This window comes from Mesorhizobium sp. WSM1386 (genome assembly GCF_055901595.1).
The window spans coordinates 3,722,085-3,947,123 of record NZ_CM148373.1 but is presented as its reverse complement, the minus strand read 5'-3'; the positions used below and the strand labels follow the sequence as shown (position 1 = coordinate 3,947,123).

Sequence of the window (225,039 nt, the reverse complement as noted above, 5' to 3'; positions counted from 1 at the left end):
CTTCATTCAGCGGCCGCGACGTGCCGCCGGCTTATGCCACGCATGAATTCATCGAGTACGGAAACCTGCTCGCGGCCAAGATGCAGGCCGCGTTTGGTCCGCCGCCACAGCACGTCTTCCGCCGTAATAGCCCATTCGTTTTCAACGAGATAGCGCACTTCGGCCTCGTAGAGGTCGCCGCCGAAGTTGCGGCCGAGATCGGCATTCGATTTGGCAAGGCCAAGCAGGATCTGTGCACGGGTCCCGTAAAGCCTGGTCAGCCGGCGGGCAAGGCGCGCGTCGAGGAACGCGTAGGCCACCTTCAGCTTCGCCACCTGCGCGTCGAAACCGGTGGCGGGGAAGTCGCCTCCCGGCAGCGGCGCGTTGGCGGTCCATGGCTTTCCGCGCTTGCCGAGAAAACCCTCGATCTTTTCCAGCATCGATTCCGACAGCCGGCGATAGGTGGTGATCTTGCCGCCGAAAGCATTGACGATCGGGGCCGCGCCGTCGCCGCCATCGGCCTTCAGCACATAGTCGCGTGTTGCTTCCTGCGCCTTGGAGGCGCCGTCGTCATAGAGCGGGCGAACCGCCGAATAGGTCCAGACGATGTCCGAGCGCTTTACCGGTTGCGCGAAATACTCGCTGGCCGCGGCGCAGAGATAGTCGATCTCGGTGTCGCTGATCTTCACGTCGTGCGGATCGCCGGGATAATCCCGGTCGGTGGTGCCGATCAGAGTGAACTCTTCCTCGTAGGGAATGGCGAAGATGATGCGGCCATCCCTGTTCTGGAAGAAATAGGCGCGCGGATCGTCGAATTTCTTGGCGATGACGATGTGGCTGCCCTGCACGAGGCGGACATTGTGGACATCGTTCTGGCCGACGACGCCGGACAGGACATGGTCGACCCATGGACCGGCGGCATTGACCAGCAGCCTTGCCTTGATCTCCTCGGTCTCGCCCGTCTGCAGGTTCTCGATCTTGATCGCCCAGGTGCCGCCTTCGCGGCGCGCGCCGATCACCTTGGTGCGGGTTCGGATCGTCGCTCCCCGGTCGGCGGCATCGCGCGCGTTGAGCGCCACCAGGCGTGCATCATTGACCCAGCCATCCGAATATTCGAAGGCCTTCTTGAACAAGGGCTTCAAAGGCTTGCCTGCCGGATCGCTCGCCATGTCGAGCGTCCTGGTCGCCGGCAGCAATTTGCGCCCGCCAATATGGTCGTAGAGGAAAAGGCCGAGCCGGATCAGCCAGGCCGGGCGCAGGCCCTTGGCATAGGGCAGCACGAAGCGCATCGGCCAGATGATGTGCGGGGCGTTCTTCCACAGAACCTCGCGTTCCATGAGCGCCTCGCGCACCAGGCGAAATTCGTAGAATTCGAGGTAGCGCAGCCCGCCATGGATCAGCTTGGTCGAACCGGAGGATGTTCCGCTGGCGAGATCGTTCATCTCGGCGAGAAAAACCGAAAAGCCACGACCGACGGCATCGCGGGCGATGCCGCAGCCGTTGATTCCGCCACCTATGACGAAAATGTCACGGATTGAAGATGCGTCCACTTAGTTCCTCCACGATTTCGCATTGCACCATTTTGGGTCTTTTGCGAAACCGTGGTGGAATTATTTCGAACTGATAACGAATGTCAAACGAAATATCACGAGCCTGTGAGACGGCTGTGAAACCTCTTAGCCGAGCGACGTCTCGATCAGCTGAACCTCTGCCTCCTGGCAGATCTTGCGCACCGAAGGGATGTCGCAGCGATCGGTGATGAAGGTGTTGACCTGCGACAGATGGCCAATGCGCACAGGCGCGGTGCGTTCGAATTTGGTCTGATCGGAAACCAGGATGACATGCCTTGCGTTGGCGATAATCGCCTGCGCCACCTTCACCTCGCGAAAATCGAAATCGAGCAAGGCGCCGTCATGGTCGATCGCCGAGGCGCCAATCACCGCATAGTCGACCTTGAACTGCTTGATGAAATCGACCGCCGCTTCACCCACGACACCGCCATCGGAGCCGCGCACCACCCCGCCGGCAATCACCACCTCAATCGAAGGATATATGCGCATCCTATTGGCAACATTTATGTTATTGGTGATCACCATGAGACCGTTGTGGTCGAGCAAAGCCTTGCTGACCGACTCGGTCGTGGTGCCGATGTTGATGAACAGCGAAGCGTTGTCGGGGATCAGCTTGGCCGCCGCGCGTCCGATCGCTTCCTTCTCTTCGGCGGCAATCTTGCGCCGCGCCTCGTACTCCATGTTCTCTATGCCCGAGGGAAACAACGCGCCGCCATGGATGCGCGAAAGCAGCCGCTGGTCGCAGAGGTCGTTGAGATCCTTGCGGATGGTCTGCGGCGTCACGTTGAAATGGGTTGCCAGGTCGTCGACCAGCACGCGCCCATTATCCTTGGCCATCTGGACGATTTCGGCATGGCGCGGCGACAAATACATTTAGGCAAGCTCCCGTTTTCGTTTTTCTTGAGCATAGTTGAAAACGAAACCGATGAAAAGGCACAAGCCGGCTAACGAAAATCATATGATCGCAAAGGCAAACTCCTGCGCAATCAAGAACAGCCTTGATTAGGACATGGCGCGCGCGACTTCGGTGATGACCGCGAAAGCCGCATCGACGTCGCCAGCCGTCGCCTCGAACTGACCCACCTGGAAGCGGATCGCCACCCGCCCGTCGACCCTCGTCTGCGTCAGGTAGATGCGGCCGTCGTCGTTGATCGCATTGACCAGCCGCAGATTGTGTTCGTCGGAATCGACGCCCGGGGCCGCCTTGTGCCGGAACGAGAACAGCGAGAGCATCGGCTGGCTGACGATCTCGAAATCCGCCTCTGTCGCCAGCCGCGCTGCGAGGCCTTCGCTCCAGGCGACATGGTTGCGGATCATCGTGCGCAGGTTTTCCAGCCCGTGGGCTCGCAGCAGGAACCACAATTTCAGCGCGCGGAAGCGCCGGCCGAGCGGCACCGACCATTCGGAGTAATTGATGATGCCGTCGTGACCATGGGTCTTCAGATAGTCCGGCTTGATGGCCAGCGTCCTGACATGGCTTTCGGGATCGCGCAGGAACTGGATGGAACAGTCGAATTGCGCGCCCAGCCATTTGTGCGGATTGAAGACGATCGAATCGGCGCCTTCGACGCCGGTCCAGAAATGCCGGTACTCGGGACAGATCATTGCCGACCCCGCCCATGCCGCATCGACATGGAGATAAAGCCCGTGCCGCCGCGCCACCTCGGCGACCGCGGCAATATCATCGGTACCGCCGGTGCTGGTGCCGCCAACGCAAGCGATGATCCCCGCCGGCAGCATGCCGGCTTGCCGGTCCGCGATAATCGCCGCTTCGAGAGCCGAAGTATCCATGGCGCGAAAACGGCCGGCGACCGGAATGCGCACCAGATTGTCCTCGCCGATACCCGACACCCAGATCGCCCGGTCGATGGAGGTGTGTACCTGGTCGGAGGAATAGATGCGCAACCGCGCCTGCCCGGCCAGCCCCTTTTTGTTGCCTTGCCAGTCCAGCGCCCGTTCGCGCATGGTCAGCACCGCGTTCAGTGTCGCCGACGAGGCCGAATCCTGGATCACGCCGGAAAAACCCTGCGGCAGGCCGAGCGCCTGGCGCATCCAGTCGACGGTGCGCGTTTCGAGTTCGGTCGCCGCCGGCGAGGTCTGCCAGAGCATGCATTGCGCGGCCATCGCCGACACCAGGTACTCCGCCACCACCGAGACCGGCGCGGCGTTGGCCGGGAAATAGGCGAAGAAACGCGGATGCTGCCAATGCGTCATCCCCGGCACGATCTTCTCCTCGAAATCGGCGAAGATCCTGTCCATCGGTTCCGCGTCTTCGGGCGGCGAGGCTTCTATGCTCCTGAAGATGTCGCCCGGCTCGACCAGCGGCCGCACCGGCCGCTCGCGCAAATTGTCGCGATAGTCGGCGCCCCACTCGGCGGCGCGTTGCGACCATCGCCGGAAATCATTGTTGTTCATCCTGTCCTCCCGACACGATCGCAATGCCGGCACCCTTCGTCCGGCTTTCAAAACCCATTACTAATTAACATGTGAAGCATATGCAACGGCTGATGCCCGCCGCACGCGCCCTAGCCAGGAAAATCCGGCAGGCTGGCAAAGGCCGTCTTCAACGCATTCGACCAGCCATCGGAGATCGTGCGATAATACTGGTCGTCCTGGCCGATCCGCTTCCTCAAACCGACCTTGAAGGCATCATTCTCCAGGAAAAGCAGGTCGAGCGGCAGGCCGACCGACAGGTTCGACTTCAGCGTCGAATCGAAGGAAACCAGCAGCAGCTTCACCGTCTCGGCGAGGCTCATCGTCCGCTCATAGGCGCGGATGATGATCGGCTTGCCGTATTTGGTCTCCCCGATCTGAAAGAACGGCGTGTCGTCGGTGGACTCGATGAAATTGCCCTCGGGATAGATCATGAACAGCCTGGGCGGGCTGCCCTTGATCTGGCCGCCCAGGATGAAGGAGGCGTTGAAATAGGAATCAGCCTTCTCGCCCGCTGGCGAAGAGTGCGCGATCACTTCCTTGACGGTGTCGCCGACCAGCCGCACCGTCTGGTACATGGACGGCGTTTCGAGCAGCGTCGCATGGCGGTCCGCCACGGCCTTCGTGCGCTCGTCCAGCAGGCTGACCACGGCCTGCGTCGTCGCCAGATTGCCGGCCGACATCAAAACGATGACGCGCTCGCCGGGCTCTTCCCAGACATGCATCTTCTTGAAGGTCGAGATCGAATCCATGCCTGCATTGGTGCGCGTGTCCGACATGAACACGAGCCCGCGATCGATCTTGAGGCCGACGCAATAGGTCATGGAATCTCTTCTGGCACCAATCCTTGCGGGATTACTGCTCTACCGTGACGGTGACCGCAAGCAGTTCTTCCGCCTGTCCCAGGCGAATTCCCGACACCGGCGAGGCGTCGCGATAGTCGCGACCGGTGGCCACCTTCACATAGCGCTCGTCGGGAGAGATACCGTTGGCTGGGTCGAAGGCAACCCAGCCGAGGCCCGGGACATGGGCTTCGGCCCAGGCGTGGCTTGCCGCCTGCTCGACAGCGGCGTCCATCATCAGATAGCCGCTGACATAGCGGGCCGGAAATCCCATCGCACGCGCGGCGGCGGCGAAGATATGGCCATGGTCCTGGCAGACCCCGGTCTTAAGCGCCAGGGCTTCTTCCGCCGACGTCGTCGCGTTGGTGGTCCCCGGCGTATAGGCGACGCGTTCGCAGATGATGGCCATCAGCCGATGCAGCCTTTCGATGTCGGTCCCCTTGCCGACGGTCTCGGCAAGATCGCGAATGCCGTTGCCGATCGTGGTCAAGGACGTCTCCTGCGCGAACAGCCAGAGCGGCGCGAAGCCCTGGTGTGGTCCGCATACGCCTGATGTATCGCGCGTCACCACCTCGCCGGACGCCTCGACAGTGATGAAGTCGCGGTCACCCTCGACGCTCAGCAGCCTGGTATCGTTGCCGTAGTGATCGGTAAATCGCACTTCCTCGCGCGCGCCTTCGATCTTCAGCGCCCAGGACAGCACCGTCTGCGTCGGCCCGCTCACCGGAAGCAGCCGCAGCCTCTGGAGCAGATATTGCACCGGCGCATCGTAGCGGTATTCCGTCCGGTGAGTGATCTTGAGCCGCATGGGGTCATTTTCCGTTTGTAAGCATGATCTTGTCCGCAAACCGGTTTCCACTTTGCGGGATCATGCTCAATAAAACCGGTAATCCTGCGCGATCTCGTCGCCGAGCCTGGTGTTGTCGCGAATGAACCCCGCCAGGAACTCGTGCAGGCCGGTGTCGAATATATCCTTGATCGATCCGGCCCTCAGCATCGCCTGTGTTTTGTCCGCCGTGGCATGGCAGGCATGCCGCTCGCCATAGTCGTCGCCAAGAAATTTCAGATGCTCCGACAGGAAGCGATAGCAGAAGGTCAGCGAACGCGGCATGCGCACATTGAGGATCAGGTAATCGGCGATGTTGGTCGGCTTGTAGTCGGCGTCGTAAACCCAGCGGTAGGAGCGATGCGCCGACACCGAGCGCAGGATCGATTCCCACTGGTAGTTGTCGAGTGTCGAGCCGACCCAGGAAATCGACGGCAACAGCACGTAATATTTCACGTCGAGGATGCGCGCCGTGTTGTCGGCGCGCTCGACATAGGTGCCGAGCTGCGAAAAATCGAAAATCTCGTTGCGCAGCATGGTGCCGTAGAACGAGCCTCGGATCAGCGCCGTCTCGCGCTTGATCGCGTCGAGGACGCTCGGCAGGTCGCGCTCGTCGATCGGCCTTGCCAGCATCCGCTTCAGCGCCATCCAGGCTTCGTTGATGCTTTCCCATGTCTCGCGCGTCAGCGCGGTGCGCACCATGCGCGCATTGTTGCGGGCCGTCTCGATCGACGACATCGTGCTCGAAGGGTTCGACGTGTCGCGAAGCAGGAAATCGGAGACATTGGCGGCCGTATAGTCCTGGTATTTCTGCGTGAAGGTGACATCCGAGCCGGCGCTGAGCAGCACCGAATTCCACTCTTCCGAAGCGCTCTGGGTGCGGGTCAGCGCCATGCGCAACCCGGCATCGACCAGCCGCGCCATGTTTTCAGCCCGCTCGATATAGCGGTTCATCCAGTAGAGCCCGTTGGCGGTGCGGCCGAGAAGCATGGGAGGCCCTTCGGGCTAGTGAGTAGGGAATAGTGAGTAGAGAATAGTAAGTGCTTGCATCTCAATGGAATATGGCATTTCCCGGTCCCCTCTTCTACTCACTACTGACTATTCCCTACTGCCTACTGCCTACTGCCTACTGCCTACTGCCTATTCGCTCTCTCAATCATCCAGCACCCAGGTGTCCTTCGTGCCGCCACCTTGCGAGGAATTGACCACCAGCGAGCCTTCCTTCAACGCGACGCGCGTCAGCCCGCCGGGTACGATCTGGATGCGGTCGGACACCAGCACGTAAGGTCGGAGATCGACGTGGCGCGGCGCCAGGCCCTTGTCGGTCAGGATCGGACAGGTCGACAGCGCCAGAGTGGGCTGCGCGATGTAGTTGGAAGGTTTTGCCGCCAGCTTCTTGGCGAAATCCTGGCATTCCTTTTTCGTCGCCGCCGGCCCGACCAGCATGCCGTAGCCGCCCGAGCCGTGCACTTCCTTGATCACCAATTCGTGGATATGCTCGAGCACGTATTTCAGGCTGTCCGCTTCCGAACAGCGCCAGGTCGGGATGTTGCCGAGGATCGCCTTGCGGCCGGTGTAGAATTCGACGATCTCGGGCATGTAGGAATAGATCGCCTTGTCGTCGGCGATGCCGGTGCCCGGCGCATTGGCGATGGTGATGTTGCCGGCACGATAGACATCCATGATGCCTGGCACGCCAAGCGCCGAATCCGGCCGGAAGGTCAGCGGGTCGAGAAAGGAATCATCGACACGGCGGTAGAGCACGTCGATCTGCTTGTAGCCCTCGGTCGTGCGCATCGCGACATGGCCGTCGACCACGCGCAGATCCTGCCCCTCGACCAGCTGCACGCCCATCTGGTCGGCGAGAAAAGCGTGTTCAAAATAGGCGGAATTGAAACTGCCGGGCGTCAGCACCGCGATGGTCGGCGCACCCTTGGTGCCTTGCGGGCGAACCGCCGCCAGCGACTGGCGCAGAAGCTGCGGATAGTTCTCCACCGGCCGCACCTTGATCTTCTGGAACAGCTCGGGAAACAGCTGCATCATCGTTTCGCGGTTCTCCAGCATGTAGGAGACGCCGGAGGGTGTGCGCGCATTGTCCTCCAACACGTAGAATTCGTCCTCGCTGATGCGGACGATGTCGACACCGATGATATGGGTGTAGACGCCGGCCGGCGGCCGAACGCCGATCATTTCCGGCAAAAACGCCTCGTTCTTGGCGATCAATTCCCTGGGAACGCGGCCGGCTCGGAGGATTTCCTGCCGATGGTAGATATCGTCGAGAAAGGCGTTCAGCGCCTGCACGCGTTGTTCGATGCCTTGCGTGAGGCGGCGCCACTCATTGCCTGAAATAATGCGTGGGACGATATCGAAAGGGATCAGCCGTTCGGAAGCTTCCTGCTCGCCATAGACGGCGAAGGTTATGCCGGTCTTGCGGAAGACGCGTTCGGCGTCCTGCATCTTCTCGGTAAGTCTGGCTGGATCCTGCTCCTTCAGCCAGCGATCGTAAGCCGAATACGGTCTTCTCAATCCGGAGACTTCCGGAAGCATTTCATCGAACGCTGGCAATCGCGTACTCCCCTGTGACACCATTTCACTGGCGTCGCTGGAGAAAATCAAGCGCAATCGGTGATTTGGGGGAAGCGGGCGATCAGTATCTTGCGGCTGCCTAAAATTCAGGCAGCCTAAATATGACCTTGATCAGCCTTTGCCTCCTGCCCGGGCAACAGCGTTTGGCGGCTAGAATGCGCGGAAGGTGACGACGGTGAAGGTATCCTTGATGCCGGGGAGAATCTGCACCTTCTCGTTGACGAAATGGCCGACGTCTTCCTCATCGTCGACATAGAACTTGGCGAGCAGATCGTAGTTGCCGGCGGTGGAGTAGATCTCCGAGGCGATCTCGGCATCGGCAAGCGCGCTGGCAACCTCATAGGATTTGCCCAGCTCGCATTTGATCTGCACGAAAAACGCCTTCATGGCTTCGTCCCGCTAAACGTCCAAGTCCAAGCGGCCCTTCTGGCAGACTGGAGGCGGGCTTTCAAGCGTTGGAATCCAACCTTAGCCGGCCCGAGCCTTGGCCGCAGCTTCCGGTAGCTCGGTTATCGTCTTTGCGAATATTCGCAATCGCTGAAACCGCGATATGCCGCGGAGCGTATATTATGATGCGTCTTCGGACAGCGATTTTGAGGGAAGCCCTTTTCGAGGGACAACGGAGACAGGCCATGCGCCGCGCCTTTTTCGCATTCGCAGTCATTCCATTCATCTTCGTGTCGTCCATCTTCATGTCGCCCATCTTCATATCAGGGGCCTTTGCCGGCGATGCCGAGATCAAGGCCGGCCAGGCTGTCATCGACGGTCAGTTGAAAGCCCTCATAGCCAATGACGGCGCCAGGGCCTACAGCTTCGCCGCGCCAAACGTGAAGCAGGTCTTCCCGACCGTCGACGCCTTCATGAACATGGTGACCAACGGCTACCCGCCGGTGCGCAGGCCACAATCCTATGCCTTCGGCAAGGTCGAGCAGACTGGCCCGGGTTCGATTATCCAGCAGGTGCTGATCGTCGGGCCCGACGGCAAGAACTACGAGGCGGTCTACACGCTGCAGCAGCAGCCGGACGGCACGTTCCAGATCACCGGCTGCAGCTTGCGGGCGTCGAATTCGCTGAGCACCTGAGCAGAGAGCACTTAATAACGCGCCCTGCCTCCCGACATATCGAACACCGCTCCAGTGTTGAACGCGCTGGCATCGGAGCATAGCCAAAGCACCAATGCCGCGACCTCATCCGCGGAGCCGAGACGCCTGAGCGGACTGGCGTTGATCATCTCGTCGACGACATCGTTGCCAAGGCGCCTGATGAGTTCGGTGTCGATCGGCCCCGGCGCGACACAATTGACGCGGATTTCGGTGTCACTGACCTCACGCGACAATGCCTTCGTGAAGGCAATGACACCCGCACTTGCCGCGGAATAGGCTGCTAGGTTCGGCAGTCCCTCCTTGCCCGCCAGCGAACCCATGTTGACGATACGACCACTCCCGGCTTTGCGCATGATCGGGAGAACCTGGTGAGTGACTTCGAAAACGCCCATCAGGTTGACGCCGATGATGCGTTGCCACTCTATCGGATCGAAGGCCTCGACCCGCGATAACTGCCAAGGTAGCCTGCATTGTTAATGACGATATCGATCCGCCTGTCATTGGCTATGATCCCGGCCAAGGCGTCCTTTATCTGGTGTGCCTTGGTCACATCGACAGTCTGGCAATGGGCGCCATCGAGAGGCAAGGGATCTGCATCCCATATCCAGACATCGGCACCGGACTGTATCAACTGTGTGGCAACGGCTTTGCCGATGCCTCTTGAGCCGCCGGTCACGATCGCGGTCTTGCCACCAAAGTCATAAGTCACGGTCATGGTTTAACCCCGACCGGACTCTGCGTCCGGACAATCGACCAGTCAATCGTTGTCAGGTAGATGCACGCTCGTTCAAAGGACGGGAATATCGCCTCTCGCCCAACCCTCGGTAATTTCTGCACCGCGCGCCTCGAAGGTCTGCGCCTCGATCGCGGCTCGGATATCCTGCATAAGCTTTTGATAATACGAGAGATTATTCCAGGTCAGCAGCATCGCACCAAGTGCTTCCTGCGAGCGCACCAGATGGTGCAGATAGGCGCGCGAATAATCCCGCGCCGCCGGGCAGTCGCTTTCCTCGTCGAGCGGGCGCGGATCGTCCGCGTGGCGGGCATTGCGCAGATTGACCTTGCCGCGCCTGGTGTAGGCAAGGCCGTGGCGGCCGGCCCGCGTCGGCATCACGCAATCGAACATGTCGATGCCGCGCGCCACCGACTTCAGGATATCGTCGGGCGTGCCGACGCCCATGAGATAGCGCGGCTTGTCGTCAGGCAGTTCCGGACAGGTGATGTCGAGCATTTCCAGCATCACCGCTTGCGGTTCGCCGACCGCGAGCCCGCCGACCGCATAACCCTTCAGTTCCATGGCGCTCAGCGCCTGCGCCGAGCGCACCCTCAGTGCCGCGTTGTCGCCGCCTTGTACGATGCCGAACATCGCTTTGCCCGGCTGGTCGCCGAACGTCGTCTTGCAGCGCTCGGCCCAGCGCAGCGACAGCTCCATGGCGCGCTCGATCTCCTTGATCTCGGCCGGCAGCGCCGTGCATTCGTCGAGCTGCATCTGGATGTCGGAATCGAGCAGACCCTGGATCTCGATCGAGCGCTCCGGCGACATTTCATAAGCGGCGCCGTCGATATGGGAACGGAAAGTGACGCCCTTTTCGGTCAGCTTCCGCAGCTTCGACAGCGACATGACCTGAAAACCGCCGCTGTCGGTCAGGATCGGCTGCGGCCAGCGGGCAAACTCGTGCAAGCCGCCAAGCCGCGCCACGCGCTCGGCTCCGGGCCGCAGCATCAGATGATAGGTGTTGCCAAGGATGATGTCGGCGCCGACGCCGCGCACCTGGTCCATGTACATGGCCTTGACCGTGCCGCCGGTGCCGACCGGCATGAAGGCCGGCGTGCGGATTTCGCCGCGCGGCATGTCGATCACCCCGCGCCGTGCCTTGCCGTCGGTCGCCAGAACCTTGAAAGAGAACGGCTTAGCCATTGAATTCCTTGTCATGAACCGGCGCGTCCGGCGCTTGGCTGTCGAGCGACTGGCGATATTGGATGCAGCCGCGCATGAATTTGGGCCAAGGCGGCACCGCAATCGATGGCTCGGTCTTCTCCGGCAGCAGATCCCAGAGGTCGGGATGATGCCAGCACAGATCGTGCCCGGAAGCATCGCGGTGTGCGCGAATGCCGGCGCGCAGCTTCTTCACCTCCGCGATCAGGCTTTCGCGACCGAGGGCTTGCAGATCATCGTCCATTGCTCGTCTCCGCTCGATAAAGCAGGCTTGCGTCTCCATACGAATAGAACCTGTAGCGCTCGGCGATGGCATGCGCATAGGCGGCACGCATCGTCTCCAGGCCACTGAAGGCCGACACCAGCATGAACAGGGTCGAGCGCGGCAGATGGAAATTGGTCATCAGCATGTCGGCGGTGCGAAAGCGATAGCCGGGCGTGATGAAGATGTCGGTCGGTCCAGACCAGGCAGCCAATGTGCCGTCGTCACGCGCAGCACTTTCCAGCAAGCGCAGCGACGTCGTGCCAACGGCAATGATGCGCCCGCCCCTCGCCTTCGCCGCGTTGAGCGCTTCGGCGGTCGCCACGCTGACCGAACCGATCTCGGCATGCATCTTATGGTCGGCGGTATCGTCCGCCTTCACCGGCAGGAACGTGCCGGCGCCGACATGAAGAGTGACGAACCGGCGTTCGACACCTTTGACGTCGAGCGCGGCAAACAGCTCCGCGGTAAAATGCAGGCCTGCGGTGGGCGCCGCAACGGCTCCTTCCTCCCGGGCATAGATGGTCTGGTAGTCGGCCCGGTCGCGCTCGTCGTCATCACGCTTCGAGGCGATATAGGGCGGCAGCGGTATGTGGCCGACGGCATGCAGCGCCTCGTCCAGGAACGGACCCGAAAGGTCGAAGCCGAGCAGCGCCTCGCCGCCCTCGCCCTTCTCGATCACCGTCGCGTCGAGCTGGCCGAGGAAACAGGAATTGCCGTCATGGCCGAAATGGATGCGGTCGCCGGCGGCAACACGCTTGCCTGGCCGCATGAAGGCGAGCCAGCGGTCCGGCGCCATGCGCATGTGCAGCGTGGCCTCGACCTGCGCCTGCGCCTCGCCGCGCCGCCTTATGCCTTTGAGCTGCGCCGGGATGACCTTGGTGTCGTTGAACACCAGCACGTCGCCGGCCCTGAGCAAGGACGGCAGGTCGCCAACCCTGCGGTCGTCGAGCGCCTCGCCCGGTCTGACCACCAGCATCCCGGCGCTGTCGCGCGGCTCCGCCGGTCGAAGCGCGATGCGCTCCTCAGGCAGGTCGAAATCAAAGAGATCGACACGCATCAGTAGAGCCGGACGAGCAGCGCTCCGGCCAAGAGCAGCACCGCGCCGGCAACGCGGCCGAGCGAGATTTCACGCACCGCGACACCGAGGAAGCCTATGCGGTCGATGAGCATGCCGGCCAGCAGTTGCCCTGCAACCAGGAACGCCATCAGTGCGGCGGCACCGATGCGGGGCGTGAGGATCGTCGACAACGTGACGTAGAAGCCGCCGAGCATGCCGCCGGCGACGAACAGCCAGGGCGCCGGCGCCTTCCAGTCGAGTGAGATGCCTTGCAGCTTGACCACGATGACGGCGATGATGCCGAGCACCACCGCGCCCGACAGGAACGAGAACGCAGCCGCCGCGACCGGGAGCCCCAGGCCGCGCGCCAGCTGCGAATTGATCGGCGCCTGAATGGCAATGAAGGCGCCGGACAGGATGCCGAGAAGCGACCAGACGACGCCCATCATTGTCGTATTACCTTACTTGACGTCGGCCGCGACCTTCAGCGACACGATCTTGTCGGGATCCTGCACCGGCTCGCCGCGCTTGATCTTGTCGACATTGTCCATGCCTTCGATGACCTGGCCCCACACTGTGTACTGGCGGTTGAGGAAGGCCGCATCGTCGAAGCAGATGAAGAACTGCGAGTTGGCCGAGTTCGGGTTCTGCGAACGGGCCATCGAACAGGTGCCGCGGCCGTGGTTGGCATTGGAGAATTCGGCCTTGAGGTCCGGCTTGTCGGAGCCGCCCATGCCGGCGCGGGAAGGAGCAAAGGTCGGCTTGTTCGAATTGCCGAACTTGACGTCGCCGGTCTGCGCCATGAAGCCTTCGATGACGCGGTGGAAGACCACGCCGTCATAGGCGCCTTCCCGAGCCAGTTCCTTGATGCGGGCGACATGGCCAGGTGCCAAATCGGGGAGAAGTTCGATTACGACCTTGCCCTTGGTCGTTTCCATGATGAGCGCGTTCTCGCGGTCCTTGATCTCGGCCATGTCAGTTATCCTTTTGATAAAACAGATTTATTTAACAATTTTACTTGTCTGCGGCGATGCGCACTTTGATCATCCGATCGGGATCGGAGACCGTACCGTTGTCCGCCTCGTCGCCCTTCTTGATCTTGTCCACCAGGTCCATGCCGCTGACCACATTACCGACGATGGTGTACTGCCCGTCGAGCGGCGGCGCCGGCGCGAACATGATGAAAAATTGCGAGTTTGCGGAGTTCGGGTCCTGCGAGCGGGCCATGCCCACCACGCCGCGCTTGTAGTGCTCGGTCTGCGAGAACTCGGCCGGCAGGTCGGGCAGGTCGGAACCGCCGGTGCCGACGGCCTGGGGGTTGAAACCCTTCTCCATATTGCCGAACTTCACGTCGCCGGTCTGCGCCATGAAGCCGTCGATGACACGGTGGAAGGCGACGTTGTCGTAAGCATGATCACGCACAAGCTTCTTGATCTGCGCGACGTGCTTGGGCGCTAGGTCGGGCCGCAGCGCGATGGTCACGTCGCCGCCCTTCAGGGTGATGATCATGGTGTTTTCGGGATCGGCGGCATGGGCCGAGATCGATGCGGTCACGAGACCGGCAAGCACGACGAGGAACGAGGCGAGCTTTTTCAGCTGCATGGTCTTCTCCGAGAAACTTATTTTGCGAATTTGGCGGTGAGCGCACCGGCGACGGCCGCCGGCACGAAGGGGCGGATGTCGCCTCCCATCGAGGCTATCTGGCGCACAAGTGTGGCGGTAATGGTGCGTACCGACGGGCTGGCGGGCAGAAAAACCGTCTGCAGTTCCGGCGCCATGGTTTCGTTCATGCCGGCCATCTGCATTTCGTAGTCGAGATCGGTCCCATCGCGCAGGCCCCGGATCATGATCGAGGCGCCTTCTCTCCTGGCGGCGTCGATGACCAGCCCGTCAAAGGCGACCACCTTGATGCGGCCGCCCTCCCTGCCGAATTCGGCCTTGGTGGCGGCTTCGATGAGCTGCACCCGCTCCTCGAAGGAGAACAGCGGCTTCTTGCCCGGATGAATGCCGATTGCCGCATAGACGACGTCGGCCACGGCCAGCGATGCTTTCAGCACATCGAGATGGCCGTTGGTCAGCGGGTCGAAAGAGCCGGCATAGAGGGCAATTCGTTCAGTCATGGCTGGTGCTTCTAGCGAGCCTCCGCCGCAAAGGCAAATCCGATCGGCGCCGAAGCCGTGAACCTTTTCCGCCGCATGAACGACAGATGAACACGCTGATCACGAAGCCTTCACGCAGCGTTCACTAGGTTGCACCTTAATAAGATGAAACCAAAATCCCATCTATCCGTTGTAAGGCGCAGGAGAACACGCAAATGCTGATCTACATGCTCGCCACCGCAATGACCGTCGCCATGCTGATCGCCACAGTATTCGGGCTGCATCAGGAGGCGCAACGGGTCCGCGTCAGGGCCACCACCAAGCGCTTCGAAGGCTTCGGCCCCCGCAAGCCCTATCGTCACTACTAAGTTAGTCCAGACTTGCTGCCGCGCCGGCCAATGGGCCGGCGTTGCTATGTCCAGAACCTGCCGCGGCAGTTATTCCGCGCTATCGGTGCCAGCGTCTGGTGTAGGGCTGGCCTCAGAACCGCCCTCGACGGCTTCTTCGATTTCCTCGTCCGCTTGCGGTTCGGATATCCGCTCGACCGAAACCACCTTTTCACCCGCAGCCGTGTTGAAGATGGTCACGCCCTTGGTGGCGCGGCTGGCGAAACGGATGCCGTTGACTGGTACCCGGATGACGGTGCCGCCGTCCGACACCAGCATGATCTGGTCGTCATTGCCGACCGGGAAGGTCGCCACCAGCTGGCCGATCTCGGCGGTTTTCGACACGTCGGTAGCGCGGATGCCCTTGCCGCCGCGGCCGGTCAGGCGGAAATCATAGGACGAGGAGCGCTTGCCGTAGCCATATTCGGTCACAGTCAGAACGTACTGTTCATGCGCCTTGAGCTCTTCGTAACGGCTGTCGGAAAGCTCCGTCTCCTCGCCGATCTCCTCATTGGTCAGCGCGATCTCTTCTTCCTCTCCCGCCGTCTCGGCGGCAAGCCGCCGCTCCGACGCCGCCCGCTTGAGGTAAGCGGCACGCTCCGCCGGAGAAGCATCGACATGCTCGATCACCGACATGGAGATGATGCGGTCGGTCGCAGCCATGGTGATGCCGCGCACGCCGACGGAATTGCGGCTCTGGAAGACGCGCACGTCGCCGACGGAGAAGCGGATGCACTGACCCGAATTCGCCGTCAGAAGCACATCGTCATTGTCGGTGCAGGTCTCGACGCCGAGGATTTCGTCGCCCTCTTCCTCCAGCTTCATCGCAATCTTGCCGTTGCGGTTGACCTGGACGAAGTCGGACAGCTTGTTGCGGCGCACGGTGCCGCGCGTCGTGGCGAACATCACGTCGAGCTCGCCCCAGCTCGTCTCGTCCTCCGGCAGCGGCATGATGGTGGTGATGCGCTCGCCCTGCTCCAGCGGCAGCATGTTGATCAGCGCCTTGCCGCGTGATTGCGGATTGCCGATCGGCAGCCGCCAGACCTTTTCCTTGTAGACGATGCCGCGCGAGGAGAAGAACAGCACCGGCGTGTGCGTGTTGGCCACGAACAGCCGGGTCACGAAATCCTCTTCCTTGGTCGACATGCCGGAGCGGCCCTTGCCGCCACGGCGCTGCGCCCGGTAGAGCGACAGCGGCACGCGTTTGATGTAGCCGGAATGGCTCACCGTCACGACCATGTCCTCGCGCTGGATCAGGTCCTCGTCTTCCATATCGGCGCCGCCGTCGGTGAGTTCGGTGCGGCGTGGCGTGCCGAACTCGTCGCGCACGGCGGCAAGCTCGTCCTTGACGATCTGCTGGACCCGCGCGCGGGACGACAAAATGTCCAGATAATCAATGATTTCGGCGCCGATCGTGTTCAACTCGTCGGCGATTTCGTCGCGGCCAAGTGCCGTCAGGCGCTGCAGGCGCAGTTCGAGGATGGCGCGCGCCTGTTCCTCGGACAGATTGTAGGTGCCGTCCTCGTTGATGCGATGGCGCGGATCGTCGATCAGAAGGATCAGCGACTCGACGTCGCCAGACGGCCAGCGCCGCTCCATCAACTGCTCACGCGCCGTCTGCGGATCCGGCGCGGTGCGGATCAGCTTGATCACTTCGTCGATGTTGGCGACGGCGATGGCCAGACCCACCAGCACATGGGCGCGGTCGCGCGCCTTGCGCAGCAGGAATTTGGTGCGCCTCGTGATCACCTCTTCGCGGAAGGAGACGAACGCCCTCAGCATATCGGTCAGGTTCATCACTTCCGGCTTGCCGCCGTTCAGCGCCACCATATTGGCGCCGAACGAGGTCTGCAGCGGCGTGAAGCGGTAAAGCTGGTTGAGGATGACGTCGGCAACGGCGTCGCGCTTCAGTTCGATGACGACGCGGTAGCCCTGGCGGTCGCTTTCGTCACGGATGTCGGAAATGCCCTCGATGCGCTTGTCGCGCACCAGTTCGGCCATCTTCTCGATCATCGAGGCCTTGTTCACCTGGTAGGGAACCTCGGTGATGATGATCGATTCACGGTCATTGCCGCGCTGTTCGATGTTGACCTTGCCGCGCATGACGATGGAGCCGCGGCCGGTCGCATAGGCGCTGTAGATGCCCGAACGGCCAAGCACGATGCCGCCGGTGGGGAAATCCGGCCCCGGAATGATCTCCATCAGCGCCGGCAAGTCGATCGCCGGATTGTCGATGATGGCGATCGCGCCGTTGCAGACTTCGCTCAGATTGTGCGGCGGAATGTTGGTGGCCATGCCGACCGCAATGCCGCCGGAACCGTTGACCAGAAGGTTGGGGAAGCGCGCCGGCAGCACCTTCGGCTCGGTGTCGGACGCGTCATACGTGTCCTGGAAATCGACGGTGTCCTTGTCGATGTCCTCCAGTAATTCATGCGCGACCTTGGTCAGGCGCGATTCGGTGTAGCGCATCGCCGCCGGCGGATCGCCGTCGATCGAGCCGAAATTGCCCTGCCCGTCGATCAGCGGCACGCGCAGCGACCAATCCTGCGCCATGCGCACCAACGCGTCATAGATCGAGGCGTCGCCATGCGGATGGTATTTACCCATCACGTCGGCGACAGGGCGTGCCGACTTCACATATTTGCGGTTCCAGTGGTAGCCGCTCTCATGTGCGGCGTAGAGAATGCGGCGGTGCACCGGCTTGAGGCCATCGCGCACATCGGGCAGCGCACGGCTGACGATCACGCTCATGGCGTAAGACAGGTAGGAGCTCTGCATCTCCTCGATGATGGAGATCGGCTCGATGCCGGTAGGGCCGCCGTCGGCGCCGCGCGGTGTTTTTTGGTCGGTCAAATCGGATCACAATCTAATCAGGAATCACTTGACGCTTATATAGGAAGCACGGCCGAAACTCCAATATTCGCGGCACTTTTCCAGTGTCATTTTTGGTGGTAATTTCAAAAGGATACCGCTGATTGCGACGATATGGCCACAACGCTTTTGGCCGCCAAGGCAAAAGCCGGCAAGGGACCAACTTCGCCGAACGAAAGCCGCGGGTGCCCTGAATTTGGAGCCCGTGGCTGCCTTGCGAGCGCTGAGCGGGTGGCTGCGCCGCGATCTCGACGGCGACTGATCGCAAGGTTGGCGGTACGTGCCGACGTCGGACTGCGCCCGCTTCAGCCGAGACGCCCGCTTGCCAGGGCGCTTGATCGGCGAGCGCGATAGTTGCCCGGCGTCTCGCCCATGATGCGCCGGAAACGGCGGTTGAAAGTCGACAAATCGTTGAAGCCGGCCTCGAAGGCGATCGCCGAGATCGCATCCTTGGACATGCGCAGCCGCACCGCCGCGCGGTGCAGCCGGGTCTTGAGCAGGAACTGATAGGGCGTCATGCCGGCGACCTGCCGGAAGGTGCGCAGGAAATGATAGGGACTGGTCGCCGTTTCATCGGCCAACACTGAAAGCGAAACCGGCCCGTCGGCATCCAGTTCGATGCGCCGCACCGCCTCGGCCACCCGCTTCTGGTCGCGGCGGCTCGGGGCGCGCCTGGCAGGCGTGGCGCTGGAAACCGTGGCGACTGCGGCAGCGGCAATGCGCACGGACAATTCCTCGAAGGCGTCCTTGTCGGCCATTTCGCGCGCGGCTTCCGCCTCGGCCAACAATGGTGCCAAGGCCGGCAAAGGCGGCAGGCGTGGCGCGTCGAAGGCAGGTTTCCTGGCGCCTGGCACATCGGCCACGATCCGTTCCATGTAGTCCGGCCTGAAATGGAACGAGAGGCAACGGTCGCCGCCGCCATGTTCGTGACCGCATTCGTAGCAGGTGCCGGGATTGCCGAGCAGGAGGGCGCCGGGTGCCAGCATCGCGGTGCCTTGCTGCGCGCGGTAGCGGAACGTGCCGCTGGTCACCGCCGCGACACAAAAATCCCGATGCGCCTCCTCGAACGGCCGGTCGCCGGCGCCGGCCGTGCAGATCACATCCGCCACATGCCAGCCAGGTCCAAATGCGAGCGTATGCGTTGTGCCCGTCATGGGCCGAAATATAGCAATTTTTCCCAAGCCCAGAACCCCGTCACCGGCTAATCCTCACGGTCTCCTGACAAAAAGAGACCACGGCCATGTTCGACCCCTTTGCCGAAGCACTGCACAGCCCCGGACCGATCGGCGGGCTTGCCGAAAAACTCAATCTTTACGGCCGCTTCGTCGGTGCCTGGACATTCGACGCCTCGCGCCACCTTGAGGACGGCACGGTGCTGACCGGGCGTGGCGAGGTGCATTTCGGCTGGGTGCTGGAAGGCCGCGCCATCCAGGACGTCTGGATCCTGCCCGCGCGGAGTACTGGCTCCCAGCCTTCGCTCGGCAAATGGACGTTCTATGGCACGACGCTGCGGGTCTATGATCCCGCCGCGGACGCCTGGCACATCTTCTGGAGTGATCCGCGCAACCAGTACTTCAGCCGCCAGCTCGGCCGCGCCGAGGGCGACACGATCGTGCAGGTCGGCGCCGACGGCACCGGCTCCTCGGTGCGCTGGAGTTTTTCGCGCATCACCGAACACAGCTTCCGCTGGCTTGGCGAGCGTTCGCACGACGATGGCACGACATGGCGGCTTGAGGTCGAATTCCTGGCCCGCCGCGCGAATGAAGCTCGAAATGATGGATAGCGATCCTCCACGCCCCTCTGTCCTGCCAGCATTTCACGCCACAGCCTGTTTTCAGTACCCCTGCTTTGCTCTACCAATTGCAGGCACGGGCTCGGCCCGGCGGGAGGGGTCAGAGATGCCGAGCTTCGACAGCTTGTTCAACGCCTTCGTCACCATTCTGGTGACCATCGACCCGCCCGGCCTGGCGCCGCTGTTCCTCGCCGTGACGCGCGGCATGAACCGCGAGGAGCGCCAGCAGGTCTCGATCCGCGCCTCGATCATCGGCTTCCTGGTGATGGCGCTGTTCGCCGTCGCCGGCGCCTCCATCCTGTCGGTGTTCGGCATCACGCTGCCAGCCTTCCGTGTCGCCGGCGGTTTTCTGCTGTTCTTCATCGCCTTTGAAATGGTGTTCGAGCGCCGGCAGGACCGCAAGGAGAAGATCGGCGACGTCGCCATCACCAAGGACATGATCCACAACATCGCCGCTTTCCCGCTGGCGATCCCGCTGATCGCCGGCCCCGGCGCCATTTCGGCGACGGTGCTGCTCTCCGGCTCGTTTCAGGGTTTTGCGGCGCAAGCCGCGCTGGTCGGCATCATCTTCGTCTGCCTCGCCATCACCTATCTGGTGTTCGTACTGTCGGAGCGCATCGACCGCATCCTCGGCCAGACCGGGCGTTCGATCCTGACCCGCCTGCTCGGCGTCATCCTGGCGGCATTGGCCGTACAGTTCGTCGCCGACGGCATCAAGGCGCTGATGGCGAGTTGAACAGTACTGCCTACTGCCTACTGCCTACTGCCTACTGCCTACTGCCTACCTCGCCGTCGTATCGATCACTTCGAAATCATGCGTGATCGTCGCCGTCTTGGCCAGCATTGCCGAGGCCGAGCAGTATTTCTCGATCGACAGGTCGATCGCTCGTTTGACCTTTTCCGGCGAGAGCGCCCTGCCCTTGACGACGAAATGCATGTGGATGCGCGTGAACACCTTTGGGTCGGTCTCGGCCCGGTCGGAATCGAGCTCGACGACGCAGTCCTCGACCGCCTCGCGGCCCTTTTCAAGGATATGGACGACATCATAGGCCGAACAGCCGCCGGTGCCGATCAGCACCAGTTCCATCGGGCTCGGCCCCGGCGTCTTGCCTTCCGGGCCGGACGCGGTTCCCAGCACGACCTTATGACCGCTGCCGGACTCACCGATGAATGTGCGTTCCTCCACCCATTTCACGCGTGCTTTCATCGAACTCGTCCTTCACCGTATTTCCTTGACCGCTCGGCCAGCGCTCAATTCGACAATGCAAAACCCCGAAAGTCCATTGGGACTCCCGGGGCACAATGCTTGAGCCAAAACTGGGCTTGGCCAAAAACTGGCGGCCGCCGTTTCGATCAGAGCCCGCCTTGATCAGAACGGGATTTCGTCGTCCAGCTCGCGCGACGAACCGCCGCCACCGCCGCCCCTGGGAGCGCTGCCGCCGCCGCGGTTGAAGCTCTCGTTCGGGCTGGACTGGCCGAAATCGGAACCACGGCTGTTGCCGCCGGAGTAGCCGCCGGCCTGGCCGCCCTCGCCCTGGCCGCGCGCGTCGAGCATCTGCAGCTCGCCACGGAATTTCTGCAGCACGACTTCCGTCGTGTATTTGTCGGCGCCGGTCTGGTCCTGCCATTTGCGCGTCTGCAGCTGGCCCTCGACATAGACCTTCATGCCCTTCTTCAGGTACTGCTCGGCGACCTTGGCTATGCCCTCATTGAAGATGACGACGTTGTGCCACTCGGTCTTTTCCTTGCGCTCGCCCGAATTCTTGTCGCGCCAGCTTTCCGACGTGGCGATGCGAATGTTGACGACCGGCTCGCCCGAGTTCAGGCGGCGGATTTCAGGGTCCGCACCGAGATTGCCGACCAGAATGACCTTGTTGACGCTACCCGCCATGATATTTCTCCGCGCTCATCCGAAACAAATTTTTGTCGCAGCACCTTACAGGCTGCGAATGCCAGCCGCCTGCTAAGGCTGGCTTTTCCCACAAGGTTTTTGTTCCCTTTTCGTTCCTATATGCACCGCCGCTGATTGTCAAGGAATGGCAGCAATGCCCGAGCCCCGCATATGGGTTTCAAAACACCACTTGCCAAATCAATAAGTATAGACTTATGCTTTCGCTATGATCGAAGCAGAGATTTTCCGCGCCCTGGCCGACCCGACGCGCCGCGCCGTCTTCGAGCGTCTCGCCACGGCAGAGATGAGCGTGTCGGAATTGCGCAGCGGCCTGACGGTGTCGCAGCCGGCGGTGTCGCAGCATCTGGCGGTGCTGCGTAGCGCCGGCCTCGTGGTCGAGCGGCGGGCCGGCCGCAACGCCTATTACCGCGCCGATCCGCAGGGGCTTGCGCCCCTGCTCTCCTGGATCGACCGCTACCGGACCTTCTGGCCGGAGCGTATCGAAAGGCTGAAGACGGTTTTGAAGGACATGGATCAGTAGAGGTTTGGACCCGTGAAGGATTGGGATCAATGAACGCCAAAAACCAAAACGAAGTCGCCCAGGGTGCGCTGGAGTTCGAATACGATCTTGCCGAGCCGCCCGAAAAGGTGTGGCGAGCGCTGACCGTGCCGGAATTGCTCGCCGCCTGGATGATGCCGAACGACATCAGGCCGCAGGCCGGCAGCCGTTTTGCCTTCGCGGGACCGGAGGCTCCGATCGAATGCGAAATCCTCGACGCCGAGCCCGAACGCCTGTTGCGCTATTCCTGGCGGGAGCAGCCGGGCGATGCGACACGGCAGGACCCGCTCGACAGCACCGTCACCTTCACGCTCGCCCGCACCGTTTCCGGCGGCACGCATCTGCGCATCGTCCATGACGGCTTTGCCCGCAAAGCCATGCCAGCCGTCGCCATGGCTGGTGCCTGCTGCCGGCTTTCGCTGGGGTTGCACGAGGCCAGGAAGCCCATCGCCGCGAACACGCCGCGCCTTCTGCTGCGCGCGGCGTGAACATAGAAATCGGAGACGAAAAATGAGCGGTCTCGCCAATCTGGTGCCGATGGTGATCGAGCAATCGAGCCGCGGCGAACGCGCCTTCGACATTTTCTCGCGGCTGCTGCGCGAGCGGATCATCTTCATCAATGGCGAGATCAACGACGACATCTCGGCGCTGGTCTGCGCACAGCTTTTGTCGCTGGAGTCGGACAACCCCGACAAGGAGATCTCGCTCTACATCAACTCGCCGGGCGGCGTGGTGACCAGCGGCTTCGCCATCTACGACACCATGCAGTACATCAGTTGCCCGGTGTCGACCGTGTGCATGGGATTTGCCGCGTCGATGGGGTCGTTCCTGCTGATGGCAGGCACGCCGGGCCGTCGTATCTCGTTGCCGAACGCCACCATCCTGCTGCATCAGCCGCTGGGCGGCTTCCAGGGCCAGGCGTCCGATATCCAGCGCCATGCCGAGCGCATCGTCCAGACCAAACGGCACATGGCCGAACTCTACGCGCAGCATTGCGGCCGCAGCTATGAGGAGGTCGAACGCACGCTGGACCGCGACCATTTCATGACCGCCCGCGAAGCACAGGCATGGGGCATTGTCGACCACGTCTTCGACACCCGCAAAAAGGCGGCGTGAGGCGAAGCCAGATCGCGTTTTCTTCCGCCGGATCGGATTTTCTTCCGCTTGCCGAAGATTTGACAAGACCGGTCTGGTTCCGGTGGCGGCACCTCCCTATAATCGGGAGATGACCGACACGCATCCGTCCAGACCATCGCATCGTGTGATCGCCGCCGCCGTGCTCGCCATTGCCGGCCTCGTCTCCGGCACGGCCCTCGCAGAGGATGGCTCGCCGCCGCAGAAGGCCCTGCCCGGCGTGACCGGCGACTATCGCATTGCCAAGCCGGCCCCACAGCCCGAGCCCGACGACGCGTTCCCCAGCAGCGGCAACGGCCAGTTCAAGATCGGCAACACCGATGTCAGGATTTCCGGCAGCATCACCGTCGATGTCGCCACGGGCGGAATGAAACCTCCAAGGTAGTAACCGCGGCCGGCCCGAGCCCGCACAAAAGAACAGCCCCACCGTGCCCTAGGGCAAACGGACGGGGCTTTTCTGGATCTCAAATCCAATCTTGCCGGGAGTGTACTGCCGGCGTTTGATTTCGGATGCTTCGCGGCATTCAACCGACGATCCGACTAGTAGTCTCTGATTTTTGTGGGATACGGCCGGTCACGGTTTGTCGGGCAGCGTTGAAGCTGATCCTCACACTTGTGCCTGCCGCGGCTCCAGCTAGATGTGGAGCCCTTGGGGACTATCAGGTGGCGTCATGCTCCGCTCCTTTGTCCGTTGCGACATTCGTCTCGAAGCGCAAATCGCAATGCCTGCGGCGTCTCGCAGGCCGCCTTGGGGCGGCGAGGCCATCGAAAGACGGCCGGCTTCGTTGACATCGGGAGACTGCTCCCGTGAGCCGGCTGCGTCAACCGCCAATAGCCGGTTACGGAAAAATGTGATCTCCGGGAGGTTACGTTCAGGTCAGTTTTTGCACAGCTTTGTCAGGAGCGTGTTCGGCCTTTGTTCTTTCCACTTGCCCGTTCGCGCGAAAGACGGTTAAACGACTTCTGTCGGGAGTTGTGGCGTCTCTCGACGTGGCGGCAAAAACACCTACATAAGGGATGGCCGGGAAAAGCCCGCCAATCCCATGAATTCCAGATCTGAGGCGGCGACCGGCGATGGCCGACCATAAATTCCTTTCCATTCGCGGGGCGCGCGAACACAATCTGAAGAACGTCGATCTCGACCTGCCGCGTGACAGCCTGATCGTCATGACCGGCCTGTCGGGCTCCGGCAAGTCGTCGCTTGCCTTCGACACCATCTATGCCGAAGGCCAGCGCCGCTATGTCGAAAGCCTGTCGGCCTATGCGCGGCAATTCCTCGAAATGATGCAGAAGCCTGACGTCGACCAGATCGACGGCCTGTCGCCGGCCATCTCCATCGAGCAGAAGACCACATCGAAGAACCCGCGTTCGACGGTCGGCACCGTCACCGAGATCTACGACTACATGCGCCTGCTGTTCGCGCGTGTCGGCGTTCCCTATTCGCCGGCCACCGGCCTACCGATCGAGAGCCAGACGGTCAGCCAGATGGTCGACCGCGTGCTGGCGCTCGAGGAAGGCACCCGACTGTTCCTGCTGGCGCCCATCGTGCGCGGCCGCAAGGGCGAATACCGCAAGGAGCTGCTCGAACTGCAGAAGAAGGGCTTCCAGCGCGTCAAGGTCGATGGCGTCTTCTATGAAATCGCCGACGTCCCGGCGCTGGACAAGAAATACAAGCATGACATCGACGTCGTCGTCGATCGCATCATGGTGCGCGGCGATCTTGCCACGCGGCTTGCCGACTCCATCGAGACGGCGCTGAAGCTCGCCGAGGGACTGGCGGTGGCCGAGTTTGCCGACAAGCCGCTCGACGCCAGCCAAACCGGCGAGGATTCGGTCAACAAGTCGAAGAACGAGACGCATGAGCGCGTCCTGTTCTCGGAAAAATTCGCGTGTCCGGTGTCCGGTTTCACCATTCCCGAGATCGAGCCGCGCCTGTTCTCGTTCAACAACCCGTTCGGCGCCTGCCCGACTTGCGACGGTCTCGGCAGCCAGCGTGCCATCGACCCCAACCTCGTCGTGCCCGACGAGAACATATCGCTGCGCGACGGCGCCGTCAGCCCGTGGGCGAAATCGACCTCGCCCTACTACTCGCAGACGCTCGAAGCGCTGGGCAAGGCTTACAATTTCAAGCTCGGCGACAAGTTCAAGGATCTGACCACCGAGGCCCAGGAGGCGATCCTGCGCGGCACCGGCGAGCGCGAGATAACCTTCCAATACGATGACGGGTTGCGCTCCTACAAGACAACCAAGACCTTCGAAGGCGTCATCCCCAATCTCGAACGGCGCTGGAAGGAGACCGAATCCGCCTGGATGCGCGAGGAGATCGAGCGCTTCATGTCGGCGACGCCTTGCCCGGTCTGCAAGGGCTACCGGCTGAAGCCGGAAGCGCTGGCGGTGAAGATCGGCGGCAAACACATCGGCGAGGTCACCGAGCAGTCGATCCGCAATGCCGACAAATGGTTCACCGACCTGCCCGCCCAGCTCAACGACAAGCAGAATGAAATCGCGGTGCGGGTGCTGAAGGAAATCCGCGAGCGGCTGCGCTTCCTCAACGATGTCGGTCTCGACTACCTGACATTGTCGCGCAATTCCGGCACGCTGTCGGGCGGCGAGAGCCAGCGCATCCGGCTGGCCTCGCAGATCGGCTCGGGCCTGACCGGCGTGCTCTACGTGCTCGACGAGCCGTCGATCGGCCTGCATCAGCGCGACAACACGCGGCTGCTCGACACGCTGAAGCACCTGCGCGACATCGGCAACACGGTGATCGTCGTCGAGCATGACGAGGACGCCATCCTGCATGCCGACTATGTCGTCGACATGGGACCGGCCGCCGGCATCCACGGCGGCGAGATCATCGCCCAGGGCACACCCCAGCAGGTGATGGCCAACCCCAATTCGATCACCGGCCAATATCTGTCGGGCGCGCTGGAAGTCGCCACCCCCGGTGTTCGGCGTGAGGCGAAAAAGAATCGCCGCCTGAAAATCGTCGGCGCGCGCGGCAACAATCTGAAGAACGTCACCGCCGAAATCCCGCTCGGCACCTTCACCGCCGTCACCGGCGTGTCGGGCGGCGGCAAGTCGACCTTCCTCATCGAGACGCTGTTCAAGGCGGCCTCGCGCCGCATCATGGGCTCGCGTGAGCACCCGGCCGAGCATGATCGCATCGAGGGCCTCGAATTCCTCGACAAGGTCATCGACATCGACCAGTCGCCGATCGGCCGTACGCCGCGTTCGAACCCCGCCACCTATACCGGCGCCTTCACGCCGATCCGCGACTGGTTCGCCGGCCTGCCGGAAGCCAAGGCGCGCGGCTACCAGCCCGGCCGCTTCTCCTTCAACGTCAAGGGCGGCCGCTGCGAGGCCTGCCAGGGCGACGGTGTCATCAAGATCGAAATGCACTTCCTGCCCGACGTCTACGTCACCTGCGATGTCTGCCACGGCAAGCGCTACAACCGCGAGACGCTCGACGTGCTGTTCAAGGGCAAGTCGATCGCCGACGTGCTCGACATGACGGTGGAGGAAGGCGTTGATTTCTTCGCCGCCGTGCCCGGCGTGCGCGACAAGCTCGACACGCTGAAGCAGGTCGGCCTCGGCTACATCCATATCGGCCAGCAGGCGACGACACTGTCCGGCGGCGAGGCGCAGCGGATAAAACTCGCCAAGGAACTGTCGCGCAAGGCGACCGGCAAGACGCTCTATATCCTCGACGAGCCGACCACCGGCCTGCATTTCCACGACGTCGCCAAACTGTTGGAAGTGCTGCACGAACTGGTCGACCAGGGCAACACGGTGGTGGTCATCGAGCACAATCTCGAAGTGATCAAGACCGCCGACTGGGTGCTCGACCTCGGCCCCGAAGGCGGCGACGGCGGCGGCGAGCTTGTCGCGTCCGGCACGCCGGAAGCGATCGTGCGCGAAAAGCGCAGCTACACCGGCCAGTTCCTCAAGGAGCTTCTGGAGCGGCGCCCCGGAGGCAAGCGCGAAGCGGCGGAGTGAGTATGAACCTCAGAGCGGCCCGCCCAGAGGATCTCGCCGCAATCGTGTCGCTGACGCAAGCGGCGTACTCGCCCTATACCGCGCTGCTCGGCGGACCGCCGATCCCGGTCATGGAGGACTATGCGCCGCGCATCGGGCGCGGCGAGGTCTGGCTGCTGGACAGTGGCGGCGAACTGGCCGGAGTGCTCACACTGGAGCGGCATGAGGACCACGCGATGATCTTCTCCGTCGCGGTGTCGCCCGCCTTCCAGGGTAAGGGCTTTGGCATAAAGCTGCTCAATCATGCGGATCAACAGACGCGTTTGTTGGGCCTGCCGGAGACACGGCTCTACACCAATGCGAAAATGGAACGGAATATCGCGCTCTATCTCGCTTACGGCTATCGCGAAACGGGTCGCCGGCCCAATCCGTACCGGCCAGGATGGGTGCTCGTCGACATGGCAAAGCCGGTAGCCGAGGCCACGACGGGCTGATTTTTCTGAACTTGGGAGGATGATAATGACCAAATCCGGAACAATCCGCGCGGGCATGGGCGGCTGGACCTTCGAGCCATGGGATAAGTCCTTCTATCCGGACAAGCTGTCGAAGGCCAAGCAGCTGCAATATGCCAGCCGGCAGGTGCCGAGCATCGAGGTCAACGGCACCTATTATTCCAGCTTCAAGGAGCCGACCTTCGTCAAATGGGCTGGCGAGGCGCCGGACGGTTTTGTGTATTCGCTGAAGGGCAACCGCTTCGTCACCAACCGGCGCGTGCTCGGCGAAGCCGGCGAATCGATGATGCGTTTTCTCGGCTCCGGCGTTGCCGCGCTCGGCGAGAAGCTCGGGCCGATCCTGTGGCAGTTCGCACCGACCAAGAAATTCGATCCGGACGATTTCGAGGCCTTTCTGAAACTCTTGCCGGAAAAGCAGGATGGCGTTGCGCTGCGCCACGCGCTCGAAGTGCGCAACGACAGTTTCGTGGTGCCGGAGTTCGCGGCCCTGGCGCGCAAATACAAGGCGGCGATCGTCTATGCCGATCATGCCAAATACCCTGATATCGCCGACGTCACCGGGGATTTCGTCTATGCGCGGCTGCAGACCGGCTCGGATGACAATCCCGATTGCTACACGCCAAAGGGCCTCGACGAGTGGGCGGCGCGGGCAAGGACCTGGGCGCAAGGCAAGCAGCCGGAAGACCTGCGGCGTGCCGATCCCAAGACCGATGCGCCGGTCCAGCCGCGCGACGTGTTCGTCTACTTCATCACCGAGGGCAAGGTGCGCGCGCCGTTCGGGGCGATGGCGCTGATGAAGCGAGTGGCTGGCTGACGAGCTTCAGTCGTATCCGGCCACATGCTTAAAGCGCGTCATCTATGCTTTGTACGCGTAGCAAAGCGCCTATTCGCGGCATCTTCGCCATGATCGTAACCTTATCGACACTTCCTTGCCGCATGAATGCGACGACGCCAAGCCGCAGAGCTGGAACCGCCGTCGGCAGGGAAAGAGGGGCATGTCGCTCGACTACACTTCACTTCTGCTGGCTGTCGGTTTTTCCGCTGCTTGCCTGGGCCTGACATTGTTCGGCATGTGGCTGACCGCCCGGTCGGAGCGATTCCTGCTGACATGGGCGACCAGCCTGGTGTTCGTTGTCGGCGACATCTTTGTCTATGACGCCTATATCGACATGCCCGGCCGCCTGCTGGGCATCGCCGCGCTGGCCTTCCTGCTGATTGGTTTTTCGACCATGCTGGGTGCCGCCTACCAGTTCAGGACCGGCGGCTCGCCGATGCCGCGAGCTTTGTTGGGCTGCATATCGCTGGCGGTGGCGCTGCCGCCCATGGCTCTGGGCTATGACGGCCTTGGCTTCATGTTCGAGAACCTGTTCGCGGCCTTGCTTCTGTTCGCGACGGCGTTCGAATATTGGAGAGGTCGCGACGAAGCCCCCGCCCTGACGATCGGCATCACCGCGCTCTATTCGGCCACGGCCACGTCTTTTGTACTGTGCGCCATGGTTCTCGCCTGGGATGGAAGACTGGTCCTGGGGCATGCGCCGAGCAACTGGGCCGAGGAACTGAGCCTGATCGTGGTCATCGCCAGCATGACCGGCATCGGCGCATTGTCGCTTGCCCTCAACCAGGGGCGTCTGGCCAGGCATCACCGCCGCGATGCATTGACCGATCCCTTGACCGGCCTGCTCAACCGGCGCGCGCTGTTCGACATGCATGGCAATGCGCCGGTCGGAGCTTTTACCGCGGTCGTCGTCTTCGACCTCGACAACTTCAAAACCATCAACGATGAATTCGGCCACGCGGCGGGCGACGAGGTGCTGAGGGTGTTCGCCAGCGAACTCGCCGGCAATCTTCGCCAGACCGATGTCGCCGCGCGCATGGGCGGCGAGGAATTCGCGCTGGTGCTGAAACGCACCCTGCCGGAGACCGTGGAGGCAGCGGCAGAGCGCATCCGGACCGCTTTCGCGGCGCGCCGGATAGAAACCGAGATGGGCTCGCTGACATGCACGGTCAGCGCCGGGTTTGCCTTCGGCGCCAAGGACGGCCCCAGCTTCGACAAGGTGCTCAGCGCCGCCGACAAGGCGCTCTACGACGCCAAACGCGGCGGCCGCAACCGCGTCGTCGTCGCTTCTCCGTTCCGGCGCGCGAGCTGATCACGCCTATCAATACCAGCCTCTGATCGCGGGTGGACGAACGCGGCTCTATGCCGCCATGACGATCTCATTGAAGGTATCGAGATCGACATAGAAGACCTTGGTGATCTCCTCGATCAGATCGTCGTAGTCGCAGCCCTGTGATCTCAGGATGTTGATGGCAGCGATGATGTCGACGCGTTCGGTAAGCCGCCGCTTCTGGTAATCCTCGACGTAACGTTCCATGGCTGTCCCTTAGCCTGTGTGCCCAAACGCGTTTGAACGACAGAGATCGCAGGAGGGAAGCTAAGCAGCCTTGCTTGCGTGAAACTTGCCCGGCATTGGCCGTGCTCCTCGATCCGCGATAACCAGACTGATACGGAAGCGGCCGACTCACAAAGCCAAGGGAAAGACTAGCACGCGATGTTGAGCGTGCCAGTGACGTACAGTAATCTTTGAAGAAAGATTGAGCGCCGCAGCGCACCTCGCGACTTCGTCATCCTTGGGCGTAGCGAACGCGAAGCGGAGCGAAGACCCAAGGATCCATGCCGTGACTTTAAAAGCGCCGCCACGGTGCAGTATCTGGGATCGATCGGTGCGCCGAAGAGGGTTTCTATTCTACGCCGATGCACTCTTCAGCGGAACTCACGGCATGGATCCCGGGGTCTGCACCGCGTCGTTTCGCTCCTTGCTACGCCCCAGGATGACGACGAGACGATTCTAGACGGTAAGGAACTTCCGCACATCAGCCCGGTCTAAATCTTCGGCCGGTCCGGTATGGACGATCTGGCCGCGGTCCATGATGTTGACCTCGTCGGCGAGCTCGCGGCAAAAGTCGAGATACTGCTCGACCAGCAGCACCGCGATGCCGGCCTGGTCGCGCAGATAGCGAATGGCGCGGCCGATATCCTTGATGATCGAAGGCTGGATGCCTTCCGTCGGCTCGTCGAGCACCAGGAGTTTCGGCCGCATCACCAGCGCCCGACCGATGGCGAGCTGCTGCTGCTGGCCGCCGGACAGGTCACCGCCGCGGCGGCCGAGCATCTGCTTGAGCACCGGAAACAACTCGAAGACATGGGCCGGCACGTCGCGGTCGGCCCGCTTCAACGGCGCGAAGCCGGATTCGAGATTTTCCCGCACCGTGAGCAGGGGAAAGATCTCCCTGCCCTGCGGCACGAATGCGATGCCCGACCGGGCGCGGTCATACGCCGCGCTCCGGTCGAGCGCCTTCCCCTCGAAGGCAACGCTTCCGCTCGTCAGCCGGTGGTGGCCGACGATCGATCTCATCAAACTGGTCTTGCCGACGCCATTGCGGCCGAGCACGCAGGTGATCTTGCCGGCACCCGCTTTCAGTGACACGCCGCGCAGCGCCTGGGCGGCGCCATAGTGGAGCGTGGCATTGGAAACTTCGAGCATGTCAGCGCCTTTTCCAGAAGCGGAGGAACGGCAGATCGAAGCGATGGAATTGCACCCGCCACACCATGTTCATCTCCCCAGATAGACTTCGACGACGCGCTCGTCGGCCGAGACGAAGTCGAGCGAGCCTTCGGAGAGCACCGAGCCCTCATGCAGGCAGGTGACCTTGACGCCAAGCTCGCGCACGAAATGCATGTCGTGCTCGACGACGATGACCGAATGGTCGCGTGCGATATCCCTGAGCAGCCGCGCGGTTTCCTCGGTCTCGGCATCGGTCATGCCGGCGACCGGCTCGTCGACCAGCAACAGCTTCGGATCCTGCGCCAGGAGCATGCCGATCTCCAGCCACTGCTTCTGGCCGTGGCTGAGATTGGCTGCGATTTCGCCACGTTTGTCACCCAGCCGGATGATGCCGAGAATGTCGTCGATCTGCCGCGCCTCGGCCGCGGATCGGCGATGGAACAGCGCCGGGAAGATCGAGCGCGGTCCCTTCAGCGCCAGCATCAGATTGTCCTCGATCGTGTGGCTTTCGAAGACCGTCGGTTTCTGGAATTTGCGGCCGATTCCCATCATGGCGATCTCGGCCTCGTCATGCCGGGTAAGATCGACCTGGCCGTCGAAGAACACTTCGCCCTCGTCGGGCCGCGTCTTGCCGGTGACGATGTCCATCATCGTCGTCTTGCCGGCGCCGTTGGGGCCGATGATGGCCCGCATCTCGCCCTTGTCGAGCACCAGCGACAAATTGTTGATGGCGCGAAACCCGTCGAAGGAGACCGAGACGCCGTCGAGGTAGAGGATGGTGTTCGACTTGCTCATGGTCGCCTACTCCGCCGCCTGCGGCTCAGGGTCGGACAAGGACCATTCGCCTGGATTCCTTGCCGGCGAGCGCACGGGCTTCGATGTCGCGGGCGCCATTCCAACCCTGGCGCCGGTTTTTTCAGCAGCGGCGGCCGCGCGCAACGCCCTGGCATTGCCGCGCCAGCTATCCCACATGCCGACGATGCCCTTCGGCAGCAGCAGCGTGACGGCGACGAACAGACCGCCGAGCGCGAACAGCCACAGTTCTGGCAGCACGCCGGTGAACCAGGATTTCCCGGCATTGACGAGCAACGCACCGAGGATCGGCCCGACGATGGTGCCGCGGCCGCCAACGGCTGCCCAGATCACCACCTCGATCGAGTTGGACGGCTCGAACTCGCCGGGATTGATGATGCCGACCTGCGGCACGTAGAGCGCGCCGGCAATGCCGGCCATCACGGCAGAGACCGTGAAGGCGAACAGTTTTACGTTCTCCGCCCGCCAGCCGAGGAAGCGCGTGCGGCTCTCGGCGTCGCGCACGGCCATCAGGAGCTTGCCGTATTTCGAGCCGACGATCGCCCAAGTCAGGAACACGGCAAGCGCCAGCATCACGGCGCTGGCCGCGAACAGTGCCGAGCGGGTCGCGTCGGCCTGCACGTTGAAGCCCAGAATATCCTTGAAATCGGTCAGCCCGTTATTGCCGCCGAAACCCATGTCGTTGCGGAAGAAGGCAAGCAGCAGCGCATAGGTCATCGCCTGGGTGATGATGGACAGATAGACGCCGGTGACGCGGCTGCGGAAGGCGAACCAGCCGAAGACGAAGGCAAGCAGGCCGGGCACCGCGAGCACCATGATCGCCGCGAACCAGAAATGGTCGAAACCGGTCCAGAACCAGGGCAATTCCTTGTAGTTCAGGAACACCATGAAATCCGGCAGGATCGGGTTGCCATAGACGCCGCGCGAGCCGATCTGGCGCATCAGATACATGCCCATCGCATAGCCGCCGAGCGCGAAAAAGGCGCCGTGGCCGAGCGAGAGGATGCCGCAATAGCCCCAGACCAGGTCGAGCGAAAGCGCCAGCAGCGCGTAGCAGAGATACTTGCCGGTCAGCGCCACGATGTAGGACGGAATGTAGAACGCGCTCGCCGGGGACACTGCGAGATTGAGCAGCGGCACGATGATGGCGACAGCCAACAGGATGAAGATGGTGATGGCGATGCGGCGGTCCGCGCCGGCGGCGAAGAAGCGCCCGGTGATCATGCTTCCACCGCCCTGCCCTTGAGCGCGAACAGGCCGCGCGGGCGCTTCTGGATGAACAGGATGATCAGCACCAGCACGACGATCTTGCCGAGCACGGCGCCCGCGTAAGGCTCGAGGAACTTGTTGACGATACCGAGCGAAAAGGCGCCGACCAGCGTGCCCCACAGATTGCCGACGCCGCCGAAAACGACGACCATGAAACTGTCGATGATGTAGCCGCGGCCGAGATTGGGCGAGACATTGTCGATCTGGCTGAGCGCGACGCCGGCAATGCCGGCAATGCCGGAGCCGAGTGCGAAGGTCAGCGCATCGACCCATGGCGTCCTGATGCCCATCGAGGCGGCCATGCGCCGGTTGGCCGTGACGGTGCGCATCTGCAGCCCCCAGGGCGTACGCTTCATCACGTAGAGCAGCACGCCGAAGACGGTGAGCGCGAAGACCAGGATCCAAAGCCGGTTCCAGGTGATCGCAAGCTGTCCGACACTGAACGAACCCGACATCCAGGAGGGGTTGCCGACCTCCTGGTTGGTCGGTCCGAAGATCGAGCGTACGGCCTGCTGCAGGATCAGCGACACGCCCCATGTCGCCAGCAGTGTTTCCAGCGGCCGTCCGTAGAGGAAGCGGATGACGCCGCGCTCGATGGCGAGACCGACGATCGCGGCAACCAGGAAGGCAAGCGGCAGCGCGATCACCAGCGACCAGTCGAACAGGCCGGGAAAGGATGTGCGGATCACCTGCTGGACGACGAAGGTGGTGTAGGCGCCGAGCATGACCATCTCGCCATGCGCCATGTTGATGACGCCCATGACGCCGAAGGTGATGCCAAGGCCGATGGCGGCAAGCAACAGCACCGAGCCCAGGGAAATGCCGTACCAGATGTTCTGGCCGGCATCCCAGAAGGCCAGCGTCGAATTGATGTTGGCGATCGCTGCGGTCGCGGCTTCCTTCACGGCTCCCGAAGCGTTCGCCTCGACCGACGTCAGCAGTGAAACCGCGTCGCGATCGCCCCGCGCCCCGATCAGCGCCACGGCTGCAAGCTTGTCGGCCTCCGGCCGATCCGAGACCAGGACCGATGCGGCGCGGGCCTGTTCGAGCAGAGCCTTGACGCTGGCGACGGTCTCATTGGCGATCGCCGCGTCGAGCGGCTCGATGTTGGCCGCGTCGGGTGTCTTGAACATGGTGTCGGCGGCACTGATGCGCACTGCCGGATCCTTGGCGCCAAGCGTCAGCGTGCCCAGCGCGTCGCGGATGGTGCGGCGCAGCGTGTTGTTGACAGCGATCTTGGTTATGTCGTCCTCGGAGGCCTCGCCAGCTGCCTCACCGCTTAGCGGGTCAAAAAGCTGGACGCTTTCATCGCCTTCCTTGCCGATAAACACCATCGAGTCGGCGGTGCGAATGTAAAGATTGCCGTCAGCCAATGCAGCAAGCGCCGGTTCGGCGGCGGGATCGCCTGTGGCGGTCAATTCGTGAACGACGGCTCCCGTCTCGGAAAAGTCCGTTACCGTCGCGAACTTGGCAATAATTGCACGCAGATCGGCTTCCGCGGCGCCCGAAGACGACAGCGTCGTCAGCAGGAACAAAAGCGTCAGGCCCATCGCATGGAAAATCTTCATCGGGTCTTGGTGATCCTTGAAGGTTGAATGGGCGTCCGGACAGTGGAGGAAACCGTCCGGACGCGCGCGGTCTTGGGCATGGACCGCAAGGTCCAGCCCGGGAGGATCAGTTCGTGCCCTTGCCGCCGCACTTGCCCGTAGCGACGTTGAAGTTGCCGCAGGACAGAGGCTTGCGCCAATCGGAGATCAAATCCTTGGAGTCCGGCAAATAGTCGGACCATTCGTCGCCCATCACGAGACCAGGTGTCTTCGAAACCGTTTCGAATTGGCCATTGGCCTGGATCTCACCAATCAACACCGGCTTGGTGATGTGGTGGTTCGGCATCATCGTCGAATAGCCGCCGGTCAAGTTCGGCACCGAAACGCCGATCATGGCATCGATGACCTTGTCCGGATCGGTGGTGCCGGCCTTCTGTACCGCCTTCACCCACATGTTGAAGCCGATATAGTGGGCTTCCATCGGATCGTTGGTGGTGCGCTTGTTGTTCTTGATGAACTTGTGCCAGTCGGCGATGAACTTCTTGTTCTCGGGCGTGTTGACGCTCTCGAAATAGTTCCAGGCGGCGAGATGGCCGACCAGCGGCTTGGTGTCGAGACCGGCAAGTTCTTCCTCGCCGACCGAGAAGGCCATGACCGGGATGTCCTCGGCCTTGATGCCCTGGTTGCCGAGTTCCTTGTAGAACGGCACATTGGCGTCGCCGTTGACGGTCGAGACGACAGCGGTCTTCTTTCCGGCCGAACCGAACTTCTTGATCGCCGAAACTTCCGTCTGCCAGTCGGAGAAACCGAACGGCGTATAGTTGGTCATGATGTCCTCGGCCGCGACGCCCTTCGCCTTCAGATAGGCTTCGAGAATCTTGTTGGTGGTGCGCGGATAGACGTAGTCGGTGCCTTCAAGCACCCAGCGCTTCACCGAGCCGCCATCTTCGCTCATCAGGTAATCGACAGCCGGGATCGCCTGCTGGTTTGGCGCGGCGCCCGTGTAGAACACGTTGCGCTCGCTTTCCTCGCCTTCATACTGGACGGGATAGAACAGGATGTTGTCGAGCTCGGAGAATACCGGCAGCACAGATTTGCGTGATACCGAGGTCCAGCAGCCGAACACCGCGGCGACCTTGTCCTTGGAGATCAGCTCGCGCGCTTTTTCGGCGAACAGCGGCCAGTTTGAAGCCGGATCGACGACAACGGCCTCGAGCTTCTTGCCGAGCAGGCCGCCCTTGGCGTTCTGCTCGGCGATGAGCATCAACATAGCATCCTTCAGCGTCGTCTCCGAAATCGCCATGGTCCCCGACAGCGAATGCAGGATGCCGACCTTGATCGTATCGTCGGCCGCCCTGGCGGGCGCCGACATCAGCAGGCCGGCGGCGACCGCACCTGCCGAGAATATTTTTGTTATTGTCGAGAAATTACCCCTCATAGCGAAGACTCCCAAGCTGGTTGATTGCACCGCAACAATGCAATGCAACCCCCATGCCAACCGCCTCCTGGGCATAGAAAATCGGCAAATAGACGAACATTATCAGGCAGTTATTATATTAGATTGAGCAAATCAAAGAGAGCCGGTTAAAAATTGGTTGAGGGAATTTTGCGCAGCGCATACGGCATCTGCCTAAATTTTGCTCATTTTCGGCAAATGCCTAGATTTTGGCCTAAACGCACAGGTCGCGAATTACAAATGTTGCGGCACAGCGCAAAAATAGGGCAAGCTCGCTGCTCAACCGAGCGACGTCATGGCATCCCTGATTTCACGCATTTTCATCGGCATGGTGTTTCTGGCGACAGCAACCGGGGCCGCGCGGGCCGACTTCAGCGACGGCAAGATGCCCGACGGCACTTATCACTGCGAAGTCTATCTGCTCGGCATGTTCCTCAGCCTCGGCGACATCACCATCAAGGGAAATGTCTATACGGGCCCTGTCACCTTCGGCACCGCCCAACAGGGTTACAATTATCAGATGGATGCCAACGGCGTCATCACCTGGCTGGGGCCATTGGGCGGCTACACCACCGGCGGCAACGCGCTGTCGATGACCCAGGCGACGCTGGACGGCCAGGACCCGCCCTCCTTCGACATCATCATGAAGCAGCCCGACGGCGCCTTCACCGCCTCGACCTGCACCAAGAACTAAAACGAAAAAAAGGCGCGGAACCCTGTCGGGCCCCGCGCCAGCAGGCAGTCGGGAGGTTAGATCGTCTTGGCCGACATCTGGGCGGCGATGTAGTCGGCCTGGCGGATCGCCAGCGACACGATGGTGAGTGTCGGGTTTTCCGCGGCACCCGTGGTGAACTGGCTGCCGTCCGACACGAACAGGTTCTTGATGTCGTGCGTCTGGCCATGCTTGTTGACGACGCCGTCTTGCGCCTTCTCGCTCATCCGGTTGGTGCCGAGATTGTGGGTCGAGGGATAGGGCGGCGTCGGAAAAGTGCGTGTGGCGCCGACCGCTGCGTAGAGCGCCGAAGCCTGCTTGTAGGCATGGTTGCGCATCGCGGTGTCGTTGGGATGGTCGTCGAAATGCACATCGGCGATAGGCATGCCGTGCTCGTCCTTCTCGTCGGCATGCAGCGTGATGCGGTTTTCCGCGCGCGGCATGTCCTCGCCGACGATCCACAGGCCCGCCATACGGTCGTAATGGTCGAGCGCCGTGGTGAAGGAGCGGCCCCAACTGCCCGGATCGAGGAACGCCGCCATGAACGGCAGGCCGAGCGACAGCGTCTCGAACTCGTAGCCGCCGACGAAGCCGCGCGATGGATCGTGGCGCGCCTCGTCGCGGATGATGCCGGCCATGGTAGTGCCGCGATACATATGCACGGGCTTGTCAAAGATGGCATAGACCGAGCCCGTGGTGTGGCGCATGTAGTTCTTGCCCACCTGCCCCGACGAATTGGCGAGGCCATGCGGGAACTTGGCTGATTGCGAGTTGAGCAGCAGCCGCGGGCTTTCGATGGAGTTGCCAGCAACGGCGACGATGCGGGCCTTCTGCTCCTGCAGTTTGCCGTCCTTGTCAGCATAGACCACGCCGGTCACCTTGCCCGAGGCGTCATGATTGATCTTGACCGCCATGGCGTTCGGCCGGACTTCGAGATGGCCGGTCGCCTCCCCCTTAGGGATTTCGGTGTAGAGCGTCGACCATTTGGCGCCCCACTTGCAGCCCTGGAAGCAGAAGCCGGTCTGCTGGCATGAATTGCGGTCGTCGCGCTCGACCGAATTGATCGCCATGTTGCCGGTGTGGCATTCCTTGTAGCCGAGCTTGTCGGCGCCGGCCTTCAGCACCTTGAAGTTGTTGTTGCCGGGCAGCCGCGGCCAGTCATTGGTGCCGGTCACCCCCATCTTGGCTTCCGCCTTGGCGTAATAGGGCTCCATCTCGGCCAATGTGACCGGCCAGTCCAGAAGGTTGGCGCCTTCCAGCCTGCCGTAGGTCGACAGCGTCTTGAACTCATGTTCCTGGAAGCGCAGCGACGCTCCGGCCCAGTGCGTGGTCGAACCGCCGACCGACTTGACGATCCACGCCGGCAGGTTCGGAAAATCCTTGGCCACACGCCAGTCGCCTGAGGTCGTGCGCTTGTCCTTCCAGGCGAGTTGGGCAAAGGAATCCCACTCGTCGTTGATGAAATCCTCATATTCGTGTCGCGCGCCGGCCTCGAGGATAACGACGTCGATGCCTTTCTGCGCAAGTTCGTTGCCGAGCGTACCGCCACCGGCGCCCGAGCCGATGATGACGACCACGTCATCGTTCTTCAGATCAAATGCTGCTGCCATGGTTTCCTCCCATGAAATCAATTGGATGCGGTTGAGCCAGGCAGCTCAGAGCCACTCGATGTCGTTGAAGCCGCGCGCGATGTAGCCGCCCTTCGAATAGGCCTCGCCCTCGTAGCCGAAGATCGGCCAGACCTCCTTCTGGTTGTAGAGGCTGACGACGAGGCCGCCGCGAACCGCCTGGAAGAAGGGCGAGTTCTCGATGTCCTTGAGCAGTGCGACCCGCTGCTCTTCCCAGCCAAGCCCGCGGTAGCCGTCCTTGCCGGCCTTCTTGTCGAGGTCGGCGATCCCGTTTTCGATCAGCGCCTTGTGGGCCGTATCCTTGCCGGCCATCTCGTCATGGCCCTTGACGGCGACAGCGTAATATTTGTCCGGAACCTGATCGTGCGGATAGATGTCGCGCGCCACCTGGATCAGCGTCGCCATCGTCTCGGGTTTCAGCGCCGATGTCTCAAGCCCCCAGGCATGTTCGGGGCTGATCACGGCGCTGCCGGAGATGACGAGCATCGCGCCGATGCCGCCGCGTTTGAGAAGCTCGCGCCGTGACAGGCCAGGCTTCCTTTCGTAGCCAGGCTTACTCTCATAGATCGTGACCATAGTTTCCTCCCTGCTTGCTGTTCGCACCCTGAGGTGCCGTTGCTGGCGCCGCGCCGGTTCGCGCGGCGGGTTATCTCCTATTGGAAGCGTCCCCCACGCTGCAGGACCTCGATCTTGTAGCCGTCGGGGTCCTCGATGAAGAAAAAGCGGGCGATGAGTGAACCGTCGCGATTGAATTCGACGATCTTCTTCGGATTGAGACCGAGGGCGCCAAGCCGGTCGTGTTCGCTGTCGAGATCGGCGACCGAAACCGCGAGATGACCATAGCCATCGCCGAGCGCATAAGGCTCCTGCCGACCCTTGTTGACGGTCAACTCGACTTCGAAAGGTGTATCGGCATTGCTGAGGTAAACGAGCGTGAAGGTCTCGAAATCCAGCCGTTGGGCGACATCGAAGCCGAAGGCCTTGTTGTAGAAATCGATGGACCGGATCTCGTCGAGAACCCGGATCATGGTGTGGATCGCTTTCGCCAAATCAGTCTCCGCAGCTTTCATGCTTCGAAGATGATTATGCGCGCCGGCCAGGAAAGGTGGTGGCAGCCGATTACCACGCCTGGGACAGGAAAACGGCTAGTGTCATCCCGCTTCAAGGACGAAAGTCTGATTGCCGTTGCCGGGCGTCCGACGGAAGATGGAATCGCAGGCAGTGTTCAAAAGGCGCCGGCGGCTCCGTCGGCACCCAAGACCAACAAAAACGGGAGGTAACAATGTGCCGAGTCTTTGCCGCGCAGGATCCGGAAGGCTATCGCCAGATCAACCGGTCGATCCGCATCGACGGACATTCGACCAGCATCCAGCTAGAGGCGACGTTCTGGGCCTTGCTCGATGAAATCGCCGAAAGCCAGAACCTGACGACGCCCAAATTCATCTCGAAGCTGTACGACGAGGCCATCGAGATCAACGGCGAAATCCCGAACTTCGCCTCCATGCTGCGGACGACCTGCGCGCTCTATCTGCGCGGCCATCGGCCCGACATGGATGAGCGAATGGCGTTGAAGCGGGAAGCGGCCTAGAGAAATTTCAGGAAAAGAGTGAAACGGTTTTCTAGGGAAAAGCGCGTAGCGTTTTCCCTTGGGAATTGCGTCAAAACAAAGAGTTAGAGCGGCTTTCGGTGAAATCGTGGACCGTTCTAGCGCCCTTCCGCAGCGATTTCGAACGCCAGCCGGCCCATATCAGCAAAGAGTTCCTGGCGTTCGGAATAGTCGGTCAATTCGCCGGTAGCCAGATTGTCGACGACGGTCAGCAGCGATAACGCCCTCGCTCCGAAATGCGCCGCGATGCGGTAGAGCGCGCTGGTTTCCATGTCCACGGCCAGCGCTCCAAGCGCTCTTGCTTCGGCGTAGCGGGCATGCGCTTCAGGATGGTAGAATATGTCGGTACAGGCCGTCAGACCGGCGTGGTGGTCGATGCCGAGTTCGGCTGCCTTGGCCAATGCGCAAGCGAGAAGGCCCGCATCCGGGCCGGCGTCGGCGTCGTAAAGGCCAAAGACCTGACCGTTCTCGGTATTTTCCGGCCGTGCCCATCGCGAGATCACCAGACTGCGCAGTTTGACCTCCGCGCTCAGCCCGCCGCAGGTGCCGGTGCGGATCAATGTTCGGACGCCATAATAGCCAAGCAATTCATTGGCATAGATCAGGAACGATGAAACACCGATACCCGTCGCCTGAATGCTGACCGGCTGGCCCCGAAACAGGCCGGTAAACCCGAGCGAACCCCGCCGGCGGTTGACGCAGCGCGGGGCTTCCAGGAATGTCCGCGCCATCCATTCGGCGCGCTGCGGGTCACCCGGCAGCAATACCGTATCGGCGTAGTCGCCCCTGTTTGCTTCGATGTGCGGCGTCAACAGCTGCTCCCGAACCCGCCTGCCCTTCACCCGCAATCATGGCGTTGTCAGCGCGTTACGCAAGGGCAGAGCAGCAGGAGCACCTAATTTACGATTCGAGCACGTCCTTGACGATCGTTGCCAGTTGCTTGAGCGAGAACGGCTTCGGCAGGAACCCGAATTGCGCGTCCGCCGGCAGGTTCCTGGCGAATGCGTCCTCGGCATAGCCGGACACGAAGACGAACTTGATGTCCGGCTGACGCTTGCGCAATTCGCCAAGCAGGGTCGGCCCGTCCATTTCCGGCATCACCACGTCCGAAACGACGATGTCGACCTTGCCGCCAAGCGCTTCGAACACTTCCAGCGCCTCGACCCCCGAGGAGGCCTCGTGCACCGTATATCCGCGCGAGGTCAGCGCCCGCATGCCGCCCATGCGCACGGCATCCTCGTCCTCGACCAGCAGCACCGTGGCGGATCCGGACAGGTCCTTGGTGCTGTCGGCCGGCTTGGCCGGCGCCGCGCTCGGCGCTTCACCGGGCTCGGCCGCCGTCTTTGCTTCCGCGATGTGACGCGGCAGGAAGATGCGGAAGATCGATCCCTTGCCGACTTCGGAATCACAGAAAATGAAGCCGCCGGTCTGCTTGATGATGCCGTAGACCATCGACAGGCCAAGGCCCGTGCCCTTGCCGACTTCCTTGGTGGTGAAGAACGGCTCGAAGATCTTCTTCAGCACGTCCGGCGCGATGCCGCTGCCGGTGTCCTCGACTTCGACCACGACATAGTCGGCTGCGGTAAGCTCTCGGTAGGGAAAGGTCTTGCATTCCTCGGTAGTGACGTTGCGGGTCCGCACCGTGAGATCGCCGCCGGCCGGCATCGCATCGCGCGCGTTGACCGCCAGGTTGACCACCACCTGCTCGAACTGGCCGATATCGACCTTGACCGGCCACAGGTCGCGGCCGTGGTCGACCTTCAGCTTGATATCGTTGCCGACCAGGCGGGCAAGCAGCATCCTGAGATCGGCGAGCACATCGGTCAGGTTCAGCACCTCCGGCCGCAGCGTCTGCTTGCGCGAGAAGGCCAGCAACTGCCTGACCAGCGAAGCCGCCCGGTTGGCATTCTGCTTGATGTTCATGATGTCGGGGAAGGACGGATCCGACGGCCGGTGATTGGTCAAAAGCAGATCCGACGCCATGATGATGGCGGTCAGCACGTTGTTGAAATCGTGCGCGATGCCGCCGGCAAGCTGCCCGACCGCCTGCATCTTCTGGCTTTGCGCCATCTGGCCTTCGAGCGCCTTCTGCTCGGTCGTGTCGACGGCGTAGACGATGGCCGATTCCTCGGCGCCCTCGCCGCCGGTGCCGTCGGCGACGGCATTGACGTAGAAACGGATATGCCGGTCTTCGTTGCCGGGCAGCACGGTGTCGATCGGATCGATGTCGGCCTGCCGTTGCCGGGCCTTCTCGAAGGCGGCGGCAAAGGCCGGCCGGTCGCGCCCGTGGATCACCGTATCGAGCCGCACCCGGCGATCCACGGCATCCCGGTCGACGACCGAGGAAAACAGCGACAGGAACGGCGCATTGGTGCGCAGGATGCGCCCGCTGGCATCGACGCCGGCGATCGCCATCGGCGTCGAATTGAAGAACCGGGTGAAGCGCACTTCCGAAGCGCGCAGATCGGCGGAAGCATCCTCGCCCTGCGTGCGGTTGAGCACGATCGTGCGCGTCGGGCCGCCGATACCTTCCCGGCTGGCCGAAACGCGATGCATGAAGCGCACCGGCAGGGCTTCGCCGGTCATCGTCGTCAGGTCGAGATCGATGACGGCGTTGCGTGTCGTGCCGGGATCGGCCTTGACCGAGCGCACCAGCGCCATGCCGTCACCGGCGACGATATCGGGCAAGCTCACCGCGCCAGGCGTGAAGCTGGCGAGATCGATCCCCAGCCATTCGGCGAGCGTGGCGTTGATGTAGGTGACGCGGCCGTCCTGATCGGCGGAGAAGAAGCCGGCCGGGGCGTGGTCGAGATGGTCGATGGCCTTCTGCAGGTCGAGGAAGAAACGCTCCTGCTCGGCCCGCTCCTGCGAAATATCGGCGAGTTGCCAGGCCAGCATGGGCAGCCGCTGGCCCGGAACGCTGAAGGCGCGCGCACGGGCGCGGTACCAGCGGGCGCCCGGTTCGGCGCCGGGCCGGATCGATTGCGCCAGCCGGAATTCCCCGTCGCCGGGCTGGCCGTCGCGCAGGCCGGAGGCCAGCCGGTAGATGGTCACCGAGGCCTCGGGAACATCCGAAAGCAGCCCTTCGACCGTCTTCAGGTCGGCGGCCGACGAGGCTCCGGTCATGTCGGCATAAGCCCGGTTGGCGTAGACGACGCGGCCCTTGGTGTCCGTGACCAGGAGCCCCTGCGACATCGAATCCACGAAGGCCTTGGAGAGTTCGTCGCCGGTCGAGCGAGGCGTGATCTGGACGAAGCCGATCGCGGTCGCGAACAGGAAGCCGACGCCGATCATCGCCAGCACGCCGAGCATGCCGAGCAGGAAGGGATCGCCAAGGCGCTCGCGGAACAGGCCGAAGACGATCGCGGCCCCCGTCAGAACGACGATGAAGATGATGAGCCGGGTGACCGCGCCGGGTCGCGTGTTCTGGTCGACGATCGGTACCGGATAGAAATCGGCTCGCGCTTCCTTGGCCATATGCCCCCTGCTCGTGAAGTCCGATGTTCCGACACCCGCCCCCTAATGCATGTCGCCCAAAAATGACTTCGGTTTTGGGAAAAACGACCTGCATGAAAACAAGGACCTAAGGCGCGTCGCATGAATCGGCTTCAGCGCGACGCGCTTTAGCCGGTTGAATCACATTCTCCTAGTCCGGAAAAGGCCCGGGCGGCAAATGTCAGATAAAAATGATGCCGACCGGCCCTCCTAGTGTTTCAAGCTGTTCACGATGCGTGAAAGGTAACTTGCGGTGGCCAGCCGCAACGGTCTAGTGTCGCCTCACTTTCCAAAACCGACCAGGGGAAACCAATGCAGTGGCTGGATAGCGTGGCGGGCCCCGGTTATGCGGCAGCACTCCTGTGGACCTTCGCCGCGCTGATCCTGCTGGTCATCGTGCTTGTCATCATCAGGCTTGTCCGCAACCTGACCTTCGGCACCTTTGTCGCCGGCGGCCGCAACCGCAAGACGCGGCTGGCCGTCATGGACGCCACCGCCGTCGACAGCCATCGCCGGCTGGTGCTGGTGCGCCGCGACGATATCGAGCACCTGCTTCTGATCGGCGGCCCGACCGATGTCGTCGTCGAACGCGACATTCGCCTTGCCGCACCGCGCCGTCCGGCGCTGACCGGAGATGGCGGCCTGCAGCCTGTCCCTGCCACCGCGGCCCCAGCAAAGCCGCGGTCGCCCCAGCCCGCCCCCGCGCCTCCAAGACAGGCACCGGCGCCGCAGCCGGTGACCGCGGCAATGCCCGCCCGCCCGCGCCCGGCAGCGCCGCCACCGGCGCCCGCACCGAAGCCGGCGACGCAACCCTATCAGTCGACCAATGTCACGCCGCTGCCCGCCTATGGCTCCGCCAACGCCAATGTCGTCAACGCGCCGCCGCCGTCAAGGCAGGACAGCATCGACGACACGCTGATGAGGGAACTCGAGGTTTCGCTCGACCAGCCCCGCTCCGGCGGCCCGGTGGGCAAACCGGCGGCCAAGGCGCCGCAGTCCCTAGACGACGAAATGACCAAGCTTCTGGGCGAACTGTCCAGCCAGAAAAAGTAGCGCGCCTGAGCCGCTTGCCGGTGGGCTGGGCTGATTCGGCGCTAAGTTCTCGATAAAAAATGGCCGGTTTCCCGGCCATTTCAACATCGATGTCACTGCACCTCAGCGCTGGAAGTACGGCTCAGTCGTCGCGGTAGACTTTCTCGCGGCGCTCATGCCGTTCCTGCGCTTCGATCGACAATGTCGCGATCGGGCGCGCATCGAGCCGCTTCAGCGCGATCGGCTCGCCGGTTTCCTCGCAATAGCCGTAAGTGCCTTCGTCGATGCGCTGCAGCGCCGAATCGATCTTCGAGATGAGCTTTCGCTGGCGATCGCGGGCCCTGAGCTCGATGGCGCGGTCTGTTTCCGAAGAGGCGCGGTCGGCGAGGTCCGGGTGGTTGGCGTTTTCCTGCTGCAGGATTTCGAGAGTTTCGCGCGCTTCGCGTAGTATGTCAGTTTTCCAGGTGACGAGCTTTTGGCGGAAGTAGGATTTCTGTCGTTCGTTCATGAACGGCTCGTCTTCGGAGGGTACGTAATCGGCGGTAACGATGTCGTTCATTCGACTCACCCAAACAGCCCCAAATTTGGCGCCTATATATTCGCGACCAAACGCCTGCACAAGCGCAATCGGCGACCGACTCACGCAATTGTTAAAGTATCCCGGCGGCCCTCCTTGGGGCGAGATGCCCCTGATTCGATGGAGAAAGTGCGTCAACCCTTTGCCGCGCAGTCTCCTGTGATTCATCGCGCCGAGAACACGAACCATTGTGCGCCGAGCCGTTCTCGTGGCTAATCGCGGTGCGGTTTCGGCTTTCGGCGTCATGGAGGTTGGGTGAGCAGGCTCTATCTGTTACGACACGCCAAGGCCGGTTGGGCGCTGCCCGGCATGCGCGATTTCGATCGCCCGCTCGATGCATCCGGCCGCGCCGATGCCGAGATCATGGGAACAGCCATGCGGTCACGGGGCTATGTTCCGGACCTGACGCTGTGCTCCAATGCCAAGCGCGCCAAGGAGACACTCGAGGGCCTGGCCGGCCAGACCGACACCGGCAAGGTTCTGTTTTTCGACACGCTCTACAGCGAGGACGCGGCCGGCTATCTCCGCCTCATCCAGGAGCACGGCGGCTCGGGTTCGCTGCTGGTCATCGGCCACAACCCGATGACGGAGGATCTGGCCATGGCGGTTTCCGGCGACGGCGACGAGACGGCGCGTGCAATGCTCAATCATGGGTTCCCGACCTCGGGCCTGGCGGTGGTGCGTTTCCTCGACGATCTGGCGAAAGCGTCCCAGCACGCCGGCTATCTCGAAGCGTTTCTGACACCGGCCGATCTTTGATCCCGATTTCCGGCGCCATTTCCCAGCGCCATTTCAAAGCTGGGTTCCAGAGCCTATATCGGACGGACAGAAGCCCGAGAGATCACATTTTGGCATCATCGCTGACCACCTTCACCGACGAGGCGAGAATTGCCCTCGATACGCTGTCGGGACGCGCCTCAGGGCTTTTTTCTCCATCGATGCGGTTGGGCGTTACAGGGCTTTCGCGCGCCGGCAAGACGGTGTTCATCTCCGCCCTGGTCCACAATCTGATCCATGGCGGGCGCCTGCCGCTGTTCGAGGCGCAGAAGTCCGGGCGAATCGCACGCGCCTTCCTCGAAGAACAGCCGGATGACGCCGTGCCGCGCTTCCAATACGAGGATCACATCGCCGCACTGGTCAACGACCGCGTCTGGCCTGATTCGACGCGCGCCATTTCGGAACTGCGGCTGACCATCGAGTATGAATCGGCCTCCGGCTGGAGCCGCATGTTCTCGTCAGGCAAACTGTCGGTCGACATCGTCGACTACCCCGGAGAATGGTTGCTCGACCTGCCGCTGCTCGGCAAATCCTTCGCCGATTTTTCGCACGAGGCCATTGAGATGGCCACTTTGCCGGTGCGCGAGGACCTGTCGCGGGCCTGGCGGGCGATATCCGCCGAGATCGACCCCAACGCCGACGCCGACGAGATGACCGCACGCCGCCTGGCCGAAAGCTTCGCCGCCTATCTCAAGGCCTGCAAGCTCGACGAAAGGGCACTTTCGACCTTGCCGCCCGGCCGCTTCCTGATGCCTGGCGACCTCGAAGGCTCGCCGGCGCTGACCTTTGCCCCGCTGGCCGGCCTCGGCGACAGGCGCCCACGCAGCGGCTCGCTCCATGCCATGATGGAAAGGCGCTACGAGGCCTATAAGACGCATGTCGTCAAACCCTTCTTCCGCGAACACATCACCCGTCTCGACCGCCAGATCGTGCTGATCGACGCCATGCAGGCGCTGAACGCCGGCCCCGGCGCCATGGCCGACCTGGAGCGGGCGGTAACCGAGATTCTGGCCTGTTTCCGTCCCGGGCGGGGCAGTTTCCTCACCGACCTGTTTTCGCGGCGCATCGACCGCATCCTGGTCGCGGCGACCAAGGCCGATCACCTGCACCACGAAAGCCATGACCGCTTGCAGGCGATCGTGCGTCGCCTGGCCGACCGTGCCGTGGCGCGGGCGAATTTCACCGGCGCCGACGTCGATGTGGTCGCCATGGCGGCGGTGCGCGCGACCCGCGAAGGCACCGTCAAGCAGGGCCGCGAGACATTGCCGGTCATCATCGGCACGCCGATCGCCGGCGAGAAGATCAACGGTGAAACGTTCGACGGAAAGACGGAAACTGCTATATTTCCCGGTGATTTACCGGAGAAAATTGATGCGGTGTTCGACGTTTCGGGTCCCGACCACAGGCAGGACTCTGCCGACCCGGCAATCCGTTTTGTCCGGTTCCGTCCGCCAAAACTCGAACGCACGGCCGAAGGCGTCACGCTGTCGCTGCCGCATATCAGGCTCGACCGTGCCTTGCAGTTCCTGATCGGAGACCATCTGGCATGACCGCGCCCCGCAAGCCGGCGGCCTTCCGCATCGAGCCGGAGGCCGCGCCGAGACAACAGACGCCACAGGCGCGCCCGGACGAGCCCTCGCGCAAACCTCGTGCGATGAAGCCCGGCGTCGCGCTGGTCATCCCGGCGGAAGTCGACGTCTTCGACGAACCCGATATCATCGCCGCCGAACCGCCGCCGGCGATCGCTCCCAGGAAACGCTCGCTGTTCGGCGGCATTTTCTTCGGCGCCATTGGCGTCCTGGTTTCGCTGGCTGTCGGCCTGTGGACCGACCAGCTCATCCGCGATCTGTTCGCGCGCGCCGAATGGCTGGGCTGGCTGGCCGCCGGCATGGCCGCAGTCGCCGTACTGGCGTTGCTGGTGATCCTCATCCGCGAATTCCTGGCGATCGCCCGCCTCGCCGAAGTCGAAAAGCTGCAGAAGCGGGCGCTGGACGCCATCGCCCGCGACGATCCGAAGGCGGCACGGTCGGTGGTCGACGAACTGTCGGCCTTCGTCGCGGCCAAGCCCGAGACGGCGGCCGGCCGCCGCGCCTTGACCGAACTGCGCGGCGAGATCATCGACGGCGGCAATCTGGTACGCTTGGCCGAAGCGGAGATTCTCGGCCCCCTGGACGCCAGGGCCAAGGTGATGATCCTCGAGGCCGCCAAGCGCGTCTCGCTGGTGACGGCGGTCAGCCCGCGGGCGCTTGTCGATGTCGCCTATGTCGTCTTCGAGGCCGGGCGCCTCATTCGCCGCCTGTCGGAACTTTATGGCGGGCGGCCGGGAACGCTGGGGTTCTTCCGCCTGGCGCGCAGCGTGCTGGCGCATCTGGCGGTCACCGGCTCGATCGCTGTTGGCGACAGTTTCGTCCAGCAGATCGTCGGCCACGGCCTGGCGGCACGCCTTTCGGCCAAGCTTGGCGAGGGCGTCGTCAACGGCATGATGACGGCGCGCATCGGCATTGCGGCGATGGAGACCGCGCGTCCCCTGCCCTTCAGCGCCGCGAAGCGCCCGGGCCTGGGCGATTTTCTCTCGGCGCTGACATCGTTTGCGACAAGGAAAGGCGCCGAAACCGCCGAGCCCGGCGCACAAGGTTCGAGCCTTCGAGATGGTTGACAGATTGCGCTTTCGAGCACCGAAAGTGACGAAGCATTAACCAATCTTCTTCATGGTCGAACCGGTTTCAAACAGCCTCTTTGTTGCCGGGTGTCGTCGATGAAAAGCGTAATTCTGTCCAGCATCCTGCCTCTCGCCGCCGCGATCACAGCGGTCGCCGGCATCGCCTCGGGGGCGTCGGCGGCGGAGCCGGACAAACAGTTCTTCCATTCGGCCGAAGGCAAATGGGTTGGCCCGGGCGAGATCGTCGCCGGCAAGTACAAGGGCACGAAATTCAACTGCAGCTTCACCGGCTCGACGCCCGACGGCCAGATGGGCATGACGCTCGACGGCGGCTGCCGGGTCGGCATGTTCACCCAGCAGATGTCGGCCAAGATCGAGCGCAGGGGCCGCGACTACAAGGGTTCCTTCATGGGCGGCGCGGCCGGTTCCGGCCTCGACATTATTGGCGGCAATGTGGTCGATGCCCGCAAAGTGGTCTTCACCATCAACCGAAACCAGCTGCGCGGCGTCATGCAGGCCCGCATTCCCGACGACAATTCGATGACCGTGACCGTTGCCGTCCGCGTCGCCGATCAGCTTGTCCCGGTGATCGGCATGAGCCTGAAACGCGTCGACACCGTCGAAGTCGGTTCCATCGCCCCGAACTGACCATCCTGGATCTTGCCTGAAACAAAAAGCGGCGACCATCAAGGCCGCCGCTTGGCTTTGATCCCATCGAATCAGGCGTTAGCCCTTGATCGCCACAGTCAACTCGTCATAGGCCTTGCAGGCGTCGGCCAGCGTGGTGGCGCCTTGATACTTCGTTGTCACCGCCTGGACCTTGGCGGTCAGGTCAGCCGCCTTGGACGGATCCTTGGTGATCGCTTCCTGCAGCGCGGCGGCCATGTCCTGCGCTTTCTTGGTCGCGATCTCCGCCGTGCACTCAGGCGCCTTGGAGCAAGCCGAACCGGCCAGCACCGCCAGGCCGACGGCAACAAACAAAAACTTCTTCATGTCAGTCATCTCCTCAAAAAGGGCGCGACTTGATCGTCGCGCCCTCCAATGGCCGAAGCCGAGCGTCCTTAACCTCTGATTGTGGCAAGAAGCAACGTGGTTGCGGCGTCAACTTGTGTATCGCGCCTGCAACATCGCCCTGGTTCCGGATTCGGGGCTGTTCGATCCCCGCCGAAGCCCGTATCTTTGCGCCCTTGTCACACGACTTCACAATCGAAAACGATCCTCGAACGAGCGGAATGACGGCATGGCGGCAGAGGCATCGGGCAGCGATCTGGTCCAGGTGGTGGCGCTGCTTGCTGCCGGCGTCGTCGCCGTTCCCATCTTCAAGCGCATGGGGTTGGGCTCGATTCTCGGCTACCTGGCCGCCGGCGTGGTGATCGGACCGTTCGGCCTGCGTGTCTTTTCCGAATCGGAAGCCATCCTCCATGTCGCCGAACTCGGCGTCGTCATGTTCCTGTTCATCATCGGGCTGGAAATGCAGCCGTCGCGGCTATGGAGCTTGCGCCGCGAGATTTTCGGGCTCGGCGCGTTTCAGGTCGGGGTCTGCGCGGTCCTGCTGACCGGCGTTGGAATGGCCGGCGGGTTTCCAGTCTCGCAATCCTTCGTCGCCGGCGCCGGATTCGTGCTGACCTCGACGGCGATCGTCATGCAGCTCCTTGAGGAACGCGGTGAAATCGCCTCGCCGAAAGGCCAGCGCATCGTTTCCATCCTGCTGCTGGAAGACCTCGCCATCGTACCGCTGCTGGCCCTGATCGCGTTCCTGGCGCCTGGCGGCGCCGACACCAGCCTGTCGGAGCGGCTGACAGAGGTCGGTATCGGCCTTGCCGCGATCGTCGGGCTGGTGGTGGCCGGGCGCTATCTGCTCAACCCCTTCTTCCGCATCCTGGCGGATGCCCGTGCCCGCGAAGTCATGACGGCCGCCGCGCTTCTGGTCGTGCTCGGGTCGGCGCTCGCCATGCAGCTCAGCGGCCTATCGATGGCGATGGGCGCGTTCCTGGCCGGCGTGCTTCTGTCCGAATCGACCTTCCGCCATCAGCTCGAGGCCGACATCGAACCGTTCCGCGGCATCCTGCTCGGCCTGTTCTTCCTCGCGGTCGGCATGTCGCTCGACCTGCATGTGGTGGCCGCGAACTGGAAGCTGATCGCCATCTATGTCGTCGCCTACATGGCAATGAAGGCGTTCGGCATCTATGCCGTCGCCCGCATCCTCAAGACAGGCCATCGCGAAGCGCTTGAACGCGCGGTCTTCATGGCGCAAGGCGGCGAATTCGCCTTCGTTCTCTATTCCGCCGCCGCCGCTGTCGGCATCATCGACAACCAGGCCAATGCGACGCTCACCGCCATCGTCATCATTTCCATGGTGTTGACCCCGCTGGCGATCGTGGCGTTGCGGTACCTGACGCCGCGCGACGAGCAGTCGCTCGATGGGGTCGATGTCGCCGACGGCCTGAGCGGCAGCGTACTGATCATCGGCTTCGGCCGCTTCGGGCAGATCGCCAGCCAACCGCTGCTGCTGCGCGGCATCGATGTGTCGATCATCGACAATGACGTCGAGATGATCCAGGCGGCCGCCGATTTCGGCTTCAAGGTTTACTATGGCGACGGCACGCGGCTCGATATCCTGCATGCGGCCGGTGCCGGCCGGGCGCGCGCCGTGCTCATCTGCGTCGACAAGGCCGATGTCGCGGTTCGCATCGCCGAGCTTGTCAAAGCCGAGTTTCCGTTGCTGACCGTATTAGCCCGCGCCTTCGATCGCGGCACGGCACTGCAGCTCATTCGCGCGGGCGTCGACTTCCAGCTGCGCGAGACCTTCGAATCGGCGCTGGTGTTCGGCGGCTCGGCCCTGGAATCGCTCGGTGTGGATCCGGAGGACGTCGCCGAAACGATCGAGGATGTCAGGCGCCGCGACACCGACCGTTTCGAAACCCAGCTCGCCGAAGGCATTCGCGCCGGACAGCGTTTTCTCAGGGGCAATATCGGAACGCCGATTCCGACGCCGCTCTCCACGCCGCGTCGTGCCGGCCAGGCCCTCAATGAAGAGACGGCCGGCGTGCTGCACAAATCCGAAACTGCCGATTAAATAGGGAACCACGCATGGAATTGGACAGCAGAGCCCTGTCGGTCACCACATTCTGGCGTGACGCTGGCGAGGATGCATGGTTCGAGAAGAACGAGGCTTTCGATGCCGACTTCCGCAATCGCTTTCTCGACCTGCACTACGCAGCCGCGCGGCGTGAATGCGACGGCTGGTCGGATCATGCCGAAGGCTCGCTGGCGCTGATGGTCCTGCTCGACCAGTTTCCACGCAATTGCTTTCGCGGCACCGGCCATATGTGCGCCACCGACCCTCTTGCCAGGCATTTCGCTCAAAAAGCGATCATGGCTGGCCACGATCTGTTGCTCGAACCCGAACTCCGCGTGTTCCTGTATTTGCCATTCGAGCACTCGGAACTGCTCGCCGATCAGGAAAGGTCCGTGGCGCTCACCGCCGCCAATGCGCCGGAATACCTCAAATATGCCGAGGAGCACCGCGATATCATCCAGCGCTTCGGCCGCTTTCCGCACCGCAACAAGATGCTCGGCCGCGATACCACGCCGGAAGAAATGGCATTTCTGGACGGTGGCGGTTTCTCTGGCTGACGCGGGTCTGCTTCTTTATTTTGGTGCTTTATCGCAGCCACCAGTCGCGGCCGGATGGCAGCCGCTCGATACCGGCGGCATCCACGCCGCCCAAACGCTCCGATACGCTTCGCCCGTCGATCGACAGACCGGGCGCGATCTCGGCCAGCGGCGCCAGCACGAAGGCGCGTTCCAGCATGCGCGGATGCGGCACTTCCAGCCCGGTCTCGTGGATGACACGCTCACCGAACACCAGAATGTCGATATCGATCAGGCGCGGCCCCCAGCGCTCCTCGCGCACCCGCTTCAGCTTGCGCTCCGCGTCGAGACAGAGGTCGAGCAGCGCGCGAGGTGAAAGCCGCGTCGACAGTTCGGCGGCGGCATTGAGGAAATCCGGCTGGTCGAGCTTGCCCCAGGGCGGCGTGCGGTAGAGCGAGGAGACGGCGGCCACGCTTGTATCGGCATCGGCGTCGAGAATGCGCAGCGCCGCGGCCATCGAGGCCGCCGGGTCGCCGAGATTGCCGCCGAGACTGAGATAGACGGTGTTATTCTGGCCAGACAACGGTCACCTCGACGTAATCGAGCACGCCAGGCACCGGTGCGTTGGGCTTGCGCACGGTGATTTCGGCCTTCCTGATTTGGGGAAACCGCTCGGTCAGCGCCTTTGCCACCTCCATTGCCAGGGCCTCGATCAGGAAGCGCCGCTCGCCGGTGATGATCTTCTCGATCACCATGAAGGCGATGCCATAATTGACGGTTTCCCCGATCGCGTCGTCGACAAGGGCGCGCCCGGGTTCGACGGACAGCACCGCGTCGACATAGAAACGCTGGCCCAGCGCCTCCTCCTCGTCCAGCACGCCATGCCGGGCAAAGAAGGCGCAGTTTTTCAAGCGGATGACATACATGGCTCAGCGTCCCGGTCCTTAGAGCGAAGTGCGTCCACTTGGACGCACAAAGTACGCTCTAACACTTTTGAATCTACGCATCGTGCTTTCCGAAAATCGATCCCGATTTTCGGGCCGATGCGGCGGTTTCACGTGCCAGCATAGCATCCGCCATGGCCAGCGCGTCCACGTTGATTGCGACATCGTGGACGCGAAACAGATGCGCGCCCTTGAGCCTGAGGATGACGCTGGTCGCCGCCGTTCCGGCGGCGCGGTCGGCCGCATCGCGGCCGGTGACGGTGCCGATGAAGCGCTTTCGCGAGGTGCCGGCCATCAGCGGAAAGCCGAGCCCATGAAGCTCGGAAAACCGCGCCATCAGGTCGAGGTTTTCCTCCGCCGTCTCCTTGGCGAAGCCGAAGCCGGGGTCGAGCACGATATGGTCGTCGGCGACACCGTGCCCGCGGGCGATCTCCAGCGATTTTCCCAGGAAAGCCAGCTGGTCGGCAATGACGTCGGGCAGCTTCTCGCGATCCCGCCCGGTATGCATGACGATGAGCCCAGCGCCGGTTTCAGCCGCGATGCGCGCAATGTCAGGCTCGCGCTGCAAACCCCAGACATCGTTGACGATGTGCGCGCCGGTAGCCACCGCAAGGCGCGCGGTTTCGGCTCGATAGGTATCGACCGAAATCAGCACGTCGCCGGCGCTCGCCAGCGCCTCGATCACAGGCAGGACGCGCGCCTGTTCCTCCCCGGCCGATATCGCGGCAGCGCCGGGCCTGGTCGATTCCCCGCCGACATCGACAATCCCCGCCCCTTCGGCGATCATGCGGCGTGCCTGGGCCAGCGCCGTCTCGGTTGCATCGAACAGGCCGCCGTCGGAAAAGCTGTCAGGGGTAACGTTGAGGATGCCGGCAACCACGGCTCTTTCGCCAAGGTCGAGATGGCGTCCATGGGCCAGTTGCCATCGCCTCGCCGTCATTGCTCGTCACCCTTGGAGCATGATGCCGAAAAATGTGAAGCAGTTTTCGGACGACATCCTCTACCCCTTTGATTTGGAGGCGAATTCAGATTTCAGGTCGAACCGACCTGAAATCATCCGACTCTAGGCTCATCAACGATGTGTGATCCGCGCCGGATCAATTCCGTTGCGCCGGCAACGGCCGTAAAGCAAGGTGCTCGAAGAGGCAACATGATGAAACGATCCCTGCTCTGCGCACTGCTGCTTGCCATGACCGCCATCCCGGCGGGCGCGGCCAACCTCGTGAAGACATACAGCTATTTTTCCATCGGCGGCAGCACCCTCGACGATATCGAGACGCAGCTTTCCAAACGCGGGCCACAGGTCAAGAGCACCGGCTCCCGCCACCCCGGTGCCACCCAGATGGCCTTCACCACCCGCATCAGCTACGCCCGGCAGGCAGGTTCCTGCCGGATCGCCGACGCCGCCGTGACCGTCAAGGTCAAGGTGATCCTTCCGGAATGGCGCCGCCCGCGCAAGGCGGATGCCGACGTGAAGCTGTTCTGGGACACGCTGTCGGCCGACATTAAGCGCCATGAGGAGCGCCATGTCGAGATCGCCAAGAATCATGCCCGCAAGCTGGAAGAGGCGCTGAAGGCGACCTATCCGCGGAAGGATTGCGATACGGCAAAGGCCAAGGCGGCCCAAATCACCGCCGCCGTCCTCGCCGAGCACGACCGCGCCCAGGTACAGTTCGACCGCGTCGAGGGCGTCAATTTCGAAAGCCGCATCCTGCGGCTCCTGCGCTATCGCATCGAGCGTATCGAGAGTGGCCAATTGCGGCCGCCGGCCTGAATTTTCCTCGGCGCATCCATGGCGCCAATCCGGCCGAAGCGTAGTGCCAGATTCGAAAAATTTTCGAGCGGCGGTCGAAATCGGCCTATAGGGAACGACATATCACGGGTTGGCAGCGCACGACCCATCGAGCACGAGCACCACGACCGATCGCGTGGCGGACGCACCAGGCCAGCCCTGTCGGTGAACCGCACGGCGCGCAAACACATGGACAAAGACTATGGACCAGGCTGTCGACAAGCAGACCATGACGGCTGCAGCCACGCCGCTGGCCGAAAGCGAGAAGAACGCCATCATCGCCGGCGTGCTTTTGTCGATGCTGTTGGCGGCGCTCGATCAGACCATCGTCGCGCCGGCGATGCCGACCATCGGGCACGCGCTCGGCCATGCGCAGTATCTGCCATGGATCGTCACCGGCTACCTCCTGACCGCGACCGCCATGGCACCGCTCTACGGCAAGATCTCGGATGTTTATGGCCGCCGGCCAACCGTTTATGCCGCTATCCTGATCTTTCTCCTCGGATCGGTGGTCAGCGCGATGGCGCCCAACATGTTTGTGCTGGTCGTCGGCAGGGCCATCCAGGGCGCCGGCGGCGGCGGCCTGTTCACCCTGACGCAAACCGTCATCGGCGACCTCGTCCCGCCACGCGAACGAGCGCGCTACGCCGCTTGGATCTCCGGCACCTGGGCCGTTGCCAGCATCGCCGGGCCGCTGCTTGGCGGCACCTTCGCCGAACATCTTCACTGGTCGCTGATTTTCTGGATCAACATCCCGCTCGGCCTGCTGGCGATGGCGATCATCAACAACCCGCTCAAGAAGCTGCCGATCGCCGCCAAGCGGCATCGCATCGACGGCCTGGGCGCGCTGCTGCTCGTCGCGGCCACGGCCTTGCTGCTGCTGGCGCTCAACTGGGGCGGCAGCGAGTATCCGTGGCTGTCCGGCGAAATCCTCGGGCTGCTGGCGGCATCGGTGGTTTTCTGGGCGGCGTTTTCGCTGCGGCTGCTGCGCGCGGCCGAACCGCTGATCTCGCTTGAAGTGCTGAGCAACCCGATCGTCCGCGCCGGCACCTTGTCGATGTTCCTTCTGCAGGCTGCCAACATAGGCCTGGCGGTCTACCTGCCTGTTTACCTGCAGTCGATCGTCGGCCTGTCGGTCAGCGAGTCGGGTCTTGCGATGCTGGGGCTTCTGCTTGGCACCGTGGCCGGCGCGACATTCAGCGGGCGAACAATACCGCGCTTCGTCCACTACAAGCGGATCGCCATGGTGGGCGTGCTCTTCTCGATCATATGCCTCGGCCTGCTCGCCCTCGTCGCCGGGCACGCTTCGCTGCTGGTTGTCGAAGTCCTGACGGTCTGTGTCGGCCTGGGCAGCGGGACGACCTTCCCGGTCGCCACCGTATCGGTCCAGAACGCCGTCGACCGGGCGCATCTTGGCGTCGCGACCGGCGTGCTGACCTTCCTGCGTTCGCTGGGCAGTGCGCTGGGCGTTGCAATGCTCGGTGCCGTCGCCCTCGGCTATGGCCTGCCGCTGGCCGGCGAAGGCACGCTGGCCGTCGGCCAGGTCATATCCGCCGAGCCCTTCGTGATGATCTTCCTTGTCGCCGCGGCGACGCTGTTCCTGGCGCTGATCACGCTCGCGTTGATGCCGGAGAAACCGCTCCGCGGCCAGGCCGAGCACCCGCCGGTGATGGCCGAGTAGAGCCAGGCAGCCAGGTCACTCCACCACGCCGAGCTTCTTTTGCAAGCTCGTGGACGATGTCGTGTACTGGAACACGATACGTTCGCCGGGGCTGATGATGCGCTTGGCGGCTTGCGCCATCAGCGCCACTTCGTGAAAACCCGACAGGATCAGCTTCAGCTTGCCGGGATACCAGTTGATGTCGCCCACCGCGAAAATGCCGGGCACCGATGTCTGGAACTTCTCGGTGTCGACCGGGATCAGGTTTTCGTGGAGATTGAGCCCCAATTCCGCGATCGGGCCGAGCTTCATGGTCAGGCCGAAGAATGGCAGCATGCGGGTGCAAGGCACCTCGACATCGCCCTCCGGACCACCCTTGATAGTCGCGGATGAGAGCTGGCCGTCGGCGCCGGTGAGCCCGGTCACCTGGCCAACCTTGAATTCCAGCTGCTTCATCTCCTGCATGGCATACATCTTGTTGACGCTGTCGGGTGCGGCCCGGAATTCGGGCCGTCGGTGGACCAGCGTGACGCTCTTTGCCACCGGCTGCAGGTTCAGCGTCCAGTCGAGCGCCGAGTCGCCGCCGCCGACGATGACCAGGTCGTGGCCGCGAAAATCCTCCATGCGGCGCACCGAATAGAAGACGCTCTTGCCTTCATAGGGTTCGATGCCGGGGATCGGCGGGCGCTTCGGCTGGAACGAGCCGCCACCGGCGGCGATCACCACCACCTTGGCCTCGAACACCTCGTTTTCGTCCGTGGTGACGCGAAAGCTGCCATCCTCCAGCTTCTCGAGGCTGGAAACCATCCGGTTGTAGGTGAAATCCGGCTTGAACGGCGCGATCTGCTCGAGCAGTTTGTCGACCAGCCCCTGCGCCGAGATCGAAGGCCAGCCGGGAATGTCGTAGATCGGCTTCTCAGGATAGAGTTCCGCGCATTGGCCGCCCGGCCGGTCGAGAATGTCGATCAGGTGGCACTTCATGTCGAACAGGCCGAGCTCGAACACCGCGAACAGGCCGACAGGCCCTGCCCCGACAATGAGGACGTCTGTACTGATGGTGCCGGTCATGCGCTCTGCCTCGCTGCTGTGTTGGCGTGAGACTGCATGACCACCGGCTCGCTGCCAAGCGGCAGCGGGAAAAATCGGCTTTTCAGCCCTGGCGCTCCGGCACCCGCACGACGAGGCCGTCGAGCGCGTCGCGCACCTTGATCTGGCAGGAAAGCCGCGAATTGGGCTGGACCTCGTAGGCGAAGTCCAGCATGTCCTCTTCCATCGCCTCCGGCTCGCCGACTTCGGCCGTCCACGCCTCATCGACATAGACATGGCAGGTCGCGCAGGCGCAGGCGCCGCCGCACTCCGCCTCGATCCCCGGCACGGCGTTGCGGATGGCGTTTTCCATGACCGTCGAGCCGTTTTCGGCATCCATTTCGAAATGTGTGCCGTCATGGGCGATGAAGGTCAGTTTTGTCATTTGTCACCTGAGAGTTTCCGCCGAGATAATCACTCCGGCAGACAAGTCAACTGCCGCGCGAAAGCGCCGCTCGGTGACGTTTTTCCGCAAACCGGGATCAGCGATTGATGGCGGCGATGAAATCGCGCACTTCGTCGATCAGCGTGCCAAGCCGTTTGAGTGTCTGACCGTCCTCCGGACGGCGCTCGATCTCGGTGGCGCAATCGGCGATGGCGAAGGCGCCCACGCCGCGCGCCGAGCCTTTCAGCCCATGCGCCAGCAGAAGCCGGCCCTTGACGTCGGCGTCGACTATTTTGTCGCGCACAGATAGCGCCTGCTGTACAAACAGCGCCAGCACCTCTTGCTCAAGGGCGCGATCGCCCATCGTTTGCCGGGCAAGGTGTGCCAAATCGACCGGCCGGGACTGCCTCGTTCCCGATACGTCGCCCCCGGGCATTGAGAAGGCAATGCCGCTTTCGCCACGCATGAACTCGAACTCCGTTTTCTTCGGTCGCCTGGAAAACTAGGCGAACCCAGTGGATAACGAGTTAATGAGTGGCCCGGAAAAATGTTGCGAAAGCGGCACCGGAATCACGCTTCTGTTAACCTTATATTTAAAGTTTTACGTATCCCACGGAATGCATGTTTTCTTTACCCCCCTGTGTCATTACGATACGAGGGTCCATTTTCAGCCTCCTGCGCGGGGGTACGACAAAGACAATTATAAGCCCGCGGCAGCTAGTACAGGGTAGCGAAGGCATGGCGAAGAAACCAACGACGACGACGAGAACTCTCGACAACGACGTAGCCAGGGAACTGGAAAAAGCGCTCGATATCGACCTCAGCAGCGACACTGACGGCGATCTCGATATCGCAGCTTCGATGGAAGATCTGGAAGCACAGATATCCCAGGCCGCCGACGAATTGGCACGAGAGGGGCGCAACCAGAAGCCGGAGCCCACCGTCAGTCAGGCCCAGCCCGCCAAGCCCGCGCCAAACGCCAAACCCGCCGAACTGCGCCCCGTTGAGACGCGCAATGGCAATGGCACACAGGCGACGGGCTTCGGCACACAGGCGACGGGCTTCGCCCCGGCCAATGACGATCGCCAGAAGGATTACAAGACACTCCTGCACAGCCTCAACCGGCGCGCCTCCAACACCGTCTATTGGGTCATTGCCTTTGTCTCGCTCGCCTGGATCGCGGGCGCCGGCGGATTGGCCAACCTGCTTTTCGGACCGAGCATCTGGCGGATCCGCACGCTCGACCAGTTCTTTGCCCGTCCCGAACTGATTGGCCTCGCCGTCGCGGCGATCGTGCCGGTCATCCTGTTCTGGGCCTTCGCGGCGATGATCCGTCGCGCCCAGGACATGCGCATTGCCGCCCAATCGATGACCGAAGTGGCTTTCCGCCTGACCGAGCCGGAAAACCTCGCCCAGGATCGCGTCATGATGATCGGCCAGGCCGTTCGCCGCGAGGTCGCGGCCATGGGCGAAGGCATCGAACGCACGCTCGCCCGCGCCGTCGAACTGGAAACGCTGGTCCATAGCGAGGTCAACCAGATCGAGCGCTCCTATTCGGAAAACGAAACCCGCATCCGCTCGCTCGTCGACGGGCTCGGCAGCGAGCGCGAGGCGGTCGTCACCCATGCGGAGCGTGTCCGTGCCTCGATTTCGGGCGCGCATGAAACGCTCAAGGAGGAAATCGGCGCCGCCAGCGACATCATCCGCGACTCGATCCTCAACGCGTCGACCAAGCTGTCGATGACGATCACCAATTCCGGTGACACGCTCATCGACCGCATCAATGAAAGCTCGATGTCGATCTTCGATTCGGTTGAAGGCCGCCTCGACACCATCACCGACAGGCTGTCGACCTCCGGCGAGGCTTTTGCCTCCCTGCTCGACACCCGCATCGCAAAGTTGACGGACACGACGGACGGCCTGACCCGGTCGCTGACCGACCTGCTCGACGATCGCACCACTGGCATGGTGTCGCTGCTTGGCGGCGCCGCCCGCACCCTCAATTCGGAATTCGAAGCCAGCCTCAACGGCATCGAGCGCACGCTCGCCGAACGTGGCCAGGCGCTGATCAGTGAATTCCAGACCCGCGCCGAGGCACTCGACACCGGCACGCAGAAGCTCAATGCGGCGCTCGAGGCCCGCGCCCGCCAGATCAACGAGACACTGGTCGAACGCGCCCGCGAAATCGCCCACACCTTCGCCGAAAGCAAGGATACGTTGTCCGCGATGATCGATCAGGGCAAGACCCAGATCGGCGCCGACATGGCCGACATCGTCAACTCGACTTCGACCATGCTGGAAGCCCGCGCCAGCGACTTTGCCGGCCGCATGGAAGCGGCGCGTCATGTCGTCTCGCGTTCGTTCGATTCCGACATCCAGCGCCTTTCCGATGCCCGCGTCGGCATCGAGGAAGCCGTCGAGAACCACAGCCGCAAGCTGTCCGAAAGCCGCGAGCGCATGGCGGCCGCCATGGAGGCGGACCTGGCGAAATTCGACGAGAGCCGTGCCGGCATCGATGCCGCGGTGACCAACCAGGTGCAGAAGCTGGCCGAAGGCCGCAGCCTGATCGCGCGTGCCCTCGAAGAGGATCTGCGCAAGGTCAACGAATCGCGCGCTGCCATCGATGCATCGCTCGGCAGCCATCTCGAAAGGCTGGAGGAAGGCCGCAACCGGCTCTCCCTGGCTCTGAACGAAGACTCCGGGAAGCTTGTGCAAGCCCGTACGATCATTGATGAAATGGTTGCCGGACATGTCGGGAAACTGGCTGAAGGCCGCAACATCCTGTCGCGTGCTCTTGAGGCCGATCTCGGCAAACTGTCCGACAGCCGCGCCGACATCGATGGCCTCGTCGCCGGCCAGGTGGAGAAGATCGCCGAGGGCCGCGCCGTGCTCGCCAAGGCGTTGGAAAACGACATCGCCGGCATCAAGAGCCTTATCGAGTCGCACTCGGCAAAGCTGGCCGAAGACCGCAGCCTGCTCGGCCGTTCGCTCGAGGACGACCTTTCGGGCATAAGGAACCTGATCGAAGATCATTCGGGACGGCTCTCCAACGACCGCAGCCTGCTGTCGCAGACGCTCGAAGCCGACCTTGCCAAGCTGGCCGAAAGCCGCTCGAGCATCGACGGCCTCGTCGCCGGCCAGGTCGAGAAGCTGGCCGAAGGCCGCGACATCCTCAAGCGGGCGCTGGAATCCGACCTCAACACCATCAAGGGCGTCATATCCAGCCAGTCGGAGAAACTGGCCGAGGACCGTGGACAGCTTTCGCGGGTCCTGGAAGCCGACCTGCAGAATGTGAACAGCGTCATCGCCGACCACATGGACAGGCTCGTTCAGGATCGTTCGACCCTGTCGAAGGCTCTCGAGGACGACCTTGCCAAGCTGGCCGAAAGCCGCTCCAGCATCGACGGTCTGGTCGCCGGCCAGGTCGAGAAGCTGTCGGAAGGCCGCGATATCCTGCGGCGCGCCCTGGAAGCCGACCTCAACACCGTCAAGAACACCGTCGCCGACCAGTCGCAAAAGCTGGTCGATGACCGTGCTCAGTTCGCCAGGGCACTCGAAGCCGATCTCGAAAGCGTCAACAGCCTTGTCAACAGCCATTCCGAACGGCTCGTCCAGGATCGTTCGACGCTGTCGAAGGCGCTGGAGGACGACCTCGAAGGCGTCAGCAGCCTTGTCAACAGCCACGCGGACAGGCTTGTCCAGGAACGTTCGACCCTGTCCAGGGCACTCGAGGACGACCTTGCCAAGCTGGCCGAAAGCCGCTCCAGCATCGACGGTCTGGTCGCCGGCCAGGTGGAGAAGCTGGCCGAAGGCCGCGACGTTCTCAAGCGCGCGCTCGAAGCCGATCTTGCCAAGCTGGCCGAAAGCCGCTCCAGCATCGACGGCCTGGTCGCCGGCCAGGTGGAGAAGCTGGCCGAGGGCCGCGACATTCTCAAGCGCGCGCTCGAAGCCGACCTGCAGAAGCTGACCGAAAGCCGAGGCGACATCGACGGTGTCATCGCCGGCCATGTCGGCAAGCTGGCCGAAGGCCGCAACATGCTGAGCCGCGCGCTTGAAGAGGATCTCGGCAAGCTCGCCGAGACCCGCAGGGACGTCGACCGCTCGCTGTCTGGCCACATCGATCAGATCGCGGCCAGGAGCACCGATATTTCCACCGCGATCGCGGCCGACGTGGAAAAGATCGAAGAGGCGTTCAGCCGCCAGACCGGGATCATCGAGGAACGCGCCGGCACCATGGAACGCGCGCTCTCGACCGGCGTCGACAACGTCCGCAACGTGCTCGAAAAGAGCGCCGTCTTCGTCGCCGGCGCTTTGCGCGAAAAAGTCCTGGAAGTCACCAGCGCGCTGCATGAGCAGGCTGGTGCGGCGTTCAGCGACGCCGATCGCAAGATCGCCGAGCGCGCCGAACAGACCTCCGCCGCACTGCTGGCGCGGGCCGAAGACATCGCCCGTACCTTCGAGGATGCGGATCGTCGTCTCCACGCCCGTGCCGAAGACACTTCGAACGCCTTGCTTGCCCGGGCGGACGATACTTCCAGCACGCTGCTGGCCCGCGCCCATGAAACCGCCGACCAACTGGCTGCCCGTGCCAGCGAGATCGCCGGAACCTTCGACATGGCCGACCAGAAGCTCGCCGCCCGCGCCCAGGAGACCGCCGATCAGCTCTCCGCCCGCGCCAACGAAATCGCCGGCACTTTCGACGCGGCCGACCAGAAGCTTGTTGCCCGCGCCGTCGAGACGGCACAGTCGCTGGCCGCCCGCGCCGGTGACATCCTGCGCAACTTCGAAAGCGCCGACCAGCGGCTCGGCGTGCGCATCGGCGAATCGGCCGAGGCGCTCGCTGCCCGCGCATCGGACCTCGGCCGCATCTTCGATGCCGCCGACCAGCAATTGGTATCGCGCATCGCTGAAGGTTCGGACGCTCTGTCCAACCGCGCGTCCGAGATCGGCCGCATCTTCGAAGAGGCCGACCAACGCCTGGTTTCGCGCATCGCCGACAGCACTTCGACGATCGGCGAGCACGCGCAGACCATCGTCGGCGCCTTCGCCAACACCGAGCAGAGGGTCGCCGATCGTGCGCGGCAGACCGGCCAGGAACTGGCCGTGCATGCCCGCGAAATCGAGCAGGCGCTTGCCGGCGCCGACGAGCGTCTCGCATCGAGCGCGGCGGCCGCGGCCGCCCGTGTCGAGGAGCAGGTCGCCAGCGTCGAGAACCGGCTCGCCTACACCGCCGAGACGATGGGCCAGAGGCTCAACGAGCAGGTCTCGAGCGCCGAGGCGCAACTGGTGTCGCGCGCCAATGTGATCGCCGAGACCTTCACTGCGGTCGGCCAGCATATCGGCCAGAGCACCAACGACGCCGCCAAGACGATCGGCGCCAACACCCGTGAGCTCAACACCATGCTCGCGGCGCGCTCCGCCGAGATGTCGAAGATCCTCGACGAAACCGCCCGCCCATTGGTCGAGCGTTTCGCCCAGGGCGGCTCGGAGCTGCAAAAGAGCATGGAAGAGGTCACGGAACGCGCCACCGAGAAGCTGCGCAGCGAGAATGCGGCCCTTGTCAACGCGCTCGCCAGCCGCACCGCCGAGACCTTGTCGGCGGTCGAAGGCGCCCGCTCGTCGCTATCCGACAGCGTCGCCGACCTCATCGGCCGCATGACCAAGTCCAGCTCGCAGCTCGGCCAGCTGATCGAGCAGGCCGCGGTCAATCTCGGCGAGGTCGACGAACGCCTGACCGGCAGCACGCAGAGCTTCGCGGCCACCACCGAAAAGGCGGCACAGACCTTTGCCAGCTCGGCGCGCCTGGTCGATTCGAACACGACAAGGCTGACGGACCTGTCCTCGTCGACCTTGCGTGAGGTCGCCTCGATCGCCACCAAGTTCGACGAACACAGCCGTCTGCTGGCCAGCGCCTCGGACCTGTTGAGTTCGGCCCAGAGCAACCTCGAACACACGCTCGAAAGGCAGTCGTCGCTCGAGGATCTCGCGGTCGGCCTGGTCAAGAAGTCGGAAGATCTCGAAAGGGTCATGCGTTCGTTCGAAAACCTCGTCGGCCAGACGCTGCAGAACGCCGAAGGCAAGACGATGGAGTCGGCCGACAAGATCCGCAACGCCATTACCGACGTCGTCGATTCGGCCACCAAGCGCTTCGCCGATGCGACCGAGGAAATGCGGCGCACCGCGGGCTCAATCAAGAGCGAGCTCGACCTCACCCGCGCCGAGCTCAAGAAGGGCGTCATCGAGATGCCGGAAGAGGCAAAGGAATCGACCTCTGCCATTCGCCGCGCCGTTTCGGAGCAGATCAACGCCCTGAAGGAGCTCTCGGACATCGTTGCCAAGTCCGGTCGTGGCGGCGGCGATGGTTCGGAGCAACGCCCCTTGCGTCCGGCACCGCAAGCACCGGCGGCACGCCCGGCCGAGCCGCCGCGTCGCGCCCCGGCCCCACAGCCGGACCTGCGCACGCCTCAGGCGCCGCTGGGCGGCACCGCGTTGCGCGGCACGCTCGACCTCGATCGTCCGGCCGAGGCGGCACCGCGCCCTCGCGCCGACGCCAACACCCGCACGCCGCAGGGCGGCTGGGTACGCGATCTCTTGACCGCAGCATCGAACGAAGGAGACCTCAGGCCCACGACGCCTTCCGCTCCCACGGAAGCACCACGCGCGGCGGCCCCTGCCCAGCGCTCGCCGCTGCACGTCGTAGAATCGCTGAACTCGCTCTCCGTCGACATCGCACGGGCCATCGATCATGATGCCTCGATCGAGTTGTGGAACCGCTATCGGCGCGGCGAGCGGGACGTGTTCACGCGCCGGCTCTACACGCTGAAGGGCCAGCAGACGTTCGACGATATCCGCCGCAAGTACCAGGCCGAGGCCGAATTCCGCGCCGCCGTCGACCGCTACTGCGACGACTTCGAAAAACTGCTCAAGGATGTCTCGCGCAACGACCGCGACAACATCATGGCGCAGACCTACCTGACGTCGGACACCGGCAAGGTCTACACCATGCTGGCCCACGCCAGCGGCCGGCTGCACTAAAGCCAGGAATTGGACAGGCGGGACCATGGTCCCGCCTGTTACTCTTCCAAACCTCCGGCAAGCGCTTAACCTGCCAACAACGACTGTTGCGAGCCGATGGATGCGTCCGTCCAAGGTTCGACTTACCCCACAGCGCGGAAAATCGGCCGGAAAAGCCGCAGCCCTGACGCTCAAAGGGTGTGATCGTGAAGACGGCAATCATATTCGACTGCGAATTTCTTTGCCTTGAGGGCTCGCAACGCCGATTCTGGTGCGCGGCCCACGATCCCGACCCGGTCATCGCGCAGATCGGCGCGGTCAAGCTTGGGCTCGGGGACGACTTTCCCCTGCTCGGCACGTACAAGGCCTATATCAGACCGGTCGACCGGTTTGGCCGGAGATACGCCCTTGACCCGTTCTTCACCAAGCTGACCGGCATCACCGAGCAAGACGTTGAGACCAATGGGGTCGAGCTCGGAGCAGCCCTCGCCGAAATCGATCGTTTTTCCCGTGGCGCGCGGTTCTGGTCCTGGGGCAAGGACGAACTGAACATGATTGCCATCAGCTGCTATGTCGCGGGCATTCAGCCTTCGATCCCGGCCACCCGGTTTGACAATGCCGTCAAGCTGCTGATCGCGGCCGGGATGCCGATCGAGGATCTGGCGAGGACGCCGAGCAACAAGCTCGCGGACTACTATGGCGTCGAGCACCCGCCATTGCATGGGCACGACGCGCTCGACGATGCGCTGTCCTTGGCCTACACGCTGCAGCATCTGATGCTGATCGCAAAGCTGCGGCCGGATGTCTTCGAGCGCCTGTAGCTTGAAAGCGTTGGCGAGATTCAGCTAACGAGACCGGCGCTCAGATCACCGAATCCGTCCAGCGAACGATCTGCCTGGCGGCATCACCGAACGCATTGTCGAGCGCACCGACATAGGCGGAGTTGCCTTTGCCCGAAACGGGTGCGGATGCGTTGAAGCTCTTGGAGGCGCGCACCTCGCCATTGCGGTCGTTGAGCAAGCGCACGAACAGGTCGACCTCGGCGTGTTCGCCACCATCGACGCGCACTTCGAAGGACCGAACCTCGACGATGACCTGGTAATCGATCGCCAGACCCTCGCCCGGCTTGCCGACACCGGCAAAGCTGCCCGAGCGCTGGAACGTCTCGGCAAGCCGCGCCTGCACGATCAGCGGCAGGCGATCGGCCCATTGCGCGCCCTTGAGATACTGGATCGAGCCGTCGGAGGGCTTGATGACGATGTTCTGGCTGTCCAGCGCCTTGAGCGCCGAAGGCTGGGCGATCAGGATCTGCTTGCGGCTATGGCCATGCGCGTCGACCGAAGGCGCAGACAGTTCAAAGGTGTCGAGCGGCGCCGGCTTGCCGCCTAAGGCCGCGCAGCCCGCCAGCGTCAGGACAAGCAGTGCCGCAGCCGACGTCAACCCGCCCGTTCTCACCCACACAGACTTCACGCGCGATCCCCGTTGTCCCCGGATCGTAAGATCAACCCGCTTTTGCAGCTCATGTTTCTGGGGCGAGCCGACGCCGAAGTCAACGCCGCGCCCTGCCATCGAATTGCCGAACCTCGCCGTCGCCGCCCGAAAGGATGCGCTGCGGATTGCGGCTGAGATCCGTCACCGCTTCCTCGATGCGGTTGATCGAACGGCGGCTGTCCTGCACCAGCGCCTCGACATTTGTCAGGCCCTGGCCCGAGAAGCGCGCCAGATTGTCTGTGATGACGCCAAGCCGCGCATTCAGCGTGTCGGCGACCTGCTTGAACGATTTCAGCGTCGCCCTGGCATCGGCCATCACGCCATCCGCCTGGCCGGAGCCGAGCAATTTGTCGACCCTGGCGAGGATACCGTCGACACGCACCGAGGCATCGTTGAGCCGTTGCGCCAATTGCTTTGCATCCTTGATCGTCTGGTCGATGTCGTCGGCGCGGTTGGCGAACTTGTTGGTCACGACAGCGATATCGGCGGCGGCCTTGTTGGCATTCTCGCTGGCCTTCTGGATGTTGGCCAGCGCCGTGCGCACCTGCGCCGGGTCGATGCCGTCGAGCACGCCGTCGACCTTGGCCAGCGTGCCCTGCGTCTGCTTGGCGAAGTCGTTGACGGACCCGACCGCCGTGTCGACATTCTTGATGACGCCGTCGAGCTGTTGCGAGGTTTGCTTGAGGTTCGCGGTCACCGTGTCGACGTTGGCCACGATGCTCTTGATCTTGTCCTTGTCGACGGCATTGAGCAGGCCTTCCGCCGCCTTCAGCGTGCCGTCGAGCTTGCCGGACACGCCCTTCAGTTCGTCGGAGAGCGCGCTGACCGAGGACAGGAACTTGTCGATGCCGTCGGAATTCTTGGCCAGCGCATCGGAGAATGTCTGCACATTCTTCACGGTCTGCGTCAGCGGCCCGCGGACATCCTTGGTGAAGCCTTCGAGTTCGGTCAGCACCTTGTCGGCGCGGTTGAAGATGTTCTGCGCTGTCTGCAACAGATTGGTCACGGCGGATGGGTTGGCGACGATCTCGGCGACCTTGCCTTCCTTTTCCGCCTGGTCGAGCAGCTTCACTTCCTTGGGATCGGCGCCCTTGAGCTCGATGTTGGCCTGCCCGGTGAGGCCGGCAAGGCCGATATCGGCCTGCGTCGACTTGGTGATTGGCGTCATCCGGTCGATCTCGGTGTCGGCGATGGCGACAGTGGGGTTGTCGACGTCGATATAGACACGCTTGACGTCGCCGACCTTGACGCCGTTGAACAGCACGAAGCTGCCGCGGCCGAGGCCGGAAGCCGAGCCCGGGATGCGCACGCGCAGCAGCGTCGTCTCGCCCCTGTCACCGATCGCGGCCGTCCAATAGACGAAGCCGAACGCCGCCAGGATCGCAACCAGCGTGAAAATCCCGACAATGACGTAGTTGGCTCTGGTTTCCATTGCTTCACTTATGGCTATGCGCGCGCCGCAAGATCAAGTTGCCGGGCGCGTTTTCCGCGGAAATAGGATTTCACCCACGGTTCTTCGCTTTTCAGCATGTCGTCGATGGTGCCTTCGACCAGCACCTTTTTTTTGCCGAGCACCGCCACGTGGTCGCAAGCGGTAAACAGCGTGTCGAGGTCGTGCGTGACCATATAGACGGTCAGGTCCATGGTGTCGCGCAGCTTGACGACGAGTTCGTCGAACTCGGCCGCGCTGATCGGATCGAGGCCCGACGTCGGCTCGTCGAGAAAGACGATATCCGGGTCGAGCGCCAGCGCGCGCGCCAGGGCCGCGCGCTTGATCATGCCGCCGGAGAGTTCGGAGGGGAATTTCTGCGCCGCATCCGGCGGCAGGCCGACCAGCTCGATCTTGAGCAATGCCAGTTCGTCCATCAGCTTTCTCGGCAGGTCGAGATATTCGCGCATTGGCACCTGCACATTCTCCAGCACGGTCAGCGCCGAAAACAGCGCGCCATGCTGGAACAGCACGCCCAGGCGCATGTCGATGCGCAGCCGCTCGATATCGCTTGCCTTGTCGACGTCGACGCCGAACAGTTTGATCGTTCCCGACTGCTTGGGCATCAGCCCGAGAATGGTCCGCAACAAGACCGACTTGCCGGCGCCCGAAGCGCCGACGAAACCCAGGATCTCACCGCGTTTGATGTCGAGCGATAGTTTGTCGAGGATCAGCTTGTCCTCGATCGCAACGGTGACGTCGCGCACCGAAAGCACGAGGTCGCCCTCGTCCTGCTCCTTCGTCGCGGTCCCATTCCCCTCAGCCATGTCAGAACTCGATCGCTGCGTAGAACATGGCGAAAAGCCCGTCGAGGATGATGACGACGAAGATCGACTTCACCACCGAGGCGGTCACGTGCTGGCCGAGCGATTCGGCGCTGCCGCCGACCTTCATACCCTCGACGGACGCAATCGTGCCGATGATCATCGCCATGAACGGTGCCTTGATCAGGCCGGCGAAGATGGTGCTGAGATCGATGGCGACACGCAGCCGGTCGAGGAAGGCGGCCGGCGGAATGTCGGAGTAGAGCCAGGCCGCGGCGATGCCGCCGCCGAGCGCCGCGAAATTGGCGATGATCGTCAGGCACGGCAAGGCGATCACCAGCGCAACCAGGCGTGGAAAGACCAGCACGCCGATCGGATTGAGGCCGATGACCTTCAGCGCGTCGACCTCCTCGCGCATCTTCATCGAACCGATCTCGGCGGTGATCGCGCTGCCGGAACGGCCAGCGATCATGATTGCCGTCATCAGCACGCCGAGTTCGCGCAGGATCAGCACGCCGACGAGGTCGACGACGAAGATATCGGCGCCGAAATAGCTGAGCTGGTAGGCGCCTTGCTGGGCGACGATGGCGCCGACGATGGCCGACATCAGCACCACCACCGGTATGGCGCCGACGCCCATGCGATCGATCTGGTTGAAGATCGCCGCCGGATTGACGGCATGGCCGCGGCCGAGCTTCATCTGCGCGCCGCGGATGGTGGCGCCCAAAATATTCATCGAGGCAAGGAAATCGTCGCGCATCTCATAGACGCGCCGGCCAACCGCCTCGAGGGCGCGAAGGATGATGTTGGGCGGCCGCGCCGGCCCGGATTCGGGTTCGCGGCGGACGGCCTCACCCACCGCATCGAGCAGGATGGACGCGATCTCGCTCTGGCCCTGCAGCCGGACCTCGACGTTCTTCTTCTCGAAGACGCTGACCAGCCGGTCGATCAGCCAGGCGCCAGCGGTGTCGATCTTCTCGATCTTGGAAAGATCGAGGGCCAAAGTCTTGAAACCGCTTCGTTTCTCGATCTTGCGCATGTCCGCGTCGATCAGTGCCACGGTCCGTGTCGTCCAGACACCGGAGAAGGCGCAGCCAAGAACGCCGCCCTCCTCGCCGATAGCCACGCGCGGCTGGTGGTCAGCCTCCGAGGCGGTCGTGCCGCTTGCGTCGCGCTTGCCTATGGTCAACATGGCGTCCTGTTTAGCCTGATGGGTCCGACCTTGTCGATTTGCCGACAACCCTTCTCGCACAGCCGGAGCAGAAAAATATGGCGCGTGTCATTTCGGTCGAGGCCGAGCGTTTCCCGATCGCCGGCACCTTCACCATTTCGCGCGGCTCCAAGACCGAAGCCGAGGTCATCACCTGCACAATCAGCCAGGATGGGCATGTAGGGCGCGGCGAATGCGTTCCCTACAAGCGCTACGGCGAGACCATGGACGGCGTGCATGCGGTGATAGAGGCCATGCGCGGGCGGATCGCCGGCGGCATCGACCGGATCGCCCTGCTCGATGCGATGCCGGCGGGCGCGGCCCGCAACGCCATCGACTGCGCCCTGTGGGACCTCGAAGCCAAGATCAGCGGCACTCCAGTGGCGAACACAATCTGGCCGGCCCCGCTGCGTCCGCTCGAAACCGCCTACACGCTGTCGCTCGGCGAACCCTCGGCGATGGCGGCACAGGCCAGCGCCAATGCCGGCCGGCCGCTGCTGAAGGTCAAGATCGGCGGCGACAACGACATCGCCCGGATCCAAGCGGTGAGACAGGCCGCGCCCGAGAGCCGAATCATCCTCGATGCCAATGAGGGCTGGACCGACGACAACATCGTCGCGAACCTCGCCTTTGCTGCTGAACAAGGCATCGCGCTGATCGAACAGCCGCTGCCGGCCAGCCATGACGGCATCCTGCGCCACATCGCGCATCCGGTGCCGATCTGCGCCGATGAAAGCGTACACGAGGCGAAAAACCTGGATTTGCTTGTCGGCCTCTATGACGCCGTCAACATCAAGCTCGACAAGTCCGGCGGGCTGACGGCGGCGCTCGTCCTGCGCGACCGCGCCCGGGAACTCGGTTTCGGCGTCATGGTCGGCTGCATGGTCGGCACCTCGCTGGCGATGGCGCCTGCGGTGGTGCTCGCCCAGGACGCCGATTTCGTCGACCTCGACGGTCCGCTGTTGCTTGCGCGCGACCGCGAGCCGGGCCTTGTCTACCGGGGTTCGCTCGTCTCACCCCCGGACCGGGTGCTTTGGGGCTGAGCGCGCCGCAAGCCCGATCAGCACAAGGCCGACGATCGCGATCGGGATCATCGCCAGGAACCCATCGACGCCGAGACGGTCGTAGAGTGGACCGGACGCAAGCGTGACGGCCGCCATGAAGAAGCCGTTGAAGAAATAGGCGATGCCTTGCGCGGCACCGGTGCGCTCTTCGGAGACGGTCTCGCCGATCATTTTCTGCAATCCGATCAGCACCATTGCGACAGACACCGAATGCAGCGACTGCACGGCGAAGAAGCCGGCGACGCCAAGGCCTAGCGGCCATACCAGTGGAAAGACGATCCAGCGCACGATCGAACCGATGCCGGCGATCACCATCACCTTGACCACGGATACGGAGGCGAAAATGCGATTGAAAAACAAAAACATGCAGACTTCGGACACCACGCCCCAGGCCCACAGAAGGCCAACGACGGAATCGCTGATGCCGATCGATTTCCAATAGATGGAAACGAAACCGTAGAGGAAGGCGTGGCTGGCGGTGATGATGCCAACGCCAAAGGTGAAATAGAGGAAATAGGCGTTGAAGAGGCTCGGTGCCGCGTGCTGGATTTCAGTGGCCGACAACAGCGAAGCCTTGCGCGGCCGCCCCATGCGCGGCGCGAACAAGGCCGCGGCAAGCGCTGCGGCAAGCGCCGCGAAAATGATCACCGGCACGGCTTTGGCTCCTGCCGCCGCCAGGATGAAGCCGCCCACGATATTGGCGCACAGATAGGAGATCGAACCCCATTTGCGCATGGCGGTGTAGTTCGAGCCGAAGCGGCGCACCCCGGACAACGCAAGCGAATCGGCCATTGGCGAATGCGGTGTCCAGACGATCGTCAGAATCAGTGATACGGCCAGCACGATCGCGTAGGTCGCCGGCAGGAAATAGCCTGCCGAAATGACCATCGTTGCCGCGACAAGCACGATATAGACGTCGGCGCGGTCCTTCGCCCGGTCGGCAAGTGCCGTCAGCATGGGCGTCGTCAGAACGCGCAGGAACATCGGCGCGGCAAGGATGACGGCGATCTGTTCGGCACCAAAACCTTTCGCCTGCAGCCAGAGCGGAAAATAGGGCAGATGCGTGCCTTGCGACACGAACAATGTCGCGAAGATCAGGCTCATGCGCAGCTCGAAATGGCGCGGCTTGACGAGTTGTTCTGGCGAAAGCGGCGGCAGGGACATGAATCGATCCAATTACGCCGCGCTCGGCCGGCTGGCGATGTAGATCGATCCCTTAACATGGCGGAAAACCAGGCGAAACCGGCTGGACTAACCGATTAACGCTGAAAGCCGCCGTGAATTCCGTGTCAGGCCGCCTGCCCGACCCGGTCTTCGATCAACATCGGGATGAAAGGCTCGTCCGGCGCTTCGGGCAGGACATGCGCCCAGGTCAGGATTTCCATGCGGCCGTCGAAATGTTCGACCACCGCCGTGCAGCTCTCCACCCAGTCGCCTGTGTTGATGTACTGCACATCGCCATAATTCTCGATCGCGGCGTGGTGGATGTGGCCGCAGATGACGCCGTCGACATGCGAGCGCCGCGCTTCCTCGCTGAGCACCGTCTGGAACGAACCGATGAAGTTCACCGCCTTCTTGACCTTGACCTTGGCCCAGGACGAGAACGACCAGTAAGGCAGGCCGAGCAGCTGGCGCAGACGCGTGATGACACGGTTGACCTGCATGGCCGCGTCGTAGGCATGGTCGCCGAGATAGGCGAGCCAGCGCTGGTTGTGGACGACGGTGTCGAACTGGTCGCCATGGATGACCAGCAGGCGCCTGCCGTCGGCGGTCTCATGGATGGCGCGGTCGGCAACGACGATGCCGCCGAAATGCACGCCCTGGAACTGGCGGGCGAACTCATCGTGGTTGCCGGCGATATAGGTGATCGAGGCGCCCTTGCGCGCCTTGCGCAGCAATTTCTGCACGACGTCATTGTGGCTTTGCGGCCAGTGCCAGCTCCGCCGCAGCCGCCAGCCGTCGACGATGTCACCGACCAGATAGATGATGTCGGCGTCGTGATAGCGAAGGAAATCGATCAGGAATTCGGCCTTGGCCGCCTTCGAGCCGAGATGGACATCGGAAATGAACATGCTGCGGAAGGTGCGGGGCTCTTGGCCGGACATCGCGTTTCACCGTTGCTTTCGTGCAGCCTATGCCCCGATTCATGCAACAACCGTATGACGGTTGCGATTGGGCCAGCCCAAGAGCTAGCCTGCCGGCCAAATCACAGGAGAAATCGTCATGGATCTCGGTATTCGCGGCAAGAAAGCCATCGTCTGCGCTTCGAGCAAGGGACTTGGAAAAGGCTGCGCCATGGCGCTGGCCGAGGCCGGCTGCGACATCGTCGTTAACGGACGAAACGCCGAACTGGTGGCGAAAACCGCCGCCGAGCTGCGCGAGCGCTACGGCGTGACGGTCACGGAAGTCGTCGGTGATGTCTCGAAACCCGAAGTGCAGAAGGCTCTGCTTGCCGCCTGCCCCGAACCCGACATTCTCGTCAACAACAATGGCGGCCCGCCATTGCGCGATTTCCGCGAACTCGATCGGGGCAAGATCCTCGAAGGCGTCACCCAGAACATGGTCACACCGATCGAGCTGGTGCAGGCCGTCATCGACGGCATGGCCAAACGTGGCTTCGGCCGCATCGTCAACATCACCTCGCTGTCGGTCTACGTGCCGATCCCCGGCCTCGACCTGTCGTCGGGCGCGCGCGCCGGCCTGACCTCGTTCCTCGCCGGCGTGGCGCGCACGGTGATCGACCGCAACGTCACCATCAACAGCCTGCTGCCGGGCAAGCTCGACACCGACCGGCTGCGCGGCCCGCATGAGGCAGGCACCGTCGAGGAGCCCGCGGCAGCGGCGGCGCGCAAGACCCGCATCAGCGCCGACGTGCCGGCCAAGCGGCTCGGCACGCCCGAGGAATTCGGCCAGATCTGCGCCTTCCTGTGCTCGGTCCATGCGGGCTACCTGACCGGGCAGAACATTCCGGTGGATGGCGGCCTCTACGTCAGCGCGTTCTGAGCCCCGACAATCGCAACGCGAAAGAAACCCTGCCCAAGCGGCTGAAATAAATCAGCTATTCCTGTCTCGCCAATGTGATCCGCGATTGCGTCATTTGGCGTCTCGAAAAACCGCGGCCGCATGCTAAGAAGGGTCGCAGGCAGAGCGCAGGGAGGGCCGGAATGACTGGCGAGAGCAAGAAAACGGCACGTTCGGACCTCGACGAAGCCGCCCTCTACTTCCACAAGTATCCGACGCCTGGAAAACTTGAAATCCAGGCGACCAAGCCGCTCGGCAACCAGCGCGATCTGGCGCTCGCCTATTCGCCTGGCGTGGCGGCCCCTTGCCTGGAGATCCGCGACGATCCGGCGACCGCCGCCGACTATACGGCGCGCGCCAACCTGGTCGGCGTCGTCTCCAACGGATCGGCAGTGCTCGGCCTCGGCAATATCGGCCCGCTGGCGTCCAAGCCGGTGATGGAGGGCAAGGCGGTCCTGTTCAAGAAATTCGCCGGCATCGACGTCTTCGACATCGAGATCGACGCGCCCGAAATCGAGCGCATGGTCGAAACGGTCGCTGCCCTGGAGCCGACCTTCGGCGGCATCAACCTCGAGGACATCAAGGCGCCTGAGTGTTTCGAGGTCGAGGAGCGGCTCAAGGCGCGCATGAAGATACCGGTGTTCCACGACGACCAGCACGGCACCGCCATCATCGTCGCCGCGGCCGTGCTCAACGGGTTGGAATTCGCCGGCAAGACCATTTCGGACATTAAGGTCGTCACCTCCGGCGCCGGTGCCGCGGCCCTCGCCTGCCTCAACCTCCTGGTCTCGCTCGGCGTGCGCGTCGAAAACATCTGGGTCACCGACCGTTTCGGCGTCGCCTACAAGGGCCGCACCGACGAGATGGACCGCTGGAAAGACCCCTATGTGAAGGATACCGAGGCGCGCACGCTGGCCGACGTCATTGCGGGTGCAGACGTCTTCCTCGGCCTTTCGGCCGCCGGCGTGCTGAAGCCGGAACTGCTCCAGCACATGGCTCCGAAGCCGCTGATCCTGGCGCTGGCCAATCCCAATCCGGAGATCATGCCGGAGGTTGCGCGCGCGGCGCGCCCCGACGCGATGATCTGCACGGGCCGGTCCGATTTCCCCAACCAGGTCAACAACGTACTCTGCTTCCCCTACATCTTCCGTGGTGCGCTGGACTGCGGCGCCAGCGCCATCAACGAGGAGATGAAGATGGCGGCGGTCCGCGCCATCGCGGCCCTTGCCCGCGAAGAGCCTTCGGACGTCGCCGCGCGCGCCTATTCGGGCGAGACGCCGATCTTCGGACCCGAGTTCCTGATCCCGTCGCCCTTCGATCCCAGGCTCATCCTGCGCATCGCGCCGGCGGTCGCCAAGGCGGCCTGCGACACCGGCGTCGCGACACGGCCGATCACCGATTTCGCCGCCTATATCGACAAGCTCAACCGCTTCGTCTTCCGCTCCGGCCTGGTGATGAAGCCGGTGTTCTCGTCCGCCAAGGCCTCGAGCGCCAAGCGCGTCATCTACGCCGACGGCGAGGATGAGCGTGTGCTGCGCGCCGCCCAGGTGGTGCTCGAGGAAGGCATAGCCGAACCGATCCTGATCGGCCGTCCGCATGTTATCGAAGTCAGGCTGAAGCGCTACGGCCTGCGCATCAAGCCGGGTGTCGATTTCGGCCTGATCAACCCGGAAGACGATCCGCGCTATCGCCACTATGTCGACCTCCTGATTGAACTCGCCGGCCGGCGCGGCGTGACGACGGAGGCCGCGCGCACCATGGTGCGCACCGACAATACGGTGATCGCCGCACTGGCGCTGAAGCGTGGCGATGCCGACGCCATGGTCTGCGGCCTCGAAGGGCGCTTCGAGCGGCATCTGCGCAACGTGACGCTGATCATCGGGCCGCGCGCCGGCATCAAGGATTATGATTTGTCGACGCTGTCGATGCTGATCTCGCAGCGCGGCATCATCTTCCTCACCGACACCCACGTCTCCGTCGACCCGACCGCCGAGGAGATCGCCGAGATGACCGTGCTGGCGGCCGAGGAGATCCAGCGCTTCGGCATCGAGCCGAAGGCGGCACTGCTGTCGCATTCGGATTTCGGCTCGCGCGATTCGCCGAGCGCGCTCAAGATGCGGCAGGCGGCGGCGATCCTGGCGCGCATCGCCCCGGAGTTGCAGTGCGACGGCGAAATGCATGCCGATTCCGCTTTGTCGGAGCATCTGCGCCAGCGCGTCTATCCGCATTCGAGGCTGAAGGGCGAAGCCAATCTCCTGGTGTTCCCGAACCTCGATTCGGCCAACATCACGCTGACGGCGCTGCGTGCCATGATGGATGCGCTGCATGTCGGGCCGATCCTGCTCGGCACCGACAAGCCGGCGCATATTCTGACGCCTTCGGTCACGTCGCGCGGCGTGGTCAACATGACCGCGCTGGCCGTCGTCGAAGCCGCGCACAAGGCACAGGCGATCGTCGATCTGGGCGCAACGCAGCTTTCGCAGTAAATTGCGGTTAACCGCGAATACGATAGCCTTGCGGACGATCAGGCGGAGTTGGACGGATGACAGTCGGAGGGTTGAAGCAGGCGCATGCTGCCGTGCTGCTTGGCCTTTTGCTGTCCGGCGCCACAATCACCGAGCCGCAGGCTGCCTCGCGGGTCTGCCGCCAGTTGGAAGCCGACCTTGCCGCTGCCTCGCGCGGCGGTGGCGGCGGTCCGGCAATGATCCGCAAATACGACGCCGCGATCGAACGGCAGCGTGAGCAGATTTCAAAAGCTCGCGGCCAGGCGAACGGCGCCGGATGCGGGTTTTCGCTGTTTTCCCGCAACGTCAACCAGTGCGCCGGGCTCAACGCCACCATCGACCGCATGAACGCCAATCTCGACAGCCTGCAGGCCAAGCGAGCACAGCTCGCCGGCGGCGGCGGATCGCGCCGCGACCGTGGTCGCATCCTGGCCGCGCTCGACGCCAATGGCTGCCGCGACGACCCGGTTGCCCCGCGCCGGGAACCCCTGCGGGAAGCAAGCCGTGAAGACGGCAGCGCAAACCTGTTCGACCAGCTTTTCGGCGGTGACAACCGGCAGGCCGACAGGTCGGACCAATCTGACGATACGAGGGACCAGCCTGACGATACAGATGAAGAGCGCGGTGTAAGCCGCGTCCTGAACCGGCCCGGCATTCCGGACTTTCCGGGCACCGGCGGTGAATTCCACACCACCTGCGTGCGCACCTGCGACGGCTATTTCTTCCCGATGTCGAACGCCGCCTCGACCAGCGACTTCGAGCGCGACCAGAAGAACTGCGAATCGAGCTGCCCCGGCACCGAGATGCAGGTCTTCTATTCACGCGGCATGGACGACGATTCGGCATCGATGACGTCATCGGTCACCGGCAGGCCCTACAGCGAATTGCCGACCGCCTATCTCTACAAGCAGTCCAACGTGGCGCGGCCGCCGGCCTGCGGTTGCAACGCCGCGCAGAATTTCCAGATCATCGGCGGCAACCCGCCCGCCCCTGAGCAGTCCCAGCCCGAGACGAACGCAACATCGTTCACCCCGGTTCCGCCTTCCAAGCCCGATCCGGGGGCGGATCCGGAGACCCTGGCGAATACGGAAGGCGGGCTCGACCGCGAAGCCATCAAGCGTCTCTCCGCCAAGCCGGTGACGTCGCCCGTGTCCGCCTTGCCGCCGGAGCAGCGCAAGGTCAGGGTCGTCGGGCCAACGTTCCTTCCCGACCCATCAGCGGCAATAGATCTGCAAGCTCCGGCCCCGAAGGCAGCCCGGTAAGGGCAAGCCTCAGCGGCATGAAGAGTGCCTTGCCCTTGCGCCCGGTCGCTTCCCTGATCTTGCCCGTCCAATCCTTCCAGACCGTCCCGCTCCAGGGATCTTCAGGCAGGACATCGAAGGCCTGGTGAAGGAAATCGCGGTCGTCCGTGGAAAATTCGGGCTTCTCCTGCGGTCCCTCGCGCAGGATCCGCCACCAGCCCACGGCATCGGCCAGCCGGTCGAGATTGCCGCGCACGGCCAGCCAGAACGGCTCGGCCTGCTCGCCTGAAATGCCAAGCACCATCAGCCGGTCGCGCGCCTCGTCGAACGGCATATGGTGCAGCAGCACGCGGTTGAGCACGAAAAGCTCGTCCGGATCGAACTTGGCCGATGATTTCGACGTCGCGGCCGGGTCGAAGTGGCCGGCGAGTTCGCCGAGGTCATGCGCGGCAGCGACATTTTCCGAAGTGCCAACCAGCACAGCGAGCGAAGCGACCGCCATCGGCTCGATGCCATCCTCGCGCAGGCTTTCGATGGACAGCGCGCCGGTACGCTTCGACAGCCCCTCGCCCGAGACGGTGGTCAACAGATTGTGGTGGCCGAACACCGGAGGTTCGGCACCCAATGCCCGGAACAAGGCGATCTGGACGCCCGTATTGGTGACGTGGTCGTCACCGCGGATGACATGGCTGATGCCTATCTCGATGTCATCGACGACGGAAGGCAGCGTGTAGAGATAGGTGCCGTCCTCGCGCACCAAGACCGGGTCGGACAGCGAGGCCAGGTCAACCGTTTCCTCACCGCGCACCAGATCGTCCCAATGGACCTCGGTGCGCTCCGGCTGCTGCGGATCGGCGGAGAAATTGGGCAACAGGAAGCGCCAGTGCGGCCGGCGGCCGTCGGCCTGGTATTCGGCCACCTGCTCCTGCGTCAGCGTCAAGGCCTCGCGGCCATAGACCGGCGGCAGGCCGCGCGTGCGGCGCACCTTGCGCCTGAGATCGAGTTCCTCGGGCGTTTCGTAGCAGGCATAGAGAACGCCCGCCGCCTTCAGCCGCTCGACCGCCGCGTCATAGATCTCGAAGCGTCGCGACTGATATTCGGTGGCATCCGGAAAAATGCCCAGCCAATGCAGGTCGTAGAGGATGGCGTCGGAGAATTCCTGCTTCGAGCGGGCGATGTCGGTGTCGTCGAAGCGCTGGATGAAGCGGCCCTTGTTGTTGAGCGCAAACAGCCAATTGAACAGAGCGGTGCGCGCATTGCCGATATGGATGCGGCCGGTCGGTGACGGAGCGAAACGAACGGTAACTGTCATGAGCGGGGCGTACCGGATGCCTTGGTGATTGACAAGATGCGCCCCCGCGCCGTGCGGCAGACATAGAACATGGCGCAAGCAATGAAAAGACCGGGGTGGCGTGGGCCCAGGCGGCTACATGGGCCGCCTTCCCTGCCGCCATGGGTCAACTCGTCGAGGGACGGCGCCGGCAAACAGGTCGTTGAAGCCGATCAGTGGCCGAAGTCGTCGGAACTGAGGCGGGTCCAGCGGTCGCCCATCAGCCCACCGATAAAGATGTCGCCGGAGCGGACCGCTTCCGTGACCTCGGCAATTCGCGAGCGGACCATCGTCCCCCCGGCATAGCGGAAGAAGACATTCCTGTAGCCGAAGAGTTGAGGCATGAATCGGCTCTGCGTCTGCCCGGTGATGCCCACGCAGCCCAAATCCCACGCAGCCGCGACAAGTCCGTCCAACGTCGCGCCCCAGTGAGATCCGGACGCCTGGATTTGCAACAGGTTCGCGATGCCGCCAGCTTGACCATAGAAGGCATGACAACCGAGCATTTTGCCCGTTTCGTCGTAAGTCCCACCGAAATGAAGCGGGCCGTCGGCCCGCTTCTCTGCCGCCAGCGCGAGCAGCCGTAGCAGCTCGCCATCCTCCCAGCTCGGTCGAAGAGCGTAATCGGACAGGAGGGTCGGCAACCGCTCGGCAAACTGCGCGGCATCCATCGGTTCATGATGGACCCGATGCGACGATGAAGGCTGGATGGGGGACCCGAACCTTCTTTTCGCAAGTTCATCGAATGCTCTCGCGCCGGGATCAAGTACCAGGCGAGGCAGGCCGGGCCATCTACGGTGCAACATGGCGGCGGCCATCGCGGCCGGCCGGAAAATACAGGTCCATCCCAGACAATGCACCGGCAGGAGCTGATATTTCATCGGGCGCGCGAAGGCCAGGGACACCCGGTTGGCGGAATCGGTCAGATACAGATCGAATTCGCCTTGATGCAGGGCACGCAGCAATTGCGGGCCGGCCGAACCGTGATCGGTGCCGGGGTCGGCCATCAGCGGACCGATGATCGCCGCTTTCAATGTTATTCCGTTGAGCTCGTAGCGGGCTTTCAGGATGCCGAGGAACCCGCCCAGATCACCTTGCGGGTTGATCTGGACAAGAGCGTTGCTCGCACCCGACTGGCCGGCAGGGTCGAGATAGATCTCCCTCATATATTCGGCCGTCTCCGCGACCGCGCGATCGCGGAGGTGACGCCGCCGCCGAAACTTGGTCAGGAAGAGTGCCGCGACCCGCTCGAGATCTTCGGCGGCCAGCGGCCGAACCGAACCGTGTTGGAAGTCCAGCACCGAAGGCGAAGCCACCTTTTCTGGACCGGCATTTGTGGAAACAAGAGGCAAGCCAAAATCCTGCGCTGATCAATCCGATCCCCAGGATACGCACCTACTATCTCTGGGTTGCTTTTGAGTAAATGAACGGCAACCGGTGGTAGAAACGACGTGTCGCGGCCTGCGTTATAACCAACACGCCTAGAAACCGGGGGCGCAAAAACAATGCCGCGTACGTCGCTCCAGCTGACTGATTCCTGGGAGGGGCCTCCAGCCGAAGCCGGAGGCCCCTTCTGCTCAAATGACCAGGCCCTTGGTCAGTTCAAGCGCCTGGCGCTCGAACAGGCGGCGGTAGATGCCGCCTTTCAGCCGGATCAGCTCGTCATGCGAGCCTTCCTCGACGATCTTGCCGCGATCGAAGACCAGCAGCCTGTCGAGCGCCCGCACCGTCGAGAGCCGGTGCGCGATGACCAGCGTGGTGCGGCCGACCATCAGCCGTTCCATCGCCTGCTGGATCAGCACCTCCGATTCCGAATCGAGGCTCGATGTCGCCTCGTCCAGGATCAGGATGCGGGCATCGGCGAGGAAGGCACGCGCGATCGCCACGCGTTGCCGCTCGCCGCCCGACAGTTTCACGCCGCGCTCGCCTACCAGCGTACCGTACCCCTTCGGCAGGCTGGTGATGAAGTCGTGCGCGCTCGCCAGGCGTGCGGCATGCTCGATCTCATCCTGCGTCGCGCTTGGCCTGGCATATGCGATGTTTTCGGCCAGCGACCGGTGGAACAGGATCGGCTCCTGCTGGACGATCGCGATCTGCCCGCGCAGCGATGCCTGTGCCACCTGCGAGATATCCTGGCCGTCGATCAGGATCTTTCCGGCGTTCACATCGTAGAGCCGCTGGATCAGCTTGACGAAAGTCGTCTTGCCCGACCCCGAATGGCCGACCAGCCCCACACGTTCACCCGGTGCGATGTCGACGGAGAAGTCGCGATAGAGCGGCGACCGGTGGCTGCCATAATGGAAGGTGACGTTGCCGAAGCTGATCGCCCCTTGCGTGATCCGGATCGGCCTGGCGCCGGGCCGATCCTCGATGCCGAGCGGCTCGGACTGGAAATCGACTAGTTCCTCCATGTCGTTGATCGAGCGCTGCAGATTGCGGATATGCGTGCCGATATCGCGCAAATAGCCCTGCAGCACGAAGAACGAGGTCAGCACGAAGGCGACGTCGCCGGCGCTCGCCTGCCCCCACGACCACAGCATCAGCGCCAGGCCGATCACTGCGGCGCGCATGGCCAGCAGCAGCGCCCCTTGCGTGGTGCCGTTGATGGTGCCGCGCACCCAGGTGCGCCGCGTGCGCGCACGCCATTTGGCAACCACCTTGGCGAGGCGGTGCTCCTCGCGCTCCTCGGCGCCAAAACCCTTGACCACGGCGTTGCAGCTCACCGCGTCGGCCAGCGATCCGCCGAGGCGCGTGTCCCAGGTGTTGGCAAGCCTTGCCGCCGGCACGACATAGCCGAGCGACAGTATCGCCGTCACCATGATGAACAGCACCGAGCCTGCCGCGACGACCGCGCCCATCAGCGGCCAGAACCAGCCAAGCAGCAGCGTCGAGCCAACGAGCATGACAACCGACGGCAGCAGCGCGATGAGGATCGTGTCGTTGAGCAGGTCGAGTGCCCACATGCCGCGCGTAACCTTGCGCACCGTCGAGCCGGCAAAGCTGTTGGCGTGCCAGTCGGTGGAAAAGCGCTGGACGCGATGGAAGGCATCGGCGGCGATGTCGGCCATCATCTTCAGCGTCAGCTCGACGATTCCCATGAAGGCCAGGTTGCGCAGCACGACGCCGGTCAGGGCGAGCGCCATCAGGATGGAAAACGCCGTCATCGCGGCATTCCAGGCGATGGCATCCGCGCCGGCGCTGCTGGCGACGGCGTCGACCAGCCGGCCGGAATAGAGCGGCGTCAGCACGTCGGCCAGCGTCGACAGCAGAAAACCGCCCATGATGAGCGACAGCCGCCACGGCTGGCGCCGCCAATGGGTGAGCGTGAAGCCAAGAACGCTGCGAAAGGCGCTCGCGCGCAGATCGATCTTATAACGAGCCATGATGTCATTCGGGCGCAAACGAGCCCGATCCCAGTAAGGTCGAAATTGAAAGCCGCGCTGGGGCAGATGGTGCCCGGGATGCGGAGTGGCATATTGGCGTCGAGCCCTCGGGAGGGCGGCGACCGGCATCGGCATAAGCCTGAGCTCGATCCGGCTTCGGCACGAGAGACAGACCCTCGCGGAGCGCCGGATGAGACCTAAGCTTCGCGGCCTCGCATTGCCATTTGAAATACTGCCATTCGGACCTCCCGCAAATGAATCGCGGAACGGCCCTTATAGTGACAGCCTGACGCATCGCCAAGACCAGCCCATGCCCGAAAGTATATCTGGTCCAGCTACTGAGGTTATTTTGCAACAACGGCTGGTGGACGCTTGGCCGCGTGCTCGCCGGCAGACGGTTTGCCTCCGATCTCCCTTCTGCATAACGGTGGCTCGGATTATCCTGAAGGCCCGGGTTGGAGACCTTGCAGCATGGCCAAGCTCATTTTCAGGATGAACCAGTCCCTCGATGGTTACGTCGACCACCTGGCAATGCCCTCACGCCCCACGCTCTTCCGTCACTGGACAGAGCAAATGCGCGACCTTGCCGGCAGCGTGTACGGTCGCGGCATGTACGAGGTCATGCGTTATTGGGACGAAGACCGTCCCGAGTGGAGCGCGGAAGGACACGAGTTCGCGGCGGCGTGGCGAAACCAACCGAAATGGGTCGTGTCGCGCTCGCTGAAATCAGTCGGCCCCAATGCCACACTTGTCCAGGACGACGTCGAGGCGGTGATCCGTGGGCTGAAGGCTGATCTCGCTGGGGAGATTTCGCTGTCTGGCCCCAACCTTGCCCGAAGCGTGACCGACCTTGGTCTGATCGACGAGTACCAACTCTACTTCCACCCGGTCGTGCTTGGTCACGGCAAGCCGTTCTTCGCCGGCCCTCGGCCACCGCTTCGCTTTGTGGCCAGCGATCTGATTGACGATGACGTGATCAGGTTGACCTACGTTCCTGCCTGATCCGCCAACGCGCATCCGGCATCGATCCCCTAGCCGCGATCCCGGAATCGGTTGGTGATGGGATAGCGACGGTCGCGGCCGAAATTCTTCCTGGTGATCTTCACACCCGGTGCAGCCTGCCGGCGCTTGTACTCGGCGATGTAGAGCAGGTGCTCGATGCGCGTCACCGTCGCCCGGTCATGGCCGCGTGCGACGATGTCGTCGACCCCCATCTCGTTCTCGACCAGGCATTCGAGGATGTCGTCCAGCACCGGATAGGGTGGTAGCGAATCCTGGTCGGTCTGGTTCTCGCGCAACTCCGCCGACGGCGCCTTGTCGATGATGTTCTTAGGGATCACCTCGCCGGAAGGCCCGAGCGCGCCTGGCGGCACATGGCTGTTGCGCCAGCGCGACAGCGCGTAGACCTGCATCTTGTAGAGGTCCTTGATCGGATTGAAGCCGCCATTCATGTCGCCGTAGAGCGTGGCATAGCCGACCGACATCTCGCTCTTGTTGCCTGTCGTCACCACCATCGAGCCGAACTTGTTGGAGATCGCCATCAGGATGGTGCCGCGCGCGCGGCTCTGCAGATTTTCTTCGGTGATGCCTTCCTTGGTGCCCTCGAAAAGCTGTGTCAGCGCGTGCAGGAAGCCCTCGACCGGCTCGAAGATCGGCACGATGTCATAGCGGCAGCCGAGCGCGCGGGCACAGTCCTCGGCGTCCTTCAGCGAATCCTTCGACGTATAGCGGTAAGGCATCATCACCGCGCGCAGCCGCTCCTCGCCGAGCGCATCGACGGCAAGGGCGGCGCAGATCGCCGAATCGATGCCGCCGGACAGGCCAAGCACGACATTCTTAAAGCCGTTCTTGTTGACGTAGTCGCGCAGGCCCAGCATGCAGGCGCGGTAGTCGGCCTCTTCCCTTTCGGGAATCTTCGACATCGGCCCTTCCGCGCAGGCCCAGCCGTCGTCCGTGCGCTTCCAGGTCGTGACATCGACCGCATCCTCGAACTGGCTCATCTGGAAGGCGAGCGTCTTGTCGGCGCCGATGGCAAACGACGCACCGTCGAAGATCAGTTCGTCCTGGCCGCCGAGCTGGTTGGCATAAATGATCGGCAGTCCGCATTCGATGACCTGGCGGATCACGACCTGGTGGCGGACATCGATCTTGGCGCGGTAGTAGGGCGAACCGTTCGGCACCAGCAGGATTTCCGCCCCGCTTTCGGCCAGCGTCTCGCAGATGTCGACTTCGCCCCAGATGTCCTCGCAGATCGGAATGCCCAGCCGCACGCCGCGGAAGTTGACCGGCCCCTGGATCTCCGGCCCAGCCTGGAAGACGCGCTTCTCGTCGAACTCGCCATAGTTCGGCAGGTCGAGCTTGTAGCGCTCGGCGATGATCTTGCCGCCATCAGCGAAGACGATCGAATTGTGGGTGCCGCTCTTGCGCTTCAGCGGCGTGCCGATGATGACGCCGGGGCCGCCATCGGCGGTGTCGGCGGCAAAGTCCTGCGCGGCCTTCTCACAGGCTTTCAGGAACGCCGGCTTCAGCACCAGATCTTCCGGCGGATAGCCGGCAAGGAAAAGCTCGGTGTAAAGCACGAGGTCGGCGCCCTGGCGCGCGGCATCCGCCCTCGCCTCCCGCGCCTTGGCAAGGTTACCGGCCACATCGCCGACGGTCGGGTTGAGCTGGGCGATCGCGATGCGCAGGATGTCGAGCTTCTTGGTCATGCTTTCCGGTTTAGCGCGGCGGAATTGGCCTCGCAATGGCGTTCGTTTGGACCAATTCGGGCCAGGCTTTGGCGTTCAATCGTCGCCCACATACTCGCGCAACGACTGCGGCGAATGGTTCTCGCCGATCGACATCGCCAGGATACGCGAAATGTGCCGGCGCGGCAGGCCGGTGTCCGCCACCCATCGATTGATCTGTGCCTGGATCTTGTCGAGGTCCCGCTTCGAGGTCGGACTATCGGCGATGTCGAGGCCGGCATCGCGAAGGGCTGCGGCCATATCGGCAGAAATGACGAAGGCGTCCCAGCCCAGCCAGCGAAGGAAATACTGGCCGGTGTTGCCGCCGAGCCGGCTGCCGTGCTTGCCGAGATAGGCCATCAGCCCGACTTGATCATCGGGTGGCCAATCGGCGAGGAAATTGCCGAAGCCGCCATGTTCCCTGGATACGCGTTCGACGAAGGCCGCATTTTCCCGGACGGACCTGATCTTCTGCGGGTTGCGCACGATGCGCTGGTCGGAAACCAGGTCGTGCCAGAAATCGTCAGGCTGGAACAACAGCCGCTTCGGCTCGAAACGCAGGAACGCTTCCTCGAAGCCCGGCCACTTCTGCTCGATGACGCGCCAGACGAAACCCGCCGCGAAAACGCGCTCGGCCATGGTCGAGAGGATGCGATCGTCCGGTATGCCGGCCACTGCTGCATTGTCGGGCACAGGCCCCAGCAGCGTCGCAAGCTCCGCCTCGCCGCCCTTGCGTTTTGCCGCGCGCAGACGAATTTTCTTGAAATCGGCCATCGGTCCCTCGCTGTCCGGCTGAATGTACCACTTCCCGTCAGGGCCGGCAGCCTCTACGTCTATCTCCACCGACGATGGAGATGGCCATGAACAAGACGATCGATGAACTGGCGAACCGCTGGCTCAAGCGTCGGCCGGACGGCCTCAGCCCGTTGGAAAGCCGGGTGCTGCAATCGGCGCTCGAGCGCACCACGATCTCCAGGGACACCAACAAGGCTGTGGCTTTCCACCAGACCTTCGGCGACCGCCTTGCCGATACGATCGCCCGCATCGGCGGCTCCTGGTCCTTCATCCTGGCCTTCCTGGCTTTTCTGGCCCTGTGGACCACCGGCAATGTCTGGCTGCTGTCGCGCGATGCCTTCGACCCCTACCCGTTCATCTTCCTCAACCTGGTGCTGTCGATGGTCGCCGCTCTGCAGGCGCCGGTGATCATGATGGCGCAGAACCGGCAGACCGAACGCGACCGCATCGATGCCGCCCATGACTATGAGGTCAATCTGAAGGCCGAGATCGAGATCATGGCGCTCCACGAAAAGCTGGATGAGCTGCGCCACAGCCAGATCCTCGGCATGCGCGAAGAGATCGCGCGGCTGGCCGATCTCGTCAAGCGGATCGACGAGAGGCTGTCGCAACAGTCGGCTACATGACCGACGCGATCCATCATTTCATCGAACAGTATGGCCTGCTTGCCGTCTTTCTCGGCTGCGTTGCCGAAGGGGAAAGTGCTGCCATCCTCGGCGGCTTCTTCGCCCATCAGGACGTTTTCGTGCTGTGGCATGCCGTTGTCGCGGCAGCCCTCGGGGCCTTTGCCGGCGACACCTTGTTCTTCATCCTGGGCCGAAGTTTCGCCGACAATCGCCATGTCGTCAGGCTGCGCGGCCGGCCCGGTTTCCGCCGCGCCTACCGCCTGCTCAACACCCATCCCAACATCTTCGTGCTGTCGAACCGCTACGTCTACGGCATGCGCCTGGTCGGCGGCATCGCGGCCGGCCTTTCGACCATAGCCGCACCGCGCTTCATCATCCTCAATGCCATCTCGTCGATGATCTGGGCGGTGCTGTTCAGCTCGATCGGCTATGTCTTTGGACTGGGGGCCGAGCATTTGATCGGCCAGGCGCTGATGCGCCACGAGCGGCTGTTCATCGGACTAGGCATCGGCCTCGCCGCGGCCGTACTTGCCTGGCTGGTCGCCCACCATATCGCCAAGCAGGAGCGCGGCCACGAGCAGTGATGTCGCCCGCCGGATCGAGGCGCGGACGTCAGATGGGTCAGATGGGAAAGCCGGTGAGCCGCTCGATGAGCGCAATGCCCCAGACGCCGGCGACGATGACCACCGAGATCAGCACCGCTAGCGAACCGCAATCCTTGGCCAGCTGGATGTCGACATTGAACTCGCGGCTGAAGGCGTCGCAGGCCGCCTCGATGCCGGTGTTCAAGACCTCGACCATGATCAGCAGCAGAACCGCGCCGATCAGCAACGCGTAACCGCGCCACGACACCGAAACGAACCACCCTGCCGGCAAGGCGAGCGCAAGGAGCGTCAGCTCCTGCTGAAATGCCTTCTCGTTGGCGGCCAGCTTGCGAAACGCTCGCACCGAATTGATAAAAGCGTCGATCAGCCGCTGCATGCCCAAATCCCTCTCCGAACCACCGGCACGGGATAAAGCAATGGCCCGATCAATGGAATAAGGCGCCTCGTCCAAAATTCATTCAGCGACCGGTATCGATGGCGTCGACTTTTCAAACTGCGGCAGCCCGTCGTCGATCGAATAATAGTCGCCCTTGTCGCCAACGAAGATATGACAGTCGCCCTTGAGGCCCGTCGGCCTGTCGAACGATCCCGCCATGACCGAAATGTAGTCTTGATCCCCCGGCTTCCAGAAAAGCACCGACCCGCATGCCTTGCAAAAGCCCCGCCTGGCGAAGGAGGACGCCTCGTACCAGGTGATGCTTTCCGAACCTTCGATGACGATATCGGCGTCGGCGACATTGGTCGCGGCGTAGAAATGGCCGCTCTGCTTGCGGCACTGCGAGCAGTGACAATAGACAACGCCACGCAGCGCGCCGCGCGTCCGGAAGCGGACCGCTCCGCACAGACAAGATCCCTGGTGACTGTCACTCATTCCAACCTCCTCCGAAAACGCGGCATCGTCCTCACCGCCAGGATTCCAGCTTCGCGGCGCCCGCGCGCAAGCAAATGCGACATGCTCTGGTGCAGCAAATCCGAAATTCGGTTTCTCCAACAGCGTAACAGGCCTGCGAACTCAGGCTGCCAAACCGGCATTGTTTTCGGATTGTTGGTGGCAGGCTGAAGCCTTTACAGCCGCAGCCGGAGAAAAACCTGCGGATTTTATGCGAATTAAGGAAACTTTAGCGCTAGCGCATCTATGGTCATGTCGTGTGAAGGTTGCGGGTGGGGACGCGCCTCTTCGCGTCTCGTTCTGGAATGTCGGTAGCATTCCCCCATGTCGGCGATAAGTGGACCCGCAAATCTTCGCCGGGATCCAAGGGGAAGAGTGGATCAGACATGCAGGCGGCAGCCACCCAGACCGAAAGAAACACCGATATCGCCAGCACCGTCGTCACGACCATGCGCCAGCTTGGCGTGCTCGGCGTGCCGCGCAACTACGAGATTTTCTACGAGGCGTTGAGCGGCACCAACCGCGAGCTCAGTCTCGCCGTCGTGTCGCTGAGCAGCCGGCCGACGCAGGATGAGCTGGATCAGATCGGGCGCACCTTCTTTGCCCACAACCATGGCCCCGGCATCGTTGAGCATGCGCGGGACGTCATCGCCAGGGAGCTTGAGGAAGTCGCATCACTCCTGCGGAGCGAGCGCAGCCACATCGAGAAATACGGCAGGATCCTCGACGAGACATCGAGCGGCCTCAGCGGCCGCAGCTTGCTGTCGCAGGACCTCTTGCAGAAGATCGCCAACGCCATGTCGGTCGCCACCAGTTCGACGATCGATCATGGCAAGCAGATTGCATCGACACTCCGTGACAAGACGGCCGAACTCGAGAGTGTCAAGTCGAAGCTCGAGGAATACAAGCGGCTGGCCGACACCGACCCGTTGACCCAAATCTGGAACCGCCGCGCCTTCGACAAGGAAATCACCAGGATCTACAACAGCAACAAGGGCATCCTGTTCAATGCCCTGATCCTTGCCGACATCGATCGGTTCAAGGACATCAACGACCGCTACGGCCATCCGGTCGGCGACAAGATCATCCAGATCATCGCCGAGATTTTCCAGACCAGCATTCGCGGCGACATGTTCGTCGCCCGCACCGGCGGCGAGGAGTTTGCGCTGATCATCGAGGGCGCCAGCGAGGACGCCACCTACGAGATCTCGGAGCGCATCCGTGCGCTGATCGAGCAGACGCCGTTCACCAGCAGCCAGACCGGCGCCAATTACGGCACCGTCACCGTCTCCATGGGTATCTGCATGGCATCCGAGGCCGATGGCCCGGAAGACCTCTACACCAAGGCCGACGGGGCGCTTTACCGTTCCAAGGTCAGCGGGCGCAACCGCGTCACCAAGCACTCGACAATGGCCGGCCGCGCCGGCAAGAGTTGGCTTCTCTACAAGAAGGACTGAAGCCTTCCATCCCGCCCTGTCGGCTGGGCAAGTATTTGACCACAAACGGAAAAGGCGCCGGATTTCCCAGGCGCCTTTTCTTTGCGTCAGTCCAGCCTGGCAGCAATCAGCCGTTCACGACCTGCTTGTGCCGCACCGGATGGCTCTTCTTCAGGAGATCCGACACCAGGAACGCCAGTTCGATCGCCTGATCGGCATTGAGGCGCGGGTCGCAATGCGTGTGGTAGCGGTCCTGCAGTTCCTCGGCGGTGATGGCGCGTGCGCCACCGGTGCATTCGGTGACGTTCTTGCCGGTCATCTCGACATGGATGCCGCCCGGATGCGTGCCTTCGGCGCGGTGCACCTCGAAGAAGGTCTGCACCTCCTTCAGGATGCGGTCGAAAGGCCGCGTCTTGTAGCCGGCGGCCTCGATGGTGTTGCCGTGCATCGGGTCCGACGACCAGACGACGCTGCGGCCTTCCTTCTGCACCGCGCGCACCAGCTTCGGCAGATGGTCGGCGACCTTGTCGGAACCGAAGCGCGCGATCAGCGTCAGCCGGCCGGGCTCATTGTCCGGATTGAGCAGGTCGATCAGCTCCAGCAAGCCATCCGGCGTCAGCGACGGGCCGCATTTCAGGCCGAGCGGGTTCTTGATGCCGCGGCAATACTCGACATGGGCATGGTCGGGCTGGCGGGTGCGGTCGCCGATCCAGATCATGTGGCCTGACGTGGCGTACCAGTCGCCGGAGGTCGAATCGACACGGGTCAGCGCCTCCTCGTAACCGAGCAGCAGCGCCTCGTGGCTGGTGTAGAAATCGGTCTCGCGCAGGGCATAGTTGGTTTCCGAGGTGATGCCGACGGCCTTCATGAAGTCCATCGTCTCGGTGATGCGGTTGGCGAGCGACTCGTACTTCTCGCCTTGCGGGCTGTCGGAGACAAAGCCGAGCATCCAGCGATGCACGTTCTCCAGGCTGGCATAGCCGCCCTGCGCGAAAGCGCGCAGAAGGTTGAGCGTCGCGGCCGACTGGCGGTACGCCATTTCCTGGCGGGCGGGATCGGGAATGCGCGATTTGGCATCGAATTCGATGCCGTTGATGATGTCGCCGCGATAGCTCGGCAGCGTCACCTCGCCCTTGGTCTCGTTGTCGGACGAGCGCGGTTTGGCGAACTGGCCGGCAACACGGCCGACCTTCACCACCGGCTGCGCGCCGGCAAAGGTCAGCACCACCGACATTTGCAGGAAGACGCGGAAGAAGTCGCGGATGTTGTCCGCGCCATGTTCGGCAAAACTCTCGGCGCAGTCGCCGCCCTGGAGGAGGAAGGCCTCGCCGGCGGCGACAGCCGCGAGCTGCTTCTTCAGCTTGCGCGCCTCGCCGGCAAAGACTAGCGGCGGAAAGGTGGCGAGTTGGGCCTCCGTGTTCTTCAGCGCGCCAAGATCCGGATAAGCAGGAACCTGCTTGATCGGCTTTGCTCTCCACGAATTCGGCGACCATTTCGTCATCGCTGCACCCAACGCTCTTTCCGGCAAGCACCCTCGCCCGCCATTTCCAGCCCCTATAGGGGTGGCGGCTCCATACACGAAGCCGATTTTCTATTCTAGACCGGAATTTCAGCGCTGGCGATGATGGCCGGCGGCTAGGCGGCCTTCTCCACCAGCCGCGCCAGCTGCGTCATGACGACCGCAGAGCCGGCAAGCCGCTTCTCGGCCGTCGGCCAATCGCGAGTGAAGACGACACTGTGGTCAGGCCTGATCTTGGCCAATGACCCCTGTTCGCCAATGAACTTGACCAGACCGACCGGGTTGGAGAATTCGCGCTTGCGGAAGTGGATGACGACGCCCTTCGGCCCGGCGTCGAGTTTTTCCACATTGGCCTTGCGGCAGAGCGCCTTGATGAAGACGATCTTGAGGAGATGCTTCACCTCGTCCGGCAGCGGGCCGAAACGGTCGATCAGCTCGGCGCCGAAAGCATCGATCTCCTCGGTGTTTTCGAGATCGCCGAGACGGCGGTAAAGCGCTAGCCTGAGCTGCAGGTCGGGCACATAGCTTTCCGGGATCATCACCGCGGTGCCGACGGCGATCTGCGGCGACCAGCCGCCATCCTGGACCTCGCCGGAATCCTTCACCTCGGCCACGGCCTCTTCCAGCATCTGCTGGTAAAGCTCGAAGCCGACCTCCTTGATGTGGCCGGACTGTTCTTCGCCCAGAAGATTGCCGGCGCCACGGATATCGAGATCGTGGCTGGCAAGCTGGAAGCCGGCGCCCAGCGTGTCGAGCGACTGCAGCACTTTCAGCCGGCGCTCGGCCGTGTCGGTCAGCTTGCGGTTGGCCGGCAGAGTGAACAGCGCATAGGCGCGCACTTTCGAGCGGCCGACGCGGCCGCGCAGCTGGTAGAGCTGCGACAGGCCGAACATGTCGGCGCGATGGATGATCAGCGTGTTGGCGGTCGGGATATCCAGGCCGGATTCGACGATGGTCGTCGACAGAAGCACATCGTACTGGCCGTCGTAGAAGGCATTCATGATGTCGTCGAGTTCGCCCGGCGGCATCTGGCCATGGGCCACGGCGACTTTCAGTTCCGGCACGGATTCACGCAGAAAATCATGGATTTCGGCGAGATCGCTGATGCGCGGAACCACATAGAACGAATGCCCGCCACGATAGCGCTCGCGCAGCAGCGTCTCGCGGATGACCAGCGGATCGAAGGGCGAGATGAAGGTGCGCACCGCCATGCGGTCGACAGGCGGCGTGGCGATCAGCGACAGTTCGCGAACGCCGGTCAGCGCCAGTTGCAGCGTGCGCGGGATCGGCGTCGCCGACAGCGTCAGAACGTGGACGTCCGTCTTCAGGTCTTTCAGCCGTTCCTTGTGCTTGACGCCAAAGTGCTGCTCCTCGTCGATGATCAGCAGGCCGAGATTCTTGAACGAAATGGCAGACCCGAGCAGCGCATGGGTGCCGATGACGATATCGACCTGGCCCTCGGCAATGCCTTTCTTGGTTTCGGCCAGTTCCTTGGCGCCGACCAGCCGCGAGGCCTGGGCAACACGGATCGGCAGGCCGGAAAACCGCTGAGAAAACGTCTTGAAGTGCTGGCGTGACAACAGCGTCGTCGGCACCACCACTGCGACCTGGAACCCTTCCATGGCGGCGATGAAGGCGGCGCGCAGCGCCACTTCGGTCTTGCCGAAGCCGACGTCGCCGCAGATCAGCCGGTCCATCGGCTTGCCGGCACCGAGGTCATCCCTGACCGAGTCGATCGCCGTCTGTTGGTCGTCGGTTTCCTCGTACGGGAAACGAGCCGAGAATTCGTCATAAAGGCCTTCGGCCGGCACCAGCGCCGGTGCGGCGCGCATCTGCCGCTCGGCGGCGATGCGGATCAGTTGCCCGGCCATGTCGAGCAAGCGCTTCTTCAACTTCGCCTTGCGCGACTGCCAGGCGCCGCCGCCGAGCTTGTCCAGCGTCGCCTCGGCTGTGTCGGAGCCGTAACGCGACAGGAGCTCGATGTTTTCCACCGGCAGGAACAGCCGGTCGTCGCCGGCATAGTGGATTTCCAGGCAGTCATGCGGCGCACCGACGGCTTCGATAGTGCGCAGGCCGATGAAGCGGCCGATGCCGTGGTCGGCATGGACGACGATATCGCCGGCCGACAAGGCCGAGGCTTCGGCTATGAAGTCGGATGCCCGCTTCTTGCGCTTCGAGCGGCGGATCAGCCGGTCGCCCAGAATGTCCTGTTCGGCGACGACGACCAGTTTTTCGGTCTCGAAGCCGGATTCCAGCGGCAGCACGGCCAAGGCCGCTTGCCCCGGCTCGAGTTGTTCGGCTTCGGCCAGCGTCTCGACCTGTTTGAGGTTGCCGAGATGATGCTCGGCCAGGATCTGGCCAAGCCGGTCGAGCGAACCTTCGGTCCAGCCGGCGATGACGACACGGCGGCGTGCCGCGCGCTCGTCGGCGATGTGCCTGACGACGACGTCGAAGACGTTGACGTTCGGGTCGGCGCGCTCCTCGACGAAGCTGCGGCCATGGCGCGATCCGGCGTGGTAGACCTTTTTCGCGCCGGCATCGGGCGCGTCGAATGGCGTGAAGTCGATCGCTTCGCGCGGCCCGAGCGAGGCGATCAGGTTTTCCGGCGAGAGATAAAGCAGATCCGGCGCCACCGGCTTGTAGGGCACCGCATCCTTCAGTGCGGCGTCCGCCTGCTTCTTGCGCGCCTCGTAATGGTCGAGAATCAGCGTGTGGCGTTCGGCCAACGCCTCATGCGCCAGATGGTCGAAGATGACAGGCGTGTCGGGCAGATAGTCGAACACGGTCTCCAGCCGCTCGTAGAAGAACGGCAGCCAGTGCTCCATGCCGGCGAAGCGCCTACCCTCGCTGACCGCCGCATAGAGACCGTCATCACGCTGCGGCGCGCCGAAAGCTTCGATATAGGCGCGGCGGAAGCGGCTGATGGTTTCGGGCGTCAGCGCCACCTCGCTCATCGCCTGCAGCGCCATCGACTTGCGCTGGCCGGTGGTACGCTGCGTGGCGGCATCGAAGACGCGGATCGATTCCAGCGTATCGCCGAAGAAATCGAGCCTCAGCGCCTCGGTCCAGCCCGGCGCGAAGAGGTCGAGGATGCCGCCACGCACGGCGAACTCGCCGATACCGCGCACCGTCGGCACCCGTTCGAAGCCCGACGTTTCCAGCCGCGACACCAGCGCGTTCATGTCGATCTGGTTGCCCGGCCTGGCGTGAAAGGTCTGCGCTTCGACAAGCTCTGCCGGCGGAATGCGCTGCAGCAGCGCATTGGCGGTGGTGAGGATGACGGCGCGGTGCGGCTTCCTGGCCAGCGCGATCATGGCGGTCAGTGCATCGAGGCGCTTGGCCGCGGCATCCGAACCGGGCGAAACGCGGTCATAGGGCAGGCAATCCCAGGCCGGCAGTTCGAGCACCGGAAGGCCGGGGGCCGCGAAGGACAACGCCTCGATGATTGCCGGCAGGCGCTGGCCGTCACGCGCCACGAACAATACCGGCTTGTCGGGCGCGATCTCCAGCGCAGCCTGCACCAGCGCGAAGGCTTCATAGCCATCGGCGACACCGTCGACGATGAACTGGCCGGCATGGCCTTTCGGCAGACCAATGGTGGGAATGAGGCTCATCAAATCACGGTCTTGTTTTGTCGCAATTCCTAGGAAAACTGCTTGGGACTTTTCCTGGGAATTGCTTGTGTTCAGAAAATCATGGTCCGGCGGGACGCCAGGATCTTTTGCAGGACGACGCAGTCGATATCCGCCGGCACCGGGCGTTCGCCAGTTATCAGCGGCAGGAATTCGGTGTCGGGAATGTCGAGGAGCCTCTCATATTGGTCGATCTCCTCGGCCGTCAAGGCGGCGATCTCGGCATCGGCGAAGGTGCCGAGGATCAGATCCATCTCGCGCAAGCCGCGATGCCAGGAGCGGAACAAGAGCTTGCGGCGGTGGACGTCCAGCCCCTCGCTTGATCGTTTCGTTCCGGTCATTGTGGCGCATCCTCACTTGCTGCGGCGCATATAGCGTGGATAGAAGGGGCTGTCAGCCTTGCGCTGCTGCCGTCGCGACATAAGCTGACATCATGCGTCCTTCCATCCTCGACCCCCTCTTTGTCCCGATCACCTCGCTCGCCGGCGTCGGGCCGAAGGTTGGCGCGCTGATCGAGAAGGTCGTCGCCGCCGATCTCGGCGATCGCGCGGCGCGCGCCGGCGATCTTCTGTTCGTGCTGCCGCATACCGTCATCGACCGCCGCAACCGGCCCGGCATCGCGCTCGCCGCCGAGGGCGCGATCGTCACGCTCGATCTGCGCATTGACCGTCATCAGCCGCCGCCGCGCGGCAACCGGTCGGTGCCCTACCGGGTCTTTGCCCATGACGATACCGGCGAAATCGGCCTGACCTTCTTCCATGCCCATGCCTCCTACCTCGAAAAGGCGATGCCAGTCGGCGAGCATGTCGTGGTCTCGGGCCGCATGGAATGGTTCAACGGCCGCCCGACCATGGTCCACCCCGACCATATCGCCCTGGCCAGCGAGGCGGAAAACCTGCCGCTGGTCGAACCGGTCTACCCGCTCACCGCGGGGCTGTCCGGCAAGGTGCTGCGCCGGGCGATCGGCCAGGCGCTGGCGCGCTTGCCCGAATTGCCCGAGTGGCAGGATGGCGCCCTCATGCGCCGGCACACCTTTCCGACCTTTGGCGACGCGCTCGCCCGCATCCACAACCCGGCCGATCCGATCGACGTCTCCATCGACGGCGCCGCCTGGCGGCGCCTCGCCTATGACGAATTGCTGGCGGGCCAGGTCTCGCTGGCGTTGGTGCGGGCAAAGATCCGCCGCTTGTCTGGCCGTCCCCTGGTCGGCGACGGCAGCATCGTAGAGAAACTGCGCGCAGCGCTTCCCTATTCGCTGACCGCTTCCCAGGAATTCGCACTGGCCGAAATCAATGCCGACCTTGCCCACCCCGAGCGCATGCTGCGGCTTCTGCAAGGCGATGTCGGGTCCGGCAAGACGGTCGTCGCGCTGCTTGCCATGGCGCGCGCCGTCGAGGCTGGCGGCCAGGCGGCGTTGATGGCGCCGACCGAAATCCTGGCGCGCCAGCATCTGGCGACGATCGCCCCGCTTGCCGCCAGCATAGGCCTGCGCATCGCCATCCTGACCGGGCGCGAGAAAGGCCGCGAACGCGCCGACACGCTGGCCGGTTTGGCCAGCGGCGAGATCGACATCGTCGTCGGCACCCACGCGCTGTTCCAGGAAACGGTGACTTTCCACGACCTGGTGCTGGCCGTCATCGATGAGCAGCACCGCTTCGGCGTCCACCAGCGGCTTGCCATCACCGCCAAGGGCGATGCGCCCGACATGCTGGTGATGACGGCGACCCCCATCCCGCGCACGCTGGTGCTGACCGCCTTCGGTGACATGGACGTGTCGAAATTGACGGAAAAGCCGGCCGGCCGCCAGCCGATCCGAACCGTCACGCTGCCGCTGGAGCGCCTGGACGAACTGGTCGGCCGCATGGTCGATGCCGTCGCCGGCGGCCAGAAGATCTACTGGATCTGTCCGTTGGTCGAAGAATCCGAAGAGATTAAACTGATGTCGGCGGAAGATCGTTTCGCCTCGCTGAAACCGCTGTTCGGCGACCGCATCGGCCTTGTCCATGGCCGTATGAAGGGTGCGGAGAAGGACGAGGCAATGCGGGCCTTCAAGCAGGGCGAGACGCGCATCCTGATCGCTACCACGGTCATCGAGGTCGGCGTCGACGTGCCCGATGCCACCGTCATGGTCATCGAGCATGCCGAGCGCTTTGGCCTGGCGCAGTTGCATCAGCTGCGCGGCCGTGTCGGACGCGGCGACAAGCCGTCCTCCTGCGTGCTGCTCTACAAGGATCCGCTCGGCGAGACCGCCAAACGCCGGCTGTCGGTGATGCGCGAGACGGAGGACGGCTTCCTGATCGCCGAGGAAGACCTGAAATTGCGCGGTGAAGGCGAGCTTTTGGGCACCCGCCAGTCCGGCACGCCGGGCTTCCAGGTGGCGCGTATCGAGGCTCATGCCGATCTTCTGGAAGCTGCCCGCGACGATGCAAGGTTGATCCTGTCGCGCGACCCTGAGCTGCAATCCGACCGCGGCGAGGCGCTACGCCTGTTGCTCTATTTGTTCGGTCGCGACGAAGCCGTTCGGCTCCTGCGCGCCGGATGAGCCAAGGCGGCAACCGATGGGTTGGCAAGCATTCCCTCGATAGGCTCACCATTCACGACAACCATTTGCTTGACCTCGGGCGCCACCAGTCCGGCCGACACGATCAGCTTGGCACCGTCCTCGATCGTCATGTCGAGCAGCACGATGTCCGACTTCGGCACGTACATCAGGAAGCCGGTGGTCGGGTTCGGCGTGCAGGGCATGAACACGGCAATCAGCGGATCGCCTTCCTGATCAAGCTTCTGGTTGATCTCGGTCTCTTTCTCGCTGGCGACGAAGACCAGCGACCAGACGCCCTTGCGCGGATACTCGACCAGCCCGACCTGGCGGAACATGTCGCCTTTGTTCGACAGCACGGTCTCGAAAATCTGCTTCAGCGAGCCATAGATGCCGCGCACCAGCGGCATGCGGCCAAGCATGCGCTCACCGAAATTTACGATGGCGCGGCCGACGATGTTGGCCGTCAGGAAGCCGATCAGCGTGATCAGGATCAGGGCGACGATCAGCCCGAAGCCCGGCACCGGGAACGGCAGGTAGGTATCGGGGTTGTAACGCGCTGGAATATAAGGTTTTACCCAGGAATCGACCCAGCCGATGAACGACCAGGCAATATAGGCGGTGATCGCCAGCGGCGCGCAGACGACGAAGCCTGTGAGGAAATAGTTCCTCAGCCGGGTCATGCCAGAAGTCTTCGGAGCGTCGGACATGGTTCACCGGGGCGCGGGTTGCCGTGCAACATTAGTGAACAGCAAGGCCGTTTGGAACTGCGAAGTTTTTAAAGGCCCGATTATGCCGCCGCTTCCAGCGGTTCTATCTTCTCAAGTTCCAACGCTAGTTTCTTCGCTTCGGTCTCAAGCTCGTAAGCCTGCTGAAAATTCATCCAGAATTGAGGCGTGGTGTTGAAAAACCGCGCCAGTCGCAAAGCAGTGTCGGGGGTCAAGCCGATCTATTCCTTGGCAATGCGTTCGATACGGGTACGCGGAAGATTGAGCTTTTTTGCGAGGGCGCCAGCGCTCATGCCAAGGGGAACGAGATATTCTTCACGCAGGAATTCTCCGGGGTGAACTGGACGGGCGAACTTCGATGCCATTCGGCTCAACCTCCCGATTTGAGAGGTAAAACTTACTCCACCGTCACCGATTTCGCCAGATTGCGTGGCTGGTCGACGTCGGTGCCCATGAACACGGCGGCGAAATAGGCCAGCATCTGGATCGGCAGCGCATAGATGATCGGCGAGATGATTTCCGGCACATCCGGCAGCACGATCGTTTCCATCGTCTTCACGCTTACCTGTGCCGCGCCCTTGCTGTCGGTGATCAGGATGATCTTGCCGCCGCGCGCCGCCACTTCCTGCATGTTGGAAACGGTTTTCTCGAAGATACGGTCATGCGGCGCGATGACGATGACCGGCATATTCTCGTCGATCAGCGCGATCGGGCCATGCTTCAACTCGCCCGCGGCATAGCCTTCGGCGTGGATGTAGGAGATTTCCTTGAGTTTCAGCGCGCCTTCCATGGCCAGCGGGAAATTGGTGTCGCGGCCGAGATAGAGCACGTCCTTGTAGCGCGATAGTTCGCGCGCGATGCGCTCGATCTGCTCCTCGAGCTTCAGCACCTGGTTGGCATAGCGCGGCGCTTCCGAAAGCGCGCGCACCAGGGTTTTCTCCTGCTCTTTCGAGATTGTGCCGCGCGCCACACCGGCGCGCACCGCAAGCGCGGCCAGCACGGACAGCTGGCAGGTGAAAGCCTTGGTCGAGGCGACGCCGATCTCGGGTCCGGCAAGCGTCGGCAGCACGACGTCGGATTCGCGCGCCATGGTCGATTCCCGCACATTGACGACGGCGCCGATCTTCATGCCGGCCTTGCGGCAGTAGCGCAGCGAGGCCAGCGTGTCGGCGGTCTCGCCCGATTGCGAGATGAAAAAAGCGGCATCGTTGGCCGACAGCGGCATTTCGCGGTAGCGGAATTCCGAGGCGACATCGATATCGACCGGCAGCCGCGCATAGCGCTCGAACCAGTATTTGCCGATCAGGCCGGCGAGATAGGCGGTGCCGCAGGCGGAGATCGCCAGCCGGTCGATCTTGGCGAAATCGAACGGCAGGTCGAGCGGCTTGGAGACGCCGGAGACGAAATCCACATAGTGAGCCAGCGTGTGCGAGATCACCTCGGGCTGCTCATGGATTTCCTTCTCCATGAAATGGCGGCGATTGCCCTTGTCGACCATGAAGCTGGTCGACAGCGACTGCTGGCGCTTGCGGACAACCCTTTTGCCGTCGATGTCAAAGATGGCGACACCGTCGCGGCGCACCACCGCCCAGTCGCCGTCCTCGAGATAGGTTATCGAATTGGTGAACGGGGCGAGCGCGATGGCGTCCGAGCCCAGGAACATCTCGCCATCGCCATGGCCGACGGCCAGCGGCGGGCCGTTGCGGGCGCCGACGATCAGATCCTCGTCGCCTTTGAACATGATGGCCAGCGCAAAGGCGCCTTCCAGCCGCTTCAGCGCCTGATGCGCGGCCTCGACCGGCATCAGCCCCTTGGCCAGTTCGCGCGCCACCAAATGGGCAACGACCTCGGTGTCTGTCTGCGACGAGAAAGAATAGCCGTCGCGGATCAGTTCGTCGCGCAGTTCGGCGAAATTCTCGATGATGCCGTTGTGGACGATGGCGACGCCGGCGGAAAAATGCGGATGCGCATTGGTCTCGTTGGGTACACCATGGGTCGCCCAGCGTGTATGGCCGATGCCGATGGTGCCTTCGAGCGGCTCGTCCTTGAGCCGGCGTTCGAGGTTGACCAGCTTGCCTTCGGCGCGGCGGCGGCCAAGCTCACCCTTCTCGATAGTGGCGACGCCGGCCGAGTCATAGCCGCGATACTCGAGCCGCTTGAGCGCATCGACAATGAGCGGCGCAACCTGCGAGTGGCCGACGATTCCAACGATACCGCACATGCAGACAGCCCCCAATTCCCCGTGGAAAACCAGCGCTATTTAGGGATGGCCGGTTCGCCGCGAAAGTCACATTGCATTTCGTCCGCTGTAACGGACGCTTCTGCACGCATGCATCATGACACAGCGCACTTGCAATCCGGTTACCGCAATCGTTCAGTTTTTGAAGGCCGGTCTTACTTCTTTTTGGCAGCCGCGGCCGAGGCAAAGCGCTCGCGCAATTCCTTGCCCTTGCCGGGAATCGTCTTCTGGCGGGCGCGCCCGAAAGCCAGCGCATCGTCGGGTACACTTTCGGTGATCACGCTGCCCGAGGCGATGTAGCCGCCCTTGCCGATTGTGATAGGCGCGACCAGCGAGGAATTCGAGCCGATGAAGGCGCCTTCGCCGATGTCGGTGAAGAATTTCGAGTAGCCGTCATAGTTGCAGGTGATGGTGCCGGCCCCGATATTGGCCCCCGCGCCGACACGTGCATCGCCGATATAGGTCAGATGATTGACCTTGGCGCCTTCCTCGATAACAGCCTGCTTGACCTCACAGAAATTGCCGACTTTTGCCTTTTCCCGCAGATCGGCGCCCGGCCGCAGTCGTGCGAACGGACCGACATCGCAATTGCCCGCGACAGTGGCGCCTTCGATATGGCTGAAGGCGTGGATCTTGGCGCCGCCGGCGATCTTTACGCCTGGACCAAACCAGACATCGGGCTCGACGATCGTGTCGGCACCGATTTCGGTGTCGTGCGAGAAGAAAACAGTCTCCGGCGCGATCAGCGTCACGCCCGAAAGCATCGCCTCGTACCGCCGGCGCTGCTGCCAGATACCCTCGGCTTGCGCCAGTTCGGCGCGGTTGTTGATGCCGAGCGCATTTTCAAAGCTGGCTTCGGTCGCAACCACATCGAGGCCTTGCCCGCTGGCGATCTCGACGATGTCGGTGAGGTAGTATTCGCCCTTGGCGTTCGTGTTGCCGACCGCGTCGAGCAGCTTCAGCGCCTGGCTACCGGCCACCGCCATCAGCCCGCCATTGCAGAAGGTGATCTTCTTCTCTTCCTCGCTGCAATCTTTCTCCTCGCGGATGGCGACCAGCTTGCCGCCCTTTTCGATCAGCCGGCCATAGCCGGTTGGATTGGGTGTACGGAAGCCGATGACGGCGACGGCAGCACCTTCCGCCAGCTTCAGTCGCGCCACGGTCAGCGCCCCCGGATCGATCAGCGGCGTGTCACCGAACATCACCAGGACATCGTCGTAACCCCTTGATATCGCTTCGCGCGCAGCCAGCACGGCATGCGCCGTGCCAAGCCGCTTTTCCTGCACGAAGGTCTCGGCCTTCACAGCGAATTTTGCCGCGGCCTTGCGCATTTCCTCCGCCCCATGGCCGATCACCAGCGCCTGGTCGCCGGCCCCGGCGGCTTCGGCGGCCTTCACCACATGCGCGACCATCGGCAGGCCGGCGATTTTGTGCAGCACCTTCGGCAGCGCACTCTTCATGCGCGTGCCTTCGCCGGCAGCGAGGATGATCGACAGACAGGTTCTCTGGCTCATGGATGGACAACCATATGAAAAAGCGTTGGGAATCAAAGCATGCTAGCAGTGGCGCCATGCTGCACCAATGCGGTTAAATTCCGGTGAGATGGCGGAGCAGGTGGCTTTTAATCAGTAGGTCTACCGCCCAGTCTGTTAAACGCCCGTCCTGCGGCCGGACCGCTAGCCCAGCCGCCCCAACACGGGGAAATTTTCCAGCAGCCAGTACGATACGGCCTGCACCCCGCCGGTCAGGAAAAACGCGCCGGCAACGACCAGCAGCGCACCAATCGCTTTTTCCACTCGGCCGAGATGGACGCGGAATTTGCCGAGGAAACGCATGAAGGCGCCGGAAAACAGCGCCGCGATCAGGAAGGGTATGCCAAGCCCAAGCGAATAGGCGGCGAGCAGCAGCGCGCCCTCGCCCACGGTTTCGCGACCGCCGGCCAGCGTCAGGATCGGTCCCAGCACCGGGCCGATGCAAGGTGTCCAGCCGAAGGCGAAGGCCAGTCCCATGACATAGGCGGCGACAGCACTTGCCGGCTTGCCCTGCGACTGGAAGCGCGCCTCGCGCGACAACAACGGGATGCGCAGGATACCGAGGAAATTCAGGCCCATCAGGATGATCAGCACGCCGGCGCCCATCGCCAGCGGCTCTTGCCAGACGCGCAGCAGCCGACCGATGGTCGAGGCGCCGGCGCCGAGCGCCACGAACACGGTCGAGAAGCCGAGCACGAAGGCGATCGAGGAATAGAGCAGCGCGCCGCGCGTGCCTTCACGCGCCGTCGCCCCCGCATTGCCACGAAAATCGTCGACCGAGACACCGGCCATGTAGCAGAGATAGGGCGGCACCAGCGGCAGCACGCAAGGCGACAGGAACGAGATGGCGCCCGCCCCGACCGCGCTGACATAGCCGATATCCAATGCCATTCCAAAACCCTGCTGTTTCGGCGACGATACTGTTTGGGCGCCGATATAGCGAAGCCCTGGCCTGTGCGCCAATCACCAATGTGTGGCAACCAGTCGCTGTTCGGGCAATCTCGCTGACCCCACCCAACCAAGTACGACCGAACCGATGGAATTGTTACTGGCAACCAAAGCCCCAGCTACCGATATCCCACAAGCCCTTTCGGGAAGAACCTCCGGCCGGCAGGCGTTGACACAACGAGACCGCGATTTCCCGCGCGTCTCCACATATCAGGGAGGGTTCCATGAAAATCATAACCGCAGGGCTGGCCGCGCTTCTGCTCAGCACCGCCGCATCCTTCGCCGCCGAGGCGTGGAAGGAAGCCGATGTCGGCGGCACCAAGATCTACACCGATCCCAAGGGCATGACGCTTTACACCTATGACAAGGACAGCAAGGGCAAGTCGAACTGCTACGACAAATGCGCCGCCAACTGGGCGCCGCTGAAGGCCGCGGCCAGCGCCAAGGCGGACGACGAATGGAGCGTTGTCAAACGCACCGATGGCACCAAGATGTGGGCCTATGACGGCAAGCCGGTCTACACCTTCGTCAAGGACAAGAAGGCTGGCGACATGAGCGGTGACGGCGTCGCCGGCGTCTGGCACGTCGTCAAGGCCGACTGAGCCTCCTTCCCGCTTCCCGCCTGTTGGCGGGGCATCAGCTGGTCGCCGGGCAGCCTCCGATACCGTCGGCGGCCGGCCTCATGATCGAGGGACGGCATTCCTCGACTCATCGAAACGGAGCTCGGTCGTTTTCGCCAATTTGCGACCATCGTCTCTCTCGGCCAATTCTGTGATTTTCTCCATACACTCTAAGAGTGTATTGCTGCCGGCATCCCCGCAATTTGGGCGCTTCCCCTTGACCGGATGCGAAAGCGCGGCCATGTGAGCGGCAACAGGAACGAGATTTCGTCGCGCGCAGCGGAATTCTTCTGGCGCATCACAGCTGAATAAGAGACCTCATGGACGTCGTCGTCGTCGAATCGCCGGCCAAGGCAAAGACAATCAACAAATACCTCGGCAAGAACTACAAGGTTCTGGCCTCGTTCGGCCATGTCCGCGATCTGCCGGCCAAGGACGGCTCGGTGCGTCCGGACGAGGATTTCGCCATGTCCTGGGCGGTCGACACCGCTTCGGGCAAGCGCCTCGCCGACATCGCCAAGGCGGTCAAGGATGCCGATGGCCTGATCCTCGCCACCGACCCGGATCGCGAGGGCGAAGCCATCTCCTGGCACGTGCTGGAAGTGCTGAAGCAGAAGCGTGCGCTGAAGGACAAGCCGGTCAGCCGTGTCGTCTTCAACGCCATCACCAAGTCGTCGGTGCTGGAAGCGATGGCCAATCCGCGCCAGATCGATGCGCCGCTGGTCGATGCCTATCTGGCCCGCCGGGCGCTCGACTATCTCGTCGGCTTCACGCTGTCGCCGGTTCTGTGGCGCAAATTGCCGGGCGCCCGCTCGGCCGGCCGTGTCCAGTCGGTGGCGTTGCGCCTTGTCTGCGACCGCGAATCCGAGATCGAGCGCTTCATCCGCGAGGAATATTGGCAGATCGCCGCCATCCTCGGCACGCCCCGCAACGAGGCTTTCGAAGCCCGGCTCACCGCGTTCGAGCGCAAGAAGCTGCAGAAGCTCGACATTTCCAACAAGGCGCAGGCCGACGACATCAAGACGATGCTCGAGGGCGCCTCCTTCAAGGCGCTGTCCGTCGAAGCCAAGCCGACCAAGCGCAATCCAGGCCCGCCCTTCACCACCTCGACGCTGCAACAGGCGGCTTCCTCGGGCCTCGGTTTCTCCGCCACCCGAACCATGCAGGTGGCGCAGCGGCTCTATGAAGGGATGGAGATCGGCGGCGAAACCACCGGCCTGATCACCTATATGCGAACCGACGGGGTGCAAATGGCGCCGGAAGCGATCGACGCTGCCCGCGATGCGATCGCCAAGGAATTTGGCCCGAAATACCTGCCGGAAAAGCCGCGCGTTTACACGACCAAGGCCAAGAACGCCCAGGAAGCGCACGAGGCGATCCGTCCGACGGATTTCATGCGCACCCCGGCATCGGTCAGGCAGTACCTCGATTCCGACCAGATGCGGCTCTATGAGCTGATCTGGAAGCGCGCCATCTCCAGCCAGATGCAGCCGGCCGAGATCGAGCGCACCACCGTCGAGATCGAGGCGGTGAACGGCTCGCGCACCGCCGAGCTTCGCGCCGTCGGTTCCGTCGTCCGCTTCGACGGCTTCATCGCCGCCTACACCGACCAGAAGGAAGACGACGCGGAGGACGAGGAAAACCGCCGCCTGCCCGAGATCCACGCCGGCGAGCAGCTCGCCCGCCAGGCGATCAACGCCACCCAGCACACCACCGAGCCGCCGCCGCGTTATTCCGAGGCGTCGCTGATCAAGAAGCTGGAAGAGCTCGGCATCGGCCGCCCGTCGACCTACACCGCGATCCTGAAGACACTTGAGGACCGCGACTATGTCACGATCGACAAGCGCCGGCTGGTGCCGCAGGCCAAGGGGCGGCTGCTGTCGGCCTTCCTGGAAAGCTTCTTCGAGCGCTATGTCGAATACGACTTCACCGCCTCGCTGGAGGAAAAGCTCGACGAGATTTCCGACGGCAAGCTCGCCTGGAAGGACGTGCTGCGCGACTTCTGGAAGGATTTTTCAGGCGCCGTCGCCGATATCAAGGAACTGCGCGTCACCGACGTGCTCGATGCGCTGAACGAGGAACTGGCGCCGCTGGTATTCCCCGCCCGCGAGGACGGTTCGAACCCGCGCATCTGCCCGAAATGCGGCACCGGCAATCTGTCGCTGAAGCTCGGCAAGTTCGGCGCTTTCGTCGGCTGCTCGAACTATCCGGAATGCTCCTTCACCCGCCAACTCGGCGACGCCGCCAACCCGAATGGCGAGAATGGCGGCGGCGACGACGGCACCAAGGTGCTCGGCAAGGATCCTTACACGGCCGAGGAAATCACGCTGCGCTCAGGCCGCTTCGGCCCCTACATCCAGCGCGGCGACGGCAAGGAAGCCAAGCGCTCCAGCCTGCCCAAGGGTTGGACGCCGGAATCCATCGACCATGAGAAAGCGCTGGCACTGCTGTCATTGCCGCGCGATGTGGGAAAACATCCCGAATCTGGCAAGATGATCTCGGCCGGGCTCGGTCGTTACGGTCCGTTCGTGCTGCACGACGGCACCTACGCCAATGTCGACAGCATCGAGGACGTGTTCTCGATCGGCCTCAACCGCGCCGTCACGGTGATTGCCGAGAAGCAATCGAAGGCCAAGGGCGGCCGCAACGGCGGCACCGCCGCTGCCTTGAAAGAACTGGGCGACCATCCGGAGGGCGGTGGCAAGATCGTCGTTCGCGACGGCAAATACGGACCCTACGTCAATTTCGGCAAGGTCAACGCCACGCTGCCCAAGGGCAAGGATCCGCAATCGGTGACGATCGAGGATGCGCTGGCGCTGATCGCCGAGAGGGAAGCCAAGGGCGGCGGCGGCAAGAAGCCGTTCCGCAAGGCAGCAGCCCCGGCAGCCAAGAAAGCGGCGACCAAGAAGCCGGCCGCGAAGAAAAAAGGATAGGACGGCGTGGCGCGCAAGATCACCGGAAGAAGCCACGGCGATCCGCGCACCGCCGACACCAGGGCCAAGGTCAAGGACGACTACCGGCCCTCGCGTGACGAGATCCTGCGCTACATCGCCGAAAATCCCGATCGCGCCGGAAAGCGCGACATCGCCAAGGCGTTCGCCTTGCGCGGCGACGACCGCATCTGGCTGAAAGACATTTTGCGTGACCTGCAGGACGAAGGTGTCCTGACCAAGGAGCGCAAGGGGCTGGCCCGCGTCGGCGCCCTGCCCCACGTCACGGTCCTCGATATTTTCGACCGTGACGCCGACGGCGTGCTGTTGGCGCGTCCCACCGAACACACGGCCAACGGACCGCCGCCCATCGTTTCCATCCGCCTGTCGCGCAGTGGTGGTGGACCGGCGCCCGGCATTGGCGACCGCGTGCTGGCCAAGACCTTTCCCGCCGACGAGACGAATGTCGCCCTGGGCGGCCCTGCCTATACCGGCCGGGTGATGAAGATCTTCGAGAAACGCACCGATGCCGTTCTCGGCGTCTTCCGCGTACTCAAGGACGGCACCTTTCGCATCGAACCGGTGGAACGGCGCCAGCCGGAACTGATCGTCGACAAGGAATTCCAGAACGGCGCCAAAAACGGCGATCTGGTCGAGGTCGAGCCCGCGCGCGCCTCGCGCTACGGTCTGCCCCACGCCAAGGTGCTCAATGTGCTGGGTTCGCTGACCAGCGAAAAGGCGGTCTCGATGATCGCCATCCACGCCCACGACATTCCCCACATTTTCCCGGCCGACGTCATCGCCGAATCCGAGGCCGTCAAGCCGGCAACGCTCGATCACCGTGAGGACTGGCGAGACCTGCCGCTGGTCACCATCGATCCGGCCGACGCCAAGGACCATGACGACGCGGTGTTCGCCACGCCGGACCTCGATGAGAAGAATCCGGGCGGAGTGGTCGTCACGGTCGCCATCGCCGATGTCGCCGCCTATGTGCGCTATGGCACGGCGCTCGACCGCGAAGCCTTGAAGCGCGGCAATTCGGTCTATTTCCCGGATCGCGTCGTGCCGATGCTGCCCGAACGCATTTCCAATGATCTTTGTTCGCTGCGCGAGGGCCAGGACCGTCCGGCGCTGGCAGTGCGCATGACCTTCTCCGCCGACGGTCACAAGATCAGGCACTCCTTCCACCGCATCATGATGAAATCGGCGGCCAAGCTGGCCTACCCGCAGGCGCAGGCGGCGATCGACGGCGTGCCGGACGACAAGACCGGCCCGATCCTCGACACGGTGCTGAAGCCGCTGTGGGATGCCTATGCGATCCTCAAGCGCGGACGCGACGGCCGCCAGCCACTGGAACTCGACCTGCCGGAGCGCAAGATCCTGCTTAAAGCTGACGGCACGGTCGACCGCGTCATCGTGCCGGAGCGGCTCGATGCCCACAAGCTGATCGAAGAATTCATGATCCAGGCCAATGTCGCCGCCGCCGAGTCGCTCGAGGCGAAGAAGCAGGCGCTGGTCTACCGCGTCCACGACGCACCCTCGCTCGCCAAGCAGGAATCGCTGCGCGAATTCCTGCAGACGCTGGGGCTGTCGCTGGCGCGCGGTGCGCAGATGCGGCCCAGCCAGTTCAATGGCATCCTGGAGCGCGTGCGCGGCGCCGACAATGAAGGGCTGGTCAACGAAGTGGTGCTGCGGTCTCAGAGCCAAGCCGAATATTCGCCCGGGAATATCGGCCATTTCGGCCTGAACCTCAGGCGCTACGCGCATTTCACCTCGCCGATCCGCCGCTATGCCGACCTCATCGTGCATCGCGGACTTATCGCCGCACTCGGCCTCGGCCCGGGCGGACTGACGCGCGACGAAGAAGCCCGGCTCGAGGACGTCGCGGTGCTGATCTCCGGCACGGAACGCCGCGCAATGGCTGCCGAACGCGATACGGTCGACCGGCTGATCGCCGCCTACCTCGCCGAGCGCATCGACGACCGCTTCGACGCCCGCATCTCCGGCGTCACCAAATCGGGACTATTTGTCCAATTGCCGCAGTATGGCGCCGATGGTTTCATCCCGGTGTCAACTCTGGGCGGCGATTACTATATATACGATGAAACGGCCCGCTCCCTGTTTGGAGAACGCTCGGGCAAAGGCTACCAGCTCGCGGATCGGGTCGAGGTCCGGCTCGTCGAGGTGGCACCGATGGCCGGCGCGATGCGCTTCGAGATGTTGACCGACCCGAAGCCCCTGCCAGGCTCCGTCAAGTCGTTTCACAAGGCCAAGGGCCGCGCCCGCGCGTCGCAATCGCGACCGGGTTCGCGCGGCAGGAGACGATGATGCCAAAAGAATTAGGGATACAAGAACAGGTTTTCGGCGGCGAACATCATTCGGGCCGGGTTGCCCGCCCGCTGTGGACGGCGATGAAGCGCGGCCTGCTGGGCCGCTGCCCGAATTGCGGCGAAGGCAAGCTGTTCCGCGGCTTCACCAAAACTGTCGACGCCTGCAGCGTCTGCGGCGAAGAGATCCACCATCATCGCGCCGACGACCTGCCTGCTTATCTGGTCATCGTCATTGTCGGCCACATCATTCTCGGTGCCTTCATGGGTGTGGAAGCGACGTCGACCTTGTCGACCTGGCAGCACATCGTCATCTGGGTGCCCTTGACCATCCTTTTGTCGGTTGCGCTGCTGCAGCCTGTCAAAGGTGCCGTCATCGGACTGCAATGGGCGTTCTATATGCACGGATTCGGTGGCGAAAAGGATGCAATCGAGCCGCATCCCGGGGCCTGAGGTGCAGGCTGGCGCAATACGCCAACGGTTAAGGCCACTTTCGCATGCAAGAAGTTTCCGCTAGGTCGTGCGCATGGATGGTATGACCAAGGCGCAAGTCGACGGGATCGAGAGGAGCATGGTCGCTCATAGCGATCGGCCGATGCGCCCGCGCGATGCCGCGACCCTGATCCTTCTCGACCGCAAGGGCGATGAAGTACTGGTCCTGATGGGCCGCCGCCACGCCGGCCATGCCTTCATGCCCGGAAAATTCGTTTTTCCCGGTGGCCGCACCGACCCTGCCGACAGCCGCATCCCGGTCGCCGCCGTGTTGCACGCCGAGCAGGAAGCAAAGCTGCTTGCCGGTCCCGGCCGCACAAGCGCGGCGCGCGCCCGCGCCATCGCCCTGTCGGCGATCCGCGAGACCTATGAGGAAGCCGGGCTGCTGATCGGCCGCAAAGGCGTCTTCGCCACCGCCAGGCGCGATTGGCAAGGCTTTGCCGAACATGGCGTGCAGCCCTCCCTGGACATGCTGCGCTTTATCGCGCGGGCCATCACCCCGCCCAACCGGGTGCGCCGCTTCGACACGCGCTTCTTCAGCGCCTGGCGCGACGATGTCGCCGTCGAATTGCCTGGTGGCGGCCCGACCAACGAACTCGAGGAACTGGTCTGGTTGCCGCTTGCCAAGGCAAGGGAAGCCGACATCCCCGACATCACGCGAACGATCCTGGACGAGCTGGAAAAGCGCCTCGCCCATGATCCGCTGCTGCGTCCAGGCGGTTCCGTCCCCTTCTACCGACTTGTCGGCAACCGCTTCACCCGCGAACTTCTCTAGAGCAATTCCAGGAAAAGCGTGACGCGGTTTTCCGTCCGGAATTGCGTAAGATCAAAAAGACAGAGTATTCAGCATCTCATGACGGTCGATACCCAACAACAGGGCGACGAACGCGTACATTGGCTGCCGATGGTGGCGGCGATCTCGTCGATCAGCGTCGTCGGCATCGCCATCGGCCTCGGTATGCCGTTGCTCAGCGTCATCCTGGAAACGCGTGGCCATTCGGCTTCGATGATCGGCCTCAACACGGCCGTCGCCGGCCTGGCTTCGATCGCGGGCGCCCCGCTCGCCACGCCGCTCGCCATGCGCTTCGGTGTCGCCTGGACCATGATCGCGATGATCGCCGCCGGCGCGCTGGCCTTCGTCGGCTTTCACTTCGCGCCTGATTTCTGGATGTGGTTTCCGCTGCGCATCGTGCTGCACATCGCGCTGACGGTGCTGTTCATTCTGTCGGAGTTCTGGATCAGCACCTCGGCGCCGCCGCACCGGCGCGGTCTGGTCCTTGGCATCTACGCCACCGTCCTGTCGCTCGGCTTTGCCGCCGGGCCGTGGCTGTTTGCTCATCTCGGCAGTTCCGGCTTCAGGCCGTTCGGCGTCATCATCGCGCTGGTGACGCTGGCCGCGATACCGGTGCTGGCCGCGCGCAACGAGAGCCCGAGCATTGTAGCCGATGGCGAAACCAGCAATTTCCTGCGCTATATCTGGCTGGTGCCGTCGGCGACCGCCGCGGTCCTGGTGTTCGGCGCCGTCGAGACCGGCGGCTTCGCGCTGTTTCCGGTCTACGGCAACCGCATCGGCTATTCCGAAGCCGACGCGGCACTGCTGCTGACCATGATCGGTCTCGGCAACGTTTTGCTGCAGATCCCGATCGGCATGATCAGCGATCGCGTCAGCGACCGCCGCTACCTGTTGCTCGCCTGCGCCACCGTCGGTCTCGTCGGCACCGTCTTCATGCCCTTCTTTGCGCAGAATTGGCACCTGATGGCCGCCCTTTTGTTTGTGTGGGGCGGTGTGGTCGCGGCCATGTACACGATCGGCCTTGCCCATCTCGGCTCGCAGCTTTCCGGCCATGAGCTGGCATCCGCCAACGCCGCCTTCGTGCTTTGTTACGGCGTCGGCATGGTGCTCGGTCCACAGGCGATCGGCATCGGCATGGATGCATTCGGTCCGTCTGGCTTCGGCTGGTCGCTCGGCCTGTTCTTCGGCGCCTACATCGCCCTGGTCTGCTTCAGGCTGATCCGCAAGATCCTTTTGTAGCCTCGCACCGGTCGAAGCCCTTGTCCGCCCCGGAGGCACGATGCTGACAGAACCTTGTCAGGAGCACCCAGTTAAAAGAGTGTCCCCAAAACATCCGAAGTTGAGGACACTCCCATGATCGACAGCGGCTTTGAAACCACATCCCTGCGCATGACGCTTCTGCTGCTTGTGAGCTTCCAGGCTCCGGCCGCCGATGTCGACCGCATCATGGACGCGGTGGTGGCGCTCGCCCCGCTGGCCATGGGCAACTACGACCGCAACGCCTATCAGTCCGCGCACGGCATCGAGCGCTACAGGCCGCTTGACGGGGCAGCGGCCGGCGCTGAAACCGAATTGCGCCGCCGCCCGGGCACGGTCGAGGTTTCATTCGAATTGCCCGATGACCAGGCACTGGCTGCCCGCGTCGTCGAGGCGATTTTCCAGGCGCACTCCTATCAGGAGCCGGTGATCCGCATCCAGCCGATCCTTGCCAGCAGGTCCAAGGGGCTGGACGACCGCGCCAACCCGAATCGTTGGTGGAACACGACCGGAGACTGGAAGAAGGTTGCGGCGGTTAAGGAAGAAGCATAAAGCGGCCTTCCCTTCTCCCCTTGTGGGAGAAGGTGGCCTCGCGAAGCGAGGTCGGATGAGGGGTGTTCCAGCTTGGCGCCGACGGCACCCCGTTACCCACCCCTCAACCGTCTCGGCGCTGCGCGCCGATCCACCTTCTCCCACAGGAGGAGAAGGAAGAGAGGGTATCGCCGGGCTTGACTTTCCGGGCACGTTCTTTACATGTCGCGCCAAGTTTCCCGCGTCCGGGTGTTTTCCCGTGCTCCAGCGGCCAAAACCCCACGAACATAACGGACTGATATCATGGCCAAAGCCGCAAACATCAAGATCAAGCTTCTGTCGACCGCCGACACCGGTTTCTTCTACGTGACCAGCAAGAACAGCCGCACCAAGACCGACAAGCTGTCGTTCCGCAAGTATGACCCGGTCGCCAAGAAGCACGTCGAATTCAAGGAAACCAAGATCAAGTAATCTGGGTTTTTCCTTTGTAGACAAAACGCCGCCCACCGGGCGGCTTTTTTGTTCCAGAGGTTGCAGGCCGAAATGCCCGGCCCGGCCGAGTTCCTTCAACCGATGCGGTCGCCGCTTTTCGGGTCGAACAGATGCAGTGACGCCGGATCAGCCGCCAGCCGCACGGTGTCGCCGGGCTTGACGCCGGCACGGCCCATGGCAAAGACGCAAAGTTGCTGGTTGGCCAGCTTGACGTAGAACTGCGTCGACAGGCCGAGCGGTTCCACCACCCCCACCTCGCCTTGCAGCGCACCGTCGTCGTCCAGCCTGATGTGCTCGGGCCGCAAACCGACGGTGACCGCATCGCCATTCCCGAGCGGCAGTCCGTCCGGCAGTCGCAGTGCTTGGCCGTCGGCTAGCACGGCGTCCGACTTCCCGCCCTTGCGCACCGTCGCCGGCAGGAAATTCATGCCGGGCGAGCCGATGAAGCCGGCGACGAACATGTTGGCCGGGCGATCGTAGAGATCGAGCGGCGCGCCGACCTGCTGGATCAGCCCGTCATGCATGACGACGATGCGGTCGGCCATGGTCATCGCCTCGATCTGGTCGTGGGTGACGTAGACCGAGGTCGTCTTCAATTGCTGGTGCAGCGCCTTGATTTCGGCACGCATGTGGACGCGCAGCTTGGCATCGAGGTTCGACAGCGGCTCGTCGAACAGGAAGACCTTGGGATCGCGCACGATGGCGCGGCCCATGGCGACGCGCTGGCGCTGGCCGCCGGACAATTGCCGCGGCAGGCGCTGCAGGAAAGTGTCCAACCCCAGCCGTTTGGCCGCGCCATCCACCCGCGCATCGATCGCCGGCTTCTCGGCTTTGCGCAGCATCAGGCTGAAGCCCATGTTCTTGGACACATCCATATGCGGGTAGAGCGCATAGGACTGGAACACCATGGCGATGTCGCGGTCCTTGGGCGCCACGTCGTTGACCAGCCGTTCGCCGATGCGGATCTCGCCGCCGGAAGCCTCCTCCAGCCCGGCGATCATCCGCAGCAAGGTCGACTTGCCGCAACCTGACGGCCCGACCAGGACGACGAATTCGCCATCGGCGATTTCAAGATCGACCGCATGCAGGACGCGGACGGCGCCATAATCCTTGCGGACTTTTTCGAGTGTAACAGAGGCCATCGATCTATCCTTTGACGGCGCCGGCGGTCAGGCCGGTGACGAGATAGCGTTGCAGGAAGGCGAAGAAAATGCAGACCGGGATCAGCGCCAGGATCGACGCCGCCATCATCTGCCCCCAGTCGACTGCGAACTTCCCGATGAAGGTCAGCAGGCCGACCGCGAAGGTTTTTTGGTCGTCGCTGGAAATCAGCATCAGGGCGAACAGAAGCTCGCTCCAGGCGGCGGTGAAGACGAAGCCCAGCGTCGCACCCATGCCGGGCAGCGTCAGCGGCACGATCACCTTGCGCATTGCCTGCGCTCGGGTACAGCCGTCGATCATCGCCGCTTCCTCCAAATCCTTGGGGATGCCGTCGAAGAAGGACTGCATCAGGAAGGTCGCGAACGCGGTGTTGAAAGCGGTGTAGATGATGATCAGCCCGGTCAGGCTGTTGATCAGGCCGATCTGCCCCATGACGCGGTAGATCGGCGGGATGACCATCACCAGCGGAAAGGTCTGGGTCAAAAGCAGCATCAGCGCCAGTGCCGCCTTGCCGCGAAAGGTGAAGCGCGACATGGCGTAGCCGGCGAGCGTCGCAATGACCGTCACCAGGGCAGCCGTCGATACCGAGACGATGACGCTGTTGAGGAAATAGCGCGGGAAATCGGTGGCTTCGAGCACGGTGACGAAATTTTGCAACGTCATTTGCGATGGCCAGAAGGTGATGCCTTCGGAATAGAGGAGCCGCTCCGGCGTGACCGATATCTTCAGCGTCCAGTAGATCGGGAACAGGGCGAAGATCACGTAAGCGGCGATGGCTGCGTAGAGGCCGATGCCGCCGAAGAAGCGTTGCGAGGCTGAGCGTCCTGCAATCATCAGACGTGCCTCACCAGTGTGCGGCGGATCGCGATCAGCGCGATAGCATAGGCAATGAGCAGGACAAGCAGCAGCACGGCCACCGCCGAGGCATAGCCCTTGTCCAGCGACTTGAAGGCGCTGACATAGATGTAGACCGGTACCGTGTTGGTCGAGCCGGCCGGACCGCCCTCGGTCATGACGAAGATCAGGTCGGCGAAGGTGGCGATCCAGATGGTGCGCAGCATCACGGTGATGGCAATGGTCGGCGCCAGGAACGGCAATGTCACCTTGGTGAAGCGCTGCCAGGGCGAGGCGCCGTCGATCGCCGCCGCCTCATGCAGTTCCGACGGGATCGATTTCAGCGCCGCCAGCAAGGTAATGGCGAAGAACGGGATGCCGAACCAGATATTGGCGACGATCGGCCCCCACATCGCGGTCGAGGGATCGGACAGCACGTTGGTCGGCTCGGCCTTCAGCCCCAAGGCGAACAGCCAGTGCGGCAGCGGACCGATGATCGGGTTGAACAGCCAGGCCCATGTCAGGCCCGACAGGAAGGACGGCACCGCCCAGGGCAGGAAGACCAGCGCCTGCACCGCCTTGCGGCCCCGGAACGGCTTGTCGAGCAGCATCGCCAGGCCAAGGCCGAGGAAGAACTGGAAGAACAGGCTGGCGGCCGTCCACCACAGCGTGTTGACCAGCGCCTGCCCCAGCACCTGGTCCGACAGCATCGCCTGGTACTGGCCGAGCCCGACATATTCCGACTTGAAGGCGGAGAATTTACGGAACGAATAGCTGATGCCGATGACCAGCGGCACCAAAAGCACCACGACCAGCAGGATGATCGCCGGGCTGAGATAGAGCCAGGGCTCGATAGCGGCGTGCGACAGCCGCTTCCTTCGAGGCTTGCCGGCGGATCGTATTTCGGGAACGGCATAGGTCATTGGCTGAGGAACGGCTCCCTGGGCGGCGGCGGGGGACAGCGTCCTTCTCCCCATCTCTATACGGGGAGAAGATGCCGGCAGGCAGATGAGGGGCAGCGCAAAGTAGGCAGAACTACCGCCGCCCCTCATCCGTCACTTCGTGACACCTTCTCCCCGTGAACGGGGAGAAGGAAAGAACGCGCTTATTTCTTGTTCTTCGCCATCCAGTCCTGCTGTTCCTTGGTCAGGAAGGCAGCCCACTGGTCGGCGACATCCTTGGCGGTCTTCTGGCCAAGCAGCACTTCCTGGAAATTTTTGATCGCCACCTGGTCGACGAAGTTGCCGAGGTTCTCCAGATGCGTCGGCGGCGTCACCATCTCATATTTGGAGCTGTCGCTGAGTTCCGTGAACCAGCCCTTGAACTGCTCGGTCTTGAAATGCGGATCCTGGTCGGCACCTTTGTGGATCGGGACGACGCCGACCTCCTTGGCCCATTCCAGATTGTCCTTCGGCGACAGCAGCGTCGACATCAGCTTCCAGGCGTCATCCTTGTGCTGGGAATTGGCGAACATCGCCCAGCCGGCATACCCCAGCGTCGGATAGGATTTGCCGCTCGGCCCGACCGGCAGCGGCGCCACCGCGAAATCGTCGGCGCTCATCTTGTCGGCGATACCGAGCAGCGCGTCGGGATCCTGGTTTAGCATGGCGCAGGTGCCGGAATAGAAGCCGGTGACGGTCTCGTTGAAGCCCCAGCTCACCGCGTCCTTCGGCGCCAGGCCGTCCTTGTACATGTCGGCCAGCATCTGCAGGCCCTTGACCGATCCCTCTTCGTTGATGGTCGAGGTGCCATCCTCGTTGAAGTAGCCACCCTTGCCCTGGGCGATGTTCATGAACATGTGCATGCCGTTGAAGGCGCCCGGCCCGCCGCGCAGGCAGTAGCCGTATTTGCCTGGGATGGCCGAAATCTTCTTGGAGTCGGCGACGAATTCGTCGAGCGTCGCCGGCGGGCCGTTCAGACCTGCCTCCTTGAACAGCTTCTTGTTCCAGAACAGCGCATTCACATAGTAGCCGTAGGGGATCATGAACTGGGTGTTGTTGACGGTCGAGCCGAACTGCTTGGCGCGGTCGCCCAGCGTCTTGGCGTCGTCCCATTTGGCCATGTAAGGGCCGAGATCCTCGAGCTGGGCATTATTGGCATAGAGGCCCATCCAGCGTTCCGGCATCTCGACCACGTCGGGCGTGTCGCCGGCCTGCACCATTGTCAGGAATTTTTCGAAGGCCTGGCCCCAGGGCAGCGAGATCAGCTCGACCTTGACGCCGGGATTGGCGGCTTCGAACTCTGCGATCTGCTTCTTCAGGAATTCGGTGCGCGGCGGGCTGGTGATGACTTCGACCATCTTCAGGGTCGAATCGGCCAGCGCGCCGCCGGCGGAAATCGCCAGCCCCGCAACGGTGGCAAGCATGACGGTCAGTTTTTTCATGTTCAAGACTCCCATTTTGAACCCGCTTGTTATTTTCTGGCTTTTTCGAAGGCCTGGGCCACGTCGGCCCACAGGTCTTCGACACTTTCCAATCCGACATTGAAGCGGATGGTTCGGGGGCTGACGCCGAAGCGCGCCATCGAATTCAGTCCCGGCGTCTGTTCCAGCGACGCCTTGGCCGGCACGACTAAGCTCTCATGGCCGCCCCAGCTGACGCCGATGCGGAAAAACTTCAGCGCATCGACGAAGATCGGGATGTCGATATCCTCCGTCACCTCGAAGGAGAACAGGCCGGCATAGCCGGCCAGCGTCGCCTTGCCCGGATGGTTGGAATACGCCGGATGGTTGACGCGTTCGACATTTCCATGCGCCTTCAGCCGGTCGGCGATGGTCAGGCCGCTCTTCATGTGGTGCGGCAGGCGCAGCGGCAGCGTGCGCAGGCCGCGCAGCAAAAGCCAGGCCTCGAACGGCGACAGCTTGCCGCCGAGATAGGAATAGGTCTGCTCGTTGATATGCTTGATATGCGCGGCCGAACCCGCCACCACGCCGGCGACGGTGTCGCTGTGGCCGCCCAGATATTTCGAGGCCGAATGCAGGACGAGGTCGACGCCGTGCGAGATCGGCTTCTGGAACACCGGCGTTGCCCAGGAATTGTCGATGGTGGTGACGATGCCCTGCTCCCTGGCCAGCCGGGTCAGGTGTGGCAAATCCTGCAGCTCGAACAGCATCGAGGTCGGGCTCTCCAGATAAAGCAGCTTGGCCCCGGGAAGAGCTGCGGCGACCGCGTCCGGATCGGAGCCGTCGACATAGTCGACCTTGATGTTGAGCCGCGGCAGAAGACGCTCGAACAGCCGGTAGGCATCGCCGTAGCAGTTGCGCACCGCTACGATGCGCTCGCCCGCGCCAACAAAGGCAAGCACCGTCGCGCTGATCGCCGCCATGCCGCTGGAAAAGCCGCGCGCCGCTTCCGCACCTTCAAGCGCCGCCACGCGTGCCTCGAACTCCATCACCGTCGGATTGTCGCCGCGCGAATAGATCGGCTGCTTTCGTTTGCCGGCAAAGGTGTCGGCCATTTCGGCATAGTTGGCGAAGGTGAACAGCGAAGTCTGGTAGATCGGCGGCACCACCGCGCCGCCCGGAAACGGCTCGTCATGCGCCAGCAGCGTCGCGGCCTCGGCGAGATAGTCGTGATCGAAACCGGTCGGATGCTCGTTCATGTCTGGCTCGAAAGTTTGAGTTTGGCGGCACCGCGCTTCAGATCGTCCTCAACAGTGGCGATCAGCTTGAGCGCCTCGGCGCGGGCGCCCTGGGGATCGCCCGCGGCAATGCATTCGTAGATGGTGCGGTGATAGGGAAAGCTGGCGTGGCCGAAGTCGCGCACGCCGAGCGGATGCTCCCAGAAGCGATGGAACAGCTCGTGCATGGCGGCGATGATCTGTTCGAACAGCGGATTACCTGAGACGCGGTAGATCGCCTGGTGGAATTCCCAGTCTTCTTCCGAGGACATGCCGTCGCGGGTGCGAAACGCCTGCTCCATGATGTCGAGCTTGCGCTCGATCTCGGCGATGTCGGCCGGACTTGCGCGCTCGGCGCACAATGCGGCAGCCTCGGCCTCCAGCGCGCGGCGGATCTCCAGCGTCTGCATCAGGCTGGTGAGGTCGTTGCCGCCGGCAAACGTCAGCGGCATGTGCAGCATGTCGGGTGACACGGCCGCCTTGAGATAGGTGCCGCTGCCTTGCCGGCGTTCGACGAGGCCGAGCCCTTCCCACCGCGTCAGCGCCTCGCGCACCGTGTTGCGGCTGACCTTGAGCCGTTCGGCCAGGATACGCTCGGTCGGAAGCCGCTCGCCCGGCTGCAGGGCCTCGGCACGAACAAAGCCCACCAACGCCTTCAGCACGGCGTCATCGCGCGCCGTCGTCTGAATGGGTGGCAGGCTGTTCTGGTCCACGACTACTCCAAGTGGTCCAATGGTCCAACCAATTCTGCACAGACGGCAACTCCTGTCAATCGGTTGTCAGGAGGTGCTCGCCTCATCGCGTGGAAGGTCGCGAAGCAGGTGCGTTTCACGAGGTCGCGCCAACAGCGCGCTTCGATCGTACGTGCTAATTGGCCGGCGGCCCGAACCAAGTGGTTAGCGCATCAGCCAATCCCTGCTGGGTTCCAACCCCAACCCAGGCCACATATCCATCGGGCCGGATCAACACGGCATCGGGCACGGCGACCATCCCAAGCGCTGGGAGTTCCCAGTCGCCGTCATAGGCTGCCTCGACCCGCCGGACCCGATCCGCCCAGGGCGCGATGTCCAGCCTGCCCGACCCGCCAAAATTGATCAGCACCGGTCGCGCATCGTGCAGCAAGGAGAATACCCGCAACGGACCGCCGGCGGTCGCCAGATCGAGGTCGGGCATGCGCCGCCCAAGCAAGGAATGCCCCTCGCCGAGATCGTAATGAACGCCCAGGCCCGACATTTCCGCGACCATCCGTTTTCGGGGCTCGTCTATCGCGAGAAGCTCGGTGACGATATCGCCCAAAGCGTCAGTGCGGTCATCCGTGCGACGAAGCGCCACCTGCGCCATTGTGTTGCGCAGGACGCGGGCGGCAATCGGGTGGCGCTCGGCGTGGTAGCTGTCGAGCAGGCTTTCCGGTGAGGTTCCCTTGACCACCTGGGCCAGCTTCCACCCCAGATTGACCGCGTCCTGCACGCCGATATTGAGCCCCTGCCCGCCCATCGGGGGATGGATATGCGCGGCATCACCGGCCAGCAGCACGCGCCTGTCGCGGTAAGCCGCGGCCTGGCGTGCCATGTCGGTGAACCTTGATATCCAGGTCGGACTGTGGGCGCCGTAATCGGTGCCGTAGATGGCTGTGAGTGCCTCACGGAATTCGCGCAGCGTCGGCTCGCCGCCGGCAGTCAGTTGCCGCTCGGTCAGAACGACACCTAGCCGACCGCCTTCCTCGATCTTGCCTATCGCATGAATTCCGCAGGCGTCGCTGCGAAAGCCCAATGGCGGTTCCCTGGACATCTCGACCTCGGCGATCATCCAGCTCATCGTCGGATCCCATCCGGCGAAATCGATACCCGCCGCCTTGCGGATCGTGCTGCGTCCTCCGTCGCATCCGACGAGGTACTGCGCCCTTATCCGTCGGCCACCGGACAACTTCAGGTCGACACCGTCATCATCCTGCGCAAAACCGGTGACTTCCTGTCCGCGATAGATCGGCACCTCTAACTCGCCGACCCAGTCGGCCAATATCCGCTCGATATGGTTTTGCCGCAGCGCCAGCAGATGATTGTGCCGGCTGGGAAAGTCGCTGATGTCCAAGCGGATCATGTGGAAGCCGACGGTCGGGAAGCACTGCCCCTGTGAGAGGAACCGATCGGCAATTCCGCGCTGATCGAGAACTTCGATCGTGCGTGCGTGCAGACCACCCGCGCGCAAACCGATCAGCTGCTGGGTCGGGCGCCGTTCGACAATGGCGACGTCGATGCCCGCTAGCGCCAGTTCACCCGCCAGCATCAGCCCGGTAGGGCCGCCTCCGGCAACCATCACCGCATGATCGCGAAGCGATCCGTCTGTCGATACAAGCATTCTCGTCACTCCCGTTTCCATTGGCTTGGGCCGGGGTTTTACGGGAGGAACGGGGCCTTGAAGCAAGCCCCTTGTGCGCCATATGTATGAAACGGAGAGGCATGGACTCTCCCTCCCCTTCATGAACGGCGTAAGACCCTCGCATTCCTGCGTGGCAGTGCGCCACACGCGATTGAGCCGTCACCGTCCAGGGACCGTCAAGATTTTTCGTCGCAAAAAGCCCCGGAACTTCCGAGGCTTGGCGCAGAGTCCTGATGTCATTTTCAGGAAGGGGGCCGGTCGGCGTTTGGCAGCGGTACGAGGAGGCCACTATTTGCCAGCGCCGGCCGGCCGACCCCACGGACCCAGGAGATGCGGCGGACCTGAGCATCATGGGGTATTCTGGGGATCGAACCGGCTATCTACCCTCGCGCCGGCTTCGTCTTGACCAGCACATTTGCGCAAGAGCTTATGAAAATCAACACTTTCTTAACCAACGCTCGGAAATCGCTTGGATTAAGGTAAACGGGTAACCCTGTCGGGTTGACAGGATAATCGGGCCTGGGCGCTACGCCGCCTTGGCGACGACGCGGTTGCGGCCGCCGCTCTTGGCTTCATAGAGCGCGAGATCGGCGCGCTTCATCAGCGCCGCCACCGTATCCACTCCCTTTAGAACCGACGACACGCCAACGCTGACCGTGACCTCGATCGTCTTGCCGTCGGCGTTGATGGAAAACGGCTGTTGGGCGATTTCAGCGCGGATGCGTTCGGCCACCTTCTCGGCCACGGCGCCTTCGGTATCCGGCATCACCACCACGAACTCCTCGCCGCCGAACCGGCAGGCAAGGTCGATGCCGCGAACGTTCTTGCGCAGCCGCCGCGCGAACTCCCGCAGCACCTCGTCGCCGCCGTCATGGCCATGCGTGTCGTTGATCGCCTTGAAGCGGTCGAGATCGGTGATCATCACCGAAAGCGGCCTGCGTCGCGCCACGGCGCGGTCGAACAGCGTCTGCAGATGGCTGTCGAGATAGCGGCGGTTGTGCAGCCCGGTCAGGCCGTCGGTCACCGCCATTTCGATCGTCTGGGTGACACTGGCGCGCAATTGGTCGTTGTAGCGCTTGCGGCGCACCTGGGTGCGCAGCCGCGCCGTCAGCTCCTGCTGATCGATCGGCCGCATCAGATAGTCGTTGATGCCGAGCTCGAGGCCACGGATGATGCGCTCCTCCTCGCCCTCCTCCGCCAAAAGGATGATCGGCACGAAACGGGTGCGGTCGAGCGAACGCAGCTGCGAGCAGAGCCTGAGCGGGTCGAAATCGGCGAACGCCGTCGAGATCATCACGCATTCATAGGGTGTCTCGGCAGCCTGGAAGAAACCGGCATGCGGATCGCTGGTGACGTCGAGGTCGGCGCTGTCGCGCAGCATCTTCTGGATACGCTCGACGGATGATTTGCGCTCATCGATCAAAAGCACTTTCGGCACCGTGTCCTCGGAGGCGAAATTGCGGCTGAGCAGTTCCTCGATGCCGATGTTGCGCGTCGTCGAGGCGCGCAGCCTGAGTTCGTCGGTAAGCGATTTCAGCCGGACAAGGCTTTTGACGCGCGTCATCAGTTGCAGGTCGTTGACCGGCTTGGTCAGGAAGTCGTCGGCGCCGGCCTCGAGCCCGCGCACGCGGTCGGAAACCTGGTCGAGCGCGGTGATCATCACCACCGGGATGTGCGACGTCGCCGGATCGCTCTTCAACCGGCGGCAGACCTCGAACCCGTCCATGTCGGGCATCATCACGTCGAGCAGCACGACGTCGACCTTGCCGTTCTCGCAGGTCTCGATCGCATCGGGTCCGTTGGTGGCGGTCAGCACCTCGAAATATTCGGCCAGCAGCCGGACCTCCAGCAACCTCACATTGGCAGGGATGTCGTCGACGACGAGGATCCGCGCGGTCATTTCATAAGGCTCCGGCTCGGCTGGTAGGGCGCATCAGGCATCGCCCAGGTAGGATTTGATTGTTTCGATGAAACGCGGCACCGAGATCGGCTTCGAAATATAGGCCTCGCAGCCGCCCTGGCGGATGCGCTCCTCGTCGCCCTTCATGGCGAAGGCGGTCACGGCGATGACCGGGATGACATGCAAATCGTCGTCTTCCTTCAGCCATTTGGTCACTTCCAGTCCCGACACTTCAGGCAGTTGGATGTCCATCAAGATGAGATCCGGCCGATGTTGGCGCGCTAGGTCGAGGGCCTCCAGACCGTTGCGGGTGCGCACCGTCTCGTAGCCGCTGGCTTCTATGAGGTCCCGAAAGAGCTTCATATTAAGCTCATTGTCCTCGACGATCATGACCTTCTTAGGCATCGACATCCCGTCTCGGCCGTCCCTCCGCTCGAAGGCGGCCGTCATGCGAACTTCCCTTGAACGCACCAAACCCTGCTTCACTATACGGCGATATGATTGACGAAACGGAAACCCTCGGGCTGCAAAGCGTCGCGAATTCCACCTCGCCTCCCGCGCGCCTAAAAGCTGCGCCACGCTGTAAAGGCTTGCCGCAAGCAGATCTTGCCATTACTGCGGGAGAGACTCATTCCACACACCGAAGGTAGTGATGGCAAACGCGGCGTCAATGCGCGAAGAGGCTGAAACCATTGCCGTCAAGGCACTGGGCTTCGTCGCCTCCGATCCGGAGCTGTTGCCGCGCTTCCTGGCGATCACCGGGATAGAGGCGCATTCCATCCGCCGGGCCGCCGGCGAGCCGGGGTTCCTGGCCGGCGTGCTGCAGTTCATTCTCGCCCACGAGCCGACCCTGATGCGCTTTGCCGAGGAAACCGGCACGCCGCCGGCAGCCGTCGGCAAGGCATTGCGGGCGCTGCCGCTCGGCGACGACAACCACGAGCATTCCATATGAGCGACGATCCGGAGACCGCGCGCCAGATCGAGGGGCTGGCGGCCGACGACAGGCCATTGCTGGTGCTCGATGTCGACGATGTGGTGCTCGAATTCATCCGGCCCTTTCCGGACTTCCTCAAGTCGCGCGGTTACGGCCTGACGCTGGCCTCCTTCCGCCTGACCGGCAACATTGCCGAAACGGCCAGCGGCCGGCTGATCGAACAGCCCGAGGTCACGGCGCTTCTGGGCGACTTCTTCGACGCGCAGGCCGATTGGCAGAGCATCACTGATGGTGCCACGGAAGCGCTGGCGGGGCTTGGCGGCCGCGCGGAAATCATCCTCTTGACCGCCATGCCGCACAGGCATCGCGCCGTGCGCCGTGCCCATCTCGATGCCCTGGGGCTAGGCTATCCGCTGTTGACCACCGAGATGGCCAAAGGACCGGCAGTGGCCAGGTTGCGCGGCAACAGCGGCCGGCCGGTGGTCTTCGTCGACGATCAGCCGCACAATCTGGCGTCGGTGCGGGAAGCGGTGGCCGACGCGGATCTTTTCCACTTGATGGCCGACAATTCGCTGCGCGCGTTCCTGCCGCCGGTCGCGAACGACGTCATCGTCGTGCAGGACTGGCGCGAAGCCGCGCCTAAGATCGCGGGCGCGCTGGGGCTCTGAGGCAATTCCAGACGGAAGAACTTTTCCTGGAATTACTCGAGGGCCGAACCTTCAAGGATTCAGCTTCGCCCCCGATCCGCCATTGTCGCCGCCGCTGTCGTCGTCCTCACCATCACCATCGTCGACGCTGTCGTCCACCGCCGGATCGGCGGGCTTCAACATCACACCATTGACGGTGACCGAGCCGTCGGCTTTGGTGCTGACAACCCATTCCAACTTGCCGTCCGGCAGCGTCTTGGCAAACCCTTTCACGACGAGAGCCATAGGCACGTACTGCGCCACTTCGGGTTCGGACTTTGCCGCCTCCTGCAGGCCGGCCACGATCTTGTCGAAGCCGGCGACATCGACCGTGAGATTTGCGTCGGGTTTCTGGCCGAAGCTCGTCATCTCGCCTTCGAGCGCGATCTCCATGTCCTTGTTCTTCACGACGCTGTGGCCGATGACCACCTTCGGCGTCTTGGCCAGGAAGTCGGCCTTGAGCTGGTCGCCGAACTCGGCCGGCAGCGGCGGATCCTGATTGAGATCAAAGGTTTCGATCGCCTTCTTCGCCATGCTGTCGAGATCGATGTTGGCGCCGCCGAAATTCAGGTCGATATCGGTGGGCAACAATGCCACGCTCCAGCTCGGCAAAAGCTGCTGCGGCACCGTCAGCCCCGACGCCTTGATGCCGTAGCTGACCGTGCCGTTTTGCGAAACGCCGTCACTGCCGAACGCGGTGCTGAGCTGGGTCGCCCCGAACGTGCCGATCGGGCTGTCGACCGCGAAATCCTTGAAGCCATAGGTGCCGTCGATGCGCTCCCACACCGGAAGCGCGGCGAGCAGAAGCGACTTGAGTTGCGCCTGGTTTGCCTTCAGCGACTTCTCGTCCTCATTGGCCACGGCAAACGCCAGGAGGTCGAGCAACGGCTTGGTCTGCACGCCCTTGCCGCTGGCCTCCACGGACAATTCCGGCGATTTCACGGTGACCGGAAAATTCAGCCCACTGTCGGGTTCATTGAATTTTATCGCCTCGACGAAGTTCGACATTTTCTGTGAGGTCGTGAAATCGACGCCGCCATTGGCAGCCTTGGTGGCCGCCAGGGTCGCGGTGCCGGCACCGGCGCTGACGTCCATCTGCTGCTTGGCATCCTTCGATGTCATCGTCATGCCTGCTATCGAACTGACGCCGCTGATGAAGGCCGCCAGGCCGGGGTCATAGACGCCGGAGCCCTTGCCGTCCTTGATCGACAACTGCGTGCTTTGCAGCCCTTCGGGCCCCTTGAATTCGAAGGACGCGCTTTGCGAAAAATCCATCGAAACATCCCAGGTCCCGTCGCTGCGCGGCTTGACCAGCAGCGCGTAGGGCGCGAAGTCGAACTTCACCAGCTTCTGGTCAGGAAAACTCCCGGCAAGCGCCTTGAAATCGAACACGATCTTGTAGGCGTCGCCTTCGGCCGAAACCTTCAGGATTCCCTTGTCGAGTGCCTGCTTGCCAACATAGCGGGACAGGTCATTGGACAATTGCTTCGCGCCCTGGCTGTCGACGGTCTGGCCGAAAGCGGGCGCGCTGAGCAGGAGCGCGGTAAAGGCAACTGGCAACATACGGTTCACGGGAATTCCCCACTGGTCAAAAAGGCAAAATCGCTTCGTACTTCTGGTAGGGAAATACCATCGCAACTGCAAGACGACGATGGTCAGGCGGGGGGCCCCAGCACCAGCCGCATCAATGGCCGACCGGCCTTGCGTTCGACGAGCCTCTCGAAGCCGGCCTTCTCGAAGACCCGCGACGAGCCGACGAACAGCCCGAGCGAACGCGAATCGCGGGACAGGTCTATTGGGCACGCCTCGACAAGCCGTGCGCCATTCCCGCGGGCAAACTCGACGCCGCCTTCGACAAGACGGTGCGTGATGCCTCTGCCGCGCGCCTTGGAGCGGATGAAAAAGCACGAGATCGCCCAGACGGTCGGATCTGAAGCGTCGGCGGGATCGATCGGCGCCGAGCCCCTGCCCTTGTTGTTCCATTCGGGCACGTCGGCGCGCGGCCCGATCTGCATCCAGCCAACCGCCTTGCCGTCCTCGAAGGCCAGCAGGCCCGGCGGCGGACCGGCTTCGATGCGTGCCTTGATGTGGTCCTTGTTGCGTTCACGGCTGCTCTCGCGCCGCGCTGCCGGCGCCAGCCGGAAATGCGTGCACCAGCAGCCGTAGCAGGCGCCTTGCTTGCCGAAAAGGTCCTCGAAATCGGGCCAGAGCTCAGGCGCCAGCGGCACTATGGTCGTGCTCATACGGTTCTCCCCAGGCCAAGCTTGTCGCTGGCCTTGCACTGTCGTACCATTGCTTCTGTTCTCTTTATGTTCGCAGCGATGGCGGCTTCTGTCAACAATCCCGATCACGGTTTTTGTCGTGACTGCCTGACGTTTCAGCGCAGTGAAACGCGCCGCTGCGAACGCTGCGGCAGCCCTCGCCTTGCCCGCCATCCAGAACTTTACCGGCTGCATCTCGCCCATGTCGATTGCGATGCCTTCTATGCGGCGATCGAGAAGCGCGACAACCCGACGCTCAAGGACAAACCGCTGATCATCGGCGGCGGCAAGCGCGGGGTGGTCTCCACCGCCTGCTACATCGCCCGCATCCGGGGCGTGCGCTCGGCAATGCCGATGTTCAAGGCGCTCGAGGCCTGCCCCGAAGCGGTCGTGATCCCACCTGACATGGAAAAATACGTTCGTGTCGGCCGCGAGGTGCGCGCCATGATGCAGACTCTGACGCCGCTGGTCGAGCCATTGTCGATCGACGAGGCATTCCTCGATCTCGACGGCACCGAACGGCTGCACGGCCTGCCGCCGGCGGTGGTGCTGGCGCGCTTTGCGCTGGCCGTCGAGAAGGAGATCGGCATCACCGTCTCGGCCGGCCTCTCCTACTGCAAGTTCCTCGCCAAGATCGCGTCGGACTTCCGCAAGCCGCGCGGCTTTTCGATCATCGGCGAGGCCGAGGCGGTCGGCTTCCTGGCCGTGCAGCCGGTGACCATGATCTGGGGCGTCGGCAAGGCGTTCAACGCCACGTTGGAGCGCGACGGCATCCGCACCATTGGCCAGCTTCAGAAGATGGAACGCGCCGACCTGATGCGCCGCTATGGCACGATGGGTGACCGGCTCTACCGGCTTTCGCGCGGCGAGGACGTGCGCCGCGTCGAGCCCGACCAGGACGCCAAGAGCGTCTCGGCCGAAACCACCTTCGACACCGACATCGCATCGCTGGAGGAGCTCGTCTCCGTGCTGAGAGGCCTTTCGGAGAAGGTCTCGGCGCGGCTGAAAAAATCAGGCATCGCCGGTCGCACAGTGGTGCTGAAGCTGAAGACCCAGGATTTCAAGCTGCGCACGCGCAACCGCCAGCTCGGCGATCCGACCAGGCTGGCGGATCGCATCTTTTCGACCGGCGTAGAGCTTCTGCGCAAGGAAACCGACGGAACGAAATTCCGATTGCTCGGCATCGGCGTCAGCGACCTCTCCGACGACGACAAGGCCGACCCGCCGGATCTGGTCGACCTCCAGTCGCGCAAACGCGCCATGGCCGAGGGTGCCATCGATGCCTTGCGCGACAAGTTCGGCCGCAAGGCGGTGGAAACCGGTTATACATTCGGCAAAGGGCGAGATGCCCATCCACCGGAGCCGTTAGAGGAATGACGCTACCCCCTTGTGCGTCGAGAATCAGGTACGCCTCAGATCGATCCGGCTCGTCACGATGCTCTTGCCCGTCTTGGGGTCGGTGTCGACGACCGTCAGCCGAATGCCGTTCTCGCCCGTCTTCTCGACCTTCATCTGCGCCTTTCGATCGCCGTTGACTTCCTTTGCCCAGCGAATGCCGAGATTGATCGCGTTGCCCGAGCGGCTGCCGTTGAGCTGTGCCGGCCCAGTCCGGGACCCGACATAGGTCCCGCTGTATTTCGCGCCGGCGGCCTTCAGGTCCGCGCTGATGGCACGCGTCACCACAATGAGCCCGCGGCAATTGCCGTCGAGCGCCAGTGACGTCGATGTCGCGTTCGATTTGAATGTGCAGGACACGTTCACCGTCGGCGCGTCGGCGGTGACCTTGACGATACCTTTGCCGGCGAAATTGCCCTTGAATGACTGCAGGAACTTGGCCTCGTCGGCATGTGCCGTACCGGTCGCCGCCAGAAGACAGCCGGCAAGCGCGAATTGTGTGAATGTTCTCATTGAAACTCTCCTTGTCTCTGGAGGGCAAAACGTCTTGCGAAGCACGGCTGGATATTGGGGACTCAACGCCCCTTGCCGTATCGGGTTCCGCCCGCAGCATGGCCGTTTTGCAACGCTGCCCCTTGCAACTGGCCCAGAAGAATGGAGCAACTAGCGATTGCTCCAAAAGCCACGGCCTGCGACATAGCGGGCATGTCACCTGCCCCCTCCATTTCCAAGGCCGCTTTCTGGATGGCCCTGTCGATCGCCTCGTTCCTGGCGATGTCGGTGGCCGGCCGCGCCACGACGGCCGAACTCAATGTCTTCCAGGTGCTGGAACTGCGCTCGGTGATAGGCTTCTTCATCCTCCTGCCGCTGGTGCTGACCAGCGGCGGCTTTGCGGCGATGCGCACCCAGCGCCCCCTCGCCCATATCGCGCGGAACGTCATCCACTATACCGGGCAGGCTGCATGGCTCTACGCCTTGACCTTGATTCCGCTGGCGGTGCTGATTTCGATCGAATTCACGACACCGATCTGGACGGCGATCCTGGCGGTGACATTTCTCGGCGAAAGGCTGAGCCGTCCGAAACTCGCGGCTGTCGTTCTCGGGCTGATCGGCGTGGTGGTCATCGTGCGTCCAGGCGTAGGCTCCGTCGATCCGGGACATCTGGTCGTGCTGGGCGCCGCGGTCTGCTTCGGCATTTCGGTGGTCCTGGTCAAATCGCTGACGCGAACCGACAGCGTCGTGCGTATCATCTTCTGGATGCTGATCATCCAATCGGTGGTTGGCCTCGTTCCGGCTCTTTATGAATGGCGCAACCCACCGCTGGAGCTTTGGCCATGGATCGTGCTGATCGCCTTCACCGGCATGTCGTCGCATTTCTGCATGGCGCGCGCGCTCACCTATGCCGACGCGACCGTCATTTCGCCGATGGATTTTCTGCGCGTGCCGTTGTCGGCGCTCGTCGGCTGGCTGCTTTACCAGGAGCAGATCGACGCCTTCACCGCGGGCGGCGCGCTGCTGATCCTGATGGGCAACCTGCTCAATCTGCAGCGCAGGCCGGTAAAGCCGGCTGAAGTGGCGGCATCGTAAACGCCGGCCAATACACCTAGTCGCCTTCGTTCGGGATGTTGAGGACATGACCGCAGGCCTTGCAGTGCACCGCATCCGGTTCATGCCGCTGCAATCCGCATTGCGGGCAGGGAAAGAACACTTTCGCGGGTCGAAAAATCGCCTGCGCCAGCCTGACGAACAGCGATATGCCGATGATCATGGTGACGATCGCCGTCAGCTTGCCGGCTATGCCAGGCAGCACGATGTCGCCGAAACCGGTCGTCGTCACTGTCGCGACGGTGAAATAAAGCGCGTCGATGTAGTTCTCCAGCCCGGCTCCGTTGCGGAAAAAGAACGTGTAGACGAAGCCGGTGATGACGAAAAGAAACGTCAAGAGGTTGATGACCGCGTGGCTCGCCTCGCGCCACGGGCGCAAACCACGCATCTCAAAATGCCGCCAGATCGAACCGCTGCGCGACAGTGACCACAGCCGCAGGATGCGCAGAAAGCCGAGACTGGCGAGCGCAGTCGGCATCAGCAGCGTCAGAAGGATGAAGACGTCCACCCAGAAGGTCGGCGGCTTCATCAGGCGCAGCATGTCGTTGGAAGCCAGCAGCTTGGCGGTCAGATCGGCGGCAACGAGGGCCGCCACGGCATAGTCCAGCCACAGAAACGAGGCCGTCTGCTGGATGACCGGCGTGGCGATGAAGAAGGCGATGATGGCGAGGTCGATGACGACAGCCGCCAGCTGGAACCGGAAAGCGGCCGGCGTGCGCCCATGATAGAGCTTGCGCAGCGTGTTGCGCAGCCGCGCCAGCCCGGAAAGGTCTCGCGATGCGCCCCTGTCCGCCGTCTTCATGCCGATCGCGGTGATGTGGCCAGCCAATGCCGCCCGGCGCGCGGCCACCTTGCAAGGGCGGCGATCACACCAGCTCCACTTCGACCACGCCGGGCACGGCGCGCATCGCCGAGGCGATCTGCGGCGAGACGCGGTAGCCGCCCTGCAAGGCAATCTCGACCTCGCCCTGCGCCTCGTCCTTGATGACGATGATGCTCACCTGGCTTTCGCCGCGCTGGGTGAGCTGGGACTGGATCATCGAGGCCGGCCCATCGTTCCTGACGAAAATGCGCAGTGCCTTCTGGATACGGCTAGCCTCGTCCTCCAGGGATTGCACGGAATTGATGCGCAAATTGACACCCTCGGGCCTGTCCTCCGCCGCGACGGTGATGACGACCGAGCGGCCGGCTTCCAGGAGGTCGCGATATTGCGCGAGCCCTTCCGAAAACAGCACGGCCTCGTACTGGCCGGAGGTGTCGGAAAAGGCCACCACGCCCATCTTGTTGCCGGTGCGGGTCTTGCGCTCCTGCTTGCTGGTCACCGTGCCGGCAAGCCGGCCGGCGGTGGCGCCACGCTTGACGGCGGCCGAAAACTCGGCCCAGTTCTGCACCCGCATCTTCTGCAAGGCAGCCTTGTATTCGTCGAGCGGATGGGCCGAAAGATAGAAGCCGACTACCTGGAATTCGCGGTGCAGCCGGTCGGCGGCGAGCCAAGGGTCCGTCGCCGGCAGGTTGAGCGCCTGCGACTGCGCGCCGAGCGAGGCGCCGAAAATATCGGCTTGGCCTGAAACGGCGTTCTGCTGGGCAAGCGAGGCCAGCCCCATCATCCGTTCGACGCCGGCCAGCATCGCTGCACGGTCGTGACCGAAACAATCGAGCGCGCCAGCCATGATCAGGCTTTCGAAGACCCGCTTGCCGACGATCTTGGGATCGACCCGCTCGCAGAAATCGGCAAGGTTCTTGAATGGTTTTTCGCCGCGCACGGCAACGATGTGTTCGACCGCCGCGTCGCCGACGCCCTTGAGCGCGGCCATCGAATAATAGATGCGGTTCTCGCCGACCTCGAAAGCGCGGAAGCTGGTCATCACCGACGGCGCCAAAACCTCGATGCCCAAGCGCAGTGCATCCTGGCGGAAGTCGGCGAGCTTGTCGGTGTTGCCCATGTCGAGCGTCATCGATGCCGCCAGGAACTCGACCGGATAATGCGCCTTGAGATAGGCGGTCTGGTACGACACGACGGCGTAGGCCGCAGCGTGCGACTTGTTGAAACCATAATCGGCGAACTTAGCCAGCAGGTCGAAAATGAAGTCGGCTTGCGGTTTTGCCACGCCGCGCTCGACCGCGCCGGTGACGAAGCGCTCGCGCTGCTTGTCCATCTCGGCGCGGATCTTCTTGCCCATGGCGCGGCGCAGAAGATCGGCTTCGCCGAGCGAATAGCCCGACAGCTCCTGCGCGATCTGCATGACCTGTTCCTGGTAGACGATGACGCCTTGCGTCTCCTTCACCAGATGATCGATTTTGGGGTGGATCGACGCCATCTCCTCCTCGCCATGCTTTCTGGCGTTGTAGGTCGGGATGTTTTCCATCGGGCCCGGACGGTAGAGCGCGACCAAGGCGATGATGTCCTCGATGCAGTCGGGCCGCATGCCGATCAGCGCCTTGCGCATGCCCGCGCTTTCCACCTGGAACACGCCGACCACCTCGCCGCGCGACAGCATGGAGTAGGTGTCGGGATCGTCGAGCGGGATTGTCGCCAGGTCGATGTCGATGCCGCGGCGGCGGATCAGTTTCACCGCCGTCTCCAGCACCGTCAGCGTTTTCAGTCCGAGGAAGTCGAACTTCACCAGCCCGGCCTGCTCGACATATTTCATGTTGAACTGGGTGACCGGCATGTCCGAGCGCGGATCGCGGTACATCGGCACCAGCTCCGACAAAGGCCTGTCGCCGATGACGATGCCGGCGGCGTGGGTCGAGGCGTGGCGATAGAGACCCTCCAGCTTCTGCGCCATGTCGAGCAGCGTCTGGACGATCGGCTCCTTCTCGGCTTCTTCGGCGAAGCGAGGTTCGTTGGCTATGGCATCGGCGAGTTTCACCGGATTGGCCGGGTTCTGCGGCACCATCTTGGACAGCTTGTCGACCTGGCCATAAGGCATCTGCAGCACGCGGCCGACGTCGCGCAGCACCGCGCGGGCCTGCAGCGTACCGAAGGTGATGATCTGGCCGACCTGGTCGCGGCCGTACTTCTGCTGCACGTAGCGGATCACCTCCTCGCGGCGATCCTGGCAGAAGTCGATGTCGAAGTCGGGCATCGACACGCGATCCGGATTGAGGAAGCGTTCGAACAGCAGCGAGAAGCGCAACGGGTCAATGTCGGTGATGGTCGTCGAATAGGCGACCAGCGAGCCAGCGCCCGACCCACGGCCCGGCCCGACCGGAATGCCTTGGGCCTTGGCCCATTTGATGAAGTCGGCAACGATCAGGAAATAGCCCGGGAATTTCATCTTCTCGATGATGCCGAGCTCGAATTCGAGCCGCTCGCGATATTGCTCGACCGTGTAGCCAGGCGTCGGTCCGTGCAGGGCAAGCCGGGCGTCCAGCCCCTCGCGCGCCTGGCGGGCCAATTCCTCGGCCTCGGCCTTTTCGGCGGCGTCCTTGTCGGTGGTATCGCCGCCGGTGAAGCGCGGCAGGATCGGGCTGCGGGTTTTTGGATAATAGGAGCAGCGCAGCGCGATCTCGACCGTATTGTCTATCGCTTCCGGAAGGTCGGCGAACAGCTCTGCCATGTCGGCCTGGCTGCGCAGGAAATTGTCCGGCGACAGCCGGCGGCGGGTGTCGACGGCGACCACCGAGCCCTCGGCGATCGCAATGAGCGCGTCGTGCGCCTCATAATCGTCGCGCGAGGAGAAAAAGGCCTCGTTGGTGGCGACAAGCGGAAGTTCGTGCGCGTAGGCGAGCTCGATCGTCGAGTGCTCGATGACCCTGTCATAGCCAGCAACCCGGTCCAGCTCGACATAGAGACGGTCGCCGAACAGCGTTTTCAAGGTCAATAGCCGCGTCTCGGCCAGGTCGCGGCGATCCTCTTTCAAGGCATTGCCGATCGGGCCGCGCGGCCCGCCGCTGAGGCAGATCAGCCCGTCGGTCTGCCCGGCCAGGGTCTCGGTGGTCAGGTGTACCGCCTCGCCGGGCGGTGTTTCCAGGTAGACGCCGCTGACAAGCCGGACCAGATTGGAATAGCCGGCTTCGGTCGCGGCGAGCAGCACGACCGGCCGCATTTCCGGGCCTTGCCGCCGGCGGTCGCGCTGGCCGTCGGTGTTCTCGCCGGAGAAAGCGAGCGCGACCTGGCAGCCGATGATCGGCTGGATGCCGTCCTTCACCGCCTTCTGTGCAAATTCGAGCGCGCCGAACAGATTATTGGTATCGGTGACGGCGATAGCCGGCGCTTCGTCCGTCACGGCGTGACCGACGATCTTGCCGATCTGAAGCGCGCCTTCCAGCAGGGAATAGGCCGAATGCACGCGCAGATGGACGAACGGCCGCGCCGGCACCTCCGGCCGCGCGGCCGCAATCGCGGCTTCGCGCTTCAGGGGGTCGCGTGGAAGTCTCTCATCCGCCATGGTTTCTCGCGCTGCCTAAGGTTTTGAGTCGATGGAGATGTATTGTCCGGGACAGGGCGATACCAGTCCAGCACAAACGACCGCCGGCCACAGGCTTCCTTTGCCCTGCCCGACCCACGCAGAGATTGTTTCGAATTTCGCTCTGGCGAGTCATATGATGGTGGTTTCGAGAACCGGAGCGGAATGGACATTTGGGTCCATGAGCACCGGAAGCGCAGAAAACGCCTTCAGATGACCGCGAGAGTAGAATTTCCAAACAATCTCTCAGGCGAATTCCATGATCACCGCATCCACCGCCAGGCTGTCGCCCGGCTTGGCGTTGAGTTTCGACACGACGAGATCGCGCTCGGCGCGCAGCACGTTTTCCATCTTCATCGCCTCGACCACCGCCAAAGTCTCGCCGGCCTTGACCTCCTGGCCTTCGGCAACGGCGATCGACACGACAAGGCCGGGCATCGGGCAGAGCAGCAGTTTCGAAGTGTCCGGCGCCACTTTCTCCGGCATCAGTCTTTCGAGTTCGGCCGTGCGTGGCAGCATGGCGCGCGCCGTCACCGACATACCCTTCCAGGCGACGCGATGGCCGTTGGCGACGGCTCGGATCTGGGCTGCGACTTTCTGTTTGCCAACCGTGCCGCGCCAGATCAGGTCGCCCGGCCGCCAATCGGATGAAACGGTCAGCGCCTTGCCGCCATCGATCGACAGGTCGATTTCCATCGGAATAGAAATCATGCCTTCGAGGATGGATGCTTGGAGATACTCCTCGCCGATCTTCACCACCCAGTCGCGCTTGAGCGCCCCCGAATGCGGCGCCAGCCGCCCGCCCAGCCGGTCGAGCCGGTCGCGGCGCAACAACTCCACCGCGGTGACGATCGAGGCCAGCACCGCCTTTTCTTCGCTGTTCGGCACCACGGGTGCAAACCCGTCGGGATATTCCTCGGCGATGAAGCCAGTCGATATCGCCCCTTCCCGCCAGCGCGGATGCTGCATCAGGGCGGCCAGGAACGGAATGTTGTGCTCGATACCGTCGACCACGAAGCTGTCGAGCGCTTCCGACATGGCGTCGATCGCCGCGAGCCGCGTCGGCGCCCAGGTGCACAGCTTGGCGAGCATCGGATCGTAGAACATCGAAATCTCGCAGCCTTCGGTGACGCCGGTGTCGTTGCGGATGACGATGTCGCCGAACTGCCCCTCCTCCGGCGGCCGATAGCGTGTCAGTCGGCCGATCGAGGGCAGAAAGTTGCGGTAAGGATCCTCGGCGTAGAGCCGGCTTTCGATCGCCCAGCCATTCAGCTTGATGTCGCCTTGCCTCAAGGCGAGCTTCTCGCCAGCGGCGACGCGGATCATCTGCTCGACCAGGTCGATGCCGGTGATCAGCTCCGTCACCGGATGCTCGACCTGCAATCGCGTATTCATTTCAAGGAAATAGAAGTTCTTATCCTTGTCGACAATGAACTCGACGGTGCCGGCGCTCTGATAATCGACCGCCTTGGCCAATGCCACCGACTGCTCGCCCATCGCCTTCCTGGTTTTGGCGTCGAGAAACGGCGACGGCGCCTCCTCGGCGACCTTCTGGTTGCGGCGCTGGATCGAACACTCGCGTTCGCCGAGATGGAGCACGTTGCCATGCGCGTCGGCCAGCACCTGGATCTCGATGTGGCGCGGATCGACGACGAATTTTTCGATGAACACCCGGTCGTCGCCGAATGAACTCTTGGCCTCCGAACGTGCCCGGTCAAAACCATCGCGCACTTCCGACCGGTCCCAGGCGATGCGCATACCCTTGCCACCGCCGCCGGCCGAGGCCTTGATCATCACGGGATAGCCGATCTCGCCGGCGATCTTTTCGGCATGGTCGGCATTTTCGATGACGCCGAGCCAGCCGGGGACCGTTGAAACCTTGGCGGCGTTGGCGAACTTCTTCGATTCGATCTTGTCGCCCATCGCCTTGATGGCTTTGGGTTTCGGGCCGATGAAGACGATGCCTTCCGCTTCCAACGCTTCGCAGAAGGCAGCCCGTTCCGAGAGGAAGCCGTAGCCGGGATGCACAGCCTGAGCGCCCGTTTCCTTGCAGGCGGCGATGATCTTTTCAGGCGCGAGATAGCTTTGCGCGGCAGGTGACGGCCCAATATGCACCGCCTCGTCTGCCATCTCGACATGCACGGCGTCGCGATCGGCATCGGAATAGACGGCGACCGTGGCAATGCCCATCTTGCGCGCCGTCTTGATGACGCGGCAGGCAATCTCGCCACGGTTGGCGATCAGGATCTTCGTGAACATGCGCGCGACATTCCCCTCCGGACGAAGGTTCAGTTCTATGGATTATGTGGCCATCTCTCAAGTGCCGGGGTGGGCGACACGCAGGTCGCGCTCTCGAAGCCCTCCAGCGTTGCGTCGGGGCGCTCACGGATGTGCTGTCTGCGTCATGAAAGCCGACATTTCGTCTCATCTGACAGTTGATGAGCAGGCCAAAACCTGAAAGCTTGGGTGCAAAAATCGCCTTTGGAGGAAATGCCACATGAAAACGCGCGCTGCAGTCGCTGTTGCCGCCGGAAAGCCGCTGGAGATCATGGAGGTCGACCTCGACGGTCCGCGCGAGGGCGAGGTGCTGGTCGAGATCAAGGCGACCGGCATCTGCCACACCGACGAGTTCACCCTGTCGGGCGCCGATCCCGAAGGCCTGTTCCCGGCGATCCTCGGCCATGAAGGCGCCGGCGTCGTCGTCGATGTCGGCAAGGGCGTCACCTCGGTCAAGAAGGGTGACCACGTCATCCCGCTCTATACGCCCGAATGCCGCCAGTGCCCGTCCTGCCTGTCGAGGAAAACCAATCTGTGCACCGCGATCCGCGCCACGCAGGGGCAAGGATTGATGCCGGACGGCTCATCGCGCTTCTCGATCGGCAAGGACAAGATCTTTCACTATATGGGCTGCTCGACTTTCTCCAACTTCACCGTGCTGCCCGAGATCGCGCTGGCCAAGGTCAACCCCGACGCTCCCTTCGACAAGATCTGCTACATCGGCTGCGGGGTGACGACAGGCATCGGTGCTGTGATCAACACCGCCAAGGTCGAGCAAGGCGCCACGGCGATAGTCTTCGGCCTCGGCGGCATCGGTTTGAATGTCATCCAGGGCCTGAAACTGGCCGGCGCCGACATGATCATCGGCGTCGACCTGAACAACGACAAGAAGGAGTGGGGCGAGCGCTTCGGCATGACGCATTTCGTCAATCCGAAGGAGATCGACGGCGACATCGTCCCTCACCTCGTCAACATGACCAAGCGCGGCGCCGACCAGATCGGTGGCGCCGACTACACCTTCGACTGCACCGGCAACACCAAGGTGATGCGTCAGGCACTGGAAGCCTCGCATCGCGGCTGGGGCAAGTCGGTGGTCATCGGCGTCGCCGGCGCCGGCCAGGAGATCTCGACCCGGCCGTTCCAACTGGTCACCGGCCGCACCTGGATGGGCACCGCCTTCGGCGGCGCGCGGGGCCGCACCGATGTGCCAAAAATCGTCGACTGGTACATGGACGGCAAGATCCAGATCGACCCGATGATCACCCACACGCTGAAGCTGGAAGACATCAACAAGGGTTTTGACCTCATGCATGAGGGCAAGTCGATCCGCAGCGTCGTCGTTTACTGAGGAGAAGAAAGCCGCCGACCGAAGGGCCAGCGACTGAAGTTGCACGGGTTCAACAAGGGAGGAATAAAATGCCTGAAAAGCTGCATCCGAAAATCGACAATGGCTTGCCCAAGGAAAGCGCAAGCTTTGCCGGCGGCACGCTGGTCTGCGCCTGCACCAGCAATCCGGTCAAGGTGAAGGTCAAGGGGCAGATCGCCCACAACCATGCCTGCGGCTGCACCAAATGCTGGAAGCCGGAGGGCGCGGTGTTCTCGGTGGTTGCCGTTGCCGGCACCGGCGATGTCACCGTCACCGAGAACGGCGACAAGCTGAAAGTGGTCGATCCCTCGGCGCTCATCCAGCGCCATGCCTGCACCGGCTGCGGTGTCCACATGCATGGCCCGGTCGAGCGCGACCATCCGTTCAAGGGCCTGAGCTTCATCCACCCCGAGCGTTTCCAGGAGGATGGCTGGTCGCCTCCGGGCTTCACCGCCTTCGTCTCGTCGATCATCGAATCGGGTGTCGATCCGAGCCGCATGGACGGCATTCGCGGCCAGCTGAAGTCGATCGGGCTCGAACCCTATGACTGCCTCAATCCCGGACTGATGGACTATATGGCAACCTGGACGGCCAAGAAGTCCGGCGCTCTGCCGGCCTGAACGCTATAAGATTTCAGGCAGGGGCCGGACACGCTTCCGGCCCCTGTTCATTTCGGAGAGACAATGCCAGCGCCCGCTATCTACGTCGACGCAGACGCCTGCCCGGTCAAGGCCGAGGTGGAGAAGGTCGCCGACCGGCTTGGAATCATGGTCACTCACGTCTCCAATGGCGGTTTGCGGCCCTCTCGGGATCCGATGATCCGCAACGTCGTGGTCTCCAAGGGCGCCGACGCCGCCGACGACTGGATCGTCGAAAATGCGCGCGCCAACGACATCGTGATCACTGCCGACATTCCGCTTGCCGCCCGCGCCGTGGCGCTCGGCGCCCATGTGCTGGGGCCTACCGGGCGCCCGTTCACGCCGGAAACCATTGGCATGGCGGTGGCGATGCGCGACCTCAAGCAGCATTTGCGCGAGACCGGTGAAAGCAAGGGCTACAATGCCGGTTTCGCGCCGCAGGACCGTTCGCGCTTCCTCGGCGAACTCGACCGTATCTTGCGGCGAGCCCTGAAATCCGCCACACCGGGCTAGCAACAAAGCGCCATTCAGGTGGAGAGCGCCATGGCCGCCGAAACCCCGGTCGAGAACCCCATCCACCGTCACATGCTGTTCGCGGCGTCGGCGTGTTTCGGTGTCTTCGCGCTTCTCGTGGCGTTGCTGCTCCATGCCCAGCTCGCCTATTCGATCGGCGCCAACGCATTCTTTGCCGCTTACGTCATTCTCGTCGTTTCCCAGATGCCAAAGTTCACCGGCAGGTATCTGAGCAAGAATGCGCGCGACACCGACCAGCCTGTACTGGTCATCTTCGCTGTAACGCTCGTCGTCGTCATTGTAGCCATTATCTCATTGTTCCTGTTGATCAATCAGAAGGACAGAGGCCACTCGATCGAACTCGCTTTCGCGCTGCTGTCGATCCCATTGGGCTGGTTCACCATCCACGCCATGGCAGCGCTCCACTATGCCCACGTCTACTGGATGGACGGCGACGAGGTCGATGCCGGCACCAAGAAGAAGATTCCGGTCGGCGGTCTGCTGTTTCCAGGCGACAAGCGACCCGAAGGCTGGGACTTCCTCTACTTCTCAACGGTTATCGGCATGACGGCACAGACCGCCGACACCAACATCTCGACGACGCATATGCGCCGTGTCGTGCTTGTCCATTCGATCCTGTCGTTCTTCTTCAACACCGTTATCGTCGCAGCTGCCGTCAACCTCGCCGTCAGCCTGGGCGGCCCGTAATAAATCCGTGATCGGATGAAACATTGGTTTGGATCGCGACGTATCAGGAGGACAATGACACGCGCGCCAAGCCGCGAGGCCGGGAGACGAGACGAAGATGGAATCGGTTGCCAGAAGCCAATCCGCCACCGGGCCGGACGCCCCCGTGTCCAGCGAAAAGACACTGATCTATCGTCAATCGCGCTGGACGCGCCTGACCCACTGGCTCTGGGCCATCTCCTTGTTTTTCATGCTGCTTTCCGGCCTGCAGATCTTCAATGCCCGCCCGCAGCTCTATATCGGCAAGCAGTCGGGCTTTGGCTACGACAACACCATCTTTGAAATCGGCGCCGAGAACACGAACGCCGGCCCGCGCGGCTACACCGAAATTTTCGGCCACCGCTTCGACACGACCGGCGTGCTCGGCTGGTCGGGCCCAGCAGGCAACGAGACGGCACGCGGCTTTCCGTCCTGGGCGACCATCCCGTCCTACTATGATCTCGGCACCGCCCGCGTCATCCATTTCTTCTTTGCCTGGATACTGACCACGACGTTGATCGTGTGGCTGGTCGCCAGCATCGTCAACGGCCACATCCGCCGCGATCTCGCGCCGCGTCTTGATGATTTGAAGCGCCTGCCGCAGGACATCGTCGACCACGCCAAGCTGAAATTCCACCACACCCGTGAATACAACACCTTGCAGAAAATGGCCTATGGCGGCGTGCTGTTCGTGCTCTTGCCGCTGATGATCATCACCGGCCTGGCGATGTCGCCCAGCATGAATTCGGTGCTGCCGTTCCTCAACGACCTGCTCGGCGGCCGGCAGACCGCGCGCACCATCCATTTCACCGTCATGGTTCTGCTGGTTGGCTTCTTCGTCGTCCATATCCTGATGATCCTGGCTGCCGGCCCGATCAACGAACTGCGCTCCATCATCACCGGCTGGTACCGCACCGACCCTCCCGCGCATGACGACAATCCCACCGAGAGGAGTGCCTGACATGGCGAAGTTCCAGATCAGCCGCCGCAAATTCCTCACCGCTGCCGGCCTCGGCGCCTCTGGCATCATGCTGTCGGGCTGCGATGCCTTCGACAGCCAGCTGAGCATCGGCAGCGGCCTGCGCAGCTTCCTCGAAAACGCCAATGGCCTGACATACCGCGCACAGCGCCTGCTCGCCGGCCGCGACGCGCTGGCGCCGGAATTCACCGAGGCAGACATCCGCCAGCCGCAACGGCCGAACGGTGTCACGGCGCCGGACGACGACACCTACAAGGGCCTGCTCGCCAACAATTTCGCCGACTGGCGTCTGGAAGTGACGGGCCTCGTCGAAAAGCCGCTGTCGCTCAGCCGCGAGCAACTTCAAAACATGCCGAGCCGTACCCAGATCACCCGCCATGACTGCGTCGAGGGCTGGAGCTGCATCGCCAAATGGACAGGCACGCCGCTTTCGCTGGTGCTGGACCAAGCCGTGGTCAAGCCGCAGGCGCGCTACGTCATGTTCCATTGCCTCGACACGATCGACCGCAGCCTGTCCGGCGACATCAAATATTACGGCACGATCGATCTCATCGATGCCCGCCACCCGCAGACGATCCTCGCCTATGGCCTCAACGGCAAGCCGCTGCCGGTCGAGAACGGCGCACCGCTGCGCGTCCGCGTCGAGCGTCAGCTCGGCTACAAGATGCCGAAATATCTCTACAAGATCGAACTGGTCGACGGCTTCGCCAATATCGGCGGCGGCCGCGGCGGCTATTGGGAAGACAATGGCTACGACTGGTATGGCGGGATTTGATGGCCATTCGGATGGAGGCGGAGCACGACCTGTCGTCCTCCGAATGGAGTGCACTGGAACACCATCTGCACAACGAGAACCGGCGCCTCACAGGCCGTGACGATGACCGCGGACTGGCCTTTGTCATTCGCGAGGATGCCGGACGAACAATCGGTGTTGCGGCCGGCTATTCCTGGGCAGGCACGTCGGAACTCGAGTTGATGTGGATCGATCAGGCCCATCGAGGCCGCGGCTACGCCACGCAGTTGATCAATGCTTTTGTCGCGGAGGCCGCCGCTCGCGGCGCACGACGGATATGGGTATCGAGCCACGACTTCCAGGCGCCGGGCCTATACGAAAAGGCCGGCTTCGAGCGCATGGCTGAGTTTGCAGGATGGCCTGAAGGCCATTCCAACATCATCCTCTGCAAAACGATCGCAGCGAACGGCCCAGCCTAAGCCACCTTGTCGAGCAGCGGCTTCAACGCCGGATGGATCTCTGGCGAGGCGTGCTTGATCAGCGTTAGAAGCGCGCGTTCATTCTCGTACAGAGGCCTGTTGGTGCCGATATGCTCGACAAGCCATTTGGCTTCGCCGGCATCGATCGTCTCGGCCCGGCGGGCGAGTGCTTCGGCTGCCCTGTTCCTGGCTTCCCACTCGGTCTCGACGTCATCCGGCGAGCGATAGGCCTCGATGATGCCTGCAAGGCCGCCGGAGACCATGCGGCTGAAGAAGCCGCCGATCTGTGGATCGGCGTGGTCGAGGAAATTTTCCTGGCGCAGCGCCACGTCACGGGTCGGGGCTTCGTAGCCGGCCGAGCACATGACGAAATTGGCGATCGCCTTGACGAACAAATCGTTCCAGGAGGGATCGTTGTTGGCCTGGGCAATCCGCTCATTGATCCGCAACAGCACCTCGGCCTCGGCGCGGGTGATGGCGATGTTGCCGTCGCCGCCATGGGCATGGAGGATACGGCGCAACAGCTCGACTTCCGCCTTGGCGATCAATCCGGGAACCAGCGCGCCGCCCAGCATCAGCGGCCCCTTGCCGTCGATCACGGCATGCGCGACCTGTTCCAGCGCATAGACGCAAAGCCGGCTCGGCGACGATTTCGCCGCTTCCAGCACATGGACCAGCAATTCGAGTTCCGTCCGGCTGTCGACCATGCCGTCACGCGAGATCGTGCGGACCAGCCAATCGGCATTGTCCTGCGAGATGTAACCAGCAGGCTTTTCCTGGTGAACGATGTAGTCGGTGACCGCCTCGACCAAGAATTCGGGCCATTCCCGGCATTTGTCCTTCGCCGTCGCATCGAGCGCGAAGAGTGCCTCGGCCTCGCCCCGCGTCACCACACCATCGCCGAACACTTCGTGGCGCAGCATGGCTACATCCTCCGCCGTGATGCGACTTTTCGAAGTCAGCCCCGCCACCGGCGCGCTCATGATCAATTCGCCCATCTGTCGTCCCCGTCCATCGGCAGAAAAAGCCGGCCCATTCCGTCCATATATCAGGAGTGTCTTGAAAAACCGGCAAACGGCGTGGTTAGCGAAGACTTGTCGGCGCGGCGCACTTTAGGTGTGTTGAGTTTCAGGTCAGGCCGGCATCACCTGAATATCGACGCACCTTTGATGTCGCTGGGAGGTGACAAGGTGTCGCCGACGGGCTATGGATGGCGCGTCGAGGGCTCAAGGTTTGAGTCCTACCTGTTTGCGGGAGAGAGCAGCGAGAGCTGCCGCCGAAGGGGAAATCGCCCGAAATCTCTCAGGCAAAAGAACCGTAGACGGGAAAGACACTCTGGAAAGTCGGGGCTTGCCCCCGCGCCGAAGGTGTAAGCGCCGCTGACAGAGTTCCGGCTGCGCGAGTCTCTCAGGCTTCAGACAGAGGGGCACGGACTGGTCGCCATTCGCGGCCGATTGCGTGCGACTCTGGAGATGACATGACGGGCGACGACAGCAGACACCTTCCCCTCGAAGACATCCATGCAGCGGCCGGTGCGCGCTTTGGCGCCTTTGCCGGCTGGTCCATGCCGCTGACCTATCCGGCCGGCGTCATGAAGGAGCATCTTCACACCCGCGAGCATGCCGGCCTCTTCGACATCTCGCACATGAAGCTGTTCGAGGTCAGCGGGCCGCAAGCGGTGGCGCTGCTCGACCGTGCGTGCCCGCTCGACGCCGGTGCGCTCGAAATCTCGCAATCCAAACTGACATTCTTCCTCAACGAGGCCGGCGGCATTCTGGACGATCTGATCGTCACCAGGCTCGGCGATGCCAGGTTCATGGTGGTCGCCAATGCCGGCAATGCCGTTGCCGACGAAAAGCACCTGCGTGACCTTGCCAAGGATTTCGATGCAACGGTCGAGCCGCTCGACCGTGTCTTCCTGGCTATCCAGGGGCCCGAGGCCTGGGCCGTGCTGTCCCGGGCCGGCATCGAGACCGGCTCGCTGCTGTTCATGCACGGCGTCGAACCGCGCAAGAACTGGTTCATGAGCCGGTCGGGCTATACGGGCGAGGACGGTTTCGAGATCGGCCTGCCGGCGGCCGATGCGCGCCACCTTGTGGCGAAGCTGCTGGAGGACGAGCGTGTGCTGTGGATCGGTCTTGCGGCCCGCGACAGCCTGCGGCTGGAAGCGGGACTGTGCCTGCATGGCCAGGACATCACGCCGGAGACCGACCCGGCCGCCGCCGCACTGATGTGGGCAATCCCCAAGGAGATCCGCGCGACAGGCGCCTTTATCGGCGCCGACGCTTTGCGCGCCGCTGTGGAGCGAGGCCCCGCGCAAAAGCGCGTCGGCCTGAAGCCGGAAGGCCGCCAGCCGGTGCGCGCCGGCGCCGCACTCTTTGACGCCGACGGCAATCCAGCCGGGCATGTCACATCGGGAGGCTTCGGCCCCTCGGCCGGCCATCCCGTCGCCATGGGCTATGTCGCGACGCCGCTGGCAAAGCCCGGGACACGGGTTTTCGCCGACGTGCGCGGCACGAAAATCCCTGTCGATATCAGTTCCCTGCCCTTCACCCCTCATCGCTACCGCAAAGGATGACCCCGATGGCAACGACCTATTTCACCACCGATCACGAATGGCTCCGCGTCGAAGGCGGCGTCGCCACGGTCGGCATCACCGACTATGCGCAGGAGCAACTCGGCGATCTCGTTTTCGTCGAACTGCCCGAGGCCGGCCGCAAGCTCGCCAAGGGCGACACCGCCGTGGTGGTCGAATCCGTCAAGGCGGCCTCCGACGTCTACGCGCCGGTCGATGGCGAGATCACCGAGGCCAACGGCACGCTGTCGTCCGATCCGTCGCTGGTCAATTCGGCGGCGACTGGCGCGGGCTGGCTGTGGAAGATGAAGCTCGCCGACGAAGGCCAACTCGCGAGCCTCATGGATGAGGCCGCCTACAAAGCTCATATCGGTTGATATCAGGACGTATTGCCATGACCACAGCACTCACCCCCTTCTCGGCCCGCCATATCGGTCCTGATGTCAACGATGTCAGAGCCATGCTTGCCGTGATCGGCGTTCCCTCCGTCGAGACGCTGATCAGCCAGGCCGTGCCGCAGTCGATCCGCCTCGATCTGCCGCTGACCCTGCCCGCACCGGCCAGCGAGGCCGAAGCGCTGGCCGAATTGTCGGCGACGATGGCCAGGAACACGGTGCTGAAAAGCTTCATCGGCGCCGGTTATCATGGCGTGCACGTGCCGCCGGTCATCCAGCGCAATTTGTTCGAGAATCCGGCCTGGTACACCGCGTATACGCCCTACCAGGCCGAGATCAGCCAGGGCCGGCTGGAAATGCTGTTCAATTTCCAGACCCTGGTCACCGAATTGACCGGCCTGCCGGTGGCGTCGGCCTCGCTGCTCGACGAGGCGACGGCGGTGGCCGAAGCGGTCGGCATCGCATTGCGCCACCACCGCGACAAGCGCACCAAGGTGGCGCTTGCCGGCACGCCGCACCCGCAGACGCTGGATGTCGTGCGCACCCGCGCCGAACCACTCGGCATCGAGATCGACGGCGAGACGATCGACGACAACACCGCCGCCTTGCTCGTCTCCTGGCCCGACACATTCGGCGTCTATGGCGACCACAAGGCTGCGATCGAAAAGGCCCGTGCCATGGGCACCATCGTCGTCTTCATCGCCGACCCGCTCGGCCTGACGCTGACCGACGCGCCAGCCAAGCTTGGCGCCGACATTGCCGTTGGTCCGATGCAGCGCTTTGGCGTGCCGATGGGTTTTGGCGGGCCGCACGCCGCCTATTGCGCTGTCTCCGACAAGCTGACCCGCTTGATGCCCGGCCGCCTGGTCGGCCAATCAACCGACAGCAAGGGGCGGCCCGGCTACCGCCTTGCCCTGCAAACGCGCGAACAGCATATCCGCCGCGACAAGGCGACCTCCAACATCTGCACCGCGCAGGCGCTGCTCGCCAACATGGCGACCGCCTATGCCATCTGGCACGGCCCCGCCGGGCTGCGTGCGATCGCGGAAAGGATCCATGGGCTCGCCAACCGTCTCGCCGCAGGTCTCAAGGCAGCGAACATCTCCGTGCTCGGCTCCAGCCGCTTCGACACGGTGACGGTGGAGGTGAAGGGCGAGGCAGGCTCGATCGCGGCTGCCGCTGAAAAGGGTGGCCGGCTGCTGCGCGTCATCGATGCCGACCACATCGGTATCGCCTTCGACGAAACCTCGACCGAGGCGGACCTCGAGGCGATCGCGGCCCTGTTCGGAGCCAAGCCAGGCGCTGCCCAAGCCGGCTCGATGCCCGGCAAGCCGCGCGGCAAGGAGTTCCTCACCCAGCCGGTTTTCCAGGAGAACCGCTCCGAGACCGACATGATGCGCTTGCTGCGCCGGCTGGCCGACAAGGACCTGGCGCTCGACCGCAGCATGATCCCGCTCGGTTCCTGCACCATGAAGCTCAACGCGGCGGCCGAAATGATGCCGGTGAGCTGGCCTGAAATCGCCAATCTGCATCCCTTCGCGCCGGCCAGCCATTCGGTCGGCTATCGCGCCATGATCGGCGAGCTGGAGGGGTGGCTCTCCGAGATCACCGGCTTCGACGCCGTCAGCCTGCAGCCCAATGCCGGCAGCCAGGGCGAATATGCCGGCCTGCTCGCCATCCGCGCCTATCACCGCTCGCGCGGCGAAGGCCATCGCACCGTCTGCCTGATCCCTTCCTCCGCGCATGGCACCAATCCTGCCAGCGCGGCGATGGCCGGCATGAGCGTTGTCGTCGTACGCTGCCTGGAGGACGGCAACATCGACATGGACGATATGCGGGCCAAGGCCAACGAGCATTCCAAAAATCTCGCCGCGCTGATGTTCACCTATCCCTCGACGCATGGTGTCTATGAAGAAGGCGCGCGCCATCTCTGCGCCCTCATCCACGAACATGGCGGCCAGGTCTATTTCGACGGCGCCAACCTCAACGCGCTGGTCGCGCTGGCCCGCCCGGCCGACATCGGCGCCGACGTCTGCCACATGAACCTGCACAAGACCTTCTGCATCCCGCATGGCGGCGGCGGCCCGGGCATCGGCCCGATCGGCGTCAAGGCGCATTTGCAGCCCTATCTGCCGGGCCACGTCACCGAGGGTTCGGCGCACGCCGTGTCGGCCGCGCCGTTCGGCAGCGCTTCCATCCTGCCGATCACCTGGATGTATATCCGCATGATGGGCGCCGCTGGCCTCAAGCAGGCGACGGAGACCGCCATCATCTCGGCCAACTATGTGGCGACACGGCTCGCGCCGTATTACCCGCTGCTCTACAAGGGCCGGCACGATCGCATCGCGCATGAGTGCATCCTCGACACGCGCGTGCTCAAGGACAGCGCCGGCATCAGCGTCGACGATATCGCCAAGCGGCTGATCGACTATGGTTTCCATGCGCCGACCATGTCGTTCCCGGTCGCCGGCACGCTGATGGTCGAGCCGACGGAGTCCGAGCCCAAGCGGGAACTCGACCGCTTCTGCGAGGCGATGATCGCCATCGCCGGCGAGGCTGCCAAGGTGGCGAAGGGCGAATGGCCGCTGACCGACAATCCGCTGGTCAACGCACCGCACACCGCCGCCGAGGCGCTGGCCAGTCAGTGGGCCCATCCCTATTCGCGGCTGGAAGCGGCCTATCCCGCGGGCGACGCCGACACCGCGGCAAAGTACTGGCCACCGGTATCGCGCATCGACAATGTCGCCGGCGATCGCAACCTGGTCTGCTCCTGCCCGCCGCTGTCGGACTACCTGGGGGCGGCTGAATAGCCAAAGCATGATCCCGAAAAGTGGGCACCGGTTTTCCCGGACAAACGGAAACCGTTTGTCCAGAGATTATGCTCGGACAAACAAGTAGAGCCCATCCCGATTCCATCGGGATGGAACAGGCTCTACGCGGAGCGCAAGGCTGGCTCGACCGGCTCGGCCTTGCCCATCCCTTTGCGGCTGACGACACAATTGCGGCCGGCGCGCTTGGCCGCGTAAAGCGCGGCGTCCGCCTCGGCCAGCACGTCATCGAGCGACCTGCCGTCAGCCCCGCCAAAGCCGATGCCCCCGCTGACCGTGCTGCGCAACGGACCGAGCGGAGTGGGAACGACCTCGGTGCCGAAGGCGACGCCGATCCTGCTGGCGAGGTCATAGGCCCGCTCTTCCGTCATCCGCGACATGACGATTACGAACTCCTCGCCACCCAGGCGAAAGGCATCGACGCCAGTCCTGGCATACTTGTTTATGACGGCGGCGAACCGGCACAGTACCTGGTCGCCGACCGGGTGCCCATAGACATCGTTCGTCCTCTTGAAGTGATCGAGGTCGAACATGACGATCGCCATGAACGGACCGAAAGTCCGCTCGCCATGGAGTGACGTCAACCCGCGGCGGTTCATCAGCCTGGTCAGCGGATCGGTCATCGTCTCGGCCTTCAGCTCGATCTGCGCCTGCAGATGGTGAAGGGAAAGCGTCAAGGCGCCGAGGCCGGTCATGCAGGCCACTGCGACGACGGAATTGAGACGTTCGGCCCAGTTGTCGGGCGCCGCCCCCAGCGTCCACTGCCCCTTGCCCAACAAGACCATGCCGCAAAGAGCAAACGACACCGCACAGGTGCCGCTCAGGAACGAGACCACCAGCAGGATCCGCCGGTCGTGGCTGCCGTTGATCCAGAACATGGCCCCGATCGCCGAGAGCAGCACCGTCACCGTCGCGTAGGTGATGACGAAGCCGATGCCGTCAAGACCGAGGAAGGTCACCGCCGCGCAGACGGCCATGGCGCAGAGCGTCGGCACGACGGCACGTCCGTAGTCTGACACGCCCAGATATTGCATGGCCGACAGGCAGATGATCAGGAACCCCAGGCTGAGCAGCGCCAGCGCGGTCTGGCAGAGCACCGGATCGGGATCCCTGGTGTACTGCCAAAACAGGATCACATGCGCGACGAGCACGAGAATGCCGCACGCCACCGTCAGGACGAAGCTGGCCCGCGGCGCGGTAAACCAGATCGCGAACATGGTGACGCTGAGGCAAGTGCCCGACAGCGCGGCTGCGAGCAGGAGCGAACTGAAGTCCAGCATGTCGGGTGGAGGCCTCTCGAGCGTCGGCGGTTGTGCCGCATTCTAGGTCACCGGCAGCCCTCCGACATGGTTTTCAGCCGATCTCTCGATCCAACCTGTGGATAGGGTTTACAAACAGTCGATGCGATCTGTCCCGAAACCGCACCACGCCGGGCGCGGAGCAGGAAACATCAGCCCTTGTTCAGCAAAGCGAGATTGGCGTCGACGACCGTGGGGTCGGCCATGCCGGCCTTGGCTTCGAGCAGCAACGCCCTGGCCTTCCTCTTGTTGCCGCGCAACAGTTGCGAATAGCCCATATTGTTGACGATCTGCGGCTTGCGGCCGGCAACCTTCAGGAGCTGGCCATAGGCGCGGTCGGCGAAGTCGAAACGGCCGAGTTCGTCATAGGAAGCGGCGAGCCCCATCCAGGCCTCGGCATTGTCGGCCTTCAGCTCGACGGCCTTGCGGAAATGCTGTTCGGCGAGACCATAATTGGCATCGCGAAACTGCGCCTTGCCTTCCGCCAGATCGGTGCTGTCGACGGCCTTTGCCGCCGGCTGGATGGCGGTGGTCTTGGTCGTGTCGACGTTGTTGTTCGTCGTGCACCCGGTGATCATCAGGACAGCCGCCATCGTGGCGACCGCCGCAAATTTTGTCTGACGCATGCCCTGCCCCGTCGCCCGATTTGCCGGGTCGTTCTTCAGCAAGGACACTACAGCACGGCGGTTAAGCTTCGGTGCCGAAATGCATCTAAGATTTGGTTTCGGGAATACCAGCCGTTAACCACTGGGCGGCAACACCTCCATCCGGCAGACGCAAGTGCATTCTCACGGCGCCAGGGCCTTGAGCTCGTCCGGAACCGGATAGCGGCCGCCGTCATAGCGCAGCCGGTAGGTGCGGTTCACAGGCTTGCCGGGATGGGACTGGCACTCGCCATTCTTGTCGACAGATGGGTCGTCCGTATCCGACCGCTCGACCACGACAATGTCGTGATAGCCATGGTGGCTCGCCGGGCTCATCGTCAGGCTGACCTGGCTCGAATGAAAGGATCCAGCGCAATTGGTGTCGCCTTCACCGCCATAGTTGGCCACCACAAGGCCGTCGAGCACCGCATGAAGGGCGCCACCGGCAATGGCGTAGAGTCGCAGATCGGTCTCGCTGAACGGATTGGGCTGCGAGTGATTTGCCATGTCGATACGCAGCCCAAAGGCGGTGACGCCGGGCGCCAGGACATAGCGGCCAGTATCGAATTCGATCTTGCGGATCGCAATAGCATCATCGTTCATCAGCCTAGGCTGAAGCAGGCGCTGGCGCACCTGCAGGGTCTTCCTGTCGACGACCAGAAGCTCGATATCGCCATAATGCTCGTCGTCGCTGGATTTGGCGCTGTCCATCAGCGGCACGGAGACCAGCAGCAGATCGTCATGAGCGGGCCAGACCTTGCAGACCACGCCCGGTGTATCATCCTGCGGGAGCGGGACAATGCTGGTATGGGGGTCGAGCGTGAACGAGGCGCCGTCGGCGCTCTTTCGAGCCTTAGGATAGGCCTTCTGCACCAGGGCGGCGGCATCGCCGCAATCGTCGGCCGCGGCCTGGGCGGGCCACAGGCTGACGGCGGCGAGAGCGAGGGCACACAACACTATTCGCATGGCAATAAAGCAACCTGCATGCCTTGGCCCGTTACGCTTTTCTGTCAAACAGATAAGGAGCATTGTACTCCTTGGCGAGATCCACTGCTTCAGCAAGCTTGGTTGGGTCGGTACTGCAAAACAAGATACTTTCGTCTCCGATAATGATCTGATCCTGGCGCCCCTCTGCGGCCACGAAGCCCTGCCAGTCGAACAACATCATCAGCAACAGCAGGCCAGAGAGGATTGCATGCTCCTCGGACGAGTATTCGATTTCAAAATCTGCGTCTCGATTAGGTTGAGATGACCAGGCGAAAGCGAAAGCGCGGCCTCGACACCACGGCCTCGCCGCACGGTTTCGAACAGTGTCTTCTGGACAAGGGGATATTGATGCCATTTCCATACCCAGAGCAGACGCACACTTCCGGTATGCAACCATTCGACAATCCTCATCGAGAAGTACGCTATCTGACGTGGGTTTGACGGCAGGCCGACCATCAGGTTCCGCATCTCCGCTTTCCGGACACCCGGAAAGTCTTCGGGGATGTCGGACGACAACGCGGTCCCCGACGATCTGAGCCAGGCTGAAGTCTCTTCAAGCGTCAGAGATTTGAGCAAGATTGTTGTCCTCCGGGAGGAACTACGGTGACTGTGCACTTTAAACCGTCGCTCGTTGGCAGGCACTATTCTTGGCACGCAGCCACCCAGGCCCCTCCTAGTGCGTGCCCGTCATTTTGACGATGATCGGAATGATCGCGATCATCAGCACCACCGGCAGGATGCACACGGTGACCGGGATCGACATCTTGGCCGGCAAGGCATGCGCCTTTTCCTCGGCCAGCGACATGCGCTTGTGACGCATCTCGTCTGAGAAGACGCGCAACGCTCCCGACAGGCTGGTGCCGAGTTCCTTCGACTGCTGCAGCAGCGTGGCGAAGGAACGGACCTCGTCCAGGCTGAGGCGGTCGGCGAGTGCCTTCAGCGCATCGTCGAGGCTGCGCCCCGCCCTCAGTTCCAGCGACACCAGCTGCAGGTTCTGGCTGAGCGCCGGATAGGTCCTGGCGAGTTCCTTCGAGACGCGCTCGATGCCGGCCTCCATGCTCATGCCGGCATCCGAACAGACGATCATCAGGTCCATGAAGTCGGGAAAACCATTGCGGTATTCGCGCATCTTCTCCCGCGTCTTCTGGCTCAGCACCAGACCGGGCAGGAAGTAGCCGGCCACACCCGACAGGATGACGAACGCCCAGCGGCTGGTCATCGTCGCATCGGCACTGGCCAGCCAATGGTTGAGGACGAAAGCGCCAATCGCGCCGCCGATCAGCGCCGAGAAGCGGATGATGAAGAACATGCCGACGGCACGCGGCTCCATATAGCCCGCCTGGATCAGCTTCATGCGCAGCCGGGCGACATTTTCCGGATCGCTCTTGGCATAGAATTCCTGCGCCCGCTTCACCGCCTTCTCGCGCACGACGTTGGCGTTCTTCTTCTGCACCGGCTCGGGTCTTGCGGCCACGGGACCATTGTCGACCTTGAGCCGGCGCTTCACATCGTTGCGGTCGCCCTTCGCCGCAACCATCGGCCAGCCGACCGCCACGGTGCCCAACGCCAGGAGCAGGATGGCCACCGGCATCAATGAGGTCGGTGCAAGCGAGGCGAGGAATTCGATGAAGCCCTGCATGTCAGAACCTGAAATTCGACATCTTGAACATCATCAGGTTGCCCAGCATCAGCCAGGTGACCGACCCGCCGATCAAGTACCAGGTTTTAGGCTCGTCCCAGACATCGCGGTAGAAGCCCGGCATCATGGCCATGATGCCGGCGAACAGCAGCGCCGGTATCGCCGTCAGGATGTAGGCCGACAGGCGGCCCTCGGTCGAGATGGCTCGCACCTTGCGGCGCAGCTTGCCCCGCTCGCGGATCGTCAACGCCAGGCCATCGAGAATCTCGCGCAGATTGCCGCCCGAACTGGACTGGATCGAGACCGCGGTCATGAACAGCGGCAGGTCTTCGTGGCCGACCCTGTCGAACAGCGAATTCAACGCAGAGACAAGATCGGAACCATAGGTCACCTCATCGGCGATGACACCGAATTCGGTGCCGATCGGGTCGGGCATTTCGCGCGACACCATGGCAATGGCCACCGGCACCGGATGACCGGCCTTGAGGCCGCGCGTGATCAGCTCCAGGGCCTCCGGCAGTTGCATGCCGAAACGCTTGAGCCGGCGCTTGCGCATGAAGCGCATCACCATAACCGGCACCAGCGGCAGCAGAACGACGAACAGGAGAAGCCCCATCAAGAGCGGCAACCCATACCAGATGGCGAACAGCGCCATGGCCATGGCCACACCGGAGGTGATCATCAGGAATTTCGACAGCGGCATGATCATGCCTGACTGCGTGCGTAGCGCCCGGAACCGATCCGGCGAGAACAGCGAGGTGCCGGCATCGAGGCCACGCTCCTTGCGCAGCTGGATCAGCACCTGTTCCTGGCTGATCTTGTTTTCCTGCAGCTTCATGCGCCGGTTGATGGCGGTGCGCTTGTCGCTGCGGCCGGCATAGAGGAGATAACAGGCCTCGGCGATCATGATGCCAGTCAGCGCGGCCCCGGCATAGACGACATAGATCGCGCTCAGTCCATCGAACACCCCGTCTACTCCTGCGGCCGGCCGGGTTCGAAATATCGTCCGGGAAACTCGATGCCCATGGCGCGCAGATCCTCGAGGAAGCGCGGCCGAATGCCGGTCGCCTCGAAATAGCCGAGAATGCTGCCGTCGGCGTCCATGCCGGTGCGCACGAAGCGGAAGATCTCCTGCATCTGGATGACGTCGCCTTCCATGCCCGTCACCTCGGCAACGCTCGTCACCTTGCGCTTGCCGTCGGAAAGCCGGGTCAGCTGGACGATGAGGTCGATGGCGCTGGCGATCTGGCTGCGGATCGACTGCACCGTCATCGGCATGCCGGTCATGCCCAGCATCTGTTCGAGACGCGAAATGGCATCGCGCGGCGTATTGGCATGGATGGTCGCCATCGACCCTTCATGGCCGGTGTTCATCGCCTGCAGCATGTCGAAGGCCTCCTCGCCGCGGCACTCGCCGAGAATGACGCGATCCGGGCGCATGCGCAGCGCGTTCTTGACGAGATCGCGTTGCTTCAGCTCGCCATGGCCCTCGATGTTGGCGGGGCGCGTCTCCATGCGCGCGACATGCGGCTGCTGCAGCTGGAGTTCGGCCGCGTCCTCGATGGTGATCAGCCGCTCGTCTTCCGGGATGAAGGCCGACAGCGCATTGAGCATCGTCGTCTTGCCGGTGCCGGTGCCGCCCGAAATGATCGTCGTCTTGCGGGCGTGAACCGCCGCAGCCAGCACCTCGGCCATGTTCTGGGTGATGGCGCCGAATTCAACCAGCTTGTGCAGGCCGAGCTTATTCTTGGAGAATTTGCGGATCGACACCAGCGGCCCGTCGACGCCAACCGGGCGAATGGCCGCGTTGAAGCGCGAGCCGTCCAGCATGCGCGCATCGACCATCGGCTGCGATTCATCGACGCGCCGGCCGACGGCCGCGACGATCTTGTTGATGATACGCAGGAGATGCGCCTCATCCTTGAACGGGATGTGGACCTGCTGCAGCTTGCCCTTCTTTTCGACGAAGCAGTTCTGGTGGCCGTTGATCAGGATATCGTTGATGTCGGGGTCCTTGAGCAGCGGCTCCAGCGGACCGAGGCCGACCATCTCGTCGACGATGTCGTCGACCAGTGCATCGAGTTCGGCAGTGTTGATCGCCATCCGCTCCTGGCGGGTTTTTTCCGAAACGAAATCATGCACCTGCCGGCGCATCTCGTCGCGGGGCAAACGCTCCAGCGCGACAAGGTTGATCTCCTCCAACAGCATCCTGTGGATGCGCACGCGGGCATCCAGCACCTTGTTGGCATTCTTTGCAGGTGCCGTCTCCGGCTTTGCCGGCAAAACTTTTCGACTGGTCGGGATGACGACCGCATGATGCGCGACCGGGGCTGATTCCGCCGGGCGCTGTGGGCGCGCATCGCGGTTCTGCAGGGTGGAAAAACGGCTGGTCATCCGGCCTTCCTCTTCAACAGGCCCCTACCGAGGCCAAACAGCGATTTCGACTTGGCTCCGATCGCGACCGCCTCTTCCGGAAGGATGATCCGCTTCAGGTCGTTGACGACGTTGGCGTTCGGATCGATCTCGTGCAGCGGCACGCCGCGGTCGACCGCCTCGCGCACCAGCCGGTAGTTGTTGGCGATGCCGCCGACGAAATGCTCGCCCAGGATTTCCTGGACGTCCGCCTGCTTGATGCCGTTGTCGAACATCTTCTGCTCGAAACGGTTGACGATGACGTTCGGCTTCACTTCCTTGCCCACCGTCTCGTAGACCGCCTGGATCAGCCTTTGCGTGTGGCGCAGGCACGGCACCGTCATCTCGGCGACGATGTAGAGCTTGTTGGAGCCAAGCAGCACTGTTTCCGTCCAGGGGAACCATGTCCGCGGCATGTCGATGACGACATTGTCGAAGTAGGCCGACACGAGATCGAGCATGCGCACCACGACATCGGTCTTGAATGAGCGCATTTCCGAGGGATGCGTCGGCGCCGCCAGCACGCAAAGCCCGCTCGCATGCTTGGACAGCATCACGTCGAGCAGCTGCCGGTCGAGGCGTTCGGGCTGGTTCTCGATCTCGGTGATGTCGAAACGCGGCTCGAGGTCGAGATATTCGGCGCAGGCACCCTGCTGGAAATTGAGGTCGACCACGCAGGTCGAGGCACCGCGCGTCACCGGGTGATGCAACTGGAAAGCAGTCTGCAGCGCCAGCGTCGTGGTGCCGACGCCGCCCGCGGCCGGCATGAAAGTGTAAATCTGCGACTCGGTGTTCTCCTCGCGCCCCGGCCCTTGCAGGGCACGCACGACCGAGCGCACCAGGTCGGCGGTGGTGATCGGCTTGACCAGGAAGTCGGCGACCTTGAGCTGTACCAGGATGCGGACGGCGGCGGCGTTGAACTCCTGGGTGACCACGACCACCGGCGCCTTGCCTTCCAGCCGGCGCATGATGCGCTGCAGCGACTCGACCTCCTCCAGCCTCGCCGCGTCCATGTCGACGATGATGACGCCGAAGTCGGTCTCCTGGACCTCGCCGCGCAGTTCGGTGACACTCTTGTCCACCGTCGAGAGCTGGATGATCTCGGAAGCGGCGAACGCGGTCCGCGTGTCCTGCACGAAGGTCCTGTCCGTCGATACGAGCAGGATCTTCTTGGTCTTGATGCCGTTTGCCATTCTTGCCGCCTGTAGGTCGATCGCCTTGGTCGATTGTCTTTTTTATTCAGTCGCTTGTGCTTGTTTGCGCTGCCTTCGCGCCCGCCGCCTGATCGGGCGTGACGGGTGCGGCATCGCCACGCTTGGCAGGCACCAGAAGCCTGGTGTTCTGGACACCGTACTTCCACGGGTCGACCATCTGCATGACGGTGTTGGCGGCCTGGGCGTCGCCGGCGCCTGACGTCACGCCTTCACTGCGCACATAATCGTCGCTGGTGCAGCCGCCGGCGGAACCGGCAAGCAGCAAGACGACGCTCGATCTCAGGATCAGACGCATGACTTCAGTCCTTCGGCAGGTCGAGGAAATGCCCGACCGTGGTGGCGGGAGCGGCCCGTGCGGCACCGCCGCCGGCCATCGCCAGGGCGCGGTTGGCATCCGACCCTTTCACTTCCTCGGTGTTGTTGAGGAAGTAGTCGGCGTTGCTGGCCGGTTGCGTGCCGTCGGTCGGCACGGCCATTTTCTTCGACGGATCGACCGGCTTGACCAGATAGGGCGTGACGATGATGACCAGATCGGTTTCGCGCCGCTGGTAGGATTTCGACGAGAACAGCGCTCCAAGCACCGGCATCTTGCCGAGACCGGGAATGCGCGAGGTGGTGATGTCGTTCTGCGACTGCAGCAGCCCCGCGATCATGAAGCTCTGGCCGTTCTTCAGGTCGATCGACGTCCTGGCACGGCGCACGATGAAACCCGGCACCGAAATGTTGCCGATGTTGTAGGACGCCGACGCGTCGATCGAAGAGACTTCCGGCGCGATGTCCAGGCTGACCAATCCGTCCTTGAGCACGGTCGGCTTGAAATCCAGGCTGACGCCGTATTTCTTGTAACTGACGGAGATCTTGCCGTTGTCCTCCGAAACCGGAATCGGGAATTCGCCGCCGGCCAGGAAGCTCGCCGTCTCGCCGGAACGGGCGATAAGGTTCGGTTCCGCCAGCCGCCGGGCAAGGCCGCGCTCTTCCAGCGCCTTGATGGCGATATCGATGGAGACGCCATTGGATAGTAGCCGGCCGATGATTTCACCGGTTCCCGCCGCCGGCACCGTGCCGGGATCGAGCGAAACATCGCGCCCGCCGAAGCCGTAGGCGAAATTGGCGCTGTATTTTGCACCCAGATCCTGGCCCGCCTGGCGGTTGATCTCGACGAAGCGGACATTGAGCTGGACCTGCTGCGACGACGAGATGTTGACCGAATTGATCACCTCCTCGTTGCCGGAAAAGCGGGTGGCGATCTTGTTTGCCTTCTCGGCGGCGACTGCGTCGTCCGCCTCGCCCGACAGCACCACGCGGCCGTTGGCCGAGCCGACCTTGATCTTGGCGTCCGGCACGCTGGCGCGGATGGTGTTCGCCAGTTCGTCGGTGTCGAGCGTCACCTCGATGTCGACGGTCCCGACAAGCTGCTTTTTGTCGTCGAACAGCGCGATGCCGGTGGTGCCGAGATTGTTGCCCAGCACATAGAAGGATTTATCGGTCAGCGGATTGACGTTGGCGATCTCGGGATCGCCGATGACGATCTGGTAGAAAGCCGCGCTCGTGATGATCGTCTTGGGCTTGCCCTTGGCGACTTTTATCGACGCATTCTTGGTCGCCGAGACATAGACGATGTCATTGTCCGCCCTGGCCGCGCCGGCAAAGGCGAGCATCGCGCCCGCGGCCAGCGAAACCGCCATCGCCAGGGCGCGCACGAAGCACGACCGGCCCGTCATTCCATATAGGATACGCATCAGCATTGTCCCGTCCACCCGGTCCCCACCGGCCTTTACTTCTGGTCCCGCGCCGGAACCTGGTATTCCTCGGCCTTCGTGCCACGCGTCACGATGACCGTCTTGAATTTCGGCTTCTCCGGCTCCTTGGTCATGGCATCGAATAACGAGCCGGCCGTGGCCTGCGCCTTGGACGCCACCGATCCGCCAAAGGAGGAGATTGTGGTGACGCCGTTCTTGCCGTCGCCGCCTTCGCTGGCCGAGCGAAGCGACAGCGACAGCGTGCCGACGGTGCGGGCAAGCGCCACTTTCTGGGCGCCCTCGGTCGTCACCTCGAGGGTCACGGAATTGGCGATCTGCGGCGCTGTCTGGCGCTCGTCGGCGCCCTGGCCGACGCTCAGCACCTTGGCGTCGGCGACGACGATTTCGGAAGTGATGGTCGAACCGGCCGCCCCTTGCGCGTTCTTGGCGACCTCCTGGATTTCACCGGCATCGCGCGTCAGCACGACATCGACGCGGTCGCCCGGCGTGACGAAGCCGCCGACACCGGCGATCTCATCGGTGCGGATGGTGACCGCCCGCATTCCGGGCGTCAGCATGTTGGAAAGCGTCGCGCGGCCGTTCGGCCCCGATAGCTTGGTCAGCAGCACCGGTTCGTTGACCTCGATCGGCGACAGCACGACGCGGCCGCCTTCGCCGAGCAGCCCATCGATCGTGGCAAAGGCGCCCTGCGGCAGCGAATCCTGCGGCCAGGGAATTTCGATGAGCTTCGTGCGATCGAGTTCCATGCCGTAGCGCAACGGAGCGTTCGCCACCACGATGGTCTTGAATTCGATCTTGGGCGGGGCCGGAGCGACGATCGAGGCCGTCTTCTCCTGGGCATCGGCCTGGCTTTTGACCCAGAAATCCGCGGCAAAGATCGAGATCGCGCCGAAAACGGCGGCGATACCGATCATCGTTATGGCCTTGCCCCTCACGCCCAAACCCCTGATGCCCGTAGTTTCTTGTTATGTTGGGCTCACGCTACGTGGCATTGTTAAAGAATCAGGAACGCAGAACGACGGCATTCGACCTATTTCCGCCCGCTTGGTTATCGAATGGTTTTAGGATAAGACGGGCCGGACCCCCGAACGTAACAGGAACCTCCGTCGCTTGGCGCTGAAAAGCGTGGCAGTATCGGCAGGTGATTCGCAGCACCGGACCTATGGCAGGCATGGACGACAACAACGACCTTTTCGGCGATCTGGACAAGCAACCGCAGCCGGTTCGCACACCCGCGCGCCCGGCGGATCCGCTGGTGCAGGCGGCAGCCAAGCGGCCGGCGGCAAGCCGCGACGGTTCGGAGGGCTACAGCGCCGCCGACATCGAGGTGCTCGAAGGCCTGGAGCCGGTGCGGCGCCGGCCGGGCATGTATATCGGCGGCACCGACGACAAGGCGATGCACCATCTGTTCGCCGAGGTCATCGACAATTCGATGGACGAGGCGGTCGCCGGCCACGCCACTTTCATCGATGTCGAGCTTTCGGCCGACGGTTATCTCTCCGTCACCGACAATGGCCGCGGCATTCCGGTCGATCCGCACCCGAAATTCAAGAAACCTGCGCTCGAAGTGATCATGACGACGCTGCATTCGGGCGGCAAGTTCGATTCCAAGGTCTACGAGACCTCAGGCGGCCTGCACGGCGTCGGCGTGTCCGTGGTCAACGCTCTGTCGGACCATCTCGAGGTCGAAGTCGCGCGTGGCCGGCAGCTTTACCGGCAGAGATTCTCGCGCGGCGTCCCGGTCAGCGGCCTCGAGCATCTTGGCGAAGTCCACAACCGGCGCGGCACCAAGATCCGCTTCCACCCCGACGAGCAGATCTTCGGCAAGGGCGCCGCGTTCGAGCCGGCGCGGCTTTACCGCATGACGCGTTCGAAGGCCTATCTTTTCGGTGGTGTCGAGATCCGCTGGACCTGCGATCCGTCGCTGATCAAGGAAAAGGACCAGACGCCGGCCAAGGCGGAATTTCATTTTCCCGGTGGTTTGAAGGACTATCTCAAGGCATCGCTGGGCGACGATTTCCAGGTGACGCGTGAAATCTTCGCCGGTAAGAGCGACAAGCAAGGCGGCCATGGCTCGCTCGAATGGGCGGTGACCTGGTTCGGCGGCGACGGCTTCGTCAATTCTTACTGCAACACCATCCCGACCGGTGAAGGCGGCACGCACGAGGCCGGTTTCCGCAATGTGCTGACGCGGGGCCTGCGCGCCTATGCCGAGCTCGTCGGCAACAAGCGCGCCTCGATCGTCGCCTCGGAAGACGTCATGATTTCGGCGGCGGGCATGCTGTCGGTGTTCATCCGCGAGCCGGAATTCGTCGGCCAGACCAAGGACAGGCTGGCGACGATCGAGGCCATTCGTATTGTCGAGACCGCGATCCGCGATCCATTCGACCATTGGCTGGCCGACAATCCGCAGGAAGCCTCCAAGCTGCTCGAATGGGTGATCGCGCGCGCCGACGAACGGGTGCGCCGGCGCCAGGAAAAGGAAGTGTCGCGCAAGAGCGCGGTGCGCAAGCTGCGCCTGCCAGGCAAGCTGGCCGACTGCACCCAGAACGCCGCCGCCGGTGCCGAACTCTTCATCGTCGAAGGTGACTCGGCCGGCGGCTCGGCCAAGCAGGCACGCGACCGCGCCAGCCAGGCGGTGCTGCCGCTGCGCGGCAAAATCCTCAACGTCGCCAGCGCCGGCAACGACAAGCTGGCCGCCAACCAGCAGATATCGGACCTGATCCAGGCGCTCGGCTGCGGCACGCGATCGAAGTACCGCGACGAGGATCTGCGCTACGACCGCGTCATCATCATGACCGACGCCGACGTCGACGGCGCCCACATCGCCTCGCTGCTGATCACCTTCTTCTACCAGGAGATGCCGGCGCTGGTGCGTGGTGGACACCTCTATCTCGCGGTGCCGCCGCTGTACTCGATCAGGCAGGGGGGCAAGGTCGCCTACGCCCGCGACGACGCGCACAAGGACGAATTGCTGCGCACCGAATTCACCGGGCGCGGCAAGGTCGAGCTTGGCCGCTTCAAGGGCCTGGGCGAGATGATGGCCGCGCAGCTCAAGGAGACCACCATGGACCCGAGGAAGCGCACACTCCTCAGGGTCGATGTGAACGAAGTCGATTCGGCCACCAAGGACAGGGTCGATGAGCTGATGGGCACCAAGCCGGAAGCCCGCTTCCGCTTCATCCAAGAACGTGCCGAATTCGCCGAGGCGGAAGTGCTGGATATCTAGCCGCCCACTGCTCTACCTTGTCCGTGCAGGTACGGAGACCAGCATGTGATCTGGGCGCGGCTGAAGGACTATTTCGACACCAATCTGGCCGGGCTGACGCAGCCGACGCGTTCGGACTGGATTTTCGCCCTGCGCACCGTGTCGGCCGGCCTGATCGCGCTTCTGGTCGCCTATGCGCTGAAGCTCGACCACCCGCAATGGGCGATGATGACGGTTTTCATCGTTGCCCAGCCGGTCGCCGGCATGGTGCTGGCAAAGGGCTTTTACCGGCTGCTCGGCACGCTTGTGGGCGGCGTCGCGGCGATCGGCATCACCACCGCATTCGGCAGTGGCCCCTGGGTGCTGGTGACGGTGCTCGCGGTCTGGATCGGCATCTGCACCTTCGTCTCGTCGCTGCTGCGCAATCCCGAAGCCTATGGTGCGGCACTTGCCGGCTATACGGCGATGATCATCGGCCTGCCCGCTTTCGGGCAGCCGCATCTGGTCGTGGACCTCGCGGTCGCGCGTTGTGCCGAAATCGTGCTCGGCATTGTCTGCGCCGGCCTGACAAGCCGGCTGATCCTGCCCAAGCTGGCCAGTGACGCCATCATCTCGCGGCTGAAGCGCTGTATCATCGATCTTGCAACCTATGCCGGCGGTGCGTTCTCCGGCGGCGATCCGGCAACGCTTTCCGGCCTGCACAGGAAGCTGGTCGCCGACACCCAGACACTTGGCGAGATGCGCGCCTATGCCAGGCTCGAGGCGCCGAGCTTCGCGCCGCGCGCCCACCCCGTGCGGCGCACCATCGGACAATTGCTGTCGGCACTCTCGGCCGCGCGTGCCCTGCATTCGCACGCCGCGCCGAAGAACGCAGCGCTCATTCCGGTGCGCTCGGAGTTGCAGCTGCTTGTCGGCGAACTGGCGACCAAACCCGGCGCGCTGGATGACACCGCGCCTTGGGTGGCCCGGCTCGACGCGATCTCGGCCAGGGCCCGGCGGATGCCCGATGCCCCGGCCGACCAGGACGACAAGCTCGGCACCATCACCCGCCTCACCATCGCCGCCGATTTCGCCGAGGCGCTGAAGCAGGTGCTGCGCGGGCTCGATGCCTTGCGCGCGCCGGTCACGCGTCGCCCAGGTCCCGCCAGCCAGCAGCCGGCCCTCGTGGTACACCGCGACTATCCCGGCGCGGCGCGCAACGCCGTGCGCGCGGCCCTTGCGACACTGCTGGTCGCGGCCTTCTGGCTGACGACGAAATGGTCGGAAGCGGCCGGCACCGTCATTCTCGTTGCCGTCGTGTCGAGCCTGTTTGCTGCCCGCCCCGATCCCGTGCAGGTGTCCTGGGGTTTCTTCAAGGGAACGCTGCTGGCTTTGCCTTTTGCCTTTCTCGTCGGCCAGATCGCATTGCCCGCCCTGCCCGGCTTCGGCTGGTTCGTGCTGTTTGTCGTGCCTATCCTGGTGCCGACGGCGCTGGGCATGGCCAATCCACGCTATGTCGGCGTAGCCACGGCCTTCGCCATCAACTTCCTCGCCTTCCTCAGTCCGCATCAGGCGATGACCTACGATCCTGGCCCGTTCTTCGCCGGCTCGGCGTCGGTGCTGGTCGGCATCCTGCTGGCGATCGGTGTCTTCCTCGTTGTACTGCCCGCCGATCCGTGGCTCGCGGCCAACCGCATCGTGCGCGCCATGCGCGAGGATCTGGCGCGGCTTTGCCTGCACGAGCGTGTGCCGAGGCGTTCGGCTTTCGAAAGCCTCGCCTATGACCGCATCAACCAGTTGATGCCGCTGGTGCAGAATTCGGGCAGGAAGGGCGAGGCGGTTCTGGGTGGCGGCGTCGTCGCCGTCACGGTCGGCCTCGAGATCCTGCGGCTGCGCGCTACGAGCCAAAACCATGCCATTGCGCCCGAAACCGCGCTCTCGATCGCCAACTTCCTGAGAGGCTTGGCACGCGAACTGCTCTTCCGCGCCCCAGGCGATCCGCAGACGGCGACCATCGCCGTCGCCCGCCATTATGCGGCGGCCATCGCCCAGAAAAACGCCACCGGCGACATGCTGCAGATCGCGGCGTCACTGCGCATCATCGCCGCGGCAATGGAGGATTTCCCGGATTTTTTCGCCAGGGATCGAAGCTAAGTGGCCAAATGTGCCGACTTCAGGCCGCGGCGATCGCCAGCGCATGGCCGCGCGCGTTCTCGCGCAGCGCATTGAGATGGATCGACTTGACCAGGGTGGCGAGGTCGCCGTCCGCGGATTGCCCGCCCAATTCCTTGAGCATCAGCCAGCTGACCTCCTGCACGCCGGCGACGCGCTTGCCATTGGCGACCTCCCGCCAGATTTTCAGCGCCCGCAGGATGATCGTATGCGTGGCGGCGGCGAGGCCAGCGCTGCGGAACAGCGCCTGCAGGGCGACATCATGCCCGCCGGCGAGCAGCGCCCTCACCCTTTGTTCGGATTGCTGGCTGAGCGCGACCAGCGTGGAGCCGAAGAAATCCACCTTGCCGTGCGCGATGGTGCGGATGAGGAAGCTCGCCGTGAGATCGCCGCGCAGGCGCAAATGCTCGATCAGTGCCGCGTGCTCTTCCGGGCGCGTGCCTTCTATCAGCGTCACCGAGGCCTTGACGCAAGCGTCGCGCATGACGCGTTCAGCACGTGCGGCGCCCATCAGCGCCATGACCAGCGGCGATGTTTTCAATGTCTCGCCGAGCTTGATGAGCAGCATGTGCCGGCAGTCGGCAGGCAAGCGGATATCCGATATCAGCGCCTCGCGCACCAGGGGCAGATGCCCATGGCGCTCAGCCATGCGGCGGAAACTGAGCGACGCGATATCGGCGCCGCTGTTGGCCAGCAGCACCGCGCAGGCTTCCGCCTCGCCGATCTCGGCGATGGCCGCCGACAGCGCCATCGAGACCAGCGGCCGATCGGCGATCAGCGTCTGCGTTGCCTTCTGGCTTGCCGCCACGCGGTTGATCAGGTCGGCGTCGGTGAGCAGCGGCGAGCGTGCCAGCACCACGCCGGCAACCTCCGGCTGGTCGGAGGCCAGTGCGCTGATGATCTGCGGCGGCGCGTGATGGCTCATCGACAGCACCTCCGCCATCGCCAGCCGCACTTTCGATGAGGCATCGTCGAGCAGCAGCGTCAGCGCCGCCTCGGCGGCGCAGCGGTCCTCGAACGGCAATTCGGAATTGATGTAGGCACGGGCCAGCGCGCTTGCCGCGGCGGCGCGCTCGGACACCCTGGCCGTGTAGATCCACTTCAGGAAATGCGAAACAACAACCATGCCGTCTGCTTACGCCCCTAGCCAGAAGGTTTCTGGCCCCGGTCATGACCGTAGGAACAAATGGTTTACGAACGGTTCACCATGTTCATTAACTGGCTTGCGGGGCCGATTTGCAGCGCTTATCAACCGTCAGCAGCGAAGGAGACAGAAAATGGCCGGGCTTTATCTCCAGGAGTTCGTCGTCGGCCACGTCTTCCAGCACACGCTGCGCAAGACCATCACCGAAAGCGACAACATGCTGTTTTCGGTGATGACATTGAACCCGCAGCCGCTGCATATCGACTTCGATTTCGCCGCCAAGAGCGAATGGGGCAAGCCGTTGGTCAACTCGCTGTTCACGCTCGGCCTGATGATCGGCATCTCGGTCAACGACATCACGGTCGGCACGACGGTCGCCAATCTCGGCATGAAGGAAACCGTGTTTCCGCATCCGGTGTTCCATGGCGACACCATCCGCGTCGAGACCACGGTCGTCTCGGTGCGGGAATCGAAATCGAAGCCCGATCGCGGCATCGTCGAATTCGAGCACCGCGCCTACAACCAGCATGGCGACCTCGTCGCCAAATGTATCAGGCAAGCGATGATGCTTAAGAAGGCGGCCTGATGCGTTCGCTGCTGTTCGTCCCCGGCGATTCCGAGCGGAAGCTGGAAAAGGGCCTTGGAGCCGGCGCCGATGTCGTCATCGTCGACCTTGAGGACTCCGTGGCGCCGCAGAACAAGGCAACGGCGCGCGCGATCGCGGCACGCTTCATCGCCGGACGCCGGGGGCAAACCAGCTCGGCGATCTATGTCAGGGTCAACGACCTGTCGACCGGGCTGACGGATGACGATCTTGCCGCGCTCGTGCCGGCGAAGCCGGATGGCATCATGCTGCCCAAGTCGAACAGCGGCCAGGATGTGCAGCAGCTCTCGGCAAAGCTCAGGGTTCGCGAGGCCGAAAATGGCCTGGCCGACAGGGCGATAAAGATCCTGCCGATCATCACCGAAACCCCTGCCGGTGTGCTCGCCGCCGCGACCTATGCCGGTGCTAGCGCGCGCCTAGTCGGCCTCACCTGGGGCGCGGAAGACCTGTCGGCGGCGATCGGCGCGCGATCGGCGCGCGACGAGAGCGGCCGCTACAGCGATGTGTTCCGCCTTGCCCGCACCATGACCATCCTCGCCGCCAGTGCGGCGGAAGTCGCAGCTATAGACACGGTCTTCCCGAATTTTCGCGACATGGCGGCCTTCGCCGAGGAATGCGCCGAAGCCGAGCGCGACGGTTTCACCGGCAAGATGGCGATCCACCCAGATCAGGTGCCCGTCATCAACGCTGCCTTCACGCCGTCGACGGAGGCTGTGAAACACTCCCGGGCAATCGTCGAGGCGTTCGCGGCGGCGGGAGATCCCGGCGTCGTCGGCATCGACGGCAAGATGTTCGACCGCCCGCACCTGCGGCTGGCCGAACGGCTTCTGGCACGCGCGCGGGCGGCAGGGATTTCCGCTTAAATCCGTTTCACACTCTTCCTGGAATTGCTCTCAGTCTCGCGCCAGCACGATGATCCGGTCTTCCGGCAGATAGGTCAGCGCTTCCGACTTCAGTGGGTTGACGATGACGCCCCCCAGCGCCCGCTGGTCGGCATCTCCAGTGCGGATGCGCCGGTAGCCGATGGCGATCTCGCCGCGTAACCGCGCCGATTCCGCGATCGTCCAGAAGGTCAGCGGCTGGTCGATCGCGACATAATCCGCGACCGGGCGCATGTAGATTTCGGAGCCCTTCTCATCGAGCAAATCATCGAAGATCGCGGCGAGGTGTTGGTTTTCGGATGCTTGCGCCAACATCAGGCTGACCAGCCGGTTGCTGACGACGAAGTCATCGGCCTTGGTCACCGCAGCAAGCTCCCGGTTGCGCACGTCGATCATCTCGCTGACGATGGAGATGTGCAGGCCGGCATCATCGGCGATCTTGCGCAGATGCAGCAGCGTCACCAGCGTGCGCGTGTCGGCCGGCTGCGCCGCCATGGTTTCGCTGTAGCCGAGGACGAGCACGTGATCGTAGGAAGGCACGTCCAGGCTCGCCAATGCTGCGCTGCTCGAGGTGTCGGTGATGCGGCACTCAACCGACAGATTGTCGCTGGCGACCGTCAGTCCGGCAACTTCCTGCTCGAGCCCGGGCGCATCGGCGGCGATGGTCAGGATCGAACCAGGCGCGACGTAGCGCGACAGTTCATAGGTGATGATCGGACCGCGCCGGTTCCAGCCGAGGATCAGCATGCGCTCCGGCTTCGTCTCGATTGGCCGAGGACCGTGGATCGCCGCCGCGTCGATCTTGATCCCGGTACCTCCCAGCTTTATCGCGGCATCGTCCTCGGCGATGATGATGGCGCGCATGTCCTTGCCGATCACCAGATCCGACGACGGGTTGAGATCGACGCGCCCCTGCGGGTCGCAAAGGCCGATCAGCGCACAGTGCTCATACGCCATCACCGCTTCGCCGAAGGTCTTGCCGGTAAGTTCCGGCTGCCCCGTCGTGTAGATTTCGCAGCCGTCGAAATCGAGCAGCTCCGAATAGACGCCGCTGAGACCCGACTGCCGGCTTGAATGCACGACGATACGCGAGATCAGCTGATCGGCCAGCACGAGTTGCACCTCGGTTCCGCCGACGACGCGGGCGACCTCGGCGTTCTTGCCATCGCGGATCTCGGCGGCGATGTTGTAGGGGTCGGTGCGGCGGTTCGGGTCGGTGACCAGCGCCAGCACCGTCTTGATGACCTGCGAATCCGGATCGTCGCCCTCCGGCGACAGCACGATGACCGACCGCGAGGTCTGCGGGTTGACGATGGCCAGGTCGTAGAGATCCGTCGGGTCGCCGCTGCGGCAGATGATGCGCGTGTTGCCCAGTTTGCCGACCTTGGCAGCGATTTCGTCCTCCATCGCGACCTTGTCCATATTGGCCATGACGACGATGCGTGGACGGCGCCGGCTGGCATTGGCAATGACCAGTTCGGAGATGACGTCGAAGATCGACGGCGACCAGTTGAGGATAATGGTGTGATCGGCCTCCAGCACGCGCGAACGGCCCTTGCGCAATTCATCGAGCTTGCCGTCGACGCCGGCGCTGAGCACGCCGATGAGGGCCGACACGACAAAGATGCCGGCCAGCGTGACGACCAGCATGACGAGACGGAAAGCCCAGCCGGTATCACCGCCCATCGTGCCGGAATCGAGTGTGCGCATCAGCGATTCCCAGAACGCTTCGAAAAAGTTCAGCGGCTCGCCGCCCTCCGGTGCGATGCGGGTCACCGCAAGCAAAGCCGCGGCGGCGATGATGATCAGCAGGGAAACGACGGCGAGCCAACCGATCAGCGCGATCGGTCCCGCGGCCATGCTCTTGTCGAACCCGTAGCGCAGCCGGGTCCCCAGCGTGTCTCGCTTCTTCATGTTGCCGGTGCCCCGCACTATCCCCAAGGTCGATGCGCCACCCCTAACGCATCGCCGAAGCCGTTCTCTTAGCCTGTGTTCAAATGAAGGGAAATCGCTTTTCGCGCGCTCGCGACCAAGAAAGCCGCCGCGATGGCGGACCGCGAGTGGTAGGCGTTTTCGCCTGTACGCTACGACCGCATCAATCTGGCCGCCAGCGCGTCGTTTTCGCCCGTGCTGGTCAGGATCATCCGGCAAGGTGTCGAAGACGGCACCTTCAGGACCTTCGATCCGGAGGGGGTCGCCGACATCGTCATGCAGTTCGGCATGGCCACGCATGACGTGGTCGCCAAGGCATTCGCCGGCGGCAGCGACGCCGACATGGATGTCGCGATCGAAACCCTGGAGAAACGCGTCAGGCTCTACGAGATCGCCCTGGACCGCATACTCGGCCTCCCCGACGGAAGCATTCGTATGGGAGAGCCCGGTTATGTGCGGGCCGTCATGACGGTGCGGCGGCGAACGAATGCCGGCAAGGCGCGGTAGCGACCAAGTTGGAAGGCTCTTATTCCTGGCCCCAGCGCGGCCGGCGCATCGAAAAGACTTCGTCGACGCTGGCATAGTCCATGTAGCCGAGACGAGCGACATTCCCGGCCTTGGTGATGTCGAACAGTCCGTCCTTCAAAAAGGCATCGTCGATGTGCACGCCGACCACTTCGCCGGCGACGACGACAGCGCTCGTCGGCGATCCATCCAGCGCCCGTGGCCGAAAGACTTCCGTCACCCGGCATTCCAGCGCGGCGGGTGCTGCTGCCACGCGCGGCGGCGCGACAAGACGGCAAGGCGCCATTGCAAGGTCGGCATAGACGAACTCGTTGACGCCGCGCGGCGCGTTGACGGAGGTGTAATTCATTTTCTCCGCGAGATCGCGGCTGACGAGATTGGCGACGAACTCGCCGGTTTCCTGAGCGAAGGAGGCGCTGTCCTTCTCTCCCTCCGAGGAAAACCAGACGATGAACGGCCGCGTCGAAAACGCATTGAAGAAAGAGTATGGCGCGAGATTGATCTCGCCCGCTTTGTTCAGCGTCGATATCCAGCCGATCGGGCGCGGCGCCACGATCGCCTTGGAGGGATCGTGCGGCAGTCCGTGCCCCTTCGATGGCTCGTAGAACATTCAGCCCACCCAAGGCCCTGAGTAATCGGCATAGAGCTTTGCGGGATCGGGCCGAGGCCGCTCCGGCGCCGGGCCGGCATAAGAGCCGATGTGGACGAAGCCGACGACACGCTCCTGCGGCGCCAGTCCGAGGATCGCCCTGCCCTCCGCGACATCGGAATACCAGTTGCTGATCATGTTGGTGCCATAGCCCAGCGCATTGGCCGCAATCATCAGGTTCATCGCCGCCATGCCGCCCGACAGGAACATCTCCCATTGCGGGATTTTCGGATTCTCCTTCGGCGCCGATACCACGCCGATCACCAGCGGCGCCCGCGAGAATCGCGCCAGTTCCTGGTTGCGGCGCCCTTCGGGCAACGGCCCTTCCCGCTGCTCGGCAAGGTCGGCCAACTTCTTGCCGATCTCGATGCGGACATCGCCGCGGTAGAGGATGAAGCGCCAGGGTTCGAGCCGGCCATGATCGGGCACGCGCGTGGCGGCAGCGATCATCGTTGCGATATCGGCGTCGCTCGGCGCTGGCTCCTTGAGCTCCGGAATCGGCGCTGAATTTCGGGTGAGCAGGAAGTCGATGATCGGCGACGCCATGGGCGCAAGTCTCCTAGACACTCGGTTTTGAGCTGAAGCGCACCATCGGGAAGTCGGGCGGCTCGGGCAAAGGCGCGCAAGCGCCGGACTGAAGAGTCGTGGATCGGACTCTTAAGCCTTGAAATTGCCACCGCCATGGGCTTCAACGCAAGGCATGTTTGAGGGGCGACTGCGTCTTTTCCTGGTCCGGCTCTGCGCCGCGCTGTTCCTGCTGCCGGTCACCATGGCTGCCGCACAGGAAAAGGACGGCGTCAGCGACCTGAAACTTCCCGGAATTTCGAGCTATGCGACGCCCAAGAGCGAAACCCCGCTGGCGCTTGGCGGCGGTGGCGCCATCACTCTGTCGGCTCAGTTGACCGACAAAGGCGCCGACATCACCCGTGGCCTGGTCTGGCGCGTCTTCAAGCCTGAAGCCGTCAACGGCAAATTGCCGATGGTCGCTTCCGCGCATGGCGGCAACGCCGTCTTCCAGCTCGAACCGGGCAGCTATCTGGTCCATGCGTCCTACGGCCGGGCCGGCGCCACCAAGCGCATCACGGTCGGCAAGGAAGCCAAGCGCGAAAGCCTCGTGCTCGACGCCGGCGGCTTGAAGCTTGACGCGGTTCTCTCCGGCGGCGTGCGCATTCCGCCGAAAAAGCTGCGCTTTTCGATCTACGAGGGCACGGCGGAGGCCAATGGCGACCGCGCGCTGATCATCCCCGACGTCGAGCCCAACAGCGTCGTGCGGCTTAACGCCGGCATCTACCATGTCGTCTCGACCTACGGCGCGGTCAACGCGGTCATCCGCTCCGACATTCGCGTCGAGGCCGGCAAGCTGACCGAGGCCACCGTCGAGCACCATGCCGCCGAGATCACGATGAAGCTGGTGCGCGAATCGGGCGGCGAGGCAATCGCCGACACTTCATGGTCGCTGCTCAACGAATCCGGCGATCCGATCAAGGAGACCGTCGGCGCCTTCGCCTCGATGGTGCTTGCCGAGGGCGACTACACCATCATCGCCAAGAACCGCGACCGCATCTACCAGAAGGATTTCACGGTCGTCGCCGGTCAGAACCAGGAGATCGAGGTTCTCGCCACTGAAGCCGCGGCGATGGATCCTGAAGAAGGCGCGGATTAGCCTTAGGCTGCTAGCTTTGTTCGCGTCGGCAGGAAGGGTATCCGGCGGCGCGGCTGTGTCGGCGCCAGGTCGAAGACGCCGCGATAGAGGCGCTCGAGCAGCAGCTTACGGTCGCGCAAAGGCTCCAACTCGCTCCAGCGCAGCACATCGCCAACGCGCACCTCGATCGCCTTGCCAGACAGCCGTGCGAACTCGCGGATCAGCAGCGACGTGCGCAAGGTCAGCGACGCCTTGCCGACGAATTTGGCCACACGGCCATCGCGCTCGGCCATGTTCATCGGCCCGCTGACCAGATGGAACAGCCTGCCGTTCTGCCCGGAAAAATGCATGGGAATGACCGATGCTTTCGCCTCCTGGACGAGACGGGCCGGAAACATCTTCCACGGCAGGTCGCGCGCCCGGCCAAACCCCTTTGGCGCTGTGGCGACGCCGCCGGCCGGAAACACCACGATGGTGACGCCTTCCCTGAGCAGCCGCACTGCCTCATGGCGCACGGCCATGTTGTTCTTCAGCGCGTCCTTGGTCTCGGAAAAGTCGATCGGCAGCGAATAAGGCTCCATCTCGCGGATCTTGAGCAAATCCTTGTGGATCATCACCCGGAACGGCCGCCCCAACTGCTCGGCCAGCGAAAGCACGGCAATGCCGTCGCCGATGCCGAACGGATGGTTGGCGACGATCACGAGTGGTGTGTCGGGCAATTGCGCCGGCGGCCATTGATCGGCGGTCCGCACACCGACGTCGATCAGTTCCAGCATGCGGCTGAACACCCGCTCGCCGCCCGGCACCACCTGGCGGCGCCAGAAATCATAGAGTGCCGCGAAACGATCGCGGCCCGACAGGCCCTCGACCGAATGAATGAACCAGCGCGCCAGCGCCGGCTGGCGCGGGTTGGCGTAGGAAAGCTCGGGAAAGGGCCGTTCGCGCAATTTCAGCTTGAGCATGGGGGCTCGTTACAGGGTCGCCGTGACAGGGATATGAAAATGGCGGTGGATCGCTCCACCGCCATGACCGGAAGGGCTGTTCAGATCAGGCCGCGCGCTTGCGCCGGCGATCGGGCGTGATCGCTTCCTCGGTCAGCTGTGCGATCGCCTCGGCAAGGCCAAGCGATTGCTGATCGCGAGAGCCGAGCCGGCGGATATTGACCGTCTGTTCCTCCGCCTCGCGCTTGCCGCAGACGAGAATGACCGGGACCTTGGCCAGCGAATGTTCGCGGACCTTGTAGTTGATCTTCTCGTTGCGCAGGTCGGCCTCCGCCAGAAGTCCGGCCGCCTTCAGCTTTGCCACCACTTCGGTCGCATAGCCGTCCGCCTCCGACGTGATCGTCGCCACCACCACCTGCAGCGGCGCGAACCACAGCGGGAAATGGCCGGAGTAGTTCTCGATCAGGATGCCGAGAAAACGCTCCATCGAACCGCAGATCGCACGGTGCACCATGACAGGCTGCTTCTTCTCCGAATCCGAGCCGATATAGAAGGCGCCGAAGCGCTCCGGCAGGTTGAAGTCGACCTGCGTGGTGCCGCACTGCCATTCGCGGCCGATGGCATCCTTGAGCACATATTCGAACTTCGGCCCGTAGAAGGCACCCTCGCCCGGATTGATCGAGGTCTTGATGCGGTTGCCGGAGCGCGTCCTGATCGTCTCCAGAACATTGCCCATGATCGCCTCGGCATGATCCCAGGCCTCATCCGTTCCGACGCGCTTGTCTGGCCGCGTCGACAGCTTCACGCTGACCTCTTCAAAACCGAAATCGGCGTAGGTCGACAGAATCAGGTCGTTGATGCGCAGGCATTCCGCGGCGAGCTGCTCCTCGGTGCAGAAGATGTGCGCATCGTCTTGCGTGAAGCCGCGCACGCGCATCAGCCCGTGCAGCGCACCCGACGGTTCGTAGCGATGCACATTGCCGAATTCCGCAAGTTTTACGGGCAGATCGCGGTATGACTTCAACCCATGCTTGAAAATCTGCACATGGCCCGGACAGTTCATCGGCTTCAGCGCGAAGACGCGGTCGTCGTCGGTGTCGTCGCCGGCGACCGTCACCTTGAACATCGCGTCGCGATACCAGCCCCAGTGGCCCGACGTCTCCCACAGGCTCTTGTCGAGCACTTGCGGTGCGTTGACCTCCTGATAGCCCTGCTCGTCGAGGCGGCGGCGCATGTAGCTGACCAGGTTTTGGAACATCTTCCAGCCCTTGGCGTGCCAGAAGACGACGCCTGGCCCCTCTTCCTGGAAATGGAACAGGTCCATCTCACGGCCGAGCTTGCGGTGGTCGCGCTTCTCGGCTTCCTCCAGCATCGTCTGGTAGGCATCGAGCTGCGCCTGGTCGGCCCAGGCCGTGCCGTAGATGCGGGTCAGCATCGGATTGTTCGAGTCGCCGCGCCAATAGGCACCGGCCACCTTCATCAGTTTGAAGGCGTTGCCGATCTGGCCGGTCGAGGCCATGTGCGGACCGCGGCATAGATCGAACCAGTCGCCCTGCGCGTAGATCTTGAGATCCTGGTCTTCGGGAATGGCGTCGATCAGCTCGAGCTTGTAGCGCTCGCCCTTGTCGGCGAACACTTTTTTCGCCTGCTCGCGCGACCAGACTTCCTTGGTGAACGGCTTGTTGCGCGCAATGATCTCGCGCATCTTCTTCTCGATCACCGGAAAATCGTCGGGGGTGAACGGCTCGTTGCGGGCGAAGTCGTAGTAGAATCCGTTCTCGATCACCGGCCCGATCGTCACCTGCGTCCCCGGCCACAATTCCTGCACCGCTTCCGCCAGCACATGCGCGGTGTCGTGGCGGATGAGCTCAAGAGCGCGCGCATCGTCGCGGGTGATGATCTCGACCTTGCCGGACTTGCCGAGCGGGTCGGAGAGATCGCGCACGGTGCCGTCGATGGCGTAGGCGACGGCCTTCTTGGCCAGCGACTTCGAGATCGATTCAGCAAGGCCCGCACCGGTCATCGCCGCGTCGTAGTCGCGGACGGAGCCGTCGGGAAATGTCAGGGAAACGGAATTCAGCATGGTATCTCCTATCCAGTCCCGCAAACGAGCGCGGGTGGTCGTGGGGTAAAGCCGGATGCGCCAAATCACATGGACAACCAGCAGCGGCCGGGTTTTAGAGGCAGCGTTGCGTCAGGTAAAGAGCGGTAGTTGGCGCAACCGTCAGGAAACGTCGCTACAGATGTCGCAAAACCTTGCGAAAAGGCACGACACCAACTGGGATCATCAGCATGGAAGACGCTACACCCAGCCGAACCGCCCTTGGCGTTGCCCGTATGAGGGCCCTGCATCAGTTTTCACCGCAGGCGGGGCTGTTTCGCGACCCTTACGCGATCGCGATACTGGGTGAAGCGGCTCCCACGGCACAGGAGCTTGAGCAGGAAGACGAGCGCCGCCGGCGCATGCGCCTGTTCGTGACCGCTCGCGCCCGGTTCGCCGAGGACTGGCTGGCGGCGGCGGTTCGTCGCGGCATCCGGCAACTCGTCGTACTTGGCGCCGGCCTCGACACGTTTTCGCTGCGCAATCCGTATCCGGATCTCAGCGTGTTCGAAGTCGACCACCCGGCGACGCAGGCCTGGAAACGCAAATGCATTGCCAATGCTGGTCTTGCCGAACCATCCGCCACGACATTCGTGCCGGTCGATTTCGAGCGGCAGAGCCTGTCAGCGGAATTGGCCGCGGCCGGTTTGCAGTCGACCGAACCGAGCTTCTTCATCTGGCTGGGGGTCGTCCCCTACCTGACGAAGGAAGCGATCTTCAAGACGCTGTCCTGGATAGCCGGTGTTCCCGGCTCGGAGGTGGTGTTCGACTACAGCGAACCGGCTGAGAACCGCGATGCGGCGGGGCAAGCTGCCCTGGCTTTCCACGCGGCACGCGTTGCCGCTGTCGGGGAGCCATGGATCAGCTTCTTCGTTCCCGGTGAGCTGGCACAATCTCTCCATGGCCTCGGCTTCGACGAGATCGAGGATCTCGAGAGCAGCGATATCGCCGCTCGCCTTTCCAGAACTCCGACGGAAAGGACAGCCAACTCCGGCGGCCACATCATCCGTGCGCGCCGGAGCACCTGACCAATCTATCTCACCAGCAGCGGCAGATCCTTCAGGAACGCGGCCCGGGTCTTCGGTCCCTTGGGCATGTCGGTGCGGGTGGCATCGACGACCAACCGCGCGAAGACAATCTGGCGGCCGTCCTTTTTCGCCCAGCCGACGAACCAGCCCAGCGAGCGCTTGTCCTTGTCCGCGTCACCGCCAAGCCTGGTGCTGCCGGTCTTGCCCTGCACGGTCCAGCCGCCGGCCTGGAACGTCGGGATGATGGCCGATGTCATGTCATACGCCTTGGCCGACACCGGCAGTTGGCGGGCAAGCAGCTTGCGCAGGAAATCGACCTGCTCGACCGGCGTGATCTTGAGCGAGGAGTTCACCCAGGAATGGGTCAAGCCATCGTCCTTGCCGGGATTGCCGGACACGTCGCTGTTGCCGTAACCGAGTTTCGAGACATAGCCGGCAAATTTCTCATTGCCGAGCCGGCGGGTGATCTCTCGCGAGTACCAGATGATCGAGTCCCGCTCCCAGATCACCGGATCGACGGTCTTTTGATCCCGCTTCACCGCTTTGAATTCAGGCTTGTAGTCCCAGGCCGGCGTGTGCTCGCCGCTCAGGATCCCGGCATCGTAGCCGATCAGAGAGAGTGGCACCTTGAATGTCGAGGCCGGGCTGAACCGCTGGTCGCAGATCCCGTCCTGGTAAAGCGTCTTGCCGCTTGCCGCATCGGCGATCAGCGTGCACTGCACATCGCCAAGCGGCGCCGACTGCGCGCGCATCGGAAATCCCAGCAGCCAGGCAAGCAGGAACAGGACGCCGGCAAGGATGAACGGAAGACGGTCGAAATTGCGCATGGGATGCTCGCTCCAGAAGGGGGTTCGCGAGCGGCTTAACGAGGTCTCTTGTCTCGATTTTGTCTCAAATGCGCAGTCTTTGTGCAGGCTTGCGTTAACCCTACCGGATCGTAAAAACGGCCCATTGGCGCATCGGCACGATCACCCCTGCCGGCGTTTCTTGCCGATCCGCCAGTACCGCCAGGGCATGAACCAGACATAACGATCCGCCAGCACTTCCGGCACGAGGTCGATGCCATGCGTGCCGAATGGCCCACAGCGCAGCACCCGGAAAAATCCCATCCAGCCGCCGGCCCACAGGCCATGCCTGGCGATCGCCTCATGCGCGTATTCTGAACAGGTCGGCAGATGACGGCAGGAGTTGCCGACAAAGCCGGACAGCGTCAGCTGGTAGAGGCGTACGATCGAGGTGCCGAGGAGACGGCCAGGCGTCTTGCGCCACGGGCCGGGCCAGTTGCGGCCGCGCCTCGGCGGTTCCGCTGGATGCACATGCCCGTGCCAGTCGCCCACTGCTGTCTCCGTATCGCGTTTCCACGCGATAGATGTGGGCATCCGCGGGAGAACGCAATCCCACCGCCTTGCTGTCACGAACGGAAACGGCGGCATGGCTGCCGGCCGGCCTCATGTGTCCACCGGTCATGGCTGGCAGGCTCTTCGCATCGCTTTGGGGGCTGCCTCTCGTCGCGCCACTGAAACGTTGCGATCCGCATGACATCGCCGAGGATGCTCAGGAACTGAATCATGACCCGTGTCTCCTTCGACACGGATTAGACCGCCGCTGGCCTTCGCCTTCAAACGAGTATAATTTCCGGCTCGGATAACATGAGATTATGCGAATGAAGCGCGGACGACTTCCCCTGACGGCACTAAGGAGTTTCGAAGCCGCCGGCCGTCTTTTGAGCTTCAGCCGCGCGGCCGAAGAACTTTTCGTTTCCCAGGCGGCGATCAGCCGACAGATCCGCGAGCTCGAAACCTTCCTGCACCAGCCCCTGTTCGAGCGCCATCACCGCCGCGTCGAACTGACGGATGCAGGCCGACGGCTGCTTTCCCAATTGGTCAGGAGTTTCGACGACATCGACAAATTGCTTTCGGAATTGGTCGCGATTCCGGCGCAGTCCGTGGTTCGTGTCAGCGTCGAGCCGTCGCTGGCATCGGTATGGCTGGTCCCACGGCTCAACCGGTTTCGTCAGATACGGCCTGATATCGACGTGTCCCTCGAAGTCGATCCCAGACTGATCGAATTCCGCAGCGGTCAGCCTGAACTCGCCCTTCGCTTCAGCGCCCACGCTTCCTCGTGGCCCCGCAGCCAGGCCGAGCGGCTTGCCTCGACGGTCGACTCCCCGGTTCTGTCGCCGGCTCTGCTTGCCTCAGGCCCTCCTCTTGAGAAGCCGATCGACCTTGCCAACTACACACTTTTGCATGAGGAGAATCGCCAGGGATGGACACGCTGGTTCGAGGCAGCCGGCGTGCCGCCCGATGCCGTACCCGCGCGAGGCCCCATGCTGGCGGACGCATCGCTTTCAAAGCAGGCCGCCTTGCTCGGACATGGCGTAGCGCTTGGCGATCTCTTGCAGATTGGTGGAGAAGTCGCATCCGGCGCACTGATCAAGCCATTCGACATCGACGTCGCGTCAGGTGCCTATTGGCTGGTGGCCAGAAGTCTGCGTGATCTCTCGGAGCCGGCCTTGGCGTTCGCCGACTGGGTCAGAAGCGAATTCACCGAAAGCAGACGCGCTTCCAGCGAGGCCTAGGCCGCTTCTTCGGCGCGCTTCTTCTCGATCTGGCCGATGGCGTCGACCACGGCGTCAAAGGTCAGCATGGTCGAGGCATGGCGTGCCTTGTAGTCGCGCACCGGTTCCAGATACTTCAGGTCGGCGAAGCGCCCCTCGGGCGGCTCGCCATTTTCCTTCAACATCTTCAGCATGCTCTCGCGCACCGCGCGCAATTCCTCGGCATTCGCGCCGACGACATGCTGCGCCATGATCGAGGACGAGGCCTGGCCGAGCGCGCACGCCTTCACGTCATGGGCGAAGTCGGTGACCACGCCGTCCTGCATCTTGAGGTCGACGGTGACGGTCGACCCACACAGCTTGGAATGGGCTTTTGCGGTCGCGTCGGGGTGATCGAGCCGGCCGATGCGCGCGATATTTCCGGCAAAACCGAGAATTTTCGCATTGTAGACATCGTTGATCATTATTTTCCAATCCGTCGCCGCCAAGCGAACAGCGATTGCCGCTGCCGTGTCTTCCTTTCGCTCGCCATGACCTTATATAATGCTGGCAGATCGGTATCGACAAGGCTGCGCAAGCCAATGTCCTTGCCGGGAAGTTCACGCCGCTTACGGGGCTGGAAACGGGGCGAGTTTCCGACACCGAAAGGTCGTGGTCCGTTCAACTCGTTCCTCCTGTGAGAGGAACTACGGGAGACGCCTTTTTATGGATGCCGTCATCAAGAAACTCATGCCCCAGTCCGCCTACATGGAAAAGCCGGTCACCGACCGGCCGAGCGAAGCCGAAGTCGAGGCCGCCGTGCGCACATTGCTGCGCTGGACCGGCGACAACCCGGATCGCGAAGGACTGGTCGACACGCCCAAGCGCGTGGCCAAGGCCTATCGCGAAATGTTCGGCGGCTACGACATGTGCCCCGCGGAGGAACTCGGCCGCACCTTCGAGGAAGTCGCCGGCTATGATGATCTCGTCATCGTCAAGGACATCCAGTTCCATTCGCATTGCGAGCATCACATGGTGCCGATCATCGGCAAGGCGCATGTCGGCTATTTGCCGGACGGCAAGGTCGTCGGCCTGTCCAAGATCGCGCGCGTCGTCGATATCTTTGCCCATCGCCTGCAGACGCAGGAAGCCCTGACCGCGCAGATCGCCGGCGTCATCCAGGATGTGCTCAATCCTCGCGGCGTCGCCGTCATGATCGAGGCCGAGCACATGTGCATGGCCATGCGCGGTATCCGCAAGCAGGGCTCCACCACGCTGACCTCCACCTTCACCGGCGTCTTCAAGGACACGCCCGAGGAGCAGGTTCGTTTTGTCACCATGGTGCGTGGCGGCGGGATATAAGCCCCGTCACCGGCATTGCCCGACCATGATTCCGAAAAGTGGAAACCGGTTTTCGCCGACAAACGAAAACGTTTGTCCAGAGATCATGGTCAAACAGGAAAATAACCCGGCCAGGAAATAAATCGGCGATGTCGGCAGTGGAATTTCCAAAAGCTCCGTCAGACAAGAAGGCCTTGGAAGAAGGCGCGGTGTTTTCACCGCGCTTCGATGCCTCGGGCCTTGTGACCGTCGTCGTCACGGATGCGGCCGACGGTATGCTCTTGATGGTCGCGCACATGAACGCGCAAGCGCTGGCGCTGACGTTGGAAACGGGCATCGCGCACTACTGGTCGCGGTCGCGCAACGCACTTTGGAAAAAGGGCGAAACCTCGGGCAATCTCCAGCATGTCGTCGAGATGCTCACGGATTGTGACCAGGACGCCATATGGTTGCGCGTCAAAGTGTTGGGCCACGACGCAACCTGTCACACGGGCCGGCGTTCATGTTTTTATCGGACGGTGGGGCTGGTCGATGGCAAGGGGACGCTTGCCGACGATGGCAGCAAGCCGCTGTTCGATGCGGAAGAAACGTATCGGAAGCCTCTGTGAACCATTCAATATTCACAAACCACTCATGTTCACTATTCTCAAACGTCCTTCCGCTACAAAGGACATGGGACAAGGGAGATCATGATGCTCGAGTGGGCGTCATTGCGTAACAGACCGGATGTCAGGGAGGCCAACGGCCTGTCCTCGCCCGGTGGCGCATCCGAAACCAAATCACCCAGGAAAACAGGCATTTCGCTCGCCCTTGGCGGTGGTTGCGCCAGAGGCTGGGCCCATATCGGCGTGCTGCGCGCGCTTGATGAGGCCGGCATCGAAGTGTCGATGATCGCCGGCACCTCGATCGGCGCGCTGGTCGGCGGCTGTTATCTCGCCGGCAAACTGGACGAGCTGGAAGAGTTCGCCCGCAGCCTTACGAGGCGACGCATCTTCGGCCTGCTCGATCTCAATTTGCGCGGCAGCGGCCTGTTCGGCGGCATGAAACTCGATGCGCGCCTGCGCGAACATGTGGCGGGCGTTCGCTTCGAGGACCTGCCCAAGCCGTTCGTCGCCGTCACTTCCGAAATCCGCACGGGCCACGAAATCTGGCTGTCGAGCGGCTCGCTGATCACAGCCATGCGCGCTTCCTATGCACTGCCTGGCGTGTTCGAGCCGGTGAATTGCAACGGACGCGTGCTGGTCGATGGCGCGCTGGTCAATCCGGTCCCGGTGTCGGTCTGCCGCGCTTACGAGCAGCCGCTGGTCGTGGCGGTCAACCTTCACTACGACCTGTTCGGCCGTGCCGCCGTGATAAAACACAGTGCCGGCGAACTGGTTGTCGAAAAGGACGCGCCGCGTCTCGGCCACTCGGACCCGGAGCACCAGTCGCATCAAAGCCGCCTCGGCATCACCGGCGTCATGGTCGAGGCTTTCAACATCATCCAGGACCGCATTTCGCGCGCCAGGCTCGCCGGCGATCCGCCCGACATGTCGCTGCAGCCCAAGCTTAGCCATATCGGCCTGACCGAGTTCCACCGCGCCGACGAGGCGATCCAGCTCGGCTACCAGGCGACCATGGCGCAGATCGGCGAACTGGCCCGGCTTCAGACGGTTCTGGCTTAGCTTCGTCCGACCGGCTTTGCGTCAATTCCATTTTGCCTGCATGAGGTAAACCGATTGCAAAATGCAATTGGTTATGCTCGTTTAGAGATGGAACGGAGGCACGCCGATGGCCAAAATCGTCTATTCCATGCTGACGTCCCTGGATGGCTACATCGCCGGACCGGACGGGGACATCGCCCTGCCCGTTCCCGAGCCAGAGCTGCACCAGCATTTCAATGACATGATGCAACAGGCCTCGGTCGTCCTCGCGGGACGGCGGATGTATGAGATGATGCGGTTCTGGGACAGCCCTGACCGCGAGACCGGCGACACCGGGGTCGAGCGGGATTTTGCCCGCGCGTGGCGAGAGACGCCAAAAATCGTATTCTCGACCACGCTCCGAGAGGTCGGGCCCAATGCCCGGCTGGTGGATGGCGATGCCGAGACCACCGTAAGGTCGCTCAAGGCCGAGACGGACGGCCTCGTCATCCTCGGCGGCGCCGATCTTGCCGCCTCCCTGTCGCGTGCCGGTCTCGTCGACGAATTCAGGCTTTACATGCATCCCGTCGTGCTTGGCGGCGGCAAGCCATACTTCCAGTCCGGCCAGTCGCTGACGCTGAGACCGCTTGGCACGGAAAGCCTGAGCCAGGGCGTGACGCTGCTGCGTTATGCGCCGGCCAGCTGAATTCGACGGCCTCGGGCGCGACTACGCTCGCGCAGCGTCGATGATGCGGAACTGCACCGTGCGGTTGCCGTTCCAGTGATTGCCCGACAGCGAGCCGGCGACGTGCACCGTCTTGCCCCGGTTCTTGAACAGGAATTCGCCCAGCACCGTGTCGACGGCGCGAAAGGCGATCGCCTGGATGCGGCCGCCGCTGTCGGACTGCAATTCGCAGCGGATGTGGTTGGTGCCGACCGGCCTGGCGTCGGCCAGCCGATGCCGCGGCAGCACGAAAACCGGCGCCACGTGGCCGGCGCCGAATGGCCCCGCCTTTTCCAGCGCATCGAGCAGGCCGAGCGTCGCGCCTTCGGCGGCAAGCGCGCCGTCGATCGCGAGGCTTTCCTCGTCCTGCAGCCGAAACACGTCGGCGGCCGCCCGCTCCTCGAAAAACGCCCTGAGCTCGCCGAGCCTGGCGCGCTCCACGGTGATGCCGGCCGCCATGCCATGGCCGCCGCCCTTGACGATCAGCCCGGCGGTGGCGGCTTCGCGCACAAGCCGGCCGAGGTCGAAGCCCGACACCGAACGACCCGAACCGGTACCGACGCCCACGGCATTGAAGGCGATGGCGAAAGCCGGCCGGCGCGCGTGATCCTTGAGCCGTGAGGCAAGCAGGCCGACAATGCCGGGGTGCCAGTTGTTGCTGGCGGTAACGACGATCGCCGGACCGCTGCCACCGGCAAGCTCGGCATCGGCCTCGACACGGGCCGCCGCCAGCATCTCCTGCTCCATCAGCTGCCGCTCCTGGTTGAGCCGGTCGAGCGTCTCGGCGATGGTGCGGGCCTCGACCGGATCGTCGGTCGCAAGCAGCCGGCTGCCGAGTGCCGCATCGCCGATGCGTCCGCCGGCATTGATGCGCGGACCGATCAGATAGGCGAGATGAAAGGTGCTGATTGGTTCGCCGATGCGCGAGACCCGCGCCAGTGCCGCCAGCCCCTCATTCTTCTGCTGGCGCGCAACCTGCAGCCCCTTGACCACGAAGGCGCGGTTGACGCCGGTGAGCGGCACCACGTCGCACACGGTGGCAAGTGCCGCGAGATCGAGCAGCGAAAGCAGGTCCGGCGGCGGCGCGTCGGTCAGCCCGCGCAAGACCCTTGCAGTCTGCACCAGGGCAAGGAAGACGACACCGGCGGCGCACAGATGGCCCTGCCCGGAAAGATCATCGTCGCGATTGGGATTGACGACGGCAATCGCCGCCGGCAAGGCGCCGCCGACCTGATGGTGATCGAGCACCACCACATCGGCGCCGGCCGCATTGGCCGCATCGACCGAGACCGCGCTGTTGGTGCCGCAATCCACGGTGACGATCAGCGTCGCGCCGCGCGAGACGAGTTCGCGCATGGCATCGGGATTGGGGCCATAGCCCTCGAAAATGCGATCCGGGATGTAGATTTCCGACGGCACCGAGAAATGCGTCAGGAACCGCTTCAGCAAGGCGGACGAGGCGGCGCCGTCGACATCGTAGTCGCCGAAGATCGCCACCTTTTCCTTGGCCATCACCGCCGCCGCGATGCGGGCCGCTGCCCTGTCCATGTCGGTCAGCGATGCCGGATCCGGCAACAGGTCGCGGATTGTCGGGTCGAGAAACCGCTCGGTCTCATCGGCGGTAGCGCCGCGCCCGGCCAGCACGCGCGCGACGATGTCGGGCACACCATGGCCTTGCGCGATCGCAAGCGCGATCATGTCCTGCCGTTCGGTCAGCCGATGCTCCCAGGCGAGACCTGTGGCCGACTGCCTGACATCGAGGAAGAGGCGCCTTTCGCCCATCATGCGCTTTGCCGACTCATAGTTCGGTGCAGGATAGGCCGAAGGCGGGCAAAACCAAGCTTCACGCCGGCAGACGTCACGGAACAATTCAAGAAAAACTACGCTTTCCGCTTTTCAGCCTGGCGCCGGATCCATTCGTCGGCGGCGTCCCCCATCGTCGTTTCCCGACCGTCCTTGAGCCAGGCCGTGAAAGGCCGATCGAACCTGAACGCATCGCCGGGGTGAGAAAGCGACGCACATTCTAGGTGTTGCGATAGGATTCCGTGATGGCACGCGAAATCGGCTCCGCGTGCCAGTCGAACGCCTTCATCGTCAAATCCTTGCGGCCAGCTTCAGGCTCGCCCCTGAATGGCTAGCAACTGTAGCGGGGCTTCGCAAGCGAGTGTCAGAACTTATCCAGATCCTGATGCCTGGCCTTGATCTCGCGCACGGTCCGCGACGACGAGCGCAGCACGATCGTATGGGTGGTGATGGTAGTGCGGCCGAACTTCACTCCCGCCAGCATGTTCCCGTCGGTGACGCCGGTGGCCGCGAACAGCACATCGCCGCGCGCCATATCTTCGGCCCGATAGACGCGCTTCGGATCGGAAATGCCCATCTTGGCCGCGCGTGCGACCTTCTCCTGCGTGTCGAGGATCAGCCGGCCCTGCATCTGGCCGCCGGTGCAACGCAGCGCCGCCGCGGCCAGCACGCCTTCCGGCGCACCCCCGATGCCGAGATAGATATCGATGCCGGTTTCTTCCGCGTCGGTGGTGTGAATGACGCCGGCAACGTCGCCGTCGCCAATCAGCCGGATCGCGGCTCCGGTGGCGCGCACGGCGTCGATCAGCTTGGCGTGGCGGGGCCGGTCGAGGATGCAGGCCGTGATATCGGAGACAGCGACGCCCTTGGCCCTGGCGAGGCTGGCGATGTTGTCGGCCGGCGACGCATCGATGTGGATGACGCCTTCGGCATAACCCGGGCCGATGGCGATCTTGTCCATATAGACGTCGGGCGCGAACAAAAGGCTGCCCTTCTCGGCGATCGCGATGACGGCGAGCGCGTTCGGCAGGTTCTTGGCGCAGATCGTCGTGCCCTCGAGCGGATCGAGCGCGATATCGACCGCCGGACCTTTGCCGGTGCCGACCTCCTCGCCGATATAGAGCATCGGCGCCTCGTCCCGCTCGCCCTCGCCGATCACCACAGTGCCCTTGATCGCGAGCCGGTTGAGCTCCTGGCGCATGGCGTCCACGGCAACCTGGTCGGCCGCCTTCTCGTCGCCACGGCCGCGCAGCCTGGCGGCCGCGACGGCGGCCCGCTCGGTGACGCGCACCAGTTCCATGGTGAGTATCCGGTCAAGGCCGGCGACGATGTTCTGGGCCACATTCATTTCGGCAAATCCTCGTTTATAGGCCGCCTCCCGCCGGAGGCGCGCCTGTTTTGTCAAACGAGCATGACAACGGCAAGACCGGTCAGGCGATTTTATCGAAAAGCCAGCAATATCAATCGATTAAACGGCGTTTTTGAAACAAATGCCGGCCCGGTCGACAGGGACCAAGCCGGCATGAAACGGGAAAATCCTGCCCTTCGTAGCCTAGAAAACCGCGAGATATTTGAGCAGCGAAACGATGCCTATGATGATGACGATGATCTGGGCGATCTGTCTCATCCTGGCGTCGAGCGGCAGGCGTTGCACCAAATAGAGGACGAGAATGATGACGAGGAACGTGATCAGGATGCCGATCAGCGCGGACGAAGCCATGGTACCCTCCTTGAAATGATTTCCTGAAGCAGGGAAACGAGCCGGCAACGCCGGCTGAGTACCGGCGCCGTCAATACCAGCGGCGCGATGTGTCGTTCATCGATTGGCCGACGGCCAGGCCGGCGAGAAAGCCGAGCAGGCCGATCACGCCAACCACGGCGGTCGTCGTGCCGGGATTTTCGCGCGCGACTTCCGAAACCGACTGGGCCTGGCTGCGCAACTGCTGTGCCGTCCGTGATGCGCGGGATGCCGCCGTATCGTAGAAATCGGAAGCCTGCTCGCTGGCATCGTCGAGCATTTCGGCACCGCGCGCCGAGATGCTCTTGTTGATCTTGGTGATCTCCTTGCGCAGTTCGGCGATCTGCTTTTCCAGCGTCTTCTGGACATCGTCGATTTGAGGGCTATCGGATTTCGATGCTTCGGCCATTGCGGTTCCTTCGGTTTGGGGACCTCAGGAGAACGACGCCGGCAAGGATTGGTTCCGGCAATCCCGCCTCCGGCACCGACCCGAACCAACCAAAGCGCTATGGCGCGGCGCTATCCGGCCCGTTCGATGCGGATGACCTGCGGCTTGTCGGTCAGGTGGCCGTCCTTGGTGATGCCGTCGACGGCCTTGCGCACGGCCGCCTCTGTCGTCTCGTGGGTGACCAGGATCACCGTCTTTTGTGCCACCGCCTCGCCGCCGATCGCCTGCTGGACGATCGATTCCAGCGAAATGTCGTTGTCGGCCATGCGCTTGGCGATCGCGGCGAACACGCCGATGCGATCATGCACGGTCAGCCGGATGAAGTAGCCGCCGGCATGGCTGCGCATCTGCGCCTTCTTGTAGGGCCTCAACTCCTTCGCCGGCCGGCCGAAGACGGGTCCATGCTGGAAGCCGGGACGGCTCTTGGCAATGTCGGCGATGTCGCCGATGACGGCCGAGGCGGTGGCATTGCCGCCGGCGCCGGGGCCTGAAAGCAGCAGCTCGCCGAGGATGTCGGTCTCGATCGCCACCGCATTGGTGACGCCATGCACCTGCGCGATGACCGAGGCCGTTGGCACCATGGTCGGATGCACGCGCTGCTCGATGCCGCTTTCGGTGCGCTGGGCGACGCCGAGCAGCTTGATCCGGTAGCCGAGGTCGCCGGCGGCGCGGATGTCGGCCTGGGTGATGTTGGAAATGCCTTCCATGTAGATGTCGTTGGCCGCGATCTTCGTGCCGAAGGCAAGGCTGGTCAGGATCGACAGCTTGTGAGCAGTGTCGTGGCCCTCGATGTCGAAGGTCGGGTCGGCTTCGGCATAGCCCAGCCGCTGCGCGTCCTTCAGGCAGGCGTCGAACGAGATGCCCTCGGCCTCCATGCGGGTCAGGATATAGTTGCAGGTGCCGTTGAGGATGCCGAACACGCGGGTGACCGAATTGCCGGCCATCGCTTCGCGCATCGTCTTGATGACGGGAATGCCGCCGGCCACCGCAGCCTCGTAGTTGAGCAGCACGCCCTTCTTCTCGGCGATCTCGGCAAGTGCCACGCCATGCTTGGCGAGCAGCGCCTTGTTGGCGGTGACGACATGGCGGCCTGCTTCGAGTGCGGCCTTCACCGACGATCGCGCCGGGCCTTCGTCGCCGCCGATCAGTTCGACGAACACGTCGATCTCGGCCGTCTGCGCCATCTTGACCGGATCGTCGAACCAAGTTGCCGAACCGAGATCGACCCCGCGGTCGCGTTTCTGGTCGCGCGCCGAAACCGCTGACACGATGATGTCGCGCCCGCATTGCCGGGTCAGTTCCGCCGCCTTGTCGCGCAGCACGCGCGCCACGGACGCGCCCACCGTGCCAAGTCCGGCAATTCCAACACGCAATGCTTCAGCCATGGAAGGCGACGTCCCTCAAATCAGATCGGAATTGTATCTACCGGTGGGCGGAAAGCGGCACCACATTGTTGGGCTGCTTGGCACTGCTCGACAGGAAGCGCTTGATGTTGCGCGCCGCCTGCCGGATCCGGTGCTCGTTCTCGACCAGCGCGACACGCACGAAATCGTCGCCATGTTCGCCAAAGCCGACACCGGGCGCCACCGCCACGTCGGCGTGCTCGATCAGCAGCTTGGAGAATTCGAGCGAGCCGAGATGGCGGAACGGCTCCGGGATCGGTGCCCAGGCGAACATCGAGGCGGCCGGGGCCGGAATGGTCCAGCCGGCACGGCCGAAGGCATCGACCATCACGTCGCGGCGCTTGTGGTAGATGTCGCGTACTTCGGCGATATCGGCGCCGTCGCCGTTGAGCGCGTGCGCCGCCGCCACCTGGATCGGCGTGAAGGCGCCGTAGTCGAGATAGGACTTCACCCGCGTCAGTGCCGAGATCAGCCGCTCGTTGCCGACGGCAAAGCCCATGCGCCAGCCGGGCATCGAGAAAGTCTTCGACATCGAGGTGAACTCGACGCAGATATCGATGGCGCCGGGAACCTGCAGCACCGAAGGCGGCGGATTGCCGTCGAAATAAATCTCCGAATAGGCAAGGTCGGACAGGATGATGATGTCGTTCTTCTTCGCGAACGCCACCACGTCCTTGTAGAAATCGAGCGAAGCGACCAGCGCCGTCGGGTTCGACGGATAGTTGAGGATCAGCGCCAGCGGTTTCGGAATCGAATGGCGGATGCCGCGCTCGACCGCCGGGATGAAGCCGTCGTCAGGCTCGACCTGCAGCGAGCGGATGACGCCGCCCGACATGATGAAGCCGAAGGCGTGGATCGGATAGGTCGGATTGGGACACAGGATCACATCGCCGGGCGCGGTGATCGCCTGCGCCATGTTGGCGAAGCCTTCCTTCGAGCCGAGCGTGGCCACCACTTGCGTGTCGGGGTTGAGCTTCACGCCGAAGCGGCGCTGATAGTAGGCGGCCTGCGCGCGGCGCAAGCCCGGAATGCCGCGCGAGGAGGAATAACGATGCGTGCGCGGGTCGCGCACCACCTCGCACAATTTGTCGACGATGGCCTTTGGCGTCGGCAGATCCGGATTGCCCATGCCGAGGTCGATGATGTCGGCGCCGCGCGAACGGGCGCTGGCCTTGAGCCGGTTGACCTGCTCGAAGACATAGGGCGGAAGCCGGCGGACCTTGTGAAATTCTTCCATGGCAGTTCCAGACATCGAAGGGCCCCGGAAATCCGAGGCGTTGGGCGCGCGCTATATACTCATTTGCAGGTAGGGTCGAGGGCGGGATCGCATTTGCTCTCGATCTGCTTCAACGTCTGGGGGCCGTGTTTCTTCGCAAGGTCCGACAGCGCCGCCTGATTGGAGACGTTGGCAGCGCCGCCTTTGGAGCCCTGCGCATTCTCATCGGCCTTCAGTTCGGCAAGCTTGGCGTTCCTCTCCGCTTCCGTGAACTGTGGGGCCGCCACTTGCGGTTTGATGTTCAGGTTCGGAAAGGAGCCTGTATCCTTCGGGCCCGCATCCGTCGCCAACGGCACCGGTCCGCTGGTGTTGGTGCTCGAACACCCGGCAATGCCCAGCAGCACGATCGCCGCGCCGATGCGGCAAAAGCGTCCGGCGTCAAAAAAAACAGTCTCGCCAATCTTAATCGTCATATTGTTTCCTTGGCAGCCGGGGTAGAGCGAGATTGGACCCTGCCGGATGTCCCATGTTAATATGTCAAGAAAACGCTTCGGGAGGAACCCCGCGAACCATGTCCAAAACACCCGATTCGGGCAAAGCGGAAGATGACGAGCCTTCGACCGTCGAGCAATATCTGGTGAAGGATCCGGAACGCTTCGCGTTGAATATGGCGCGCATGGTCGAGCAGGCCGGCAAGGCGGCTTCCGCCTGGGCCGAACCGCGCGAAAGGGGCGAAGTGCGCGACCACGTCGCCGAACCCGTCGTCGACATGGTCAAGACCTTCTCCAAGCTCAGCGAATACTGGCTTGCCGACCCGCAGCGCGCGCTCGAAGCGCAGACGCGACTGTTCGCCGGCTACATGACCGTTTGGGCGAACGCCATCCAGCGCGTCAGCCCCAGCGCCGAGGGCGCCGACGATGCCGTCAAGCCGGAGCGCGGCGACAAGCGTTTCCAGGATCCGGAATGGGGCCGCAACGCCTTCTTCGATTTTCTCAAGCAGGCCTATCTCGTCACCTCGCGCTGGGCGTCCGAACTGGTCGAGCACGCCGAAGGTCTGGACGAGCACACCCGCCACAAGGCCAGCTTCTACGTCAAGCAGGTATCCAACGCCATCTCGCCGTCGAATTTCATCTTGACCAATCCGGAACTGTTTCGCGAAACCGTTGCCTCGAACGGCGAGAACCTGGTGCGCGGCATGAAGATGCTGGCCGAGGACATCGCCGCCGGCAAGGGCGACCTGAAGCTGCGTCAGGCAGACTATTCGCCCTTCGAGATCGGCAGGAACATCGCCACCACGCCCGGCAAGGTGGTCGGCCGCAGCGACGTGGCCGAGATCATCCAGTATGATCCGGCAACCGAGACGGTGCTGAAACGACCGCTGCTGATCTGCCCGCCCTGGATCAACAAGTTCTACATTCTCGACCTCAACCCGCAGAAATCCTTCATTCGCTGGGCGATCGAGCAGGGCCACACCGTCTTCGTCATCTCCTGGATCAATCCGGACGAACGCCACGGCGCCAAGAGCTGGGAAGCCTATATCCGGGAAGGCCTGCAATACGGCCTCGACACGATCGAGAAGGCGACCGGCGAGCGCGACGTCAACGCGATCGGCTATTGCGTCGGCGGCACGCTGCTGGCTGCCGCCCTGGCGCTGATGGCCAAGGAAGGTGACGACCGCATCAAGTCGGCGACCTTCTTCACCACGCAGGTCGATTTCACCTATGCCGGCGACCTGAAAGTGTTCGTCGACGAAGAACAGGTCGCGGCGGTGGAAAAGTCGATGAACGAAAAGGGCTATCTCGACGGCACCAAAATGGCGACCGCCTTCAACATGCTGCGCTCCGGCGACCTGATCTGGCCCTATGTCGTCAACAACTACATGCGCGGCAAGGATCCCCTGCCCTTCGACCTGCTCTACTGGAATGCCGATTCGACCCGCATGGCGGCCGCCAATCACTCTTTCTACCTGCGCAACTGCTATCTCGAGAACAACCTCTCGCGCGGCACGATGGAACTGGCGGGCCACACGGTCTCGCTCGGCGATGTAACCATTCCGATCTACAACCTCGCCTCCCGGGAAGATCACATCGCGCCTGCCCTGTCCGTCTTCCTCGGTTCGAAATATTTCGGCGGCAAGGTCGAGTATGTGATGGCGGGCTCCGGCCATATCGCCGGTGTCGTCAATCCGCCCGCGTCCAATAAGTATCAGTACTGGACGGGCGGCCCGCCGACGTGCGATTTCAACCAGTGGATCGCCGCCGCCACCGACCATCCGGGCTCCTGGTGGCCGCATTGGCAAAGCTGGATAGAGGCCAAGGACAACACCCGCGTGCCTGCCCGCACACCCGGCAAGCATATGAAAACCTTGGGCGATGCTCCCGGCACCTATGTGAAGGTGCGTGTGTAACGGACTGTAATGTGTGGTGAGTTGACGGCCCGGTAAAAGCGGGCGAAATGGTGTCGTCAACCTTCAAGCGTCCGTAATTCGGCGATCCCTGCAAAAATATCTCCAGGCTTGCGGATTTGACACAGGTCTCGTTTCCGGATCGGAGACAAAGGTCACCTCGACGCGGATATCTTGGTTCCGCGCCAAGGACATACCGACCGGACATCGAGGGGGAATTTGACTTTGAAATCAGCAGGATGGAGCCTCGCAAAGGGAGAACGCCGCGCCATTGTGGCAGCGCTCTGCTCGGTGCTCCTGGCCTCCTGCACATCGGCCGGCGACCAGACGATGTCGGTTGGAATGCCCGGCTACAATGCCTCCGCATCGGACATCAATACCTCCTCCGGCAAGCCGGCCGCCGGCGCCGATTCGTCGTCTCAGATGGCGACCACGCAGACGACCGTGATGAGCGAAAGCGATACGGCGCTGCCGGAAAAGGTCGCCTATGTGCCGGTGGCCAAGCCCCAGGCCGCGTTTCCACTGGCGATGCCGGCCGGCGTTGAAACCATCGCGGGACAAACACCGCAGGCCCTGCAGCAGCCCGCCCAGACGGCGCAGCAGACCGATGCTGTCACCCAGAAGATCGCCGCCGCCGATGCCGGCGTGACGAAGCCGGCCGCGGCACCGGCGATGAACAATCCTGTCTATGTGACCGCCGGGGAAATGCCGCAAGCCGAGGCGCCCAAGAAAAAAGGCTTCCTGGCCTCGATGTTCGGCGCCACGCCCGCTTCGGCGGCGCCCGCTCCGCTGATCAACGCGCGATCGGGCGAGCAGCCGGCCGTACAGGCCAAGCCGGCGCCGGCAGCGGCAAAGCCGATCATCACGCTGGCCTCGGCCGATTCCACGGCAAAACCGATACAATTGGCTTCCACGGGGGATGAAGCCGGCCACATCACCGGCAGCGATGCCTTGCCCGGCGTGCGCCAGACCGCCCTGTTCGAGATCAAGCGAAAATCCGGCATCGACGACGAAAGCGACGTCGATCTCAACGAGGACGAAGGCTCGGGCGGCAGCTATCAGGTCGCGTCCGCCGCCGGCATGGCGCGGCTCGCGCCCAATGGTTTGCTGAAGCAGAACGAAAGCGTCGACGTCGCCTGCCTGAAGCCGTCGTTGGTGCGCGTGCTGAAGACGATCGAGGGCCACTACGGCCGCAAGATGATGGTGACCTCGGGCTATCGCGACCCGGCCCGCAACCGTCGCGCCAACGGCGCCAAGAATTCACTGCACATGTACTGCGCCGCCGCCGACATCCAGGTGCCCGGCGTCTCCAAATGGGAACTGGCGAGCTACATCAGGACGATGCCCGGCCGCGGCGGCGTCGGCACCTACTGCCACACCGAATCGGTCCACGTCGACGTCGGCCCCGAGCGCGACTGGAACTGGCGCTGCCGGCGCCGCAGCGGCGGTGACGACGGCTAGCGGCAAAGTCGTCACTCAGGCGAAGTTCTTTCGCGGAGACCTTGGCATGGCGGGCGGCCGGACAGATATCAACACCTTGCCGATGCTGATGAAATTGCCGATTTGGCGGGCTGGAAAAAAGTTGTCCAAGGCGGCACCTGACGGGTTGCCGGTTGCGCGCAACGCCAGTATAAGCCGCTTTCATCTGAGCGCGCCCATCGTCTAGCGGTCAGGACACCGCCCTTTCACGGCGGTAACAGGGGTTCGATTCCCCTTGGGCGTACCAGAGATCTCAAGCACTTAGCGGCATTGGCCCATCACCTGACCAATTTTTGGCCAATAGAAATCTGGCGTGCACCGGAACACCGTCACCAGGATCAAGACCGAGGCCACGGCGCCAGGCCACTCAATGGCTGCGGTGCAAGCGGCTTTAGACGCGGCCGGCGTCGAGTTCATCCCTGAGAATGGCGGCCGCGCCGGGGTCAGGCTGCGGAAGACATCCCCATGATCGCCACCATGTTTCGCTGGGGCGTGATCCTGGGCATCATCGGCTTTGTCGGCGGGGTTCGGCGGAAACGCGCGCTGGCGGGGCTCCCACCCAAGCAGGTAGGGCTAAGGTCCCTAGACGATGGCGCAAAGGTCTGACGCGCCAAACAGGCTGGAACGATAGTGGAGCGGCAGGCTTTTCCGGAATGTTCGCAGGCTTCGCCCGGCGCACAGGGCAGATATAACGGGGTAACGCAATGCGGATGCTGGTCAGGCCTGCCAAACGGGAAGGAACTTCTCGAACCATCTTCGATCGACCGCTGATTGATGGCGATGTCAAATCTGGGGCGGGCGGCCCGATGATATCGATTGATGCCGAGGGCATTTACTCGAATGATTCAAAATACCGGTACCTGATTGAATTTACGCTTGGTGAACTTGAGGCACTTATCGGAAGCAGCGGCCCGGCACTTGGGGCGGGCGGGCCAGTAAGCACCGGGCCTAACCGGCAGGGGCATCAGGAGGGCGTCGCCGGCGAAATGTCGGGATCGTGACTTGCACCTCAACCGTCGAGGGTTGACGCCAGGCGTCGCGGGCAGGAAGCGCGGCGTAGGACAGAGACTAGGGACAAACGTGCGCTGGCGCGGTTTTACGTCGGTGGCGACAACTGTTCGGCGGCCAAGACAACAAGACGACCCTCCGCCTCTCCTGACCTGGAGAAAAAGCCCGCGCCACGGAGGGACCGATGACGCGGGCCGGCTGATGTTTGCCGCACCAGCCTGCTCGGATGCCAAGCAGCGACATCCGGGCGCGTGACCCCAATCTTTCGAAATAGCTAATGTTCCTCAACGACGCCCCTGCGGCCTATCGATTTGGACGGTTGGTCGCAAAAACATTGAAAAACAGCAAGCACGCTGCCACGGACAAAACCCCGACTAATATTTCGTCCGGGGTCACACTCGGGCAATGGATGAAATCAAAGGCCAACACAGCCATCGCTCTACCGATCCTAGGTTCGACAACATCGAAGGGAGAACCATGAGAGAACGCTAAAGTTCCGATCTAGGCCTTATGAAGCGCCAAGATAATCAACTTCCCGAAGCGACCGAAATGACGCTCTGGGAGAGCGGCCGGCGCGATTGCAGATGAAAGCAATCCGCCTAGAGCGCCGGCCACTGCGGCAACTTGAGGGAATTGCCACCTGCCGGAGCTAGAGCATGCCGTTGGGTCGGCAACTCCTTGGTAAAAACCGTACAGTCTTTTCCTGTTGAAACCCCGAGTTCGGCGGACTTATAAAAATCGCGTAGCCATTGCTTTTCGTAGAGAGGCTGTGATGGGTAGCGTGGTTCCAATCCGCAAGGAATTGCCTTGTGTCGAAGTGGCCGAAGCCAGCGGCGAATGGTCCGTTCGCGTGGTCGAGGAAGACCAGGAACTTACCCGTTCATTCGAGCTGGAATCGTTCGCCTTGAACTTTGCGGAAGGCCAGCGGATACGCCTGCACCTCGATAGGATCGTGCGAGTCTAGGCGCTCTCGGCAGGGTTGGTTGCGATAGTCGGGCGGACGCATGTCTCGACCCGCCGACGCTCGGTTCACCCGCCCACTGCGTCCCGCTCGCCTAGTAGCCGAGACGTGCCGACGCCATCCGATCTCTACTTCCGTCAAGGGAGTCCGTGCGAGCATGTCGCGCCCTCGGCCGGGACGCTCTGTATGCTCGTCAACGCATCGGCACACCCCCTGATGTATGGCCACCATCGTCGAATAGAAGCATTCTCTCTTTGGGTGCGCCGTGGGCAATATCCGATGATCGATGAGCAACACGTCGAACAACTTCGCACCGCTGCCCGAGCCAAGGTCGTGACAGAAGCGCGAAACGCCAAGCTGCTCGATGCGGCGTTTGCAATTATTTCTCATAACAGCTCTCATCAACGGTTCGGCCCCCTCGGTGAGGGGCCTCTTCCAATTGACTTACGCGTCCTAAGAGATCGCTTTTCAGAGGTCCAAATCGAAGACGCACGCCGCCGGGCGCGCGCACTTTTTCAAGACGCCTTCCAAGCCGGCGAGGATGCGCTCGCCCAGAGATTTTCACATCCCGAGATCGTCGACAAACTTCGCCAGCGTCATCCCGGATTTTCCGACAAATGCTACCAGGATACCGTCCGTCAAGGATGCTTTCTTGCCCGCTGAGGACTAGCAGACTCGGTCAGGACGCCTTCCCGCCATGGCGTCCAGCCCTTGCCGGGCCGCTCGGTCAATTCGCTGTCGCGCACGCCGCGCCTCGTAGTTGGGAACGAGGCGATATTGCATAAGTCTCGACTTATAGGCAAGAGAGCGAGGCGGGCGATGGAGCAAGGTCGCTTGCATTTTAGCTAAATTGCGTGGCTGTATGGTCTATGAAAACGGCCGGGGGGCCACACGACATGACCACAAACCTGTTTCTCACGGGTGTCGCTGCATTCGCGTTGCTCGTTCCGCTCTACTTCGTCCTGAAATGACCATGGTATTCTAAGCGCCTCATAGAGCGAGGCAAGGCGATGACGGACACCACCCGTTGGCCGGCCGCTCCGGTCTATAGCCCCCGAGACTACGTTCTCATCCTCAAGCTCTCGGCAGTCGGCGATCTGCCGCCGACGTGGGAGGAGGCATAGCGGGCAACCGGAAGACTCCTCACCGACCAATTTGGCCGAAGGCAGATCGAACTCCAGCCATTGGAAAAGCCGCCACCGAGCGGCTGCGGGCGAATGCGAGAGCCGGGAACCCGATACAGGCCAGCGCGTTCTATGGCATGCTCAAACAGATCGCTTTTGCTGCCGTGCTGATCCAGGTCGCTGTCTATTCGGCTCTCCTGACTCAGACAATCCTCTTCGCCTCGACAGCCTCTCAAGCTGCCAACGCGCAGCAGCTCGATCAACCCGTGGCGGTAAAAGAGCGGGTATATGCAAGGCAGTTCACCATCGCCATGACGGCCCCGCTATCTCAACGGCAGCCATGAATATCGAACCTTCGGAATGGGATAGGATTCGCCTCTTGGATGCCGCCAACGACATTCCAGGCCGCCTCGATTGGGCCGTGCGCGTTTCAAACACGCCGACGGCGGCATCGAATTGCAGCCGACTCTGCCGTCCCGTTACTTGCTTTAGGAGATTGGAGGCCTCGCCTCGGAATCGAACCGAGGCTTCCGAGATTTGCCGTCTCTAGCGTAGCCGCTCCGCCACGAGGCCATGCAACTGGTAGTAGCGGTAAGAAGTTTAAAGGTTGTTGACGTCTTTGGTAAAATTTCCCTGATCGATACCACGGAAAGCACGGCGCAGGACACGTCAGATAACAATGGCGTAGGGACCGCCCGTTGGTTCATCCCCGCCAGGAAAATAGTAGACCCTGCCTCAGGCGGAAAGAACTGGCGCCGGCTGAGCCGTCACTCCGGCCAACAGTTCTGTTTGCACGGCCAGGAAAAACCTGCGTACTTCATCAGTGGCTGCGGCTTTATCCCTTCCCGATCCGACAACGAGATCGAGCAACTCCGCCGCTTTTGCCCTCCAGAACGAGGCGGCAGTTTCGCCTTGCAGGCTGTCGAGCCTGGCGGCAACTTCCCGGACCAGGAATACCTGACGGTCGATCGGGAACGCACGAACTTTTTCTGAGGACATCTTCCGAACCCTGAACTGACGCAACGAATCAACCATCGCTGAACAGCAATGGCGTAGCCGTTAAGGTGGAAACGGAAGCTTAACGACGCCGTCGACGCGTCTTCGTGGATGCTAAGTGTGCGGCGCCCCGGCCACTGCATGGCCGCGTATTTAAGCGGTTATTGCCGTTCGCCTGTGACCGCCGCTATGGCTCTCAGGCCTGCAGTGCCCTCGGCTCGCCGCCGCGCTTGCGCGGAGCCAGCATGTCGCCGGCCATCAGTCCGGTGACACGGCAGAACGCCATGAATGCCCGGCAGGCATCCTCGGTCTTGACCACGTCCACCGTGGCGCCAAAACAGGCATTGAAGGCTTTCTGATACACCGGTCCTTGCCGGCGTGCTGGCCAGTCCTGGAGAAAGTCGAGCGCCTGCTCGACACTGTAGATCTCCTCGACGGGCAAGCCGGGGCCTTGGGCAATGCGCACCGGCACCTCGAACTGCAATCTGTCCATCCGTCGTCTCCCGAACCGGTGTCGCCAAGCAACGCCGTTCGTCGTGAAAAGTTGCCTTGACGGTTTTGTACCATGCAAATGTGTCGTCACTGCGGAAGTGGCCCATGAGCAGGCTGCCATCAGCGACGCTTCGGGCGATCTGACCCGCTCGGGCGACCCAAGGGCATGATGTCCAGGAAGCAAAGCAGCCGTGCAAAACCGGCAAGAGATCGCACCAACGAGACGAATATCCCGGCGGCGCGGGCCGTATCAGGCAGTTCTTCCTTGAACCTTTCGCCCCCAAGTGCCAAATCTGGTGGCATCTTCACGCCAGCACTCTTGCAGCGCCCCAGCTCTATACGGACAAAATGGTCACCTATCTCGACGCCGCCACGGCACCACTCAGAAACACCGGCCAGATCCGCCTCTATGGCGAGGAAGGCTTTGCCGGCATGCGCAGGGCATGCGACCTCACCGCGCGCTGTCTGGACGAATTGGTGCCGATGGTCGCTCCCGGCGTCACCACGGACACGATCGACCGTTTCGTTTTCGAATTCGGCATGGATCACGGCGCACTGCCGGCGACACTCAACTATCGCGGCTACACCAAGTCATCGTGCACCTCGATCAACCACGTCGTCTGCCATGGCATTCCCGACAGCAAGCCGTTGAAGGATGGCGACATCGTCAACATCGACGTCACCTACATCCTCGACGGCTGGCACGGCGATTCCTCGCGCATGTATCCGGTCGGCACCATCAAGCGCGCGGCTGAACGCCTGCTAGAGGTCACCCATGAATGCCTGATGCGCGGCATCGCCGCAGTCAGGCCGGGCGTACGCACCGGCGCCATCGGCGCCGCCATCCAGACCTATGCCGAGGCGGAGCGCTGCTCGGTGGTGCGTGATTTCTGCGGCCATGGCGTCGGCCAGCTCTTCCACGACGCCCCGAACATCTTGCACTACGGCAACGCCAATGAAGGCGTGGAAATGCGGCCCGGCATGATCTTCACCATCGAGCCGATGATCAATCTCGGCCGCCCGCATGTGAAGGTTCTGTCGGATGGCTGGACGGCCGTGACACGCGACCGCTCGCTTTCGGCGCAGTACGAGCACACGATCGGGGTGACCGACACGGGCTGCGAGATTTTCACGCTCTCGCCGAACAAACTCGACCGCCCCGGCCTGCCGGCCTGATATTCTTGACGCTTCGGGCGACTGCTTTGCCCGATTGATTGCCGGATGCGGGGGCGGATGGGCAAGGCAAACGACGACGATGAGCGGAGTTTCTTCTCCGAGGTGCCGGTCCGGCCGGTCGCGAAGGCCAGGCCGGCGATCGAGGAGAAGCCGCACTATCTCGGCCATCGCGACCGTTTGCGCGAGCGCTTTGCCTCGGCCGGTCCCGACGCCCTGCCCGATTACGAGCTCCTGGAACTTTTGCTCTTCCGGCTGATCCCGCGCGCCGACACCAAGCCGGCCGCCAAGGCGCTGCTGGCGCGCTTCGGCACGCTGGCCGAAGTGCTTGGCGCGCCCGTCGGGCTGTTGCAGGAGGTCAAGGGCATTGGCCCCACGGTGGCGCTCGACTTGAAAATCGTCGCGGCGACCGCGCAGCGCATGGCGCGCAGTGAGATCCACGGCCGCGAAATCCTCTCCTCCTGGCAGCAGCTTCTCGATTATTGCCGTTCGGCCATGGCTTTCGAGGCACGCGAGCAGTTCCGCATCCTGTTCCTCGACAAGAAGAACGCGCTGATCGCCGACGAGGTGCAACAGACGGGCACGGTCGATCACACGCCCGTCTACCCCAGGGAAGTGGTCAAGCGGGCGCTCGAACTGTCGGCGACCGCGATTATCCTGGTCCACAATCACCCGTCAGGCGACCCAACGCCATCGCGCGCGGACATCGAGATGACCAAGCAGATCATCGATACGGCTAAGCCCCTCGGAATTTCCGTGCACGATCACCTCATCATCGGGCGAAAGGGATACGCCAGCATGAAGGGTTTGTTGCTGATCTAGGGCAACAAAACACATGTTCTTCGCCAAGACGAAACCAGGCGTTCGCGCTTGGCGTAGCAGTGCCGCGGTTGGCAACTAGGACCAAGGTCCCGCCGCCATGGGACTTCAGTACTGCATCAGCTTTATGGCGCCGATTTCTTTGTATTATCAAACCGTTACCGCGTCTGCTGGCTGCGGGCTCGCGTATTGATACGGCATTTGACTAAAGTTTACTCTGTAGAATTAGCGATTTCTCATACGAGGCTTTCTTAGCTGTCGGGCGGATGGCGATTCCTCGAGGAGATTACCATGAGAACCCGAAAAACTTTGTTTGCGGCCCTTGCCTCACTGGCGCTCCTGGCAACTCCGGCGCTCGCCGGTGGCAACGGGCACGGTGGTGGCAATGGCGGCGGTAACGGCGGTGGCAATGGCGGTGGTAACGGCGGTGGCAACGGCAACGGCGGTGGCAATTCAGGCGCCGCGCACGGCAACAGCAGCGCTACGCATGGCAAGTCGTCGTCGGCCCCGGGGCAGGTAGCCAAGGCGCAAAAGGACACGACGGTCGACACGAGCACGCAGGTCTCGTCGGTGACCAAGGACAAGAACATCCACGCCAAGCTTGGCCGGCTGAACTCTCTGCAGCGCAACATAAACGCCTATATGAACTCCAAGAGCAAGAAGTTCGCCAGTATTCAGGCATTCGTGACGCAATCCGCGAAAGCCAAGGTCGCCCAAGCCGCGGCTGAGACCGCGGCAGCCACAGCGGCAGCGGCCCAGGCCAAACTGGATGACCTGAATGCGCAGCTGACGGCAGCGCAGGTGGACCCTGTCGCCAACGCCACACAGATCCAAGCCTTGAATGAGCAGATCACGGCTCAGACGGCCGTTGTCGCCGACGCCAACGCGGCCGCCGCCGAAGCTGAGGCAGCAGCTACCACGGCGACCGTCGGCACCGATCAGGCATCACTCGACGCTGCGCTGGCAAACATGGCCAACAAGCCCATAGACGCCGAGGTCACGACTTGGGCCCAAGGAGTCCTTGCCGACAAGATCGACCAGACGGCTACCAAGATCGAAGCGGAAACGACGCCTTAAGGACGTCACGATCGGAAAACGGCAGGAGCAGCCAGCCATGATGCCGCCGGTTTGCCGGCGGTATTGCTGGTTGCTGAAGGTAAAGAGCGGCTATCCGCGGCGGCTTGGGCGATCCGTCGTGCGCCGAACTTCACCCGCCAAACCGCGGCTCCGCCACGCCGGTAACACCGAGGCCGGTGATGGCGAACAGGCTGCCGCGCAGGACACCGTCGCCAGGAAAGCGCGGCAGCGGCGGCTTGGCCATCGAGGTGACGTAGAGCGTGTCGAGCTTCGGCCCGCCGAACATGACGCTGGTGATCTTTTTCACCGGCATGTCGACGATGCGGTCGACAGTGCCGTCCGGCGCATAGCGCACCAGCCTGCCGTCATAGACCAGCGCATTCCACAGATAGCCCTCGGCGTCGACGGTCGAGCCATCGGCCGCACCGCCCCGGCTGGTGTCGACGCGGGTAAAGGTGCGGCGGTTCGTGGCCGCACCGGTGGCGATATCGTAGTCGTAGGCCCATATCTCGCCGGTCCAGGTGTCGGCGAAGTAGAAGGTGCGGTCGTCGGGGCTCCAACAAGGGCCGTTGGAGCAGATGATGCCGGAATCGATCCGGGTGACGGAAAAATCCGGATCGAGCCGGTAGAGCCCGCCTGAAGGTCCCTCCTCCATCGTATCCATCGAGCCGGCGAAGAAGCGCCCGCGCCGGTCGACCTTGCCGTCGTTCAGCCGGTTCATCGGCTTGTCCGGCTCCGGATCATGGATCAGCGTCACCTCGCCGGTGGCGAAATCGAGCAGATGGAAGCCGCGCTGCAGTGAGACGACGGCGCCGCCGTCCCTGCGCAGCGCCATTGAGCCGATCTTCATCGGCACGTCCCAGGAGCGGATTTCACGCCCGTCGGCGGTCGCTCGGAACACCCGCCCGTCGAAACTGTCGATCCAGTAAAGGCGCTCCTGTTCGACGTCCCAAAGCGGCCCCTCTCCCAAAGTGGTCTTCACATCCACCACGACTTCGATCTTCATGCTGTCCTCCTCTCTTTGACGCCCGCGCGGCGATTCGTCAGGCCGCGTCAGAAGGCAACCTTGTCGCCACCCTTCAGGGACAGGATTTCGCGCGCCTCGTCCGGCGTCGCCACCTCCATGCCGAGCCCCTCGATGATCTTGCGCGCCAGCACAACCTGTTCGGCATTCGACTTGGCGAGCTTGCCCTTGCCGGCCCACAGGCTGTCCTCCAGCCCGACCCGGATGTTGCCGCCGAGTGCCGCCGATTGCGCGGCGATGCGCAGTTGGCTGGCGCCCGCGCCGAGCACCGACCAGCGGAACTGGTCGCCGAACAGCCGGTCGGCGGTCCGCTTCATATGGGCGACGTCTTCCGGATGGGTGCCGATGCCGCCGAGCAGGCCGAACACCGACTGCACGAAGAACGGCGGTTTCACCAGCCCGCGATCGGCGAAATGGGCGAGGTTGTAGAGATGGGCAATGTCGTAGCACTCGAACTCGAAGCGCGTCCCATTGTCGTAGCAGGTCGCCAGAATGTACTCGATGTCCTTGAACGAGTTGCGGAAGACCAGGTCGCGCGTCGCCTCCAGATGCGGCTTTTCCCAGTCGAACTTGAAGGTCTCGTATTTGTCGGCGAGGTGATAGAGCCCGAAATTGATCGAGCCCATGTTGAGCGAAGCGACTTCCGGCTTGAACTGGGCGGCCGGGCGCACGCGCTCCTCGACCTTCATGTACGGACTGCCGCCGGTGGTGATGTTGATGGCGGCATTGGTGCCTTGCTTGACGCGTGGCAGGAAGCGGGCAAAGGCCTCGGGCGTCTGGTCGGGCTTGCCGGTTTCCGGGTCTCGCGCGTGCAGATGCAGGATCGCGGCACCGGCCTCGGCCGCGGCGATCGCCTCCGACGCGATCTGGTCCGGCGTGATCGGCAGGTAGGGCGACATGGTCGGCGTGTGGATCGCCCCGGTCACCGCGCAGGTGATGATGACCTTGCCCCTGGCTGCCGTTGCGCCGGGCTTGCGGCTGGTTTCCTTCATTGTCCGAACTCCTGATCCGATTTCTTCTTGTGTGCCGCCAGCGCCATCAGCCGGCGGTCCCGCCAGACCTGCCGCCCGCCCAGATTTTCCCTGGGCAGTCGCTTGCTGCGCTCGGCCTCCACGGTTGCCATGACCTCGCCCGCCCAGTCGACCCGGCGCAGCATCTGCGGAAAAATGTTGGAATAGATGCCCTGGTAGCGATCGACATAATCGCGCACGCCGCCGGGCGCGTTGAGGTCGATGGTCTCGAACGGCCCCATGAACGACCAGCGCAGCGCCAACCCGTCTCGGATGCCTATGTCGACATCCTCGACGCTGGCATAGCCGTCGGCGACGAGCCGGAAGGCTTCCTCAAGCAAGGCACCCTGCAGGCGGTTCATGATGAAGCCGTCGAGCTCGCGCTTCATCACCAACGGCGCATGACCGGCATCGATGAGGAAGGCGCGGGTTCTTTCCAGCGTCTCGACCGACGTCCATGGCGCCGGCACCACCTCGGCCGCCGGAATGAGGTAGGGCGGATTGATCGGATGCACCACCAGGCAGCGGTGCCGTCCCTTTAGATGGTCGGTGAACTTCGACGGCAACAACGCCGAGGTGGAGCTGGCTATCACCGTTTGCGGGCCGGCCAGACTGTCGATCAGGGAGAACACTTCCCGCTTCACATCGAGGTTTTCAGGCGTGTTCTCCTGGACATGGATTGCTCCGGCCAGCGCCTCCTCCAGTTCGACCGCGATGGCGATGCGGCCAAGCACGGCATCGACGGACTGCCCACGCAGCAGGTCGTTCGAAGAGAGGTCGCCAAGCACGCCTTCTATGTAGTCACGCGCGCCGCCCGTCGCGGCGGGCGACTGGTCCCACATCCGCACGTCATGGCCGGCGCGGGCGAAGCTGATCGCCCAGGCCCGCCCGATGAAACCGCTGCCGACAATCGCAACCTTTGCCATGGATCGGCCCTCCTCAGAGCGTTTCGACGTTGCCGTCGACGCCGAGCGACTGCCCGGAAATGTTGATGCCGGCGTCCGACAGCAGGAAGGCGACCATCGAGGCGACGTCATAAGGACTGGTCATGCGGCGCAGCGAGATGTTCTGCAGGTAGCGAGCGGTCATCTCCTCGTGGCTGATGCCGACCTGCCTGGCGCGCGCCGAGATGACGCCCTCGATGCGCGGCCCTTCGATGATGCCCGGCAGGATGGCGTTGACCCTGATGCCGTGCGGCCCAAGCTCCTTGGCGAGGCTTTGGGTGAAACCGATGACGCCGAACTTGGCCGCCGAATAGGGCGTGCGGAAGGCATAGCCGTGGCGGCCGGCCGCCGATGACATCGACACAATCGAGCCGCCGCCCGCCGCCTTGATCAGCGGCACGGCGCGCCGCGCACACAGGAACTGGCCGGTAAGACAGATGTCGATGCAGCGCCGCCAGTCGTCCGGTTCGATCTCGTCGACACCACCGGTCGGCCCGGCAATGCCGGCATTGTTGATCAGTGCGTCCAGCCCGCCGAGTTTTTTCTCAACCGCCTCGAACAACCGGTCGACGTCGTCGTCGCGCGAGACATCGGCCTTGACCGCCGCGACCAGGTCGATCTTGTCAGGCGCGGCGGCCAGCGCCTCGTCGGAAACGTCGCAGACGACGACACGCGCGCCAAGCCGCGAGAGCGTGTCGGCGATGGCAAAGCCAATGCCGCCGGCGCCCGCCGTCACCAGCACGCGCTGTCCTTTCAGCCCGGCCAAGAATTCGTCCGCCGTTTGAGGTGCCTTTGCGCTCATCGTTCCGTCCTTTTCATTGCAACTGCCGTTCGCGCAGCGCCATGACGGCGCCCAGAACGACCAGTCCGTAGAGAATTGCCCTCGTGGCGTAGGGCAGCGTGGTGCCGGCCAGCAGCATCTGCAGCGCCGTCAAAAGCAGCACGCCTCCGAGCATGCCGAGATAATGGCCGCGCCCGCCGGTGATCAGCGCACCGCCCACCACCACGACGGCGATCGACGGCAAGAGATAGTCGTCGCCCATGCCAAGGCTCGCCTGGCCGGAGAAGCCGGTCAGCATGATGCCGACGACAGCGGCGCAGACTGCCGACAGCATATAGACCAGGATCAGCGTGCGCTCGACGCCGATGCCGGACAGGCGCGCCGCGCGCAGCCCATTGCCGATGCCGTAGACTCGGCGCCCGAACGGCGTGCGTCCAAGCAACAGCACCGCCACCACCACGAAGACGACCATCAGCAGGACCACCGGGGTCACGAAACCGAACTTGGCGGTCATGAACCAGCGCAGCATGGGCGAGGAAAAACCGGCCGGCGTACCCTGCGAATAGAGTAGCGCGAAGCCTTGCAGAATGCCGTTGGTGGCAAGCGTCATGACGATCGGCGAGATGCCGAGATAGACGATGCCGAAGCCGTTGGCGAAGCCGATGGCGCAGGCCATCACCAGCACGACCGGCAAGGCGTAGAGGAGTGCCGCATCGGAACCGTTGACCATGCCGGCCAGGATGATGCCGGAAATACCGATCGTCCACGGAACGGAGAGATCGAGGCCGCCCGTCAGGATGACCGTTCCCTGTCCGAGCGCCAGCACGGCGAGAAAGGACGACAGCACCAGCAGTGAATTCCAGTAACCGGGATTGAGGATGGCACGGCCGAGCCAGATCTGGGTGACGACCACGATGATAAGCAGGCAGATATAGGCGGGCAGCGCGTAGCGCAGCGTCTCCGCGTTGCGAACATGGAAGGTGGGACGCGGAGACACCGTGTCGGGTTTGCCATGCGAGGGTCCGGCAATCTTGAGCCGCCGGTCGATCGGTTCAAGCTGCGAGGGCAGAATACCCGCTCGCCAGGCGGCCAGCCGGGCGCGCGCCGCGCGCAGTTGCACGGCAAGCACCGATGCGTGAGACAGGGATCCGGCAAGGGCCGCCAGCACCAGGATGGTGCCTTCGGCGATGGTCGAATAATAGGCCGACACATTGAGCACCAGCAGGATGTTCACCACCATCATCAGGATGTAGGCACCGAAGACGGTGCCCACCGGACCACCCTGCCCGCCGCCCAGGCGCGTGCCGCCGACGACCACCGCCGCGAACATAGACAGAAGCAGCGGATTGCCGACCAGCGGGTCGCCGCTGCCGGTCTGCGCGCTGATGAAGACGCCGGCAAGGCCGTAGCAGCCGCCGGCGATCACATAGACGGCAAAGCGCACCAGGACGACGTTGATGCCGACTGCAGCAGCCGAATCCGCATCGCTGCCGACCGCATAGAGCGCCGTGCCGAAACGGGTTCCCTTCAGCCAGAACCAGGCGAGCAGGACGACGCCGATCACCACCAGCGGCATTGGCAGCCAGCCGGTGATCGCGTCGCCCAAATAGAAGGTGCCGAGATCGGGCGACACGAAGCCGCCGGGCTTGTCCATCACCAGCAGCGTCACGCCTTGCAGGATGAACATGGTGGACAGCGTCACCACGATGGGCTGCATGCGCAGCACCGCGATGAAGAAGCCGTTGAAGGCACCGACCGCCATGCCGACGCCGATGCCGACGGCCGTCCACAAGAGAATGCTTGCGCCTGGCGCCATCGGATCCATGCTCGACGCCAGCACGGCATTGACCAGTGATATCACCGCTCCGGCGGACAGGTCGAAGCCGCCCGACAGGATCACGATCGTCTGGCCGATCGCCGCGAGCGCCGAGGTCGCGCCGCCGCTGGACAGGAACGACACGTCGAAATAGGTCAGCGGCCCGGCGCTGATCCAGTCGACGATGAAAAGCAGGATCGCAAGGACGCCCGCGGCGATCAGCGCCCCACGATTGCGTATCAGCGCACGGCGCAGCCCGAATCCGGCGGAAGCAGAGGAGGTGACGCTGCTCATGCGGCTACATCCCCGGCATGTCCAAGCGCCGGCCGCATGATGGCAGGCTCGGCGATGGCGTCGCCTTCCAGCTCGGCCGCGATGCGCCCGCCATAGAGAACCAGGACCCGGTCGCACTGGTGGACCAGTTCGGGAATCTCGGTCGAGTGCAACAGGATCGAGCCGCCGGCGGCGACGTAGTTTCGCATCATCACGTAGAGCTCGTGCTTGGTGCCGACATCGATGCCGCGCGTGGGGTCGAACAGCAGCAGGATGCGGCTCTGCGCCACCAGCCATTTGGCGATGGCGATCTTCTGCTGGTTGCCGCCGGAAAAAGCCCCGGCCCGCGTCCACAGCGCCCGTCGGTCGACCTCGACGGTTGCGAACGCCGCCTCGACGGCGCGCGTCTCGGCCACAACATCGACAAGGCCGAAGCGTGTGAAGCGCGACACCACCGGCAGCGTGGCGTTCTGGCTACCCGGCAGTTTCAGGAACAGGCCTTCGGATTTGCGGTCCTCCGGCACCAGGCCGATGGCCATATTGGGCAACAAGGCATCCGCCGGAGAGCCGAGCCAGACCTTTCGGCCATCGACAAGGACGTCGCCGCGGCTGATTTCGGCCATGCCGAAGCAGGCCAGGAACAGATCCTGCTGGCCCATGCCCTGCAGCCCGGCAATGCCGAGGATCTCGCCGCGGCGCAGATCGAAGCTCGCGCCGTCGAGCTTGCGCCCGACCTTCAAGTCACGCACGCCCAGGACCGGCGGACCGAAAGCCTGGGCGCCATCGGGCTTGGGCGGAAAGGTCTGTTCGATGCTGCGGCCGATGATCTTTTCGATGACGTCGGCGTCCGAGACATCGGCAACCGGCGCGGTGACGATGTGGCGGCCATTCCTCAGGATCGTCAGCGTGTCGCAAAAAGCGCGGACCTCGCGCATGCGATGGGTGATGAAGACGATGGTGGTGCCTGCCGCCTTCAGCCTGGCGATGATGTCGCCCAGCCACTCGACATCGCGACCGGCGAGCGTCGAGGTCGGCTCATCGAGCAGCAGGATGCGTGGCTTGCGGTAGACGGCGCGCGCGATCTCGATCTTCTGGCGCACGGAAAGCTCGAGCTCGCCGACCTCGGCATCGAGATCGACGGAAAAACCGAGCTCGTCGATATGGCGACGGACCGCCTTGCGCGCCGCGGCGCGCCGGATCAGGCCGGAGACGCCGACCGGAGCATAAGGCATCAGCATGTTGTCGAGGACCGAGAGATCGCGCACCAGCGTCATCTCCTGGAACGCCGTCTGCACGCCCAGCGCGTGTGCCGCGCGCGGTGCGCCGTAGCCGATCTCCTTGCCGAAGACACGGACATGGCCGGCACTCGGCCGCACCAGCCCGGACAGCAGTTTCACCAGTGTCGACTTGCCGGCTCCGTTCTCGCCCAGCAGTGCGTGGACGCTGCCGGACGCGATCCGGAACGAAACGCCCTCCAACGCGACCGTTGGCCCGAAGGCCTTGCCGATGCCGTCGATCTCGATGGCGGGAAGCGCTGGGTGTTCTGTCATGTCCTCGATCGCCGGGCTGCGCATTTCTGGGCGACACGCATTAGCGCGGATCGACGATGCACGGACAAGATGTCCGCGCATCGTCTTGGTTTGACTTGGGAGGCTAGTTCTCGGGCTGTCCGACGAGCGCGGCGTTGAGGCCGATCTCGGGCGTCTGGTCCGAAAAGATCGAAGCGAACCAGCCGGGATTGGAAACCAGTGACGGCTTGAAGACGTTGCAGCCGGCCTTCATCTCTGCCCAGGTGCCCTCGTTGCAAAGCTTGATCGTCTCGTTGGTGACGACCGGCAACGGCAGGATCGTCGTCTTCGGCACGTCCTTGCCTTCGATCGCCTCGACGGCAAGCTTCAGCGCCAACGCGCCGGAATAGGGCGGCGAGGCATAGGAAATGCGTTGCGCGCCCGCCGGTGCATAGGGAGGAGCGGCACCTTCGACTTCGGTTCCCTCCGGCAGCATCTGGATGCGGCCGCCATTCGAGCCCTCGCCGGCGCAAGGCAGGAGTTCGCTGTCCTTCTTGCCGGCCTCGAGCTGCATGGAGTTGGCGGTGAAGCAGCCGACCTGCATCCACAGGCCGTTGATGTCGCCCCAACTGCGCGTGGCGAGGATCTTGGACAGTTCGGTTCGAGCGACCGCCTGGCTCCACATGCCGACAGCCTCGCCGACGATCTTGATGTCGGGATATTTGGCGAAGACTTCCTTGGCGGCCTTGGTGCGCTGGTCGTCCACGGATGTTCCGGGAACACCGGTGATGGCGATTATGTTGCCCTTGCCGTTGAGCTTCTTGACAAGCCATTCGGCGGTCACCCTGCCCGCTTCCAGCTGATCGATATGGACATTGTAGGCACAAGGCTCGGTGATCTCGGCGTCATAGGCAAAGACCTTCACGCCCTTGTCGCAGGCATTCTTGACGACCTGGTTGAGCGCCGTCGGCGAGATCGGATACACGACGATCGCCTCTGCGCCGCTCTGCACCATGGCGTTGATCTGCTGGATCTGGCGTTGCGCGTTGGGTCCTGCGACCTGGACCTGCAGGTCGACCTTGTCGGCCAGGCTTTTGTGGGCCGCGATGGCCTTGACCATGTTGGCTGCCTCCGCCTGCCAGTCATTGCCGATATAACTCATGCTGAGAAAGATCTTGTGCTTCTGGGCCGCGTCAGCCGCGGACATGCCAAAAGTACACATAGCCATGCCTGCCAGCAGCGTGAGCCGCCGGACTTTCAATCCGATACCCATGTGAAATTCCTCCCGATCCGAATGACCGAATGCCTCCCGAGGGCACGAAAGCTAGCCCTCGCCATCCGATATTGAAAACCGTACCATGATTTGATCAAAGATCAATGATGAAATGTCTTGACGGCCAGGCGACAGTCGCGGACGCTTGACGCCGCTGCCGGAACCCTGCATTCCGGGAACGGGTTGTGGCGCGGCCTTGCGCGGAAAGGTTGATGGGGAGATGGCCGGAGCGGCGTTCAGGAAGCCTGGTGTCGAGATCGTGCCCCTGTCCAGGGAGACCCTGCAGGACAGGGTCTATCGCCATGTCACCGAATTGATCCTCGACGGCAGCATCGTGCCTGGCGAGATGGTGACCGTACAAAGCCTGGCCGACGCCTTTGGAGTCAGTCCGATGCCGGTCAGGGAAGCGTTGCGGCGGCTGACGGCGGCCAACGCCTTGATGGTTGTTTCAGGCCGCTCGATCGGAATTCCCGCGCTCAGCCGCGCACGCCTCATCGATCTCAGGAATGTCCGCTTCGAGATCGAAGCGATCGCCGCCGCGTGGGCGGCCGAGCGCATGGACGACCGGGGCATCGCGCAGCTCGACCTGCACCTCAATGCGCTCGAACAGGCCAACGCGGCGGGAGACGTCAAATCCTATCTGCGCGCCAACTATGCCTTTCATTTCTCCATCTACCGGGCGGCGGGCTCCGAGAACATCCTCAACATCATCGAGAACCTGTGGCTGCAGATCAGCCCCTATTTCAACATGCTGCATGATTCCGGAAACTACTCGACCGCCAACGAGCACCACCAGGAGATGTTCGCGGCCTTGCGCAATCGCGATGTGGAAGCCGTCCGCCAGGCGATCCGCGCCGACATCGACGCGGCCTTCGACGTCCTGGTCGGCCTGCTGAAATAGGACTGCGAAGCCTGCTCGGCTTTCGCCCAGGGTCGAGGACGATAGTTACGGCGGATCCGTATGGCAGTTCCCGGCGATCTGCTCGACCGCCTCTTCAAACCCCGCAAGGTCGAAATCCGCCTGGCCGCGCCCTGACAACAGTCCAAACCGCCAGGAAAGCGACAGCCGGCTTGCGGAAACGAGGCGCTTGATCGCATCGGCGCCGTCACGCACCAGCATCCTGCCGCGCGACCCGACCGACCAACTCTCGTCGAACTTGTCGCCGTCGACGGCAACCGACATCGTGATCTTGCGACTGGCCGAAACCGCGTCGTTCAATTGCAGCCATTCGGTCCAGCGCGGTTCGCCGCCTGCCCCGCAGGCGATGGTCAGGACCGGGCTGTAGCTCAAGGCGCCACCGCCGGTGATCAGCTTGTTGGTGGCATGGAGCGAAGCCGTGACCAGCCCATCGTCAGCCGTGCCGAAGCGCCAGTCGCCGGCAATCGCGTCGGCGGGGGCAAGATTGCAGGCGAAGGCCAGGACGAGCGTCAGGACGACAGCACGCCCCGTTTCGAAGAATAGGCTCAACGCCCCCTCCAGGAATTTGCAGCAGAAGCGCAGATAGTGATCAACGCTTGGTATCGCCAAGTGCCACGGCCTGAGAAGCCGGCCTCCTGTTGCAGTTTCGCAACGAAAAAGGCCGCCTCGGGAGGCGGCCTTCGTCAATTTCATCAAGTGCCGAGACTTATTCGGCGTCGTTGGCGGCCGCCTTCTTCTTAGGCGCAGCCTTCTTCTTCGGCTCTCCCGCCTCATCGCCAGACTTGGCGTCGGCCTTCTTGTCTTCAGCCTTCTTGGCCGCGGCTTTCTTGGCCGGCTTGGCCTTGGTCGTGGTTTCCGCTTCCTCGTCATCGGCCATCAGCTCTTCCTTGCTGACCTTGACGTCGGTGACCGAGATCTGGCCGAGCAGATGGTCTACGACCTTCTCCTCGAACATCGGCGCCCGCAGCGCATTCAGCGCCTCGGGGTTGTTGCGGTAGAACTCGAAGGCTTCCTGCTGCTGGTTGGCCGGGAAGCGGCGAACCTGCTCGAACAGGCCGCGCTGCAGCTCTTCGTCCGATACCGTGACGCCGGCCTTCTCGCCGATCTCGGCCAGCACTAGGCCAAGGCGCACGCGGCGCTCGGCAAGACGCATATACTCGGCGCGAGCCTCTTCCTCGGTCGTCTCTTCGTCGGCGAAGGTGCGGCCGGCCGCTTCCAGATCGCGGTTGACCTGCGCCCAGATGTTGTTGAACTCAGCCTCGACGAGCTTCGACGGGGCCTCGAACGAATAAGCCGCATCGAGCTGGTCGAGCAACTGGCGCTTGACCTTCTGGCGCGTCATCGAGCCGAACTGGTTCTCGATCTGACCGCGCACGATCTCGCGCAGGCGCTCCAGCGATTCCAGGCCAAGGTTCTTGGCGGTCTCGTCGTTGATTTCGAGTTCGCCGGGCTTCGACACTTCCTTGACAGTGACGTCGAAGGTGGCTTCCTTGCCGGCCAGATGCGCCGCCTGGTAGTTTTCGGGGAAGGTCACCGTAACCTGCTTTTCGTCGCCGGCCTTGGTGCCGACAAGCTGATCCTCGAAGCCGGGAATGAATTCCTTGGAGCCCAGCACCAGCGGCTGATCGTTGCCGGCGCCGCCGGCAAAGGCCTCGCCGTCGATCTTGCCGACATAATCGATGCTCACGCGGTCGCCCTCGGCGGCCTTGCCGGTCTTCGGCTCATAGCTGCGCGCCGATTCTGCGACCCGCTTGACCTGCTCGTCGATCTCCGTTTCAGGCACGTCGTACACCTGACGCGTTACCTTGATGTCGGAGAAATCCTTGATCTCGATCGCCGGAATGACCTCGTAGTTGAGGCGGAATTCGAAGTCGGCGCCACCGGCCAGGATCTTCTCGGCTTCCTTCTCGTCCTCGGTCATGATGACCTCGGGCTGCATGGCCGCCTTCTCGCCGCGGCCCGTGATGATCGACCGGGTCGAATCGTTGAGGATCTCGTTGACCACTTCGGCCATGAACGACTTGCCATAGACCTTGCGCAGGTGCTGCACCGGCACCTTGCCCGGCCGGAAGCCGTTGATGCGGACCTTGTTGCGGGCGTCCGACAGCCGCGCCATCAGCTTGGCTTCCATGTCACCAGCCGGCACGGTGATCTTGATCTCGCGCTTGAGACCGGAGTTGAGTGTTTCGGTGACCTGCATCGTAAAACCTTTGTTTTCACCAATGAGGCTGCCAAACGGCTCCCTGCCGTTCACAGCCTGCCGGTATAGTCTTGCCGGGAATGGCTTTTGGTACGGAACCTGGCGGTTTGACCGAAAATACGGCTCAAACTTTCCCAAACTGCGTTCCAAAATGTGAATAAGTTCTTGTTTTTCCTACTTCTTATCACATTCTGTAGAAGCGGATCGTCGCGTCCCGTCACATTTGACACGCCTTTTGTCACACGCGAGGCTAATTTTCAACAGTCTTCGCATTTCGGCCAATAACCAACATTCTTTGATCCTGACCCAACATTTCCGCCCCGACATTGACAGAATGATGGCTACATGAGATTGCCGGGCAATGCGGGTATGGCGGAACTGGTAGACGCACCAGATTTAGGTTCTGGCGAGAGATCGTGGGGGTTCGAGTCCCTCTACCCGCACCACCCTTCGCTCCAGCGAGCTTCGGGTGGCAGGCCACCCTGAGGCTCTATCTCTAATAGAGCGGCTCCTCGAACAGCGTCTTGTCGCCGTCGACCAGCGCCTTGATCTGCGCCTTGCCGTCGCTGGCAAGGGCAAGCCTGACCCCGAAGGGGCGCACCCGCATGTCGTTCTGGATCGCCATCCCTTCGCCTTCGGGCAGGTAGAAGCGCTCGATGCCGTAGTCCGGTGCGATCGTCGCGCTCTCCCCGCGAAGATCCCAGCCCTCGGTGACATGCCCTGATATATCCGCCTCGTCGGTACCCGCCGGCGTCGGCGCCTTACCGAACCAGGCGGTGGTTGGTGTCCAATAGCCGTCGGGGCCCTTCCTCAGGCGGACCGCGATCGGCGTATCGTCGCTCGAAAATTTGCCGGCAGGAATGTTGGCGATCATCTTCACCGGGATGCGCGAAATCTCGTAGCCGAGGATAATATAGTCGCCGCGCAGCAGGTCGCGCGGATCGACGGGTTCGATCTTCAACAGCACGTCCTTGCCGTTGCGCAGGATCGCCGCTCGGCCGGCGATGATCCAGCTCAGGAACCCTATCTGGACGAGCGCCAGCACCAGCGCCGAAATGATCAGTCGCTTTCCGGTCATCATGCCGTCGCTCCCGTGGTGACTGGACCCTTCATGCGTTTTTCGACGCGGATGATGACGACCGCGAGGATGCCGAGCAGCACGGCGGCGGCAAGGAAGAAGCCGGCAGTGTCGAGCATCGACTGCAAGGTCACCACATAGATGATGGCGAGTTCGAAGGCGAAGCCGAGATAGGCAAGCCAGCGCAGGCCACGGCTCTCCCGTCCTGCCAGCACGATCGCCGCGACGATGCCGGCCAGCGCGACGACGGAAGCGATGGCAAAGCCGCTGTTGTAGGTGCTCTCGTCGGCCAGCTCGAACTGGACGATTGCGAGGCCGGTGAGGAAGCCGAGCAGTGCGTGCAAGGGCAAGCGGCCGCCAAGCTGGACGATCCTGTCGACCGGCTCCGGTGCGAACACGGCAGCCGCGAAAAGCGCGGCAGAGACAACGACCAGGGGTATCGCCACCGGCAGCGTCGCGTGGTTCATCGCCAACAGCACGAGATAGAAGATGAGCGACAGGACGATCAAATGGCGTGCCGGCTGGCTGCGGGTCCAGAACGAGACGGCAAACAGTACGGCCGCCATGATGACGAAGGCGTGCGGAAATTCATTGCGATAGAAATAGTCGAACCCTCTCAGGAACAGCCAGGCATCGGCGATGCCGACCGCGGCGACCGTCAGCGGGTTCGACCGCAATACCACCGCCGCCAGCGACGTGCCGGCGCCCCACGTGATCAGGGCGGAAGCCTCGTCGCCCGAGAGATGATACATTTGGCCGATCAGCGCGATCGAACCGCCGAAAGCGGCGGCGGCCACGATCCACAGGGCCTCGCCGATTGCCGCATGGTCGCGCGTCTTCAGCACGGCGCCGCCGACATAACCGCCAAGGATGATGGCAAAGAGGGCTACGACCCGCGCCAGCCGCGGGATCGCGTCCCAGTTGGCGGCGACGAAGATCAGGATGGCGGCGCCGAACAGCAAGGCGGCCATCATTGCCAGGATCGAACCGAAACTGAGCGAATTGCGCTCGTTGGCCTCGACGTCACGCGTTAATGTATCGGCTGTCGCCGCGTCGATTAGGCCCGCCTGCCGCCACCGCGCGATATCCGACCTTACTCGTGACGAATAACCTGCCATCCCGCTTCTCCCCCAAGTTTGGTCTTTTTTTCAGCCGGCCCGGTCAAACCTTTGACGCAGCGGCACTTTCTGATTCTGGCTTCTTTGTGTCAGGCCCGTGAAGGCGCGTTAATGTTGCATTGCACAATTTGCATTGCTGCCATGCAGCCATAGCGCTTTTAAATCGATATGGGTCCCCCTATTTATGGTTCGTACACAAACGGAATGATCCGCAAGAAAGACGAAACGAGAACTACCATGAACTTGATCCGCAACTATCGCAACTGGCGCCGCTACAGGGACACCGTGTCCGAGCTGAGCCGCCTGAGCAACCGTGAACTGACCGACCTCGGCATCAGCCGCAGCGACATTCCTTACGTCGCTCGCAAGGCGGTCTAATTCTTCGGACCGCGAATGGTCCGAACCAGTTTTGAAAAGAGAACGACAATGAACCTGATCCGCAACTATCGTAACTGGCGCGTTTATCGCGAGACGGTTACCGAGCTGGGTCGCCTTTCGAACCGCCAGCTACATGATCTCGGTATCGTCCGCGACGAAATCAAGAGCGTCGCCCGCCGCGCGATCTAACAGGAATTTCGCTGGGGTCGACCTCCTCCCCGACCTCCAGCGAACGGTCAGCCCTTATCCTCCTCCCGAGGGTTGACCACCAAAACGGCGCCCGCCGCACCTCCTCCCGCGGCGGGCGTTGTTTCCCCGGAGCGAAATGAATTTTGCTCCAAAGGTTTCGCCCCTTTTCAAAACGCGAAAGAGATTTCGTCAAAGCCGACCTCCTCCCCGGCGATGACGAATAGGCCCGACCTTCACCTCCTCCCGAGGGTCGGCCAACCAAACGGCGCCCGCCGCACCTCCTCCCGCGGCGGGCGTTGTTTCCCCGGAGCGAATGAATTTTGCTCCAAAGGGTTTTGCCCCTTTCAAAAGATAGCAAAAGAGATTTCGTCAAAGCCGACCTCCTCCCCGGCAATGACGAATACGGTCGGTCTTCACCTCCTCCCGAGGATCGACTCCCAAAACGACACCCGCCGGACCTCCTCCCCCGGCGGGTGTTGTTGTATTCAGCGCCTGGTTTCGCCCTCCGCGGTTTACCCAACACCAGGCACGGCAATTGCAATCGCCGCATCAAGCGATTATTCCGGCGCTCATGAGCAAAAATCCCATCCATATCATCGGCGGCGGTCTTGCCGGTTCCGAAGCCGCATGGCAGGCGGCGCAAGCCGGCGTATCGGTCATCTTGCATGAAATGCGGCCCGTTCGCAGCACCGACGCGCACAAGACCGATGGGCTGGCCGAACTCGTCTGTTCCAATTCCTTCCGCTCCGACGATGCCGAGAACAACGCCGTCGGCCTGCTGCATGCCGAGATGCGGCTGGCCGGTTCGCTGATCATGAGCGCCGGCGACGCCAACCAGGTGCCGGCAGGCGGCGCGCTGGCCGTCGACCGCGACGGTTTCTCCGACGCGGTGACGAAAAAACTCGAAGCGCACCCGCTGATCACCATCCAGCGCGAGGAAGTGCCGGGCTTGCCGCCGGCGGATTGGGACCAGGCAATCATCGCCACTGGCCCGCTGACCGCACCGTCGCTTGCCCAGTCGATCGCGGACGCGACCGGCGCCGATGCGCTCGCCTTCTTCGACGCCATCGCGCCGATCATCCATTTCGACACGATCGACATGGACATTTGCTGGTTCCAGTCGCGCTACGACAAGGTCGGCCCGGGCGGCACCGGCAAGGACTACATCAACTGTCCGATGGACAAGGACCAGTACCTCGCCTTCGTGCAAGCGCTGGTCGACGGCCAGAAGACCGAGTTCAAGCAATGGGAAGGCACGCCCTATTTCGATGGCTGCTTGCCGATCGAGATCATGGCCGAGCGTGGCGTCGAGACGCTGCGCTACGGACCGATGAAGCCGATGGGCCTGACCAATGCCCACCACCCGACCGTCAAGGCCTACGCCGTGGTGCAGCTGCGCCAAGACAATGCACTGGGCACGCTCTACAACATGGTCGGCTTCCAGACCAAGCTCAGGCATGCCGAGCAGGTGCGCGTGTTCCGCACCATTCCGGGGCTCGAAAACGCCGATTTCGCACGGCTGGGCGGCCTGCACCGCAACACCTACATCAACTCGCCTACCTTGCTCGACGCGTCACTACAGTTGAAGTCGCGGCCTGGCCTTCGTTTCGCCGGCCAGATAACCGGCTGCGAAGGCTATGTCGAGAGCGCCGCCATCGGCCTGCTCGCCGGCCGCTTCGCCGCCGCTGAACGGCTCGGCCATGCGCCGTCGCTGCCGCCGCTGACGACAGCGTTCGGCGCCCTGCTCAACCACATCACCGGCGGCCACATCGTGTCCGACGATGAGCCGGGCAAGCGGTCATTCCAGCCGATGAACGTCAATTTCGGCCTGTTCCCGCCGGTCGAAGCGGTGAAGATCGAAGGCAAACGCCTGCGCGGCAAGGACAAGACGGTCGCCAAGCGCCATGCCATCACCTCGCGCGCGCGGGCTGATTGCAGTGAATGGCTTGGGTTGCCGGCACAGACGCAAGCTGCGGAATAGCAGACCACCAGATTGGACCCGAACGATGAAGTAGGATAGTATCCTACTTCATCCGCAAGGAGCCATATTATGGAATCCGCCGAAAAATTGTCCGTCACCGTCACGCCAGCCATGGCTCGCATGATCCGCGAGAAAGTCGAGGACGGCTCCTTCGGCTCGGCGAGCGAAGTTATCCGCGCGGCGCTACGCGCCTTCCAGCGCGAAGAGGAAGAACACGCCGAGCGCTTGGCCTCGATCCGGGCGCGGGTGAAGGCGTCGATCGAGGATACGAGGCCAAACCTTTCCGCAGAAGAGGTTCGCGAACGGCTTAGGAAATTCGCTGATCAACATTCGAGCCGCGCTGATGATTCGGCGGCTTGAAGTCGAGTATCGCGAAAGCGCCAGCAACGATCTCACCAACATTTTCAGACACATAGTCGAGGCAAGCGGAAATCCCGACCTAGCGCTGAGATTCGTGCTGCGTATCGAAGACCGCTGCCAGAACATCGGCAACGCACCTCGCGGCGGCCGCTCGCGCGAAGATATCGCGCCGGGATTGCGAACCGTCCCGTTCGAGCACTCCGCCGTCATCATTATGTGATCGAGAGCGATATCGTCCGCATCGTCAACATCTTCTACGGCGGCCGTGACTACGAAACACTAATGCGCGATGGTGGTTCGCGCGAGCCTTCGTAGCGCTACTCGGCCGGCTCCCCTGCCGCCATCGGCAACCCCGGCTTCCCCGCCTCGCTTGGATTTCGCCTGACATAGGCGGCCTTCAGGCTCTCCGAGGTTTCGCGCGAGCCGTCATGGCTCCAGCCTGGCGGCTTGATCAGATAGTTGATGCGATCGCCACTCGAAAGACCTGGCGCAAAAGCGTCCCTGAACATTCCGATCCACTCGTGAAAAGCCACTTTCAGCGGATTGAAGGTGCCGAGATTCTTGACGATGCCGTAGCGCGGCCGGTCCTCCTCCAGCTCTTCGACGAAAGTGCCGAACATGCGGTCCCAGATGATCAGCGTGCCGGCATAGTTGGCGTCGAGATAGCGCGGATTGGTGGCATGGTGGACGCGGTGGTGCGAGGGCGTGTTGAAGATCAATTCGAACCAGCCCCACATCTTGCCGATGGTCTCTGTGTGGATCCAGAACTGCCAGACGAGGTTGAAGCCGAAGGTGAAGGCAATTACCGCCGGATGGAAGCCGAGCAGCACCAGCGGCGCCTGCAGCACGAACATGAAGGTGAACAGGCCGGTCCAGCTTTGCCTGAGCGCCGTCGACAGATTGTAGTGCTGGCTGGAGTGATGGTTGACATGCTCGGCCCACACCCAGCGCACCCGGTGCGCGATGCGGTGATAGACGTAGTAGCGCAAATCATCGAGCAGGAAAGCGGCCAGGAACACCCAGACCGACAGGCCGAGGTTGAAGACACGGAACTGCCACAGCCACAGCAGTGCCCAGTAGGAGACGACGCCAAGCAGCAGTCCGGCGACGACATTGCCGGTGCCCATCATCAGGCTGGTCAGCGTGTCGCGCGTCTCGAACGCCCCCTTGGCGCGGCCTGTGCGCACCAGCCAGAGCTCAATCAGGATGGCAGCGACAAAGAACGGAATCGCCAACTGGGTGACCTGCGGAAAATTGTAGTCGTCCATCAAGCAGCCTCCGCAGTGGAATTTGATTGGTGCGCGCCGAGAGCATTCAGCAAGGCTTGAGCATCACCGGCACTGGCAAAGCGGAAGCTGCCGCCCTTCCAGGTAAAGTCCGCCAGGCGCACCAGAATTGTGTTCGTTTCGTCGGAATTGGACACGGAGACGTCCGCAGCCGTGACGATGCGGGTCAAAAAGCAGTCGCCGACGCTGTGCACGATGCCGATGCGCCCGCGCCCGATATCCAGGAATGCCGTCCTGGCATCCGCCGTCAGCTGGACTTTCGCGGCCACTTCGTCTGGAAAATCCTCGGCGAAACGGCTCAGCGCCTGATCTGCGCCGGCAAGCATCGCCGTCCTGGTGCCGCCGGTGAAATGCACGGCGGCGACCGACAGCGCAATGCCGAACACGACAAGGACGACCAGCACAGGCAAGCTCATGGATGGATTTCCTCCGGCCGGCCTGTCGTCTTCGGCGACAGTTCTCGGCTCGGCCGAATCCTTAACACGATTGACGTTTACGTCAAAGTGCCGGCCAGCCCTTGCTTGCCCGACGCAGCAGCAGCCAATGCCGGCGCAAGGCGGACAGCCGTACGACGCCATCGAGCGGTGATTGGCGCGCCCGTTCCATCTTGCCGAGATAAGCGCGCGACAGCGCCAACGGCAGAAACGCCGCACGCAACGATGCCGGCAGCGCTACGGCGCCTCGCTCGAAGGCGGAAAGATGCTCGCGCGCCAGCGCCATCATCGCCGCCACCGCGCGCTGCGCACCAGGCCCGCCATCGCCAGCGACGAACTCCTCCGGCGATGAGCCCGCCGCCGCCAGGATGTCGGCCGGGACAAAACACTGCCCTCGCTTGCGGTGCAGCGGCAGCAGAAGCAACAGGCCGGTCATTGCCTGCGCACAGCCTGCCCTGCCCGCCAGTTCGGCGAACCTTGGCGCCTCGACGGGATCGAGCACCATCGCGGCAAGCTGGATGAGTGCTGCTGCCGTCTCGCCGCAATAACCTTCCAGATCGGTGCGCGACGGCATCGGGTCGTCGTAGAGATCGAAGATGCGGGCTTCGAGCATGTTCTCGAAGGCAAGTTTCGGCAATTTGAACGCTGCGACGGTGGCATTCAAGGCTTCGGCAACCGGATGACCCGCACCCGCCTCGCCGCCGGCGGCGATCACGTCCCGCCACCATTGCAGCCGCACCTCGCCGGGCAACGGCTCGTGGATGCGATCGCGGATACCGGCGATCTCGGCATTGAAGGCATAGAGCGAAAACAGCGCGTCGCGCTTGTCGGCCGGCGCATAGAGCGCGGTGAGATAGCGGTCGTGGTCGGCGGCACGCACCGTGTCCATGACGATCTCGGTATTCCGGGACATGTCAGTTGACGGCGATAAGCGCGGCGGCCACGGCGCGGTCTTCCGCCAGGAGCACGTTGTAGGTACGCACGGCAGCCCCCGTCGACATCGGATCGGAGGCTATGCCGGCATTCTTCAGCGCCGCCCGCAGCGCCGCCGGCAATGGCCTCAAATCCCTGCCCATGCCGACCAGCAGGATCTCGACCTTGTCCGCCTCGGCCAGCAGCCTGTCGAAATCCGCGACCGTCAGCGCCTGCGGATTTGCCGGCTCCCAGCCATGGATTCCTGACGGCAGGCACAGGAGCGAGCCGCGATGCGACATGTCGGCAAAGCGGAAGCCGCCGTTGCCGTAGGCCTCGATCGGCGCGCGGCCAGGGAAGTGCGCCTCGCGGATGACGATGCCTTTGCCGGTCACCACTTTGTCACCCCTTCGGCGCCGCGCGTCAGGTCGCGACCGCCTTGCCGCCGTTGACCGGCTTCTCCTCGTCAGCCGAAGCCTGCGGCCGCAGCTTGAACAGGATCAGCAGCGGCGCCGCGATGAAGATCGACGAGTAGGTGCCGAAGACAACGCCGAACAGCATCGCCAGCGTGAAGGAGCGGATGACTTCGCCTCCGAACAGCACCAGCGCCAGCAGCGCCAAGCTGGTCGTGACGGAGGTCAGCGTCGTTCTCGACAGCGTTTCGTTGATGGCGTTGTTCAGAAGCTGCGGCAACGGCATTCGCTTGTATTTTCGCAGATCCTCTCGAACGCGGTCATAGACCACGATCGTGTCGTTCAGCGAATAGCCGATGATAGTCAGGATCGCGGCCAGCGATGACTGGTTGAACTCCAGCCCGGTGATGACGAAGAAGCCGAGCGTCATGACCACATCGTGCACCGTCGCGACGATGGCGCCAACCGCGAACTGCCATTCGAAACGGAACCAGACATAGACAAGGATGCCGACCAGCGCGACGATCATGGCGATGGTGCCTTGCTTGGCCAATTCGCCGGAAACCGTCGGCCCCACCACCTCGACGCGGCGGAAATCATACTGGTCCTGCAACTCGCCGCGGACCTTGTCGATCACCGTCTGCTCGGCATTCTCACCGGCATCTTGCGTGCCGACGCGGATCAGCACGTCGTTCGGCGCACCGAACTGCTGCACCTGCACTTCGCCGATGTTCAGCTCCGTCAACCGGTTGCGGATATCGCCAAGATTGGCGTCGCCGCTCTTGGACTGCACCTCGATCAGCGAGCCGCCCTTGAAATCGATGCCGTAATTGATGCCGACGCTCATGAACAGCACCACCGACAGTATCGACAACGTGCTCGACAGCGCGAACGTCCACCGACGGATGCCCATGAACGGAATTTTCGTGCCGGGCGGAACGAAGGTCACCGGTGCCTTCGGCAACTCCTTCGGGCGAGCGCGACGCAGCCAGATCGACACCAGCAGACGGGTGAAGGTGAAAGCGGTGAAGACCGTGGTCAGAATGCCGATGGCGTAGGTGATGGCAAAGCCCTTCACCGGTCCGGTGCCGAGATAGAACAGCACCACGGTGGCGATCAGCGAGGTGACGTTGGAATCGACGATGGTCGCCAGCGCCTTGGTGAAACCGGTGTCGATCGCCTGGATCACGGAGCGGCCGGCACGTCGCTCCTCGCGGATGCGTTCGTAGATCAGCACGTTGGAATCGACCGCCATGCCGATGGTCAGCACGATACCGGCAATGCCGGGCAAGGTCAGGGTCGCGCCGAGCAGGGAGAGCACGCCGACGATCATCGCCACATGGACCGCGAGCGCGATGTTGGCCAGGAATCCAAGGAAGCCGTACGCGACGAACATGAAGGCGACGACGAGGATCGAGCCGATGATGCCGGCGACCTTGCCGGCATGGATCGAATCCTGGCCGAGGCCCGGACCCACGGTGCGTTCCTCGATCACCGTCAGTGTCGCGGGCAACGCGCCGGCGCGCAGCAGCACGGCGAGATCGTTGGCGCTCTGGGCGGTGAAATTGCCGGAGATCTGGCCGGTGCCGCCGAGGATCGGCTCGCGGATCTGCGGCGCCGAAATCACCTGGTTGTCGAGGATGATGGCGAACAGCTTGCCGACATTCTGCGCGGTCGCCTGGCCGAAGCGCGCGGCACCCTTCGAATCGAAGCGGAATGAAACCACCGGCTCGTTGTTCTGTGAATTGTAGGTCGCCTGCGCGTCGACGAGGTTTTCGCCCGACACGATGACGCGGTTCTCGATCAGATACGGAACCGGCGGATCGTCCTGGGAGTAGAGCACCGACGAGCCCGCGGGCGGCCGCCCCTTGAGGGCGTCCTGCACCGGCATCGACTGGTCGACCATCTGGAACGTCAGCTTCGCGGTCTGGCCGAGGATTTCCTTCAGCCGCTGTGGATCCTGCAGGCCAGGCACCTGGACAAGGATGCGGTCGTCGCCCTGCCGCTGAACGATCGGTTCGGTGGTGCCGAGCTCGTTGACTCGACGCTCGACCACCTCGATCGACTGTGCCAACGCGGTCGACGTGCGGTATTTGATGCCGGCGTCGGTCACAGTGAATTTGAGCAGGCCGGGCTCGGATTCATCCAGCGACATTTCCTGGATGGAGCCGCCGGTGAACAGGCCCGCCGCAACCGGGTCGGTCAAGGTTTTCAGGGCCTTCTTGGCGGCATCGAGCTGGGCGGGGTCGGTGATGCGCACCTGCAAGGTCCGCCCGTTGCCGGCAAGACCGGTATAGCCGATCTTGGCGTCACGCAGCAGTGTGCGGATTTCGTCGCGTGTCGTCTCCAGCCGATCCTTGATCAGGTCGTTCTGGTTCATCTCCAGCAGGATGTGCGAGCCGCCCTGCAAATCGAGGCCGAGCGTCATCTGCCGCTTCGGAACCCAGCTCGGAAGTTGGGCCAGCGTGCTGGCAGGGAACAGATTGGGCGCGGCGAGGATCACTGTGATGGCCACGGCCACCCAGATCAGGATCATCTTGAAGCGCGAAAAGTACAGCATATGGCGTCGTCCGTCAGAGCGTGTCCGCGGATCGCTCCGCCTGGAATTGGGTTATTTCTTGGCGTTCTGGTTGGCCACCGGTTCGCCCTTGACGCGCACATCGGCGATCGTCGAGCGCAGCGCCGTCACCTTGGTGCCGCCGCCGAGATCGATCTCGAGCTCATTGTCGTCGATCACTTTCGTCACCTTGCCGACGAAACCGCCGCCGGTGACGACCGTGTCGCCGCGACGGACCGCCGCCAGCATCTCGCCGCGCTTCTTCAGCTGCGTGCGCTGCGGGCGGATGATCAGAAAATACATGATCACGAAAATCAGGACAAACGGCAAAATGCTGATGAACATATCGGGAGAGGCGCCGCCGATGCCTTGGGCGTATGCCGGTGTCACGAACATCGAGGTACTCCTGAATTTTGAAAACGGCCGCGAACGGCCCCCTTGAAATTTGGCCGGAATATAGTCGGTAAAGTTGTCAATGCAACTGCGCGGCCCGGCAAATCGGCTGCTTTTCCGGCCTGTTGAGCCGTGTTAGAGCAGGATCGCGAAAAGCGCGAGCCGGTTTTCCGAAAAGATCACGCTCGAACAAAAGGTTGGAACTAGTTTCGAACCCGACGGATTCGAAAAGATCACTTCCACCTGCCCCAGGAAACGAAGCAAAAGACCTGAAATGACCGACAGCAGCATCGACGCCCTCAACAAGAAACTCGACAGGCTGATCGAGGCCGTCAGCCGCCTCGCCCCGCCGCCGGTACCCCAAACCGACCTCGGCGAGGCCGACTGCTTCGTCTGGCAGGCCGATCCCGGCTATCTGGAGCCGGTGCGCAAGGTCAACCGCGTCGACATCGGCCTGATCCGCGGCGTCGACCGTGTCCGCGACATCCTGGTCGACAACACCGAACGCTTCGCCGCCGGTCACCCGGCCAACAACGTGCTCTTGTGGGGCGCGCGCGGCATGGGCAAATCGTCGCTGGTCAAGGCCGTGCATGCGGAAATCAATGCCAGCGCTAAATCACAAAAGGCCAAGTCCGACCTGCCGCTGAAGCTGATCGAAATCCACCGCGAGGACATCGATACGCTGCCAAAGCTGATGGGACTGCTGAAGGCGGCTCCCTATCGCTTCATCCTGTTTTGCGATGATCTGTCCTTCGACCACGACGACACGTCCTACAAGTCGCTGAAGGCGGCACTCGAAGGCGGCGTCGAAGGCCGCCCGGCCAACGTCATCTTCTACGCCACCTCGAACCGCCGCCATCTGTTGCCGCGCGACATGATCGACAATGAGCGCTCGACCGCCATCAACCCGTCGGAGGCGGTCGAGGAAAAGGTCTCGCTGTCCGATCGTTTCGGCCTGTGGCTCGGCTTCCACAAATGCTCGCAGGACGAATATCTCGACATGATCAACGGCTATGCCAGCCATCACGGCCTCGACGTCGACCCCGAGCAGTTGCGCGCCGAGGCGCTGGAATGGGCAACGACCCGCGGCAGCCGCTCGGGCCGCGTCGCCTGGCAGTTCACGCAGGACCTGGCAGGCCGGCTAGGCAAGCCACTCAAGGATTGATGCATCGGATTGCGTCGCCAACGCCATCTAACGTCAAGATCATTTGGGCGGCTACGCCCGTCGCAAGTCACGCGGCGTTTGGCCGATCTCGCGGCGCATCCAATGCGCCAGGTGTGACTGGTGCGCGAAGCCCGTCAATTCCGCCACCTCGCTTGTGTTGAGATCGCCTTGCCGCAGCAGAATGCGCGCACGTTCGACGCGACGTCGCAACACGCTTCTCGGCGTCAAGGCGAGCAGCCTTGAGACGATGATAGCCGACACGCTGCGTGATCATCTTTGAGCCTTGAGGGAATAGGTGTTGGGCAGCAACTGAAAAAGCCCGCTCCTTGCGGGGCGGGCTGAGCCGGCGGGCTGGACTGGAGGTCAGACGGCCCGCAAAATTGCTTTTTTTCTTCTATTCGAGATAGGTCGAGGGATCGACCGGGGCCGAGTTCTTGCGCACCTCGAAGTGCAGCTTCGGCGAGTCCGTCGTACCGCTCATGCCAGACAGCGCAATTTCCTGTCCGCGCTTGACCTTCTGGCCGCGCTGCACCTCGATCGAACTGGCGTGGCCATAGACCGTGACCAGGCCGTTCTCGTGGCGCACCAGCACCGTGTTGCCGAATTCCTTGAGGCCGTCCCCGGCGTAGATGACGACGCCGTTCTCGGCCGCCTTGATCGGCGTGCCCGAGGGCACGGCGATGTCGACGCCGTCCTTGCCGGATCCGAAACCAGAGATCACCCGGCCGCGCACCGGCCAACGCATCTTGCCGATGCCCGTGGCATCCGGCGCCACCGCGTCGTCGTCCTCGGCCTGCTGGATGACCTTCGCATCCTTCTTCGGCGGCGTGTAGGATGCCAGCGTTTCCGACGGCGTTGTCTTTGCCGCAGGCTGCGTTGTTGCTGTCGTCACCGGATCGACCTTCGCCGGCTTGGCGCTGGCGACAGTCGCGGTTCCGCCGGCTGGCACCTTCAAGGTCTGGCCGATCTTGAGCAAGCCATCCTTCATGCCGTTGGCCTGCTTCAGCGCAACGACGCCGACGCCGGTCTTCCTGGCGATCGACGACATCGTATCGCCCGACTGGACCGTATAGGTGCCAGCCGCATTGGTTGCCTTGGCCACCTGCGTCGGCTTGGGCTCCTTGGGCTGGCTTGCGGCGGCCGACGTGTCGACCTGAGCGGCAGCCTTGCCTTCCTTGAGCTTCGGCTGCTGCGGCAGCACCGCGACCTTGTCCGGCGCGGTGGCCGGCAGGTTATGCTTCCCGTCCTTCGCCGGCTTTGCATCGGCGACCTTCGGCTCGGCCTTGCTCGAATAGGCATAGGCCGGGATGACGATCTTCTGGCCGCTCTTCAGCCCCTTGGTCGGGCTGAGGCCATTCACCTTCATGATGACATCGGCCGGCACCTTGTAATGCTCTGCCAGGCCGGAAATGGTCTCACCGTCCCTGACGACGATTTCGGTCGCGTGCGGCCTGCCCGCCTCCGCCACCTTCGGCGCATCGGGCTGCGCTTCCTTGAACGGCTTCGCGGCCGGCGCGACGGTGCCGGTTGTCGTCCTGTCGACATGAGGAGCCGGCCGGACCATGGCCGGCGCCGATGCGACACGCACCGGATTGGCGGCAGGCGCGAGCGCCGGCTCTGGCTGCGCCTGGGCTGTGGCGGGCGGCGGCAACGGCCGGCTCGAAACCGGATCGAGGCTGGAGCGGCTCACCGACTGCGTATGGCTGCCATCGAGCGGAGCGGCCGAGACGTCGCCCGGATAGGGCTGTACGGCATCCTGCTTGTTGATGATGGCGCGCTGATTGTTGGTCGAAGAGGTGAAGACGTCATCGACACTGTTGAACCGCGAAGCCTGGGAACTGCACCCTGCTGCCGCGCCTGCAATCATGAGAACAGCGCAGCCCCGCGCCAGATTGCGACTATTTGCCTTCAAAACACTGAATTGCATCGCACTAACCCGCACAAACGCTGAACCAACTGGACAGGATTAAAGCGCGTTAATGTTACTGGTCGGTTAACCCATTAGAATCCGACGAAAATTTTCTTAAAACATTTTCGAGTGGACTGGAGGCGCGTTGAGATTCAGGTCAAGCCGGGTCGAAAATGGTTAACCGGAGCGGAGCGTACTTCAGGTACGCGAGCGCTGGAGGCGCAGATATCAGCCATTTTGCAGGCCGGCCTCACCTGAATCTCAATGCGCCTAGAGCGTTTCCTGTTTTGAGAGAATCGTAGGATTCCCAAAGAAGGTTGTTTGTGATTCAAGATGCTGGCTGGATTGGAGGCCAGCATCTGATGACGCGAGCGCTTTCAAACGATCTTCGTGAGCGTGTTGTTGAGGCAGTTGGCGCCGGTGAGAACTGCCGTGCGGTGGCATCGCGCTTTGGCGTTGCAGTTTCTTCTGTAGTGAAGTGGTCGCAGCGTTACCGTGCCACCGGCTCGGTGGCGCCGGGCAAGATGGGCGGACACCGCAAGCGCGTTCTGGAGCCGCATCGGGCCTTCATCGTGGAGCGGATCAATCAGACCTGTGAACTGACGCTGCATCGGCTAAAGGACGAGTTGGATGCGCGCGGGATCAAGGTTTCGCACAATACGGTCTGGATGTTCCTGCGCCGCGAGGGCCTGAGCTTCAAAAAAAACGCTGTTCGCCCTTGAGC

Annotated in this window: 210 protein-coding genes, 3 tRNA genes, 2 pseudogenes and 1 riboswitch (1 of these 216 cut by a window edge); of the genes and pseudogenes, 88 read left to right on the top strand and 127 right to left on the bottom strand. The window is 63.1% G+C overall.

Features of this window, described 5'->3' with window-relative positions; genetic code table 11:
* Positions 1-2: 2 nt before the first annotated feature.
* The 8 genes from glpD to AC0NIH_RS19285 all read right to left on the bottom strand — a co-directional run bounded on the left by glpD (position 3) and on the right by AC0NIH_RS19285 (position 8,624).
* Entirely contained in the window at positions 3-1,529 is a 1,527-nt protein-coding gene (gene glpD, locus AC0NIH_RS19320) for a glycerol-3-phosphate dehydrogenase (RefSeq protein WP_473460394.1), read from the bottom strand.
* Positions 1,530-1,655: 126 nt separating this feature from the next.
* The gene (locus AC0NIH_RS19315; protein ID WP_023764865.1) at positions 1,656-2,423 is read right to left on the bottom strand and encodes a DeoR/GlpR family DNA-binding transcription regulator; all 768 of its coding nucleotides are present in this window, start codon (positions 2,421-2,423) and stop codon (positions 1,656-1,658) included.
* Positions 2,424-2,552: 129 nt separating this feature from the next.
* Positions 2,553-3,965, bottom strand: coding sequence for a pyridoxal phosphate-dependent decarboxylase family protein (locus tag AC0NIH_RS19310; RefSeq protein ID WP_473460396.1), 1,413 nt, complete (start codon positions 3,963-3,965; stop codon positions 2,553-2,555).
* Positions 3,966-4,075: 110 nt separating this feature from the next.
* A complete protein-coding gene (locus tag AC0NIH_RS19305) occupies positions 4,076-4,807 on the bottom strand; it encodes a proteasome-type protease (protein WP_013895309.1) in 732 nt (243 codons plus the stop codon).
* 31 nt (positions 4,808-4,838) lie between these two features.
* Positions 4,839-5,633, bottom strand: coding sequence for a transglutaminase family protein (locus tag AC0NIH_RS19300; protein ID WP_023764863.1), 795 nt, complete (start codon positions 5,631-5,633; stop codon positions 4,839-4,841).
* Between the two features lie 66 nt (positions 5,634-5,699).
* Complete coding sequence (locus AC0NIH_RS19295) at positions 5,700-6,641, bottom strand: alpha-E domain-containing protein (RefSeq protein ID WP_473460398.1); 942 nt, start codon at positions 6,639-6,641, stop codon at positions 5,700-5,702.
* A gap of 162 nt (positions 6,642-6,803) precedes the next feature.
* Entirely contained in the window at positions 6,804-8,216 is a 1,413-nt protein-coding gene (locus AC0NIH_RS19290) for a circularly permuted type 2 ATP-grasp protein (protein ID WP_224687950.1), read from the bottom strand.
* A gap of 171 nt (positions 8,217-8,387) precedes the next feature.
* Positions 8,388-8,624: an Lrp/AsnC family transcriptional regulator gene (locus tag AC0NIH_RS19285; protein ID WP_010909609.1), complete on the bottom strand. Its 237-nt coding sequence runs from the start codon at positions 8,622-8,624 to the stop codon at positions 8,388-8,390.
* 245 nt (positions 8,625-8,869) lie between these two features.
* Between AC0NIH_RS19285 and AC0NIH_RS19280 the strand changes: the two genes are divergently transcribed.
* Positions 8,870-9,319, top strand: a complete 450-nt coding sequence (locus AC0NIH_RS19280; RefSeq protein ID WP_473460402.1) for a DUF4864 domain-containing protein — start codon at positions 8,870-8,872, stop codon at positions 9,317-9,319.
* An 11-nt stretch (positions 9,320-9,330) separates the two neighbouring features.
* Here AC0NIH_RS19280 and AC0NIH_RS19275 read toward each other — a convergent pair whose 3' ends face one another.
* The 9 genes from AC0NIH_RS19275 to coaD form a co-directional block, all read right to left on the bottom strand.
* A complete protein-coding gene (locus AC0NIH_RS19275; RefSeq protein WP_473460404.1) occupies positions 9,331-9,732 on the bottom strand; it encodes an SDR family oxidoreductase in 402 nt (133 codons plus the stop codon).
* Between the two features lie 29 nt (positions 9,733-9,761).
* Entirely contained in the window at positions 9,762-10,055 is a 294-nt protein-coding gene (locus tag AC0NIH_RS19270) for an SDR family NAD(P)-dependent oxidoreductase (RefSeq protein ID WP_473460406.1), read from the bottom strand.
* 72 nt (positions 10,056-10,127) lie between these two features.
* Entirely contained in the window at positions 10,128-11,258 is a 1,131-nt protein-coding gene (gene tgt, locus AC0NIH_RS19265) for a tRNA guanosine(34) transglycosylase Tgt (RefSeq protein ID WP_473460408.1), read from the bottom strand.
* Positions 11,251-11,520, bottom strand: a complete 270-nt coding sequence (locus AC0NIH_RS19260) for a hypothetical protein (RefSeq protein ID WP_224687953.1) — start codon at positions 11,518-11,520, stop codon at positions 11,251-11,253. Before AC0NIH_RS19260 ends, tgt begins: the two co-directional genes overlap by 8 nt.
* Positions 11,510-12,598, bottom strand: coding sequence for a tRNA preQ1(34) S-adenosylmethionine ribosyltransferase-isomerase QueA (gene queA, locus AC0NIH_RS19255; RefSeq protein ID WP_473460411.1), 1,089 nt, complete (start codon positions 12,596-12,598; stop codon positions 11,510-11,512). Before queA ends, AC0NIH_RS19260 begins: the two co-directional genes overlap by 11 nt.
* The gene (locus AC0NIH_RS19250) at positions 12,598-13,047 is read right to left on the bottom strand and encodes a DMT family transporter (protein WP_023777490.1); all 450 of its coding nucleotides are present in this window, start codon (positions 13,045-13,047) and stop codon (positions 12,598-12,600) included. The genes queA and AC0NIH_RS19250 overlap by 1 nt, the downstream gene beginning before the upstream one ends.
* Positions 13,048-13,059: 12 nt before the next feature.
* Positions 13,060-13,572 carry a peptidylprolyl isomerase gene (locus AC0NIH_RS19245; protein ID WP_023777491.1) on the bottom strand — a complete coding sequence of 171 codons (513 nt, stop codon included), beginning with the start codon at positions 13,570-13,572 and terminating at the stop codon, positions 13,060-13,062.
* Positions 13,573-13,612: 40 nt separating this feature from the next.
* The gene (locus AC0NIH_RS19240) at positions 13,613-14,107 is read right to left on the bottom strand and encodes a peptidylprolyl isomerase (RefSeq protein ID WP_224729927.1); all 495 of its coding nucleotides are present in this window, start codon (positions 14,105-14,107) and stop codon (positions 13,613-13,615) included.
* A gap of 110 nt (positions 14,108-14,217) precedes the next feature.
* The gene (gene coaD, locus AC0NIH_RS19235; protein WP_023777492.1) at positions 14,218-14,718 is read right to left on the bottom strand and encodes a pantetheine-phosphate adenylyltransferase; all 501 of its coding nucleotides are present in this window, start codon (positions 14,716-14,718) and stop codon (positions 14,218-14,220) included.
* 194 nt (positions 14,719-14,912) lie between these two features.
* Here coaD and AC0NIH_RS19230 point away from each other — a divergent pair, with 194 nt between their 5' ends.
* The gene (locus AC0NIH_RS19230; RefSeq protein ID WP_013895297.1) at positions 14,913-15,065 is read left to right on the top strand and encodes a hypothetical protein; all 153 of its coding nucleotides are present in this window, start codon (positions 14,913-14,915) and stop codon (positions 15,063-15,065) included.
* 69 nt (positions 15,066-15,134) lie between these two features.
* Here AC0NIH_RS19230 and gyrA read toward each other — a convergent pair whose 3' ends face one another.
* Positions 15,135-17,936, bottom strand: coding sequence for a DNA gyrase subunit A (gyrA, locus tag AC0NIH_RS19225; RefSeq protein ID WP_473460414.1), 2,802 nt, complete (start codon positions 17,934-17,936; stop codon positions 15,135-15,137).
* Positions 17,937-18,259: 323 nt separating this feature from the next.
* On the bottom strand, positions 18,260-19,108 hold the full coding sequence (locus AC0NIH_RS19220; protein WP_473460416.1) for a helix-turn-helix transcriptional regulator: 849 nt from the start codon (positions 19,106-19,108) through the stop codon (positions 18,260-18,262).
* 86 nt (positions 19,109-19,194) lie between these two features.
* On the opposite strand from AC0NIH_RS19220, the gene AC0NIH_RS19215 reads away from it, so the two are divergent.
* Positions 19,195-19,737 carry a hypothetical protein gene (locus AC0NIH_RS19215; RefSeq protein WP_473460418.1) on the top strand — a complete coding sequence of 181 codons (543 nt, stop codon included), beginning with the start codon at positions 19,195-19,197 and terminating at the stop codon, positions 19,735-19,737.
* A 115-nt stretch (positions 19,738-19,852) separates the two neighbouring features.
* Positions 19,853-20,482: a MarC family protein gene (locus tag AC0NIH_RS19210; RefSeq protein ID WP_473460420.1), complete on the top strand. Its 630-nt coding sequence runs from the start codon at positions 19,853-19,855 to the stop codon at positions 20,480-20,482.
* A 45-nt stretch (positions 20,483-20,527) separates the two neighbouring features.
* Here the strand turns inward: AC0NIH_RS19210 and AC0NIH_RS19205 are convergent, their stop codons facing one another.
* Together AC0NIH_RS19205 and AC0NIH_RS19200 are read right to left on the bottom strand one after the other, a co-directional pair.
* Positions 20,528-20,953 (bottom strand): OsmC family protein, encoded by a 426-nt coding sequence (locus tag AC0NIH_RS19205; RefSeq protein WP_224729819.1) that lies wholly within the window; start codon positions 20,951-20,953, stop codon positions 20,528-20,530.
* Positions 20,954-21,115: 162 nt separating this feature from the next.
* A complete protein-coding gene (locus tag AC0NIH_RS19200) occupies positions 21,116-21,637 on the bottom strand; it encodes a single-stranded DNA-binding protein (protein ID WP_473460423.1) in 522 nt (173 codons plus the stop codon).
* 226 nt (positions 21,638-21,863) lie between these two features.
* On the opposite strand from AC0NIH_RS19200, the gene AC0NIH_RS19195 reads away from it, so the two are divergent.
* From AC0NIH_RS19195 to AC0NIH_RS19160, 8 genes are all read left to right on the top strand, one after another.
* Positions 21,864-22,178 carry an ArsR/SmtB family transcription factor gene (locus AC0NIH_RS19195; RefSeq protein ID WP_023777500.1) on the top strand — a complete coding sequence of 105 codons (315 nt, stop codon included), beginning with the start codon at positions 21,864-21,866 and terminating at the stop codon, positions 22,176-22,178.
* 29 nt (positions 22,179-22,207) lie between these two features.
* Entirely contained in the window at positions 22,208-22,684 is a 477-nt protein-coding gene (locus tag AC0NIH_RS19190) for an SRPBCC family protein (protein ID WP_473460425.1), read from the top strand.
* Between the two features lie 22 nt (positions 22,685-22,706).
* Positions 22,707-23,312: an ATP-dependent Clp protease proteolytic subunit gene (locus AC0NIH_RS19185; protein ID WP_473460427.1), complete on the top strand. Its 606-nt coding sequence runs from the start codon at positions 22,707-22,709 to the stop codon at positions 23,310-23,312.
* Positions 23,313-23,421: 109 nt separating this feature from the next.
* Entirely contained in the window at positions 23,422-23,715 is a 294-nt protein-coding gene (locus AC0NIH_RS19180; protein WP_473460429.1) for a hypothetical protein, read from the top strand.
* Positions 23,716-24,404: 689 nt separating this feature from the next.
* Positions 24,405-27,326, top strand: a complete 2,922-nt coding sequence (uvrA, locus tag AC0NIH_RS19175; protein WP_473460431.1) for an excinuclease ABC subunit UvrA — start codon at positions 24,405-24,407, stop codon at positions 27,324-27,326.
* A 2-nt stretch (positions 27,327-27,328) separates the two neighbouring features.
* A complete protein-coding gene (locus tag AC0NIH_RS19170; protein WP_473460433.1) occupies positions 27,329-27,799 on the top strand; it encodes a GNAT family N-acetyltransferase in 471 nt (156 codons plus the stop codon).
* Positions 27,800-27,824: 25 nt separating this feature from the next.
* Entirely contained in the window at positions 27,825-28,631 is an 807-nt protein-coding gene (locus AC0NIH_RS19165; protein ID WP_473460435.1) for a DUF72 domain-containing protein, read from the top strand.
* A gap of 181 nt (positions 28,632-28,812) precedes the next feature.
* The gene (locus AC0NIH_RS19160) at positions 28,813-29,964 is read left to right on the top strand and encodes a GGDEF domain-containing protein (RefSeq protein ID WP_473460437.1); all 1,152 of its coding nucleotides are present in this window, start codon (positions 28,813-28,815) and stop codon (positions 29,962-29,964) included.
* 48 nt (positions 29,965-30,012) lie between these two features.
* Here the strand turns inward: AC0NIH_RS19160 and AC0NIH_RS19155 are convergent, their stop codons facing one another.
* From AC0NIH_RS19155 to urtA, 6 genes are all read right to left on the bottom strand, one after another.
* A complete protein-coding gene (locus AC0NIH_RS19155) occupies positions 30,013-30,189 on the bottom strand; it encodes a hypothetical protein (protein ID WP_013531844.1) in 177 nt (58 codons plus the stop codon).
* A 474-nt stretch (positions 30,190-30,663) separates the two neighbouring features.
* Positions 30,664-31,359: an urea ABC transporter ATP-binding subunit UrtE gene (urtE, locus tag AC0NIH_RS19150; RefSeq protein WP_473460440.1), complete on the bottom strand. Its 696-nt coding sequence runs from the start codon at positions 31,357-31,359 to the stop codon at positions 30,664-30,666.
* Positions 31,360-31,428: 69 nt separating this feature from the next.
* Positions 31,429-32,175: an urea ABC transporter ATP-binding protein UrtD gene (gene urtD / locus AC0NIH_RS19145; RefSeq protein ID WP_013895282.1), complete on the bottom strand. Its 747-nt coding sequence runs from the start codon at positions 32,173-32,175 to the stop codon at positions 31,429-31,431.
* Positions 32,176-32,181: 6 nt separating this feature from the next.
* The gene (gene urtC, locus AC0NIH_RS19140) at positions 32,182-33,417 is read right to left on the bottom strand and encodes an urea ABC transporter permease subunit UrtC (RefSeq protein WP_473460442.1); all 1,236 of its coding nucleotides are present in this window, start codon (positions 33,415-33,417) and stop codon (positions 32,182-32,184) included.
* Entirely contained in the window at positions 33,414-35,030 is a 1,617-nt protein-coding gene (gene urtB, locus AC0NIH_RS19135) for an urea ABC transporter permease subunit UrtB (protein WP_473460444.1), read from the bottom strand. The genes urtC and urtB overlap by 4 nt, the downstream gene beginning before the upstream one ends.
* Before the next feature lie 106 nt (positions 35,031-35,136).
* The gene (gene urtA / locus AC0NIH_RS19130) at positions 35,137-36,381 is read right to left on the bottom strand and encodes an urea ABC transporter substrate-binding protein (protein ID WP_411969306.1); all 1,245 of its coding nucleotides are present in this window, start codon (positions 36,379-36,381) and stop codon (positions 35,137-35,139) included.
* A gap of 379 nt (positions 36,382-36,760) precedes the next feature.
* On the opposite strand from urtA, the gene AC0NIH_RS19125 reads away from it, so the two are divergent.
* Positions 36,761-37,159, top strand: a complete 399-nt coding sequence (locus AC0NIH_RS19125) for a hypothetical protein (RefSeq protein WP_023764836.1) — start codon at positions 36,761-36,763, stop codon at positions 37,157-37,159.
* 56 nt (positions 37,160-37,215) lie between these two features.
* Here the strand turns inward: AC0NIH_RS19125 and AC0NIH_RS19120 are convergent, their stop codons facing one another.
* The 3 genes from AC0NIH_RS19120 to AC0NIH_RS19110 all read right to left on the bottom strand — a co-directional run bounded on the left by AC0NIH_RS19120 (position 37,216) and on the right by AC0NIH_RS19110 (position 39,854).
* Entirely contained in the window at positions 37,216-38,787 is a 1,572-nt protein-coding gene (locus AC0NIH_RS19120) for a GMC family oxidoreductase (RefSeq protein ID WP_023764835.1), read from the bottom strand.
* Positions 38,788-38,832: 45 nt separating this feature from the next.
* Positions 38,833-39,381: a gluconate 2-dehydrogenase subunit 3 family protein gene (locus AC0NIH_RS19115; RefSeq protein WP_352690134.1), complete on the bottom strand. Its 549-nt coding sequence runs from the start codon at positions 39,379-39,381 to the stop codon at positions 38,833-38,835.
* A 77-nt stretch (positions 39,382-39,458) separates the two neighbouring features.
* A complete protein-coding gene (locus tag AC0NIH_RS19110; RefSeq protein ID WP_473460447.1) occupies positions 39,459-39,854 on the bottom strand; it encodes a VOC family protein in 396 nt (131 codons plus the stop codon).
* A gap of 233 nt (positions 39,855-40,087) precedes the next feature.
* Between AC0NIH_RS19110 and AC0NIH_RS19105 the strand changes: the two genes are divergently transcribed.
* Positions 40,088-40,393: a ribbon-helix-helix domain-containing protein gene (locus AC0NIH_RS19105; protein ID WP_013895274.1), complete on the top strand. Its 306-nt coding sequence runs from the start codon at positions 40,088-40,090 to the stop codon at positions 40,391-40,393.
* Positions 40,394-40,509: 116 nt separating this feature from the next.
* On the opposite strand, the gene AC0NIH_RS19100 is transcribed toward AC0NIH_RS19105, so the two are convergent.
* Together AC0NIH_RS19100 and cckA are read right to left on the bottom strand one after the other, a co-directional pair.
* Positions 40,510-41,223, bottom strand: coding sequence for a purine-nucleoside phosphorylase (locus AC0NIH_RS19100; RefSeq protein WP_473460450.1), 714 nt, complete (start codon positions 41,221-41,223; stop codon positions 40,510-40,512).
* Between the two features lie 88 nt (positions 41,224-41,311).
* A complete protein-coding gene (cckA, locus tag AC0NIH_RS19095) occupies positions 41,312-43,888 on the bottom strand; it encodes a cell cycle histidine kinase CckA (RefSeq protein WP_224729808.1) in 2,577 nt (858 codons plus the stop codon).
* 330 nt (positions 43,889-44,218) lie between these two features.
* On the opposite strand from cckA, the gene AC0NIH_RS19090 reads away from it, so the two are divergent.
* Positions 44,219-44,959, top strand: coding sequence for a hypothetical protein (locus AC0NIH_RS19090; protein WP_473460453.1), 741 nt, complete (start codon positions 44,219-44,221; stop codon positions 44,957-44,959).
* A gap of 121 nt (positions 44,960-45,080) precedes the next feature.
* On the opposite strand, the gene dksA is transcribed toward AC0NIH_RS19090, so the two are convergent.
* Entirely contained in the window at positions 45,081-45,497 is a 417-nt protein-coding gene (dksA, locus tag AC0NIH_RS19085) for an RNA polymerase-binding protein DksA (protein ID WP_023769339.1), read from the bottom strand.
* 273 nt (positions 45,498-45,770) lie between these two features.
* On the opposite strand from dksA, the gene AC0NIH_RS19080 reads away from it, so the two are divergent.
* From AC0NIH_RS19080 to AC0NIH_RS19065, 4 genes are all read left to right on the top strand, one after another.
* On the top strand, positions 45,771-46,274 hold the full coding sequence (locus AC0NIH_RS19080; protein WP_023780829.1) for a SixA phosphatase family protein: 504 nt from the start codon (positions 45,771-45,773) through the stop codon (positions 46,272-46,274).
* Between the two features lie 89 nt (positions 46,275-46,363).
* The gene (locus AC0NIH_RS19075; protein WP_473460456.1) at positions 46,364-47,842 is read left to right on the top strand and encodes a YcjX family GTP-binding protein; all 1,479 of its coding nucleotides are present in this window, start codon (positions 46,364-46,366) and stop codon (positions 47,840-47,842) included.
* Entirely contained in the window at positions 47,839-48,948 is a 1,110-nt protein-coding gene (locus tag AC0NIH_RS19070; protein ID WP_473460458.1) for a YcjF family protein, read from the top strand. The genes AC0NIH_RS19075 and AC0NIH_RS19070 overlap by 4 nt, the downstream gene beginning before the upstream one ends.
* Before the next feature lie 99 nt (positions 48,949-49,047).
* The gene (locus AC0NIH_RS19065; protein WP_023769335.1) at positions 49,048-49,599 is read left to right on the top strand and encodes a hypothetical protein; all 552 of its coding nucleotides are present in this window, start codon (positions 49,048-49,050) and stop codon (positions 49,597-49,599) included.
* Between the two features lie 78 nt (positions 49,600-49,677).
* Here AC0NIH_RS19065 and AC0NIH_RS19060 read toward each other — a convergent pair whose 3' ends face one another.
* The gene (locus tag AC0NIH_RS19060; protein WP_023769334.1) at positions 49,678-49,944 is read right to left on the bottom strand and encodes a hypothetical protein; all 267 of its coding nucleotides are present in this window, start codon (positions 49,942-49,944) and stop codon (positions 49,678-49,680) included.
* Positions 49,945-50,191: 247 nt separating this feature from the next.
* Between AC0NIH_RS19060 and AC0NIH_RS19055 the strand changes: the two genes are divergently transcribed.
* A complete protein-coding gene (locus tag AC0NIH_RS19055; RefSeq protein ID WP_352690123.1) occupies positions 50,192-52,027 on the top strand; it encodes a monovalent cation:proton antiporter-2 (CPA2) family protein in 1,836 nt (611 codons plus the stop codon).
* A 14-nt stretch (positions 52,028-52,041) separates the two neighbouring features.
* On the top strand, positions 52,042-52,587 hold the full coding sequence (locus tag AC0NIH_RS19050) for a DUF924 family protein (RefSeq protein ID WP_023780824.1): 546 nt from the start codon (positions 52,042-52,044) through the stop codon (positions 52,585-52,587).
* A gap of 28 nt (positions 52,588-52,615) precedes the next feature.
* Here the strand turns inward: AC0NIH_RS19050 and folK are convergent, their stop codons facing one another.
* The 3 genes from folK to folP all read right to left on the bottom strand — a co-directional run bounded on the left by folK (position 52,616) and on the right by folP (position 54,429).
* Complete coding sequence (gene folK / locus AC0NIH_RS19045; RefSeq protein ID WP_287277776.1) at positions 52,616-53,128, bottom strand: 2-amino-4-hydroxy-6-hydroxymethyldihydropteridine diphosphokinase; 513 nt, start codon at positions 53,126-53,128, stop codon at positions 52,616-52,618.
* Positions 53,112-53,471, bottom strand: a complete 360-nt coding sequence (gene folB, locus AC0NIH_RS19040) for a dihydroneopterin aldolase (protein ID WP_023769331.1) — start codon at positions 53,469-53,471, stop codon at positions 53,112-53,114. Before folB ends, folK begins: the two co-directional genes overlap by 17 nt.
* A gap of 73 nt (positions 53,472-53,544) precedes the next feature.
* Positions 53,545-54,429: a dihydropteroate synthase gene (folP, locus tag AC0NIH_RS19035; RefSeq protein ID WP_473460461.1), complete on the bottom strand. Its 885-nt coding sequence runs from the start codon at positions 54,427-54,429 to the stop codon at positions 53,545-53,547.
* A 210-nt stretch (positions 54,430-54,639) separates the two neighbouring features.
* Between folP and AC0NIH_RS19030 the strand changes: the two genes are divergently transcribed.
* The gene (locus AC0NIH_RS19030; protein WP_031250734.1) at positions 54,640-55,263 is read left to right on the top strand and encodes a DUF922 domain-containing Zn-dependent protease; all 624 of its coding nucleotides are present in this window, start codon (positions 54,640-54,642) and stop codon (positions 55,261-55,263) included.
* 220 nt (positions 55,264-55,483) lie between these two features.
* Positions 55,484-56,962: an MDR family MFS transporter gene (locus tag AC0NIH_RS19025; RefSeq protein WP_473460464.1), complete on the top strand. Its 1,479-nt coding sequence runs from the start codon at positions 55,484-55,486 to the stop codon at positions 56,960-56,962.
* A 15-nt stretch (positions 56,963-56,977) separates the two neighbouring features.
* Here AC0NIH_RS19025 and AC0NIH_RS19020 read toward each other — a convergent pair whose 3' ends face one another.
* The 3 genes from AC0NIH_RS19020 to AC0NIH_RS19010 form a co-directional block, all read right to left on the bottom strand.
* Entirely contained in the window at positions 56,978-58,009 is a 1,032-nt protein-coding gene (locus AC0NIH_RS19020; protein ID WP_473460466.1) for an NAD(P)/FAD-dependent oxidoreductase, read from the bottom strand.
* Between the two features lie 82 nt (positions 58,010-58,091).
* Positions 58,092-58,412, bottom strand: coding sequence for a 2Fe-2S iron-sulfur cluster-binding protein (locus AC0NIH_RS19015; protein WP_352690114.1), 321 nt, complete (start codon positions 58,410-58,412; stop codon positions 58,092-58,094).
* A 97-nt stretch (positions 58,413-58,509) separates the two neighbouring features.
* Positions 58,510-58,878 carry an Hpt domain-containing protein gene (locus AC0NIH_RS19010; protein ID WP_013895256.1) on the bottom strand — a complete coding sequence of 123 codons (369 nt, stop codon included), beginning with the start codon at positions 58,876-58,878 and terminating at the stop codon, positions 58,510-58,512.
* A gap of 272 nt (positions 58,879-59,150) precedes the next feature.
* Here AC0NIH_RS19010 and AC0NIH_RS19005 point away from each other — a divergent pair, with 272 nt between their 5' ends.
* Together AC0NIH_RS19005 and AC0NIH_RS19000 are read left to right on the top strand one after the other, a co-directional pair.
* Positions 59,151-65,447 carry a kinesin gene (locus AC0NIH_RS19005; RefSeq protein ID WP_473460469.1) on the top strand — a complete coding sequence of 2,099 codons (6,297 nt, stop codon included), beginning with the start codon at positions 59,151-59,153 and terminating at the stop codon, positions 65,445-65,447.
* A gap of 185 nt (positions 65,448-65,632) precedes the next feature.
* On the top strand, positions 65,633-66,247 hold the full coding sequence (locus AC0NIH_RS19000; protein ID WP_473460471.1) for a 3'-5' exonuclease: 615 nt from the start codon (positions 65,633-65,635) through the stop codon (positions 66,245-66,247).
* 40 nt (positions 66,248-66,287) lie between these two features.
* Here the strand turns inward: AC0NIH_RS19000 and AC0NIH_RS18995 are convergent, their stop codons facing one another.
* The 4 genes from AC0NIH_RS18995 to AC0NIH_RS18980 form a co-directional block, all read right to left on the bottom strand.
* Entirely contained in the window at positions 66,288-66,896 is a 609-nt protein-coding gene (locus AC0NIH_RS18995; protein ID WP_031250637.1) for an ABC-type transport auxiliary lipoprotein family protein, read from the bottom strand.
* Positions 66,897-66,975: 79 nt separating this feature from the next.
* Entirely contained in the window at positions 66,976-68,349 is a 1,374-nt protein-coding gene (locus tag AC0NIH_RS18990) for an MlaD family protein (protein WP_287277799.1), read from the bottom strand.
* A 14-nt stretch (positions 68,350-68,363) separates the two neighbouring features.
* Positions 68,364-69,173 carry an ABC transporter ATP-binding protein gene (locus AC0NIH_RS18985; RefSeq protein WP_224687985.1) on the bottom strand — a complete coding sequence of 270 codons (810 nt, stop codon included), beginning with the start codon at positions 69,171-69,173 and terminating at the stop codon, positions 68,364-68,366.
* Position 69,174: 1 nt separating this feature from the next.
* Complete coding sequence (locus AC0NIH_RS18980) at positions 69,175-70,362, bottom strand: ABC transporter permease (protein WP_473460474.1); 1,188 nt, start codon at positions 70,360-70,362, stop codon at positions 69,175-69,177.
* A 77-nt stretch (positions 70,363-70,439) separates the two neighbouring features.
* Here AC0NIH_RS18980 and dgcA point away from each other — a divergent pair, with 77 nt between their 5' ends.
* Positions 70,440-71,423, top strand: a complete 984-nt coding sequence (dgcA, locus tag AC0NIH_RS18975; protein WP_473460476.1) for an N-acetyl-D-Glu racemase DgcA — start codon at positions 70,440-70,442, stop codon at positions 71,421-71,423.
* Here the strand turns inward: dgcA and AC0NIH_RS18970 are convergent.
* On the bottom strand, positions 71,394-72,608 hold the full coding sequence (locus AC0NIH_RS18970) for an MFS transporter (protein WP_473460478.1): 1,215 nt from the start codon (positions 72,606-72,608) through the stop codon (positions 71,394-71,396). The two genes, dgcA and AC0NIH_RS18970, sit on opposite strands and share 30 nt — an antisense overlap.
* Positions 72,609-72,733: 125 nt before the next feature.
* On the bottom strand, positions 72,734-73,549 hold the full coding sequence (locus AC0NIH_RS18965; RefSeq protein WP_013895247.1) for a UDP-2,3-diacylglucosamine diphosphatase: 816 nt from the start codon (positions 73,547-73,549) through the stop codon (positions 72,734-72,736).
* A gap of 118 nt (positions 73,550-73,667) precedes the next feature.
* Between AC0NIH_RS18965 and AC0NIH_RS18960 the strand changes: the two genes are divergently transcribed.
* The 3 genes from AC0NIH_RS18960 to AC0NIH_RS18950 all read left to right on the top strand — a co-directional run bounded on the left by AC0NIH_RS18960 (position 73,668) and on the right by AC0NIH_RS18950 (position 78,231).
* Positions 73,668-74,447: an SDR family oxidoreductase gene (locus tag AC0NIH_RS18960; protein WP_023763661.1), complete on the top strand. Its 780-nt coding sequence runs from the start codon at positions 73,668-73,670 to the stop codon at positions 74,445-74,447.
* 161 nt (positions 74,448-74,608) lie between these two features.
* A complete protein-coding gene (locus tag AC0NIH_RS18955) occupies positions 74,609-76,951 on the top strand; it encodes an NADP-dependent malic enzyme (protein ID WP_023763660.1) in 2,343 nt (780 codons plus the stop codon).
* Between the two features lie 56 nt (positions 76,952-77,007).
* Complete coding sequence (locus tag AC0NIH_RS18950) at positions 77,008-78,231, top strand: DUF2865 domain-containing protein (protein ID WP_473460481.1); 1,224 nt, start codon at positions 77,008-77,010, stop codon at positions 78,229-78,231.
* On the opposite strand, the gene AC0NIH_RS18945 is transcribed toward AC0NIH_RS18950, so the two are convergent.
* From AC0NIH_RS18945 to AC0NIH_RS18935, 3 genes are all read right to left on the bottom strand, one after another.
* Positions 78,149-79,522: a glutamate--tRNA ligase gene (locus tag AC0NIH_RS18945; protein WP_473460483.1), complete on the bottom strand. Its 1,374-nt coding sequence runs from the start codon at positions 79,520-79,522 to the stop codon at positions 78,149-78,151. The genes AC0NIH_RS18950 and AC0NIH_RS18945 overlap by 83 nt on opposite strands.
* Positions 79,523-79,713: 191 nt before the next feature.
* Positions 79,714-80,892, bottom strand: coding sequence for a hypothetical protein (locus AC0NIH_RS18940; protein WP_473460485.1), 1,179 nt, complete (start codon positions 80,890-80,892; stop codon positions 79,714-79,716).
* Positions 80,893-81,117: 225 nt separating this feature from the next.
* Complete coding sequence (locus AC0NIH_RS18935) at positions 81,118-82,923, bottom strand: ABC transporter ATP-binding protein (RefSeq protein ID WP_473460487.1); 1,806 nt, start codon at positions 82,921-82,923, stop codon at positions 81,118-81,120.
* 471 nt (positions 82,924-83,394) lie between these two features.
* On the opposite strand from AC0NIH_RS18935, the gene AC0NIH_RS18930 reads away from it, so the two are divergent.
* Positions 83,395-83,925 carry a dihydrofolate reductase family protein gene (locus AC0NIH_RS18930; protein WP_473460489.1) on the top strand — a complete coding sequence of 177 codons (531 nt, stop codon included), beginning with the start codon at positions 83,395-83,397 and terminating at the stop codon, positions 83,923-83,925.
* A 29-nt stretch (positions 83,926-83,954) separates the two neighbouring features.
* Here AC0NIH_RS18930 and AC0NIH_RS18925 read toward each other — a convergent pair whose 3' ends face one another.
* Both AC0NIH_RS18925 and AC0NIH_RS18920 read right to left on the bottom strand, forming a co-directional pair.
* Complete coding sequence (locus AC0NIH_RS18925) at positions 83,955-85,631, bottom strand: NAD+ synthase (protein ID WP_473460491.1); 1,677 nt, start codon at positions 85,629-85,631, stop codon at positions 83,955-83,957.
* 75 nt (positions 85,632-85,706) lie between these two features.
* On the bottom strand, positions 85,707-86,423 hold the full coding sequence (locus AC0NIH_RS18920) for a DNA-3-methyladenine glycosylase I (RefSeq protein ID WP_473460493.1): 717 nt from the start codon (positions 86,421-86,423) through the stop codon (positions 85,707-85,709).
* Positions 86,424-86,509: 86 nt separating this feature from the next.
* On the opposite strand from AC0NIH_RS18920, the gene AC0NIH_RS18915 reads away from it, so the two are divergent.
* Together AC0NIH_RS18915 and AC0NIH_RS18910 are read left to right on the top strand one after the other, a co-directional pair.
* Positions 86,510-87,070 (top strand): DUF1003 domain-containing protein, encoded by a 561-nt coding sequence (locus AC0NIH_RS18915; protein ID WP_023763652.1) that lies wholly within the window; start codon positions 86,510-86,512, stop codon positions 87,068-87,070.
* On the top strand, positions 87,067-87,654 hold the full coding sequence (locus tag AC0NIH_RS18910) for a DedA family protein (RefSeq protein ID WP_473460495.1): 588 nt from the start codon (positions 87,067-87,069) through the stop codon (positions 87,652-87,654). Before AC0NIH_RS18915 ends, AC0NIH_RS18910 begins: the two co-directional genes overlap by 4 nt.
* 37 nt (positions 87,655-87,691) lie before the next feature.
* On the opposite strand, the gene AC0NIH_RS18905 is transcribed toward AC0NIH_RS18910, so the two are convergent.
* Together AC0NIH_RS18905 and AC0NIH_RS18900 are read right to left on the bottom strand one after the other, a co-directional pair.
* Positions 87,692-88,051: a diacylglycerol kinase gene (locus tag AC0NIH_RS18905; RefSeq protein ID WP_013895235.1), complete on the bottom strand. Its 360-nt coding sequence runs from the start codon at positions 88,049-88,051 to the stop codon at positions 87,692-87,694.
* A 78-nt stretch (positions 88,052-88,129) separates the two neighbouring features.
* Entirely contained in the window at positions 88,130-88,546 is a 417-nt protein-coding gene (locus AC0NIH_RS18900; RefSeq protein ID WP_023763649.1) for a GFA family protein, read from the bottom strand.
* Positions 88,547-88,950: 404 nt separating this feature from the next.
* Between AC0NIH_RS18900 and AC0NIH_RS18895 the strand changes: the two genes are divergently transcribed.
* The gene (locus tag AC0NIH_RS18895) at positions 88,951-90,021 is read left to right on the top strand and encodes a GGDEF domain-containing protein (protein ID WP_473460498.1); all 1,071 of its coding nucleotides are present in this window, start codon (positions 88,951-88,953) and stop codon (positions 90,019-90,021) included.
* 106 nt (positions 90,022-90,127) lie between these two features.
* Here the strand turns inward: AC0NIH_RS18895 and AC0NIH_RS18890 are convergent, their stop codons facing one another.
* The 3 genes from AC0NIH_RS18890 to AC0NIH_RS18880 all read right to left on the bottom strand — a co-directional run bounded on the left by AC0NIH_RS18890 (position 90,128) and on the right by AC0NIH_RS18880 (position 95,492).
* A complete protein-coding gene (locus AC0NIH_RS18890) occupies positions 90,128-91,501 on the bottom strand; it encodes a class II 3-deoxy-7-phosphoheptulonate synthase (protein WP_023780585.1) in 1,374 nt (457 codons plus the stop codon).
* Positions 91,502-91,635: 134 nt separating this feature from the next.
* Positions 91,636-95,133, bottom strand: a complete 3,498-nt coding sequence (gene mfd, locus AC0NIH_RS18885) for a transcription-repair coupling factor (protein ID WP_473460500.1) — start codon at positions 95,131-95,133, stop codon at positions 91,636-91,638.
* Between the two features lie 71 nt (positions 95,134-95,204).
* Positions 95,205-95,492 carry a succinate dehydrogenase assembly factor 2 gene (locus AC0NIH_RS18880; RefSeq protein ID WP_023780587.1) on the bottom strand — a complete coding sequence of 96 codons (288 nt, stop codon included), beginning with the start codon at positions 95,490-95,492 and terminating at the stop codon, positions 95,205-95,207.
* A 92-nt stretch (positions 95,493-95,584) separates the two neighbouring features.
* Between AC0NIH_RS18880 and recG the strand changes: the two genes are divergently transcribed.
* Positions 95,585-97,693 carry an ATP-dependent DNA helicase RecG gene (gene recG / locus AC0NIH_RS18875; RefSeq protein WP_473460503.1) on the top strand — a complete coding sequence of 703 codons (2,109 nt, stop codon included), beginning with the start codon at positions 95,585-95,587 and terminating at the stop codon, positions 97,691-97,693.
* Here the strand turns inward: recG and AC0NIH_RS18870 are convergent.
* The 5 genes and pseudogenes from AC0NIH_RS18870 to AC0NIH_RS18850 all read right to left on the bottom strand — a co-directional run bounded on the left by AC0NIH_RS18870 (position 97,645) and on the right by AC0NIH_RS18850 (position 103,080).
* Positions 97,645-98,400 carry a DUF502 domain-containing protein gene (locus tag AC0NIH_RS18870; RefSeq protein ID WP_031257382.1) on the bottom strand — a complete coding sequence of 252 codons (756 nt, stop codon included), beginning with the start codon at positions 98,398-98,400 and terminating at the stop codon, positions 97,645-97,647. The two genes, recG and AC0NIH_RS18870, sit on opposite strands and share 49 nt — an antisense overlap.
* 80 nt (positions 98,401-98,480) lie before the next feature.
* A pseudogene (locus AC0NIH_RS18865) lies at positions 98,481-98,783 on the bottom strand (HigA family addiction module antitoxin).
* Positions 98,784-98,815: 32 nt separating this feature from the next.
* Complete coding sequence (gene glmS, locus AC0NIH_RS18860; protein WP_473460505.1) at positions 98,816-100,639, bottom strand: glutamine--fructose-6-phosphate transaminase (isomerizing); 1,824 nt, start codon at positions 100,637-100,639, stop codon at positions 98,816-98,818.
* A gap of 173 nt (positions 100,640-100,812) precedes the next feature.
* A complete protein-coding gene (gene glmU, locus AC0NIH_RS18855) occupies positions 100,813-102,171 on the bottom strand; it encodes a bifunctional UDP-N-acetylglucosamine diphosphorylase/glucosamine-1-phosphate N-acetyltransferase GlmU (protein WP_473460507.1) in 1,359 nt (452 codons plus the stop codon).
* Between the two features lie 162 nt (positions 102,172-102,333).
* Complete coding sequence (locus tag AC0NIH_RS18850; RefSeq protein ID WP_473460509.1) at positions 102,334-103,080, bottom strand: cytochrome c biogenesis CcdA family protein; 747 nt, start codon at positions 103,078-103,080, stop codon at positions 102,334-102,336.
* Between the two features lie 281 nt (positions 103,081-103,361).
* On the opposite strand from AC0NIH_RS18850, the gene AC0NIH_RS18845 reads away from it, so the two are divergent.
* The 8 genes from AC0NIH_RS18845 to rpmG all read left to right on the top strand — a co-directional run bounded on the left by AC0NIH_RS18845 (position 103,362) and on the right by rpmG (position 112,558).
* Complete coding sequence (locus AC0NIH_RS18845; RefSeq protein WP_473460511.1) at positions 103,362-103,739, top strand: COG4315 family predicted lipoprotein; 378 nt, start codon at positions 103,362-103,364, stop codon at positions 103,737-103,739.
* A gap of 338 nt (positions 103,740-104,077) precedes the next feature.
* On the top strand, positions 104,078-106,690 hold the full coding sequence (gene topA / locus AC0NIH_RS18840) for a type I DNA topoisomerase (RefSeq protein WP_473460513.1): 2,613 nt from the start codon (positions 104,078-104,080) through the stop codon (positions 106,688-106,690).
* Between the two features lie 6 nt (positions 106,691-106,696).
* Positions 106,697-109,015 carry a ribonuclease R gene (rnr, locus tag AC0NIH_RS18835; protein ID WP_473460515.1) on the top strand — a complete coding sequence of 773 codons (2,319 nt, stop codon included), beginning with the start codon at positions 106,697-106,699 and terminating at the stop codon, positions 109,013-109,015.
* Positions 109,015-109,467, top strand: coding sequence for a DUF983 domain-containing protein (locus AC0NIH_RS18830; protein ID WP_287270396.1), 453 nt, complete (start codon positions 109,015-109,017; stop codon positions 109,465-109,467). The genes rnr and AC0NIH_RS18830 overlap by 1 nt, the downstream gene beginning before the upstream one ends.
* A 73-nt stretch (positions 109,468-109,540) precedes the next feature.
* Entirely contained in the window at positions 109,541-110,281 is a 741-nt protein-coding gene (locus tag AC0NIH_RS18825) for an NUDIX hydrolase (protein ID WP_473460517.1), read from the top strand.
* A gap of 78 nt (positions 110,282-110,359) precedes the next feature.
* Entirely contained in the window at positions 110,360-111,538 is a 1,179-nt protein-coding gene (locus AC0NIH_RS18820) for an MFS transporter (protein ID WP_013895218.1), read from the top strand.
* A 114-nt stretch (positions 111,539-111,652) separates the two neighbouring features.
* Complete coding sequence (locus AC0NIH_RS18815; RefSeq protein WP_023763634.1) at positions 111,653-112,108, top strand: YqfO family protein; 456 nt, start codon at positions 111,653-111,655, stop codon at positions 112,106-112,108.
* A gap of 282 nt (positions 112,109-112,390) precedes the next feature.
* Positions 112,391-112,558 carry a 50S ribosomal protein L33 gene (gene rpmG / locus AC0NIH_RS18810; RefSeq protein ID WP_006201775.1) on the top strand — a complete coding sequence of 56 codons (168 nt, stop codon included), beginning with the start codon at positions 112,391-112,393 and terminating at the stop codon, positions 112,556-112,558.
* Between the two features lie 95 nt (positions 112,559-112,653).
* Here the strand turns inward: rpmG and AC0NIH_RS18805 are convergent, their stop codons facing one another.
* The 9 genes from AC0NIH_RS18805 to AC0NIH_RS18765 form a co-directional block, all read right to left on the bottom strand.
* Positions 112,654-113,721 carry an ABC transporter ATP-binding protein gene (locus AC0NIH_RS18805; protein WP_473460520.1) on the bottom strand — a complete coding sequence of 356 codons (1,068 nt, stop codon included), beginning with the start codon at positions 113,719-113,721 and terminating at the stop codon, positions 112,654-112,656.
* 4 nt (positions 113,722-113,725) lie between these two features.
* Positions 113,726-114,574, bottom strand: coding sequence for a carbohydrate ABC transporter permease (locus AC0NIH_RS18800; RefSeq protein ID WP_013895215.1), 849 nt, complete (start codon positions 114,572-114,574; stop codon positions 113,726-113,728).
* The gene (locus tag AC0NIH_RS18795; protein WP_224688500.1) at positions 114,574-115,497 is read right to left on the bottom strand and encodes a carbohydrate ABC transporter permease; all 924 of its coding nucleotides are present in this window, start codon (positions 115,495-115,497) and stop codon (positions 114,574-114,576) included. The genes AC0NIH_RS18800 and AC0NIH_RS18795 overlap by 1 nt, the downstream gene beginning before the upstream one ends.
* 182 nt (positions 115,498-115,679) lie before the next feature.
* Positions 115,680-116,957, bottom strand: a complete 1,278-nt coding sequence (locus AC0NIH_RS18790; protein ID WP_023763630.1) for an ABC transporter substrate-binding protein — start codon at positions 116,955-116,957, stop codon at positions 115,680-115,682.
* Between the two features lie 29 nt (positions 116,958-116,986).
* Positions 116,987-118,174: a PLP-dependent transferase gene (locus tag AC0NIH_RS18785; RefSeq protein WP_023778815.1), complete on the bottom strand. Its 1,188-nt coding sequence runs from the start codon at positions 118,172-118,174 to the stop codon at positions 116,987-116,989.
* A complete protein-coding gene (locus AC0NIH_RS18780; protein ID WP_473460524.1) occupies positions 118,171-118,905 on the bottom strand; it encodes a FadR/GntR family transcriptional regulator in 735 nt (244 codons plus the stop codon). The genes AC0NIH_RS18785 and AC0NIH_RS18780 overlap by 4 nt, the downstream gene beginning before the upstream one ends.
* Positions 118,906-119,059: 154 nt before the next feature.
* Positions 119,060-120,547, bottom strand: a complete 1,488-nt coding sequence (locus AC0NIH_RS18775; protein ID WP_473460526.1) for an FAD-dependent monooxygenase — start codon at positions 120,545-120,547, stop codon at positions 119,060-119,062.
* 547 nt (positions 120,548-121,094) lie between these two features.
* The gene (locus tag AC0NIH_RS18770; protein ID WP_473460528.1) at positions 121,095-122,468 is read right to left on the bottom strand and encodes a PleD family two-component system response regulator; all 1,374 of its coding nucleotides are present in this window, start codon (positions 122,466-122,468) and stop codon (positions 121,095-121,097) included.
* A 33-nt stretch (positions 122,469-122,501) separates the two neighbouring features.
* On the bottom strand, positions 122,502-122,918 hold the full coding sequence (locus AC0NIH_RS18765) for a response regulator (protein WP_274608575.1): 417 nt from the start codon (positions 122,916-122,918) through the stop codon (positions 122,502-122,504).
* Between the two features lie 202 nt (positions 122,919-123,120).
* On the opposite strand from AC0NIH_RS18765, the gene AC0NIH_RS18760 reads away from it, so the two are divergent.
* Both AC0NIH_RS18760 and AC0NIH_RS18755 read left to right on the top strand, forming a co-directional pair.
* Complete coding sequence (locus tag AC0NIH_RS18760; protein WP_013895207.1) at positions 123,121-123,420, top strand: DUF3572 domain-containing protein; 300 nt, start codon at positions 123,121-123,123, stop codon at positions 123,418-123,420.
* Positions 123,417-124,070, top strand: a complete 654-nt coding sequence (locus tag AC0NIH_RS18755; protein WP_473460531.1) for a hypothetical protein — start codon at positions 123,417-123,419, stop codon at positions 124,068-124,070. Before AC0NIH_RS18760 ends, AC0NIH_RS18755 begins: the two co-directional genes overlap by 4 nt.
* A 51-nt stretch (positions 124,071-124,121) precedes the next feature.
* Here the strand turns inward: AC0NIH_RS18755 and AC0NIH_RS18750 are convergent, their stop codons facing one another.
* Both AC0NIH_RS18750 and AC0NIH_RS18745 read right to left on the bottom strand, forming a co-directional pair.
* Positions 124,122-125,651 (bottom strand): hypothetical protein, encoded by a 1,530-nt coding sequence (locus AC0NIH_RS18750; RefSeq protein WP_473460690.1) that lies wholly within the window; start codon positions 125,649-125,651, stop codon positions 124,122-124,124.
* Between the two features lie 92 nt (positions 125,652-125,743).
* A complete protein-coding gene (locus AC0NIH_RS18745) occupies positions 125,744-126,331 on the bottom strand; it encodes a GNAT family N-acetyltransferase (RefSeq protein ID WP_473460533.1) in 588 nt (195 codons plus the stop codon).
* Positions 126,332-126,397: 66 nt separating this feature from the next.
* On the opposite strand from AC0NIH_RS18745, the gene AC0NIH_RS18740 reads away from it, so the two are divergent.
* Positions 126,398-127,726, top strand: coding sequence for a DNA polymerase IV (locus AC0NIH_RS18740; RefSeq protein ID WP_473460535.1), 1,329 nt, complete (start codon positions 126,398-126,400; stop codon positions 127,724-127,726).
* Positions 127,727-127,750: 24 nt separating this feature from the next.
* Here the strand turns inward: AC0NIH_RS18740 and AC0NIH_RS18735 are convergent, their stop codons facing one another.
* Complete coding sequence (locus tag AC0NIH_RS18735) at positions 127,751-128,257, bottom strand: hypothetical protein (RefSeq protein ID WP_023778809.1); 507 nt, start codon at positions 128,255-128,257, stop codon at positions 127,751-127,753.
* Between the two features lie 192 nt (positions 128,258-128,449).
* Between AC0NIH_RS18735 and AC0NIH_RS18730 the strand changes: the two genes are divergently transcribed.
* Positions 128,450-129,331: a DMT family transporter gene (locus tag AC0NIH_RS18730; RefSeq protein ID WP_473460538.1), complete on the top strand. Its 882-nt coding sequence runs from the start codon at positions 128,450-128,452 to the stop codon at positions 129,329-129,331.
* A gap of 16 nt (positions 129,332-129,347) precedes the next feature.
* On the opposite strand, the gene AC0NIH_RS18725 is transcribed toward AC0NIH_RS18730, so the two are convergent.
* The 3 genes from AC0NIH_RS18725 to AC0NIH_RS18715 form a co-directional block, all read right to left on the bottom strand.
* Positions 129,348-130,151 (bottom strand): ion channel, encoded by an 804-nt coding sequence (locus AC0NIH_RS18725; protein WP_473460692.1) that lies wholly within the window; start codon positions 130,149-130,151, stop codon positions 129,348-129,350.
* Positions 130,152-130,215: 64 nt separating this feature from the next.
* Positions 130,216-133,743 (bottom strand): DNA polymerase III subunit alpha, encoded by a 3,528-nt coding sequence (gene dnaE / locus AC0NIH_RS18720; RefSeq protein ID WP_473460540.1) that lies wholly within the window; start codon positions 133,741-133,743, stop codon positions 130,216-130,218.
* A 264-nt stretch (positions 133,744-134,007) separates the two neighbouring features.
* The gene (locus AC0NIH_RS18715) at positions 134,008-136,020 is read right to left on the bottom strand and encodes an acetyl-CoA carboxylase biotin carboxylase subunit (RefSeq protein WP_473460542.1); all 2,013 of its coding nucleotides are present in this window, start codon (positions 136,018-136,020) and stop codon (positions 134,008-134,010) included.
* Positions 136,021-136,258: 238 nt separating this feature from the next.
* Here AC0NIH_RS18715 and AC0NIH_RS18710 point away from each other — a divergent pair, with 238 nt between their 5' ends.
* The 7 genes from AC0NIH_RS18710 to AC0NIH_RS18680 all read left to right on the top strand — a co-directional run bounded on the left by AC0NIH_RS18710 (position 136,259) and on the right by AC0NIH_RS18680 (position 141,472).
* Entirely contained in the window at positions 136,259-137,386 is a 1,128-nt protein-coding gene (locus tag AC0NIH_RS18710; RefSeq protein WP_287270420.1) for an S-(hydroxymethyl)glutathione dehydrogenase/class III alcohol dehydrogenase, read from the top strand.
* A 68-nt stretch (positions 137,387-137,454) separates the two neighbouring features.
* Positions 137,455-138,024 (top strand): S-(hydroxymethyl)glutathione synthase, encoded by a 570-nt coding sequence (gene gfa, locus AC0NIH_RS18705; protein ID WP_473460545.1) that lies wholly within the window; start codon positions 137,455-137,457, stop codon positions 138,022-138,024.
* Between the two features lie 63 nt (positions 138,025-138,087).
* Positions 138,088-138,555, top strand: coding sequence for a YaiI/YqxD family protein (locus AC0NIH_RS18700; protein ID WP_224688474.1), 468 nt, complete (start codon positions 138,088-138,090; stop codon positions 138,553-138,555).
* A 30-nt stretch (positions 138,556-138,585) separates the two neighbouring features.
* Complete coding sequence (locus tag AC0NIH_RS18695) at positions 138,586-139,263, top strand: DUF1345 domain-containing protein (protein ID WP_473460547.1); 678 nt, start codon at positions 138,586-138,588, stop codon at positions 139,261-139,263.
* Positions 139,264-139,360: 97 nt separating this feature from the next.
* Positions 139,361-140,242 (top strand): cytochrome b/b6 domain-containing protein, encoded by an 882-nt coding sequence (locus AC0NIH_RS18690; protein WP_473460549.1) that lies wholly within the window; start codon positions 139,361-139,363, stop codon positions 140,240-140,242.
* 1 nt (position 140,243) lies between these two features.
* Entirely contained in the window at positions 140,244-141,035 is a 792-nt protein-coding gene (locus AC0NIH_RS18685; protein ID WP_473460551.1) for a molybdopterin-binding protein, read from the top strand.
* An 11-nt stretch (positions 141,036-141,046) separates the two neighbouring features.
* Positions 141,047-141,472 (top strand): GNAT family N-acetyltransferase, encoded by a 426-nt coding sequence (locus AC0NIH_RS18680; protein ID WP_473460553.1) that lies wholly within the window; start codon positions 141,047-141,049, stop codon positions 141,470-141,472.
* Here the strand turns inward: AC0NIH_RS18680 and AC0NIH_RS18675 are convergent.
* Complete coding sequence (locus AC0NIH_RS18675) at positions 141,469-142,470, bottom strand: hypothetical protein (RefSeq protein ID WP_473460555.1); 1,002 nt, start codon at positions 142,468-142,470, stop codon at positions 141,469-141,471. The two genes, AC0NIH_RS18680 and AC0NIH_RS18675, sit on opposite strands and share 4 nt — an antisense overlap.
* A 243-nt stretch (positions 142,471-142,713) precedes the next feature.
* Positions 142,714-142,800, top strand: a riboswitch (glycine riboswitch).
* A gap of 149 nt (positions 142,801-142,949) precedes the next feature.
* On the opposite strand from AC0NIH_RS18675, the gene gcvT reads away from it, so the two are divergent.
* Genes gcvT through gcvP form a run of 3 tightly spaced genes read left to right on the top strand, consistent with a single transcriptional unit; the run spans position 142,950 to position 147,252 of the window.
* The gene (gene gcvT, locus AC0NIH_RS18670; RefSeq protein WP_352690041.1) at positions 142,950-144,050 is read left to right on the top strand and encodes a glycine cleavage system aminomethyltransferase GcvT; all 1,101 of its coding nucleotides are present in this window, start codon (positions 142,950-142,952) and stop codon (positions 144,048-144,050) included.
* A 5-nt stretch (positions 144,051-144,055) separates the two neighbouring features.
* Positions 144,056-144,424 carry a glycine cleavage system protein GcvH gene (gene gcvH / locus AC0NIH_RS18665; RefSeq protein ID WP_023763607.1) on the top strand — a complete coding sequence of 123 codons (369 nt, stop codon included), beginning with the start codon at positions 144,056-144,058 and terminating at the stop codon, positions 144,422-144,424.
* Positions 144,425-144,441: 17 nt separating this feature from the next.
* Positions 144,442-147,252, top strand: a complete 2,811-nt coding sequence (gene gcvP / locus AC0NIH_RS18660) for an aminomethyl-transferring glycine dehydrogenase (RefSeq protein ID WP_473460558.1) — start codon at positions 144,442-144,444, stop codon at positions 147,250-147,252.
* 122 nt (positions 147,253-147,374) lie between these two features.
* Here the strand turns inward: gcvP and AC0NIH_RS18655 are convergent, their stop codons facing one another.
* The 11 genes from AC0NIH_RS18655 to cpaB all read right to left on the bottom strand — a co-directional run bounded on the left by AC0NIH_RS18655 (position 147,375) and on the right by cpaB (position 158,159).
* Positions 147,375-148,550: a GGDEF domain-containing protein gene (locus tag AC0NIH_RS18655; RefSeq protein WP_352690037.1), complete on the bottom strand. Its 1,176-nt coding sequence runs from the start codon at positions 148,548-148,550 to the stop codon at positions 147,375-147,377.
* A gap of 170 nt (positions 148,551-148,720) precedes the next feature.
* The gene (locus tag AC0NIH_RS18650; RefSeq protein WP_224688452.1) at positions 148,721-149,194 is read right to left on the bottom strand and encodes a hypothetical protein; all 474 of its coding nucleotides are present in this window, start codon (positions 149,192-149,194) and stop codon (positions 148,721-148,723) included.
* Positions 149,195-149,356: 162 nt separating this feature from the next.
* Positions 149,357-150,178: a PA3715 family protein gene (locus tag AC0NIH_RS18645; protein WP_473460561.1), complete on the bottom strand. Its 822-nt coding sequence runs from the start codon at positions 150,176-150,178 to the stop codon at positions 149,357-149,359.
* Positions 150,179-150,209: 31 nt separating this feature from the next.
* Positions 150,210-150,554: a hypothetical protein gene (locus AC0NIH_RS18640; protein WP_473460563.1), complete on the bottom strand. Its 345-nt coding sequence runs from the start codon at positions 150,552-150,554 to the stop codon at positions 150,210-150,212.
* 318 nt (positions 150,555-150,872) lie between these two features.
* Positions 150,873-151,838 (bottom strand): type II secretion system F family protein, encoded by a 966-nt coding sequence (locus tag AC0NIH_RS18635; protein ID WP_352690034.1) that lies wholly within the window; start codon positions 151,836-151,838, stop codon positions 150,873-150,875.
* A gap of 1 nt (position 151,839) precedes the next feature.
* On the bottom strand, positions 151,840-152,805 hold the full coding sequence (locus AC0NIH_RS18630; protein ID WP_473460565.1) for a type II secretion system F family protein: 966 nt from the start codon (positions 152,803-152,805) through the stop codon (positions 151,840-151,842).
* A gap of 5 nt (positions 152,806-152,810) precedes the next feature.
* Positions 152,811-154,232 (bottom strand): CpaF family protein, encoded by a 1,422-nt coding sequence (locus tag AC0NIH_RS18625; RefSeq protein WP_287270449.1) that lies wholly within the window; start codon positions 154,230-154,232, stop codon positions 152,811-152,813.
* Positions 154,229-155,443: a CpaE/TadZ family protein gene (locus tag AC0NIH_RS18620; RefSeq protein WP_473460568.1), complete on the bottom strand. Its 1,215-nt coding sequence runs from the start codon at positions 155,441-155,443 to the stop codon at positions 154,229-154,231. The genes AC0NIH_RS18625 and AC0NIH_RS18620 overlap by 4 nt, the downstream gene beginning before the upstream one ends.
* A 46-nt stretch (positions 155,444-155,489) precedes the next feature.
* Entirely contained in the window at positions 155,490-155,759 is a 270-nt protein-coding gene (locus tag AC0NIH_RS18615) for a hypothetical protein (RefSeq protein WP_287270453.1), read from the bottom strand.
* A 4-nt stretch (positions 155,760-155,763) separates the two neighbouring features.
* Entirely contained in the window at positions 155,764-157,209 is a 1,446-nt protein-coding gene (locus AC0NIH_RS18610; RefSeq protein WP_473460571.1) for a type II and III secretion system protein family protein, read from the bottom strand.
* Between the two features lie 29 nt (positions 157,210-157,238).
* Complete coding sequence (gene cpaB / locus AC0NIH_RS18605) at positions 157,239-158,159, bottom strand: Flp pilus assembly protein CpaB (RefSeq protein WP_245272743.1); 921 nt, start codon at positions 158,157-158,159, stop codon at positions 157,239-157,241.
* A gap of 236 nt (positions 158,160-158,395) precedes the next feature.
* Here cpaB and parE point away from each other — a divergent pair, with 236 nt between their 5' ends.
* Complete coding sequence (parE, locus tag AC0NIH_RS18600; RefSeq protein WP_473460574.1) at positions 158,396-160,453, top strand: DNA topoisomerase IV subunit B; 2,058 nt, start codon at positions 158,396-158,398, stop codon at positions 160,451-160,453.
* A 45-nt stretch (positions 160,454-160,498) separates the two neighbouring features.
* Positions 160,499-162,565, top strand: a complete 2,067-nt coding sequence (locus tag AC0NIH_RS18595; protein WP_473460576.1) for an FUSC family protein — start codon at positions 160,499-160,501, stop codon at positions 162,563-162,565.
* Positions 162,566-162,584: 19 nt separating this feature from the next.
* On the opposite strand, the gene AC0NIH_RS18590 is transcribed toward AC0NIH_RS18595, so the two are convergent.
* On the bottom strand, positions 162,585-163,709 hold the full coding sequence (locus tag AC0NIH_RS18590) for a DUF2336 domain-containing protein (RefSeq protein WP_473460578.1): 1,125 nt from the start codon (positions 163,707-163,709) through the stop codon (positions 162,585-162,587).
* A gap of 151 nt (positions 163,710-163,860) precedes the next feature.
* Between AC0NIH_RS18590 and AC0NIH_RS18585 the strand changes: the two genes are divergently transcribed.
* Positions 163,861-164,313, top strand: coding sequence for a MaoC family dehydratase (locus AC0NIH_RS18585; protein ID WP_474025011.1), 453 nt, complete (start codon positions 163,861-163,863; stop codon positions 164,311-164,313).
* Positions 164,313-165,194, top strand: a complete 882-nt coding sequence (locus AC0NIH_RS18580; RefSeq protein ID WP_473460582.1) for an HpcH/HpaI aldolase/citrate lyase family protein — start codon at positions 164,313-164,315, stop codon at positions 165,192-165,194. The genes AC0NIH_RS18585 and AC0NIH_RS18580 overlap by 1 nt, the downstream gene beginning before the upstream one ends.
* Before the next feature lie 30 nt (positions 165,195-165,224).
* On the opposite strand, the gene AC0NIH_RS18575 is transcribed toward AC0NIH_RS18580, so the two are convergent.
* Positions 165,225-167,126, bottom strand: coding sequence for a CASTOR/POLLUX-related putative ion channel (locus AC0NIH_RS18575; RefSeq protein ID WP_473460584.1), 1,902 nt, complete (start codon positions 167,124-167,126; stop codon positions 165,225-165,227).
* 213 nt (positions 167,127-167,339) lie between these two features.
* Here AC0NIH_RS18575 and AC0NIH_RS18570 point away from each other — a divergent pair, with 213 nt between their 5' ends.
* Positions 167,340-167,651 carry a hypothetical protein gene (locus tag AC0NIH_RS18570; RefSeq protein ID WP_473460586.1) on the top strand — a complete coding sequence of 104 codons (312 nt, stop codon included), beginning with the start codon at positions 167,340-167,342 and terminating at the stop codon, positions 167,649-167,651.
* A 19-nt stretch (positions 167,652-167,670) separates the two neighbouring features.
* Here the strand turns inward: AC0NIH_RS18570 and AC0NIH_RS18565 are convergent, their stop codons facing one another.
* Both AC0NIH_RS18565 and AC0NIH_RS18560 read right to left on the bottom strand, forming a co-directional pair.
* Positions 167,671-168,279, bottom strand: a complete 609-nt coding sequence (locus AC0NIH_RS18565) for a flavin reductase family protein (protein WP_023763590.1) — start codon at positions 168,277-168,279, stop codon at positions 167,671-167,673.
* Complete coding sequence (locus AC0NIH_RS18560; protein ID WP_473460588.1) at positions 168,280-168,864, bottom strand: nitroreductase family protein; 585 nt, start codon at positions 168,862-168,864, stop codon at positions 168,280-168,282.
* 154 nt (positions 168,865-169,018) lie between these two features.
* Between AC0NIH_RS18560 and AC0NIH_RS18555 the strand changes: the two genes are divergently transcribed.
* Entirely contained in the window at positions 169,019-169,981 is a 963-nt protein-coding gene (locus AC0NIH_RS18555; RefSeq protein ID WP_023763588.1) for a hypothetical protein, read from the top strand.
* Between the two features lie 2 nt (positions 169,982-169,983).
* Here the strand turns inward: AC0NIH_RS18555 and AC0NIH_RS18550 are convergent, their stop codons facing one another.
* A complete protein-coding gene (locus AC0NIH_RS18550) occupies positions 169,984-170,922 on the bottom strand; it encodes a lysophospholipid acyltransferase family protein (protein ID WP_473460591.1) in 939 nt (312 codons plus the stop codon).
* 85 nt (positions 170,923-171,007) lie between these two features.
* Entirely contained in the window at positions 171,008-172,984 is a 1,977-nt protein-coding gene (gene thrS, locus AC0NIH_RS18545) for a threonine--tRNA ligase (protein WP_473460593.1), read from the bottom strand.
* A gap of 209 nt (positions 172,985-173,193) precedes the next feature.
* On the opposite strand from thrS, the gene AC0NIH_RS18540 reads away from it, so the two are divergent.
* Positions 173,194-174,030 (top strand): SAM-dependent methyltransferase, encoded by an 837-nt coding sequence (locus tag AC0NIH_RS18540; RefSeq protein ID WP_473460595.1) that lies wholly within the window; start codon positions 173,194-173,196, stop codon positions 174,028-174,030.
* A gap of 5 nt (positions 174,031-174,035) precedes the next feature.
* On the opposite strand, the gene blaOXA is transcribed toward AC0NIH_RS18540, so the two are convergent.
* Complete coding sequence (gene blaOXA, locus AC0NIH_RS18535) at positions 174,036-174,857, bottom strand: class D beta-lactamase (RefSeq protein ID WP_473460597.1); 822 nt, start codon at positions 174,855-174,857, stop codon at positions 174,036-174,038.
* A gap of 141 nt (positions 174,858-174,998) precedes the next feature.
* Positions 174,999-175,367: a membrane protein insertion efficiency factor YidD gene (gene yidD / locus AC0NIH_RS18530; protein WP_473460599.1), complete on the bottom strand. Its 369-nt coding sequence runs from the start codon at positions 175,365-175,367 to the stop codon at positions 174,999-175,001.
* Between the two features lie 326 nt (positions 175,368-175,693).
* Between yidD and AC0NIH_RS18525 the strand changes: the two genes are divergently transcribed.
* Entirely contained in the window at positions 175,694-176,608 is a 915-nt protein-coding gene (locus AC0NIH_RS18525) for a LysR substrate-binding domain-containing protein (RefSeq protein ID WP_473460601.1), read from the top strand.
* On the opposite strand, the gene AC0NIH_RS18520 is transcribed toward AC0NIH_RS18525, so the two are convergent.
* The gene (locus tag AC0NIH_RS18520; protein WP_023763581.1) at positions 176,605-177,051 is read right to left on the bottom strand and encodes an iron-sulfur cluster assembly scaffold protein; all 447 of its coding nucleotides are present in this window, start codon (positions 177,049-177,051) and stop codon (positions 176,605-176,607) included. The two genes, AC0NIH_RS18525 and AC0NIH_RS18520, sit on opposite strands and share 4 nt — an antisense overlap.
* Before the next feature lie 241 nt (positions 177,052-177,292).
* Here AC0NIH_RS18520 and folE point away from each other — a divergent pair, with 241 nt between their 5' ends.
* The 4 genes from folE (at position 177,293) to AC0NIH_RS18500 (ending at position 180,235) form a co-directional block, all read left to right on the top strand.
* On the top strand, positions 177,293-177,928 hold the full coding sequence (gene folE / locus AC0NIH_RS18515; RefSeq protein ID WP_013895157.1) for a GTP cyclohydrolase I FolE: 636 nt from the start codon (positions 177,293-177,295) through the stop codon (positions 177,926-177,928).
* Positions 177,929-178,056: 128 nt separating this feature from the next.
* Positions 178,057-178,515, top strand: a complete 459-nt coding sequence (hisI, locus tag AC0NIH_RS18510; protein ID WP_023778770.1) for a phosphoribosyl-AMP cyclohydrolase — start codon at positions 178,057-178,059, stop codon at positions 178,513-178,515.
* An 81-nt stretch (positions 178,516-178,596) separates the two neighbouring features.
* The gene (locus AC0NIH_RS18505; RefSeq protein WP_198028405.1) at positions 178,597-179,571 is read left to right on the top strand and encodes a patatin family protein; all 975 of its coding nucleotides are present in this window, start codon (positions 178,597-178,599) and stop codon (positions 179,569-179,571) included.
* Between the two features lie 106 nt (positions 179,572-179,677).
* Entirely contained in the window at positions 179,678-180,235 is a 558-nt protein-coding gene (locus AC0NIH_RS18500; protein ID WP_473460605.1) for a dihydrofolate reductase family protein, read from the top strand.
* A gap of 21 nt (positions 180,236-180,256) precedes the next feature.
* Here AC0NIH_RS18500 and recJ read toward each other — a convergent pair whose 3' ends face one another.
* The 8 genes from recJ to AC0NIH_RS18460 form a co-directional block, all read right to left on the bottom strand.
* Positions 180,257-182,038: a single-stranded-DNA-specific exonuclease RecJ gene (recJ, locus tag AC0NIH_RS18495; protein ID WP_473460607.1), complete on the bottom strand. Its 1,782-nt coding sequence runs from the start codon at positions 182,036-182,038 to the stop codon at positions 180,257-180,259.
* Positions 182,039-182,133: 95 nt separating this feature from the next.
* Positions 182,134-182,295, bottom strand: a complete 162-nt coding sequence (locus AC0NIH_RS18490; RefSeq protein WP_474025268.1) for a DUF6434 domain-containing protein — start codon at positions 182,293-182,295, stop codon at positions 182,134-182,136.
* A 125-nt stretch (positions 182,296-182,420) separates the two neighbouring features.
* Positions 182,421-183,404: a class II fructose-bisphosphatase gene (gene glpX, locus AC0NIH_RS18485; RefSeq protein WP_473460609.1), complete on the bottom strand. Its 984-nt coding sequence runs from the start codon at positions 183,402-183,404 to the stop codon at positions 182,421-182,423.
* 204 nt (positions 183,405-183,608) lie between these two features.
* On the bottom strand, positions 183,609-183,776 hold the full coding sequence (locus tag AC0NIH_RS18480) for a Thivi_2564 family membrane protein (RefSeq protein ID WP_023763577.1): 168 nt from the start codon (positions 183,774-183,776) through the stop codon (positions 183,609-183,611).
* Positions 183,777-183,846: 70 nt separating this feature from the next.
* A complete protein-coding gene (locus AC0NIH_RS18475; RefSeq protein ID WP_023763576.1) occupies positions 183,847-184,203 on the bottom strand; it encodes a hypothetical protein in 357 nt (118 codons plus the stop codon).
* A gap of 110 nt (positions 184,204-184,313) precedes the next feature.
* Positions 184,314-185,627, bottom strand: coding sequence for a homoserine dehydrogenase (locus AC0NIH_RS18470; protein WP_023763575.1), 1,314 nt, complete (start codon positions 185,625-185,627; stop codon positions 184,314-184,316).
* Between the two features lie 37 nt (positions 185,628-185,664).
* Positions 185,665-186,882, bottom strand: a complete 1,218-nt coding sequence (locus AC0NIH_RS18465) for an LL-diaminopimelate aminotransferase (RefSeq protein WP_023763574.1) — start codon at positions 186,880-186,882, stop codon at positions 185,665-185,667.
* Positions 186,883-186,941: 59 nt separating this feature from the next.
* Positions 186,942-187,334 (bottom strand): hypothetical protein, encoded by a 393-nt coding sequence (locus AC0NIH_RS18460; protein WP_473460612.1) that lies wholly within the window; start codon positions 187,332-187,334, stop codon positions 186,942-186,944.
* A 98-nt stretch (positions 187,335-187,432) separates the two neighbouring features.
* On the opposite strand from AC0NIH_RS18460, the gene phaC reads away from it, so the two are divergent.
* The 8 genes from phaC (at position 187,433) to AC0NIH_RS18420 (ending at position 194,181) form a co-directional block, all read left to right on the top strand.
* Complete coding sequence (phaC, locus tag AC0NIH_RS18455) at positions 187,433-189,268, top strand: class I poly(R)-hydroxyalkanoic acid synthase (RefSeq protein WP_287270498.1); 1,836 nt, start codon at positions 187,433-187,435, stop codon at positions 189,266-189,268.
* A gap of 216 nt (positions 189,269-189,484) precedes the next feature.
* Complete coding sequence (locus AC0NIH_RS18450; RefSeq protein ID WP_473460614.1) at positions 189,485-190,726, top strand: YcbK family protein; 1,242 nt, start codon at positions 189,485-189,487, stop codon at positions 190,724-190,726.
* Between the two features lie 46 nt (positions 190,727-190,772).
* Positions 190,773-190,931: a hypothetical protein gene (locus AC0NIH_RS18445; protein WP_473460616.1), complete on the top strand. Its 159-nt coding sequence runs from the start codon at positions 190,773-190,775 to the stop codon at positions 190,929-190,931.
* Positions 190,917-190,991 (top strand) — tRNA-Glu (locus AC0NIH_RS18440). Before AC0NIH_RS18445 ends, AC0NIH_RS18440 begins: the two co-directional genes overlap by 15 nt.
* Before the next feature lie 457 nt (positions 190,992-191,448).
* Positions 191,449-191,745 (top strand): hypothetical protein, encoded by a 297-nt coding sequence (locus AC0NIH_RS18435; RefSeq protein WP_023778760.1) that lies wholly within the window; start codon positions 191,449-191,451, stop codon positions 191,743-191,745.
* Between the two features lie 779 nt (positions 191,746-192,524).
* Positions 192,525-192,716 (top strand): hypothetical protein, encoded by a 192-nt coding sequence (locus AC0NIH_RS18430; protein WP_023778759.1) that lies wholly within the window; start codon positions 192,525-192,527, stop codon positions 192,714-192,716.
* Positions 192,717-192,899: 183 nt separating this feature from the next.
* Positions 192,900-193,376 (top strand): hypothetical protein, encoded by a 477-nt coding sequence (locus AC0NIH_RS18425; protein WP_473460619.1) that lies wholly within the window; start codon positions 192,900-192,902, stop codon positions 193,374-193,376.
* A 598-nt stretch (positions 193,377-193,974) separates the two neighbouring features.
* Positions 193,975-194,181, top strand: a complete 207-nt coding sequence (locus AC0NIH_RS18420) for a hypothetical protein (RefSeq protein ID WP_023778756.1) — start codon at positions 193,975-193,977, stop codon at positions 194,179-194,181.
* Between the two features lie 153 nt (positions 194,182-194,334).
* Here the strand turns inward: AC0NIH_RS18420 and AC0NIH_RS18415 are convergent.
* From AC0NIH_RS18415 to AC0NIH_RS18405, 3 genes are all read right to left on the bottom strand, one after another.
* A tRNA-Cys gene (locus AC0NIH_RS18415) sits at positions 194,335-194,410 on the bottom strand.
* 162 nt (positions 194,411-194,572) lie between these two features.
* The gene (locus AC0NIH_RS18410; RefSeq protein WP_023778755.1) at positions 194,573-194,836 is read right to left on the bottom strand and encodes a DUF6074 family protein; all 264 of its coding nucleotides are present in this window, start codon (positions 194,834-194,836) and stop codon (positions 194,573-194,575) included.
* A gap of 193 nt (positions 194,837-195,029) precedes the next feature.
* Positions 195,030-195,326, bottom strand: a complete 297-nt coding sequence (locus AC0NIH_RS18405; RefSeq protein ID WP_023763564.1) for a DUF982 domain-containing protein — start codon at positions 195,324-195,326, stop codon at positions 195,030-195,032.
* A 347-nt stretch (positions 195,327-195,673) separates the two neighbouring features.
* Between AC0NIH_RS18405 and map the strand changes: the two genes are divergently transcribed.
* The 3 genes from map to AC0NIH_RS18390 all read left to right on the top strand — a co-directional run bounded on the left by map (position 195,674) and on the right by AC0NIH_RS18390 (position 198,394).
* Entirely contained in the window at positions 195,674-196,501 is an 828-nt protein-coding gene (gene map / locus AC0NIH_RS18400) for a type I methionyl aminopeptidase (RefSeq protein WP_224689519.1), read from the top strand.
* Positions 196,502-196,558: 57 nt separating this feature from the next.
* Positions 196,559-197,320, top strand: coding sequence for a RadC family protein (gene radC, locus AC0NIH_RS18395; protein ID WP_287270511.1), 762 nt, complete (start codon positions 196,559-196,561; stop codon positions 197,318-197,320).
* Between the two features lie 288 nt (positions 197,321-197,608).
* Positions 197,609-198,394 carry a hypothetical protein gene (locus tag AC0NIH_RS18390; protein ID WP_473460623.1) on the top strand — a complete coding sequence of 262 codons (786 nt, stop codon included), beginning with the start codon at positions 197,609-197,611 and terminating at the stop codon, positions 198,392-198,394.
* Between the two features lie 130 nt (positions 198,395-198,524).
* Here the strand turns inward: AC0NIH_RS18390 and AC0NIH_RS18385 are convergent, their stop codons facing one another.
* From AC0NIH_RS18385 to AC0NIH_RS18355, 7 genes are all read right to left on the bottom strand, one after another.
* Positions 198,525-199,400 (bottom strand): SMP-30/gluconolactonase/LRE family protein, encoded by an 876-nt coding sequence (locus AC0NIH_RS18385; protein ID WP_473460625.1) that lies wholly within the window; start codon positions 199,398-199,400, stop codon positions 198,525-198,527.
* A gap of 47 nt (positions 199,401-199,447) precedes the next feature.
* Positions 199,448-200,410, bottom strand: coding sequence for a 3,5-dioxohexanoate:acetyl-CoA acetone transferase (kce, locus tag AC0NIH_RS18380; RefSeq protein ID WP_287270517.1), 963 nt, complete (start codon positions 200,408-200,410; stop codon positions 199,448-199,450).
* Positions 200,407-201,354 carry a 3-hydroxyacyl-CoA dehydrogenase gene (locus tag AC0NIH_RS18375; protein ID WP_473460627.1) on the bottom strand — a complete coding sequence of 316 codons (948 nt, stop codon included), beginning with the start codon at positions 201,352-201,354 and terminating at the stop codon, positions 200,407-200,409. The genes kce and AC0NIH_RS18375 overlap by 4 nt, the downstream gene beginning before the upstream one ends.
* Positions 201,355-201,367: 13 nt before the next feature.
* The gene (locus AC0NIH_RS18370) at positions 201,368-202,174 is read right to left on the bottom strand and encodes an SDR family oxidoreductase (RefSeq protein WP_473460629.1); all 807 of its coding nucleotides are present in this window, start codon (positions 202,172-202,174) and stop codon (positions 201,368-201,370) included.
* A gap of 13 nt (positions 202,175-202,187) precedes the next feature.
* Positions 202,188-204,263: an ABC transporter permease gene (locus AC0NIH_RS18365; protein ID WP_473460631.1), complete on the bottom strand. Its 2,076-nt coding sequence runs from the start codon at positions 204,261-204,263 to the stop codon at positions 202,188-202,190.
* Positions 204,260-205,792 carry a sugar ABC transporter ATP-binding protein gene (locus AC0NIH_RS18360; protein WP_473460633.1) on the bottom strand — a complete coding sequence of 511 codons (1,533 nt, stop codon included), beginning with the start codon at positions 205,790-205,792 and terminating at the stop codon, positions 204,260-204,262. Before AC0NIH_RS18360 ends, AC0NIH_RS18365 begins: the two co-directional genes overlap by 4 nt.
* Positions 205,793-205,895: 103 nt before the next feature.
* Positions 205,896-207,023, bottom strand: a complete 1,128-nt coding sequence (locus tag AC0NIH_RS18355) for a sugar ABC transporter substrate-binding protein (RefSeq protein ID WP_023778747.1) — start codon at positions 207,021-207,023, stop codon at positions 205,896-205,898.
* Positions 207,024-207,243: 220 nt separating this feature from the next.
* Between AC0NIH_RS18355 and AC0NIH_RS18350 the strand changes: the two genes are divergently transcribed.
* On the top strand, positions 207,244-207,924 hold the full coding sequence (locus AC0NIH_RS18350; RefSeq protein WP_473460635.1) for a GntR family transcriptional regulator: 681 nt from the start codon (positions 207,244-207,246) through the stop codon (positions 207,922-207,924).
* 45 nt (positions 207,925-207,969) lie between these two features.
* On the opposite strand, the gene AC0NIH_RS18345 is transcribed toward AC0NIH_RS18350, so the two are convergent.
* Together AC0NIH_RS18345 and tig are read right to left on the bottom strand one after the other, a co-directional pair.
* On the bottom strand, positions 207,970-208,491 hold the full coding sequence (locus tag AC0NIH_RS18345) for a hypothetical protein (protein WP_473460637.1): 522 nt from the start codon (positions 208,489-208,491) through the stop codon (positions 207,970-207,972).
* A gap of 157 nt (positions 208,492-208,648) precedes the next feature.
* Positions 208,649-210,142 carry a trigger factor gene (gene tig, locus AC0NIH_RS18340; RefSeq protein WP_224689531.1) on the bottom strand — a complete coding sequence of 498 codons (1,494 nt, stop codon included), beginning with the start codon at positions 210,140-210,142 and terminating at the stop codon, positions 208,649-208,651.
* Positions 210,143-210,505: 363 nt separating this feature from the next.
* Between tig and AC0NIH_RS18335 the strand changes: the two genes are divergently transcribed.
* Positions 210,506-210,588, top strand: a tRNA-Leu gene (locus tag AC0NIH_RS18335).
* Between the two features lie 50 nt (positions 210,589-210,638).
* On the opposite strand, the gene AC0NIH_RS18330 is transcribed toward AC0NIH_RS18335, so the two are convergent.
* Both AC0NIH_RS18330 and AC0NIH_RS18325 read right to left on the bottom strand, forming a co-directional pair.
* Positions 210,639-211,223, bottom strand: a complete 585-nt coding sequence (locus tag AC0NIH_RS18330; protein ID WP_031250211.1) for a GDYXXLXY domain-containing protein — start codon at positions 211,221-211,223, stop codon at positions 210,639-210,641.
* Positions 211,220-212,338 carry a DUF2157 domain-containing protein gene (locus AC0NIH_RS18325; RefSeq protein ID WP_473460640.1) on the bottom strand — a complete coding sequence of 373 codons (1,119 nt, stop codon included), beginning with the start codon at positions 212,336-212,338 and terminating at the stop codon, positions 211,220-211,222. Before AC0NIH_RS18325 ends, AC0NIH_RS18330 begins: the two co-directional genes overlap by 4 nt.
* A 237-nt stretch (positions 212,339-212,575) precedes the next feature.
* On the opposite strand from AC0NIH_RS18325, the gene AC0NIH_RS18320 reads away from it, so the two are divergent.
* From AC0NIH_RS18320 to AC0NIH_RS18300, 5 genes are all read left to right on the top strand, one after another.
* Positions 212,576-212,716: a DUF1127 domain-containing protein gene (locus AC0NIH_RS18320; RefSeq protein ID WP_013531315.1), complete on the top strand. Its 141-nt coding sequence runs from the start codon at positions 212,576-212,578 to the stop codon at positions 212,714-212,716.
* A 48-nt stretch (positions 212,717-212,764) separates the two neighbouring features.
* Positions 212,765-212,905 (top strand): DUF1127 domain-containing protein, encoded by a 141-nt coding sequence (locus AC0NIH_RS18315; protein WP_091575276.1) that lies wholly within the window; start codon positions 212,765-212,767, stop codon positions 212,903-212,905.
* A 571-nt stretch (positions 212,906-213,476) separates the two neighbouring features.
* Complete coding sequence (gene trmFO / locus AC0NIH_RS18310) at positions 213,477-214,886, top strand: methylenetetrahydrofolate--tRNA-(uracil(54)-C(5))-methyltransferase (FADH(2)-oxidizing) TrmFO (RefSeq protein ID WP_473460643.1); 1,410 nt, start codon at positions 213,477-213,479, stop codon at positions 214,884-214,886.
* 69 nt (positions 214,887-214,955) lie between these two features.
* Entirely contained in the window at positions 214,956-215,246 is a 291-nt protein-coding gene (locus tag AC0NIH_RS18305) for a type II toxin-antitoxin system ParD family antitoxin (RefSeq protein ID WP_287270552.1), read from the top strand.
* Entirely contained in the window at positions 215,230-215,466 is a 237-nt protein-coding gene (locus tag AC0NIH_RS18300; RefSeq protein ID WP_352710928.1) for a type II toxin-antitoxin system RelE/ParE family toxin, read from the top strand. Before AC0NIH_RS18305 ends, AC0NIH_RS18300 begins: the two co-directional genes overlap by 17 nt.
* 97 nt (positions 215,467-215,563) lie before the next feature.
* On the opposite strand, the gene AC0NIH_RS18295 is transcribed toward AC0NIH_RS18300, so the two are convergent.
* From AC0NIH_RS18295 to yajC, 6 genes are all read right to left on the bottom strand, one after another.
* Positions 215,564-216,514, bottom strand: coding sequence for a sterol desaturase family protein (locus AC0NIH_RS18295; protein WP_473460646.1), 951 nt, complete (start codon positions 216,512-216,514; stop codon positions 215,564-215,566).
* Positions 216,514-216,948 (bottom strand): hypothetical protein, encoded by a 435-nt coding sequence (locus AC0NIH_RS18290; protein ID WP_473460648.1) that lies wholly within the window; start codon positions 216,946-216,948, stop codon positions 216,514-216,516. The genes AC0NIH_RS18295 and AC0NIH_RS18290 overlap by 1 nt, the downstream gene beginning before the upstream one ends.
* Positions 216,949-217,030: 82 nt before the next feature.
* Positions 217,031-217,879: a phytoene/squalene synthase family protein gene (locus AC0NIH_RS18285; protein WP_352710934.1), complete on the bottom strand. Its 849-nt coding sequence runs from the start codon at positions 217,877-217,879 to the stop codon at positions 217,031-217,033.
* A gap of 1 nt (position 217,880) precedes the next feature.
* Positions 217,881-218,276: an Mth938-like domain-containing protein gene (locus AC0NIH_RS18280; protein ID WP_352710936.1), complete on the bottom strand. Its 396-nt coding sequence runs from the start codon at positions 218,274-218,276 to the stop codon at positions 217,881-217,883.
* Positions 218,277-218,301: 25 nt separating this feature from the next.
* Entirely contained in the window at positions 218,302-220,851 is a 2,550-nt protein-coding gene (secDF, locus tag AC0NIH_RS18275) for a protein translocase subunit SecDF (protein ID WP_224689539.1), read from the bottom strand.
* A gap of 51 nt (positions 220,852-220,902) precedes the next feature.
* Complete coding sequence (yajC, locus tag AC0NIH_RS18270; protein WP_010909882.1) at positions 220,903-221,244, bottom strand: preprotein translocase subunit YajC; 342 nt, start codon at positions 221,242-221,244, stop codon at positions 220,903-220,905.
* 271 nt (positions 221,245-221,515) lie between these two features.
* Here yajC and AC0NIH_RS18265 point away from each other — a divergent pair, with 271 nt between their 5' ends.
* Positions 221,516-222,406, top strand: a complete 891-nt coding sequence (locus AC0NIH_RS18265) for an ATP-binding protein (protein WP_287270564.1) — start codon at positions 221,516-221,518, stop codon at positions 222,404-222,406.
* Positions 222,407-222,457: 51 nt separating this feature from the next.
* Here AC0NIH_RS18265 and AC0NIH_RS18260 read toward each other — a convergent pair.
* Positions 222,458-222,625 (bottom strand): annotated as a pseudogene (locus tag AC0NIH_RS18260) (helix-turn-helix domain-containing protein); the annotation flags it as partial.
* A gap of 175 nt (positions 222,626-222,800) precedes the next feature.
* On the bottom strand, positions 222,801-224,333 hold the full coding sequence (locus AC0NIH_RS18255; RefSeq protein WP_473460651.1) for a peptidoglycan DD-metalloendopeptidase family protein: 1,533 nt from the start codon (positions 224,331-224,333) through the stop codon (positions 222,801-222,803).
* A 344-nt stretch (positions 224,334-224,677) separates the two neighbouring features.
* Here AC0NIH_RS18255 and AC0NIH_RS18250 point away from each other — a divergent pair.
* Positions 224,678-225,039, top strand: a protein-coding gene (locus AC0NIH_RS18250; protein ID WP_287389127.1) for an IS630 family transposase whose coding sequence is annotated in 2 segments (ribosomal slippage) — positions 224,678-225,013 and positions 225,015-225,039 — 948 coding nt in all (it continues 587 nt past the right edge of the window). Because the reading frame shifts where the segments join, the coding sequence is not laid out codon by codon here.

Excerpts from the sequence above, each read along its gene's own strand:
- AC0NIH_RS18680 (WP_473460553.1), top strand. The coding sequence starts at position 141,047 with ATGGAGGCGGAGCACGACCTGTCGTCCTCCGAATGGAGTGCACTGGAA.
- AC0NIH_RS18650 (WP_224688452.1), bottom strand. The coding sequence starts at position 149,194 with ATGCGTCAGACAAAATTTGCGGCGGTCGCCACGATGGCGGCTGTCCTG.
- parE (WP_473460574.1), top strand. The coding sequence starts at position 158,396 with ATGGACGACAACAACGACCTTTTCGGCGATCTGGACAAGCAACCGCAG.
- AC0NIH_RS18930 (WP_473460489.1), top strand. The coding sequence starts at position 83,395 with ATGGCCAAGCTCATTTTCAGGATGAACCAGTCCCTCGATGGTTACGTC.
- AC0NIH_RS19060 (WP_023769334.1), bottom strand. The coding sequence starts at position 49,944 with ATGAAGAAGTTTTTGTTTGTTGCCGTCGGCCTGGCGGTGCTGGCCGGT.
- AC0NIH_RS19210 (WP_473460420.1), top strand. The coding sequence starts at position 19,853 with ATGCCGAGCTTCGACAGCTTGTTCAACGCCTTCGTCACCATTCTGGTG.
- AC0NIH_RS19310 (WP_473460396.1), bottom strand. The coding sequence starts at position 3,965 with ATGAACAACAATGATTTCCGGCGATGGTCGCAACGCGCCGCCGAGTGG.
- AC0NIH_RS18805 (WP_473460520.1), bottom strand. The coding sequence starts at position 113,721 with ATGGCCTCTGTTACACTCGAAAAAGTCCGCAAGGATTATGGCGCCGTC.
- AC0NIH_RS18895 (WP_473460498.1), top strand. The coding sequence starts at position 88,951 with ATGCAGGCGGCAGCCACCCAGACCGAAAGAAACACCGATATCGCCAGC.
- AC0NIH_RS18935 (WP_473460487.1), bottom strand. The coding sequence starts at position 82,923 with ATGGCTCGTTATAAGATCGATCTGCGCGCGAGCGCCTTTCGCAGCGTT.
- AC0NIH_RS19005 (WP_473460469.1), top strand. The coding sequence starts at position 59,151 with ATGGCGAAGAAACCAACGACGACGACGAGAACTCTCGACAACGACGTA.
- AC0NIH_RS19025 (WP_473460464.1), top strand. The coding sequence starts at position 55,484 with ATGGACCAGGCTGTCGACAAGCAGACCATGACGGCTGCAGCCACGCCG.
- queA (WP_473460411.1), bottom strand. The coding sequence starts at position 12,598 with ATGCGTGTCGATCTCTTTGATTTCGACCTGCCTGAGGAGCGCATCGCG.
- AC0NIH_RS18505 (WP_198028405.1), top strand. The coding sequence starts at position 178,597 with ATGATGCTCGAGTGGGCGTCATTGCGTAACAGACCGGATGTCAGGGAG.
- AC0NIH_RS18300 (WP_352710928.1), top strand. The coding sequence starts at position 215,230 with ATGATTCGGCGGCTTGAAGTCGAGTATCGCGAAAGCGCCAGCAACGAT.
- tgt (WP_473460408.1), bottom strand. The coding sequence starts at position 11,258 with ATGGCTAAGCCGTTCTCTTTCAAGGTTCTGGCGACCGACGGCAAGGCA.
- glmU (WP_473460507.1), bottom strand. The coding sequence starts at position 102,171 with ATGAGCCAGAGAACCTGTCTGTCGATCATCCTCGCTGCCGGCGAAGGC.
- AC0NIH_RS19240 (WP_224729927.1), bottom strand. The coding sequence starts at position 14,107 with ATGATCATCACCCTGAAGGGCGGCGACGTGACCATCGCGCTGCGGCCC.
- AC0NIH_RS18905 (WP_013895235.1), bottom strand. The coding sequence starts at position 88,051 with ATGCAGCGGCTGATCGACGCTTTTATCAATTCGGTGCGAGCGTTTCGC.
- hisI (WP_023778770.1), top strand. The coding sequence starts at position 178,057 with ATGTCGGCAGTGGAATTTCCAAAAGCTCCGTCAGACAAGAAGGCCTTG.
- glmS (WP_473460505.1), bottom strand. The coding sequence starts at position 100,639 with ATGTGCGGTATCGTTGGAATCGTCGGCCACTCGCAGGTTGCGCCGCTC.
- AC0NIH_RS18525 (WP_473460601.1), top strand. The coding sequence starts at position 175,694 with ATGAAGCGCGGACGACTTCCCCTGACGGCACTAAGGAGTTTCGAAGCC.
- uvrA (WP_473460431.1), top strand. The coding sequence starts at position 24,405 with ATGGCCGACCATAAATTCCTTTCCATTCGCGGGGCGCGCGAACACAAT.
- AC0NIH_RS18625 (WP_287270449.1), bottom strand. The coding sequence starts at position 154,232 with ATGACCAGCCGTTTTTCCACCCTGCAGAACCGCGATGCGCGCCCACAG.
- AC0NIH_RS18635 (WP_352690034.1), bottom strand. The coding sequence starts at position 151,838 with ATGCAGGGCTTCATCGAATTCCTCGCCTCGCTTGCACCGACCTCATTG.
- AC0NIH_RS18355 (WP_023778747.1), bottom strand. The coding sequence starts at position 207,023 with ATGGGTATCGGATTGAAAGTCCGGCGGCTCACGCTGCTGGCAGGCATG.
- AC0NIH_RS19295 (WP_473460398.1), bottom strand. The coding sequence starts at position 6,641 with ATGCTTCTCGGCCGCACCGCCAACGGGCTCTACTGGATGAACCGCTAT.
- AC0NIH_RS18290 (WP_473460648.1), bottom strand. The coding sequence starts at position 216,948 with ATGAGCTTGCCTGTGCTGGTCGTCCTTGTCGTGTTCGGCATTGCGCTG.
- AC0NIH_RS18955 (WP_023763660.1), top strand. The coding sequence starts at position 74,609 with ATGACTGGCGAGAGCAAGAAAACGGCACGTTCGGACCTCGACGAAGCC.
- AC0NIH_RS18620 (WP_473460568.1), bottom strand. The coding sequence starts at position 155,443 with ATGGCAAACGGCATCAAGACCAAGAAGATCCTGCTCGTATCGACGGAC.
- AC0NIH_RS18765 (WP_274608575.1), bottom strand. The coding sequence starts at position 122,918 with ATGACGGCCGCCTTCGAGCGGAGGGACGGCCGAGACGGGATGTCGATG.
- AC0NIH_RS18845 (WP_473460511.1), top strand. The coding sequence starts at position 103,362 with ATGAAAATCATAACCGCAGGGCTGGCCGCGCTTCTGCTCAGCACCGCC.
- AC0NIH_RS18365 (WP_473460631.1), bottom strand. The coding sequence starts at position 204,263 with ATGAGCAGCGTCACCTCCTCTGCTTCCGCCGGATTCGGGCTGCGCCGT.
- AC0NIH_RS19125 (WP_023764836.1), top strand. The coding sequence starts at position 36,761 with ATGGCATCCCTGATTTCACGCATTTTCATCGGCATGGTGTTTCTGGCG.
- AC0NIH_RS18475 (WP_023763576.1), bottom strand. The coding sequence starts at position 184,203 with ATGGCCGAAGCATCGAAATCCGATAGCCCTCAAATCGACGATGTCCAG.
- AC0NIH_RS19180 (WP_473460429.1), top strand. The coding sequence starts at position 23,422 with ATGACCGACACGCATCCGTCCAGACCATCGCATCGTGTGATCGCCGCC.
- AC0NIH_RS19270 (WP_473460406.1), bottom strand. The coding sequence starts at position 10,055 with ATGACCGTGACTTATGACTTTGGTGGCAAGACCGCGATCGTGACCGGC.
- AC0NIH_RS18990 (WP_287277799.1), bottom strand. The coding sequence starts at position 68,349 with ATGGAAACCAGAGCCAACTACGTCATTGTCGGGATTTTCACGCTGGTT.
- kce (WP_287270517.1), bottom strand. The coding sequence starts at position 200,410 with ATGAAGGAAACCAGCCGCAAGCCCGGCGCAACGGCAGCCAGGGGCAAG.
- gcvP (WP_473460558.1), top strand. The coding sequence starts at position 144,442 with ATGACCACAGCACTCACCCCCTTCTCGGCCCGCCATATCGGTCCTGAT.
- AC0NIH_RS18425 (WP_473460619.1), top strand. The coding sequence starts at position 192,900 with ATGCTCGTCAACGCATCGGCACACCCCCTGATGTATGGCCACCATCGT.
- secDF (WP_224689539.1), bottom strand. The coding sequence starts at position 220,851 with ATGCTGTACTTTTCGCGCTTCAAGATGATCCTGATCTGGGTGGCCGTG.
- AC0NIH_RS18735 (WP_023778809.1), bottom strand. The coding sequence starts at position 128,257 with ATGAGAACATTCACACAATTCGCGCTTGCCGGCTGTCTTCTGGCGGCG.
- AC0NIH_RS18610 (WP_473460571.1), bottom strand. The coding sequence starts at position 157,209 with ATGCTGATGCGTATCCTATATGGAATGACGGGCCGGTCGTGCTTCGTG.
- AC0NIH_RS18685 (WP_473460551.1), top strand. The coding sequence starts at position 140,244 with ATGGCGAAGTTCCAGATCAGCCGCCGCAAATTCCTCACCGCTGCCGGC.
- AC0NIH_RS18470 (WP_023763575.1), bottom strand. The coding sequence starts at position 185,627 with ATGGCTGAAGCATTGCGTGTTGGAATTGCCGGACTTGGCACGGTGGGC.
- AC0NIH_RS18960 (WP_023763661.1), top strand. The coding sequence starts at position 73,668 with ATGGATCTCGGTATTCGCGGCAAGAAAGCCATCGTCTGCGCTTCGAGC.
- AC0NIH_RS19315 (WP_023764865.1), bottom strand. The coding sequence starts at position 2,423 with ATGTATTTGTCGCCGCGCCATGCCGAAATCGTCCAGATGGCCAAGGAT.
- AC0NIH_RS19185 (WP_473460427.1), top strand. The coding sequence starts at position 22,707 with ATGAGCGGTCTCGCCAATCTGGTGCCGATGGTGATCGAGCAATCGAGC.
- AC0NIH_RS18890 (WP_023780585.1), bottom strand. The coding sequence starts at position 91,501 with ATGACGAAATGGTCGCCGAATTCGTGGAGAGCAAAGCCGATCAAGCAG.
- AC0NIH_RS19215 (WP_473460418.1), top strand. The coding sequence starts at position 19,195 with ATGTTCGACCCCTTTGCCGAAGCACTGCACAGCCCCGGACCGATCGGC.
- folB (WP_023769331.1), bottom strand. The coding sequence starts at position 53,471 with ATGTATGTCATCCGCTTGAAAAACTGCGCCTTCTTTGCCCGGCATGGC.
- AC0NIH_RS18615 (WP_287270453.1), bottom strand. The coding sequence starts at position 155,759 with ATGCGTCTGATCCTGAGATCGAGCGTCGTCTTGCTGCTTGCCGGTTCC.
- glpX (WP_473460609.1), bottom strand. The coding sequence starts at position 183,404 with ATGAATGTGGCCCAGAACATCGTCGCCGGCCTTGACCGGATACTCACC.
- AC0NIH_RS18900 (WP_023763649.1), bottom strand. The coding sequence starts at position 88,546 with ATGAGTGACAGTCACCAGGGATCTTGTCTGTGCGGAGCGGTCCGCTTC.
- AC0NIH_RS18985 (WP_224687985.1), bottom strand. The coding sequence starts at position 69,173 with ATGGCTGAGGGGAATGGGACCGCGACGAAGGAGCAGGACGAGGGCGAC.
- AC0NIH_RS19190 (WP_473460425.1), top strand. The coding sequence starts at position 22,208 with ATGAACGCCAAAAACCAAAACGAAGTCGCCCAGGGTGCGCTGGAGTTC.
- AC0NIH_RS19200 (WP_473460423.1), bottom strand. The coding sequence starts at position 21,637 with ATGGCGGGTAGCGTCAACAAGGTCATTCTGGTCGGCAATCTCGGTGCG.
- mfd (WP_473460500.1), bottom strand. The coding sequence starts at position 95,133 with ATGAGCCTCATTCCCACCATTGGTCTGCCGAAAGGCCATGCCGGCCAG.
- AC0NIH_RS18745 (WP_473460533.1), bottom strand. The coding sequence starts at position 126,331 with ATGAGCACGACCATAGTGCCGCTGGCGCCTGAGCTCTGGCCCGATTTC.
- AC0NIH_RS19030 (WP_031250734.1), top strand. The coding sequence starts at position 54,640 with ATGATGAAACGATCCCTGCTCTGCGCACTGCTGCTTGCCATGACCGCC.
- AC0NIH_RS18390 (WP_473460623.1), top strand. The coding sequence starts at position 197,609 with ATGAGAACCCGAAAAACTTTGTTTGCGGCCCTTGCCTCACTGGCGCTC.
- gcvT (WP_352690041.1), top strand. The coding sequence starts at position 142,950 with ATGACGGGCGACGACAGCAGACACCTTCCCCTCGAAGACATCCATGCA.
- AC0NIH_RS18920 (WP_473460493.1), bottom strand. The coding sequence starts at position 86,423 with ATGGCCGATTTCAAGAAAATTCGTCTGCGCGCGGCAAAACGCAAGGGC.
- map (WP_224689519.1), top strand. The coding sequence starts at position 195,674 with ATGGTCACCTATCTCGACGCCGCCACGGCACCACTCAGAAACACCGGC.
- AC0NIH_RS18325 (WP_473460640.1), bottom strand. The coding sequence starts at position 212,338 with ATGGCAGGTTATTCGTCACGAGTAAGGTCGGATATCGCGCGGTGGCGG.
- AC0NIH_RS19120 (WP_023764835.1), bottom strand. The coding sequence starts at position 38,787 with ATGGCAGCAGCATTTGATCTGAAGAACGATGACGTGGTCGTCATCATC.
- AC0NIH_RS19170 (WP_473460433.1), top strand. The coding sequence starts at position 27,329 with ATGAACCTCAGAGCGGCCCGCCCAGAGGATCTCGCCGCAATCGTGTCG.
- AC0NIH_RS19065 (WP_023769335.1), top strand. The coding sequence starts at position 49,048 with ATGAAAAGCGTAATTCTGTCCAGCATCCTGCCTCTCGCCGCCGCGATC.
- AC0NIH_RS18350 (WP_473460635.1), top strand. The coding sequence starts at position 207,244 with ATGGCCGGAGCGGCGTTCAGGAAGCCTGGTGTCGAGATCGTGCCCCTG.
- urtD (WP_013895282.1), bottom strand. The coding sequence starts at position 32,175 with ATGAGCAAGTCGAACACCATCCTCTACCTCGACGGCGTCTCGGTCTCC.
- AC0NIH_RS19275 (WP_473460404.1), bottom strand. The coding sequence starts at position 9,732 with ATGGGCGTTTTCGAAGTCACTCACCAGGTTCTCCCGATCATGCGCAAA.
- AC0NIH_RS18320 (WP_013531315.1), top strand. The coding sequence starts at position 212,576 with ATGAACTTGATCCGCAACTATCGCAACTGGCGCCGCTACAGGGACACC.
- AC0NIH_RS18520 (WP_023763581.1), bottom strand. The coding sequence starts at position 177,051 with ATGATCAACGATGTCTACAATGCGAAAATTCTCGGTTTTGCCGGAAAT.
- AC0NIH_RS18560 (WP_473460588.1), bottom strand. The coding sequence starts at position 168,864 with ATGGCGTCGCCGATCATCGACTTCCTGCTCACCCGAAATTCAGCGCCG.
- urtB (WP_473460444.1), bottom strand. The coding sequence starts at position 35,030 with ATGAAGATTTTCCATGCGATGGGCCTGACGCTTTTGTTCCTGCTGACG.
- AC0NIH_RS18880 (WP_023780587.1), bottom strand. The coding sequence starts at position 95,492 with ATGACCGGAACGAAACGATCAAGCGAGGGGCTGGACGTCCACCGCCGC.
- AC0NIH_RS18730 (WP_473460538.1), top strand. The coding sequence starts at position 128,450 with ATGTCACCTGCCCCCTCCATTTCCAAGGCCGCTTTCTGGATGGCCCTG.
- dgcA (WP_473460476.1), top strand. The coding sequence starts at position 70,440 with ATGGCGCGTGTCATTTCGGTCGAGGCCGAGCGTTTCCCGATCGCCGGC.
- AC0NIH_RS18540 (WP_473460595.1), top strand. The coding sequence starts at position 173,194 with ATGGAAGACGCTACACCCAGCCGAACCGCCCTTGGCGTTGCCCGTATG.
- AC0NIH_RS18575 (WP_473460584.1), bottom strand. The coding sequence starts at position 167,126 with ATGAAGAAGCGAGACACGCTGGGGACCCGGCTGCGCTACGGGTTCGAC.
- coaD (WP_023777492.1), bottom strand. The coding sequence starts at position 14,718 with ATGACTGAACGAATTGCCCTCTATGCCGGCTCTTTCGACCCGCTGACC.
- AC0NIH_RS19260 (WP_224687953.1), bottom strand. The coding sequence starts at position 11,520 with ATGGACGATGATCTGCAAGCCCTCGGTCGCGAAAGCCTGATCGCGGAG.
- AC0NIH_RS18690 (WP_473460549.1), top strand. The coding sequence starts at position 139,361 with ATGGAATCGGTTGCCAGAAGCCAATCCGCCACCGGGCCGGACGCCCCC.
- AC0NIH_RS18775 (WP_473460526.1), bottom strand. The coding sequence starts at position 120,547 with ATGCTTGTATCGACAGACGGATCGCTTCGCGATCATGCGGTGATGGTT.
- AC0NIH_RS19245 (WP_023777491.1), bottom strand. The coding sequence starts at position 13,572 with ATGGCCGAGATCAAGGACCGCGAGAACGCGCTCATCATGGAAACGACC.
- AC0NIH_RS19115 (WP_352690134.1), bottom strand. The coding sequence starts at position 39,381 with ATGGTCACGATCTATGAGAGTAAGCCTGGCTACGAAAGGAAGCCTGGC.
- AC0NIH_RS19195 (WP_023777500.1), top strand. The coding sequence starts at position 21,864 with ATGATCGAAGCAGAGATTTTCCGCGCCCTGGCCGACCCGACGCGCCGC.
- AC0NIH_RS18915 (WP_023763652.1), top strand. The coding sequence starts at position 86,510 with ATGAACAAGACGATCGATGAACTGGCGAACCGCTGGCTCAAGCGTCGG.
- AC0NIH_RS18755 (WP_473460531.1), top strand. The coding sequence starts at position 123,417 with ATGAGCGACGATCCGGAGACCGCGCGCCAGATCGAGGGGCTGGCGGCC.
- AC0NIH_RS18970 (WP_473460478.1), bottom strand. The coding sequence starts at position 72,608 with ATGTCCCTGCCGCCGCTTTCGCCAGAACAACTCGTCAAGCCGCGCCAT.
- AC0NIH_RS18580 (WP_473460582.1), top strand. The coding sequence starts at position 164,313 with ATGCGTTCGCTGCTGTTCGTCCCCGGCGATTCCGAGCGGAAGCTGGAA.
- AC0NIH_RS18965 (WP_013895247.1), bottom strand. The coding sequence starts at position 73,549 with ATGTCCGGCCAAGAGCCCCGCACCTTCCGCAGCATGTTCATTTCCGAT.
- rpmG (WP_006201775.1), top strand. The coding sequence starts at position 112,391 with ATGGCCAAAGCCGCAAACATCAAGATCAAGCTTCTGTCGACCGCCGAC.
- phaC (WP_287270498.1), top strand. The coding sequence starts at position 187,433 with ATGTCCAAAACACCCGATTCGGGCAAAGCGGAAGATGACGAGCCTTCG.
- AC0NIH_RS19090 (WP_473460453.1), top strand. The coding sequence starts at position 44,219 with ATGCAGTGGCTGGATAGCGTGGCGGGCCCCGGTTATGCGGCAGCACTC.
- AC0NIH_RS18315 (WP_091575276.1), top strand. The coding sequence starts at position 212,765 with ATGAACCTGATCCGCAACTATCGTAACTGGCGCGTTTATCGCGAGACG.
- gcvH (WP_023763607.1), top strand. The coding sequence starts at position 144,056 with ATGGCAACGACCTATTTCACCACCGATCACGAATGGCTCCGCGTCGAA.
- AC0NIH_RS18385 (WP_473460625.1), bottom strand. The coding sequence starts at position 199,400 with ATGAAGATCGAAGTCGTGGTGGATGTGAAGACCACTTTGGGAGAGGGG.
- AC0NIH_RS19300 (WP_023764863.1), bottom strand. The coding sequence starts at position 5,633 with ATGCGGCTCAAGATCACTCACCGGACGGAATACCGCTACGATGCGCCG.
- AC0NIH_RS19155 (WP_013531844.1), bottom strand. The coding sequence starts at position 30,189 with ATGGAACGTTACGTCGAGGATTACCAGAAGCGGCGGCTTACCGAACGC.
- AC0NIH_RS18640 (WP_473460563.1), bottom strand. The coding sequence starts at position 150,554 with ATGGCATCAATATCCCCTTGTCCAGAAGACACTGTTCGAAACCGTGCG.
- AC0NIH_RS18550 (WP_473460591.1), bottom strand. The coding sequence starts at position 170,922 with ATGCTCAAGCTGAAATTGCGCGAACGGCCCTTTCCCGAGCTTTCCTAC.
- AC0NIH_RS18330 (WP_031250211.1), bottom strand. The coding sequence starts at position 211,223 with ATGATGACCGGAAAGCGACTGATCATTTCGGCGCTGGTGCTGGCGCTC.
- AC0NIH_RS18370 (WP_473460629.1), bottom strand. The coding sequence starts at position 202,174 with ATGAGCGCAAAGGCACCTCAAACGGCGGACGAATTCTTGGCCGGGCTG.
- AC0NIH_RS18795 (WP_224688500.1), bottom strand. The coding sequence starts at position 115,497 with ATGACCTATGCCGTTCCCGAAATACGATCCGCCGGCAAGCCTCGAAGG.
- AC0NIH_RS19015 (WP_352690114.1), bottom strand. The coding sequence starts at position 58,412 with ATGACAAAACTGACCTTCATCGCCCATGACGGCACACATTTCGAAATG.
- AC0NIH_RS18820 (WP_013895218.1), top strand. The coding sequence starts at position 110,360 with ATGACGGTCGATACCCAACAACAGGGCGACGAACGCGTACATTGGCTG.
- AC0NIH_RS18590 (WP_473460578.1), bottom strand. The coding sequence starts at position 163,709 with ATGGTTGTTGTTTCGCATTTCCTGAAGTGGATCTACACGGCCAGGGTG.
- recJ (WP_473460607.1), bottom strand. The coding sequence starts at position 182,038 with ATGATGGGCGAAAGGCGCCTCTTCCTCGATGTCAGGCAGTCGGCCACA.
- AC0NIH_RS18430 (WP_023778759.1), top strand. The coding sequence starts at position 192,525 with ATGGGTAGCGTGGTTCCAATCCGCAAGGAATTGCCTTGTGTCGAAGTG.
- AC0NIH_RS18565 (WP_023763590.1), bottom strand. The coding sequence starts at position 168,279 with ATGTTCTACGAGCCATCGAAGGGGCACGGACTGCCGCACGATCCCTCC.
- AC0NIH_RS18700 (WP_224688474.1), top strand. The coding sequence starts at position 138,088 with ATGCCAGCGCCCGCTATCTACGTCGACGCAGACGCCTGCCCGGTCAAG.
- AC0NIH_RS19305 (WP_013895309.1), bottom strand. The coding sequence starts at position 4,807 with ATGACCTATTGCGTCGGCCTCAAGATCGATCGCGGGCTCGTGTTCATG.
- AC0NIH_RS19105 (WP_013895274.1), top strand. The coding sequence starts at position 40,088 with ATGTGCCGAGTCTTTGCCGCGCAGGATCCGGAAGGCTATCGCCAGATC.
- AC0NIH_RS18445 (WP_473460616.1), top strand. The coding sequence starts at position 190,773 with ATGGCGGGCGGCCGGACAGATATCAACACCTTGCCGATGCTGATGAAA.
- dksA (WP_023769339.1), bottom strand. The coding sequence starts at position 45,497 with ATGAACGACATCGTTACCGCCGATTACGTACCCTCCGAAGACGAGCCG.
- AC0NIH_RS19010 (WP_013895256.1), bottom strand. The coding sequence starts at position 58,878 with ATGCGTGGCGAAAGCGGCATTGCCTTCTCAATGCCCGGGGGCGACGTA.
- AC0NIH_RS18360 (WP_473460633.1), bottom strand. The coding sequence starts at position 205,792 with ATGACAGAACACCCAGCGCTTCCCGCCATCGAGATCGACGGCATCGGC.
- AC0NIH_RS18420 (WP_023778756.1), top strand. The coding sequence starts at position 193,975 with ATGCTCAAACAGATCGCTTTTGCTGCCGTGCTGATCCAGGTCGCTGTC.
- AC0NIH_RS18375 (WP_473460627.1), bottom strand. The coding sequence starts at position 201,354 with ATGGCAAAGGTTGCGATTGTCGGCAGCGGTTTCATCGGGCGGGCCTGG.
- AC0NIH_RS19250 (WP_023777490.1), bottom strand. The coding sequence starts at position 13,047 with ATGATGGGCGTCGTCTGGTCGCTTCTCGGCATCCTGTCCGGCGCCTTC.
- radC (WP_287270511.1), top strand. The coding sequence starts at position 196,559 with ATGGGCAAGGCAAACGACGACGATGAGCGGAGTTTCTTCTCCGAGGTG.
- AC0NIH_RS18910 (WP_473460495.1), top strand. The coding sequence starts at position 87,067 with ATGACCGACGCGATCCATCATTTCATCGAACAGTATGGCCTGCTTGCC.
- urtE (WP_473460440.1), bottom strand. The coding sequence starts at position 31,359 with ATGCTCGAAGTTTCCAATGCCACGCTCCACTATGGCGCCGCCCAGGCG.
- AC0NIH_RS18925 (WP_473460491.1), bottom strand. The coding sequence starts at position 85,631 with ATGACCAAGAAGCTCGACATCCTGCGCATCGCGATCGCCCAGCTCAAC.
- AC0NIH_RS18555 (WP_023763588.1), top strand. The coding sequence starts at position 169,019 with ATGTTTGAGGGGCGACTGCGTCTTTTCCTGGTCCGGCTCTGCGCCGCG.
- AC0NIH_RS18750 (WP_473460690.1), bottom strand. The coding sequence starts at position 125,651 with ATGTTGCCAGTTGCCTTTACCGCGCTCCTGCTCAGCGCGCCCGCTTTC.
- AC0NIH_RS19055 (WP_352690123.1), top strand. The coding sequence starts at position 50,192 with ATGGCGGCAGAGGCATCGGGCAGCGATCTGGTCCAGGTGGTGGCGCTG.
- AC0NIH_RS19020 (WP_473460466.1), bottom strand. The coding sequence starts at position 58,009 with ATGACCGGCACCATCAGTACAGACGTCCTCATTGTCGGGGCAGGGCCT.
- thrS (WP_473460593.1), bottom strand. The coding sequence starts at position 172,984 with ATGCTGAATTCCGTTTCCCTGACATTTCCCGACGGCTCCGTCCGCGAC.
- AC0NIH_RS19220 (WP_473460416.1), bottom strand. The coding sequence starts at position 19,108 with ATGACGGGCACAACGCATACGCTCGCATTTGGACCTGGCTGGCATGTG.
- AC0NIH_RS18585 (WP_474025011.1), top strand. The coding sequence starts at position 163,861 with ATGGCCGGGCTTTATCTCCAGGAGTTCGTCGTCGGCCACGTCTTCCAG.
- AC0NIH_RS18655 (WP_352690037.1), bottom strand. The coding sequence starts at position 148,550 with ATGCTGGACTTCAGTTCGCTCCTGCTCGCAGCCGCGCTGTCGGGCACT.
- folP (WP_473460461.1), bottom strand. The coding sequence starts at position 54,429 with ATGACGGCGAGGCGATGGCAACTGGCCCATGGACGCCATCTCGACCTT.
- folE (WP_013895157.1), top strand. The coding sequence starts at position 177,293 with ATGGATGCCGTCATCAAGAAACTCATGCCCCAGTCCGCCTACATGGAA.
- AC0NIH_RS18305 (WP_287270552.1), top strand. The coding sequence starts at position 214,956 with ATGGAATCCGCCGAAAAATTGTCCGTCACCGTCACGCCAGCCATGGCT.
- AC0NIH_RS18945 (WP_473460483.1), bottom strand. The coding sequence starts at position 79,522 with ATGACAGTTACCGTTCGTTTCGCTCCGTCACCGACCGGCCGCATCCAT.
- AC0NIH_RS18740 (WP_473460535.1), top strand. The coding sequence starts at position 126,398 with ATGTTCGCAGCGATGGCGGCTTCTGTCAACAATCCCGATCACGGTTTT.
- urtC (WP_473460442.1), bottom strand. The coding sequence starts at position 33,417 with ATGATCACCGGGCGCTTCTTCGCCGCCGGCGCGGACCGCCGCATCGCC.
- yajC (WP_010909882.1), bottom strand. The coding sequence starts at position 221,244 with ATGTTCGTGACACCGGCATACGCCCAAGGCATCGGCGGCGCCTCTCCC.
- blaOXA (WP_473460597.1), bottom strand. The coding sequence starts at position 174,857 with ATGCGCAATTTCGACCGTCTTCCGTTCATCCTTGCCGGCGTCCTGTTC.
- AC0NIH_RS18770 (WP_473460528.1), bottom strand. The coding sequence starts at position 122,468 with ATGACCGCGCGGATCCTCGTCGTCGACGACATCCCTGCCAATGTGAGG.
- AC0NIH_RS19165 (WP_473460435.1), top strand. The coding sequence starts at position 27,825 with ATGACCAAATCCGGAACAATCCGCGCGGGCATGGGCGGCTGGACCTTC.
- AC0NIH_RS18695 (WP_473460547.1), top strand. The coding sequence starts at position 138,586 with ATGGCCGCCGAAACCCCGGTCGAGAACCCCATCCACCGTCACATGCTG.
- AC0NIH_RS18760 (WP_013895207.1), top strand. The coding sequence starts at position 123,121 with ATGGCAAACGCGGCGTCAATGCGCGAAGAGGCTGAAACCATTGCCGTC.
- AC0NIH_RS19230 (WP_013895297.1), top strand. The coding sequence starts at position 14,913 with ATGCTGATCTACATGCTCGCCACCGCAATGACCGTCGCCATGCTGATC.
- AC0NIH_RS18800 (WP_013895215.1), bottom strand. The coding sequence starts at position 114,574 with ATGATTGCAGGACGCTCAGCCTCGCAACGCTTCTTCGGCGGCATCGGC.
- AC0NIH_RS18715 (WP_473460542.1), bottom strand. The coding sequence starts at position 136,020 with ATGTTCACGAAGATCCTGATCGCCAACCGTGGCGAGATTGCCTGCCGC.
- AC0NIH_RS18790 (WP_023763630.1), bottom strand. The coding sequence starts at position 116,957 with ATGAAAAAACTGACCGTCATGCTTGCCACCGTTGCGGGGCTGGCGATT.
- AC0NIH_RS18870 (WP_031257382.1), bottom strand. The coding sequence starts at position 98,400 with ATGTCCGACGCTCCGAAGACTTCTGGCATGACCCGGCTGAGGAACTAT.
- AC0NIH_RS19160 (WP_473460437.1), top strand. The coding sequence starts at position 28,813 with ATGTCGCTCGACTACACTTCACTTCTGCTGGCTGTCGGTTTTTCCGCT.
- AC0NIH_RS19280 (WP_473460402.1), top strand. The coding sequence starts at position 8,870 with ATGCGCCGCGCCTTTTTCGCATTCGCAGTCATTCCATTCATCTTCGTG.
- gfa (WP_473460545.1), top strand. The coding sequence starts at position 137,455 with ATGCCTGAAAAGCTGCATCCGAAAATCGACAATGGCTTGCCCAAGGAA.
- AC0NIH_RS18500 (WP_473460605.1), top strand. The coding sequence starts at position 179,678 with ATGGCCAAAATCGTCTATTCCATGCTGACGTCCCTGGATGGCTACATC.
- AC0NIH_RS18725 (WP_473460692.1), bottom strand. The coding sequence starts at position 130,151 with ATGAAGACGGCGGACAGGGGCGCATCGCGAGACCTTTCCGGGCTGGCG.
- AC0NIH_RS18255 (WP_473460651.1), bottom strand. The coding sequence starts at position 224,333 with ATGCAATTCAGTGTTTTGAAGGCAAATAGTCGCAATCTGGCGCGGGGC.
- AC0NIH_RS18465 (WP_023763574.1), bottom strand. The coding sequence starts at position 186,882 with ATGGAAGAATTTCACAAGGTCCGCCGGCTTCCGCCCTATGTCTTCGAG.
- AC0NIH_RS19050 (WP_023780824.1), top strand. The coding sequence starts at position 52,042 with ATGGAATTGGACAGCAGAGCCCTGTCGGTCACCACATTCTGGCGTGAC.
- AC0NIH_RS18460 (WP_473460612.1), bottom strand. The coding sequence starts at position 187,334 with ATGACGATTAAGATTGGCGAGACTGTTTTTTTTGACGCCGGACGCTTT.
- AC0NIH_RS19070 (WP_473460458.1), top strand. The coding sequence starts at position 47,839 with ATGACCGCGCCCCGCAAGCCGGCGGCCTTCCGCATCGAGCCGGAGGCC.
- AC0NIH_RS18830 (WP_287270396.1), top strand. The coding sequence starts at position 109,015 with ATGCCAAAAGAATTAGGGATACAAGAACAGGTTTTCGGCGGCGAACAT.
- AC0NIH_RS18645 (WP_473460561.1), bottom strand. The coding sequence starts at position 150,178 with ATGCGAATAGTGTTGTGTGCCCTCGCTCTCGCCGCCGTCAGCCTGTGG.
- AC0NIH_RS18980 (WP_473460474.1), bottom strand. The coding sequence starts at position 70,362 with ATGTTGACCATAGGCAAGCGCGACGCAAGCGGCACGACCGCCTCGGAG.
- AC0NIH_RS18435 (WP_023778760.1), top strand. The coding sequence starts at position 191,449 with ATGCGGATGCTGGTCAGGCCTGCCAAACGGGAAGGAACTTCTCGAACC.
- AC0NIH_RS18285 (WP_352710934.1), bottom strand. The coding sequence starts at position 217,879 with ATGTCCCGGAATACCGAGATCGTCATGGACACGGTGCGTGCCGCCGAC.
- cckA (WP_224729808.1), bottom strand. The coding sequence starts at position 43,888 with ATGGCCAAGGAAGCGCGAGCCGATTTCTATCCGGTACCGATCGTCGAC.
- AC0NIH_RS18675 (WP_473460555.1), bottom strand. The coding sequence starts at position 142,470 with ATGGGCGAATTGATCATGAGCGCGCCGGTGGCGGGGCTGACTTCGAAA.
- tig (WP_224689531.1), bottom strand. The coding sequence starts at position 210,142 with ATGCAGGTCACCGAAACACTCAACTCCGGTCTCAAGCGCGAGATCAAG.
- AC0NIH_RS18950 (WP_473460481.1), top strand. The coding sequence starts at position 77,008 with ATGACAGTCGGAGGGTTGAAGCAGGCGCATGCTGCCGTGCTGCTTGGC.
- AC0NIH_RS18480 (WP_023763577.1), bottom strand. The coding sequence starts at position 183,776 with ATGGCTTCGTCCGCGCTGATCGGCATCCTGATCACGTTCCTCGTCATC.
- recG (WP_473460503.1), top strand. The coding sequence starts at position 95,585 with ATGCGTCCTTCCATCCTCGACCCCCTCTTTGTCCCGATCACCTCGCTC.
- AC0NIH_RS18265 (WP_287270564.1), top strand. The coding sequence starts at position 221,516 with ATGACCGACAGCAGCATCGACGCCCTCAACAAGAAACTCGACAGGCTG.
- trmFO (WP_473460643.1), top strand. The coding sequence starts at position 213,477 with ATGAGCAAAAATCCCATCCATATCATCGGCGGCGGTCTTGCCGGTTCC.
- topA (WP_473460513.1), top strand. The coding sequence starts at position 104,078 with ATGGACGTCGTCGTCGTCGAATCGCCGGCCAAGGCAAAGACAATCAAC.
- AC0NIH_RS19285 (WP_010909609.1), bottom strand. The coding sequence starts at position 8,624 with ATGAAGGCGTTTTTCGTGCAGATCAAATGCGAGCTGGGCAAATCCTAT.
- AC0NIH_RS18710 (WP_287270420.1), top strand. The coding sequence starts at position 136,259 with ATGAAAACGCGCGCTGCAGTCGCTGTTGCCGCCGGAAAGCCGCTGGAG.
- AC0NIH_RS18410 (WP_023778755.1), bottom strand. The coding sequence starts at position 194,836 with ATGTCCTCAGAAAAAGTTCGTGCGTTCCCGATCGACCGTCAGGTATTC.
- dnaE (WP_473460540.1), bottom strand. The coding sequence starts at position 133,743 with ATGGCGGATGAGAGACTTCCACGCGACCCCCTGAAGCGCGAAGCCGCG.
- AC0NIH_RS19205 (WP_224729819.1), bottom strand. The coding sequence starts at position 20,953 with ATGAAAGCACGCGTGAAATGGGTGGAGGAACGCACATTCATCGGTGAG.
- AC0NIH_RS18405 (WP_023763564.1), bottom strand. The coding sequence starts at position 195,326 with ATGGACAGATTGCAGTTCGAGGTGCCGGTGCGCATTGCCCAAGGCCCC.
- AC0NIH_RS18295 (WP_473460646.1), bottom strand. The coding sequence starts at position 216,514 with ATGGACGACTACAATTTTCCGCAGGTCACCCAGTTGGCGATTCCGTTC.
- AC0NIH_RS18815 (WP_023763634.1), top strand. The coding sequence starts at position 111,653 with ATGATCGACAGCGGCTTTGAAACCACATCCCTGCGCATGACGCTTCTG.
- AC0NIH_RS18785 (WP_023778815.1), bottom strand. The coding sequence starts at position 118,174 with ATGAACGAGCATCCGACCGGTTTCGATCACGACTATCTCGCCGAGGCC.
- AC0NIH_RS18850 (WP_473460509.1), bottom strand. The coding sequence starts at position 103,080 with ATGGCATTGGATATCGGCTATGTCAGCGCGGTCGGGGCGGGCGCCATC.
- urtA (WP_411969306.1), bottom strand. The coding sequence starts at position 36,381 with ATGTCGGCGCCCGCCAGGGCGGCCGACGATACGATCAAGGTCGGCATC.
- AC0NIH_RS18825 (WP_473460517.1), top strand. The coding sequence starts at position 109,541 with ATGGATGGTATGACCAAGGCGCAAGTCGACGGGATCGAGAGGAGCATG.